This is a genomic window from Halostella salina (assembly GCF_003675855.1).
Lineage (GTDB): Archaea > Halobacteriota > Halobacteria > Halobacteriales > Natronoarchaeaceae > Halostella > Halostella salina.
Map to the genome: position 1 here is coordinate 1 of NZ_RCIH01000004.1, position 221151 is coordinate 221151.

At 69.7% G+C, this 221151-nt stretch carries 232 protein-coding genes and 8 tRNA genes (1 of these 240 only partly in view); 111 read left to right on the forward strand and 129 right to left on the reverse strand.

Going from position 1 to position 221151, the window contains the following annotated elements; genetic code table 11:
• The first annotated feature begins 508 nt into the window (after positions 1–508).
• Positions 509–694, forward strand: coding sequence for a hypothetical protein (locus D8896_RS08505; protein ID WP_121822044.1), 186 nt, complete (start codon positions 509–511; stop codon positions 692–694).
• A gap of 93 nt (positions 695–787) precedes the next feature.
• Here the strand turns inward: D8896_RS08505 and D8896_RS08510 are convergent, their stop codons facing one another.
• Entirely contained in the window at positions 788–1000 is a 213-nt protein-coding gene (locus D8896_RS08510) for a hypothetical protein (protein WP_121821674.1), read from the reverse strand.
• Positions 1001–1259: 259 nt separating this feature from the next.
• Here D8896_RS08510 and D8896_RS08515 point away from each other — a divergent pair, with 259 nt between their 5' ends.
• The gene (locus D8896_RS08515) at positions 1260–1577 is read left to right on the forward strand and encodes an RPA12/RPB9/RPC11 RNA polymerase family protein (RefSeq protein WP_121821675.1); all 318 of its coding nucleotides are present in this window, start codon (positions 1260–1262) and stop codon (positions 1575–1577) included.
• Between the two features lie 285 nt (positions 1578–1862).
• Here D8896_RS08515 and engB read toward each other — a convergent pair whose 3' ends face one another.
• On the reverse strand, positions 1863–2480 hold the full coding sequence (engB, locus tag D8896_RS08520; protein ID WP_121821676.1) for a GTP-binding protein EngB: 618 nt from the start codon (positions 2478–2480) through the stop codon (positions 1863–1865).
• A gap of 90 nt (positions 2481–2570) precedes the next feature.
• Between engB and D8896_RS08525 the strand changes: the two genes are divergently transcribed.
• From D8896_RS08525 to D8896_RS08535, 3 genes are all read left to right on the forward strand, one after another.
• Positions 2571–3932 (forward strand): TIGR00341 family protein, encoded by a 1362-nt coding sequence (locus D8896_RS08525; RefSeq protein ID WP_121821677.1) that lies wholly within the window; start codon positions 2571–2573, stop codon positions 3930–3932.
• 91 nt (positions 3933–4023) lie between these two features.
• Positions 4024–5379, forward strand: coding sequence for a TIGR00341 family protein (locus D8896_RS08530; RefSeq protein ID WP_162991507.1), 1356 nt, complete (start codon positions 4024–4026; stop codon positions 5377–5379).
• A gap of 61 nt (positions 5380–5440) precedes the next feature.
• The gene (locus tag D8896_RS08535; protein WP_162991508.1) at positions 5441–6214 is read left to right on the forward strand and encodes an SIMPL domain-containing protein; all 774 of its coding nucleotides are present in this window, start codon (positions 5441–5443) and stop codon (positions 6212–6214) included.
• A 22-nt stretch (positions 6215–6236) separates the two neighbouring features.
• Here D8896_RS08535 and D8896_RS08540 read toward each other — a convergent pair whose 3' ends face one another.
• Positions 6237–7196, reverse strand: coding sequence for an NOG1 family protein (locus D8896_RS08540; protein WP_121821680.1), 960 nt, complete (start codon positions 7194–7196; stop codon positions 6237–6239).
• Positions 7197–7331: 135 nt separating this feature from the next.
• Here D8896_RS08540 and D8896_RS08545 point away from each other — a divergent pair, with 135 nt between their 5' ends.
• Both D8896_RS08545 and D8896_RS08550 read left to right on the forward strand, forming a co-directional pair.
• Positions 7332–7688, forward strand: a complete 357-nt coding sequence (locus D8896_RS08545; RefSeq protein WP_121821681.1) for a DUF5518 domain-containing protein — start codon at positions 7332–7334, stop codon at positions 7686–7688.
• Between the two features lie 163 nt (positions 7689–7851).
• Entirely contained in the window at positions 7852–8643 is a 792-nt protein-coding gene (locus D8896_RS08550) for an HNH endonuclease signature motif containing protein (RefSeq protein ID WP_121821682.1), read from the forward strand.
• Between the two features lie 83 nt (positions 8644–8726).
• Here D8896_RS08550 and hisE read toward each other — a convergent pair whose 3' ends face one another.
• From hisE to D8896_RS08570, 4 genes are read right to left on the reverse strand one after another with little or no spacing between them, the layout of a single operon-like run.
• Positions 8727–9038 carry a phosphoribosyl-ATP diphosphatase gene (gene hisE, locus D8896_RS08555; RefSeq protein ID WP_121821683.1) on the reverse strand — a complete coding sequence of 104 codons (312 nt, stop codon included), beginning with the start codon at positions 9036–9038 and terminating at the stop codon, positions 8727–8729.
• On the reverse strand, positions 9035–9484 hold the full coding sequence (locus D8896_RS08560; protein WP_121821684.1) for a bifunctional nuclease family protein: 450 nt from the start codon (positions 9482–9484) through the stop codon (positions 9035–9037). Before D8896_RS08560 ends, hisE begins: the two co-directional genes overlap by 4 nt.
• Before the next feature lie 35 nt (positions 9485–9519).
• The gene (pdxT, locus tag D8896_RS08565) at positions 9520–10116 is read right to left on the reverse strand and encodes a pyridoxal 5'-phosphate synthase glutaminase subunit PdxT (RefSeq protein ID WP_121821685.1); all 597 of its coding nucleotides are present in this window, start codon (positions 10114–10116) and stop codon (positions 9520–9522) included.
• Between the two features lie 50 nt (positions 10117–10166).
• Positions 10167–10328, reverse strand: a complete 162-nt coding sequence (locus D8896_RS08570) for a preprotein translocase subunit Sec61beta (RefSeq protein WP_121821686.1) — start codon at positions 10326–10328, stop codon at positions 10167–10169.
• Between the two features lie 118 nt (positions 10329–10446).
• Between D8896_RS08570 and D8896_RS08575 the strand changes: the two genes are divergently transcribed.
• Positions 10447–10716: a thioredoxin family protein gene (locus D8896_RS08575; RefSeq protein ID WP_121821687.1), complete on the forward strand. Its 270-nt coding sequence runs from the start codon at positions 10447–10449 to the stop codon at positions 10714–10716.
• Positions 10717–11341: 625 nt separating this feature from the next.
• Here D8896_RS08575 and npdG read toward each other — a convergent pair.
• The 6 genes from npdG to D8896_RS08605 form a co-directional block, all read right to left on the reverse strand.
• A complete protein-coding gene (gene npdG / locus D8896_RS08580; protein WP_121821688.1) occupies positions 11342–12010 on the reverse strand; it encodes an NADPH-dependent F420 reductase in 669 nt (222 codons plus the stop codon).
• Between the two features lie 24 nt (positions 12011–12034).
• Positions 12035–12628 (reverse strand): hypothetical protein, encoded by a 594-nt coding sequence (locus D8896_RS08585; protein ID WP_121821689.1) that lies wholly within the window; start codon positions 12626–12628, stop codon positions 12035–12037.
• 2 nt (positions 12629–12630) lie between these two features.
• On the reverse strand, positions 12631–13008 hold the full coding sequence (locus D8896_RS08590; protein WP_121821690.1) for a hypothetical protein: 378 nt from the start codon (positions 13006–13008) through the stop codon (positions 12631–12633).
• Positions 13009–13040: 32 nt separating this feature from the next.
• Positions 13041–13298 (reverse strand): hypothetical protein, encoded by a 258-nt coding sequence (locus tag D8896_RS08595; protein WP_121821691.1) that lies wholly within the window; start codon positions 13296–13298, stop codon positions 13041–13043.
• Positions 13299–13358: 60 nt separating this feature from the next.
• Positions 13359–14225, reverse strand: coding sequence for a TIGR01548 family HAD-type hydrolase (locus D8896_RS08600; RefSeq protein ID WP_121821692.1), 867 nt, complete (start codon positions 14223–14225; stop codon positions 13359–13361).
• Between the two features lie 77 nt (positions 14226–14302).
• Complete coding sequence (locus D8896_RS08605) at positions 14303–14710, reverse strand: UPF0146 family protein (protein ID WP_121821693.1); 408 nt, start codon at positions 14708–14710, stop codon at positions 14303–14305.
• A 40-nt stretch (positions 14711–14750) separates the two neighbouring features.
• On the opposite strand from D8896_RS08605, the gene D8896_RS08610 reads away from it, so the two are divergent.
• A complete protein-coding gene (locus D8896_RS08610) occupies positions 14751–15272 on the forward strand; it encodes an archaemetzincin family Zn-dependent metalloprotease (RefSeq protein ID WP_121821694.1) in 522 nt (173 codons plus the stop codon).
• 18 nt (positions 15273–15290) lie between these two features.
• Here D8896_RS08610 and D8896_RS08615 read toward each other — a convergent pair whose 3' ends face one another.
• Both D8896_RS08615 and D8896_RS08620 read right to left on the reverse strand, forming a co-directional pair.
• A complete protein-coding gene (locus D8896_RS08615; RefSeq protein WP_121821695.1) occupies positions 15291–17105 on the reverse strand; it encodes a ribosome biogenesis/translation initiation ATPase RLI in 1815 nt (604 codons plus the stop codon).
• A 2-nt stretch (positions 17106–17107) separates the two neighbouring features.
• On the reverse strand, positions 17108–17437 hold the full coding sequence (locus D8896_RS08620) for an EMC6-like membrane protein (RefSeq protein ID WP_121821696.1): 330 nt from the start codon (positions 17435–17437) through the stop codon (positions 17108–17110).
• Positions 17438–17566: 129 nt separating this feature from the next.
• On the opposite strand from D8896_RS08620, the gene D8896_RS08625 reads away from it, so the two are divergent.
• A complete protein-coding gene (locus D8896_RS08625; RefSeq protein WP_121821697.1) occupies positions 17567–17857 on the forward strand; it encodes a MarR family transcriptional regulator in 291 nt (96 codons plus the stop codon).
• On the opposite strand, the gene D8896_RS08630 is transcribed toward D8896_RS08625, so the two are convergent.
• Positions 17858–19717 (reverse strand): PINc/VapC family ATPase, encoded by a 1860-nt coding sequence (locus D8896_RS08630; protein ID WP_121821698.1) that lies wholly within the window; start codon positions 19715–19717, stop codon positions 17858–17860.
• Positions 19718–19845: 128 nt separating this feature from the next.
• Between D8896_RS08630 and D8896_RS08635 the strand changes: the two genes are divergently transcribed.
• From D8896_RS08635 to D8896_RS08660, 6 genes are all read left to right on the forward strand, one after another.
• On the forward strand, positions 19846–21480 hold the full coding sequence (locus D8896_RS08635) for a globin-coupled sensor protein (protein WP_121821699.1): 1635 nt from the start codon (positions 19846–19848) through the stop codon (positions 21478–21480).
• 71 nt (positions 21481–21551) lie between these two features.
• A complete protein-coding gene (locus tag D8896_RS08640) occupies positions 21552–22631 on the forward strand; it encodes a M20 family metallopeptidase (RefSeq protein ID WP_121821700.1) in 1080 nt (359 codons plus the stop codon).
• Positions 22632–22708: 77 nt separating this feature from the next.
• Positions 22709–24226, forward strand: a complete 1518-nt coding sequence (locus tag D8896_RS08645) for a carboxypeptidase M32 (protein ID WP_121821701.1) — start codon at positions 22709–22711, stop codon at positions 24224–24226.
• A gap of 112 nt (positions 24227–24338) precedes the next feature.
• Positions 24339–24605 carry a hypothetical protein gene (locus D8896_RS08650; RefSeq protein WP_121821702.1) on the forward strand — a complete coding sequence of 89 codons (267 nt, stop codon included), beginning with the start codon at positions 24339–24341 and terminating at the stop codon, positions 24603–24605.
• A 63-nt stretch (positions 24606–24668) separates the two neighbouring features.
• On the forward strand, positions 24669–25586 hold the full coding sequence (locus tag D8896_RS08655) for an ABC transporter substrate-binding protein (RefSeq protein ID WP_121821703.1): 918 nt from the start codon (positions 24669–24671) through the stop codon (positions 25584–25586).
• Positions 25583–26041: a desampylase gene (locus D8896_RS08660; RefSeq protein WP_121821704.1), complete on the forward strand. Its 459-nt coding sequence runs from the start codon at positions 25583–25585 to the stop codon at positions 26039–26041. The genes D8896_RS08655 and D8896_RS08660 overlap by 4 nt, the downstream gene beginning before the upstream one ends.
• 30 nt (positions 26042–26071) lie before the next feature.
• Here D8896_RS08660 and ubaA read toward each other — a convergent pair whose 3' ends face one another.
• Positions 26072–26896 carry an SAMP-activating enzyme E1 gene (gene ubaA, locus D8896_RS08665; protein ID WP_121821705.1) on the reverse strand — a complete coding sequence of 275 codons (825 nt, stop codon included), beginning with the start codon at positions 26894–26896 and terminating at the stop codon, positions 26072–26074.
• 119 nt (positions 26897–27015) lie between these two features.
• Between ubaA and D8896_RS08670 the strand changes: the two genes are divergently transcribed.
• From D8896_RS08670 to D8896_RS08685, 5 genes are all read left to right on the forward strand, one after another.
• Positions 27016–27336 (forward strand): rhodanese-like domain-containing protein, encoded by a 321-nt coding sequence (locus D8896_RS08670; RefSeq protein WP_121821706.1) that lies wholly within the window; start codon positions 27016–27018, stop codon positions 27334–27336.
• Positions 27337–27455: 119 nt separating this feature from the next.
• On the forward strand, positions 27456–27641 hold the full coding sequence (locus tag D8896_RS08675; RefSeq protein WP_121821707.1) for an HVO_0416 family zinc finger protein: 186 nt from the start codon (positions 27456–27458) through the stop codon (positions 27639–27641).
• Between the two features lie 111 nt (positions 27642–27752).
• Complete coding sequence (locus D8896_RS19325; RefSeq protein ID WP_449271847.1) at positions 27753–27911, forward strand: DUF7563 family protein; 159 nt, start codon at positions 27753–27755, stop codon at positions 27909–27911.
• Positions 27912–27981: 70 nt separating this feature from the next.
• A complete protein-coding gene (locus D8896_RS08680) occupies positions 27982–29820 on the forward strand; it encodes a UvrD-helicase domain-containing protein (protein WP_121821708.1) in 1839 nt (612 codons plus the stop codon).
• A 3-nt stretch (positions 29821–29823) separates the two neighbouring features.
• The gene (locus D8896_RS08685) at positions 29824–30921 is read left to right on the forward strand and encodes a M24 family metallopeptidase (protein ID WP_121821709.1); all 1098 of its coding nucleotides are present in this window, start codon (positions 29824–29826) and stop codon (positions 30919–30921) included.
• 6 nt (positions 30922–30927) lie between these two features.
• Here D8896_RS08685 and D8896_RS08690 read toward each other — a convergent pair whose 3' ends face one another.
• A complete protein-coding gene (locus tag D8896_RS08690; protein WP_121821710.1) occupies positions 30928–31164 on the reverse strand; it encodes a DUF7533 family protein in 237 nt (78 codons plus the stop codon).
• A 104-nt stretch (positions 31165–31268) separates the two neighbouring features.
• Between D8896_RS08690 and D8896_RS08695 the strand changes: the two genes are divergently transcribed.
• Entirely contained in the window at positions 31269–31865 is a 597-nt protein-coding gene (locus D8896_RS08695) for a riboflavin synthase (protein ID WP_121821711.1), read from the forward strand.
• A 27-nt stretch (positions 31866–31892) separates the two neighbouring features.
• On the opposite strand, the gene D8896_RS08700 is transcribed toward D8896_RS08695, so the two are convergent.
• The gene (locus D8896_RS08700) at positions 31893–32897 is read right to left on the reverse strand and encodes a PrsW family intramembrane metalloprotease (RefSeq protein ID WP_121821712.1); all 1005 of its coding nucleotides are present in this window, start codon (positions 32895–32897) and stop codon (positions 31893–31895) included.
• A 121-nt stretch (positions 32898–33018) separates the two neighbouring features.
• Between D8896_RS08700 and D8896_RS08705 the strand changes: the two genes are divergently transcribed.
• The 3 genes from D8896_RS08705 to D8896_RS08715 all read left to right on the forward strand — a co-directional run bounded on the left by D8896_RS08705 (position 33019) and on the right by D8896_RS08715 (position 35164).
• The gene (locus tag D8896_RS08705) at positions 33019–33216 is read left to right on the forward strand and encodes a hypothetical protein (RefSeq protein WP_121821713.1); all 198 of its coding nucleotides are present in this window, start codon (positions 33019–33021) and stop codon (positions 33214–33216) included.
• 155 nt (positions 33217–33371) lie between these two features.
• The gene (locus D8896_RS08710; RefSeq protein ID WP_121821714.1) at positions 33372–33749 is read left to right on the forward strand and encodes a DUF7532 family protein; all 378 of its coding nucleotides are present in this window, start codon (positions 33372–33374) and stop codon (positions 33747–33749) included.
• Complete coding sequence (locus D8896_RS08715) at positions 33746–35164, forward strand: DUF402 domain-containing protein (protein WP_121821715.1); 1419 nt, start codon at positions 33746–33748, stop codon at positions 35162–35164. Before D8896_RS08710 ends, D8896_RS08715 begins: the two co-directional genes overlap by 4 nt.
• Here the strand turns inward: D8896_RS08715 and D8896_RS08720 are convergent.
• The 4 genes from D8896_RS08720 to D8896_RS08735 form a co-directional block, all read right to left on the reverse strand.
• Entirely contained in the window at positions 35159–35536 is a 378-nt protein-coding gene (locus tag D8896_RS08720) for a NifU family protein (protein ID WP_121821716.1), read from the reverse strand. The two genes, D8896_RS08715 and D8896_RS08720, sit on opposite strands and share 6 nt — an antisense overlap.
• A 110-nt stretch (positions 35537–35646) precedes the next feature.
• A complete protein-coding gene (locus tag D8896_RS08725) occupies positions 35647–37197 on the reverse strand; it encodes an LVIVD repeat-containing protein (RefSeq protein ID WP_162991509.1) in 1551 nt (516 codons plus the stop codon).
• A 172-nt stretch (positions 37198–37369) separates the two neighbouring features.
• Positions 37370–38344 (reverse strand): ROK family protein, encoded by a 975-nt coding sequence (locus tag D8896_RS08730; RefSeq protein WP_121821718.1) that lies wholly within the window; start codon positions 38342–38344, stop codon positions 37370–37372.
• 58 nt (positions 38345–38402) lie between these two features.
• Positions 38403–39113, reverse strand: a complete 711-nt coding sequence (locus tag D8896_RS08735) for a TIGR00266 family protein (RefSeq protein ID WP_121821719.1) — start codon at positions 39111–39113, stop codon at positions 38403–38405.
• Positions 39114–39204: 91 nt separating this feature from the next.
• Between D8896_RS08735 and D8896_RS08740 the strand changes: the two genes are divergently transcribed.
• Positions 39205–39603, forward strand: a complete 399-nt coding sequence (locus D8896_RS08740) for a hypothetical protein (RefSeq protein WP_121821720.1) — start codon at positions 39205–39207, stop codon at positions 39601–39603.
• Positions 39604–39611: 8 nt separating this feature from the next.
• Here D8896_RS08740 and D8896_RS08745 read toward each other — a convergent pair whose 3' ends face one another.
• Together D8896_RS08745 and D8896_RS08750 are read right to left on the reverse strand one after the other, a co-directional pair.
• Positions 39612–40061, reverse strand: coding sequence for a universal stress protein (locus tag D8896_RS08745; protein WP_121821721.1), 450 nt, complete (start codon positions 40059–40061; stop codon positions 39612–39614).
• A 124-nt stretch (positions 40062–40185) separates the two neighbouring features.
• Positions 40186–40761, reverse strand: a complete 576-nt coding sequence (locus D8896_RS08750; protein WP_121821722.1) for an LURP-one-related/scramblase family protein — start codon at positions 40759–40761, stop codon at positions 40186–40188.
• 155 nt (positions 40762–40916) lie between these two features.
• Between D8896_RS08750 and uvrA the strand changes: the two genes are divergently transcribed.
• The 3 genes from uvrA (at position 40917) to D8896_RS08765 (ending at position 46186) form a co-directional block, all read left to right on the forward strand.
• Positions 40917–43868 (forward strand): excinuclease ABC subunit UvrA, encoded by a 2952-nt coding sequence (uvrA, locus tag D8896_RS08755; RefSeq protein WP_121821723.1) that lies wholly within the window; start codon positions 40917–40919, stop codon positions 43866–43868.
• Between the two features lie 187 nt (positions 43869–44055).
• Entirely contained in the window at positions 44056–45048 is a 993-nt protein-coding gene (locus D8896_RS08760; protein WP_121821724.1) for a WD40/YVTN/BNR-like repeat-containing protein, read from the forward strand.
• Between the two features lie 58 nt (positions 45049–45106).
• On the forward strand, positions 45107–46186 hold the full coding sequence (locus tag D8896_RS08765) for a geranylgeranyl reductase family protein (protein ID WP_121821725.1): 1080 nt from the start codon (positions 45107–45109) through the stop codon (positions 46184–46186).
• Positions 46187–46300: 114 nt separating this feature from the next.
• Here D8896_RS08765 and ygfZ read toward each other — a convergent pair whose 3' ends face one another.
• Together ygfZ and D8896_RS08775 are read right to left on the reverse strand one after the other, a co-directional pair.
• Positions 46301–47383: a CAF17-like 4Fe-4S cluster assembly/insertion protein YgfZ gene (ygfZ, locus tag D8896_RS08770; RefSeq protein WP_121821726.1), complete on the reverse strand. Its 1083-nt coding sequence runs from the start codon at positions 47381–47383 to the stop codon at positions 46301–46303.
• 87 nt (positions 47384–47470) lie between these two features.
• Positions 47471–47770, reverse strand: coding sequence for a DUF6432 family protein (locus D8896_RS08775; protein WP_121821727.1), 300 nt, complete (start codon positions 47768–47770; stop codon positions 47471–47473).
• Between the two features lie 90 nt (positions 47771–47860).
• Between D8896_RS08775 and D8896_RS08780 the strand changes: the two genes are divergently transcribed.
• A complete protein-coding gene (locus tag D8896_RS08780; protein WP_121821728.1) occupies positions 47861–48796 on the forward strand; it encodes a DUF7093 family protein in 936 nt (311 codons plus the stop codon).
• Between the two features lie 40 nt (positions 48797–48836).
• The gene (locus D8896_RS08785) at positions 48837–49229 is read left to right on the forward strand and encodes a DUF5611 family protein (RefSeq protein ID WP_121821729.1); all 393 of its coding nucleotides are present in this window, start codon (positions 48837–48839) and stop codon (positions 49227–49229) included.
• 77 nt (positions 49230–49306) lie between these two features.
• On the opposite strand, the gene D8896_RS08790 is transcribed toward D8896_RS08785, so the two are convergent.
• The gene (locus D8896_RS08790; RefSeq protein WP_121821730.1) at positions 49307–49666 is read right to left on the reverse strand and encodes a cell division protein SepF; all 360 of its coding nucleotides are present in this window, start codon (positions 49664–49666) and stop codon (positions 49307–49309) included.
• A 92-nt stretch (positions 49667–49758) separates the two neighbouring features.
• Here D8896_RS08790 and D8896_RS08795 point away from each other — a divergent pair, with 92 nt between their 5' ends.
• Positions 49759–50484, forward strand: a complete 726-nt coding sequence (locus D8896_RS08795) for a DUF1028 domain-containing protein (protein WP_121821731.1) — start codon at positions 49759–49761, stop codon at positions 50482–50484.
• 40 nt (positions 50485–50524) lie between these two features.
• Here the strand turns inward: D8896_RS08795 and D8896_RS08800 are convergent, their stop codons facing one another.
• Complete coding sequence (locus D8896_RS08800; protein WP_121821732.1) at positions 50525–51004, reverse strand: RNA-binding protein; 480 nt, start codon at positions 51002–51004, stop codon at positions 50525–50527.
• 160 nt (positions 51005–51164) lie between these two features.
• Here D8896_RS08800 and D8896_RS08805 point away from each other — a divergent pair, with 160 nt between their 5' ends.
• From D8896_RS08805 to D8896_RS08825, 5 genes are all read left to right on the forward strand, one after another.
• Entirely contained in the window at positions 51165–51461 is a 297-nt protein-coding gene (locus D8896_RS08805; RefSeq protein ID WP_121821733.1) for a DUF7562 family protein, read from the forward strand.
• A gap of 64 nt (positions 51462–51525) precedes the next feature.
• Entirely contained in the window at positions 51526–52803 is a 1278-nt protein-coding gene (locus tag D8896_RS08810) for an RNB domain-containing ribonuclease (RefSeq protein WP_121821734.1), read from the forward strand.
• Between the two features lie 221 nt (positions 52804–53024).
• The gene (locus tag D8896_RS08815) at positions 53025–54482 is read left to right on the forward strand and encodes a sulfatase (RefSeq protein WP_121821735.1); all 1458 of its coding nucleotides are present in this window, start codon (positions 53025–53027) and stop codon (positions 54480–54482) included.
• A 76-nt stretch (positions 54483–54558) separates the two neighbouring features.
• Entirely contained in the window at positions 54559–54750 is a 192-nt protein-coding gene (locus D8896_RS08820) for a DUF1450 domain-containing protein (RefSeq protein WP_121821736.1), read from the forward strand.
• Positions 54747–56297 carry a sulfatase-like hydrolase/transferase gene (locus tag D8896_RS08825; RefSeq protein ID WP_162991510.1) on the forward strand — a complete coding sequence of 517 codons (1551 nt, stop codon included), beginning with the start codon at positions 54747–54749 and terminating at the stop codon, positions 56295–56297. Before D8896_RS08820 ends, D8896_RS08825 begins: the two co-directional genes overlap by 4 nt.
• 13 nt (positions 56298–56310) lie before the next feature.
• On the opposite strand, the gene D8896_RS08830 is transcribed toward D8896_RS08825, so the two are convergent.
• From D8896_RS08830 to D8896_RS08860, 7 genes are all read right to left on the reverse strand, one after another.
• Entirely contained in the window at positions 56311–56973 is a 663-nt protein-coding gene (locus tag D8896_RS08830; RefSeq protein WP_121821738.1) for a type 1 glutamine amidotransferase, read from the reverse strand.
• Positions 56974–57152: 179 nt separating this feature from the next.
• A tRNA-Ala gene (locus D8896_RS08835) sits at positions 57153–57224 on the reverse strand.
• A 24-nt stretch (positions 57225–57248) separates the two neighbouring features.
• Complete coding sequence (locus D8896_RS08840; protein ID WP_121821739.1) at positions 57249–57872, reverse strand: rhomboid family intramembrane serine protease; 624 nt, start codon at positions 57870–57872, stop codon at positions 57249–57251.
• 92 nt (positions 57873–57964) lie between these two features.
• Positions 57965–58273, reverse strand: coding sequence for a 30S ribosomal protein S10 (gene rpsJ / locus D8896_RS08845; protein ID WP_121821740.1), 309 nt, complete (start codon positions 58271–58273; stop codon positions 57965–57967).
• A 1-nt stretch (position 58274) separates the two neighbouring features.
• On the reverse strand, positions 58275–59543 hold the full coding sequence (tuf, locus tag D8896_RS08850; RefSeq protein ID WP_121821741.1) for a translation elongation factor EF-1 subunit alpha: 1269 nt from the start codon (positions 59541–59543) through the stop codon (positions 58275–58277).
• A gap of 173 nt (positions 59544–59716) precedes the next feature.
• Complete coding sequence (locus D8896_RS08855) at positions 59717–60667, reverse strand: homoserine dehydrogenase (protein ID WP_121821742.1); 951 nt, start codon at positions 60665–60667, stop codon at positions 59717–59719.
• Positions 60664–61248, reverse strand: a complete 585-nt coding sequence (locus D8896_RS08860; protein ID WP_375137059.1) for an amino acid-binding protein — start codon at positions 61246–61248, stop codon at positions 60664–60666. Before D8896_RS08860 ends, D8896_RS08855 begins: the two co-directional genes overlap by 4 nt.
• 193 nt (positions 61249–61441) lie before the next feature.
• Between D8896_RS08860 and D8896_RS08865 the strand changes: the two genes are divergently transcribed.
• A complete protein-coding gene (locus tag D8896_RS08865) occupies positions 61442–61660 on the forward strand; it encodes a hypothetical protein (RefSeq protein ID WP_121821743.1) in 219 nt (72 codons plus the stop codon).
• Positions 61661–61700: 40 nt separating this feature from the next.
• On the opposite strand, the gene D8896_RS08870 is transcribed toward D8896_RS08865, so the two are convergent.
• Both D8896_RS08870 and D8896_RS08875 read right to left on the reverse strand, forming a co-directional pair.
• A complete protein-coding gene (locus tag D8896_RS08870; protein ID WP_162991511.1) occupies positions 61701–62750 on the reverse strand; it encodes a CBS domain-containing protein in 1050 nt (349 codons plus the stop codon).
• A gap of 170 nt (positions 62751–62920) precedes the next feature.
• Complete coding sequence (locus D8896_RS08875) at positions 62921–65110, reverse strand: elongation factor EF-2 (RefSeq protein ID WP_121821745.1); 2190 nt, start codon at positions 65108–65110, stop codon at positions 62921–62923.
• A gap of 210 nt (positions 65111–65320) precedes the next feature.
• On the opposite strand from D8896_RS08875, the gene D8896_RS08880 reads away from it, so the two are divergent.
• Together D8896_RS08880 and D8896_RS08885 are read left to right on the forward strand one after the other, a co-directional pair.
• The gene (locus D8896_RS08880; RefSeq protein WP_121821746.1) at positions 65321–66400 is read left to right on the forward strand and encodes a saccharopine dehydrogenase family protein; all 1080 of its coding nucleotides are present in this window, start codon (positions 65321–65323) and stop codon (positions 66398–66400) included.
• Between the two features lie 43 nt (positions 66401–66443).
• Positions 66444–67202, forward strand: coding sequence for a DUF5781 family protein (locus D8896_RS08885; RefSeq protein WP_121821747.1), 759 nt, complete (start codon positions 66444–66446; stop codon positions 67200–67202).
• A 31-nt stretch (positions 67203–67233) separates the two neighbouring features.
• Here the strand turns inward: D8896_RS08885 and D8896_RS08890 are convergent, their stop codons facing one another.
• On the reverse strand, positions 67234–67638 hold the full coding sequence (locus D8896_RS08890) for an HIT family protein (RefSeq protein ID WP_121821748.1): 405 nt from the start codon (positions 67636–67638) through the stop codon (positions 67234–67236).
• Between the two features lie 74 nt (positions 67639–67712).
• Here D8896_RS08890 and D8896_RS08895 point away from each other — a divergent pair, with 74 nt between their 5' ends.
• The gene (locus D8896_RS08895; RefSeq protein WP_121821749.1) at positions 67713–68594 is read left to right on the forward strand and encodes a DUF7351 domain-containing protein; all 882 of its coding nucleotides are present in this window, start codon (positions 67713–67715) and stop codon (positions 68592–68594) included.
• Between the two features lie 33 nt (positions 68595–68627).
• On the opposite strand, the gene D8896_RS08900 is transcribed toward D8896_RS08895, so the two are convergent.
• From D8896_RS08900 to D8896_RS08945, 10 genes are all read right to left on the reverse strand, one after another.
• Complete coding sequence (locus D8896_RS08900) at positions 68628–69989, reverse strand: PQQ-dependent sugar dehydrogenase (protein WP_121821750.1); 1362 nt, start codon at positions 69987–69989, stop codon at positions 68628–68630.
• Positions 69990–70050: 61 nt separating this feature from the next.
• Positions 70051–71280, reverse strand: a complete 1230-nt coding sequence (locus D8896_RS08905) for an MFS transporter (RefSeq protein ID WP_121821751.1) — start codon at positions 71278–71280, stop codon at positions 70051–70053.
• Between the two features lie 146 nt (positions 71281–71426).
• On the reverse strand, positions 71427–72041 hold the full coding sequence (locus D8896_RS08910) for a 30S ribosomal protein S7 (protein WP_121821752.1): 615 nt from the start codon (positions 72039–72041) through the stop codon (positions 71427–71429).
• A 2-nt stretch (positions 72042–72043) separates the two neighbouring features.
• Positions 72044–72472 (reverse strand): 30S ribosomal protein S12, encoded by a 429-nt coding sequence (locus D8896_RS08915; RefSeq protein WP_121821753.1) that lies wholly within the window; start codon positions 72470–72472, stop codon positions 72044–72046.
• A 222-nt stretch (positions 72473–72694) separates the two neighbouring features.
• A complete protein-coding gene (locus tag D8896_RS08920) occupies positions 72695–73129 on the reverse strand; it encodes a NusA-like transcription termination signal-binding factor (protein ID WP_121821754.1) in 435 nt (144 codons plus the stop codon).
• The gene (gene rpoA2, locus D8896_RS08925; protein WP_121821755.1) at positions 73129–74331 is read right to left on the reverse strand and encodes a DNA-directed RNA polymerase subunit A''; all 1203 of its coding nucleotides are present in this window, start codon (positions 74329–74331) and stop codon (positions 73129–73131) included. Before rpoA2 ends, D8896_RS08920 begins: the two co-directional genes overlap by 1 nt.
• A complete protein-coding gene (locus D8896_RS08930) occupies positions 74324–77281 on the reverse strand; it encodes a DNA-directed RNA polymerase subunit A' (RefSeq protein WP_121821756.1) in 2958 nt (985 codons plus the stop codon). The genes rpoA2 and D8896_RS08930 overlap by 8 nt, the downstream gene beginning before the upstream one ends.
• Position 77282: 1 nt before the next feature.
• Complete coding sequence (gene rpoB / locus D8896_RS08935; protein WP_121821757.1) at positions 77283–79115, reverse strand: DNA-directed RNA polymerase subunit B; 1833 nt, start codon at positions 79113–79115, stop codon at positions 77283–77285.
• A 1-nt stretch (position 79116) separates the two neighbouring features.
• Positions 79117–80685 (reverse strand): DNA-directed RNA polymerase subunit B'', encoded by a 1569-nt coding sequence (locus D8896_RS08940; RefSeq protein ID WP_121821758.1) that lies wholly within the window; start codon positions 80683–80685, stop codon positions 79117–79119.
• Position 80686: 1 nt separating this feature from the next.
• Positions 80687–80914 (reverse strand): DNA-directed RNA polymerase subunit H, encoded by a 228-nt coding sequence (locus D8896_RS08945; RefSeq protein WP_121821759.1) that lies wholly within the window; start codon positions 80912–80914, stop codon positions 80687–80689.
• A gap of 299 nt (positions 80915–81213) precedes the next feature.
• On the opposite strand from D8896_RS08945, the gene D8896_RS08950 reads away from it, so the two are divergent.
• The 3 genes from D8896_RS08950 (at position 81214) to D8896_RS08960 (ending at position 82118) form a co-directional block, all read left to right on the forward strand.
• Positions 81214–81286 (forward strand) — tRNA-Asp (locus D8896_RS08950).
• Positions 81287–81522: 236 nt separating this feature from the next.
• Positions 81523–81942 carry a group I intron-associated PD-(D/E)XK endonuclease gene (locus tag D8896_RS08955; protein ID WP_121821760.1) on the forward strand — a complete coding sequence of 140 codons (420 nt, stop codon included), beginning with the start codon at positions 81523–81525 and terminating at the stop codon, positions 81940–81942.
• A 103-nt stretch (positions 81943–82045) separates the two neighbouring features.
• Positions 82046–82118 (forward strand) — tRNA-Asp (locus D8896_RS08960).
• A 178-nt stretch (positions 82119–82296) separates the two neighbouring features.
• Here D8896_RS08960 and D8896_RS08965 read toward each other — a convergent pair.
• The gene (locus D8896_RS08965; protein WP_121821761.1) at positions 82297–83346 is read right to left on the reverse strand and encodes an ATP-binding protein; all 1050 of its coding nucleotides are present in this window, start codon (positions 83344–83346) and stop codon (positions 82297–82299) included.
• A 75-nt stretch (positions 83347–83421) separates the two neighbouring features.
• Between D8896_RS08965 and D8896_RS08970 the strand changes: the two genes are divergently transcribed.
• On the forward strand, positions 83422–83868 hold the full coding sequence (locus D8896_RS08970; protein WP_121821762.1) for a DUF7382 domain-containing protein: 447 nt from the start codon (positions 83422–83424) through the stop codon (positions 83866–83868).
• 21 nt (positions 83869–83889) lie between these two features.
• On the opposite strand, the gene D8896_RS08975 is transcribed toward D8896_RS08970, so the two are convergent.
• From D8896_RS08975 to gap, 10 genes are all read right to left on the reverse strand, one after another.
• Positions 83890–84621, reverse strand: a complete 732-nt coding sequence (locus D8896_RS08975; protein WP_121821763.1) for a protein-L-isoaspartate O-methyltransferase family protein — start codon at positions 84619–84621, stop codon at positions 83890–83892.
• 51 nt (positions 84622–84672) lie between these two features.
• A complete protein-coding gene (locus tag D8896_RS08980; protein WP_121821764.1) occupies positions 84673–85602 on the reverse strand; it encodes a methyltransferase domain-containing protein in 930 nt (309 codons plus the stop codon).
• Between the two features lie 45 nt (positions 85603–85647).
• A complete protein-coding gene (locus tag D8896_RS08985) occupies positions 85648–86289 on the reverse strand; it encodes a protein-L-isoaspartate(D-aspartate) O-methyltransferase (RefSeq protein ID WP_121821765.1) in 642 nt (213 codons plus the stop codon).
• A gap of 2 nt (positions 86290–86291) precedes the next feature.
• On the reverse strand, positions 86292–86948 hold the full coding sequence (locus D8896_RS08990; RefSeq protein WP_121821766.1) for an HVO_0476 family zinc finger protein: 657 nt from the start codon (positions 86946–86948) through the stop codon (positions 86292–86294).
• 48 nt (positions 86949–86996) lie between these two features.
• The gene (locus D8896_RS08995; RefSeq protein ID WP_121821767.1) at positions 86997–88145 is read right to left on the reverse strand and encodes a DoxX family protein; all 1149 of its coding nucleotides are present in this window, start codon (positions 88143–88145) and stop codon (positions 86997–86999) included.
• A gap of 38 nt (positions 88146–88183) precedes the next feature.
• Positions 88184–89137 carry an aminopeptidase gene (locus D8896_RS09000; RefSeq protein ID WP_121821768.1) on the reverse strand — a complete coding sequence of 318 codons (954 nt, stop codon included), beginning with the start codon at positions 89135–89137 and terminating at the stop codon, positions 88184–88186.
• A gap of 77 nt (positions 89138–89214) precedes the next feature.
• Complete coding sequence (locus D8896_RS09005) at positions 89215–89709, reverse strand: metallophosphoesterase (RefSeq protein WP_121821769.1); 495 nt, start codon at positions 89707–89709, stop codon at positions 89215–89217.
• Positions 89710–89769: 60 nt separating this feature from the next.
• A complete protein-coding gene (locus D8896_RS09010; RefSeq protein WP_121821770.1) occupies positions 89770–90480 on the reverse strand; it encodes a DUF2270 domain-containing protein in 711 nt (236 codons plus the stop codon).
• Positions 90481–90548: 68 nt separating this feature from the next.
• Positions 90549–91760, reverse strand: coding sequence for a phosphoglycerate kinase (locus D8896_RS09015; RefSeq protein WP_121821771.1), 1212 nt, complete (start codon positions 91758–91760; stop codon positions 90549–90551).
• A gap of 5 nt (positions 91761–91765) precedes the next feature.
• The gene (gene gap / locus D8896_RS09020) at positions 91766–92842 is read right to left on the reverse strand and encodes a type I glyceraldehyde-3-phosphate dehydrogenase (RefSeq protein ID WP_121821772.1); all 1077 of its coding nucleotides are present in this window, start codon (positions 92840–92842) and stop codon (positions 91766–91768) included.
• Positions 92843–93136: 294 nt separating this feature from the next.
• On the opposite strand from gap, the gene D8896_RS09025 reads away from it, so the two are divergent.
• Together D8896_RS09025 and D8896_RS09030 are read left to right on the forward strand one after the other, a co-directional pair.
• Positions 93137–94150: a type II glyceraldehyde-3-phosphate dehydrogenase gene (locus tag D8896_RS09025; protein ID WP_121821773.1), complete on the forward strand. Its 1014-nt coding sequence runs from the start codon at positions 93137–93139 to the stop codon at positions 94148–94150.
• Positions 94151–94223: 73 nt separating this feature from the next.
• On the forward strand, positions 94224–94616 hold the full coding sequence (locus D8896_RS09030; RefSeq protein WP_121821774.1) for an Hsp20/alpha crystallin family protein: 393 nt from the start codon (positions 94224–94226) through the stop codon (positions 94614–94616).
• Here D8896_RS09030 and D8896_RS09035 read toward each other — a convergent pair.
• From D8896_RS09035 to D8896_RS09045, 3 genes are all read right to left on the reverse strand, one after another.
• Positions 94609–95466, reverse strand: a complete 858-nt coding sequence (locus D8896_RS09035; protein WP_121821775.1) for an ATP-grasp domain-containing protein — start codon at positions 95464–95466, stop codon at positions 94609–94611. The two genes, D8896_RS09030 and D8896_RS09035, sit on opposite strands and share 8 nt — an antisense overlap.
• Positions 95467–95665: 199 nt before the next feature.
• The gene (locus tag D8896_RS09040; RefSeq protein WP_121821776.1) at positions 95666–96196 is read right to left on the reverse strand and encodes a 50S ribosomal protein L16; all 531 of its coding nucleotides are present in this window, start codon (positions 96194–96196) and stop codon (positions 95666–95668) included.
• Positions 96197–96368: 172 nt separating this feature from the next.
• Positions 96369–96599: a MarR family transcriptional regulator gene (locus tag D8896_RS09045; protein WP_121821777.1), complete on the reverse strand. Its 231-nt coding sequence runs from the start codon at positions 96597–96599 to the stop codon at positions 96369–96371.
• A gap of 214 nt (positions 96600–96813) precedes the next feature.
• Between D8896_RS09045 and D8896_RS09050 the strand changes: the two genes are divergently transcribed.
• Positions 96814–97401 carry a DUF6663 family protein gene (locus D8896_RS09050; RefSeq protein ID WP_121821778.1) on the forward strand — a complete coding sequence of 196 codons (588 nt, stop codon included), beginning with the start codon at positions 96814–96816 and terminating at the stop codon, positions 97399–97401.
• A gap of 2 nt (positions 97402–97403) precedes the next feature.
• Entirely contained in the window at positions 97404–97766 is a 363-nt protein-coding gene (locus D8896_RS09055) for a CHY zinc finger protein (protein ID WP_121821779.1), read from the forward strand.
• Positions 97767–97770: 4 nt separating this feature from the next.
• Here the strand turns inward: D8896_RS09055 and msrB are convergent, their stop codons facing one another.
• Positions 97771–98181, reverse strand: coding sequence for a peptide-methionine (R)-S-oxide reductase MsrB (msrB, locus tag D8896_RS09060; RefSeq protein WP_121821780.1), 411 nt, complete (start codon positions 98179–98181; stop codon positions 97771–97773).
• A gap of 104 nt (positions 98182–98285) precedes the next feature.
• Here msrB and D8896_RS09065 point away from each other — a divergent pair, with 104 nt between their 5' ends.
• Both D8896_RS09065 and D8896_RS09070 read left to right on the forward strand, forming a co-directional pair.
• Entirely contained in the window at positions 98286–98885 is a 600-nt protein-coding gene (locus D8896_RS09065) for an NUDIX hydrolase N-terminal domain-containing protein (RefSeq protein WP_121821781.1), read from the forward strand.
• Positions 98886–99122: 237 nt separating this feature from the next.
• Positions 99123–100193: a hypothetical protein gene (locus tag D8896_RS09070; protein WP_121821782.1), complete on the forward strand. Its 1071-nt coding sequence runs from the start codon at positions 99123–99125 to the stop codon at positions 100191–100193.
• Between the two features lie 14 nt (positions 100194–100207).
• Here the strand turns inward: D8896_RS09070 and D8896_RS09075 are convergent, their stop codons facing one another.
• Both D8896_RS09075 and D8896_RS09080 read right to left on the reverse strand, forming a co-directional pair.
• The gene (locus tag D8896_RS09075) at positions 100208–100429 is read right to left on the reverse strand and encodes a hypothetical protein (protein WP_121821783.1); all 222 of its coding nucleotides are present in this window, start codon (positions 100427–100429) and stop codon (positions 100208–100210) included.
• A 47-nt stretch (positions 100430–100476) separates the two neighbouring features.
• The gene (locus D8896_RS09080) at positions 100477–101664 is read right to left on the reverse strand and encodes a hypothetical protein (protein ID WP_121821784.1); all 1188 of its coding nucleotides are present in this window, start codon (positions 101662–101664) and stop codon (positions 100477–100479) included.
• Between the two features lie 142 nt (positions 101665–101806).
• On the opposite strand from D8896_RS09080, the gene D8896_RS19330 reads away from it, so the two are divergent.
• The 3 genes from D8896_RS19330 to D8896_RS09095 all read left to right on the forward strand — a co-directional run bounded on the left by D8896_RS19330 (position 101807) and on the right by D8896_RS09095 (position 104732).
• Positions 101807–102490, forward strand: a complete 684-nt coding sequence (locus D8896_RS19330; protein WP_162991512.1) for a hypothetical protein — start codon at positions 101807–101809, stop codon at positions 102488–102490.
• Positions 102491–102631: 141 nt separating this feature from the next.
• Positions 102632–103207 carry a heme NO-binding domain-containing protein gene (locus D8896_RS09090; protein ID WP_121821785.1) on the forward strand — a complete coding sequence of 192 codons (576 nt, stop codon included), beginning with the start codon at positions 102632–102634 and terminating at the stop codon, positions 103205–103207.
• A 1-nt stretch (position 103208) separates the two neighbouring features.
• Positions 103209–104732: a methyl-accepting chemotaxis protein gene (locus tag D8896_RS09095; protein WP_121821786.1), complete on the forward strand. Its 1524-nt coding sequence runs from the start codon at positions 103209–103211 to the stop codon at positions 104730–104732.
• 57 nt (positions 104733–104789) lie between these two features.
• Here the strand turns inward: D8896_RS09095 and D8896_RS09100 are convergent, their stop codons facing one another.
• The 4 genes from D8896_RS09100 to D8896_RS09115 all read right to left on the reverse strand — a co-directional run bounded on the left by D8896_RS09100 (position 104790) and on the right by D8896_RS09115 (position 107369).
• Positions 104790–106022, reverse strand: coding sequence for an MFS transporter (locus D8896_RS09100; RefSeq protein ID WP_121821787.1), 1233 nt, complete (start codon positions 106020–106022; stop codon positions 104790–104792).
• Complete coding sequence (locus tag D8896_RS09105) at positions 106019–106510, reverse strand: hypothetical protein (protein WP_121821788.1); 492 nt, start codon at positions 106508–106510, stop codon at positions 106019–106021. Before D8896_RS09105 ends, D8896_RS09100 begins: the two co-directional genes overlap by 4 nt.
• Positions 106511–106733: 223 nt before the next feature.
• Positions 106734–106807: transfer RNA gene (locus tag D8896_RS09110), tRNA-Phe, on the reverse strand.
• A 67-nt stretch (positions 106808–106874) separates the two neighbouring features.
• Positions 106875–107369, reverse strand: coding sequence for a GNAT family N-acetyltransferase (locus D8896_RS09115; protein WP_121821789.1), 495 nt, complete (start codon positions 107367–107369; stop codon positions 106875–106877).
• Between the two features lie 80 nt (positions 107370–107449).
• Between D8896_RS09115 and D8896_RS19990 the strand changes: the two genes are divergently transcribed.
• Positions 107450–107572: a hypothetical protein gene (locus D8896_RS19990; RefSeq protein ID WP_259372644.1), complete on the forward strand. Its 123-nt coding sequence runs from the start codon at positions 107450–107452 to the stop codon at positions 107570–107572.
• A 59-nt stretch (positions 107573–107631) separates the two neighbouring features.
• Complete coding sequence (locus D8896_RS20130) at positions 107632–108270, forward strand: HNH endonuclease (RefSeq protein WP_121821790.1); 639 nt, start codon at positions 107632–107634, stop codon at positions 108268–108270.
• Here D8896_RS20130 and D8896_RS09125 read toward each other — a convergent pair.
• A tRNA-Val gene (locus tag D8896_RS09125) sits at positions 108271–108344 on the reverse strand.
• Between the two features lie 83 nt (positions 108345–108427).
• Here D8896_RS09125 and D8896_RS09130 point away from each other — a divergent pair.
• From D8896_RS09130 to D8896_RS09140, 3 genes are read left to right on the forward strand one after another with little or no spacing between them, the layout of a single operon-like run.
• Positions 108428–109030: a DUF192 domain-containing protein gene (locus D8896_RS09130; RefSeq protein ID WP_121821791.1), complete on the forward strand. Its 603-nt coding sequence runs from the start codon at positions 108428–108430 to the stop codon at positions 109028–109030.
• A complete protein-coding gene (locus D8896_RS09135) occupies positions 109027–109296 on the forward strand; it encodes a DUF7538 family protein (protein WP_121821792.1) in 270 nt (89 codons plus the stop codon). The genes D8896_RS09130 and D8896_RS09135 overlap by 4 nt, the downstream gene beginning before the upstream one ends.
• Positions 109297–109348: 52 nt before the next feature.
• Positions 109349–111280 (forward strand): ABC transporter ATP-binding protein, encoded by a 1932-nt coding sequence (locus tag D8896_RS09140; protein WP_121821793.1) that lies wholly within the window; start codon positions 109349–109351, stop codon positions 111278–111280.
• Between the two features lie 10 nt (positions 111281–111290).
• On the opposite strand, the gene otsB is transcribed toward D8896_RS09140, so the two are convergent.
• The 3 genes from otsB to D8896_RS09155 all read right to left on the reverse strand — a co-directional run bounded on the left by otsB (position 111291) and on the right by D8896_RS09155 (position 114258).
• Positions 111291–112139 carry a trehalose-phosphatase gene (gene otsB, locus D8896_RS09145; RefSeq protein WP_162991514.1) on the reverse strand — a complete coding sequence of 283 codons (849 nt, stop codon included), beginning with the start codon at positions 112137–112139 and terminating at the stop codon, positions 111291–111293.
• Positions 112136–113680 (reverse strand): alpha,alpha-trehalose-phosphate synthase (UDP-forming), encoded by a 1545-nt coding sequence (locus D8896_RS09150; protein ID WP_240452008.1) that lies wholly within the window; start codon positions 113678–113680, stop codon positions 112136–112138. Before D8896_RS09150 ends, otsB begins: the two co-directional genes overlap by 4 nt.
• A gap of 233 nt (positions 113681–113913) precedes the next feature.
• A complete protein-coding gene (locus D8896_RS09155; protein WP_121821795.1) occupies positions 113914–114258 on the reverse strand; it encodes a DUF5789 family protein in 345 nt (114 codons plus the stop codon).
• 86 nt (positions 114259–114344) lie between these two features.
• Here D8896_RS09155 and D8896_RS09160 point away from each other — a divergent pair, with 86 nt between their 5' ends.
• A complete protein-coding gene (locus D8896_RS09160) occupies positions 114345–115082 on the forward strand; it encodes a creatininase family protein (RefSeq protein WP_121822047.1) in 738 nt (245 codons plus the stop codon).
• Here D8896_RS09160 and D8896_RS09165 read toward each other — a convergent pair whose 3' ends face one another.
• The gene (locus D8896_RS09165) at positions 115083–115505 is read right to left on the reverse strand and encodes a DUF5790 family protein (RefSeq protein WP_121821796.1); all 423 of its coding nucleotides are present in this window, start codon (positions 115503–115505) and stop codon (positions 115083–115085) included. It lies immediately after the preceding gene.
• 155 nt (positions 115506–115660) lie between these two features.
• Complete coding sequence (locus D8896_RS09170) at positions 115661–116008, reverse strand: dihydroneopterin aldolase family protein (RefSeq protein ID WP_121821797.1); 348 nt, start codon at positions 116006–116008, stop codon at positions 115661–115663.
• A 119-nt stretch (positions 116009–116127) separates the two neighbouring features.
• Between D8896_RS09170 and azf the strand changes: the two genes are divergently transcribed.
• Positions 116128–116871 (forward strand): NAD-dependent glucose-6-phosphate dehydrogenase Azf, encoded by a 744-nt coding sequence (gene azf / locus D8896_RS09175; RefSeq protein WP_121821798.1) that lies wholly within the window; start codon positions 116128–116130, stop codon positions 116869–116871.
• A 25-nt stretch (positions 116872–116896) separates the two neighbouring features.
• Here azf and D8896_RS09180 read toward each other — a convergent pair whose 3' ends face one another.
• Entirely contained in the window at positions 116897–117517 is a 621-nt protein-coding gene (locus D8896_RS09180; protein ID WP_121821799.1) for a DUF309 domain-containing protein, read from the reverse strand.
• Here D8896_RS09180 and D8896_RS09185 point away from each other — a divergent pair.
• Positions 117506–119926: a PAS domain S-box protein gene (locus tag D8896_RS09185; protein WP_162991515.1), complete on the forward strand. Its 2421-nt coding sequence runs from the start codon at positions 117506–117508 to the stop codon at positions 119924–119926. The genes D8896_RS09180 and D8896_RS09185 overlap by 12 nt on opposite strands.
• Before the next feature lie 245 nt (positions 119927–120171).
• Here the strand turns inward: D8896_RS09185 and D8896_RS09190 are convergent.
• A tRNA-Arg gene (locus tag D8896_RS09190) sits at positions 120172–120244 on the reverse strand.
• Positions 120245–120398: 154 nt separating this feature from the next.
• Here D8896_RS09190 and D8896_RS09195 point away from each other — a divergent pair.
• The 4 genes from D8896_RS09195 to D8896_RS09210 all read left to right on the forward strand — a co-directional run bounded on the left by D8896_RS09195 (position 120399) and on the right by D8896_RS09210 (position 124178).
• Positions 120399–120977 carry a hypothetical protein gene (locus D8896_RS09195; RefSeq protein ID WP_121821801.1) on the forward strand — a complete coding sequence of 193 codons (579 nt, stop codon included), beginning with the start codon at positions 120399–120401 and terminating at the stop codon, positions 120975–120977.
• Between the two features lie 138 nt (positions 120978–121115).
• A complete protein-coding gene (locus D8896_RS09200) occupies positions 121116–122594 on the forward strand; it encodes a single-stranded DNA binding protein (RefSeq protein ID WP_121821802.1) in 1479 nt (492 codons plus the stop codon).
• 141 nt (positions 122595–122735) lie between these two features.
• Positions 122736–123167: a histone gene (locus D8896_RS20075; RefSeq protein ID WP_121821803.1), complete on the forward strand. Its 432-nt coding sequence runs from the start codon at positions 122736–122738 to the stop codon at positions 123165–123167.
• The gene (locus D8896_RS09210; RefSeq protein WP_121821804.1) at positions 123168–124178 is read left to right on the forward strand and encodes a histone deacetylase family protein; all 1011 of its coding nucleotides are present in this window, start codon (positions 123168–123170) and stop codon (positions 124176–124178) included.
• Here the strand turns inward: D8896_RS09210 and cca are convergent.
• On the reverse strand, positions 124157–125515 hold the full coding sequence (gene cca, locus D8896_RS09215; protein ID WP_121821805.1) for a CCA tRNA nucleotidyltransferase: 1359 nt from the start codon (positions 125513–125515) through the stop codon (positions 124157–124159). The genes D8896_RS09210 and cca overlap by 22 nt on opposite strands.
• Positions 125516–125624: 109 nt before the next feature.
• On the opposite strand from cca, the gene D8896_RS09220 reads away from it, so the two are divergent.
• The 5 genes from D8896_RS09220 to D8896_RS09240 all read left to right on the forward strand — a co-directional run bounded on the left by D8896_RS09220 (position 125625) and on the right by D8896_RS09240 (position 132695).
• Positions 125625–125697 (forward strand) — tRNA-Asn (locus D8896_RS09220).
• A 104-nt stretch (positions 125698–125801) separates the two neighbouring features.
• Positions 125802–125876, forward strand: a tRNA-Ile gene (locus D8896_RS09225).
• 340 nt (positions 125877–126216) lie between these two features.
• Positions 126217–127587 (forward strand): UDP-N-acetylglucosamine 2-epimerase, encoded by a 1371-nt coding sequence (locus D8896_RS09230; protein WP_121822048.1) that lies wholly within the window; start codon positions 126217–126219, stop codon positions 127585–127587.
• Positions 127588–127683: 96 nt separating this feature from the next.
• The gene (locus D8896_RS09235) at positions 127684–130986 is read left to right on the forward strand and encodes a tetratricopeptide repeat protein (protein ID WP_121821806.1); all 3303 of its coding nucleotides are present in this window, start codon (positions 127684–127686) and stop codon (positions 130984–130986) included.
• Between the two features lie 110 nt (positions 130987–131096).
• On the forward strand, positions 131097–132695 hold the full coding sequence (locus D8896_RS09240; RefSeq protein ID WP_162991516.1) for a cellulase family glycosylhydrolase: 1599 nt from the start codon (positions 131097–131099) through the stop codon (positions 132693–132695).
• Positions 132696–132725: 30 nt separating this feature from the next.
• On the opposite strand, the gene D8896_RS09245 is transcribed toward D8896_RS09240, so the two are convergent.
• Positions 132726–134060: an outer membrane protein assembly factor BamB family protein gene (locus D8896_RS09245; protein WP_162991517.1), complete on the reverse strand. Its 1335-nt coding sequence runs from the start codon at positions 134058–134060 to the stop codon at positions 132726–132728.
• A 182-nt stretch (positions 134061–134242) separates the two neighbouring features.
• Here D8896_RS09245 and D8896_RS19850 point away from each other — a divergent pair, with 182 nt between their 5' ends.
• From D8896_RS19850 to D8896_RS09285, 8 genes are all read left to right on the forward strand, one after another.
• Positions 134243–136921, forward strand: coding sequence for a DUF4129 domain-containing transglutaminase family protein (locus tag D8896_RS19850; RefSeq protein WP_121821809.1), 2679 nt, complete (start codon positions 134243–134245; stop codon positions 136919–136921).
• Entirely contained in the window at positions 136918–137601 is a 684-nt protein-coding gene (locus D8896_RS09255; protein WP_121821810.1) for a DUF7269 family protein, read from the forward strand. The genes D8896_RS19850 and D8896_RS09255 overlap by 4 nt, the downstream gene beginning before the upstream one ends.
• The gene (locus D8896_RS09260) at positions 137601–138893 is read left to right on the forward strand and encodes a DUF58 domain-containing protein (protein ID WP_121821811.1); all 1293 of its coding nucleotides are present in this window, start codon (positions 137601–137603) and stop codon (positions 138891–138893) included. Before D8896_RS09255 ends, D8896_RS09260 begins: the two co-directional genes overlap by 1 nt.
• Positions 138890–140413 carry a DUF7519 family protein gene (locus tag D8896_RS09265; RefSeq protein ID WP_121821812.1) on the forward strand — a complete coding sequence of 508 codons (1524 nt, stop codon included), beginning with the start codon at positions 138890–138892 and terminating at the stop codon, positions 140411–140413. The genes D8896_RS09260 and D8896_RS09265 overlap by 4 nt, the downstream gene beginning before the upstream one ends.
• 89 nt (positions 140414–140502) lie before the next feature.
• On the forward strand, positions 140503–141477 hold the full coding sequence (locus D8896_RS09270; protein WP_121821813.1) for an AAA family ATPase: 975 nt from the start codon (positions 140503–140505) through the stop codon (positions 141475–141477).
• An 84-nt stretch (positions 141478–141561) separates the two neighbouring features.
• Positions 141562–142275 (forward strand): queuosine precursor transporter, encoded by a 714-nt coding sequence (locus D8896_RS09275; protein WP_121821814.1) that lies wholly within the window; start codon positions 141562–141564, stop codon positions 142273–142275.
• A 70-nt stretch (positions 142276–142345) separates the two neighbouring features.
• A complete protein-coding gene (locus D8896_RS09280) occupies positions 142346–142615 on the forward strand; it encodes a hypothetical protein (protein WP_121821815.1) in 270 nt (89 codons plus the stop codon).
• Between the two features lie 141 nt (positions 142616–142756).
• The gene (locus D8896_RS09285) at positions 142757–145789 is read left to right on the forward strand and encodes an FAD-binding and (Fe-S)-binding domain-containing protein (RefSeq protein ID WP_121821816.1); all 3033 of its coding nucleotides are present in this window, start codon (positions 142757–142759) and stop codon (positions 145787–145789) included.
• Here the strand turns inward: D8896_RS09285 and D8896_RS09290 are convergent.
• On the reverse strand, positions 145786–146529 hold the full coding sequence (locus tag D8896_RS09290; RefSeq protein WP_121821817.1) for an SIR2 family NAD-dependent protein deacylase: 744 nt from the start codon (positions 146527–146529) through the stop codon (positions 145786–145788). The two genes, D8896_RS09285 and D8896_RS09290, sit on opposite strands and share 4 nt — an antisense overlap.
• Positions 146530–146597: 68 nt before the next feature.
• Positions 146598–147812 (reverse strand): acyl-CoA dehydrogenase family protein, encoded by a 1215-nt coding sequence (locus D8896_RS09295; protein WP_121821818.1) that lies wholly within the window; start codon positions 147810–147812, stop codon positions 146598–146600.
• Positions 147813–147967: 155 nt separating this feature from the next.
• On the opposite strand from D8896_RS09295, the gene D8896_RS09300 reads away from it, so the two are divergent.
• Positions 147968–148219 carry an MTH865 family protein gene (locus D8896_RS09300; RefSeq protein WP_121821819.1) on the forward strand — a complete coding sequence of 84 codons (252 nt, stop codon included), beginning with the start codon at positions 147968–147970 and terminating at the stop codon, positions 148217–148219.
• Positions 148220–148255: 36 nt separating this feature from the next.
• Here D8896_RS09300 and D8896_RS09305 read toward each other — a convergent pair whose 3' ends face one another.
• A complete protein-coding gene (locus D8896_RS09305; protein ID WP_121821820.1) occupies positions 148256–149032 on the reverse strand; it encodes an SDR family NAD(P)-dependent oxidoreductase in 777 nt (258 codons plus the stop codon).
• A 203-nt stretch (positions 149033–149235) separates the two neighbouring features.
• Here D8896_RS09305 and D8896_RS19340 point away from each other — a divergent pair, with 203 nt between their 5' ends.
• The 3 genes from D8896_RS19340 to D8896_RS09315 all read left to right on the forward strand — a co-directional run bounded on the left by D8896_RS19340 (position 149236) and on the right by D8896_RS09315 (position 150637).
• Complete coding sequence (locus D8896_RS19340; protein ID WP_162991518.1) at positions 149236–149403, forward strand: hypothetical protein; 168 nt, start codon at positions 149236–149238, stop codon at positions 149401–149403.
• Positions 149404–149723: 320 nt separating this feature from the next.
• Positions 149724–150026, forward strand: coding sequence for a hypothetical protein (locus D8896_RS09310; protein ID WP_121821821.1), 303 nt, complete (start codon positions 149724–149726; stop codon positions 150024–150026).
• A 281-nt stretch (positions 150027–150307) separates the two neighbouring features.
• Positions 150308–150637, forward strand: a complete 330-nt coding sequence (locus tag D8896_RS09315) for a hypothetical protein (protein ID WP_121821822.1) — start codon at positions 150308–150310, stop codon at positions 150635–150637.
• Positions 150638–150646: 9 nt separating this feature from the next.
• On the opposite strand, the gene D8896_RS09320 is transcribed toward D8896_RS09315, so the two are convergent.
• The gene (locus tag D8896_RS09320) at positions 150647–151438 is read right to left on the reverse strand and encodes an enoyl-CoA hydratase/isomerase family protein (protein WP_121821823.1); all 792 of its coding nucleotides are present in this window, start codon (positions 151436–151438) and stop codon (positions 150647–150649) included.
• Positions 151435–152997 carry a long-chain-fatty-acid--CoA ligase gene (locus D8896_RS09325; RefSeq protein ID WP_121821824.1) on the reverse strand — a complete coding sequence of 521 codons (1563 nt, stop codon included), beginning with the start codon at positions 152995–152997 and terminating at the stop codon, positions 151435–151437. Before D8896_RS09325 ends, D8896_RS09320 begins: the two co-directional genes overlap by 4 nt.
• 137 nt (positions 152998–153134) lie before the next feature.
• Here D8896_RS09325 and D8896_RS09330 point away from each other — a divergent pair, with 137 nt between their 5' ends.
• Positions 153135–154232, forward strand: a complete 1098-nt coding sequence (locus D8896_RS09330; RefSeq protein ID WP_121821825.1) for an aminopeptidase — start codon at positions 153135–153137, stop codon at positions 154230–154232.
• Between the two features lie 244 nt (positions 154233–154476).
• Here D8896_RS09330 and D8896_RS09335 read toward each other — a convergent pair whose 3' ends face one another.
• Complete coding sequence (locus tag D8896_RS09335; RefSeq protein ID WP_121821826.1) at positions 154477–155376, reverse strand: glycosyltransferase family 2 protein; 900 nt, start codon at positions 155374–155376, stop codon at positions 154477–154479.
• Positions 155377–155431: 55 nt separating this feature from the next.
• The gene (locus D8896_RS09340) at positions 155432–156139 is read right to left on the reverse strand and encodes a class I SAM-dependent methyltransferase (RefSeq protein WP_121821827.1); all 708 of its coding nucleotides are present in this window, start codon (positions 156137–156139) and stop codon (positions 155432–155434) included.
• 104 nt (positions 156140–156243) lie between these two features.
• Between D8896_RS09340 and D8896_RS19345 the strand changes: the two genes are divergently transcribed.
• Positions 156244–156381, forward strand: a complete 138-nt coding sequence (locus D8896_RS19345; RefSeq protein WP_162991519.1) for a hypothetical protein — start codon at positions 156244–156246, stop codon at positions 156379–156381.
• A gap of 20 nt (positions 156382–156401) precedes the next feature.
• On the opposite strand, the gene D8896_RS09345 is transcribed toward D8896_RS19345, so the two are convergent.
• A complete protein-coding gene (locus D8896_RS09345) occupies positions 156402–156809 on the reverse strand; it encodes a PPOX class F420-dependent oxidoreductase (RefSeq protein ID WP_121821828.1) in 408 nt (135 codons plus the stop codon).
• 137 nt (positions 156810–156946) lie between these two features.
• On the opposite strand from D8896_RS09345, the gene D8896_RS09350 reads away from it, so the two are divergent.
• The 4 genes from D8896_RS09350 to D8896_RS09365 all read left to right on the forward strand — a co-directional run bounded on the left by D8896_RS09350 (position 156947) and on the right by D8896_RS09365 (position 159302).
• A complete protein-coding gene (locus D8896_RS09350; RefSeq protein WP_121821829.1) occupies positions 156947–157231 on the forward strand; it encodes a winged helix-turn-helix domain-containing protein in 285 nt (94 codons plus the stop codon).
• A gap of 81 nt (positions 157232–157312) precedes the next feature.
• The gene (locus D8896_RS09355) at positions 157313–158086 is read left to right on the forward strand and encodes an MBL fold metallo-hydrolase (protein WP_121821830.1); all 774 of its coding nucleotides are present in this window, start codon (positions 157313–157315) and stop codon (positions 158084–158086) included.
• A 67-nt stretch (positions 158087–158153) separates the two neighbouring features.
• A complete protein-coding gene (locus D8896_RS09360; protein ID WP_121821831.1) occupies positions 158154–158846 on the forward strand; it encodes a YkgJ family cysteine cluster protein in 693 nt (230 codons plus the stop codon).
• 60 nt (positions 158847–158906) lie between these two features.
• Entirely contained in the window at positions 158907–159302 is a 396-nt protein-coding gene (locus tag D8896_RS09365) for a TRAM domain-containing protein (protein ID WP_121822049.1), read from the forward strand.
• Positions 159303–159367: 65 nt separating this feature from the next.
• Here D8896_RS09365 and D8896_RS19350 read toward each other — a convergent pair whose 3' ends face one another.
• Positions 159368–159544, reverse strand: a complete 177-nt coding sequence (locus D8896_RS19350) for a hypothetical protein (RefSeq protein WP_162991520.1) — start codon at positions 159542–159544, stop codon at positions 159368–159370.
• Positions 159545–159671: 127 nt separating this feature from the next.
• On the opposite strand from D8896_RS19350, the gene D8896_RS09370 reads away from it, so the two are divergent.
• Complete coding sequence (locus D8896_RS09370) at positions 159672–160640, forward strand: sugar phosphate nucleotidyltransferase (RefSeq protein ID WP_121821832.1); 969 nt, start codon at positions 159672–159674, stop codon at positions 160638–160640.
• A 39-nt stretch (positions 160641–160679) separates the two neighbouring features.
• On the opposite strand, the gene D8896_RS09375 is transcribed toward D8896_RS09370, so the two are convergent.
• The 5 genes from D8896_RS09375 to D8896_RS09395 form a co-directional block, all read right to left on the reverse strand.
• Complete coding sequence (locus D8896_RS09375; RefSeq protein ID WP_121821833.1) at positions 160680–161402, reverse strand: diphthine--ammonia ligase; 723 nt, start codon at positions 161400–161402, stop codon at positions 160680–160682.
• 60 nt (positions 161403–161462) lie between these two features.
• Positions 161463–162614 (reverse strand): DUF373 family protein, encoded by a 1152-nt coding sequence (locus D8896_RS09380; RefSeq protein WP_205596799.1) that lies wholly within the window; start codon positions 162612–162614, stop codon positions 161463–161465.
• 41 nt (positions 162615–162655) lie between these two features.
• A complete protein-coding gene (gene sppA, locus D8896_RS09385) occupies positions 162656–163660 on the reverse strand; it encodes a signal peptide peptidase SppA (RefSeq protein WP_121822051.1) in 1005 nt (334 codons plus the stop codon).
• Positions 163661–163816: 156 nt separating this feature from the next.
• A complete protein-coding gene (locus D8896_RS09390) occupies positions 163817–164698 on the reverse strand; it encodes a coiled-coil protein (RefSeq protein ID WP_121821834.1) in 882 nt (293 codons plus the stop codon).
• Between the two features lie 248 nt (positions 164699–164946).
• Positions 164947–166815, reverse strand: coding sequence for a glycoside hydrolase family 2 protein (locus D8896_RS09395; RefSeq protein WP_121821835.1), 1869 nt, complete (start codon positions 166813–166815; stop codon positions 164947–164949).
• A gap of 186 nt (positions 166816–167001) precedes the next feature.
• On the opposite strand from D8896_RS09395, the gene D8896_RS19355 reads away from it, so the two are divergent.
• Positions 167002–167163, forward strand: a complete 162-nt coding sequence (locus D8896_RS19355; RefSeq protein ID WP_162991521.1) for a hypothetical protein — start codon at positions 167002–167004, stop codon at positions 167161–167163.
• Positions 167164–167188: 25 nt separating this feature from the next.
• Positions 167189–167602: a DUF371 domain-containing protein gene (locus tag D8896_RS09400; protein ID WP_121821836.1), complete on the forward strand. Its 414-nt coding sequence runs from the start codon at positions 167189–167191 to the stop codon at positions 167600–167602.
• A gap of 161 nt (positions 167603–167763) precedes the next feature.
• On the opposite strand, the gene D8896_RS09405 is transcribed toward D8896_RS09400, so the two are convergent.
• A complete protein-coding gene (locus tag D8896_RS09405) occupies positions 167764–168264 on the reverse strand; it encodes a hypothetical protein (RefSeq protein ID WP_121821837.1) in 501 nt (166 codons plus the stop codon).
• Positions 168265–168401: 137 nt separating this feature from the next.
• On the opposite strand from D8896_RS09405, the gene D8896_RS09410 reads away from it, so the two are divergent.
• Positions 168402–169217 (forward strand): endonuclease III domain-containing protein, encoded by an 816-nt coding sequence (locus tag D8896_RS09410; RefSeq protein WP_121821838.1) that lies wholly within the window; start codon positions 168402–168404, stop codon positions 169215–169217.
• A gap of 28 nt (positions 169218–169245) precedes the next feature.
• Here D8896_RS09410 and D8896_RS09415 read toward each other — a convergent pair whose 3' ends face one another.
• From D8896_RS09415 to D8896_RS09430, 4 genes are all read right to left on the reverse strand, one after another.
• Positions 169246–169833: a hypothetical protein gene (locus D8896_RS09415; protein ID WP_121821839.1), complete on the reverse strand. Its 588-nt coding sequence runs from the start codon at positions 169831–169833 to the stop codon at positions 169246–169248.
• Positions 169830–170480, reverse strand: a complete 651-nt coding sequence (locus tag D8896_RS09420; RefSeq protein ID WP_240452009.1) for a DsbA family protein — start codon at positions 170478–170480, stop codon at positions 169830–169832. Before D8896_RS09420 ends, D8896_RS09415 begins: the two co-directional genes overlap by 4 nt.
• A 64-nt stretch (positions 170481–170544) precedes the next feature.
• Complete coding sequence (locus D8896_RS09425) at positions 170545–170931, reverse strand: DMT family transporter (protein ID WP_259372645.1); 387 nt, start codon at positions 170929–170931, stop codon at positions 170545–170547.
• 444 nt (positions 170932–171375) lie between these two features.
• Positions 171376–173307: a beta-CASP ribonuclease aCPSF1 gene (locus D8896_RS09430; RefSeq protein WP_121821841.1), complete on the reverse strand. Its 1932-nt coding sequence runs from the start codon at positions 173305–173307 to the stop codon at positions 171376–171378.
• Positions 173308–173665: 358 nt separating this feature from the next.
• Between D8896_RS09430 and D8896_RS09435 the strand changes: the two genes are divergently transcribed.
• Positions 173666–174145, forward strand: a complete 480-nt coding sequence (locus D8896_RS09435) for a hypothetical protein (protein ID WP_121821842.1) — start codon at positions 173666–173668, stop codon at positions 174143–174145.
• On the opposite strand, the gene D8896_RS09440 is transcribed toward D8896_RS09435, so the two are convergent.
• Complete coding sequence (locus tag D8896_RS09440; RefSeq protein ID WP_121821843.1) at positions 174142–174846, reverse strand: DICT sensory domain-containing protein; 705 nt, start codon at positions 174844–174846, stop codon at positions 174142–174144. The genes D8896_RS09435 and D8896_RS09440 overlap by 4 nt on opposite strands.
• Positions 174843–175274, reverse strand: coding sequence for a DUF7344 domain-containing protein (locus D8896_RS09445; RefSeq protein ID WP_121821844.1), 432 nt, complete (start codon positions 175272–175274; stop codon positions 174843–174845). Before D8896_RS09445 ends, D8896_RS09440 begins: the two co-directional genes overlap by 4 nt.
• 115 nt (positions 175275–175389) lie before the next feature.
• On the opposite strand from D8896_RS09445, the gene proS reads away from it, so the two are divergent.
• Positions 175390–176844, forward strand: a complete 1455-nt coding sequence (proS, locus tag D8896_RS09450) for a proline--tRNA ligase (protein WP_121821845.1) — start codon at positions 175390–175392, stop codon at positions 176842–176844.
• 18 nt (positions 176845–176862) lie between these two features.
• Here the strand turns inward: proS and D8896_RS09455 are convergent, their stop codons facing one another.
• Positions 176863–177372, reverse strand: a complete 510-nt coding sequence (locus tag D8896_RS09455; RefSeq protein WP_121821846.1) for a hypothetical protein — start codon at positions 177370–177372, stop codon at positions 176863–176865.
• A 368-nt stretch (positions 177373–177740) separates the two neighbouring features.
• Between D8896_RS09455 and gltB the strand changes: the two genes are divergently transcribed.
• Positions 177741–182276 (forward strand): glutamate synthase large subunit, encoded by a 4536-nt coding sequence (gene gltB / locus D8896_RS09460; RefSeq protein WP_121821847.1) that lies wholly within the window; start codon positions 177741–177743, stop codon positions 182274–182276.
• Positions 182277–182283: 7 nt separating this feature from the next.
• Here the strand turns inward: gltB and D8896_RS09465 are convergent, their stop codons facing one another.
• The 3 genes from D8896_RS09465 to D8896_RS09475 are packed head-to-tail and all read right to left on the reverse strand — an operon-like array spanning position 182284 to position 183217.
• Complete coding sequence (locus D8896_RS09465) at positions 182284–182544, reverse strand: hypothetical protein (RefSeq protein ID WP_121821848.1); 261 nt, start codon at positions 182542–182544, stop codon at positions 182284–182286.
• Positions 182544–182750 (reverse strand): zinc ribbon domain-containing protein, encoded by a 207-nt coding sequence (locus D8896_RS09470; RefSeq protein WP_121821849.1) that lies wholly within the window; start codon positions 182748–182750, stop codon positions 182544–182546. The genes D8896_RS09465 and D8896_RS09470 overlap by 1 nt, the downstream gene beginning before the upstream one ends.
• Positions 182751–182809: 59 nt before the next feature.
• Positions 182810–183217, reverse strand: a complete 408-nt coding sequence (locus D8896_RS09475) for a GIY-YIG nuclease family protein (protein WP_121821850.1) — start codon at positions 183215–183217, stop codon at positions 182810–182812.
• Positions 183218–183294: 77 nt separating this feature from the next.
• Here D8896_RS09475 and D8896_RS09480 point away from each other — a divergent pair, with 77 nt between their 5' ends.
• Together D8896_RS09480 and D8896_RS09485 are read left to right on the forward strand one after the other, a co-directional pair.
• Positions 183295–184284, forward strand: coding sequence for an NAD-dependent epimerase/dehydratase family protein (locus D8896_RS09480; RefSeq protein ID WP_121821851.1), 990 nt, complete (start codon positions 183295–183297; stop codon positions 184282–184284).
• A 64-nt stretch (positions 184285–184348) separates the two neighbouring features.
• Entirely contained in the window at positions 184349–185407 is a 1059-nt protein-coding gene (locus tag D8896_RS09485; protein ID WP_121821852.1) for an NAD(P)-dependent glycerol-1-phosphate dehydrogenase, read from the forward strand.
• A gap of 20 nt (positions 185408–185427) precedes the next feature.
• On the opposite strand, the gene D8896_RS09490 is transcribed toward D8896_RS09485, so the two are convergent.
• The 3 genes from D8896_RS09490 to D8896_RS09500 all read right to left on the reverse strand — a co-directional run bounded on the left by D8896_RS09490 (position 185428) and on the right by D8896_RS09500 (position 189204).
• Positions 185428–186270 carry an ABC transporter permease subunit gene (locus D8896_RS09490; RefSeq protein WP_121821853.1) on the reverse strand — a complete coding sequence of 281 codons (843 nt, stop codon included), beginning with the start codon at positions 186268–186270 and terminating at the stop codon, positions 185428–185430.
• The gene (locus D8896_RS09495; RefSeq protein ID WP_121821854.1) at positions 186267–187211 is read right to left on the reverse strand and encodes an ABC transporter ATP-binding protein; all 945 of its coding nucleotides are present in this window, start codon (positions 187209–187211) and stop codon (positions 186267–186269) included. The genes D8896_RS09490 and D8896_RS09495 overlap by 4 nt, the downstream gene beginning before the upstream one ends.
• Positions 187212–187314: 103 nt before the next feature.
• Positions 187315–189204: a S9 family peptidase gene (locus tag D8896_RS09500; RefSeq protein WP_205596805.1), complete on the reverse strand. Its 1890-nt coding sequence runs from the start codon at positions 189202–189204 to the stop codon at positions 187315–187317.
• Positions 189205–189529: 325 nt separating this feature from the next.
• Between D8896_RS09500 and D8896_RS09505 the strand changes: the two genes are divergently transcribed.
• Together D8896_RS09505 and D8896_RS09510 are read left to right on the forward strand one after the other, a co-directional pair.
• Positions 189530–192334, forward strand: a complete 2805-nt coding sequence (locus tag D8896_RS09505; protein ID WP_121821856.1) for an FG-GAP-like repeat-containing protein — start codon at positions 189530–189532, stop codon at positions 192332–192334.
• A gap of 63 nt (positions 192335–192397) precedes the next feature.
• Entirely contained in the window at positions 192398–193465 is a 1068-nt protein-coding gene (locus tag D8896_RS09510; RefSeq protein ID WP_121821857.1) for a glycosyltransferase family 4 protein, read from the forward strand.
• Here D8896_RS09510 and folP read toward each other — a convergent pair.
• On the reverse strand, positions 193462–195897 hold the full coding sequence (gene folP / locus D8896_RS09515) for a dihydropteroate synthase (protein WP_121821858.1): 2436 nt from the start codon (positions 195895–195897) through the stop codon (positions 193462–193464). The two genes, D8896_RS09510 and folP, sit on opposite strands and share 4 nt — an antisense overlap.
• A 164-nt stretch (positions 195898–196061) precedes the next feature.
• Here folP and D8896_RS09520 point away from each other — a divergent pair, with 164 nt between their 5' ends.
• Both D8896_RS09520 and D8896_RS09525 read left to right on the forward strand, forming a co-directional pair.
• Positions 196062–196358 carry a ribbon-helix-helix domain-containing protein gene (locus D8896_RS09520; RefSeq protein WP_121821859.1) on the forward strand — a complete coding sequence of 99 codons (297 nt, stop codon included), beginning with the start codon at positions 196062–196064 and terminating at the stop codon, positions 196356–196358.
• Positions 196348–196632, forward strand: a complete 285-nt coding sequence (locus tag D8896_RS09525; RefSeq protein ID WP_121821860.1) for a type II toxin-antitoxin system RelE family toxin — start codon at positions 196348–196350, stop codon at positions 196630–196632. Before D8896_RS09520 ends, D8896_RS09525 begins: the two co-directional genes overlap by 11 nt.
• Before the next feature lie 54 nt (positions 196633–196686).
• On the opposite strand, the gene purH is transcribed toward D8896_RS09525, so the two are convergent.
• The gene (gene purH, locus D8896_RS09530) at positions 196687–198300 is read right to left on the reverse strand and encodes a bifunctional phosphoribosylaminoimidazolecarboxamide formyltransferase/IMP cyclohydrolase (RefSeq protein WP_121821861.1); all 1614 of its coding nucleotides are present in this window, start codon (positions 198298–198300) and stop codon (positions 196687–196689) included.
• Positions 198301–198468: 168 nt separating this feature from the next.
• Here purH and purB point away from each other — a divergent pair, with 168 nt between their 5' ends.
• Positions 198469–199860 (forward strand): adenylosuccinate lyase, encoded by a 1392-nt coding sequence (gene purB / locus D8896_RS09535; RefSeq protein WP_121821862.1) that lies wholly within the window; start codon positions 198469–198471, stop codon positions 199858–199860.
• A 14-nt stretch (positions 199861–199874) separates the two neighbouring features.
• Here the strand turns inward: purB and D8896_RS09540 are convergent, their stop codons facing one another.
• The 10 genes from D8896_RS09540 to dapA form a co-directional block, all read right to left on the reverse strand.
• Positions 199875–200477: a TetR/AcrR family transcriptional regulator gene (locus D8896_RS09540; protein WP_121821863.1), complete on the reverse strand. Its 603-nt coding sequence runs from the start codon at positions 200475–200477 to the stop codon at positions 199875–199877.
• 76 nt (positions 200478–200553) lie between these two features.
• On the reverse strand, positions 200554–201339 hold the full coding sequence (locus D8896_RS09545) for an ABC transporter permease subunit (protein WP_121822053.1): 786 nt from the start codon (positions 201337–201339) through the stop codon (positions 200554–200556).
• The gene (locus D8896_RS09550; protein ID WP_121821864.1) at positions 201332–202255 is read right to left on the reverse strand and encodes an ABC transporter ATP-binding protein; all 924 of its coding nucleotides are present in this window, start codon (positions 202253–202255) and stop codon (positions 201332–201334) included. The genes D8896_RS09545 and D8896_RS09550 overlap by 8 nt, the downstream gene beginning before the upstream one ends.
• Before the next feature lie 91 nt (positions 202256–202346).
• Entirely contained in the window at positions 202347–202988 is a 642-nt protein-coding gene (locus tag D8896_RS09555) for a cyclase family protein (RefSeq protein WP_121821865.1), read from the reverse strand.
• A gap of 51 nt (positions 202989–203039) precedes the next feature.
• Positions 203040–204110: a M20 family metallopeptidase gene (locus tag D8896_RS09560; protein ID WP_121821866.1), complete on the reverse strand. Its 1071-nt coding sequence runs from the start codon at positions 204108–204110 to the stop codon at positions 203040–203042.
• The gene (dapF, locus tag D8896_RS09565) at positions 204107–204955 is read right to left on the reverse strand and encodes a diaminopimelate epimerase (protein WP_121821867.1); all 849 of its coding nucleotides are present in this window, start codon (positions 204953–204955) and stop codon (positions 204107–204109) included. Before dapF ends, D8896_RS09560 begins: the two co-directional genes overlap by 4 nt.
• Positions 204952–206202 (reverse strand): diaminopimelate decarboxylase, encoded by a 1251-nt coding sequence (gene lysA / locus D8896_RS09570; RefSeq protein ID WP_121821868.1) that lies wholly within the window; start codon positions 206200–206202, stop codon positions 204952–204954. Before lysA ends, dapF begins: the two co-directional genes overlap by 4 nt.
• Entirely contained in the window at positions 206199–207041 is an 843-nt protein-coding gene (locus tag D8896_RS09575; protein ID WP_121821869.1) for a 2,3,4,5-tetrahydropyridine-2,6-dicarboxylate N-succinyltransferase, read from the reverse strand. Before D8896_RS09575 ends, lysA begins: the two co-directional genes overlap by 4 nt.
• The gene (gene dapB, locus D8896_RS09580; RefSeq protein WP_121821870.1) at positions 207038–207817 is read right to left on the reverse strand and encodes a 4-hydroxy-tetrahydrodipicolinate reductase; all 780 of its coding nucleotides are present in this window, start codon (positions 207815–207817) and stop codon (positions 207038–207040) included. Before dapB ends, D8896_RS09575 begins: the two co-directional genes overlap by 4 nt.
• Complete coding sequence (dapA, locus tag D8896_RS09585) at positions 207814–208737, reverse strand: 4-hydroxy-tetrahydrodipicolinate synthase (RefSeq protein WP_121821871.1); 924 nt, start codon at positions 208735–208737, stop codon at positions 207814–207816. The genes dapB and dapA overlap by 4 nt, the downstream gene beginning before the upstream one ends.
• A gap of 314 nt (positions 208738–209051) precedes the next feature.
• Between dapA and D8896_RS09590 the strand changes: the two genes are divergently transcribed.
• Both D8896_RS09590 and D8896_RS09595 read left to right on the forward strand, forming a co-directional pair.
• Positions 209052–209882, forward strand: coding sequence for a M48 family metalloprotease (locus D8896_RS09590; protein ID WP_121821872.1), 831 nt, complete (start codon positions 209052–209054; stop codon positions 209880–209882).
• 82 nt (positions 209883–209964) lie between these two features.
• On the forward strand, positions 209965–210462 hold the full coding sequence (locus D8896_RS09595; RefSeq protein ID WP_121821873.1) for a LabA-like NYN domain-containing protein: 498 nt from the start codon (positions 209965–209967) through the stop codon (positions 210460–210462).
• A gap of 36 nt (positions 210463–210498) precedes the next feature.
• On the opposite strand, the gene D8896_RS19360 is transcribed toward D8896_RS09595, so the two are convergent.
• Entirely contained in the window at positions 210499–210675 is a 177-nt protein-coding gene (locus D8896_RS19360) for a hypothetical protein (protein ID WP_162991522.1), read from the reverse strand.
• Between the two features lie 137 nt (positions 210676–210812).
• On the opposite strand from D8896_RS19360, the gene D8896_RS09600 reads away from it, so the two are divergent.
• From D8896_RS09600 to D8896_RS09610, 3 genes are read left to right on the forward strand one after another with little or no spacing between them, the layout of a single operon-like run.
• The gene (locus D8896_RS09600; RefSeq protein ID WP_121821874.1) at positions 210813–211286 is read left to right on the forward strand and encodes a PUA domain-containing protein; all 474 of its coding nucleotides are present in this window, start codon (positions 210813–210815) and stop codon (positions 211284–211286) included.
• Positions 211287–211327: 41 nt separating this feature from the next.
• Positions 211328–211714 carry a nascent polypeptide-associated complex protein gene (locus D8896_RS09605; RefSeq protein WP_121821875.1) on the forward strand — a complete coding sequence of 129 codons (387 nt, stop codon included), beginning with the start codon at positions 211328–211330 and terminating at the stop codon, positions 211712–211714.
• Positions 211711–212433, forward strand: coding sequence for a methyltransferase domain-containing protein (locus tag D8896_RS09610; RefSeq protein ID WP_121821876.1), 723 nt, complete (start codon positions 211711–211713; stop codon positions 212431–212433). Before D8896_RS09605 ends, D8896_RS09610 begins: the two co-directional genes overlap by 4 nt.
• Here the strand turns inward: D8896_RS09610 and D8896_RS09615 are convergent.
• From D8896_RS09615 to D8896_RS09625, 3 genes are all read right to left on the reverse strand, one after another.
• Positions 212430–212864 carry an NUDIX hydrolase gene (locus tag D8896_RS09615; protein WP_121821877.1) on the reverse strand — a complete coding sequence of 145 codons (435 nt, stop codon included), beginning with the start codon at positions 212862–212864 and terminating at the stop codon, positions 212430–212432. The genes D8896_RS09610 and D8896_RS09615 overlap by 4 nt on opposite strands.
• 320 nt (positions 212865–213184) lie before the next feature.
• Positions 213185–213496 carry a transcription factor S gene (locus tag D8896_RS09620; RefSeq protein WP_121821878.1) on the reverse strand — a complete coding sequence of 104 codons (312 nt, stop codon included), beginning with the start codon at positions 213494–213496 and terminating at the stop codon, positions 213185–213187.
• Positions 213497–213538: 42 nt separating this feature from the next.
• Complete coding sequence (locus D8896_RS09625) at positions 213539–213796, reverse strand: DUF5789 family protein (RefSeq protein ID WP_121821879.1); 258 nt, start codon at positions 213794–213796, stop codon at positions 213539–213541.
• A gap of 183 nt (positions 213797–213979) precedes the next feature.
• On the opposite strand from D8896_RS09625, the gene D8896_RS09630 reads away from it, so the two are divergent.
• Positions 213980–214477, forward strand: a complete 498-nt coding sequence (locus D8896_RS09630) for a DUF5797 family protein (protein WP_121821880.1) — start codon at positions 213980–213982, stop codon at positions 214475–214477.
• Between the two features lie 24 nt (positions 214478–214501).
• Here D8896_RS09630 and D8896_RS09635 read toward each other — a convergent pair whose 3' ends face one another.
• A complete protein-coding gene (locus D8896_RS09635; protein WP_121822054.1) occupies positions 214502–215542 on the reverse strand; it encodes a DUF5787 family protein in 1041 nt (346 codons plus the stop codon).
• Positions 215543–215641: 99 nt separating this feature from the next.
• Positions 215642–216082, reverse strand: coding sequence for a bis(5'-nucleosyl)-tetraphosphatase (locus D8896_RS09640; protein WP_121821881.1), 441 nt, complete (start codon positions 216080–216082; stop codon positions 215642–215644).
• 109 nt (positions 216083–216191) lie between these two features.
• On the opposite strand from D8896_RS09640, the gene D8896_RS09645 reads away from it, so the two are divergent.
• Positions 216192–216524 carry an uS10/mL48 family ribosomal protein gene (locus tag D8896_RS09645; protein ID WP_121821882.1) on the forward strand — a complete coding sequence of 111 codons (333 nt, stop codon included), beginning with the start codon at positions 216192–216194 and terminating at the stop codon, positions 216522–216524.
• Here the strand turns inward: D8896_RS09645 and D8896_RS09650 are convergent.
• The gene (locus tag D8896_RS09650) at positions 216521–216781 is read right to left on the reverse strand and encodes a DUF7513 family protein (protein ID WP_121821883.1); all 261 of its coding nucleotides are present in this window, start codon (positions 216779–216781) and stop codon (positions 216521–216523) included. The two genes, D8896_RS09645 and D8896_RS09650, sit on opposite strands and share 4 nt — an antisense overlap.
• Entirely contained in the window at positions 216778–218346 is a 1569-nt protein-coding gene (locus D8896_RS09655; RefSeq protein WP_121821884.1) for a Na+/H+ antiporter NhaC family protein, read from the reverse strand. Before D8896_RS09655 ends, D8896_RS09650 begins: the two co-directional genes overlap by 4 nt.
• Positions 218347–218477: 131 nt before the next feature.
• On the opposite strand from D8896_RS09655, the gene D8896_RS09660 reads away from it, so the two are divergent.
• A complete protein-coding gene (locus D8896_RS09660; protein WP_121821885.1) occupies positions 218478–219761 on the forward strand; it encodes an amidohydrolase in 1284 nt (427 codons plus the stop codon).
• Between the two features lie 149 nt (positions 219762–219910).
• On the opposite strand, the gene D8896_RS09665 is transcribed toward D8896_RS09660, so the two are convergent.
• Positions 219911–221151, reverse strand: partial view of a geranylgeranyl reductase family protein gene (locus D8896_RS09665; protein ID WP_121821886.1) — the 3' portion only. 169 nt of this gene lie beyond the right edge of the window; 1241 of the gene's 1410 nt are visible here — the last part of the coding sequence; its start codon lies beyond the right edge, outside the window; its stop codon occupies positions 219911–219913.

A 221151-nucleotide genomic window follows, 5' to 3' on the forward strand; every position in this document is an offset into this window, starting at 1 on the left:
TCCGGGGTCGTAACCGGACGGCGACCGCTGACGCGGGACGCGAAAGCGTACCTCACCGCCGAGGAAACGCGTAACCTGAATATCCCCTTCGGGGAATCCCACCCCTTCAGGGGTGGGAGGAGGTCAAGATGTTGGTGTGTTCTCCCTCGCCACGTCAGGTGGCCAGTCGCGGATCGCCCGGCAGGTGTCGCGTTTCGCCCCCGGAAACTCGGCTGGGGGTTATAATGGCCGGCCCGGACTACTCTCCGTATGGACTGGGCCCTCAGGATCGGGAAGGACGTTCCGCCGTGGGTACTGAAAGCCGTGCTGATCGCTGCTATCCTGTCGATCGCCGGACTGCAGTATCTCGATATCATCTGAGCGTCTCCGCGCTGGCCCAGCTACTGATCCGGTGAGTCAGTGGGGAGGTTTGCAACTGTGGGGGGCGACACGCAGGCGATACGACAGCACGGGGAGCCGCCGCCGAGCATCAAAATAGTTACATTCCAACACGTGTCCCATCCGGATGATGCGCGGGAACTCCGTTCCGAAGATCGTCGTCGACGAGAACGTGGAGATCGCCGTGTCTCTGGCCGGGATACTGGCAGTCTGTGCTGCCACCTACTACGTGGGCGAGACGGGGAACTGGGAACCGCTGTCCGCGACGTCGTTCGGACTGGCACTCGTCGTCCTGTTCGTCACGTCCGAGCAGTGATCCAGCAGCGCGAGCCTGGAACGTGCCGAGCCCTGCGTCGTTCACCGGTAACCGGTCGATACAGGGTACTCGCTTATCGGTCAGTACAGCGGATCATTCCTCGAGTTTGTCTGTTACCGTTTCGAAGAGCCGGTCTGTCCACGCTGGGAAGACGAGAGCAGCAAGGGTTCCAACGACGACACCAGCAACAATACCCTGTGTGATATCTTGGAGAACTGTCGTTCCGACTGCCGACCCGAACGTCACCCCAACCAGCATTGCGAAGACGAGCCGTTCTCCGGCAGTGTCGTCGGAATCCTCAGACATCTGTCTCTGACAGACCTCCGGGAGGCAAAAATAACCCGGGGTAGCGTCGCGTGATCTGAAACGGCTGTTCGGTTCGCCCGTCTATCTAACAGACGATTCAGCGGTGATCGCTTGGGATCTGTCCGAGACTCCGTCGTCCCCCGATACTGGTGGATACAGCCATCGAATCGGCCGATACAGCCAGCATGGGCAGTCGCTCCAATCCACGACGGATCGGAAGTTAACACCTATATCCGACAACCGTGGATTCCTACGTACCATGCAATTCTGTGACGAGTGTGGTTCGCTGATGCACACGGAGGGCGACACGTGGGTGTGTCGCTCCTGCGAGAACGAGGAATCACGGGACTCGCAAGCGGAAGCGGCGATGGCGATTCAGGATGGACAGCGGGACGACGGGGCACCCGCCGTGGCCGACGCGACGCAGGACACCACCGAGACGATGCAGGAGCCCTGTCCGGCCGAGGACTGCGACAGCGACCGGGCCACCTCCGAGATGATGCCGAAGCCGGGCGGCTCCTACGAGGTCCGGCTGTTCACCTGCGTCCAGTGCGGCCACAAGTGGCGCGAGTCTTGACTCCCCGGTAACCCAAACCACTCAATTCGCAGGGTCGTTCTATTGGGTGGTTCACTCGACCGGGTGTGAAACTACCCGACTTATACATCGCCCTGCGATACCGCTGCCGGGGAACCTCTGGCGAACGGCGTGAGGATAGTTTATCACACACCAGCATACGCCGCCTCTGGCGGCGTTTCTCCGCCGGAGCGGGGTGGAACCCCGCGGAGGCGGCCTTTTTCATCGAAGTTTTTGCACCGAGTGGTTCGCTCGCAGAGCGAGCGAACCCGAGGTGGAAAAAGTTCGTTAGAAGAACTTGAACAGGTCGTCCCGTTCGGCCTCGTGGAGGTGGTGGCGGACGGCCTCGGTCAGCGCGTCGATGTCGCCGGTTTTGGCGGTGATCGGCGCGACCGTCTCCTGCCACTGCTGCCACGGGGGAAACAGGCCGAAGCGGTCGCAGATGGCGTCCAGCCGCTCGTCGCGGTCGTCGACCTTGTCCATCTTGTTGACGGCGATGACCGTCGGGATCCCGAGATCCTGCAGGAACGCGTACATGTCGATGACGTACGGCACCTCGTCCTCGCCGGAGTGGCGGTCGATGATGTCGACGGCGCTCTTGCCGTCCAGCACGAGCACGGCGACGAGGACGTTGTCGGCGCGGTCCTCCAGATAGCGCACGATGCCGTCCTTGGTGGCCTCGCGCTGTTCCTCGGCGACGCCGGACATGAAGCCGAAGCCGGGGAGGTCCGTGAGGACGAAGTCCTCGGGTGCCCAGTCGTAGTGGTTCGGCGAGCGCGTGACGCCGGGCTTGCGGCCGGTGTCGAACGTGTGGCCCGTCAACTCCCGCATCAGCGTCGACTTCCCGACGTTCGACCGGCCGAGGAAGACAACCTCGGCGTCGCGGTCGGGGCGCTCCTCGAACATGGCCGCCGGTAGCGCCCCGCCGCGGTTAAGCGTGCCGTCTGCCGGGCCGGCACCGGGCGTTATTTCCCGGCGGCACCCGAACGCCGCGACGTGCGCCTCGTAGAGGTCATGATCCCGGCGGGCAAGCGCGAAGCCGTCCTGCGGACGCTGGACGACGAGGGGATCGACTACGCCGTCACCGACGAGACGAGCAGCCGCGAGTACACGGCCGTCGTCTCCTTCCCCCTGCCGCGCAACGCCGTCGAGCCGGTGCTGGACCGCCTCCGGGAGATCGGCATCGACGACGACAGCTACACCATCGTCATCGACGCCCGGACGGTCGTCTCGCGGCGGTTCGACGCCCTGCAGGAGCGCTACGACGACGAGGACGAGTCCGACCAGCGGATCGCCCGCGAGGAGGTCCGGACGGAGGCGGCGGAACTGATGCCGGACCTGCGGACGTACCTGACACTGGCGGTCGTGAGCGCCGTCGTCGCCACCGCGGGGCTGTTGCTCGACTCGCCCGCCGTCGTCGTCGGGTCGATGGTGATCGCGCCGGTGCTCGGGCCGGCGATGGCGACCAGCGTCGGCACCGTGGTCAACGACGACGACCTGTTCCGGACCGGGATCAAGCTGCAGGCGGTCGGTTTCACCGTCGCGGTCGTCGCTGCGACGGCCTTCGCCGTGCTGGTGAAGTCGCTGTACCTCGTCCCGCCGGGACTCGACGTGACGGCGCTCGGGCAGGTGCAGGGGCGGCTCTCGCCGGATTTCCTCTCGCTGGCGGTGGCGCTCGGGGGCGGCATCGCGGGCGCGATGAGCCTCGCCGGCGGCGTGTCGGCGGCGCTGGTCGGCGTGATGATCGCCGCGGCGCTCATCCCGCCCGTCGCCGCCGTCGGCATCGGCGTCGCGTGGGGGCTGCCGAACGTCGTGCTCGACGCGAGCGTGCTGGTGTGCGTGAACCTGCTGTCGATCAACCTCACCGCGCTGGCGGTCCTCTGGTACATGGGCTACCGGCCGGAGCGGTGGTTCGAGGCCGACGAGGCCCGGTCGAAGACGCTCCGTCGGGTCGGGACGCTGCTGGTCGCCCTGCTCGTCCTCTCGGGCTTTCTCGCCGGCGTGACGCTCACCTCGTTCCAGACGGCGACCAGCGACCGGGAGATCCGCGACGCGGTCGACGGCGTCCTCGCGGAAGGGGAGTACGAGCGCCTCACGCTGCTGGACACCCGGATAGAGCGAACCGGCGGACCGATCGGGTCCGAGCCGGCCGCGGTGGTCGTCACGGTGGGCCGGCCGGCCGGCGAGTCGCACCCCGACCTCGCCGACCGGATCCGGGACCGGATCCGGGACCGGACGAGCGCGGACGCCACCGTGCAGGTGCAGTTCGTGGCCGTCCAGAACGCCGACGCGTCGTCGTCCGACCGGGTCGGGCGGGGGAGCATCGGAGCGGGGACGCCGCGCGTAGCACGAGCCTAGCGGTCGGGCGCGGCCGGTAACCGTCCGTTTCGCCGCGGACGCGTCGGTAACGACCCCGGGGGCTCTTTTGCCGCGGCGGCGTGGACGCCCTGTGCGTCTCGTTCAGATCCGCGTCCCCGACGACCGCCGCGGGGACGTGACCGACGCCCTCGACGACGAGCACGTCGACTACGTCGTCCTGCGCGACGAGAGCGACGCCGGCGGCTGGGTCGTCGAGTTTCCCCTCCCGACCGACGCCGTCGGGACGGTCCGCGACCGCCTTCGGGAGGCCGGGTTCCCGGAGGACGGGTACACGGTGATCGGGTCGGCGGAGGCGGCGATGACGCCGCACTCGCAGGAGCTGGCGGACCGGTTCGCCGACGACTTCGACCCGCTGACACCGCCGGAGCTCACGTCGAAGGCGAGAGACCTGAGCCGCGACCCGGGGTCGTACGTGGCGATGATCCTCCTGAGCGCCGTCATCGCCACCGCCGGCCTGCTGGTCGACTCGCCCGCCATCATCGTCGGGTCGATGGTGATCGCCCCGCTCGTCGGGCCGGTGTTGACGACCGGGGTTGGGGCGGCGCTCGGCGACACGGAGATGTTCCGCAACAGCCTCTGGCTACAGATTGCCGGCGTCGTCGCCGCCGTCGCCGGAGCGTGGCTGTTCGCGTTCGCCCTTCGTGCCGGCGGCTTCGTCGCCGACGACCTCGCGGTCACGTCGATCGAACTCGTCGCCCTGCGCCTCTCGCCGAGCGTCTTCGCGATGAGCGTCGGCCTCGCGGCCGGGGTCGCGGCGGGGTTCGGGCTGACGACCAAGGGACCCACCTCGCTCATCGGCGTGATGATCGCCGCGGCGCTCATCCCGACGGCCGCGACGACCGGCATCGCGATGGTGTGGGGGTACTACGTCGTCGCCGTCGGGACGCTGTTCCTGCTCGTCGGCACCCTGATCGCGATCAACGTCGGCGTGTACGCGCTGCTGTGGGGACTGGGATACCGCTCCGGCGAGTGGCACACCCTGCTCTCGGCGGGGACGACGCGGGGGACCGCGGCGGTCGTCGCGACCGTGATGCTGGTCGTCGCCACGGTCGGCGTGGCCGCCGTCGGCACCGGCCAGCAGGTCGCGTTCCAGCAGTCGACCACCGCCGCCGTGGAGGACGTGGTCGGGTCGGGGGAGTACGCGGACCTGCAGGTCGTCTCGGTCCGGCCGGAGTACACCGGCGTCGGGTCGGCCGGGTCGCCCGAGACCGTCACCGTCGTCGTCAGCAAGACGAGCAACGAGTCGTATCCGGGGCTGGCCGCCGACCTCCGGAGGGCCGTCGCGGCCCGCACCGGCGAACAGGTCACCGTCCGTGTCTCGGTACAGGCGTATCAGGTCGCCCGCGGCCCGGGCAACGCGACCCGGGAGGGCGTCGTGGTCCGCCCGGTACTCCCGACCGCGCTCAGTCGGGATGATGCGCGATAGCTCAAACGACCGTTTCACATTTCGTGGTCTATATTCTCCCGGGCGTCGGAGATCCGTTCGCATGACACGCAAGCGACTCATCGCAACGCTCGCCGTCGCGACGCTGCTCGTTACGGCGGGCTGTCTGGGAGCGATCGGCGACTCGTCGGCCGACTCGCCGGCCGACACGACCGACGCCGCCGACGGCGTCGACGACCACAGCGACCACTCCGACCGAACCGTCAACGTCCGGGCGAGCGGCGAGGTGAGCGCGGACCCCGACCGCGCGATCCTCGACGTCGCGGTGCAGGCGACGGCCGACGACCCCGAGACGGCGCGGCAGCGTCTCAGTGAGAACGTCTCGACGATGCGGTCGGCGCTCTCCGAGGCCGGCATCCCCGACGACGGGATCGAGACCGCCCACTACGTCATCCGGCAGGACCGCGAGTCCCGGCAGACGGAGGGCGTGACTCGCTACGTCGCGATCCACGCCTTCGAGGTCGAGACCGACGACGTGGACGGCGTCGGCTCCGTCATCGAAACCGCCGTGAACAACGGCGCGACCGACGTGCATCACGTGGAGTTCACCCTCTCGGAGGAGGCACGGAACGACCTGCGCGAGGACGCGCTCTCGGCCGCCATGGAGAACGCGCGTACCGACGCCGACATCCTCGCGGAGAACGCCGACCTGTCGATCGCGGGCGTCTCCTCGGTGTCGACCGGCTCCGTCGACGTGCGGCCGTACCACGCCGAGGCGATGATGGCCTCGGCCGACGCGGGCGGCACGAACGTCGAGTCCGGCCCGGTCACCGTCTCGGCGCAGGTGCAGGTGACGTACAACGCGACTGCGGCCTGACCGGCGTCGCGGCCGCGATTCGCTACTCGTCGAACGGCAGCTCCGGCTCGTAACCGATCGCTTCGACCGCCGCGTCGAGGACGCCCTCGACGTTCTCGTTCTCCGCGATGCTCATGTAGTGGTCGGCCGTCACGTCCCGCGAGCGGTCGGCCTTGTTGCAGACCGTGAGCAGCGGCACGTCGTCGAACTGCGCCTCGACTGCGTCACGCAGTTCCAGCTGTGCGTCGAGCGGGTAGCCGCAGTCGCCGCTGGCGTCGACCAGGAAGAGCACGCAGTCGGCGAGGTGCTCCAGCGCGCTGACGGCCTGTGACTCGATGTCGTTGCGCTCGTCGGCCGGGCGGTCGAGCAGTCCCGGCGTGTCGACGATCTGGTAGCGGATCCGCTCGCGCTCGAAGTGGCCGACGCCGATCCCCTTCGTCGTGAACGGGTACGACGCCGTCTCGCCGCGGGCGTTGGTCACGTCGTTGACGAACGACGACTTCCCCACGTTGGGGTAGCCCGCGACGACGATCGCCGGCTCGTCGGGGTCGATGTCGGGGAGCTTGCGGAGCTGTTCGCGCGCGTCGCCGAGGCGTGCGAGGTCGTCTGCGACCTCCTCGACCACGTCGGCCATGCGGGCGAACGCCTGCTTGCGCACCTTCCGGGCGGTGTCCGTGTCGCCGCGCAGGCGGCCCTGGTACTCCTCGCGGATCTCGGCGACCTTGCGGCTGGCCCAGGTCACTTCCGAGAGGCTCTGCCTGAGTTCGTCCACGTCGACCAGCGCGTGAGCGAGTTCGTAGTAGAACGGATCGATCTCCGCGAAGTCCGGCCACGCCGTGACGACGTTCTCCAGGTTGTCGGAGAGGATGTTCGACGCCGTCTGTAGCATCGACTGCTGGGCCTCGAAGCCGCTTTTCGCCCGGCCCGCCCGCGCCGCCCGCGAGAACGCCTTGTCGATGAGCTCCTCCGACGTGGGCGTCGTCGGGAGGTCCTCGAAAATCATGTCGGGTCATACATGGTCACCGGGTAAAAGCGCGCGGATCCGGCCGTCTCGCCGCCGGCCGCGGCCGTCCGCTGCGGGCCGCCCGGCCCACCGACCGCAGGAAGGCACTTACCCGTCGGCGGCGTACCGGTCCCCATGAACTGGCGTGCCGTCGGTATCGGCTTCGTGGTGGAGATCGTCCTCGGCGTGTTCGCCTTCGCCATTCCGGGCGTCGGCCACGCCGCGGCCGGCCTGATCGGCGGGTTCGTCGCGGGCTACATCGCCGGCGGCGGCCTGCTGTCCGGCGCGTGGCACGGCCTCGTCGCCGGGGCGCTCGGCGGGATCCTGATCGCGGTCACGCTCGGTCTCGGCGCGGGCGTCATCGGCACGATCGGGCTGGGACCGCTCGGGCCGTTCCTCGGCGGGACCGTCTTCCTCGTCGCGCTGGTCGTCGCGCTCCTGATGGCCATCGACAGCGCGATCGCGGGGGCGGTCGGCGGGCTGGTGGGATAGGACACGGCCGGCGGTGGGGTGACTGCTGCCGAAGTCGTCGGTACTGATGCGTGGCGTCTCCGACATGCTTCAAGCGTTCTGACGGCGAACTGCCTGTGCAGTAGATCTGTCAGATTGGACGACGTGGCGAAGAGATAAAACCATTCCAACAGAGTGGACTATCATGACAATAACTCAATCAACTCTCAAGGAACTCTGGGGGGCGTCAAAAAATGAGTGTGCTCACCCCGATTGTGATATGCAACTTGCTGACCCAGACGGAGATGGTGTTATTGGGGAGATCTGTCATATCCAGGCCCAGAATGAGGGGGGACCAAGGTATGATTCATCACTTGACGAGGAAGAGGTTGATTCAGCTTCAAATCTCATTCTTCTGTGCCCCACTCACCATACTGTAGTGGATAAAAATCCGGAGGACTACTCTTCGCGGGTACTTGAGAGTTGGAAAGAGGAACAACTCACAGAGGGTGATGTAGAAGTACCAGAAACCGATAGTTTGCTTAATGAGTTGGTCGCCAATACGGAGAGCATTAACGTCGAAGGTGGATCATTCATCGTCACCAATAATCAAATGGGTGGGCAGGTAGCAGATGAGATTACTAACATCGGCCAGCAACCCCGGCGAATTCCACCTGCAGCACGTCAAGAGATGGTTCAGCAATTGGCCCCGTATGACCCTGGGCCAGTTACTGTGACAGGAATAATGGGAGATGGGGAGTCACTCAGATTGGCTGAAGAGATTATGGATGTTCTTGACGAGGCAGGCTGGGACGTAAGTGGTCCCAATCAGGTTGTCCTCAATAGAGCCGTTCAAGAGATTCAACTAAGGATACCAGAGGATACTGAAGCATTCCGGACACTCGGAAATCTATTTCTTCAGCTTGGATTTAGCTCTGCAGGATACCTTGAAGAAGAGAAGGAAGGTATCGAGGTTATAGTTGGCTCCAATATATGACTGATTGATTATTAGGCCGGCTGTATCTACCATCCAGCACGTACCGACTGTCGCGGAGGACGAACTGACGAACGGGTACCGGCTCAGCGCCGCGTCTCTAGCTCCGCCCGCAGGTCCGCGACGTCCATGTCCTTCATCGCCAGGAGCACGAGCAGGTGGTAGACGATATCGGCGCTCTCGTGAGCGATCTCCTCGCGGTCGTCGTCCTTCGCCGCGAGGACCAGTTCGGTCGTCTCCTCGCCCAGCTTCTCCAGCACCTCGTTTTCCCCCTTCTCGCTGGTGAACAGCGAGGCGGTGTAGGAGTCCTCGGGCAGGCGCTCCTTGCGGTCCTCGATGACGGCGAACAGCTCGTCGACCACGTCGTCCGCGCCGTCCGCGTTCGCGTCCCCGCTCATGCCAGCTCCGCCACCTCCCGGATGTCGTCGAGTTCGTCGAACTCCTCGCGCGGCTGGCGGCCGCTCTCGAACACCGACTCGTCGACGCTGACCGGCGCGTTCGTCCGGGCCGCGAGCGCCAGCGAGTCGCTCGGCCGGGCGTCGATCGTCGCCTCGCCGCGCGGCGTCTCGACGGTCAGGTCGGCGATGTACGTGCCGTCCTCGACCGCGCTGACGGTCACGTCCGCGACGCGGCCGCCGAGTTCCTCGATCACGTCGAGCAGCAGGTCGTGGGTCAGCGGCCGCCCGATGTCCTCGGCGTCCAGTCCGCGCGCGATGCTCGCCGCCTCGTCGAACCCGATGAAGATAGGGAGCACGTCGCGCTCGTCCTCGACGGCGAGAACGGCGACCGGCACCGGCCCGTCGGGTGTCCCGGCAACGCGCACGGCGTCGATAGTCGCGTCCATACAGGAGGGTCGGGCCGCAGGGAGAAAAGTTTCCCTTACTGCGTCGCCGGCGGCTCGGCGAAGAAGGCGAGTTCGTGGATCCGGTCGTCGTCGGTCAGTTCGGGGTGGAAGGAGGTGCCGACGACGGGGCCGTCCCGAACGGCGACCGGGCGGCCGTCCCACTCGGCCAGCACCGCGGCGTCGCCCACGTCGGCGATGACCGGCGCGCGGATGAACACGGCGGGGAACGGTTCGTCGAGCCCGTCCACGTCCAGCGGCGCTTCGAAGCTGTCCTTCTGTCGGCCGAAGGCGTTGCGCTGGACGGTCACGTCGACCAGGTCCAGCGTCCGCACGCGCTCGTCGCCCGCGTCGGCCGCCATGACGATGAGGCCGGCACAGGTCGCCAGCACCGGCTTGCCGGCGGCAACGTGGTCGCGTATCTCGGCGGCGATCCCCTCGTCGTGCAGCAGGCGGGAGATGGTCGTCGACTCCCCGCCCGGGAGCAGGAGTACGTCGCAGTCCGGCACGATCCCGGCGTCGCGTATCTCCACGACCTCGGCCTCGCGGCCGCGGCGCTCGGCGGCGCGGCGGACGGCGTCCCCGTGTTCGCTCACGTCGCCCTGGACGGCGACGACTCCGGCGGTAAGCGTCATCGCTCCCCGCTACGTGTCCCGAGTAAAAAACCCGCTCGGCCCGCGGCCAGTCACCCGACGATCGTCAGGATCTGCACCAGGACTCCGAAGAGGACGCCGAAGGCGACGACTGTCTTCGGGTCGATGGTGATGGCGTTCCGGTCTTCCGCGTCGAAGTAGCGGACGAGTCCCGCGCTGGACATCAGCCCGCCGCTGTTCTCTCCGCTGCTCATACCCGCATGTCGGCAACGACTGGGCGTAAACCTTTCGCACCTGTGCCGCCTCTGTCGCCGGCGTACACGAGTGGGAAACCCTTATGCGAGACGCGCGGCAACCTATGCCGAGCGCAGCATGACTGTAACACTCAAGGACTTCTACGCCGACTGGTGTGGCCCCTGCAAGACGCAGGACCCCATCCTCGAGGAACTCGAGGAGGACTGGGAGGGACGCTTCGAGGTCGAGAAGATCAACGTGGACGAGGAGCAGGACGTGGCCAACGAGTACCAGGTCCGATCGCTTCCCACGCTCGTCGTCGAGAACGACGACGGCATCGTCGAGCGGTTCGTCGGCGTCACCCAGCGCGACGACATCGAGTCCGCGCTGGAAAGCGCCGGTGCCTGACGACCTTTTTCCCGGTCGGGTGTCCTCGCCCGCCTTCGGCGGGCTGCGGGCACCCTCCCGGCAAAAAGCTCGGCCAAAAAGGCCGCTCACTCGCTTCGCTCGTTCGCGGTGAAACGCCGCCTTCGGCGGCGTATGCTTATTTTTTCAACCATCAGCGATAGCGACCACCGCACCGTTCGCGACTGATGTGGTTTGAACCGTTTTGGTCACCGATGTGGTTACCACATCGGTCACCGGATCGGTTACAAAACCACCGACAAGCGTAGCTACTCGGACATTGCCACGCGGCCGCGCTGGCGTTTTATCGCCAGCGCACGGGGGAGGGCAGGCGCTCGAAGCGTGTCGCGGCGACCGCCGGCGTCTCCGTGAGCGAAGCGAACGGAGGCTCGTGAGACCTCCGGTCTCACGGTGACTCGCGCAGACTAGCGGTCCTTAGCGAGAATCGCGCAGCGATTCTGGCGGCGTCTCCGCGAACGAAGTGAGCGGAGGCTCGGAGGGCGCGGAGCGTCCTCCGGTGGACATGAAAAGGGCGCAGCGAGTAGCGAGGAAGCGAAGCTTCCTCGGACCGTTCGAGCGGGCCTACGGCCCGCGAGAAGAGCCTGCCAAGGCCGAGCAAGGGCTTTCCTCACTTGAACTCGACGCCCACGTCGTGCATCCCGTCGTTGTGCCGGGCGATGTTGATCAGGAGCGGCGTCACGCTCTCGACTTCGGCGGCGTTGGCGACCGGGCCGGCGTCGAGCGCCCGGATCCCCTCGATCGCCTCCGCGAGCATCGTGACGGTCTCCTTCGCGCCGTCGTCGTCGCCGACGACCAGCGTGTCCACGTCGAGTTCCACGTCGAGGTTGGCGAGGCGGTCGGCCGCGAGGTTGTGGAACGCGCCGACGACCGGCACCTCGTCGGGGGCCGCGCCGGCGGCGACGGCGGTGACGCTGCCCGCGCCGGGCCGGTGGTAATGCATGCCGTCCTCGTCGCCTTTCATGCCGACCGCCGGCGAGACGAGTATCGTGTCGTCGTCGAGCCGGTCCGCGACCGCCTCGACCGTGTCGGAGACGTGGTACGGCGGGACGGCGACGACGACCACGTCCGCACGGTCGGCGGCCATCCCGTTCTCGAACCCCTTGATCTCGCAGTCGACGCCGCGGCTGTCGAGTTCGGTCTCGTACTCCTCGGCTTTGTTGCGGGCCTTCTCCGGCTCCCGCGAGCCGATCAGCACCTCGTGGTTGGTGTCGTACGCCCAGCGGAGCGCGAGTCCCTGCCCGATGTCGCCGGTGCCGCCGAGTAGTGCGATTCGCATACGTGGGGGTCGGACGCTCGGGGATTAAGCGTTGTGAGTCCGGGCGGCGTCGCCGCCGTTTCCGTCGCCCTCACGGTCCCCCGCCGAGCGGGCCGCCAGCGCGACGCCGACGGCCTGCGCGAGCAGGAACCCGGCGACGACCTCGGTCCGGGAGAGCGTCAGGCCGAGCGCCGTCGCGGCGGCGAAGCCGACCGCGGCGACGGCGAGCCAGCCGCCGACCAGCCGCTCGAAGTCGCCGCCGTCGAGGCCGAGGCGGTCCAGCCCGCCGTAGAACGCCAGCCACGCGGCGACCGGCGTCAGCGCGGACACCGCCGCCGGGAGGACGAGGGCGGCGGGGAGGCCGAGCAGCCGGTCCAGCGCCGCGAGCGTCGGGAGCAGTCCGTAGGGAAGGTACAGCACCAGCAGCCAGAAAAACGAGGTCGCGCCGTCCGGGTCCGCGCCGAGGCGCTCGTAGCCGGTCCGGTCGAGCCAGTCGGCCGCGAGCCAGGCAACGACGGCCGCCAGCACCGCCACGGCGACGGTCGGAACGCCGGGCGCGGACAGCTCCCCGGCGAACGCGCCCGCCACGGCGAGCAGGTAGAGTGTGCTCGCAAACGTCGCCAGCCAGTTCCAGTCCATCGTCAGACAGCTTGCCGGATCCGGTCGTAGCCGCCGTAGTACGCCAGCCAGGTGGCAAAGAGGAACACGAGCGCGAACGCTACGCCGCGGAGCGTGAGCGCGAGTGTCTCGCCCGGCACGACGCGCTCGACCAGCCACAGCAGCGGCGCGCTGAGCAGGATCGTCCCCCAGAACAGCGTCAACTCGCCCGGCCGGTCGTCGCCCTCGCTGATGCTGCGACCGAGGATCCGGGAGACGATCGGGTACGCGACGACGAACGCGAGGGCCGAACCGAGGAGGAACGACGCGGGACCGGTCCCGAGCGACGCCCCGGCGACGATCGCAGCCAGCAGCGAGAGGGCGGCGGTCCAGGCACGCCGTTCGAGCGTTGCGCTGTCCATACCCCGTCTCGGGACCCGTCCCGGATAAAGGCTCAGGGAGCGTCCTCGTCGTCGGGGTTCGCGGCCGCCCCGTCGACGCCCGCGCCGTCGTACGCGTCGCGCTCGCCGACCGCGCGGAGCCGCTGTTCAACGTCGGTCTCCAGGGCGTCGAGGCGGTCAGGGTCCGCGTCGCCGCGCTCCCGCAGGCGGCCGATCTCGGCGCGGGCCGCTGTCAGCAACCGGCGAGCCTCGGCCTTGTCGGCCTCGGCGGCGCGGGCGAGTTTGGACTCCACGCCGTCGATGTCGGGCACGGGCGACCTGCGACGCGGAGCCGGAAAAGGATCGGGTCAAGCCGGGTCGGTCGGGAGCGGTCAGTCCAGCAGGTCGGGGAGGTCGTTGACGGAGTCGACCACTGCGGCGGCCCCGGCGGTCTCGTACTTTTCGCGCCCTGAATCGCCGGTGAGGCCCCCAGTGAGGACGCCGACGCCGCGGTACTCGTGGTCGGGGTCGGCCGCGTCGGCGTTGACGGCGGTCCGCACGTCGTCCAGCGTGTCGCCGACGAAGACGACGCGTTCTGCGTCGAACCGCTCGGCGAGCGTCACGAGCGCCGCGGGGTCGGGCTTGCCGGCCTCCCAGTCGTCCATCGTGAACCGGTGGTCGGCGGGCACGTCGAGGCCGACCCGCTCCAGCGCGATGCTCGCCTCGGCCGCGGGGCGGCCCGTGAGCACGCCCACGTCGTAGCGCTCTGTCAGCGCGTCGAGGGTCGACGCGTCGGCGATGGTCGGCTCGTCGTGGATGAACCCCGCCGTCTCGATGTCGAGCTCGCCGCCCTCGATGGCGCGGTACAGCTCCGCGCCGAGGTACAGCTGCTGGAAGACCTCGCGCAGGCGCTCGCGGTCCCAGCGCTCGCGGACGCGCTCGGCCGCGTTCGCGCCCAGCGCGTCGACGACGACCGCCTCCGCGGCGTCGACGCCCCCGCCGCGCTCGGCGATGGCGTCGGTGTAAGCGTCGAGGCTGTCGCCGTACCCCTCGCCCGCCGCGAGCACGTACAGCGCCGCGGCGTCGGTAAGTTCCCAGTCGTTGTTGAACCCGCCGGCGTCCTTGAACCCCTGAATCGCCGCCTTCGGGATCGTCCGGTCGTATACGTGCTCGATAGACTCGACGATGGCCCGGCGGTATGAGTCGGCCACGTCGACGAGCACCCCGTCGACGTCTAACACGACTGCGTCGGCGTTCATGTCGGACGGCAGGCAGGGCGGGGATAAGGGCGTGTCGCTCGCGGGCGATACGGACGCCGGCGTCCGTGGCGGTCGGATTACCGCGGACCATCCGGCCTGTCGACGGCGCGGTACAGCGTGTCGCCCGGGATCTGCTCCCGGTCGACGGGGACCGCCGGCCCGTCGCCGCCGAGCGTGGTGAACAGCAGGTCGGCGTCGGCCCGGTTGGCGGCGTCCCGCAGCGGGCGGTGCAGCTCCGGCGGCGCGTTCAGCGCGTAGACGGCGTCGGCGTCGGCGTACACCGTCGGGTCGGGGTCGGTCACGTCGTCGCGGACGAACGCGACGCCCTCGGGGGTCGGCCGGTCGTGGATGTCCGTCGCGACGACGGCGACGCCGCGGGCGGCGAGCGCGGCGGCCACGTCGGTCCGGCGGCCGATCCCCACCTCGACCACGCGGTCGTAGCGGGCCAGTCGACGGGCGAGGGCGTCGGTGGACGAACGGGTCACGGGCGGGATGTTTATTGGCCACGCCGCCTAATGGCTGTTCATGCTCGTTGACATCGTGCCGGTGGGGGACGTTCCTGCCAGGATCAAACGGCAGGCGTCCGAGGGGCTTCGGAACGTCTACGACTGCGACGTGAACGTCCACGAGCCCCAGTCCATCCCCAACGGCGCGTACGACAGCAACCGCAACCAGTACGGCGCGGAGGAGTTCATCAAACTCGCCTCCCGGGTCGGCGACGGCGAGAAGAACATCGCCGTCACCACCAAGGACCTGTTCTACCGGCGGCGCAACTACGTGTTCGGTCTCGCCTACCTCGACGGCAACGGCAGCGTCGTCTCCACCTATCGGCTCCAGACCTCCAGCGACGGCGGCTTCTCGAACAAGGACGCCGGCGAGATCTTCGGCGACCGCGTCCGCAAGGAGATCGTCCACGAGATCGGCCACACGCTCGGCCTCGAACACTGCGACAACAACCGCTGCGTGATGAACTTCTCGCCCACCGTGCGCGAGGTCGACGTGAAGGAGGAGAGCCTCTGTGGCACCTGTCAGCGACAGGTGCTCTGACCGGTCCCGCGTCCCGCCCTACGGCGCGTAGTAGTACTCGCCGTCGCTTTTCTGCTGGCGGTCCAGCTGGCTGCCCGGCTTGTTGATCCGCGGCCGGCCGACCCGCTCGTCGCGCCGGAACGTGATCTCCAGGTTGGCGAGGAAGTCGTTCATCCCCGAGCGCATGTCCTGTGGCGTGCCGGCGTGGCCGTGTTCGGCCGGCTCGCCGTCGAACACCATCAGCCGGTCGGAGAGCAGGTCGATCATGTAGATGTCGTGGTCGATGACCAGCACCGTCGCGTCCTGACTCTCGGCGTAGCGCCGGATGGCACGCGTCGCCTGCACGCGCTGTTCCACGTCGAGGTGGGCGCTCGGCTCGTCGAGCAGGTACACGTCCGCGGTCTCGGAGAGGCAGGCCGCGATCGCGACGCGCTGGCGCTCGCCGCCCGACAGGTCCGTGAGGTTCTGCTCCATGATCCGCTCCAGCTGGAGCGGCTGGGCGATCTCCGTGTTCCAGTACGACGAGCCGAACTGGTCGGTGATGGAGGAGAGGAACGCGTCGACCCGCATCGGCTGGTCGATCTCGACGTACTGGGGCTTGTAGGAGATGTCGAGCGAGAAGTCGACGTCCCCCTCGTCGGGTTCGAGGTCGCCCGTCAGCAGTTTGGCGAACGTCGACTTCCCGATGCCGTTGGGGCCGACGATGCCGAGCACCTCGTTCTCGCGGATCTCGCCGCCCTCGACCTCCAGCGAGAACTCGCCGTCGCCGTAGGACTGCGAGAGGTCGGGGTACTCGACGAGCGTGTCGGCCGCCGAGGCGGTCCGGGGGGCGTGCTGCTCGAACTCGATGGCCTCCGGGCGGATCCGCATGTTCTCGTTGTCGAGGTAGCCCGCGAGGTACTCGTTGATCCCGTTCCGGACGGACTTCGGGGACGTGATGACGCCGTACGCCCCGGGTTCGCCGTACGCGACGTGGAGGTTGTCCGCGAGCAGGTCCAGCACGGCGAGGTCGTGCTCGACGACGAGCATCGACTTGTCGCCCTCCTGGGCGAGTTCCTGAATGAGGCGGGCGACGGTGACGCGCTGGCCGATGTCGAGGTACGGCGTGATCTCGTCGAGGAAGTAGAAGTCGGCCTCGCGCGCGAGACAGGCCGCGATGGCGACGCGCTGAAGCTCGCCGCCGGAGAGGTCGTCGATGGCCTGGTCCATCACCGGGCCGATGGAGAGGCGTTCGACGAGGTAATCAAGGTCGCCGCGCTCGTCGGTCCGTTCGAGCAGCTGGCGGGTGTTGCCGTCGAACTGCGAGGGGATCTGGTCCACGTACTGGGGCTTGCGCGCGACGGTCACGTCGCCGGACTTCACGTCGGCGATGTAGTCCTGCAGTTCGGTGCCGCGGTAGGCGTCCAGCGCGTCGTCCCAGTCCGGGTCGGCCGCGTGGTCGCCGAGATTGGGGACCATCTCGCCCGCGAGGATGCGGACGGCCGTCGTCTTCCCGATGCCGTTCGGCCCGAGGATGCCCGTGACCTGACCCTCCTGGGGGACCGGCAGGCCGTACAGCGAGAACGCGTTCTCGCCGTAGCGGTGGGCCGGGTCGTCCTGCAGTTCCTGTGGCAGGTTGATGATCTCGATGGCGTCGAACGGGCATTTCTCGACGCAGATGCCACAGGACTCGCCCAGACAGATCTCCTCGCTGATGCGGACCTGGTCCGGTTCCCCTTCCTCCGTCTCGGGGCCGCGGAGCGTGATGCACTCCTTCCCGGTTCGGTTCGGCGGGCAGTAGTTCTTGCACTCGTAGTTACAGCGGTCGGGCTGGCACCTGTCCAGATCGACGACCGCGATGCTGTCCTGGGCCATCGTTACACCGTGATCCCGAAGCCGGTTTCGAGCATGATGCCCCAGACGACGTACCACAGCGAGAAGGTCATGAACGCGATGAAGAGGTAGTCTTTCGCGCCGGGCCCGTCCTCGCCGTACACGCCCATGGCACGGTAGAGGGGGATCTGTACGAGAACCACCGCGAGGACGACGATCTGGGCGGGCTGGTACATGGCCGCCTCGTCCGGCGTCATGCCCGAGGTCATCGCGGAGGAGATCAACGCCGCCACGATCCCGCCGATCGACGCGAGCGACGTGACCGTGATAGAGCGGAGATGCGAATCCATCCCCTCGGCCTGTTCGGTCGACATACGCGTTCGTCGGAGAGCCGCGGTGAAAAGCAGTTCGCTTGGCGACGCGGGCGGTCCGCGGTCGGAACCGAGCGACAAGCGGCTGGCGTCGACAATCTTTATGCTACTGGGGACTTTCGAATCGTAACGATGGCTGCCACAGACGAGGAGCTCGAAGACCTTCCGCCGAGCGCGAAGCTCGTTTTCAAAGTACTCGAGTACGACGGGCCGCTCACGCAGAAACAGATCGTCCAGGAATCGATGCTGTCGGCGCGAACGGTGCGCTACGCGCTCGAACGGCTCCAGGAGATCGGGCGAGTCGACGAGGACGTGTACTTCGCCGACGCCCGGCAGAGCCTCTACGAACTCACCGAGGCGGAGCCGGCCGTGGAAGCCGACGGCGGTGCGGAGGACGCCGAGCCGTGCTGCTGTGCCGAGTGACTAGTTCGACGCGACGCTGATCGCCCGCCGCTCGTCTATCGCCCGCTCTAACTCCTCGGCGATCGCCGACCCCCGAGTGACCTGTACGTCGCCGCCGCGGCCGACGGTCGCCGTGAACAGGTACTCGCCGTCGGCCTGCACCTCGACCGTCTCGCCGGCGTGCCCGTCGACCGGGATGACGATGTGGCGCGAGGTGACCTCGGGTTCGACGATCTCGCCGGGCTGGCCGCCGGCGTTGCCGCTGCCACCGCCGCTTCCGCCGCTACCGCTCCGGCCGCCGGGTTTCTCGTCGTGGGTGCGCACGTCGATGTCGATGCCCAGCCGGTTCTCCACGTCGGTGATCCGGCCGCCGCCCTTGCCGATGACCGACGAGATGTCGTCCTCCTCGACGTAGACGACGGCGGTGTCCTGGCTCTTGAGTTCCACGTCGACGTGGCCGCGGGCGATCGAGCGGATCTCCCGTTCGATCTCCTGGCGGGCGATGCGGTCGACGCCGCTCTCGGAGCCGTCCTCGTCGCCGAGCGGGACGGTGACGACCTGCCGGTTGAACGTGTAGATCTCGTACTCCGGCTGGCCCGTCTCGAAGTCGCGGATCATGATGACGGGGCGGGTGAGGTCCTCCTCGGTGAGGCCCTCGGGCACCTTCACCTCGGTCGTCACGTCGTACACCTTGGCGACCTCGCCGGCCTCGATGTACACGACGGTGTCGACGATCTGGGGGATCATGCCGAGTTCGACCCGGCCGACGAGGCGCTGGAGCGCGTCGATGGCTCGGGTCGCGTGGACGACGCCGATCATCCCGACGCCGGCCAGCCGCATGTCGGCGAACACCTCGAAGTCGTCGGTCTTGCGCACCTCGTCGTAGATGGTGTAGTCGGGCCGCACCATCAGCAGGGAGTCGGCCGTCTTCTCCATCTCCCCGCCGAGTTCGGTGTACTGGGTGATCTCCGGGCCGACCTGCAGGTCGCGGGGCTTCTCCATCGTCTTGACCGCGAAGTCGTGGTCCGAGATGTACTCGGCGACGGCCTGCGCGAACGTCGACTTCCCCGCGCCGGGCGACCCGGAGATGAGGACGCCGCGCTTCGATTCGAGCAGGCGCTCTTTCAGTTCGTCGGCGAACTCGTAGTCCTCGATGTCGGTCTTGACGATCGGGCGGACGGCGGTGATCTCGTAGCCGTCCGCGAACGGCGGCTCCGCGACGGCGATCCGGTAGTCCCGGAACTGGACGATCGTCATCCCGTCCTCGGAGAGTTCGACGAACCCCTCGTTTGCCTGCTTCGCGCTCTCGATGACCTCCTGGGCGTACTCCTTCATCTCCGCCTCGGAGGTCGGCTCGTCGCCGACCGGCTCGAAGTGCATCTCGCCGATCTCGCCGCGTTTCGCCATCGGCACCGCGCCCGAGCGCAGGTGGAGACTCATCGTCTGCTCGTCGACCATCTCCTCGAGGGAGAGCTCGCCCACGTCGCGGGTCCGAGGCGTGATGTACTCCACCGCGAGCCCCTTCGCCTCGGCCACCTCGCTCTGGACCACGTCGCTGGTGACGAACGTGGCGTCCAGGTCGGCGGCTATCTCGCGGATCAGCGCGTCGACCTCGCCCTCGCTGGCGTGGCCACGCTCGACCGCGTCGGGGCGCTCGCCGACGTACTCCAGTTCGACCGTCCCCTCGTCGGCCAGTTCCGCGAGGCGCTGGAGCTCGGAGAGCCCGTCCCAGCCGCTCTCGATGCCGTCGTTGGCCTGTGCCTCCAGTTCCGCGACGACGGCCTCGGGGACCTGCACGGTCGCCCCCTCGAACTCGCCGCTCTCGATCCGCTCGGACACGCGGCCGTCGATGACCACGCTCGTGTCCGGAACAACGTTCATGTACCTCACTACGGCGCTCGGCGTTTATAAGGGTGGCCCGGTGGTCGCTGGCATGGAAGCGGCGGTCGATTCCCGCCACTTGAGAACGCCCCCGAACACTTTCGTGTCGAACATATCATCTCGTCGGTATGGATCCGTCGCAGGAGTTCGGACTCGGTGGCTTGAACCGGTTCGTCGAAGCGGATAGTCTCACGGACCAGATCGGTCTCGACGCGGAGGAGATCGCCTGGCGCAAGGAGTTCATCGGCTTCGACGAGGACGACGCGGCGCGGCTGTCCGACCTGGAGCCGCTGCTGCGCGACAACCAGCAGGCGATCGCCGACGCGTTCTACGACAACCTGACGCAGTACGAGCAGACGATCGAGGTGATCAGCCGGTCGCCGAAAAACGTCGAACAGCTAAAGCGGACGCAGAAGGCGTACCTCGTGTCGCTGGCCACCGGCGACTACGACGAGGAGTACTTCGAAAACCGGGCGCTGATCGGCAAACTTCACGAGATACTCGACATGCCCCTCAAGCACTACGTGGGGCAGTACGGGCTGTACTACGACCTCATCCTCTCGCGGGTCGACGAGCGCGTCCAGCGGCAGGTCGTCGCGGCCATCGAGGAGTGGGTCGCCGAGCGCGAGGACGACGAGGGCGGGCTGGACCGCGTCGTCGGCGCGCTCCGCGGGCTGGGGAGCGAGGACGACGGCGAGGAGGGCCTCGACGACTCGCTGGAGGCGACGGTGCGCGACGCCATCCACGACGGGATGCAGGACGTGCTCGCGGTGTTGCGGATCATCAACCTCGACCTGCAGGTTGCAAGCGACACCTACGTCGACTCCTACAGCCAGCGGCTCGAACGCGCGATCGAGAAGCAACAGGCGATCGCTCGGGAGGTCGAACAGGACGTGCAGCCGCCGGTCGTCCAGCTGAAACAGTCGTCCGCGTCGGTCGCCGAGAGCGCGTCGACGATCCACGACCACGCCGAGCGCCAGGCCGCGGGGGTAAACAGCGCCGCCGCCGACATCGAGGAACTCTCCGCCAGCGCCCAGGAGGTCGCCTCGGTCGCCGACGACGTGCGGGAGACCAGCGAGCGCGCGGTCGGCGTCGCCGAGGACGGCACCGAGGCCGGCGAGCGCGCGCTGGAGGCGCTGTCGGCCGTCGAGGAGACGACCGACGAACTGCTCGACGCCGCCGAGCGGGTGGAGGCCCGCGCCGAGGACATCGAGGCGGTCGTCGACCGCGTCGAGGACGTGGTCGACCGGACCGCGGTGCTGGCGACGAACGCGAAGGTCGAGGCGACGCGGGCGTCCGGCGACGGGCCCGCGGCGACCATCGCCGACGAACTGGAGACGTTCGTCGACCGGACGCGCTCGGACATCGAGGAGGTTGCCGACGCGGCCGAGGCCGTCCACGCGGAGGCCGCGGACACCCGCGCGGCCGTCGAGTCGGCGAACGAGCAGGTGCAGGCCGGCCGCGAGGAGGTCGCGGCCGCCGTCGACTCGCTCGACGACCTGGAGGGGACCGTCGAGGACTCCGCCGCCGGTATGCAGGAGGTGGCGGCCGCGGCCGACCAGCAGGCCCGCAACATAACGGCGCTGTCCGAGACCGTCGAGGAGCTCGCGGAGGCGGCCGACGCCGTCGCCGCGGAAGCGGAGACGGTCGCCAGCGCCAGCGAGCAGGGGGCGGCCAGCGCCCGCCACGTCGCCGAGGCGGTCGAGAAACTCGACGTTGACCCGATGGCCGAGGAGCAGAAGCGGCCGTACGAGCAGGTCTGACCCCGCCGGCGGTCGGCGTGCCGTCGCCGTGCCGCCGTAGCCTCTTTGTGAGCCGCCACCCACGCCCGACCATGGACGAGGTCGCCGACCTGACCCGCGAGCTGGTCTCGATCCCCTCCCACGAGGACGAGGCGACCGCGGGCGACCGCATCGAGGCGTGGCTCCGGGCCGAAACCGAGGCCGATGTGCGCCGGGACGACGCCGGCAACGTGTTCGCGCGCCGCGGCGCAGGCGACCGGACGCTCGCGCTGGTCGGCCATCACGACGTCGTGCCGCCGGACGAGTCGCAGGTCGACGCCGACGGCGGCTACGTCGTCGCGGAGCGCGACGCCCGGATCTACGGGCGCGGCGCAGCGGACATGAAGGGCGCAGTCGCGGCCGCGATGTGTGCGTTCCGCGACGCCGAGCCCGCCTGCGAACTCGTCCTCGCCAGCTTCGTCGGCGAGGAGGTCGGCGGCGAGGGCGCACGCCACGCCGTCGACGCGGGCTTTTCGCCGGACTGGGCGGTCGTCGGCGAGGGGTCGACGGGCTACTCCGCGCCGGGGGTGACCGACGTGGCGGTCGCCCACAAGGGCCGGCGCGGGTCGACGGTCGTCGCCCGCGGCGAGGCGGCCCACGCCAGCGAGGCCGAGGCCGGCGAGAACGCGGTGTACCGCGCCTGCGACGCCGTGGACCTGCTCCGCGAAATGGACGCGCCGTCCGTCGCGGTGGCGGGTGAGACGGCGACCGGGAGCGTCGTCGTGACAGGGATCGACGGCGGCTCGGCGTGGAACGTGGTGCCCGAGCACTGCGAGGTCACCGTCGACGAGCGCACGGTCCCCGGCGAGCGCGCGCCGCTGGAGCGCGTCGAGGACGTGCCCGGCGTCGAGTGGACTGTCGATCAGGACCTCCCGCCGATGCGCTGTGGCGACGACGCCTTCGCCGACGCCGCGCTCGCGGCCGCAGCCGAGGCGCAGGACGGCGACCCCGAACGCGTCGTCAAGCCCCACGCAACCGACGCCGGGTGGCTCGCCGAGGCGGGCGTCGACTGCGTGGTCTGCGGCCCGGCCGAGCCCGGGGAGGCACACACCGCCGACGAGAGCGTCTCGGTCGCCGTGCTGGAGCGGTGTTACGAGATCTATCGGCGGGTCGCCGAGCGCGATCCGGCGTGACGGCCGGCCGGTCCCGGCCCCTCGCGAGCCGGTAAAACACGGGATTGATAATCCACGACCGCTTTCGATTCGTAACGATGGCAACGGAAGCCGCCGCTGACGACGTTTCCGAGACGTACGAGCAGTTCCTCGCGAAGGTGAAACGGATCAACAACGTGGGCAACGCCAGCAGCGTCCTCCAGTGGGACCAGGAGGTGATGATGCCGGAGGGCGGCACGCCCGCCCGGTCCCAGCAGCTGTCGGCGCTGTCGGCGCTGCACCACGAACTCCTCACCGACGACGAGATGGGCGCGTACCTCGACGAACTCGAGGACGCCGACCTCGACGACGAGCAGGCCGCCGTCGTCCGCGAGGTGCGCCGCGAGTACGAGCGCGCGACGCGGGTCCCGACCGAACTGGTCGAGGAGATCTCCGAGACCACCTCCGAGGCGCTGCCGAAGTGGGAGCAGGCCAAGGAGGAGGACGACTTCTCGGTCTTCGCCCCGATCCTCGAGGATCTGGTCGAACTCAAGCGCGAGTACGCCGAGCACATCGACCCGGACGCCGACCCGTACGCCGTCCTCTTCGCGGACTACGAGCCGTACCTCGACCTGGAGACGGCCGAGGAGACGCTGACGCGGCTGCGGGAGGAGCTCGTGCCGCTCATCGACGAGATCCGGGAGAGCGACGCCGATCTGGCCTTCGACGCGTTCGACGGCGAGTTCGACGTGGACACGCAGGAGGAACTGACCCGCGACGTGCTCGACACGCTCGGCTACGACTGGGACCGCGGCCGACTCGACACCGCGCCCCACCCGTTCTCGACGGGGACGCAGTTCGACGCCCGCGTCACGACGCGGTTCGACGCGGAAGACCCCCTCGGCGCGCTCACCTCGACGGTCCACGAGTTCGGCCACGCCACGTACACGCTCGGCCTGCCCGACGAGCACTACGGGACGCCGCTGGGCGAATCGCGTGACCTCTCGGTCCACGAGTCCCAGTCCCGGCTCTGGGAGAACCACGTCGGTCGTTCCGAGGCGTTCTGGGAGCGGTTCCTGCCGACGATGAAAGAGCGGTTCCCGCAGCTCGACGACGTGACGCCCGCCGAGGCGTTCGAGGCCGCAAACGAAGTGTACGAGGACAACCTCATCCGCGTCGAGGCGGACGAGCTCACCTACCACATGCACATCGTCGTCCGGTTCGAGATCGAGCGCGAACTCATCGAGGGCGACCTCGCGGTCGAGGACGTGCCCGAGGCCTGGAACGACAAGTACGAGGAGTACCTCGGCGTCCGCCCCGAGACCGACGCGGAGGGCTGTCTGCAGGACATCCACTGGAGCCACGGGAGCTTCGGCTACTTCCCGACGTACTCGCTGGGCAGCGTGCTGGCGGCGCAGCTGTACGCCACCGCCGACGCGGAGATCGACGACCTGGAGACGAAGGTCCGCGAGGGCGAGTACGAGCCGCTCCACGACTGGCTCACCGAGAACGTGCATCGGCACGGCTGCCGGTACACGACGCCGGACCTCATCGAGGAAGCGACCGGCGAGGCCTTCACCGCCGACTACTTCCTCGACTACGTCACCGAGAAGTACGGCGACCTGTACGACCTGTAGGCGGTCCGGACAGCGGACCGCACCACAGCGGTACGAACGGCCACCGGTTATGAACCGTGATACCGCCGGAAAACGCCGCATAACAAAACCCGAATGACCCGTCGCAGGGGGTATGGGAGCCAACGAAGTCCGTACGACCGTTCGAGTGTGGTCCCGCAGAGCCAGGCTGGCGCTGTCGCTGGCGGCGGCGCTGCTCGGCGTCACAGTCGTCGGGATCGGTGCCGTGAGCGCCGTCCGGAAGATCCGGGCCGCCGGGAGCCTCGCCGAACTGGTCCCCGGTCCGGGCGTGGAGTACCTGCTCCTGCCGGAGGCCGGCCTGGCGTTTCTCGGGACGGCACTCGTCTACCTGGCGTGGATCGAGTCGCCGTTCGGCAGGTAGTCGGTCCAGCCCCGCGGCTCCCGGTCCCCCACCGTTTAGACGGTTCGGCCCCAACGACGGCGCATGAACGTCGTTACGCTGCTCCCGTCCGCCACCGAGGTCGTCTACGCGCTCGGCATCGAGCCGGTCGGCGTCTCCCACGAGTGCGACTACCCACCGGCGGCGACCGAACTGCCGTCGATGAACCGGTCGCGGGTCGACCCCGAGGCCAGCAGCGCGGCGATAAACGAACAGGTCGTCGAGGCCGAGCGCGGCGACGGCGTGTACGAGATCGATGTCGCGGCGCTCGACGCCGCCGACCCGGACCTCGTCGTCACCCAGGGTATCTGCGACGTGTGTGCCGTCGACGAGATACTCGTCGAGCGCGCCGTCGAGGAGATCGACGCGAACCCCGAGATCCTCGCGAGCGACCCCCACAGCCTCGCCGACCTGTACGACGACGTGCGTCGCGTCGGCGAAGCGACGGGCCGGACGGAGCGCGCCGCGGAACTGGTCGACTCCCTGCAGTCCCGCGTCGCCGCCGTCGAGGCACGCGCCGCGGAGACGGCCGAGCGCCCCCGCGTCGCCGTGCTGGACTGGATGGAGCCGCCGATGGTGGCCGGCCACTGGGTGCCCGAACTCGTCGAGATCGCGGGCGGCGAGTACGGGCTGGCCGAGCGGGGCGAGCGGTCCCGGCCCCGCGAGTTCACCGAGGTCGCCGCGTACGACCCCGAGGTGCTCGTCGCGGCCCCCTGCGGGTTCGGGCTGGACCGGACGACCGCGAACGCGGCGGAGCTGACCGACCGCGACGAGTGGGACGAGGTCACGGCCGTCCGCGAGGGGCGGGCGTACGCGATGGACGGGAACCACTACATGAACCGGCCGGGCCCGCGGCTGGTCGACACGCTGGAACACCTCGCCGGACTGCTCCACCCCGAGGCGTTCGACCGCCCGCCGGCGGACGTGGCGACGGCGTTCCCGGCGGCCGCGCCGCGGCGATGAGCGACGGGCGGGACCGGCAGCGCCTGATCCTCTCGCGAGCGGCGTACAACCGGATCGTCGAGCACGCCCGCGATGGCACTCCTGAGGAGGTCTGCGGCGTTCTCGGCGGCAGCACGGATCCGGGCGGGGACGGCGACCAGAGGGGGACGCAACGCGTCGACACCGCCCTCGCCGTCGAGAACGTCGCCGACGACCCGCGGACGCGGTACGAACTCGACCCGAGCGAACAGCTCCGCCGGATCGAGGCGATCGAAGGCGACGGCGACGCAGTCGTCGGGTTCTACCACTCACATCCCCGGGGACCGGCGGGGCCGAGCGACACCGACCGCGCGCTGGCGACGTGGCCGGGCATGTCGTACGTCATCGTCTCGCTGGGCGACGGCGACCCCGAAGTCGGCTCGTGGCGCTGGACGGGCGAGCGGTTCGAGGCGGAGCAGGTCGCGGTCGAGGGGTGACGGGCGGTAGGGTGAGAGAGGGCTACCGCATCAGTCCGCCGAGATGGCGCAGGTCTCGGCGTACTCCACGTCGTGCACGGAGTCGATCGCCGGAGCGTCGCCACACACCGGGCAGTCGGGGTTCTTCCGGAGCGGTATCTCGTCGAAGCTCATCTCCATCGCGTCGTACATCAGCACGCGCTCGTCGAGCGTCTCACCCTTGCCGAGGATCAGCTTGACCGTCTCGGTCGCCTGGATACAGCCGACCGTGCCGGGGAGCACGCCGAGCACGCCGGTCGTCGCGCAGTCGGGGACCGTGCCCGCCGGCGGCGCTTCCGGGAACAGACAGCGGTAACACGGCGACTCCTCGTCGCCCGGGAACGTCGTCACCTGCCCCTCGAACCGGAAGATCGCGCCGTGGGAGAACGGGACTCCCGCGAGCGTGCAGTGGTCGTTGATCAGGTAGCGCGTGGCGAAGTTGTCGCTGGCGTCGACGACGTAGTCGTACTCGCCGACCAGATCGGCGACGTTGTCGGCCGAGACGCGCGTCTCGTGGGGGACAGCGTCCACGTCGGGGTTCAGCGTCTCGACGAAGTCGACGGCGCTGTCGGCCTTCGGGCGGCCCACGTCGGCGTCGCCGTGAACGACCTGTCGCTGGAGGTTGCTCCGCTCGACGGCGTCGTCGTCGGCGATCCCGAGCCGGCCGACGCCGGCGGCCGCGAGGTACTGGATGACCGGCGACCCAAGCCCGCCGGCACCGACGACGAGCACAGACGCGTCGAGGAGCCGCTTCTGCCCCTCCGGGCCGACCTCGTCCATGATGACGTGCCGGGAGTAGCGGTCCAACTGCGTCGCGTCCAGGTTCAGGTCGGTCATGGCCGGACGTTGCGGGCCGGTGGGGATAAACCGACCGACGAACCGGCGCGGACGCACCTGACGGCGTCGTCACCTCGGCAGCGAAGACGTTTAGCGGACGGGTTCCCTACCGTGGGGCGATGGTCGAGGAGATCACCCCGGCGGAGCTGGAAGCGAAGCTGGCGGCGGACGAGGACGTGCAGGTCGTGGACATCCGCGAGGAGCGGGCGTTCGAGGCGGGCCACATCCCGGGCGCGGAGAACGTGCCGTTCCCGGAGTTCACGAGCGCCGTCGCCGAGCGCGACTGGGGCGACGAGGTCGTGCTCGCCTGCCCCATCGGGCAGAGTTCGGTGCAGGCGGGGCGGCTGCTGGAGTCCCACGAGGGGGTCGACGAGGGGACGACCGTTGCCTCGCTCGCCGGCGGGTACGACGAGTGGGACGGCGACCTCGAAGACGCCTGATCCCGGCGGTTCTCTCACCTGCGTGTAGCGATCGTGAACCGGTTGTGAGTTGCGACGTAGCGGCGAAATCTGTTCGACCCTCACGATTTATTAGGCTGGTGTGTCATACCATACCGTGTATGGCATCAGCTCCCGACGACTCCGGCGACGACGTGTTCGACCAGTTTCTCTCGCAGCGGGGCCACGAGACGGAGCGAGTAGACTGGGAGACATCATATAACAAGAAGCAGTGTCCGGAGTGCGGCGGGGTCCACGACGACGCGGCGACGGAGTGTTCCGTCTGCGGGTGGGGTCCGGGGCAGTAACGCGACCGCGCGCGGTTCGCAGCCGCGGCCGGTCTGTGACTGCGGTCCGAACGCGTCGGACGGCGATACAATTATAACGAATTATTTCTTCAGGTAGCGATGGAGATAGAAATGCCGGAATGTCAGAACTGCGGGGCGTTCGTCACGGAAGCGTACGCACGAGTGTTCACCCCGCGCGGCGTCGACGACCCCCGCGTCTGTCCGGACTGCAAGGACAAGATACGCGACGGCAGCGAGGTACGCGAGGCTCGGTCCCCGCGCAACACGTAGCGCCCGGCGGTCTCCGCGGGCGAGGCAGAACCCACGGGGCTTATATTCGTCGGGGGCATGAACTGCGACAATGAGTCAGAGCGACACGGCCGTGACCCGGCTGTTCGGCGGTCCGGGAAGCGGGAAAACGACTGCCCTCCTCGACCGTGTCGAGGGCATTCTGGAGGACGATGACGTCGGGATGCGTGACGTGCTCGTCGTCTCCTACACGCGTGCCGCCGCCGCGGAGGTCCGCGAGCGGCTGGCCGAACGGCTCGACGCGAACCCCCGGTCGCTGAAGGGGAACGTCTGTACGATGCACGCGAAGGCGTACGAACTGCTCGACCTCTCCCGGAGCGACGTGGTCGGCGAGGACGACAAACAGGAGTTCTGCGAGGAGTACGGCGTCGAGTTCGAGGACGAGTACGGCGGTGCCGGCCGCCGCACCGCCCGCTCGACCACGATCGGCAACAAGATCATCGCCACGAGCCAGTGGCTCCAGCGGACGAACCGCGACGTGGCCGACTGGTACGACGTGCCGTTCCAGTGGGACGACGAGACGGTGCGCCTGCCGCCGGAGGTCGACGACCGCGCCCAGGAGGGCAACAAGTACACGCCGACCTGGCCCAGCGACGACGACCGGATCGACGTGCCCGAGACGATCCGTGCCTGGCGGTCGTACAAGGGCGAGCACGACCTGGTCGGCTTCGCGGACATGCTCGAACGCGTCCAGCAGCGCTCGCTCCAGCCGAGCGTCGACTACCTCGTCATCGACGAGTTCCAGGACATCACCCAGCTCCAGTACGAGGTGTACGAGGAGTGGAAACCCCACTTAGAGCGCGTGCTCATCGCGGGCGACGACGACCAGGTCGTGTACGCCTGGCAGGGTGCCGACCCGCAGCTCCTGCTGGAGGAGGGCGGCGAGGACGTGATACTGGACACCTCCTACCGCCTCCCCTCGAAGATCCTCCACACCGTCCAGCAGGAGGTCGGCCACATCGAACAGCGCCAGGAGAAGAACCTCTCGCCCCGGACCGAGGGCGGCACCGTCGAGGCCGTCGAGAGCCCGTCGATGCTCGACCTCGTCCGGAACGTCCGCCGGACGATAAACACCGACGACGGGTCGATCATGCTGCTGTTCCGGGCGCGCTACCAGATGTTCCGGTTCATCGACGAGTTCATCACCGAGGGCGTCCCGTTCCAGTGTCTCACCGACCAGCGGATGTGGACCGACCGGCTGGACCAGTACGTCACCGCCGTCGAGCGGATCGACGAGGGGAAGGACGTGACCGGACTGCAGGCCCGCCGGCTCGCGGACATGCTGCAGGAGTCGGCGTTCGGCACGAACGACCGCGACGACCTGTTCGACCACATCGACGAGCGCGAGGAGGCGGCCGACACCGACGACCTCGCGGAGATCATCATCGACTCCGAGGTGGTGAGCGACCACGTGCCGTTCATGCCCGGCCCGGCCTCGGCCTCGGACATGGTCCGGAAGGTCACCAGCTTCCAGACGAAAAGCATGCAGGCGTACTTCGCGTCCGGCGAGTACCGCGACATGGACCGGGACCGCCTCCGCGTCGGCACCATCCACAGCGCGAAGGGCCGCGAGGCCGACCACGTGTTCGTCGGCACCGACCTCACCGAGAAGGTCGTCGAGCAGATGGCCGCGACCGTCGACGACCCGACCGACGTGCCGGGCTGCGAGGAGTTCACCAAGACGACCAGCCCCGTCCCGACGCTGACCGACAACGAGCGCCGCGTCTTCTACGTCGGGATGAGCCGCGCCCGCGAGCGCCTCGTCCTTCTGGAGAACCTCGTCGACGGCGCGCCGACGCTCCCGGTCGACGTGTTGCTCCACAACGAGCCGACCGAAACCGACATCGAGGAACTCATCGACGAAGCCAAGGAGCCCCTAGAGGCGAAGTAGCCGATGGCTCCGCTCGACACCGCCGTCCTCACGGCGGCTGTCGACGAGCGCGACGCCGCCGCGTTCCTCCACGCCGGTATCGCCGCCGAGCCGACGCTCCGCTACTGTACCGGCACGCTCCCCGACTGCGAGGCAGCGTACGTGTACGCGGACGGCGAGGCGACGGTGTTCCTCCCGACGGCGGTGGCGAACTCCCCGGCGTTCGACGCGATGGTGACGGACGCGACGGTCCGAACGACTGACGGCCCCGTCGCGGAGCGGGCGGTCGCCGCCCTCCGTGACCGGGGCGTCTCGGGGACGGTGTTGACGCCGCGCCACGTCCCCCACGACGCCGCGCTGTACGCCGAGCGCGCGGGCTACGAGGTGGCGTCGACCGACGCCGTCGAGCGCGCCCGGGCGGTCAAAACCCCGGCCGAGCGCGACCGGATCGCCACCGCGGGGGCCGCCGCCGAGGCGGGCGTCGAGCGCGCACGCGAACTCCTTGGGGTGGCGCGGGTCGTGGACGGCCGCCTGCGGTACGACGGGGAGCCGGTGACGCCGCGCCGCCTCCGGGGGGTCGTCGACGACGCGATCCGTGCCGGCGGCGCGTCCCCCGCGAACGCCACGCGCATCTCGGTCGCCGGGGACCGTCGAACCGCCGACGACCCGGTCGAAGCCGGCCGGACGGTCGTCGTCCGCGTCGCGCCGCGGGAGCCGAGCGGCTACCGCGCCGCGCTGACCCGGACGGTCGTCGTCGAGGGCGAGGGCGGGTGGGAGCGCCGCGCCCAGCTCGCCGTCGAGCGGGCGCTCGACTCGGCGCTGCGCGAACTGGAAGCCGGCGTCCCGGCGTCGACGGTCCGCGAGGAGGTCATGATCGAGTGTGGCGCGTACGGCTTCGCCGACGACGCGCTCCCGGCGAGCGCGGGCCACGGCGTCGGGCTCGCGGCACGGGAACGCCCGGACCTGACTACGGACGCGTCGCTGTCGGCGGGAACCGTGCTGGCGATAACGCCGTCCGTGACCGACCCGTCGGGCGGCGAGGTGGCCCTTTCGGATCTGGTCGCCGTCACCGAGGACGGGTACGAGCCGCTGGCGACTGCCGAGCGGTCGCTGGAGCCGTAGCCGGATCTACTCCTCGTCGTCTTTCGCGACCGTCCCGGCGACGCGTTCGGCCGCCTCGGCCGGCAGGTCGCCGGGCGTCGTCAGGTACTCCTCGGCGGCCACCATGAGGACTGCGATGGCGAGAAACGCCGCGCCGAGCGCCGTCCGACCCGACAGCAGGAAGTCGGCACCGACGTAGACGACGGGGATCGCGAAGACGAGCGTCGCGCCCAGCTGGAGCGTGCCGATGATGCCGCGACTCATTCGCCCGGTCGTACTCCCCGGACGGGCAAAAGTCCGTCCGTCCGCGTCGAAGAGGCTCCGTCCGAGTCGGGAGGGTTTTGCCCTGGCGGCACCGACTGTCCGCCATGTTCACCGGCATCGTCGAGGGGACGGGTGAGGTGCTGGCCACGGAGCCGACCGAAGACGGACTGCGCCTCCGGATCGGCACCGGGTTCGAGACGCTGGCACACGGACAGAGCGTCAGCGTCAGCGGGGCCTGCCTCACCGTCGAGGAACACGGCGACGGGGCAGACGGCCAGTGGTTCGAGACGTTCCTCGCGGCGGAGACGCGGGCAAAGACCCATCTCGGTGCGCTGGCGGCGGGCGACCGCGTCAATCTGGAGCGCGCGCTCCGGGCGGACGACCGGCTCGACGGCCACTTCGTGCAGGGCCACGTCGACACGACGACAGAGGTCGTCGACGTGCGCGAGGTCGGCGAGGACTGGGAGTTCGAGTTCGCGTTACCCGAGGACCACGGCCGGTACGTCGTCGACAAGGGGTCGGTGACGGTCGACGGGATCAGCCTCACCGTCGCCGAGCGCGGCCCGGAGACGTTCACGGTCGCCGTCGTCCCGACGACGTACGACCTGACGACGCTGTCCGAGAAGGTCCCGGGTGACCCCGTCAACGTCGAGGTGGACGTGATCGCGAAGTACGCCGAGCAGCTGGTCGACGGGTACTGACCCGGGCCCGACGGGCGAGGGACCGACTCAGTCCCGGATCGACCCGTCGAACTCCGCGCGCTCGGGCGACGCGTCGGCGTCCTGCTCGGCCCCCGCGTCGAACGCCTCGTAGGCGGCGCGGTAGCGGTCGATCTTCCGGTAGAGGTAGTAGCCGGCCGCGCCGACGTAGAGGACGACGTACGCGACGAACGAGAGCCCCATCGAGAGGTCGGTCGCGTCGGCGATGATGCCCGGCGCGACGCCGACCGACGCGTTGTACGTGGCGTGGACGAACGCCGCGATCAGGATCCCCTTCACGACGATCGGCCCGGCCTGCTCGCGGTTGAACTTCGCCAGCCCGAGGTAGTAACCGGCGATGCCGGAGTAGACGACGTGGCCCGGTCCCGCCAGCGCCCTGACGAACGCGATGCTGAACACGCCGCCCTCCGCGAACCGGGCGATGTACAGCGCGTTCTCGATGGTGGCGAAGCCGAGGCCGGCGGCCGCCCCGTACACCGCGCCGTCGACGACGGAGTCGAAGCGGTCGCTCCGGTACGGGTGGAGCCGGACCGCGAGCAGCTTCACCGTCTCCTCGACGGGCCCGACGACGAGGTAGAAAAACAGGACGCTACCCACGCCGAACGTCCCGAACTGGACCGCCTGCAGGATGCTCCCGAAGTCGTTCAGGACCCCGGCGAAGCCGGCAAAGAGAACGCCGAGCACGAACGTCCCGAGCAGCAGTCCGACCGGTTCCTCGCTCGTCACGTCTATCCGCCGGAAGTACGCCGCGAGCAGCAGCGCCGGGACCGCCGACAGCAACACGAACCCCCAGACTGCCGGGTCCCGAACGTCCCCGAGCGCGCCGACTGCGACCAGCGCGATCAGCAACACCACGCCCAGCAGTATCAGTAGCCAGCGGCCGATGGGCCGGAGGCTCCCGTACACCGATACGGCGAGTCTGTCGACGGCCGTCCGCGGCTCCCAGCTTGCGATGTCGTACAGGTCCTGCGAACCGTCCGACGCGCGCTCGACCGGGTCGCGACCGGGTGGCATGCCCCGACGTACAACCGGAGGCCGTGTAACGTTTTGCCCCTTATATAATACGAATGTAATAATATACCATAATCTGTTTTAGGGTGGGGTTTAACAACGACGATTCCGCAGAACCGGTACCATGTTTAGCAATAGTAGGGGGATCCACTACACGTCGCCGCCGACAGCGGACGACGAGGACACAGCCGACGAGACGGCACGAAGCGACCGAGCCGACGAGCCGACCGACGCACCGACCGCCGACACCGCCCCGACTGCCGACACCGCCGTGACCGAGGCGGACGCGAACTGGACGGGCGACGTCCCCGCCGACGACTGACACTTCGACCGTACGACCCAGCCGATAGCAGGACGCGGAGCGACGGCTGTAGCCAGCAGCTGGTTCCCGCCCGTCGTCGGCCAGCGCGCCGGACCGGTCCGCCGGTCGGGTCGCGTTCCGGACGGTTCAAATCCCTCGCCCGCCAACGCCGCGATATGCATTTCGACCAGCGAACGCAGCGGGCGCTCCGCGACGCCGGCCTCGACGACACGGCGCTCGCGGCCGCCTCGGAGGCGGTCGTCGACGCGACGCGCGAGGCCGCCGCCGACCTGGAGGCGTTCTTCGAGGACCGCGGGACGGTCTACTCCGACATGGAGATGGCCCACTCCGCGAGCGACTACCCCGAGCACGCCGTCGACTACCTCGACCTGACGACACACGCCGACGAACTGCGCGGCTGGCTCCGCTTCGACTCCTGGGGTGTCTACGTCGAGGACGGCCGCGTGCTGGACGACGGGCTCGTCGAACTGACGCTCGGGCCGACGGTCCACGACCGGGTTCGCTTCGCGGACTCGCGCGACCGCCTGCGATGACGAGCGTTCGCGTCCGCGGCATCTACACCACCGCGCTGACCGAGCGCCTCCGCGGCGAGTACGACGTGGTGCAGGCGTCGCCGCCGATCCGCCGCCGCTTCGACGCCGCGTTCGAGGTGGCCCCGGCCGACGTTCGGATCGACACCACCGACGACAGGCAGGGCGTGTCGGTCTCCGGCGCGCCCGACGCGGTCGACGCCGTCGCCGAGAACCTGGGCGCGGTCGGCCGCGACGCGTTCGCCTGGGACGACACCGCGGCGCTCGGTGCCGTGTTCGACGGCCGCGTCACCGAGACGCTGGGCAGCGGCGCGGTCGTCTCGCTCGACGGCGACCGGGAGGGGTTTCTCCCCTTCCGCGCCGTCGACGGCTACGTCGACGACGGCGACCACGTCCGGGTGCAGGTCCGTGAGCCAGCGCCGCCGTGGGGCGACGACCGGCCGCTGCTGGGCGACGCGATGCGCGTTCCGGGCGGGCTCGTGACGCTCGCGCGGGACCGGGACGGCGTCTCGGCCGACGCCGCCGGCGAGCGCGCGACCGAACTCGTCCGGACGACCGAACTGCTGTCCGCCGAGCCGCCGGACGGCTGGGGCGTCCGCTGGGAGCGGGCGGCCGCGGACGCCGACATGGACGCGCTGGGCGACGCGCTCGACGCCGCCGCGGACCGCGCCGACGCGCTGGCCGGGGACCTCGCCGACGCGCCGTCGCCCGGCGAGCAAGCGCCCGCGCTCGTCGCCGCGCCGTCCGCGACGCGGTGGGTGTGGTTCGGCCGCGAGTGCCGGTTCGAACTGGACGATGCCCGCCGGGCCGTCGAGACGACGATGCCGGGCCACCACCGGACGAAGGCCGCCCACCGCGCCGCCAGCTCCGCGGTCGACTTCGTCGAGAGCGTCGTCGACGCCGACGACCTTGCGAACCGCGAGTTCCCGTTCGACGCCGTCGCCGAGCAGTACGGGCCGGCGGCGGGCGACGATCTGGCCATCGTCCACGGCAAACCCGACGGCCGCTGCTACACCCTCGGCGAGGGCGAGGTAACGGACTTCGACCCGGACGGGAAGCTGACTGTCAAACGGACGATCCGCGGCAGCGGCACGTACGACGCGCTCGGCACGGAACGCGAGCGCGGCGACGCCGCCATCACGAAGATCACCGAGGGCCGCTGGTGGTACCCGACCGTCTACCGCGGCGAGGACGGCGAGCGGAAAGGAACCTACGTCAACGTCTGCACGCCGGTCGAGGTGTTCCCCGACGGCGTCCGCTACGTCGACCTGCACGTCGACGTGATCAAACGTCCCGACGGCGAGGTGACGGTGGTCGACGAGGACGAACTCGACGCCGCGGTCGCGGCCGGGAACGTCTCCGAGGCGCTGGCTGAGAAGGCGAGAAGCGTCGCGAAGGCGGTCGAGAGCGCGCTATAGGTGGTCCTTGCCGGGGTTGGACGACCCCCAGTCGCCGCGCCCGCCTTCGGTCCGGTCGACGCCCATGATGCTCTCGGCCTGGTCGACGCCGAGGGTCTCGCCGGATTCGGGCACCCGCACCGTCACGTCCTCGACCTCCGGCCACTTGAGCAGGTCCGCCTCGATGTTGCCCGAGGTCACCTCGCTCACGTCACAGCCCGAACAGCCGCCGCCGAGTTCGACGACCACCTCGCCGGTCTCGGGGTCGGCCTTCCGGACGGAGCTCGTCCCGCCGTGCATCTGAATGATCGGCATCTGCTGGACGAGCCACGTCTCGATCCGCTCCGCGAGGGGTTCCTCGGAGTCGGGGTCTTCGGGTGAGCCGATGGTCATTGCTCGCGAGTACGTACTCCAGGTACGGGAAGGTTTGGATCCCGGTGGGCGGATTTCGGGAACGATCGTGAGGGTTCGGGCCTGACGCGGCCGGTTACGGGGCCGGCGGGTCAGTCCCGGCGGAGACGACGCAGGCCGAGGCCGAGGCCGGCGAGCGCCGCACCGACGCCGAAGCCGGGCATACCCCCGCCGTCGCTGTCGTCGCTGCTGTTGTCGCTGCCGCCGTCGCCGCTTCCGTCATCGCTGCCGCCGCTCCCGTCGCCGTCAGCGGTGGTACCGTCGTCCATCGCGGTGGTCGTCTCGTCCATCCCCGTCGTCGTGGTGCCGTCGTCCATCGCGGTGGTCGTAGTCGTCGTGGTCGACTCGGACCCGGATCCGGACCCGTCCTCCATCAGCGACGGCGGGTCGGACTGTTCGCCGGCCTCGTCGGGGAAGGTAAACACCGCGGCGACATCCGTGTTCTCCAGCCCCGTCCCGAGGCTGGTCGCGGCGAAGAACTCGCCCTCGACGCCCGCCTGGGCCGTCCAGAAGCTCGTCTCGTCGGGCATGCGCCACCACGACAGCTGTTCCGGGTTCGCGGGGTCGCTCACGTCGAACAGCTTGACGCCGCCGTTGTACCACGACGTGTACAGCCGGTCACCGACCCAGTCGAAGTTGTGGGAGGTGGTCCACGTGCCGCCCTGGTAGGCGTTGTTCCCGGACTCCTCGGGTTCGATCGTCGACACCTTCTCGGGCGACTCGGGGTCGGAGATGTCCCAGAAGTCGATCCCGCTGGGACCGCCCGAGCCGTTGTTGTTGATGTCCCAGGTCTCGGCACCGACGGCGACCATGGTGCCGTCGGCGTTGGGCTGGACGTAGTGGGAGTTCCCCAGCGGCTCGAATCCGGCGAGCTGGGAGCCGCCGCCCTGCAGATCCGACAGGCTGTAATCGCCGAAGTGGGTGATGTATTCGGGGTTGGTCGGGTCGCTCACGTCGAGCACCCAGGTCCCCGAGTCCCAGTGTGCGAGGTACGCCCGGTCGTCCTGCACGTAGATGTCGTGGAGCGACCGCCGGCCGGCCGGCACCTCTGCCCACGCCGAGTCGTATTCGAGCTGCGACCAGCGTGCGATCTCCTCCTGGGACTCGATGTCGACGACGACCATCGGGTACGCGCCCTCGTCGTAGGCGGTCAGGTACGCGTGACTCCCGTGGAGGAAGGAGTTGTGGATCGGGAACTCAGTCGGGTAGAACTCCTCGATGGACGCGTCCGTCGGCGAGCTGATGTCGACGGTGAAGAAGCCGGAGACCTGGCCGCTGTTGGCCGGCCCGACGACGATCATGTGGTCGCCGTCCTGCTTCACGTCGTAGATCTGTCCGAGCGGGCCGTTCTCGCTGTCGGGCTGTAGCCCGCGCTCCTCGATGAGCAGTTCCGGGGACGCCGGGTTCGAGAGGTCGAACACCGCGAAGCCGTCGGTGAGCGCGACGTAGGCAGTCGTGCCGTCGTCGCCCATCACCAGTTCCTTCGCGTTGGGGATGTCGTACCGGCCGATCGGTTCGTAGCCGTCTTCCTGGGTCGCGGTGCTGCCCGACGCCGCCGCGGGAACAGCCGCCGCGAGTCCGGCCGCACCCGTCGCCTTCAGCACGCTCCGCCGGAGGACACTCCGCTCGTCTGGGGACTCCATACCCCCACATGTGGCCGACCTGTAATAAAACTGTGTTGTACGAACCTCGAAAACGGGACTATCGCGTTGCCGTGCGGCGGTCATTAGTCTCCTGTGCTGGCACTGGCGCGGTCCCTCAGCGCCGCATTCGGGACCGGTCACCGGTTCCTAACGCTGGCACTGGCGCGGAGCCTCAGCGACGCATTCGGCTCCGATCGCCAGTACCAGCGGTCATCGCGCTTGCGACCGCCCCCCGAACCACCACGTCGTCGCCAAGCGTCGTCAGCGACACGTCCGGCAGGTTGGTAAACACCATGTCGTCCAGCCGTTCGCGGATCGGGTCGAGGACGAGTTCCTCGTTGTTGAGCGCGACGGCTCCGCCGACGTAGATGACCAGCGGGGCGTACGCGTGGATGATGTTGGCGACGCCCATGGCGTTCCAGTGGGCGACCTGGTCGATGACGTGGTCCGCGAACGTGTCCTCGCCGGCGTGGGCGAACACGTCCGCCGCCGAGAACTCGGGGTCGTCGATCGGCAGGGCGGTGTCGACCGGATCCTCGTCGTGGAGGAACCGGGCGTACCGCGGGATGTTGTTGCCCGAGCAGTACGCCTCCCAGTGGCCGTCCTTGCCACAGCCGCAGGTGAGATGGCCCTGCGGGTCGACGACCATGTGGCCGACCTCGCCGGCGTTGCCGTCCCAGCCCGAGAGGACGTTGCCGTCGACGGTGACGCCCGCGCCGATGCCGCTGGAGATGGTGAGGTAGGCCATGTCGTCGGGGTTGCGGTCGCTGTGGAACCGCTCGCCGATGACGCCCGCGATGGTGTCGTTGTGGAGGTACACCTCGTCGTCGTCGATCAGCTTTCCGACCGGCCCCGTCAGCGGGATCGTGTCGATGGTGTCCGGCAGGTTCGCCGGGTTCTCGACGGTCCCTTCGGCCAGGTCGAGCGGCCCGATCGAGCCGATCCCCGCCGCACGGATGCTCGTCGGGTCGACGGCGGCCTCCTCGCAGGCCGTCCGCAGGGCGGAGAGGACGGCCTCGGTGACCGCGATGCCCGTCGGCCCCTGTGGGGTGTTCTGCCGGTGCGCGCCGATGATCGTCCCCTCGTCGTCGGCGACGACCGCCCGGACGTTCGTCGCGCCGAGGTCGACGCCCGCGTAGTTACCCATTCTGGTAGGGAAGGGAACGCGCCGCCACTTAATTAGACCGTTCGGCGTCGCGGCGGTCCTACCCGAACGAGAACTGGACGCCGTCGTCGTCGCCGTCGCCGCCGGACGGGAGCTGCGGGACGAGCCACGAGAGGAACGCGTCCTGACTGCGCGACTGCAGCCAGACGGTGCCCTGACCTTCGAACTCGCAGACCAGCCCCTCGCCGCTGAACAGCGTCGACTTCAGCCCGCCGACCTTCCGGACGTCGAAGGAGACCTGGTCCTCGAACGCGACGATGTGGCCGGTGTCGACGACGTACCGCTCGCCGGGGTCCAGCGTGACGGGTTCGACCGCGCCGTAGCTCGACAGGAACGCATCGCCGGTCCCCGTCAGCCGCAGGAGGAACAGTCCCTCGCCGCCGAAAAAGGTCTTTCCGCCGCCGAACTCGGTGTCGAGGTCGATATCCCTGTCGGCTGCGAGATACGACCCCGACTGGACGTACAGCGTCTCGGACTGCAGCTCCTGGTGGACCACGTCGCCGGGAAGCGGCGGGGCCAGCGTGACGTTCCCGGGGTCGGTCGCCTCGAACGTGTTCCGGAAGAAGGATTCGCCGCCGAACACCGAGCGCTTGACCGAACTGAGGAGCCCGCTGTCTCCCCTGTCGGTCGTGATATCGATCCCGTCTGAGTGGGACACCATCGCACCCGCCTCCGCGGTGATCGACTCGCCGCGGTTCAGCGATACGTCGAGGAGGGCAAAGGACGGCCGGTGGCGCACTTCGTGCTCCATATGTGACCATCCGTGTCGACCGGCTTAAACGTCCGGGCGAGGCTGGACGCCCGCCCCGACAGCTATCAGGTATAATACCGTATCACACTGTATGGACGACGAGATCCCCACCACCGACCGGGTCAGCGATTCGGAAGCGGCGGCCGCCCACGAGGTCGAACTCGCGCTGGAGTGGCTGCAGCGCGCACGGGGCCGCTTCGTCGAGTTCCATCACGCGACCGGGCACGCGCTGGACCACCTGCACGACGCCGAGGCGGCGCTCCGGGACTGCGGGTACGACGACCTGGCCGACGAGATCCGCGACGAGCATCTCCCCCGTGGCGTGTTCGAGGACCGCTGGACGTACGACCTGCTGGAGGAGTACGAGGAGGCGTTCCTCGCGCCGTACGAGGAGTTCGAGGAACGCGCTCGCGAGGAACTCGCCGACGGCGTCCGGCACGTCCGCGAGCGCCGGCAGGAAGCCGAGTGGAAGGAGCGTGCCGACCGGTAGCCGCTAGCTCACTCGTCCCGGACGAACGTCACCGGGCAGGGCGAGGAGAGCATCACTTCCTGTGCGACGCTCCCGAACACGGCCTTGCCCGTCGGCGAGCGCTGGCGGCCGCCGACGACCACGCGGTCCGCGCTCACGTCCTTCGCGAGGTTCACGATGGTCTCGCCGTGTTCGCCGACGGCACCGCGGGTCTCGTACTTGACCCCCGCCGCGTCCAGCAGCGACGCGATCTCCCGGATGGTCGCGTGGCGCTCCGCAACTTCGTCCGGCGACACCTCGCCGTCGGGGTCGAAGTCGAGTCGGTCAAGCACCGTGTCGTACTCGTCGTCGGTGAACACGTGTGCGAGGACGACGGTCGCGCCCGTCGGCCCGGCCACTTCCGCGACCGCGTCGGCGAGTCGTTCGGCCCGCTTCTCGTCCTTCGCGCCGACCGCAAGGAGAATCGTGTCGAGTGTCATATCCGCCGGGTACACAGCGCCGCGACAAAAGCCTACGGGGGAGCGCAAACGTTGGCGGCGATGGTTTGGCCGTGTGTCGAGTGCTGGCGACTGCGCAGTTCGGGGCGACGGGCACGTCCGCCAATCAGTGGTCCTGTATCGAGTCTATGACCATCGCCGCGGCGACGATCGGTTCCTTCGGCACGTCGCTCGTGTCGTCGATGACGATCTCGTAGGTGTCCCGGAGCGACAGTTGCCCGTCGATGTTGCCGACGTGGTCGCCGTTCCGGTCGGTGATCTCGTACTTGTGCGGGATGATCTCGCCGAACGGGAGGAGGTTCCGGGCGAGCGTCGTCATCGCGCCCCGGGAGGTTATCTTCGCCAGGCTCTCCTCCGTGTCGGCGTCCCGGATCGTCCAGGTGTCCTGGAAGATCGAGTAGTCGTTGTCGAGGACGACGAGGTCCTCGCCGGTTCGCGAGTCGGTGAGGACGTAGTTGCCGGCCACGTCGATGATGCCGCCGGCTTTCACCGTGAACACGTCCTCGCCGTCGGCGTCGACGAACGGGAACTCCTCTTTCATCTTGAACATCTTCTGCTTGCCGCGGAGGACGACGTTCCCGGCGGCGTCGGTCGCCTTGTACTTGTTCCGGACCAGCGACTGGTCGACGGTGTAGCGGTCGTCCGTGAGGTCGATCCCGGAGATGTCGTAGTCGTCGCGCATGTCCGGAGGGTCTCGTCGGGGATTGATAAACGCCGGCGGACCGTCTCCGAGCGCGAAACAGCGCTCCGGCGACGAGCACCCGCCGAACGGCAACCGCCGGTCCGGCGCTCCGGAACCGACAGCGTTTCACGCCCCTGGTCCCTGGCAACGCGTAGATGAGCAAGGACTACATCGAGGTCAGGGGGGCAGAGGAGAACAACCTCAAGGACCTCGACATCGAGATCCCCCGCGAACAGTTCAACGTCGTGACGGGGCTGTCGGGGTCGGGGAAGTCCTCACTCGCGTTCGAGACGGTGTACGCCGAGGGCCAGCGCCGCTACATCGAGTCGCTGTCGGCGTACGCCCGCAACTTCCTCGGCCAGATGGACAAGCCGCAGGTCGAGACCGTGGAGGGGCTGTCGCCCGCCATCTCCATCGACCAGAAGAACGCCGCGAACAACCCCCGGTCGACGGTCGGGACGGTCACCGAACTCCACGACTACCTCCGCCTGCTGTACGCCCGCGTTGGAACGCCGCACTGTCCCGAATGCGGGCGGGAGGTCGGCGAGCAGTCCGCCCAGCAGATGGTGACGCGGCTGCTCGAACTCCCCGAGGGGACGCGGGCGAAGCTCGCCGCGCCGGTCGTCCGCGACCAGAAGGGCGCGTTCGAGGACCGGTTCGACGAACTCGTGAGCGAGGGGTACAGCCGCGTCGAGGTCGACGGCGAGCGCTACGACCTCACGATGGACCGCCCCGACCTGGACGAGAACTACGACCACACGGTCGACGTCATCGTCGACCGCGTGAAGGTTGAACCCGACGCTCGCTCGCGGATCGCCGACAGCGTCGAGACGGCCCTGGAGGAGGCCGACGGCGTCCTCAAGGTGATCCTGCCGGACCCGCCCGAAGACGCCGAACTCGGCGGAACGAAGGCCCGCTCGACCGGCGACCTCGCCGGGGAAACCGACGACCGTCTCGTCGTCGAGTTCTCCGAGGATCTTGCCTGCACGCACTGCGGCATCGACCTCCCGGAGATCGAGACCCGGAGCTTCTCGTTCAACAGTCCCCACGGCGCGTGCCCCGAGTGTGAGGGGATCGGCGAGACGAAGGAGGTCTCGGAGGACCTGGTCCTGCAGGACCCCTTGAAGCCGCTGAAGAACGCCTTCGAGGCCTGGAGCTACAACCGGTCGTACTACCGCACCCGCCTCGACGCCGTCGCCGAGCACTTCGGCGTCAGCGTCGAGACGCCGTTCGAGGACCTCGACCCGGACGTGCAGGACGCGTTCCTCTACGGCACCGACGAGGAGGTCGTGTTCCAGCGACAGACGAGCAACGGCGTCCGCCGCAAGACCAAGCCGTTCGAGGGTGTCATCCCGAACTTAGAGCGCCGCCACGTCGAGACGGACAGCGACAGCACGCGGGACCACATCGAGGACTACATGACCGTCACGGAGTGCCCGGCCTGCGACGGCACCCGCCTCAAGCCAGCCTCCCGCGCGGTCCTCGTCGACGACACCTCGATCACCGAAGTCAACCGGATGAGTATCGGCGACGCCCTCGACCACTTCGAGGCGATGGAGGCCGACATGTCCGACCGGGACCGCAAGATCGCCGAGGAGATCCTCAAAGAGATCCGCGCCCGCCTCGGCTTCATGACCGAGGTCGGTCTGGAGTACCTGACGCTGGACCGCGAGGCCGCGACGCTGTCGGGCGGCGAGAGCCAGCGCATCCGGCTGGCCACCCAGATCGGCTCCGGCCTCGTCGGCGTCCTCTACGTGCTCGACGAACCCTCTATCGGGCTCCACCAGCGAGACAACGACCGCCTGCTGAACACGCTGGAGGAACTGCGCGACCTCGGTAACACCCTGCTCGTCGTCGAGCACGACGAGGAGACGATGCGACGGGCCGACAACGTCGTCGACATGGGTCCTGGCCCCGGCAAGCGCGGCGGCGAGGTCGTCGTTCAGGGCAGCACCGACGAGGTGATCGACTGCGAGGACTCCATCACCGGCGACTACCTCGCCGGGCGGAAGCAGATCCCCGTACCGGAGGAGCGCCGCGAGCCGGACGGCGCGCTCACGGTCCGCGGCGCGCGCCAGCACAACCTCAAGGACCTCGACGTGGAGATCCCGGTCGGCTGTTTCACCGCCATCACCGGCGTCTCCGGCTCCGGCAAGTCGACGCTGATGCACGAGATCCTCTACAAGGGGCTGGCCCGCGAGATGAACGACAACCACTCGGTCGACCCCGGCGACCACGACGCAATCGACGGCGTCGACGAGATAGAGACCGTCCGGCTCATCGACCAGAGCCCAATCGGCCGGACGCCGCGGTCGAACCCCGCGACGTACACCGACGTGTTCGACTACATCCGGGAGCTGTTCGCCGAGACGAAACTGTCCAAGCAACGGGGCTACGAGAAGGGCCGGTTCTCGTTCAACGTGAAGGGCGGCCGCTGCGAGGAGTGTGGCGGCCAGGGCACCGTCAAGATCGAGATGAACTTCCTCTCGGACGTGTACGTCCCCTGCGAGGAGTGCGACGGCGCGCGCTACAACGACGAGACGCTCGACGTGACCTACAAGGGCAAGACGATCGCCGACGTGCTCCAGATGAGCGTCGAGGAGGCGTACGACTTCTTCGAGGCCGACACCCGCCTCTCCCGGCGGCTCCAGCTGCTGAAGGACGTGGGGCTGGACTACATGAAGCTCGGCCAGCCCTCGACGACGCTGTCGGGCGGCGAGGCCCAGCGCATCAAGCTCGCCGAGGAGCTCGGCAAGAAGCAGACCGGCGACACGCTGTACCTGCTCGACGAGCCGACGACCGGCCTGCACTCCGCGGACGAGCGCAAGCTCATCGAGGTGCTCCAGCGCCTCGTCGACAACGGCAACACTGTCGTCGTCGTCGAGCACGAACTCGACCTCGTCAAAAACGCCGACAACATCGTCGACCTCGGCCCGGAGGGCGGCGAGCACGGCGGCGAAGTCGTCGCCACCGGCACGCCGGAGTCGGTTGCGCGGACCGACGACTCCCACACCGGACGCTACCTCCGGGACCTCCTGCCGGACGTGGACCTCGAAGGCCCACGGGGGCAGCGGAAAGAGCCGGTGACAGCTCCGGGCGACGACTGAACGGTGTCCGCGCGAGCGGAGCGAGCGCGGGCTCGTCGGACCGTGTCCGACGGTGCCGAGTGGGTCGGTGGACCCCGAGGGACCGCAGTCTCGTCCGGACAGGCGACGACTGAACAGGAACTTTCAGCTCCCTTTCAGGAATGCGCTTCAGGATAGCTCTTTATCCGGATGGGACATAGCCACGCTCATGCCAACCGTCTACGCCGCGATGCGGGACGCGCTCGTGATCGCCACCCGCGAGGGCGGGGAATGGACCGACAGCCGGCGGCTCGACGGCCGCGACCTGGAGTGTGTCGCCGCGTCGCCCGCGGGCCCCGACCGGGCGTTCGTCGGGACGTTCCGCTCCGGTCTCCAGCGGACGAGCGACGGCGGCGAGACGTTCGAGCGCGTCGGCGCGGACGCCATCGACCAGGACGCCGTCCTGTCGGTGGCCGTCTCCCCGCACGACCCCGACGTGGTGTACGCCGGGACGGAGCCGTCGCGGATCTACCGCTCGACGGACGGCGGCGACTCGTGGACCCACCTCGACGGGCTGGTCGACCTCCCGTCGGCCGACGAGTGGTCGTTCCCGCCGCGGCCGGACACGCACCACGTCAGGTGGATCGAGCCGGACCCGCACGACGCCGACCGGCTGTACGTCGGCATCGAGGCGGGCGCGCTCGTGCTGACCGAGGATGGGGGTGAGACCTGGCACGAACGCCCGGCCGGGTCGCGCCGCGACAACCACACGCTGGCGACCCACCCCGACGCGCCGGACCGCGCCTGGAGCGCGGCGGGCGACGGCTACGCGGAGACGACCGACGGCGGCGAGACGTGGGACCACCCGCAGGACGGCCTCGACCACCGCTACTGCTGGTCGCTCGCCCTGGACCCGGCAGATCCGGGGACGGTGCTCATGTCCGCCGCGAGCGGTGCGTACTCGGCCCACACCGCCTCGCGGGCCGAGTCGTACCTCTACCGGAAGCGCGGCGACGAGTGGGAACGGCTGACCGACTTCCCGGCCGGCGACGGCGTCGTCCGCGCGGTGCTGGCGTCGGGCACCGAGGCCGGCGAGTGCTTCGCGGCGACGAACCGCGGGCTGTACCGGACGCCGGACGCCGGCGATAGCTGGGACCGGCTCCCGCCGTCGTGGGAGCGGTTCGCCGACGACACCTGTCGCGGACTGGCCGTCGTCGCCTGACGGGGCCGTGGCAGTTCGGACCGGGAAGGATTTAGCCTCCGCCGTTCACGTCCCGGACATGTACGACTTCGTCGTCGTCGGTGCCGGTCCCGCCGGCTCCCGGTTCGCGCGCCGGGCGGCCGAGGCGGGCCACGACGTACTCGCGCTGGAGCAGGGGACGGTCGGCGAGCCGCTGGCCTGCTCCGGCCACGTCAGCACCGACCTCTGGGAGTACGCCGGCCCGGACGCGCGCGACGAACTGCTCCAGAACGAGGTCCGCGGCGCGCGCTTCCACGTCGGCGGTCCCGACAGCGATGCCCACCGGTTCTACAAGCGGGAGGCGGTGTCGAACGTCATCGACCGCGTCGGGCTGGACCGGCATCTGGCCGACCTGGCAAGCGACGCCGGCGCGGACCTGCGCGAGGAGCACACCGTCACCGCCGTCGACGAGTACCACGACCGCGTCGAGGTGACGGCGCGTGGCCCCGACGGGACGGAGACGTTCACCGCGCGGATGGTCGCCGGCTGTGACGGCCCGCGGTCGCGTGTGCGGGACGAGCTTCACCTGCCGAAACCCGACGAACTGCTTCACGGCGTCCTCGGCTTCGACGCGGCGGCCGACGACGGCGCGTTCGTCGACGTCCACCTCACCGCGCCGCGGTTCTTCGCGTGGCGGATCCCCCGCGGCGACGCCGGGGTCGAGTACGGGCTGGCCGCACCGCCGGGCGACGACGTGGGCGCGCGGTTCGACGCGCTGGTCGAGGGGTACGGCGCTTCCACCCACCGTCGCTGTTCGGGCGCGATCCCGATCGGGCCGCCGGACCGGGTGACGAGCACCCGCGGGTTCCTGGTCGGCGACGCCGCCGCCCAGACCAAGCCCTTCACCGGCGGCGGCATCCTCTACGGGATGACCTGCGCTGACCACGCCGTCGAGGAGATCGACCCGACCGAGCCGTCGACGCTGCAGGACTACGAACGTGCGTGGCGCGACGACCTGTCCCGGGAGATCCGGCTGGGCCACTGGCTCCGCCGGGCGTACTCCCTCCCGGAGCCGGTCCAGCGGGCGGGGCTGGGGGCGCTGTCGGGCGAGATCGGCGTCCACATGGACCGCCCCACGTCGCTGTTCTCGCGGGAGCACCTCCGGGCGCTGCTGTCGTAGGGGCGAACAGGCGGTCGGCATCGATCGCGGAGCGGTTGACCGCACACCCGCCTCACCGCTCCGCGGCGACTGGTCAGGGCACGGCGGCGCTGGCCGCGGCTTGAAATAAAAACCTCAGTACGTCGGCAGCCGCGCGGAGCGGTCGCTCCTCTCGACGAACGGCAGTTCGACCCGCTCGGCGGGGACTTCTTCGCCGTCGACGCGAACTGTCAGCCCCGCCTCGGGGGCGTCGAACTGGACCAGCGCGAGCGCCACCGGGGCGTCGAGCATCGGGCTCTCCTCGGCGCGGGTCACCTCGCCGACCGCCTCGTCGCCGGCGAACACGGCCGCGCCCGAGCCGGGGAGCGCGTCAGGGCGGAGACCGACGAGCCGCTTGCTCGGCCGGCCGCGGTTCTCGACGCGGGAGACGACCTCCTGGCCGACGTAACACCCCTTCTCGAAGTCGAGCGCGTTCCGGAGGCCGACGACGTTCGGGATGTTGCCGGCCAGTTCAGTCTCGAACAGCGGCGTCCCGGCTTCGAGCGTGAGCGCCTCCCACGTCCGCCGGCCGAACGGGGCGGCGTTCAGCCCGTGGTTGACGAGCGTGTCGAACACGTCGGCGGCGTCGCCCGCGGCACAGATGACCTCGTACCCTTCCTCGCCCGTGAGTCCGTCGGTGCGAACGACCGTGACGCCCGCGTCGCCCATCGACCCGCGGACGAAGGTCAGCGACTCGTCCGGGCTGGCCGCGCCGTTGAGGACGCTGGCGACCTTCTCGGTCGCCTTGGGGCCGTGGACGCCGAATACGCCGAACTCGTCGGTGGCGACGGTGATCTCCACGTCCTCGATGAACACCTTCTCCGACCACTCCTCGGCCAGCGGGCCGGCGCGGCCGGGCGGCGTGAACAGGAGCAGCCTGTCGCCGGCGTTGTACGCGTACATCGTCGTCTCGATGCCGCCCTGCGGGTCGAGCAGGAGCGCGTAGACGCCTTCCCCGTCCTCCGACGGGACCCGGTTCGAGACCGCGTTGTCGACGTAGTCGACGCGGTCGTCGCCGGTCACGACGACGACGCCGTACGCCATCTCCGTCACGCCGACGACCTTGCGGACGGCCCGGTGTTCCCGCTCGCGGCGGCCGTACTCCAGCGCGACGCGGCGGCCGCCGTGCTCGCCGAACGTCGCGCCGTGGTCCGCGTGGACCGACTCGATGACCGTCATACCTCTCCGTGGGGGCGGGGACCGGAAAAGCCTCCCTATGCCCCGCTGTCCGCGCCGGGGCGGCTCCGCGGCGGCCGTCGGTTCCGGTCAGAACGGGAGGCGGTCGCGCACCCGGTCGACCAGACTCTCGTCCTCGGTGACGGTTTCGCCGGGATCGGGCACGACGCGCTCGTCCGGCATGATGACCGTCCGGTCGCCGTTCTCGTCGACGTGTATCAGTCCCGCCTCCTTCAGGGTCGCGAGCGCCCCCTCCAGTTCGTCGATGTCGGCCTCGACGTGGGACCGGAGTTCGAACACCGTCATCCCGTCCTCGCTCCGGTCGACGAGGGCGTCGAGTACCGAGACCTCGACCGCGTCCCGGTCGCGGTACTCCCGCTTTGCTCTCATGGGTCCTTCTTCGCGTGGGTGGGATTTACTATTATCCCCTGACCCCCCCAAACAGTAGCCTTTTCAGCCCCGGTTGGATATGGAGTCACAATGGGTCTCAGGTGTTCGCTGCTCGGGCACGACTTCGCGGAGACCGAGGTCGAACGCGAGCGCGAGGAACAGGGGAGCGAGGTGATAGAGACCGTCCGCGAGGTCGAGGTGTGTGCCCGCTGTGGCGAGACGACGCTCGTCAGCGAGAACACGAACGTGACGACGCTGGACGCGGGGGACACGGCATCCGGAGCGGCGTCCGACGCGGCCGCCGTCGACGAACCGGCGGCGGACGACGCGACAGAGGGGACGCCGGCTGACCCGGCGACGGCCGACTCGTCGCCCGATCCGGCCGATAGCACGCCCGACGACGCGGCGACCGGCGACCCGGCTGAGCCGGTCGGCGACGGCGAGGACGCCGAAATCATCGACGAGACGGCGGCCGAACCGGACGCGGCCGACAGCGCACGAACCGACACCGCCGAGGATGTGGTGACGGATGCCGAGGGTGCAGCTGGGCCGGAACCCGAGGCTGCCCCCGAGGAGGACGACGGCGTCATTCTGGACGAGGACGACGAGCCGGCGGCCGACCGCGAGTACGGCCAGTGGCCGGACGCCGACGACACGGGCGAACCGGAGGGCAGCGAGCGGTCGACGGCGTGGCCCGAACAGGAGGGGGAAGACAGGGGGTACGACGCCGAACTGAGCGACGAGGAGGCCGACGTGGAGTTCGGCGGCGGACTCACGCCGGAGGCGGACCCGGACGCCGCGCCGGCCGACGGCGAGGAGACGGTCGGCGGCGGGACCGAGGAGACGGGGATTACCAGCGCCGCCACCGCCCCGCCACCCGATGCACCAGCTGACACCACCGAGGTCGACACCGAGTTCTTCTGTCCGGAGTGCGGGCAGGTCACGCCGGCCGCGCGCTCGTCGCTGCGGGCGGGCGACATCTGCCCGGAGTGCAAGCACGGCTACATCACCGAGCGCGAGCGCTAACGCGAAAAGGGTAAACCTCCCCCTGTGTATCACTTCAGGCATGAAGGAGTACAAGATGCGTCGCGGCGAGTATCTCGACGAACGGGTGCCGGACATGGAGTCGACCGTCGAGGACTACTTCGGCGAGATCACCGGCACCGAGGAGTACGAGGGCGACGACCTCTACGTCGTCGGCGACCCGGACAACCCCGTCTTCGACCGGATCGTCGTCGGCGCGTCGACGTACGGCAGCAAGAAGGACAAGCTCGCCGTCCACTTCGAGGAGCGCGACGCCGAGGACGTGATCGCCGAGGGCAACGCCGAGGCCGCGGCCGACGCCGTCGACGCGAAAAACGACTTCCTGCTCGAAGCGACGGGCCGGGACGCCAAGTCCCGCCGCGAGTCGATGAAGCGCGCGGTCGAGGACGACCCCGACCACGACGTGGACGCCTGACCGGTCCGGCCGGCTTCCCGTCGAGCCGAGTTCTCTAGCGCCGGTACGGAGCGAACGCCGTCGCCCGGCGAGGTGCCCTACCGGACGCCCAGTTTCTCACGGCTGATCTGCACGCCGGTCGGCGTGACGATGATCCCGTCGTCGCCCTTCTGGACGATGTCGCCGCCGACCTCCTCGGCGACCTGCCGGAGTTCGTCGATGATGTGCTCGGCGGTCGGGTCCTCGGTCCGGAGCCGCGTGATGTCGGCGATGACCAGGTCGCCGTCGTAGACGGCGTCTTTGATGTCCATCACGTCCTCCTTCCCCGAAATTTCGGCGATGTGTACCGACATCGCCGCCTCGTTCGCGCCCGCGTCGAAGTCGGCGGGGTCGAGTTCGACGTAGTCCCCGGTCGAGCGGCTGTCGTTGCTCCCGAGGATCTTGCTCATCAGTCCCATAGGGGTACGTCACCGGCGGAGCGAGTATAGTTCTTGCGTCAGACAGTTCCGGGAGGCGGGGCTTTTTGCGCCACAGCGCCCAGGGATCCCCCATGACGTTCAGCATCTGCGTCCGGGAGCGGTACACGGACGACGAGGGCGAGGAACGGACGCGCTTCGGCGTCGCCGTCACGACGCGGCTGCCGGGCGTCGGGACGCTGTGCCCGTTCGCCAGCGAGCACGGCGCGGTCGCGACACAGAGCCTCGTCAACGTCGACCTCGGCCGGAAGGGGATCGAGTATCTCGACGACGGGCTTGCGGTCGACGACGCGCTGCAGTCGCTGCTGAACGCCGACGACGGCGCGCCCCAGCGCCAGCTTCACGGCGTCGGCGCGGACGGGACGTTCGCGTTCTCCGGCGAGGAGTGCAACGGCTGGTTCGGCCACGTCGAGGGCGACGGCTACACGGTCGCGGGCAACCTGCTCACCGGCGAGAAAGTCGTCGACGCGACGGCGGCGGCGTACGAGGCGAGCGCGCCGGGAGACGGCGAGAACGCCGACGCGCCCCTCGCCGAGCGCCTGATCGACGCGCTGGCCGCGGGCCACGCCGAGGGCGGCGACAAGCGCGAGGAACTCCACGTCCAGAGCGCGGCCCTGCTCGTCGAGTCCACCGAGGACCCGCCGGTCGACCCGTACTACAACGACCTGCGGGTCGACGCCACGGAGACGCCGGTGGCGGACCTCCGGGAGACGTACGAACACGCCGTCGAGGGGTACGAGATGGCGATGGAGCGCTACGAGGACGCGTACGACGAGGACAGCATGGACGAGGCGGAGTAGCGAACGGGCGACTGTTGCTGACCGGGACAGGCGACGACCGTCAGGCCGTGAACTCGTAGAGGTCGTCGCCGACGTGGTGGATCGACTCGACGACCTTGCCGCTGTCGCCGACCATGTCGTCGCCGTCGGTTTTCGCGCGGCCGATGGCGAGCACCTTGCCGTGGGACTCCTCGGCGATCGCCACGAGGTCGCCGCTCCCGATGTCCGCGTCGGCCTTGACGATGCCGGGGCGCATTACGTCCGCGCCGTCGCTGACGAAGGAGACCGCGCCCGCGTCGACGGTGACGACGCGGTTCTCCGGCGGGTACTCGTTTGCGCCCCGCACCGTGAGAAACGGCTCCTCGTCGACGTACAGCACGGCCGGCTCGCCGTCGACGAGGACGAGCTCGTCGTCGCTGTCCTCGAACTCGACGAGTTCGTACGCGTCGCCGTCGACCGCGACGTCCAGCTGGGCGGCGACGTGGTCCTCGATCTCGTCGATCTCGTCGCTCCGGAGGTGGTGCCGGGACTTGACCTGCATGGACGGGGAAAACACCGCGGCGCGCATAAATCGCCCGTTCCGGCGCGGGGTCGCCGACGGACCTGCCCGCCGACGGTCGCCGGTCGGTGGCGTCGGCCGGCCGGTCGTGTCACGGCGGACCCCGAAAAGGGCTAAGTACGATCCCGCCCACAGTACTGGTATGTGGTCCTCCCGGAAAGACCGGGACGAGATGGAGACCTGCATCGCCTGCGGGGACTCCGTCCGTCGGTCCGACGCGCGGGAATACGACAAGCACGGCGACCGGTGGGAGCGCGAGGGCAAGGAGTTCGAGTACCTCTGCAAGCCCTGTTACCGCGACCTCTGTCACCAGCCGCGGGACGAACTGGAGGAGCTCCTGATCGACGTCGAGGCCGGCGAGCGCGACCGGGAGGCGTTTCTGCAGTGGTACAGCGCGACCGTCGAGGATCGGTACGGCGAGCTAGAGGAGGAGCAGTAGCCGGGCGGTCGCGCCGGACCCGCGTACCCGATAGGTTAACTGTCCGACCCGCGTACGGCCGGGCATGAGCGACTCGCAAGCCGAGGCGGGCACCGCCGAGGCGCAGGGACCCGTCGAGATCGACGAGGAGATGGCCCGCCACCTGGAGAACAAGCGGGAGGAACTCTTCGAGAAGTTCGAGATCCCCGACGGCTTCCCCCCGGAAGTGCTCGAGGAAGCGGAGGAACGCACCGAAGGGATCACCCAGGAGATCCGGGAGGAGGTCGACGAGCGCGAGGACCTCCGGGAGATGACGACGTGGACGGTCGACCCGATCGACGCGCAGGACTTCGACGACGCCATCAGCGTCGAGGAGCGGGACGACGAGTTCGTGCTGTGGGTCCACATCGCCGACGTGACCCACTACGTCAACCCCGACACCGCGATGTGGGACGAGGCCGTCGAGCGCGGCAACACCGTCTATCTGCCCGGCTACACCGTCCACATGCTCCCGCCGGTGCTGGCCGAGACGGTCTGCTCGCTCGTGCCCAACGAGGACCGCCTGGCCCACACCGTCGAAATGCACCTCGACAAGGAGACGCTCTCCTACGAGACGATCGATATCTACAAGTCCGTCATCGAGAGCGACGAGCGGCTCACCTACACGCAGGCCGAGGACCGGCTCGACGACCCCGACTCGCACCTCCACGACGAGATCTCGCTCGTCTTCGAGCTCGCCGACCGGATGCACGAGCAGCGCAAGGAGGACGGGAGCCTCGTGCTCAACCCCCGGCGGGACCGCGCCCACACCATCATCGAGGAGTGCATGCTGAAGGCGAACAAGGCCGTCACGCACGAGCTGATGTGGGACCGCGGCGTCGAGGCGATGTACCGCGTCCACCCACAGCCCAGCCCCGGCGAGTGGGACGAGGCGCTCCGGGAGATCCAGGACTTGAACGGCGTCTCCGTCCCGGGCGAGGCGTGGGACGACCCGCGGAAGGCCGTTAACGCGACGCTGGAGGAGGCCCCCGACCGCCAGCTCGACAAGATCCAGTGGGCCGTGATGAAGGTGATGCCACGCGCGAAGTACATGAACGACCCGTTCGGCGGCCACCACGCGCTGAACTTCGAGATCTACGGCCACTTCACCAGCCCCATCCGCCGGCTCTCGGACCTGATCAACCACTGGATCGTCTACACCAACGACGTGCCCGAGGACCTCGTCGCGCTCTGTGACCGGGCCTCCGACCGGCAGAAGGAGGCCGAGTCCTGCGAGCGCGAGTACAAGGACTTCCTCCAGGAGGTCGGCCTCGACCCCGACGCGGTCAACAGCCGCGGGATCGAGGTCGTCGACGACGAGTAGCGCCGCGGGATCGCGGTCGTCGGGGCGGGTAAGGCGGGCTTTCCGCCCGACCTCCACGGGCCGATAGTTCTCAGCGCTCGCCGCCGAGCGCCGCGGCGGGCCGTAACCGCACTCCGGCATCTATATCAGGAATATTACTAACGCGCAATCACAACCGTCGTTCCCGATATCTGGCACGTGGCAACAATATTATCCGTGTGGTTCTCACATCTGATAACGACATGGGTGGGGGGACGAACGTGGTGCTCGTCGTCGCGGACACGACGCGGTACGACGACGCACTGCGACCGGACGTGGCACCGACGATAACCGACCTGCGGGAGACGGGGGCGACGTACGCGAACGCGGTCGCGCCAGCACCGTGGACGCTCCCGTCTCATGGATCGCTGTTCACCGGACAGTACCCGTCGAAACACGGCGCACACGCCGGTCACGAGCGACTGGACGAGGGCCCGCCGACGCTGCCGGAACTGTTCCGGGCGGCAGGGTACGACACCGCCGGGGTGTCGGGCAACACGTGGATCAGCCGCGAGGGCGGGTTCGCCCGCGGCTTCGACGAGTTCCACCAGACCTGGCAGTACGTCCAGGCCGACACCGCGATGGGTGAACTCGTCGAAGTGACCGAGGAGAGCCGACTCCGCGCGGTGGGCCGGAAGCTCTTCGACGGCAACCCGCTGGCGAACGCGGCCAACGCGGTTTACCGGACGCTGGTTCGCGACCGGGGCGACGAGGGGGCAGCGCGGGCGACGGCGTGGGTCGAGGACTGGCTCGCCGACCGGGAGCGCGACGACCCGTTTTTCCTCTTCGCCAACTACCTCGAACCGCATCTGGAGTACCGGCCGCCGAAGCATCTCGCCGAGCGCTTCCTCCCGGACGGGATGAGCTACGAGGCGGCGATGGACGTGCCCCAGGAGCCGTGGGAGTACCTCGCCGGCACCGTCGAACTGACCGACCGCGATTTCGCGGCGCTCCGCGCGCTGTACCGCGCCGAGATCGCCTACCTCGACGAGCACCTCGCGCGGCTCAGGCGGGCGCTCGTCGCGGCGGGCGAGTGGGACGACACCGTGTTCGTCCTCGTCGGCGACCACGGCGAGAACTTCGGCGAGCACGGGCTGATGGACCACCAGTACTGCCTGTACGACACGCTGCTCCACGTCCCACTCGTCGTCGCCGGCGGCGCGTTCGACGGCCGCGGCGAGGTCGACCGCCTCGTCAGCCTCGTCGACGTGCCGGCGACGTTGCTCGACGCCGGCGGGGTCGACGCACCGGCGGCCCGTACCGAGTTCCAGGGACGGTCGTTCCACCCCGGTTCGGACGCCGACCCCCACGAGCACGTGTTCGCCGAGTACCTCGAACCGCAGCCGTCGATGGCGGCGCTGGAGGAGCACGTCGACGACCTGCCGCCGCACGTGTACGAGTACGACCGCTCGCTCCGGGCCGTCCGCACGGCCGACCACAAGCTGATCCGCGGATCCGACGGCTCCCGGGAGCTGTACCACGTCGCGGACGACCCCGGCGAGGAGAACGACCTGACGCGGTCGCACCCGGAGCAGGCCGAGCGGCTCGAAGCCGTCGTGGACGAGTGGCTCGCCTCGTTCGACGCGGCCGACACGGACGAAGCAGTCGACATCGACGGCGCGCGGCAGCAACAGCTCGAACAGCTCGGCTACCTGCAGTAGCGGCGGTTCGTGGGGGTAAACTCCCGCCGTAGCAGCTGGTAAGTACGCTTTTGCGACGCGCCGTGGTCGCTCGACCGTGATCGAGTACTGCCTCCGCAACGTGGACGGCGCGGCCCGCGAGCGACTCCGTCGCAGGGACGACACCCGGGAACGGGTCTGCCTCGACCGCTGTGGCCGATGCTACGCCGGGCCATTCCTCGTCGTCGACGGCCGCGTCGAGACCGCCGAGTCACACCGTGCGCTCCTCGACGCGGTCGATCGGCCATGAACGTCCTCCTGCTGTCGATCGACAGCCTGCGCCGGGACTTCCTCACGGCGTACCGCGACGACCCCCGGTGTCTGGACCACGCCGTCGAGACGGACAACATCGATCGCTTCGCCGAGCGTGCGGCGACGTTCGAGACCCACTACGCCGGAAGTCTCCCCTGTATGCCGGCCCGCCGGGAGTGGCTGACGGGGACCCGGGAGTTCCTCTGGCGGCCGTGGGGGCCGACCGAGGCGTTCGACGAGACGATCCCGGAACTGGCCCGGCGCGAGGGCGTTCTCACGCACCTGATCACCGACCACTACCACTACTTCCAGCACGGGAGCGGCGGCTACTACGAGGACTTCAACGGCTTCGATTTCCTCCGGGGCCACGAGTACGACGCCTGGCGCACCGCGCCGCGGGAGCCGGACGACCGCCTCGTCGCCCAGTCGCTGGACCGCGAAATCGACGACCTGCGCGACGTTGGCTACGTCAACCGGGCCGCCTACCCCCGGAACGCCGCGGCGCTGGGACTGGACGACCCCGACGCCGACGAGTCGGAGTTCTTCGGGCCGCGCGTACTCTCCCGGACCGCAGAGTGGCTCGGCGACCACGGCGACTGGGACGACTGGTTCTGCTACGTCGACAGCTTCGACGTCCACGAGCCGTTCCACTGCCCCGAGCCGTACGCCTCCATGTACACCGACGAGGACCCCACGGATCCGGAGCTCCCGTTCTGGCCCTACTACGGCCCCGTCGACGAAGGGCAGAGCGAGCTGTCCGAGCGCGAACTGGAGTTCGTCCGTGCGCAGTTCGCCGGAAAGGTGACGATGGTCGACCGCTGGTTCGGCCGCGTGCTCGACGCGCTGGACGACGGCGACCTGTGGAACGAGACGATGGTCGTCGTCACCAGCGACCACGGCTTCTTCCTCGGCGACCACGGCTGGGTCGGCAAGAACGAACCGCCCTGCTACGACGTGCTCGCCCGAACGCCGCTGTTCGTCTGGCATCCCGAGAGCGAGCGCAACGGCGACCGGATCGAGTCGCTCACGTCCGCCGTGGACATCTACCCGACCGTGCTGGACGCCCTCGACGCCCCGGTCCCGGACGGGACCCACGGTCGGACCCTCCGCCCGTTGCTCGCCGGCGACGCCGACGAGGGGCGCGACAGCGCGCTGTACGGCTACTGGGGCTCGGCGGTCAACGTCACCGACGGCCGGCACACCTACCTCCACCCCTGCGACCCCTCCGTCGACGCCGACTGCTTCTCGACCGGCATGCTGAACGCCCGCGGCTTCCCGCTGCCGCGCGACCCGAAGACCGACGCCGACGCCGGACAGTTCCTCCCGTACACGGACTCGCCGGTGTGGCGATACGCCGCGCCGTCGTTCTCCCAGACCGACGAGCCGCTGCTGTTCGACACTCGCGAGGACCCCGGACAGACGACGAACCTCGCGGACGACGGCGGCGGCCCCGCGGCTGTCGACCGAATGCGCGGCCTGCTCGTCGACGCGCTGGACGACCTCGGAGCGCCCGACAGCCAGTACGCACGACTCGGACTGGACTGAGGCCAGCGCCCGGTCAGACCGATCCGGCCGCCGCTTCCGTGGCGAGCGCCCGGAAGTTCTCGAACACCCGGTCCGTGGTCGCGTCCGCGAACGACAGCGCGGTCCGCTCCCACCCGAAATCGTCGACCAGCCGGTCGCGGTGCTCGGCCCCGAACTCGGGGTGGAACTGGACCGTCCACAGCGGCGCGTTCCGGTGTCGCGTCCCGAACGCGTCGGCGTGGGGAGCCGACGCGATCACTTCCATCCCCTCGCCCGGTTCCGTGACGGCGTCGCCGTGGACCGCCGGCACGACCGACTCGACAGCCTCGAACAGTGGGTCCTCGTCCAGGTCGGCCTCGACGAGGCGGGCCGTCGTTCCGACCCGCTCGACGGTGCCGCCGAGCGCCGCGTTTGCGATCTGGTGGCCGAAGCAGACGCCGAGCGTCGGGACGGACAGGTCGACGAGTTCGCGGACCAGCGCCGCCTGGTCGTCGATCCACGGCCGGTCGCCGGCCTCGTACACGCCGGCCGTGCTGCCGGTGAGCACGACGGCGTCCGCGTCAGCCGGCTCGAACCGCTCGCCCGCCGCGAAGTCAACCGCCTCGGCGTCCGGAAAATGCGAGACGAGCGCGTCGCAGTGATACTCGCAGTCGGCGTCGACCTCGTTGCGGACGACGTACAGCGTCGGCGACTCCATGCACGTTGCTACAGCGCTTGCGGCGAAAACCTGTCGGTGAGCCGGATGGCATCCGTGGCCGACGATTCGCGCCGCTTGCGGAGTTGCTCACGGCGCAGGAATCATGGACTCGGCGGGACCGAGCAAACTGACAGTTTGCGAGGGTCGGCGAGGGAACGAGACGAACGAAGTGAGTCGAGTGGACTCGCCGGGATTTGAACCCGGGGCCTACACCTTGCGAAGGTGTCGATCTGCCACTGATCTACGAGCCCGCATCAACACGTAGCCCGGCGTGGTTATTTGTAGGTTGTGTTTTCCCGGCGGCGTCCGGCGACGGGCGGGGCGTCGAGAACGCCGAGCCGGCCGGCGACGAGTCCGATCAGGAAGCCGGTGAAGTGGGCGATGAGGGCGACTCCCGGGGATCCAGTGGCGACCGTAACGACCGCCGCGAGGCCGGCGAACCCGGCCAGTTGCACGCCCGGGCTGGGGTCGATCCGCGCCAGCAGGCCGCTGGCGAGTCGGTTTCCGGTCAGGACGTAGCCGAGCATGGCGAAGACCGCGCCGCTTGCGCCGAGTACGGGTACCGGCTCGGCGACCAGGCTCTTCGTGAGGACCTGCACGACGCCGGCTGTCGCGCCGCTCCCGAGGAAAAAGAGGTGGAAGCGAAACGGGGTGGTCGTCCGTTCGAGGGGGAGGCCGACGAAGACGAGCGCGACGCTGTTGGCGAACAGGTGCGAGAGGTCGTCGTGGGCGTACACGCTGGTGACGACGGTCCAGGGGCGGACATCGAGCGGCGGCGCGAGCGCGAACAGCCCGACGGCAGTCGGAACGAACGTCTCGACCAGTCGCTGGGCGAGAAAGACGGCGACGAAGACGAGCAGGAGGTCGACGGTGGGACTCTTCGCGAGGGGCTTCCGCATACCGTATGGAAGGACCCGGCGATACAAAACGGTACGCGACGCTACCGGGGCGAGCTGCCGAAAACGAAGGTCCGAACGGCGTTAGACTGGCGTCAGTCCTCGAGAACGATCTCGATGCTGACGTCGTTCGGCACCTGGATGCGCATGAGCTGGCGGAGCGCGCGTTCGTCCGCGTCCAGATCGATCAGGCGCTTGTGAACGCGCATCTCCCAGTGCTCCCACGTCGCGGTCCCCTCGCCGTCGGGGGACTTGCGGGTCGGGATCTCCAGCGTCTTCGTCGGGAGCGGGATCGGACCGGACATCGAGACGCCGGTCTTGTTCGCGATCTCCCGGACGTCGGCGGTGATGTCGTCCAGGTCCTCGGGGTTCGTGCCCGCGAGGCGGACGCGTGCCTGCTGCATCTTAGCTCTCGTTGACGCTCAGGACCTTGCCGGCGGCGATGGTCTGACCCATGTCGCGGATGGCGAAGGAGCCGAGCTCCGGGATCTCCTGGGACGACTCGATGCTGAGCGGCTTCTGCGGGCGCACCGTGACGATGGCGGCGTCGCCGCTCTGGATGAAGTCGGGGTTCTCCTCGGCGACCTCGCCGGACGACGGGTCCATCTTCTTGTCGATGGACTCGATCGTACAGGCGACCTGCGCGGTGTGGGCGTGGAACACCGGCGTGTAGCCGGCCGTGATCACGCTCGGGTGCTGCATGACGATGACCTGGGCCTGGAACGTCTCGGCGACCGACGGCGGGTCGTCGGCGGGGCCACAGACGTCGCCGCGGCGGATGTCGTCCTTGCCGATGCCGCGGACGTTGAACCCGACGTTGTCGCCGGGGCCGGCCTCGGGCACCTCCTCGTGGTGCATCTCGATCGTCTTGACCTCGCCGCCCTCGTCGCTGGGCTGGAAGGAGACGTTGTCGCCGATGTTGAGCATGCCGGTCTCGACGCGGCCGACCGGGACCGTGCCGATCCCGTCGATGGTGTAGACGTCCTGGATCGGGAGGCGGAGCGGCGCGTCCGTCGGCGGCTCCGGCTCCTCGAGGCCGTTGAGGGCCTCCAGCAGGATCTCGCCGTCGTACCAGTCCGTGTTCTCGCTCTCCTCGGCGATGTTGTCGCCCTCGAAGGCGGAGATCGGGATGAAGCTGGCGTCCTCGGTGTTGAACTGGACCTGCTTGAGGAGGTCCTGCACCTCGGAGACGACCTGCTTGTACTCGTCCTCGCCGTAGTCGACGAGGTCCATCTTGTTGACGCCCACGATGAGCTCGTTGATGCCGAGCGTGCGGGCCAGGAACACGTGTTCCTGGGTCTGGGGCGCGACGCCGTCGTCCGCGGCGACGACGAGGACGGCGTTGTCGGCCTGGGACGCGCCCGTGATCATGTTCTTCACGAAGTCACGGTGGCCCGGACAGTCGACGATGGTGAAGTAGTACTCGTCGGTGTCGAACTCCTGGTGGGCGATGTCGATGGTGACGCCGCGCTCGCGCTCCTCGGCGAGGTTGTCCATCACGTAGGCGAACTCGAAGCCGCCCTTGCCCTTCTGCTCGGCCTCTTCCTTGTGCTGCTCGATGACGTGCTCGGGAACGCTTCCCGTCTCGTAGAGGAGTCGCCCTACGAGTGTGCTCTTGCCGTGGTCGACGTGGCCGATAATGGCCAGGTTCTGGTGGGGTTTGTCTTCGCTCATTGGTATCTCACGCGCAGAGGCGTTATATCGGTATCTTTCGGCGGAAGCAGTTAAAACCATTTCGATACCGTACGCCCCCCATACCGACGCCGTCCGGCGGTTTGGTGACCCGTCACACGGATGGACGGTTCGCCGCCTCCGGCGTCACTGTCGGACGACGCATCCGGATCGGCTCAGCCGTCGAGTCGTCCCACGTCGGCGAGCACCGCGGTCGCCGTCTCCGGGCCGCCGGCCCCGCGGCCGCTGACGTTCAGCCGGCCGGCGTGTTCGGTCTCCAGTTGGACGATGTTGCGCGTGCCCGTCACCGCGAGCGTGCCGTTCGCGGGGACGAGCCGCGGTCCGACCCGGACGCCGTCGGCCGAGGCCTCGCCGATGAGCCGCACGGTACGGCCGTCCTCGGCGGCGAGGTCGAGCGCGCTCCCGGGTACGTCCGTGATCCCCTCGACTGCGGCGTCGTCGAGCGAGTACTCGACGTCGTCGTCCGAGAGCACGTTCGCCAGAATGACGCATTTCAGCGCCGCGTCCGTCCCGTTCACGTCGAAGGCAGGGTCTGCCTCTGCGACGCCTAAGTCCTGGGCCTCCGCGAGCACGTGCTCGTAGTCCAGTCCCTCGGCGGCCATCCGCGACAGGACGAAGTTCGCCGTCCCGTTCAGCACGCCGCGGGCGGCGGTGACCTTCGACGGGCCGAAGTCCGCGATCGTCGACAGCACGGGGATCGCGCCGCCGACGGTCGCCTCGAACAGCACGTCGCCCGCGCTCTCGCGTTTGAGCGCGCGGAGGTCGCCGTAGCGCTCCGCCACGGGCCCCTTGTTCGCCAGCACGACGTGCCGGTCCCGCTCCAGCGCCGCCCGGACGTGGCCGAAGCCGGGCTGTGCGTCGTCGAGCGTCGTCGGCGTCGCCTCGACGAGCGCGTCGTACTCCGCGGCGAGCGCATCCTCGGGTGCGGCGTCGCCGACGACGCCCTCCCGCTCCTTCCGGTCGACGACGGCCGCCGCGTCGAGCCCGTCGGGGTCGACTGCCGCAGTCCCGGAGTCGGCGACTGCAGTGACGGTGTGGCCGTACTCGCCGGCCAGTTCGACGACGGAGCGACCGACTGCTCCCGCGCCGAGCACCGCGAGCTTCACGCGGTCTCACCTCCGCCCGTCAGCGGCTCGATGACGCGCAGTTCCTTGTCCTCGGCCACCGCGCGGATCCCCGCCAGCACGTCGTCGACCCGGCCGGACTCGACGGCGAGCCGGAGCCGCGCGGACGACGCGTCGGCGGTCCCCTCGGGCGACGACAGCGAGATGTCCGCGACGGACGCGCCGGCACACTCCTCGATCCGGTTCAGCGTGTCCGACAGGTCCGTGTCGATGAGGTGGCCGGCGAGCAGGACGGTCATCTCCTCGCTGTACTGCTCCGCGCCGGCCTGAATCACGTTGACGCCGGCATCGCGCAGCGCCGCGACCACGTCGTCGAACCGGTCGGGCGTACACTCCAGGTCGACCTCGACGGGGATGTGCCCCCGGGGCGTGAGGTTGCCGCGTTCGTGGAAGATCGAGAGGAGGTTCCCGCCGTTGTCGGCGATCGGCTGGAGCGCCCGGAGCAGTTCGCCCGGTTCGTCGACGAGCTCCAGCCGGACGGTGTACGACCGGACGCCGGCGACGTGGTCGTCGCCGTCCCCCCGCCGACCGCCGTCGGCGCTGGCCTCGGCCTCATCCGTCACGGGGACCACCCCGCACAGCGACGTGCGTGTTCATGTGCTACCTCTCTCTGTCCCGCCGGCTAAAGAGTTCATCCATTCGCAATTCTCTCCGACGACGGGGGAAACGGGCGCTGCGCGGCGGGGACACGCGCCACCGCCGCCGGGCCGACCCGAAGCCGACACTGTATACTCCCTCCCGTCCCAACCGTCGGGCATGTCCGCACTCAGGCAGCTACTGGACGTGCTGGTCGCCGGCCTGATCGCCGGGAGTTCGACGTTCGCCGTCAGCGCGGTCGCGCCGGGCTACGCGGTCACCATCGGCACCGTCCTCGCGAGCATGTACTACTTCTCGCGGTACCCGTGGGGGATGGAGGGTGGTGCCCGGTACAACGAACGGATCGACGCGTTCTACGACCGGGTTCTCCCGGGGTGAGCGGCGGGACACGCGCCCGCGCCACGGCGAGGGTACCCGTTCAGAACCGCGGCGATTGCGACTCGACCACGTCGACCGCGGCCGACAGTTCGCCGCCGAGGACGACCAGCACGTCGTCCAGCGAGAGGATCCCCGACAGCCGGCCGTCGTCGTCGACGACCGGCACCCGGCGGACCTCGTGGTCGCGCAGGGTCCGGATCGCGTCGAACAGGTCCGTGTCGCGTCCGACGGTGACGGGGTTCTCGGTCATGATCTCCTCGACGGCACGCTCGGTCAGGTCGGGCCGTTCCTCCAGCGCGAGCGCGATGTGTCGGTCCGTCACGATCCCCACGGGTCGGTCGTCCTCCGCGACGACCACCGACCCGACGTTCCTCTCGGCCAGCGTGGCGACCACCGTCGCGACCGGCGTGTCCGGGTCGGCCGTGACGATGTCGTCGGTCGCCAGCCGGTCGACGCCGACCGGCTGGATCGGGATGTTCCGCGCTGGCTGTGCAGCCGCGGGCTGGGACGTCTCGGGCGGCTGCCCGGGACCGGCCGACTGCGCCCCCGGCTGCTGGCCGCCGGCCGCCCGTTCGCTGCCGTGCGGGTCCTGCCCGCCGCGTGACTGCCGGCCGCCGTGCGGTTCAGTCACGCCCTGACTCGCACCGCCGGCTTGCTGTGTCCCGCCACGTCGGGTCCCCTGCTGTGCCCGTCCGGTGCCCTGTGATCCCCTGCCCGACTGCCGGCCGCCGCCTTCCGGTTGCCGGTTGCTCCGCTCGGCCCCGCGGCCCCGGGACTGTCTGCCCTCCGTCCTCGCTGGTCCGGGCTGCGGCGACCCGAACTCGGACTGTCGGTTCGGTGGGGGCGAGACGCTCTCGCCACCTCCGCGTTGTGGCGCGCCACTCCCCCGGCGGCCGCCCTGCTGCTGTCGGCCGGCGGCACCCTGCTGTCCGCCGGCACCCCGTCGCTCGTCGACGTTCGGCGGTCGCTGGTTCGGCGGCTGTCCTCCCTGCTGTGGTGGCTGTTCGCCCCGGAACGACCGGCGGTCCGGGTCGGCTCGTCGGTCCGGTTCTCCCGTCGGTCGGCGGTCCGGCGTGTTGGTGTCTCTCATGAACATCACCGCTGGCCCAGGCGCGGGCAGCGACAGGCGGGGCCACGACTCTCCCGCGAATAAACCCCGTCGACCGTTTCGGACCCGGCGGGACGAAACGGGTGGTAAGCACGCGTTAGCGAGCGGTAAGCGCGGCTATCGGGTGCGGAAAGCGGAGAGAAGGTGCCACGTTAGAAGTAGTCGATCGACTCGGGCAGCTCCATCTTCATCCCCTTGCGCTCCCGGATCTCCATGATCTGGTCGCGCTGGAGGTTGTCGGCCATGACCTGGAACCCGGCGTTCTCGGTGTTCCAGGAGGCACGGCCCTCGGTGGCCGAGCGGATGTCGCTGGAGAAGCCGATCATCTCCTCGACGGGCGCGACGCCCTCGACGACCATCAGGTCGCCCTCCTGGTACATGTCGTCGACGCGGCCGCGGCGACCCTGGATCTCGCCGGAGGCCGAGCCCATGTACTCGTTGGGCACGTCGATGCGGACGTCCTGGATCGGTTCGAGCAGGCGGACCTCCGAGCGGATGAGCGCGCGGTGGACGGCCTCGCGGACCGCGGGGATGACCTGCGCGGGACCGCGGTGGATGGTGTCCTCGTGGAGTCGGGCGTCGTGGAGGCGGATGAGCGACCCCTGGACCGGCTCGTTTGCCAGCGGGCCGTCGTCGAGTGCCTCCTCCAGCCCCTCGATGACGAGCTCCATCGTCTCGTTCAGGTGCTGGATACCCTTCGTGTCGTCGATGAGGATGTTCGTCCCGTGGATGTGCTCGACGTTCTGGGACGTGTCCTTGTCCATGCCGGCGTCCTGCAGGGCCTCGCGGCGCTCCTGCTCGGGCATGTTCATCGACACGTCGCCGAGCTGGATCTTCTCGACGATCTCCTCGTTGAGCGGCTGGAGCGAGATGTAGAAGCGGTTGTGGCGGTTCGGCGAGATCCCCTCGACTTCCTGGGTCGGCTGCTGGGGCGCCTCGCGGAACACGACGATCGGTTCGCCGGTGTTGACCGGGATGCCCTGGTTGCGCTCGATGCGCTGGGTCTGGACTTCGAGGTGGAGTTCGCCCTGCCCGGAGATGAGGTGTTCGCCCGTGTCCTCGTTGATCTCGATCTGGATCGTCGGGTCCTCCTTGGACACCTGGCGGAGCGTCTCGATGAGCTTCGGCAGGTCGTCCATGTTCTTGGCCTCGATGGACTTCGTGATGACCGGCTCCGAGATGTGCTCGATGGACTCGAACGGCGTCATCTCGACGCTGGACACCGTCGAGCCGGCGATGGCGTCCTTCAGGCCGGTGACGGCGGCGATGTTGCCGGCGGGGACGCGCTCGACCTCCTCGCGCTCGCCGCCCATGTAGATCCCGACGCTCTGGATGCGGTTCTTGCCGGCGGTGCCGGAGACGTACAGCTCCTGGCCCTTCTCCAGCGTGCCGGAGAAGACGCGGCCCGCGGCGATCTCGCCGGCGTGGGGGTCGACGCCGATGTCGGTGACCATCAGGACGACCTCGCCGTCCTCGTCGACCAGGCGCATCGTGTCGGCCAGCTCGGAGTCGGCGTCGCCGCGCCAGATGCGCGGGATACGACGGGGCTGGGCGTCGACGGGGTTCGGGAAGTGCTCACAGACCATGTCGAGCACGACGTCCGAGAGCGGCGTGCGCTCGTGGAGCTCCTGGCGCTTGTCCGAGCGCTCCAGCTCCATGATGTCGCCGAAGTCCATCCCGGTGCGCTGCATCGACGGGAACGAGACGCCCCACTTGTACAGCGCCGACCCGAAGCCGACGGTGCCGTCCTCGACGGAGACGGTCCAGTCCTCGTCGATGTCTTCCATCTCCTCGGTCATCCCGCGGATGAGGTCGTTGACCTCGCGGATGACCGCGAGCAGGCGCTCCTGCATCTCCTCGGGACCTTCCTGCAGTTCGGAGATGAGGCGGTCGACCTTGTTGATGAACAGGGTCGGCTTGACGCCCTCGCGGAGCGCCTGCCGCAGCACCGTCTCCGTCTGGGGCATCGCGCCCTCGACGGCGTCGACCACCACGAGCGCGCCGTCGACGGCGCGCATCGCACGGGTCACGTCGCCGCCGAAGTCGACGTGGCCCGGCGTGTCGATGAGGTTGATGAGGTAGTCGTCGTCCTCGTACTCGTGGGTCATCGAGACGTTCGCGGCGTCGATGGTGATACCGCGCTCCTGCTCGTCCTCCTCCGTGTCCATGGCGAGCTGTTCGCCCGCCGTGTCGTCGGAGATCATGCCCGCGCCGGCGAGCAGGTTGTCCGTCAGCGTCGTCTTGCCGTGGTCGACGTGTGCGGCGATGGCGATGTTCCGGATCTGCTCCGGCTCGTCCATCAGCCGTTCACACTGTTCGACGATCTTCTTGCGTCGGCCCATTACGTTCCCATATCGCCAGCGGGGTCAAAAGGGTAGTGTTTCTCGCTCGCCGCATGTCACGGTGAAACACGCCGTCAGCGGGACGATATGACGGGTTTCGGAGGCCCGGCGAGACGGGCCGTGCGCGGTCGACGACGACCGGCAGCGACCGCGACCGGAGCCACCGCTGCGCGACGCACAGTTTTGTGAACGCCCGTCGTAGCCCCGAGCATGGAAGGCACGCTGCTCGTCTACGGGTCGTACGGCTACACGGGGGAACTGATCGTCGACCGGGCGGTCGAACTCGGCCACGACCCGACCGTCGCCGGCCGCGACGCCGCGAGCGTGGAGCGACAGGCGACCGAGCACGGCCTCGACCACCGGGTGTTCGGGCTGGAATACCCCGAAATCGTCCGGGACGCGGTCGCCGACGCCGACGCGGTCCTCAACTGCGCCGGGCCGTTCGCGGCGACGGCCGACCCGCTGGTCGAGGCCTGTCTGGCGACGGGCACCGACTACCTCGACGTGACCGGGGAGATGGACGTGTTCGAGCGGATCGCCCAGCGCGACCGCGAGGCCGAGCAGGCCGGCGTCACGCTCGTTCCGGGCGTGGGGTTCGACGTGGCGGCGACCGACTGTCTGGCGGCGTATCTGGAGTCGCAACTGCGCTCGGCGGACCGGCTCACGCTGGCGCTTGCCGGGTTCGACCTGTACTCGCCCGGCACGGCGAAGACGGCGCTCCGGGCGCTGCCGCGTGGTGGGGCGGTGCGTCGGGACGGCGACATCGTCGACGTGCCGCCCGCGTGGCGGCAACGGGAGTTCGACTTCGGCGACGGCCCCGAGTCGGCCGTTACCGTCCCCTGGCCCGACGTGTCGTCGGCGTACTACTCGACGGGGATCCCGAACATCGAGGTGTACGCGACCGTCCCCGACTGGGCCGTCTCGGCGATGCGCCTGACTGCCCCGCTGGCACCCCTCTTCGGGCGCGCCCCGGTTCGGGCGGCGCTGACCCGACTCGTCGACGCCGTCGTCTCCGAACCGACCGAGCGGGAGCGCGCCCGCAACACCGTCCGGACCCACGGCGAGGTGGCGGACGACGCGGGCAACCGCGTCGCCGCGCGTCTGGACACGCCCGACCCGTACGACGTGACGGCGGCGACGGCCGTCGCGGCCGCCGAGCGCACCCTTGCCGGGGACGCGCCGGACGGCTTCGGGACGCCGGCCTCCGCGTTCGGGGCCGACTTCGTCCTCGACGTGGACGGGGTACGGCGGACCGTCACCGACGCGGAGCGGGCGACGGCAGTCCCGTAGCGGGGCAAGAGTCATACCCCTCGACCCCTTGGTACGCGTAGACATGGACGTTCGCGTGCAGGGACCGGGTCCGGCCGCGCCGTTTCTCGGCGCGCGGGACCTGTTCGAGACGGAGTACGACCTGGACCGCCCGGTTCGCGTCCGCGTCCGCGAGGACCCGGACGAGCGGACCTGGACCGGCCACCACGACGACCACCACACCCTGAACATCTCCCGGCAGGCGGCCACGAGCGCGATGGCCCGCGAGCTCGCGCTCCACGAGTACGCCCACATGCGCCGCCACGAGGCCGGCCACCCCTCGCACACCCAGTCGACGGAGGAGGCGCTGTTTCTCGCGCTGGCCGGCAAGTCCGTCGAGCGCCGCCGGCTCACGCAGTGCTACCAGATCGCCAACCACATGAAGGACATCTACGCCGACGACATCACCCTCTCGGTCGGCCCGCCGGACAAGCTCGTCGCCTTCCTCGAATCGAGCCTGGCCCGAGCCGTCGTCGACGCACCGGGCAGGCCGCCGGGCGGCGTCGCCCATCCGGCCGACCCCGCCGCCGACCCGGAGATCACCGCCGTCAACGCCGCGTTCGCGCTGGCGATGGTCGAGCGCCACGACCTGGTCGATGGCGACCACCGCCTGTACGACCTGGCAGGGGCCGCCGCGGCCGACGCGCCCGGGATCGACGTCGACCGGTTCCGCCGGCGCTTCCGCTCGCTGGCGGACGACCCCGACGAGAGCGAGTACCGGAAGGCCCTCGTCGACGCGACCCGCGAGTACGCCGGCGGCGGTGGTGGACGGGCGGCCGACTGACGGCGGGCCGGGAGTTCACTGGCACCCGCCGCTACAGCTCTGCCTCCACCGCCGACGCGATCCGCTCCGCCGTGTCCGCCCGGAGCGTCCGCCGCTCCAGCGCGATGTGGACCGGGTCGTCCTCGTACCGCGGGAGCAGGTGGACGTGCGCGTGGTCGACGCTGCCGACCAGCTTTCCGGACGTGTGAACGGTGCTGAACCCCGCCGGGTCGAGCACCGCCTCTATCGCGGTCGAGACGCGCTGGACGGTTTCCCACACGCCGGTCGAGTCGTCGCCGACCAGCAGTTCCTCGCGGTGTCGCTTCGGCACGACCAGCGTGTGGCCCTCGACCGCCGGGTTCCGGTCGAGAAACGCGACCGTCCCGTCGTCCTCGTACAGCACGTGGGCCGTCTCGTCGTCCCGGACCACGCGGCAGAACTGACAGTCGTCGGTCATGCGACCGGACACGCGGCGAACCGTCAAATAACTGTCCCGTAAACGCTACGAGGGACCGCTCGCAAGTGGCGGCTATGACCGACGACCCGGCGGACGACGCCGACGGCGTGGTCGAGCGCGTGTCGGCCGACGACGCCTTCGGCCTGCTCGGCGACGACACCCGACTCGGCGTCCTGCGTGCGCTCTCCGAGGCCGACGGGCCGCTCGGCTTCGCAGACCTCCGAGCCGCGGCCGGCGTCGAGGACAGTGGGCAGTTCAACTACCACCTCGACCGGCTGGTCGGCCAGTTCGTCGCGAAGAACGAGGACGGGTACCTGCTGACGCCGGCCGGCAGGCGGGTGGTCGGCGCGGTCCTGGCCGGGCAGTACACCAAGGGGGTCGAGAGCGATCCCGTGGCGGTCGACGCCGCCTGCCCGCACTGCGACGGAACCCTCGCCGCCAACTTCGATGAGTGGAACGTCCGGATCGCCTGCGACGACTGTGACCGGAACGTGATCAGGCTCGGCGTGCCGCCCGGCGCGTTCGAGGAGTATCCGCGGCCGGAGTGGCCCCGGGTCGCGGAGCGCTGGACCCGGCGCGAGTTCGGCCGGTTCGTCGACGGCTTCTGCCCCAACTGCCACGGGCCGACCACGAGCACACTGGAGCGCTCCCCGGAGGGCGTCCTCGACACCTACCCCTTCGGCGTCCGCTACGTGTGTGACCGCTGTGGCACGGGCATGTTCGCCAACGTCGAAGCACACGTCCTCTTTCGTCCGGCGGTCGTCGCCTTCCACTACGAGCGGGGGATCGACGTGACGGAGACGCCGATCTGGGAGCTCGACTGGGCGGTCACGCCGCGGGCCGAGGCCGTCGCCGAAGACCCGCTCCGGGTCGAGGTGCCGGTGACGGTCGACGGCGACCGCCTCCGACTTACGCTCGACGCGGACGCGACCGTCGTCGAAACCCGCCGGGAGTGAGGCAGCGGCGAGCGAGGCGTCGGTCGACCGCGCTCACTCGCCGTCGACGGTGAACCTGACCAGCACGTCGTCGCGCTCGGTCGGGAACCCCTCGCGGGACCGACCGTCGCGGTTGGAGGTGATCGCGTACAGCTCGCCGTTCGGTCCCTGCTCGACGTGGCGGACGCGGCCGAGCACGTTCTCGAACGCCCGGTGCGACGTGGCGGTGTACGCGTCGTCGAAGTAGCCGGCGTCGAAGCGCGTGCCGTCCTCGGCGGGCGGTAGCTCCGCGCCTTCCGGCGTGAGCGTGACGACGTGGATGCGCTGGCCGGTCAGCGTGCCGATTATCATCCGGTTCGACCACTCCGGGACGGCGTCGCCCGTGTAGAACACCGACCCGCTCGGCGCGATGGAGCGGGGCGTGTTCATCAGTGGCGGGTGGACGTCCTCGGCCGACTCGTACTCCTCGCGGGTGCGCACGTCCGGCCAGCCGTAGTCGTCGCCGGCCGCGAGCAGGTTCACCTCGTCGTGTGCCGCCGGGCCGTGCTCGTCGATCACCGTCGACGCGTCCGGGAGGAACGTGATCCCCTGGGGGTTGCGGTGGCCGTAGGTGTACACCCTCGGGTCGCCGACGTCGGGGTTGTCCGGCGCGGGGTCGCCCTCGGGCGTCAGCCGGAGGATCTTCCCGGCGAGGTTCTCCGGGTCCCCCGCCAGCGCCTTCTGCCCCGCGTCGCCCGTCCCGATCCAGAGGTAGTTCGACGGGCCGAACGTGATCCGGCCGCCGTTGTGGATGTTGTCGGCCGGGATGCCGTCGATGAGCGTCCCGGCGTGTCGGCTCGGGTCGTCGGCGCTCACGTCGAAGTAGGCGACCTTGTTGTACCGCTGGTCGCCGTCCTGATAGGTGTAGTAGGCGTACACGACCGGCGGGTCCGGGTAGTCGGGATGGGCGGCGACCCCGAGGGTGCCGCCCTCGCCGCCCTCGACCCACCAGGTCTGCTCCTCCTCGCCCGGTTCGACCGACTCCGCGTCGATGGCGTCGATCGGCGCGGTGACGTTCTGCACCTCGCCGTCGGCGAAGGACTTGATCCGCCCGACGCGCTCGGTGATGAACACCTCGCCGTTGTCAGTGAAGGAGAGGTCCCACGGGATCTCGAGGTTCTCGACGAGTATCTCCGTCCCGACGTCGCCGGTCAGCGGCGACGACGAGGGCGCCTCCCACTCGGGGTCGTACCGGGCCCACGACTCGGCGTCGTGGTCGGTCGAGAGGTCGTAATCCGGCGGCTGCGGCTCGGCTGTTGTCGTCGTTCCCGTGCCTGTCGTCGGAGTCGTGGTGGAGGGGTCCGACGAGCTACAACCGGCGAGGCCGGCGATCCCCGCGGCTGCGATGAACCTGCGACGGGACCAGCGGTCGTCCATGTTCCACGCGTAGGCCAGGGGCGTTAAATACTTTCCAGGCTCGTCCGCCGGCGGCGTCGTGCTACGTCCCCTCGGCGACGCCGGACGCCGAACCACCGACGACGGGCGACGCGAACCGCCCGAGCAGGACGCCGGCGACCAGGAAAACGCCCCCGAACCCGGCGACGGCCGTCAGCGGCCCGGCGGCGTCCGCGACGACGCCGCCGGCGAGGATAAGCGGCACCCGGAGGACGGCGTACGCCATCGACGCCGCCGACAGCACCGTCGCCCGGCCCGCGCCCGCGATCCGGTCGTTGAGGTAGCCGCTCGCCATCGGCCGGAGCAGGGCGTCGGCGGCTCGCATGGCGAAAAACGCCGGCAGCGCGACGAGGGGCAGCGTCCGGGGCACGACGAGCGCGGCGGCGACGGCGACCGGGACGAACAGCACCGCCCGGCGGAGCCCGAGCGCGTCCTCGACCGTCCCGGCGTGGTAGCTCGCGACGCCGGCGACGCCGGTGAAGCCGGCGTACAGCACGCCGAGCGTCGCCTCCTCCGGGATCCCGAACGCCGCGACGTGGGACTCCAGCACGTCGACGGTCACCGGCTGGACGTACGTGTTCGACGCCGAGACGACCCCGAAGAAGAGGCCGACGTAGAGGAGGAACGTGCGGAGCGCCGGCCGGGTCAGCGCCCGCCGGACCACGTCCACGGCCTCGGCGGCGGTGAGCCTGTCGCCCGTCCCCTCCGCATACCCCTCGTTTCGCGGCATCGACAGTAACACCGGGACGCCGAGGGCGTTCAGCGCAGCGCCGGCGAGGAACGGGACCGTCGGCTCGACGACGTACAGCAGGCTGCCGGCGATCATCGTCACCACGCTCGCCCCGCGCCTGACTGACTGTCCGCGCCCCCGGATGCGGGTGAACGCCTCGGCGTCGCCCCGTCCGTCGAGCGTGTCGTACAGCCACGCGCTGTCGCTCCCGGAGGCGAACGTCAGCCCGACCGCCCACAGCGCGTACAGGACGACGAAGGCGGGGAACGACCGCGCCCACACGAACCCGACCAGCGACGCGACGAGCAGGAGCGTGCTCGCCACGAGGCTGTTCCGCCGACCGACCCGGTCGCCGACGTACCCCGTCGGGATCTCGCCGACGGTCACCAGCACCGCCACGACCGCCGACAGCGTCGCGATTTCGCTGTAGGACAGTCCCCGTGCGAGCATGAACAGGGTGAAGATCGGGGTGATGAAGCCCGTCGACGACACCGCCTGGTAGGCGTAGTACTTCCGGACGGGCGGGGCGGCGTCACGCCACACGACTGGTCACGGCCGGGACCTCTCACGGACGGGGAAAAAGCGTTCCCTGAACGCGGTTTTGGTAACGCATCGATCACGTTCAGGCGACGGGACCGCCGCTGGCGGCGCTCGAAGCGGGCGGAGAAACGATAAGAGAGACGACGCAGTTACCGCGCGGCGGCGGCGACGCGCTCCTTCTCCTCTTTCTGGTTGATCGCGTACGTCTGGACGTCGTAGTTGGCCGCGCCGAGCAGCTGGTCGGCCAGCGCGTCCTCGACGTCGGTCGGCGTCTTGAACGAGTCGCCGTAGACGCCCTCGGCGATGAACTTCAGCGCCTGGTCGACGCGGCGCTGGGGCGCGACGTCGACGGCTTTCGGGACGCTGATCCCGCCGTACTTCAGGCGGACGGTCTCCTCGCGAGGCGCGGCGTTCTCGACGGCGGTGACGAGCACCTGCACGGGGTTCTCGTCGGCCCGCTCCTCGATGGTCTCGAACGCGTCCCGCACGATGTTCAGCGCCTGGGTCTTCTTGCCCGTGTTCTCGTCGGTCTGCATCAGGCGGTTGATGAGTCGCTCGACGACCGAGATCTCCGACTTCTGGAACTGCTTCTGGGCGTGGCGGCCCATCGTGTGCGCGACGGGCGTCACCGTGATGTAGCGCTCGGTCGAGGGGTCGGCGTACTCGATGCCGGTGACCTCGTACTCGCCGAACAGCTTCGCGCCGACGCTCTCGTCGTCCGTGCCCGCCGGTTTGTCCGGCTCGGGCTGGTCTTCGGCCGCCATGGTTATCGCACCGGCTTCTCGGCGTTACCGCGGACCAGTTCGATGAGCGAGACGCCGTTGACCTTCTCGACCTTGTAGTTCACGCCGCCGATGTCGCCCATCGCGCGACCCTTCGCGCCGCCGATGCCGGCGATGGTGACCTCGTCGTGCTCGTCGATGAAGGAGATAGCGCCGTCACCGGGACAGAACGCGGTGACCTGCTTCCCGTTCTTGATGAGCTGGACCCGGACGCACTTCCGGATCGCGGAGTTGGGCTGTTTCGCTTCGATGCCGATCTTTTCGAGGACGATGCCGCGGCCCTGGGGCGCGCCCTCGAGGGGGTCGGACTTCTCCTCGAGCCCGCGCTCACGACGGGCGTACTCCGAGTCGGACCACCGTCGCTTCTGGCGGTCCCGCTTGAGCTTTCGCCCGGCGTACTTGCCGTTTGCCATAGTACCAGCCCGTAGCTGACGAAGCCACTTAAGCGTCCCCTTTCGCCGCGCGCCGTTACGCGCTGAGGGAGCGCGAACGGGGTCGATTACGGGATCTGAGGCGGTTTCGACGGTCCGACTGAGCCGTTCTGCGAGCGTTTCGGGAGAAAAGCGCCCGTTAGCCGTCGTCTGAGGAAGGCCCACCCCGTCGGCAGCGTCGGCCGGTGTCGCGTCCCGACCGCGCTACGCCAGCTGCACGTCGTCGATGTCGTAGTGCCGCTTCGCCAGCGTCCGCGCGACCGCGATGTTCTCGCCGTCCGCGCCGATCGCCGCACCGGTGTCCTCCTCGGCGACCTCGGCGTAGGCGACGGTGTCGTCGTCCTCGCTTATCGTCACGTTGTACACCGCGGCGGGCGACAGGGCGTTGGCGACGAACGCCTCGGCGGTGTCGGCGTCCTCGACGAGTTTCACGTCCCTGCCGACTGCCTCCTGCACCCGCCGGACGTGCTGCCCGCCGGGGCCGATCGCCTCGGCCATCTCGCCGGCCGTCACGAGGATGACGACCCGGTCGTCGCCGTCCCGTTCCTGCACCACGCAGTCACGGGCTGTCGCCTCCGTCTCGGTCTCGAAGGCGGCGATGTACTGGCGGGCCGCGTCGGTCAGGGTGCGCGTCGGCATCAGTCGGCCTGTTCGGACTGCCGGCTAAACGAGCCCATCTTCAGGTCCACGTCGCCGGTGCCCAGCTTGATCGGCTTGCCGACGATGACGTTCTCCGTGACGCCGTTCAGGTCGTCGACCTCGCCGTGGATCGCCGCGTCGAGCAGGTGGTTGACCGTCACCTCGAACGCGGCGCGGGCCAGCACGGAGTCCTTCGAGCCGGAGATGCCGTGGCGGCCGATGGACTCGATGGTCCCCTCGTTGGTCATGATGTCCGCGACCAGCATCAGGTGCCGGATGTTCACGTCGTCGAGGCCCTGCTCCTCCAGCGTGTCCATCGTCTCCTCGATGATCGCCTCGCGGGCGGCCTCGACGCCGAGGTTCCGGTAGATCTCGTGGATGTTGTTGCAGGTGGTCCGCGACGCGTCGACGCCCTCGATCGAGAGCACGTCGCCGAACGCCGACCCCTCGGTGTAGAGGATGAACTCCTCGCCGTCGTCGAGTTCCTCCTTGCGGATGACGACGCGGGAGACCTCCTCGATCCCCTTGAACGTGATGTCGCGCAGCTCCTCGACGAGCTGGAGCAGGTCGCGGTAGCTCGGCTCCTCGGGGCCGAACTCGACGTTCGTCCCCTGCTGGACCGTCTCCACGCCCAGCGAGTCCTCGATGATGCCGGCGATCTCGGTGGCGATCTCGTTGGTGTCGTCGACCCGGGGCCACCGCTCCTGGAGCGTGTCCTGGTTGAGGTCGATCTGGACGCGCATGTCCGCAACGTTCGTCGAGATGTCGCCCAGCGCGAGGATCTTCGTCGCCTCGATCCCCCAGACGACCTCGTGGGCGCGCTCGCGGTTCTCCGCGAACTCGTCCTCCAGATACACCGTCATCATCGGCGTGTCCGGCGTCTTCCGCGCGTCGACGAGCTCGATGAGCCGCGGCAGGCCCTGGGTCACGTCGATCTCCGCGACGCCCGCGTAGTGGAAGGTGTTCATCGTCATCTGCGTCCCGGGTTCCCCGATGGACTGTGCGCTCACCGTACCGACGGGATCGAGCGGGTCGACACGGGTGTCGAGGTATCGGGTCTCGACCGCCTTCGCGATCTGGTCGGCCTGCTCGACGGTGACGCCGTCGCGCTCCTCGACCGTGCTGTACACCTGCTCTTTCAGCCGCTTGGGGAGGTCCGTGTCCTCCACGACGGCCTCGATGTCGTCGGTTATCTCAGTCATCGTTCACCTGGGGTTCCGCGGGGGCTGTCGGTTCGCTACGCTCCGGGACCTCGTCGGAGCGCCGGGCGTCGGCGTGCTCCGAGAGGTTCGTCGCCGGCCGCTTCTCGCCGAGGAACTCCTGGAGCGCCGCGTCGTCGTCGAACTCGGCCTCGATGACGCGGTCGGCGATCTTGTCGACGTCGATGTCGTTCTCGTCGCCGGAGGACACCTTCACCGGGCTGGTGCCGTCCTCGCCGAACTCGAACTGGACGATGGTGTCGCTGGTGTCCCTGACGGTGCCGTCGTACTGCGTCTCCAGCTCGGAGAGCGCGTTGATGAGCCGGCGCTGGAGGTAGCCGGACTTCGACGTCCGGACCGCCGTGTCGACCAGCCCCTCGCGGCCGCCCATCGCGTGGAAGAAGAACTCCCGCGGCGTCAGGCCGTTCGTGTAGGAGTTCTGCACGAAGCCGTGGGCGTCGGCCGACAGGTCGTCGGGCTTGTAGTGGCTGAGGGTGCGGTCCTCGTAGCCGCGGTTGATGCGCTCGCCCCGAACCGCCTGCTGGCCGACACAGCCGGCCATCTGCGTGAGGTTCAGCAGCGAGCCGCGGGCCCCGGACTCGGCCATCACGACCGCCGGGTTGTCGTCGTCGAAGTGCTCCTCGGCGATGTCGCCCGCGTTGTCACGGGCCCGGCCGAGCGTCTGCATGATCTTCATCTCCAGCGTCTCGTCGACGGTGCGGCCCGGCAGGGATTCAAGGTCGCCGTTCTCGTACGTCTCGATCAGCTCCTCGACGCGGTCGTTCGCGTCGGTGATCGTCTCGTTGATGCGCTCCTCGGCGACCTCGGGGACGGTCTCGTCGTCGATCCCGATCGAGAAGCCGAAGTGCATGATCGAGCGCATCGCCAGCGACGCGACCTCGTTGATGAACTGGCGGGCGCGGGTCTTGCCGTACACCTTCGCGATGGTGTCGACGACCTCGCCGCCGAACGCGCCGACGCCGCCCTCGTCGATGGTCCCGTCGGTGAGTTCGCCGTCCTCGATGACGACGGTGTCGCCGGCCTCGCTGGTGAACTCCAGGTTCAGGTCGTCCGGCAGCAGTTCCGAGAAGATGTCCCGGCCGGTCCAGTACGGCGTGCCGTCGTCCTCGGTGCCCGACGGCTCGGGCAGTTCGTCGATGCGGGTCGCGCGCAGCAGGTCGAGCGCCTGCGTCTCGTTGAACTGCGGGTTGGTGTGGGTGAGCAGGTACGTCCCGGAGATGTGGTCCTGGATCGCCCCGATGATGTTCTCGCCGAAGCGGGGACTGAGGATCTGCTCCTGCACGCGCATCAGCACGCGCGCTTCCGCGCGGGCCTCCTCGTTCTGGAGGGCGTGCATGTTCATCTCGTCGCCGTCGAAGTCGGCGTTGTACGGCGGGCAGACCGTCGTGTTCAGCCGGAACGTCTTGTACGGCATCACGACGACCTCGTGGGCCATGATCGACATCCGGTGCAGCGACGGTTGTCGGTTGAAGATGATGATGTCGCCGTCGATCATGTGGCGATTGACCTCCCAGCCGGGCTCGACCTTCTCGGCCAGCTCCTCGCAGTTCTTCTCGGTCACCTTCAGCCGGCGGCCGTCCGGCCGGCGCACGTAGTTCGCGCCCGGATGCGACTCCGGCCCGTTGGAGACGTAGCGGCGAGCGTCGGCGAGGTTCCGCTCGTTGACGTTCATCGTCTGGGTCATCTCCGTCGCCACGCGGTCGGGAACGCCGACCTCGTTCAGCGACAGCGTCGGGTCCGGCGAGATGACCGTCCGGGCCGAGAAGTTCACGCGCTTCCCGGACAGCGAGCCGCGGAAGCGACCTTCCTTGCCCTTGAGGCGCTGGGACAGCGTCTTCAGCGGGCGGCCCGACCGGTGGCGGGCGGGCGGCGTGCCGCTGATCTCGTTGTCCATGAACGTCGTGACGTGGTACTGCAGCAGCTCCCAGAGGTCCTCGATGATGAGCTGGGGCGCGCCGGCCTCGCGGTTCTCCATGAACCGCTGGTTGATGCGGATGATGTCGACCAGCTTGTGGGTGAGGTCGTCCTCGCTGCGCTGGCCGTTGTCCAGCGTGATGGAGGGTCGCGCGGTCACCGGCGGCACCGGCAGCACGGTGAGGATCATCCACTCGGGGCGCGAGCGCTCGGGGTTGATGCCCAGCACCTCGATGTCCTCGTCCGGGATCGCCTCGAACCAGTCCCGGATGTCGCTGGGCATCAGCTTGTTCATGTCCTCCTCGGTGAGGTCGATGCCGAGCGCCTTCTCGATGGCCTTGCGGTCCTCCTTGCGCGGGCGGAACTCGCCCGAGAGGATCTCGCTGACGCGCGAGCGGTCGATGCCGGTCTCCTCGGCGAGGTCGCCGGGGTTCGACGGCCCGTCGGCGTCCTCGTCCTGCATCGCGGCGGCGATCTTCTGGGGGTACTCGCTGGAGAGGACCTGCTGGACCTCGTAGTACGTGGTCGGCTTCTCGTGGTTGATGTCGAACTGGACCTCGCCGCAGTGCGGACAGCGGTCCTTCTTGCGGGCCTGCCGGATCGCCGACTTCGTCACGTCGTTGACGTCGTTGCCCAGGTCGATCGTCGTCTGGAGCTCGTCGCGGAACTCCGCCTTCTCGTCCTCGGTGAGCGCCAGCCGCGAGCACTCGCGGCAGGTGCCACGGAGGAGCCGGCGGATGAGCTTCGTAAACCCGACGTGGATGACGGGCGCGGCCAGTTCGATGTGGCCGAAGTGGCCGTTACAGGAGCCCGAATGCTGGCCGCAGGTCTTGCACTCCAGGCCGGGGTCGATCACGCCGAGCCGCGGGTCCATCAGCCCCATGTCGATGGGGAACCCGTCGTCGTCGTAGGTGTCGGCGGTGATGATCTTCGTGGCGCTCATGTCGCGGTACTCCTCGGGGTCCATCAGCCCGAAGCTGATTTCGCCGATCTCCTTGGGTGAGTGGTTTCGTACCATCTTAGACTGCGTCCTCCAGTTCCAGTCGGGGCGCGATGCCGAGCGCCTTCATCTCGTCGAGCAGGAGCTTGAACGCGTAGCTCATCTCGATCTCGTGGACGTCCGTCTCCTCGCCACAGTTCGGACAGTAGACGCGCTGTTGTTCGACGTTCTCGACCGCGCTCATCCCGCAGTTCCCGCAGACGTGGATGAACTCGCGGTCGGACTCGTCGAGTAGCCGCTCTTTCAGGGCCATCGCAGCGCCGTGCCCGATGAGCACGTCCCGTTCCATCTCGCCGACGCGGAGGCCGCCCTCGCGGGCGCGCCCCTCGGTCGGCTGGCGGGTGAGCACCTGCACCGGCCCGCGCGAGCGGGCGTGCAGCTTGTTCGAGACCATGTGGTACAGCTTCTGGTAGAAGATGGTCCCGACGAAGATCTCGGCCTCGATCTTCTCGCCGGTGACGCCGGAGTACATGATCTCCTTCCCGCTGGACTTGAACCCTTTCTCGGTGAGTGAGTCGCGGAGTTCGTCCTCGTCCTCGCCGGTGAAGGGCGTCCCGTCGACGCGGCGGCCCTCGAGCGAGCCGACCTTCCCGCCGATCATCTCCAGCACGTGGCCGACCGTCATCCGCGACGGCAGCGCGTGCGGGTTGAGGATGAGGTCCGGCACGACGCCGTCCTCGGTGAAGGGCATGTCCTCCTGGGGCGCGATGTGGCCGACGACGCCCTTCTGGCCGTGCCGGGAGGCGAACTTGTCGCCGAGTTCCGGGATGCGTTCGTCACGCACGGACACCTTCGAGAGCTTCGAGCCGTCCTCGCCCTCCATCAGCGTCACGGTGTCGACGACGCCGCTCTCGCCGGAGCGCATCGTCACGCTCGTCTCCCGGCGCTTCTGCGGGGAGAGGCCGCCCATGTCGTCCGGCTCCTCGAGGAACCGGGGCGGGCTGGTCTTCCCCAGCAGGACGCTGTTCTCGTCGACCTGCGTCTCGGGGTTGACGAGGCCGTCCTCGTCGAGGTGGGTGTACGCGTCCTCGCCGCGAGCGCCGCGGACGTCCTGGCTCGGGATCTCGAAGCGGTCCTCCTGACCGCCCGGGTAGCGACGCTCCTCGCCCTCGTAGGTGCGCAGGAAGTGCGAGCGGGCGAGCGCGCGGTCGACCGAGCCGCCGTTCATGACCAGCGCGTCCTCGATGTTGAACCCCTCGTAGGACATGACGGCGACGACGAAGTTCTGCGCGGCGGGCCGGTCGTCGTAGCCGATCTGCTCGGTGGTCTGGGTCTTGACCATCGAGAGCTGCGGGTAGTGCAGGAGGTGCTGGCGCGTGTCCGGCCGGATGCGGTAGTTCGCCGCCGGCAGCCCGAGCGACTGCTTGATCATCCCCGCGCCCATCGTAATGCGGGGGCTGGCGTTGTGCTCGGGGTACGGGATCATGCCCGACCCGATGCTGAAGATGAGCTGCGGGTCGATCTCCAGATGCGTGTGGTCCGCGGTCAGGTCCTCGCGGTCGACCGCGACGTAGATGTCCTCCTCCTCCTCGGCGTCGATGAACTCGACGTAGCCGTGTTCGACGAGGTCGTCGAAGTCGAGGCTCCCCTCCTTGACGGCCTCGATCTCCTCGTCGGAGATGAGCGTCTCGCCGTCCTCGACGACGAGCAGCGGGCGGCGCGCCCGCCCCGCGTCGGCGTTGACGATGACCTCGCGCGTGCGGTCCTTCACCGACACGTTGACCATCTCGCTCACGTCGCCCCGTCGGCGCGCCTCGCGGATCTGTTCGGCGAGCTGGTGGGGGTCCGGATGCGTCCCGACCAGGCTCCCGTTGACGTACACCTTGGCCTCCCGCTGTTGTTGCTGGCTCATGTTAGTCTCCCTCCGCCCGTCGGCTGACGCCCTCGATGCCGGGGATCCCCTCGACACCCATCGACGCCAGTTCGCGTTTCAGCTCCTGTTCGTCGTCGACGTTCTGTGACAGCTCCATCGCCTGCGCGAAGTTCTTCACCAGGCCGCAGTTCGGCCCCTCGGGCGTCTCCGAGGGCCCGATGCGCCCCCACTGGGTCGCGTGCAGGTCCCGCGCCTCGAAGTGGGGCTGCGAGCGCGACAGCGGCGAACGCAGGCGGCGCAGGTGCGACAGGACGCCCATGAAGTTCGTCCGGTCGACCAGCTGCGAGACACCGGAGCGCCCGCCCACCCAGTTCCCCGTCGCGATCGGGTGTTCGAGCCGCTCGGTCAGCACGTCCGAGCGGACGACCGTGTTGACCGAGAGCTGCCGGTTGCGCATGTTGGCGCGCTCCAGCTGGTACTTCACGTCCCGGGCGAGCTTGTTCAGCGCCGTCCGGAACAGGTCCTTCATCAGGTCGCCGCTGACCTTCAGCCGCTTGTTCGCGTAGTGGTCCTTGTCGTCGGGCTGGCGGCGCTCCAGCGCCAGCTCGAAGCAAGCCTCCGCCATCCGGCAGAGGTAGTACGCCTTGTTGATCCGCACGTCCTCCTCGTCGACGCCCTCCTCGTGGAGGTGCGGCAGGAGGTAACGGTCGATGACGTAGTTGGCGCGTTTCAGCTGGTAGTTCTTCCCCTGGCCGCTGGCGACGCGCTTGCCGAGTTCCTCGATGGCCTCCTCCTCGGTCTGGACGTCGGCGGCCTCCAGGTTCTCCAGCATGAACTTCACGATCTCCGGGTCGTCGGAGACGCGGTGGACGATCTCCTCGTCGGATTCGAGGCCGAGCGCCCGGACGAGCGTGACGAAGTTGATGCTCCCGGACACCGACGGGAACGACACCTCCAGCAGCCCGTCGCGGGTCCGCTCGGTCAGCACCAGCGCGCGGTACCCCCGGCGCTGGGAGAACGTCTTGGCGACCTGGATCTCGTCGCCGTACTTCGTGTCGTACTCCGCGAGGATCTTGTTCGGCGCGAGGTCCTCGCTGGTCATCAGCACGCGCTCGCTGCCGTTGACGATGAAGTAGCCGCCGGGGTCTGCCGGGTCCTCGCCGATCTCGATCAGCTCCTCGTCGGAGAAGCCGGCGATGTTACACTTGTCGGAGCCGACCATGACCGGCATCCGGCCGATCTTCGTCTCCGTGCTGTCGACCACGCGGTCCTCGCCCTCCTCGGGGTCGCCCTTCACGATGCTCATCTCCATGAACACCGGCGCGGCGTACGTGATGTTACGCAAGCGGGCCTCCTGTGGGTACAGCAGTTCCTCGCTGCCGTCGGCCTCCCGGACCCGCGGGGTCACGACGCGAACGTCGCCCAGTTCGACGTGGACCGGCTCCTCGCCCTCCTTGTCGCCGATGTCCGTGTCGATGGTCTCCTTCTCGTCGACGACCTCCTGCATCCCGCGACCCAGGAACGCGTTGAACGAGCGGTAGTGGTGTTCTGCGAGCCGTTCCTTGCCGAAATACTCCTTCGAGATCGCGCGTCTGTCTTCTCGTTCCATGTTATTCAACGACGAGTCGGTATACGACGGCTTGGTCTGTCGTTCGTGAGTCCCGGACGACCTCGATCACGTCGCCGACCTCGGCCTCGTCGGGCAGCGCCGGGTCCGCGCGCTTGATCTTCGGCAGGTCCGTCCGGTCGATGTTATACTCCGCTAACACCTCGTCGACCGCGTCCTCGTCGACGACGGTGTGTTCGGGTACCAGGTTGTGTTGGCTTACGTCTACCATGTGTGTCTGACGGGGGGAGAAGCTGCTGTCACGAGATACTACAGCCTGTTACACACGGGGAGGATTTAAGGCTTGCCAACTCCATCGGAACCGACAGCTACCGGAGCGATGCGAACACGGCGCGGTCGGGGGCGGCGACGTTCCTGGTCAGTACCGAAACGGAGAACGTTGTCGTATAAATGGTTTGTGGGGACGTGCCACGGATCTAACCGACGGCGACGGTATGTGGCGGCCGTCGCCTCCGTCTTCTTTGGAAAGTCTTAAGGTTGCAACCGGGGAATGGTAGGACACGTTCGAAAGCCCGGGTGGTGTAGTGGCCCATCATACGACCCTGTCACGGTCGTGACGCGGGTTCAAATCCCGCCTCGGGCGCTTTTGCGGCGAACGGACGTGAGGAGCGATGCGACTGTACTGCGGGATTTGAAGCAGGGAGCGGCTTCGCCGCGACCGGGGTTCAAATCCCGCCTCGGGCGTTTTCTGCCGACGTTAACCGGCGTGCGAAGCGAACCGTAGCGTCAGCGAATCGGCCCGTGAGAGATCCCTCTTACGAACTCCCGTCTCAGCGACCGTCCCGTGGTTCAAATATCAGGACGCGACAACGCCGTTCCGTGAACGCATCACGTCGCGGTGACGAAACTGAGGCGGTCCTTCTGCAGCGGTTCCTCGACAGCGGCCTCTCCGTTTCGGTGCCGTTCGGCGATAGCGACCGGTACGACCTCGTCGTCGACGAACACGGCGAACTCTACAGGATGCAGTGCAAAACCGGGAACTGGGTGAACGGGACGGTCCGGTTCAACCTGTATACGTCTACGGTGACCTCCAACGGCCGGATGCAACGGGAGTATACCCACGAGGAAATCGACGCGTATGCGGTCTACTCCCCGGAGACTGCGACAGCGTACTGGGTCCCAGTCGGCGACACCGGAACCGGTGAGATGCGTTTGCGCGTCGAGGACCCGCATCCGAAAGCGCCGGCGTCCGCGATCAACTGGGCGGACGAATATACGCTATCCGACCGTTTCGGTTAAATTCCCGATGCCGTCTCCGATGTCCTACGGCAACGCCCACCATTGGCAGTCGAGATCGACATCCCTTAATAACACCCGCAGCAACGTGGAGTTGCGTTCGAAAGCCCGGGTGGTGTAGTGGCCCATCATACGACCCTGTCACGGTCGTGACGCGGGTTCAAATCCCGCCTCGGGCGCTTTTGCGACGAACGGACGTGAGGAGCGATGCGACTGTACTGCGGGATTTGAAGCAGGGAGCGGCTTCGCCGCGACCGGGGTTCAAATCCCGCCTCGAGCGCTTTCTTCCGCATTCGCTTCGTAGCAGCGCGTCTTCTTCTCGATCGGCTGGTGCCGCCGGTTTGTTCGTCCCGCCGACTACGCATCCGGTTCGAGTGCAACGTCGCTCGCCCGCGGACTGGCACCGCCGTGTGGCGTGTCTCGCTCGCGGACCGTCACCGCGTGGACGGCCTCCGTCGCGTCGTCGACGAGCGTCACCTCGCCGGGGTCAGTCGGCGTCCGCTCGCCGAACGACGCGCCCATGTACGACGGCCGGGCGGCTTCGAGCGCGTCGCGGTCCGCGCGCGAGGTGAGCCGGTGGGCAACGACCAGGTCGGACTGTGAGACGGCGACCTCGGGGAGCGCGCTGGGGCGCTGTGTCGCGGCGACGAGGCTGACGCCGGGGTGGCGGCCGCGGGTCAGGAGCCGCCGGAGCGCCGGGCCGGCGACGCCGTCGAAGAAGGCGTGAGCCTCGTCGATCAGGAGCCAGGGCAGGCGCTCGACATCGTTCGCGACTCGCGCGTCGTACAGCCCCGCCGCGACTGCGCGGACGACGGCGTTCATCGCCGCGGCGACGCGGCCGGAGACGTCCAGCACGGTCGCCTTGCCGTCGGCGAGGTCCGTTGCGGTCAGCCCGTCGGACGCGAAGACCCCCCACGAGTCGGCCAGGTCGAGGTGGTTCGCGGCCGCGCGACGGTGGGCATCGGGGACGTCCACGTCACGGACCCGTTTTCGCATCGCGGCGAGGGACTCCGCCTCGGCCGCCGCGCGCCACACGAGCGCGCCGGGGCCGGACGACGGGTCGAGTCCGAGCATGTCGCACCACGCCCGCGGTGGGACCGCGTCGGCGGCGACTGCAGGGGACCGGTCGACCGTCGCGCTTACGTCGTCCGCGCCCGCCGTGAGGCCGTCGAACACGCCCATCGGGTCGACGACGACGGGTGCGACGCCGCTGGCGCGGGCGAGTTCCTCCGCGAGGACGCCCAGCGTATAGGACTTGCCGTAGCCGCGCTTGCCGACGACGAGCGCGGCGTGGGGGCCGTTCAGGTCGAGCCGGCAGGCCGCGCCGAGGCTCCCGTCGCGGGCGCGGAACGATCCCAGGTTCGCGGTCGGTCCGGCGTCCGCCGAGCGGCCGACGATGTCGGTCACGGCGGGGCTGGTCGCGGCTTCCGTCTTGAACCCTCGGACGAGGGTTTATGAACGAACCCGGGACCAGACCGGTCCATGCGAACGACACGGTTCGCGGACGACGAGCGTGCGATCGAGGGACTGCCGATCCGGCTGGTCATCGCTCTGGTCGTGGGCGTGGCGAGCCTGGGCGTGATGATGAACATGCTGTCCGGCGTCGGGAGCCTCGCGGTGAGCGAACTCGACGCGGAGCCGTCGCCGGACGTGGTGACGCCCGGCGAGGAGGAGGTGGAGGTACTCGTGGTCGACGCCGACGGCGACCCCGTGGCGGACGCGACGGTCGTCGTGCGCGGCGACACGGCGGAACTCGACGGGACGAAGACGGCGACGACCGGCGGCGACGGGACGGCGACGGTGACCGTCGAACCGTCGCTCGGACCGAACCAGGAGGAGGGAACGCTCGAAGTCGACATCAAGCCGCCGTCGGGCGACGAGTACGTCGACCGCCGGGCGAACACGGCGATACTGGTGGTCGAAGAGTGAGCGGCGGGGGGTCAGGCGGTGTCAGCCGTCCCAGTCGATCCAGTCCTGCTCCCACCCGGTGCGAGACTGGGCCTCCCGGCGGGCGCGCTCGCGGTCCTCGCGGGCGGTTCGGTTGCGCTCGATGGCGTCGGCCTGCTCGCCCTCGACGAGCAGGGGCGCGAACGCGACCGACCCGAGTTCGGTCCGTTCGCCGTCCTCGACGACGGTCAGGCTCTGCGTGTTCGTGCCGACGGGCATCACGAGGCGGCCGCCGTCGGCGAGCTGGGCGAGCAGTGCGTCGGGTGGACTAACTGCCGCCGCCTCCAGCAGGATCCGGTCGAACGGGGCGTACTCCGGCAGCCCCTCGGCACCGTCGCGGCAGTCGACCAGGACGCCCTCGTAGCCCGCATCTGCGAGGTTCCCGCGGGCGTCGTACACCACCCGGCGGGCGATGTCGACCGCGTGGACGTTGGCCTCGCCGACGACTTCGGCCAGCACGGCGGCGGTGTAGCCGACGCCCGCGCCGACGACGAGCACGTCGTCGCCGGGGTCGGCGTCGAGGGCTTCCAGCAGGCGGGCGACGGTGCTCGGCGCGAGGACGCGCGTGCCGAGCCGGCGATGGGCGGTGTCGGCGTAGGCGCTGCGCTCGTCGCCGACGAACTCGTGGCGGGGAACTGCACGCATGGCAACGCTGAGGCGGTCGCTCCGAACGACCCCCTTGGCCTCGTGTTCGAGGCTGTCGACCATGTCGTCGCGCAGGACGACGGGCTCCATGGTCGACCTACCGGCTCGACGCTAATCAATCGCGCGCTCAGGCGCGGTCACTCACCCGCTGGAGGGCGTCGCGGTCACGGCCTGCCGGTCGGTGCCGGGTACGTCGCGGACCGCGACGCCGTCGAACCCGGCGTCAGTGAGCCAGTCCCGGTAGTCGTCGGCGTCGTATGCGCCGCCGTCACCGGTCGCCAGCGCCTCGACCGCGACGCTCGTCGCGCGCGGTGACCGGTCCGCGAGCCGGTCGACGACGACCGCGACGCCGTCCGGGTCGAGCGCGTCGCGGACGGCGGCGAGGAGGCCCCGGAACTCGGCGGCGTGGATCCGTGGCGAGAGGTCTGGCAGGAAGGCGAGGTCCGCGTCCGGGAGGGAATCGGCGAACTCGACGGCCCGGAGGTCGACGGATTCGTTCGCCAGAAACGGCCGCGTCACCTCGACGGCGTCCGGGCGGTCGGCGAGCGTGGTATCGTAGCCACGGGCCGCGAACTCGACCGCGAACGTCCCCGGCGCGCCACCCACGTCCAGCACGCGTTCGGCGTCGGGCCGTTCGCGGACCGCGGCGGTGACGCAGGCGCGGACGACCGCCTCGTCCGTGGCCGCGACGGCTCCGAGCCGGTTCCGCGTCCAGTCGTCGGACCGCGCGGGCGGCTTGCCCGTCCGCATCGTCTTGGGGAGGGAAGCCAGCGCGTCGAACAGGTCGATCTCTCGCGAGAGACGGCCGATCGAGCGCACGTCGGTCTTCGCCAGAAAGCCCAGCGCCCGGTTCGTCGGCTCGTAGGCGTCGCCGACCCGGTCGAGAAACCCCTCCGCGGCGAGCGCGTCGACGGTGACTTCGGCCGCGCGCTCGGTGACGCCCGTCTCGGCGGCCACCTCGGTCGGTGTCCCGGCGCTGGTCATCAGCGCGTCGAGCACGCCCGTCTCGCGGGCGGCCCACAGCAGCGCGAGCGTCTCGACCGACGCACCGTCGCGGTCTCGTGTCGGCATGCGACGGCGTTCGGCCGCGACCGGGAAAAAGCGTCCCGCTACGGCTCAGTCGTCGCCGCGGAGCGTGACAAAGCGCACGCCGCCGTGGTCCTCGCGCTCGACCCCGTCGGCGGTTTTGCGGAGCAGTTCGAGTCGCTGGCGCTCCGTCCCGACTGGCGCGAGGATCAGGCCGCCGTCCCGCACCTGTTCGACGACCGCATCGGGCACCGACGGAACTGCACAGGTGAAGTAGGCCGCGTCGTACGGCGCGTGTTCGGGCCAGCCCTCGCGGCCGTCGCCGTGGCGGACCGACACGTCGCCGTACCCGAGGTCGGCGAGTGTCTCGCGGGCGCGCTCGGCGAGCGCCGCGCCGTACTCGACGCTGTACACGTGCTCCGCCCCGACCACCTCGGCGGTGACGGCGGCGTGGTAGCCACAGCCCGTCCCGACCTCCAGCACCTCGTCGCCGGGGCCGAGGTCGAGCAGATCGGTCATGATGGCGACCATGTGGGGCGCACTGATCGTCTGGTCGTCGCCGATCGGCAGCGGGTGGTCCTCGTAGGCGCGGTCGCGGCGGGACTCGGGGACGAACTCGTGGCGCGGGACCGCCCGCAACGCCGCGAGCGTCGCTTCGTCGTCCACCCGCTTCGCGAGGCGGTCGACGAGCTTCCGGCGGCGCGCCGCGTAGTCGGGATCCCCCCCGAACATCGTCACCAGGCCGACCAGGCGCTCGTGGTCCGGTCGCGGCCGTACAGCCGCTTGATGTCCTTCGCGATGGCGGTGTCGCCGTCGTAGTCGAGCTTGTCGAACTGGTACCCCTCGGCGTCGTCGCGGACGACGATCCCCTCTACGTCGAACGCCTCGTCGCCGTGCTCCTCGGCCTCGCCGACGACGAACTCGTAGTCGCCGGGGACGAACAGCTCGACGCTCCGGGTGTCCTCGCGGTTCCCGGTCCCCTCCTTCGGGTGGATCGTCGCGTTGACGCTCACGTTGTCGACGGCACGGGTCCAGAACGTCTCCACGTCCTCGGCGAGGGCCTCCTCGACCCGCTGCTGCTCGCCGAGTTCGAGGCTGGTGATCCGCACCGTCATGATCGCCTCCTCGGTGTCGAGGACGAACTCCTCGCCGACCGCGACGGTCTCCTCGGGCGGCGCTTCGACGGTCGCAGTGAACGATTCGCCGTCCTGCGAGACGACCACGTCGCGGGTGACAGGCTCGTCCGCCTCGATCCTCGTCTTGTGGACGTGGTCACACTCGGTACACCGGACCGTGACCTGTCCGCCCGGCTTCAACACCTCGTGGACCGTCTCCACGTCGGGCGAGCAGGACGGGCACGTCGCCGGTACCCGTTCGGAAACGTCAGTCATACCCGGCCGTACTCCCCGTGAGCGTAAAAGGGATCGGAGTCGAGGGTCTCAGTCGGCCCCGGGATCGCCGGGATCGGTTCCACCGTCGGTGGCTGTAGTGGGGTCCCCGGCCGGGCGTTCCTCGGTCCCCGTCGTCGAGCTGTCGACGGTCGCCGTCCGGCCACGGAGCCAGTTGTCGAGCGCGAGCGGACCGCTCCCGGTGATGAACAGCATCGACGCGAGGCCAAACAGGGAGATGTGTGCGATCACCGGGTCGTCCGGCAGGCCAAAGAGCGTCGTCGTGAAGAGCAGGAACGCGACAGCCGCGCTCGCGCGGGTGAACAGGCCGAGGATGACGACGATCCCGAGCGCGATCTCCGTGAGGCCGGCCCCGACGACCCACATCCCCGGCTCGACCGGGACGACGGCTGTCAGGTCGTACTTTTCGACGACCAGGAGCGCGCGGCCCGGGTTCAGCAGCTTCTCGACGAAGCCGAGGTAGACGAACGTGACGCCGAGCGCCACCCGCACCGCGGTCGCCGCGTAGTCCTCGTACGGCGAGACGACGGCGTCGAACCGCTTCGACAGTCCGCGGAAGGGGTCGACCTTCGAGTACAGGGTCCGGTCGTCGTCGGCGACTTCCTTGAACATCTGGTCCGCGCTGGGCCGGCCGCTCCCGACGAGGACGATGCCGACGAGCGCGCCCACGTACTCGACCGCGAGCAGCAGCTGCGGTTCCACGGCGAGCCGGGCAAGGTACGCGGCCAGCGCGACGGCGGCGACGAACCGGGTGGCGAGTCCGAACAGGAGGAAGAAGCCGACGACCACCTGGAACAGCCGCGTCGTCGCCGGCACCGCGGGGCTGAAGAAGTAGCCCGCGAACCCCGCGCCGACGAGCGGGAGGCCGACGCTCAGCCGGAGCATCCACGGGACGAGGTCGACGTACTCGGCGAGTGTCCGCCGGAGGACGGCCAGGTCGTACGCCGCCGGACGGAAGCGGAGGTAGCCGGCGGCCGCGGTCGCGACGAGCAGGCCGCCGCCGAGAAACAGCGCCGCGTGCAGCGGCACGGCGAGCACGTCGACGACGAACCGGACGGCGTCGACTGGGTCGCCCGACCCCTCGGTGACGTATCTGACGTGGGCTCGCGCCCGTCCGGTGGCCAGCAAGAGGGTCGCGGCGAGGGCGACCGGCAGGGCGGCGGCGCGTCTGTGGGACATGGCTGCGGCTAGGGCCGGCGCGAGGGAAAAACCCGCGGTCAGACGCCCTCGGGCAGTTCGATCCGCTCGCCGTCGACGTACACCGTCGGGTCGCGAATGATCCCGTCGAGGTGGATCGGCGCGTCGGTGTCGCCGCCGATGCCGGCGTCGTCGCCGAGCGCGACGTGGACGGTGCCCGCCGCCTTCTCGTCCAGCAGGACGGAACCGACGAGTTCGGTGACGGCGACGTTCGTCCCGATGCCGAGTTCCGCGAGGTTGTACGCCGCATCGCCGACTTCCTCGGCGGCCGTCTCGACCTGCTCGCGGATGTCGTCGTCGCTGATCGACGTGACGAAGCCGTCCTCGACCTCGAACGTCAGCGTCTCGCCGTTGTCGAGCAGCCCGTGGGGCATCATCGTCCCGTCGACGACGTACGTTCCCTCGGCCGTCTCGGGGCTGACGAACACCTCGCCGGCGGGCAGGTTCGAGAACGACCCCGGCTCGCGGATCATCCCGTGGTCGTCGCGCCACTCGCGGTCGCCCGGGTAGACGGTGAAGTCCGTGCCGAGGTCGGTCGTGACCCGCACCTCGTCGGCGTCGGCGACCTTCGCCAGCATCGCGTCGCACTCCTCGCGGATGTTCTCGTAGTCGGCGTCAAGCCCCGTCAGGAACACCTCCTCGGTGATCCCGGGGAGCGTCGCGCCGCGCGCGCCGGCCTCGCAGGCGTCGCCGCGGGCGCGTGTGTGACTGATACTTTTCGTCGTCGGCGCGAGGAAGGCGTCGGCGTCCCGCATCGCCGCGGCGATGGGGGCGGGCGGCTCCTCGCCGTGCTGGTCGCCCGGCGGATAGCGCAGCAGCACCGCGTCGTCGGTGACCGCGCTCGCCGCCTCGTACAGCGCCTCGCCGATGGGCAGGCGCTTGTCGTCGGTGACGACCGCGCAGGACTCGTCCGTCTGGAGGTCGAGGCACTGTTCGACGGCGGTCTCGGCCGGTCCGCGGAACTCCTCGTTCATGCCCGCGACTCCGGCCGGGGAGGGAATGATACTGACGGTTGCGCCCGCGGGCAGGGGAGTTGCCCTCGGGCCACCCCCTATGCTTCCTCTATCTGTTCGAACTCTACACTTCCCGCCTCGGTGTCGAGCACCGCGACGTGGAGCGGTTCGGGCGCGGGCGGGATGGCGATCCCGCCGGGGTTGATCCGGACGGTGTCGCCCTCGTCGTGGCGGCGCTGATGGGTGTGGCCGTGACACACGTAGTCGTACGCGCCGCAGTCGACCAGCGCCTCCACGATGGGGATGCTGGTGCCGTGGTACACCGCTATCTCAGCCCCGTCGAGCGTCAGCTCCGCGAGTTCGCCGTGGTACGTGCCGAACTCGTCGACCGTCGACGCGAGATTCCACTCGCCGTCGTTGTTGCCCCGGACGGCGTGGAACGCCCACGGGCAGTCGAACGGCGTCGCCGAGAACGGCGCGACGAAGTCGCCGCAGTGGACGACTGTCTCGACGCCCTCGCGCTCGAAGTGTTCGACCGCCCGCTCGACCAGTTCGACGTTGTCGTGGGTGTCCGAGACGATGCCGACTCGCATGGGCGGCGGTACGGCGACGGACGGGAAAAGCGTGGGCGGTCGGGGCGACTCGCTCGACGGTCACCCGTTTTTCCACTTCCCGGGTTCCTCGTCGTGGACCTCGCCTTTCGCCTCGCGGCCGCCCGGCCACGCGGCGACGGCGACGACGGCGAGGTAGAACGCGCCGAGCGCCCCCGCGACGGCGACGCCGGGGACGCCGGGGAGCGCCGCCGCCTCGGTCCATCGGGCCTCGGGCGTGAACAGCGTGACCTTCGCCGCCCACGCGACGCCGAGCACCGCGAACAGGTGCCCGTAGACGCGCCGGACGCGCCGCGAGAGCGCCTCTCGCGTCGTCACCTTGAACGTGGGGTTGCGGAGGTCGTCGCTCAGCTCCGCGCGCCAGTCGGCGTGTTCCGCGCCGACCGGCTCCAGCGCGTTCGCGAAGACGTTCTCCTCGACGAACCGGACCCGCGCCCGGTACAGGTCGTAGAAGCGGTAGCGCCGAACCTCGTAGGAGAGAAACACCGCGAGGATGACGACGCCCACCAGCAGCAGGTACGCCGGCATCGCCGGGCGGGCGAAGACGACGGAGAGCAGCGCCGCGAGCACCGTGATCGCCCAGTTCGTCGTCCCGTCGATCCGCGTCTGACTGTTGTTGGCCTGGCTGACGCCGCCGCGGTAGTAGCTGGAGAGGAGCACGAGCAGCGAGTCGGTCTCGTCGGCTATCTCGGCGGCGACCTCCTGATCCTCCCCGTCGAGCGGGCCGTCCCGTCGCTGGTGGTCGTCCGACATGGCGGACGTTCTCCGGCGACGTGCATAGTCGTCGGGGGCGGCGGAACGACGGCCGCTGCGTCCGGCGCTCAGTCCTGCTTCAGCGCCTCGACGGCGGCCAGCGGTTCGCCGGTGAGCGCACGGAGGTACGCGCCGCCGGCGATCGAGAGGTGGTCGAAGTTCTCGCGGCCCAGGTCGTACAGCTCGACGGTGCGGGAGGTGTCGCCGCCGCCGACCACGGAGAAGCAGTCGGTCTCGGCGACCGCACGGAGCACCTCGACGGTGCCGTAGCTAAAGCGTTCGTCCTCGAAGACGCCGAGTGCGCCCTTCACGAGGACGGCCTCGCTCTCCTCGACGTGCGGGACGTACTTTTCGACGGTGTCGTGTCCCACGTCCATGTACGACACCGACTTCTCGTCGATGGCGTCCACGTCGTGCTCCGCGCGCTCGCCGTCGTCGGCCTCGTAGGCCATGTCAGCGGCCAGCGCGATCCGGTCGCCGTACTCCTCCAGCACGCGCTCGATGGTCTCGGCGTTCTTCTCGTAGTTCTCGTCGTAGAGGTCCGGGCCGTCCGGCAGGTCGTACCCGACGGGGTAGCCCGCGGCGCGGAGGAACAGCTCGCCGACGACGCCGCCGAGCAGGAACTGGTCGACCTTCTCGTCTAAGTGCTCCATGGCGGCGATCACGTCCTCGGCCTTCGTGCCGCCGAGCGCCATCGTCACCTTGCCGTCGAACTCGCGGCGCTCGACGCCCGTGTTGTACTCGTACTCGTCGACCATCACGCGGCCGGCGTAGGCGTCCATGACCTCGGGGAAGCCGACGATGGAGGCGTGGGCGCGGTGGGCCGCGGAGTAGGCGTCGTTGACGTAGGCGTCGAACGCCGGCGCGAGCGTTTGCACGAAGTCGCTCTCCGCGTGCTCGGCGGGCGAGCGGTCGCCAAGCTCCTCGTCCTCGAGGAACCGGACGTTCTCCAGCAGGAGCGCCTCGCCGCCCGCGGTGTCCTCGATGGCGGCCAGCGCGTCGTCGCCGTACACGTCGTCGACGAACGCCACGTCGCGGTCCAGATGCGAGGCGAGCACCTCGGCGTGGCTCTCCAGCGAGACGAAGGAGTCGCGGCCGGGGCGGCCCTGGTGGGCCATCATGACGACCGCGTGGCCGTCGTCGAGCAGCTCCTGGACGGTCTCGGCGTGGCGCTCGAACCGGCGGTTGTCCCGGGCGCGGCCGTCCTCGATTGGGGCGTTCAGGTCGAGCCGCACCAGCAGTCGCTGCTCGGGGGCGAGGTCGTCGAGAGTCTGAAACATGTGTGTTAGGCCGAGGGTTCGACCTCGGTGGGCTCCGTCTCGGCGACGAGACCGGCGACGTCGAGCATGCGGTTGGCGAAGCCGTACTCGTTGTCGTACCAGGCCAGCACCTTGACCAGGCCGTCGTCCTGTTCGACCTCCATCGTGGACTGGAGGTCGACCATCGAGGAGAAGGGGACGCCGACGATGTCACGCGACACGACCTCGTCCTCGGTGTAGCCGAGCACGCCTTCGAGTTCGCCGTCGGCGGCGGCCTTGAACGCCTCGTTGACCTCCTCGGCGGAGACGTCCTCCTGCAGGTCGACCGTGAAGTCGGTGATCGAGCCGTCGGGGACGGGGACGCGCATCGCCATGCCGTCGAGCTTCCCCTTCAGCTGAGGGAGGACCTCGGTCGTCGCCTGCGCCGCGCCCGTCGAGGTCGGCACGATGTTCTCGGCGGCGGCGCGGCCGCGGCGGGTCTTGGCCTTCGGCCCGTCGATGAGGTTCTGCGAGCCGGTGTAGGCGTGGACGGTCGTCAGCATGCCTGACTCGATGCCGAACTCCTCGTCTAACACCTTGGCGACGGGCGAGATGGAGTTCGTCGTACAGGAGGCGTTCGAGACCACGTCCTCGCCGTCGTACTCGTCGTGGTTGACGCCGTAGACGATCGTCTTGACCTCCTTCTCGCCTTTCGGCGGGGCGGAGATGACCGCCTTGTCGGCACCGGCCTCGACGTGCTTGTGGGCGTCGTCGTAGTTGCGGAACAGGCCGGTACATTCGAACGCGACGTCGACGTCGTGCTCGTCCCAGGGGAGTTCGGCCGGGTTCTTCTCAGAGAAGATGGGGATCGTGTGGTCGCCGACGGCGAGGTGCCCGCCGTCGAGGGAGACGCCGTCGGTGCTGCCGTGGACGCTGTCGTACTCGAACAGGTACGCCATGTCCTCGGCGTCCATCACGTCGTTGATCCCGACGACCTCGACGCCCGCCGTGTCCAGCGACGCGCGGAGCACGTTCCGCCCGATGCGACCGAACCCGTTCAGCCCGACGCGGATCGGGTCGGACTCGTCCGCCACTGCGCTCGCTGCACCTGAATCTTTACTCATGTATGAATGATCGCCCTCCCTGGGTAAAGTATTTATCCAAAAAGCCGCTCATGTTGAGAACTATTTAATTTACCGAAAGATAATGGGCTTCATCACAACGTTCGTTCTCCGTGGCCCGTCGCCTGACGGCGCGACAGCCCATAATTATAAAAAATATTTCATAGTGGTTTGTTCACACAGAACCGTCGGATCGACGTTCCGTTGGTCGATTCTATCTCCAACTACTCGATTTCGAGTTAACATCTATCAATTGAACGCGAAAAGGTTATCCCGATCAACGTGGGAGAGAGAGATATGCTCCATGTGGGCATCAACGGCTACGGCACTATCGGCAAGCGCGTCGCGGACGCGGTCCGCGAGCAGCCCGACATGACGGTCCACGGGGTCGCCAAGACCTCGCCGGACCACGTCGCCGAGAGTGCCGTCGCCGCCGGCTACCCGCTGTACGTGGCCGGCGGCAGCGGAGTGGGGGAGTTCGAGACCGCGGGGATCGCGGTCGAGGGGACCGTCGACGACATGGTCGCCGAGAGCGACGTGGTCGTCGACGCCACGCCGGGGGGCGTAGGGGAGCAAAACCGGCCGCTGTACGAGGACCACGACACGCCGGCGCTGTTCCAGGGGGCCGAGGACGCGAGCGTCGCCGAGACCAGCTTCAACGCCCGAGCAAACTACGCCGAGGCGATCGGCGAGGAGTACGTCCGCGTCGTCTCCTGCAACACGACCGGTCTCTCCCGCCTGCTCGCGCCGCTGTACGAGACGTACGGCGTGGAGCGAGCGCGGGCCACGCTGGTCCGGCGTGGCGGCGACCCCGACCAGTACTGTCGGGGACCGATAAACGACATCCTGCCGGACCCGGTCTCGCTCCCCTCGCACCACGGTCCCGACGTGCAGACGGTGTTTCCGGACCTGTCGATCCACACGGCGGGCCTGAAGGTGCCGGCGACGCTGATGCACGTCCACAGCCTGAACATCAGCCTGCAGGGGGACCCCACCACCGAGGCGGTTCGTGACCTGCTGGCCGACGAGGACCGGATCTTCCTGGTGCCGGAGGGGCTCGGACTCGACGGGCCCGGGGCGCTGAAGGAGTTCGCCCGCGACGCCGGCCGCCCGCGGGGCGACATCTGGGAGAACTGCGTCTGGGCGGAGTCGATCCACGTCGAGGACGGCGAGCTGTCGCTGTTCCAGGGGATCCACCAGGAGAGCGACGTGGTCCCGGAGAACGTCGACGCGCTCCGGGCGGTGGCCGAACTGGCCGACGCCGAGGAGAGCATGGCGACGACGAACGAGACGCTCGGCATGGGGATCTGACGCCGCCGGGGCGGACCCCGCCCGCGATGCCGCCGACAGAAGGCTTTTGCCCGCGCTGACCCTACCCGAGCGTATGCGACGGGACGACCGCGACGAACCCTTCGACGACATTTTCCGGGAGATAGAGCGGATGATGAACGAGATGATGGGCGCAGACGGGACGGACATGCGGTTCGAGGGATCGGCCGGGTTCGGGAGCGACACCCACGTCGACATCCACGAGACCGACGACGAGGTCCGCGTCGTCGCCGACCTGCCGGGCGTGGCCAAGGAGGACATCGAACTCCAGTGCGACGGGAAGGTGCTGACGGTCAGCGCGGCCAGCGAGCGCCGGGAGTACGACGAGCGCGTCTCGCTGCCGACCCGCGTGGACGAGCACTCCGCGTCGGCCACCTACAACAACGGCGTCCTCGAAGTCGTGTTCGAGCGCGCCGCCGACGGCTCCGCCGACATCGACGTCAGCTGAGGTCCCGTATCGCGGCCGCCAGCCGGTCGTAGAAGCCCGGCCGGTACTTCGTCGCCGCGTCTATTGTCGGCCGCGCGTTCGTCTCGTTGACGACCGTCCGCTCCTCGGACACCAGCAGGTCGACGCCGAGAAAGCGGATCCCGAGCGTCGCCGCGGTCTCCGCCGCCAGCTCCCGTAGCTCCGGCGGGAGGTCGACGCCCTCCGCGACCGCGCCGCGGTGGACGTTGTGTTTCCAGCCGCCGGCGGCCAGTTTCTCGTCGGGCAGGCGGCGCTCGACCGCGCCGACGTACTCGCCGTCGACGACCATCGCCCGGTAGTCGGTCGCACCGGTGAGGAACTCCTGCACGAGGAAGGACTTGTCGCCGGTCGCGCGGTAGTCGTGGACCAGGTCGAGGTAGTCGACGACGCCGAGGAAGGAGTCCAGGTCGGTCACCTTCGCGACGCCGACGCCGCGCGTCGCGGAGTTGGGTTTCACCACGACGGGCGGGTCGAACCGCTCATACGCCGCGACCAGTTCGTCCTCGTCGCAGGGGTTCGACACCATCACGGTGTCGGGCACCGGCAGACCAGCGCTGCCGAGTTCGGCGATCACGCCGCCCTTGTTCCGCGAGGTCAGCACGTCGTCGCGGTCGTTGAGCCACGGCACGTCGAGCAGCGCGTCGACCGCCGCGCCCTCCATCGTCCGGCCGGGAAAGACGAACCCCGCGTCGACATCCGGCAGGTCCTCGCCGGACAGGTCGATCGCCCGCTCCCGGACCGGGACGTGGACGACCTCGACCCCGCGCTCCGCGAGTGGGTCGGCCATCCGCTCGAACGTCTCCTCGCGGTTGACCACCGCCAGTCTGCGCATACCGCTACCTGCGACTCTCGGAGCAAAAAGCCGCCGGAAACTGCGGCGGCTGACAGCAGTCAGGCTGTGCGGTAGCAGAAAGTATACGCCGCCGAAGGCGGCGTTTCCCCGCGAGCGCCGACGGCGCTCGCGGCCTTTTTCATCGAAGTTTTTGCGCTGAGCGGTGCGCCGCTGGCGCACCCGAAGCGGAAAAAGTTCGTTAGGAGACGAGCAGCTCCTCGCCGCGCTCGACGACGACGCGGCACGGCGGCGAGATCTTGTTGTAGGCGCGGCGGAACGCCTCCTTGGCCTCGTCGGCGTCCTCGACGGAACACCACACCGTGAACAGGCGCTCGTTGGTCTGGATCCGGGCGGCCGTGCCGACGACCTTCCCGAACGCCTGGCGCATCCCGTCGGAGACGCGGTCCGCGCCCGCGCCGGTCGCCTGCTTGTTCTCCCGGATGACGTGGTGGGGGAACTTCCGGAGGATCATCTTGTAGTTCTCCTGACCGACCTCCTTGAGCATGTGGCGGTTGGCCGACAGGCGCGACGCTTCGAGCGCGCCGTGGCGGAGCTGGCACTCCTCCTCCAGTTCGAGGCTGATCTGGACGGGGTAGTCGTCGGGCTCGGTGTCGACGTTGCCCATCTTGTGCTGTGCGATCTTCGAGCCGGGGATGCCGGTGATGTACTCGCGTCGGGTGTACGGCGGCTTGCTGATCTCCCGGTACATCGAGGCAGGTTTGTCTGACATGGTTATTACAGGGGACTGAGGCCGACCGCGCGAATAAACCCTTCGAAGCACGGACGGAGACACCGACGAGACGGCCGCTGGCGGCGCGTCGGCTGGGCGGCGTCGAACGAACGGAAAACGGCGCGGCGGCGTCGGCAGCAACAGGTCGTCGGTCGTGCGGCAGGGCCGGGGCTCAGGCCGCGGCGACGGTGTCGCCGCGACGCTCGACGAAGCCCTGGGACGCCAGCGTGTCGAGGACGCCGAACAGCGTCATCTTCCGGAGGTTGAGCGCCGACTGGACGTCGTCGACGGTGGTCTCGCCGGCGTCGGAGAGGTAGAGGTAGACGAGTTTGGCGCGCGGCGATTCGAGTTCGGTCGGCAGGGAACGGGTGGTCGACTGCTGGATGGCCTGTTGCGTGCTCATGTTGTCTCGTCTTCGAAAACGGCGTTCCCACATAAGAATCTATGCTGAATGGAAATAATACACCACAGATTGACCCCATGTCATTATATGTCTCGAAGGAGGGTACCACACGACCCCACTGTGGAAGGAAATATCATAAATACGATACGGGTTTCCGAGCGTTTCCTCGCCCTGACGCGACGCGCCTTTACGCGACGCTCGGCTACAGCGAGGTATGCAACCGACGACGAGCGGGACGTTCCGCGTGCTCGCGGGCACCCGCGACGCCGCCGAGTGGGTGTTCCTCGACGTCGACACCGCGGACCCGACGTACGTCCCGAGGGAAGCGGTCGACGCCGGGGACGACGAACTCCGGCCGGGCTACCGCGTCGACGCCACCGTCGAGTGGGACGACGGCGAACCGCAGGCGACGAGCGTCGACGTGCTGGACCGGACGCTGCTGGAGTTCGTCGACGGGACCGACACCGTCTTCGAGGCCGCCGAGGAGACGTGGCGGTCGGCCCGCGCGGACGGCGCGGCGATGAACGCCGACGTGACCTACGGCACGGACGGCGATGCCAACGGCGTCGTCTACACGTTCGCGGAGCAGCCGGGCGAGCAGGACCTGTTCACCGAGTTCCGGGACGGCGTCCGGCCGCTCGAACCCCTGCTCGACCGGCTGGCGGAGAACGAGGACCCGCCGTTCGAGGCCTTCGTCATCCGACCGACGGACGAGCCGTTCCTCATCGTCACCCTCGCCATCGAGAAGGGCGGGCTGTTCGCGGACACCGTCCGCGACACGTACGACTGCCCGCGCGAGTGACGATGGCGGAGGACTCCGACCGGACGACGGTCGACGTGGCCGGCCACGCGGTTCGCGGTGTCGGTGTGGGACCCGAGACCCGCTGCGCCCACTACGACGGGGCGCGGGACGTGGTGGCGATCCGCTTTGCGTGCTGTGACGCGTACTACCCCTGTTTCCGCTGTCACGCCGCCGTCGCGGACCACGACGCCGAACGGATCCCGCGGGCGGCGTTCGACGCCGACGGCGTGCTCTGTGGCGTCTGCGGGAGCGCGCTGTCGGTCCGGACGTTCGTCGAGGGCGACCACGCCTGTCCGGACTGCGGCGCGGCGTTCAACCCCGGCTGTGCGAACCACTACGACCGGTACTTCGAGATGGACGGGTAGCCGGTCACTCCTCGGGGTCGAACTCCAGCGACGCGGAGTTGACGCAGTAGCGCTTGCCGGTCGGCTCCGGGCCGTCGTCGAACACGTGGCCGAGGTGGCCGCCACAGCGGGCACACAGGATCTCGGTGCGCGTCATCCCGAGGCTGGTGTCCCGTTCGGTCTCGATCCGGTCGTCGTCGACGGCGTCCCAGAAGCTCGGCCACCCCGAGCCGGAGTCGTACTTCGTCTCCGAGTCGAACAGCTCGGCCCCGCAGCCGGCACAGGCGTACGTGCCGTCGGCCTTCTGGTTCAGATACTCGCCGCTCCCGCGCGGCTCGGTGTCGCCCTCGCGGAGCATCCGGTACTCCCGCTCGCTCAGCCGTTCGCGCCACTCGGCCTCGGTCTCCGGCAGGTCGTCGGCGGTGTCCTGTGACATGGGCAGTCGTAGGGGCGCGAGGGGGATGGGCGTTCCGCCCGGAGGGAGGCGGACGGCGCGAGGCGTCGGAAACGCTTTTGCGGCGCTCGGGCGGATCCTCCCCCATGCCCCCGTCCGACGACGCCGTCGACCTGCTCGCCCTCCTCGACGAACTGCGCGTCATCGCGGCGAACGGGCTGGAGTACGCCGACGACCCGTACGACCGGGAGCGCTACGAGCGCATCGAGGCGCTCGTCGCGGAGTACTACGGCCGGACGCTCGACCTGCCGACCGACGACGTGCGGGAGCGGCTGGCGGACGAACTCGGCCACGTCACCCCGAAGGTCGGCGCGACGGGCGCGGTGGTCGACGACGAGGCCCGCCTCCTCACGATGCAGCGGCCGGTCGGAGAGTGGTGTCTCCCCGGCGGTCACGCCGACCCCGGCGAGGGGCCGGCGGAGACGGTCGTTCGGGAGGTCCGCGAGGAGACCGGACTCGACGTGCGCCCCGTCGAACTCGTCGACGCGTACGAACTGCCGGCGGGTGCCGGCTACGACCCCCACGGCGCGGTGACGCTGCTCTACCTGTGCGAGCGGGTCGGCGGCGACCTCGAACTCTCACACGAAGGCCTCGATCTGGCGTGGCAGCGCGTCGACGCGGTCGACGGCTGGTTCTCCGACCACGAGCGCTACGCCCGGGACGCCCTGGCGGCGGCCGTCGGGTGAGTGCTGGGTCGAGTCGGGACCGGTCCGGTCGGCCCGGGAGAGGTCACCGACGCTGTCGAGTACCCCCGCACCGTGCCGACGGCGCTGTTCGCGACGGATTCGGCCTTCCTCACCGGGAGCCGCTGCGGTCGCCGCCGAGAAAGCGCGTTCGGTGCCAGTCCGAAACCCCTGCGTAGTCGCCGTATACCGTCGGTTCGGCCGGGAATAACAATGTATCCGCCGTATCAACCGGGTAATATGCCGACACCGACGACGCTCAACCGACGCGAACTGCTATCGGCCGTCGCCGGCGCGGCCGCGCTCTCGGCACTCCCGACCGCGACCGCCTCGGCGTCCGCCGCGAACGACCGCTACGCCGTCCAGCAGGGCGGGACCTGTGCGTCCGTCGTCCCCCTGTCCGGCGACCGACCGGTCGAGGAGCTGTACGGCCTCCGCATCCCCGACCGGTTCGAGGGGGATAACGGCGCGAGCGACCCCGGAACGGGACCATACTACGGCTCGGTCGGCACCCGCGACCTCCAGCGGGTCGACACCACGATCACCTTCCTGTACGACGGACCGAACGGGCTCAGCCTCGTCGTCGTCCACGGGTCCTTCACCAGCGGTGGGTCGGTCTCGTGGACGGTCGCGGGCGTCCCGGCGGGCGCGACGTGGGCCGTGAAGGACGACCGCTATCTCGACCCCGAGACGGGCGACCCGGCGGCGACAAATTACGACCGCTGGGACGTGGACGGGAGCACCCACCGGATCGACTGGACCTGGGGCCAGGCCGGCACGGACGGCGGCGCGCTCCGCGGTATCGGCGATGGATTCTCGCTGCTGATCGACCCCGCGTTCAACGAGTCGGCGGCGCTCTACGGCGAGTACTACGAGGGCACCCTCACCGACTGGCAGTTCCTCTCGTTCCCGGACGGCCGGGAGTCGCCCCGGCGGATCCCCCTCGAACTGGACGCCGAACTCGTCGTCCGCACCGGCGCGTGCGACGACGGGAAGGACGGGGACGGAGACGACGAGGGGGGCGAGGAGGACGGGAAGGACGAAGACCGCGACGAGGAGGACGAGAACGGAAGCGGGGACCGCGGACGCGGCAGGGGGAAGGGACGACGCGGCAACGGCGGTGGCAACCGCGGGAGGGGGGACGAAGGCCGAGGGAAGGGCAACCGGGGCCGTGGGCGGAGCGACGACAACCGGGGAAGAGGAAACGACAGAGACGACCGTGGACGCGGGAACGACAAAGGCGACCGGGGAAAGGGCGGTCGGGGACGCGGGCGGGGCAACTCCCGCGGCCGCGGGGGACGCGGCGGCTGACCGGCCGCGGGCCGTCAGCGTCCGAACGGCCGGTCCGCCAGCGAGTAGGCCACGACGCCGCCGAACACGACCGCGTAGTACGGCAGGACCGGCCACTCCATCGCCCGGAACGCGACCGAGGCGGCGAGGACCCACACGGCGACGACGAGCAGGTCGACCAGCAGCGAGCGCCACGGGAGCGACTCGGTCACGCCGCGAAGCGAGTCGGTGAGTCGCGAGGGATCTGCCGACCGCATGGGCGTCCTGTCCACGCGATGCAGGGTAAAGCTGTGCCGTCGCGTGGTCAGAAGTGGAACCCGTACTCGTCGAGCAGGTGGTGGGCGGCCGTCCCCCACGAGAAATCGGCCCTGGGCCACCAGGTCCGGGCGTTGTTGAGGCCGCCGACGAGCACGCCCTCGTCCGGGTGCTCCGGGTCGACGTGGAAGTTCACCGATCCGCTGTCGCCGTCGACGATGTCGTTCTGTCCGCCCCACTTGAGCTGGCCGAGCTTGCAGCTCGTCCCCGTGTAGCAGGTGACGCCGTTTATTCCCTCGACGCGCCCCGTCGTGCGGTCGGACACCGACCCCACCTTCGTCAGCGGCTCGCCGCGCGCCATCAGGTCCGCCAGGCCGAACTTCGTGTACTGTCCGACCACGCGCCGCGGGGAGGCTCGTTCGACCGCGGACTGGGGCCGGAACCCGTCGTCCGGGGCGACGCGAACGAGGTCCGCGGTCGGATACCCCCGCGCGACGGACCCGACGGCACGCGGTCCGTCCGCATGGAGGACCGCGAGCGGCTCCCCGCGGTGCTCCGTCGTCATCGTTCCGCCGCCGCCGAACACGTGGTTCGAGGTGCCGAAGAACCGCGCGCCGTCCGCGTCGTACAGCGCCGGCGTCAGCGTCCCGACCCCCGCGTCCGTCTCGCAGGCGACTCCGCCGGGGACCCGCCCGTCGGGCAGGTCCGGGACCTGATACACGTCCGAGCGGTCGAACGTCCCCTCGGGTTCCGCCGGGAGTTCGTCGACGAGGTTCATCGCGATCGGTACCTCCCCGGTCAGGTCAGCCAGCGTGTCCGCGACGCTCTCGTCGGTCGCATCCACGGCGAGCGTCGCCGCAGGGCTGTCGTAGCTGCCCGGCACGACGAACGACCCCACCAGCGACTGCGCGCCCGTTTGCTTGATCCGCTCCTGCGCTTCGAACGCGAGCCGGAGCCCCTCGTGCCACGCGACCGGGACCTCCTTCGTTCGCGGTTCGAGCGTCGCCGATCCGGGGCCGGGGCGAGCCATCGCGTACGTGATCGTGTCGAGGTCCCGCGACGCGACGTAGTCCGCGCCGAACCCGGCGACTATCGCCGCGCTCGCGCCGAGATTGACCCCCGTCCGAAGGAGTCGCCGGCGTCGCACGCTGACCCCCGATTTCTCACCCCTGTCCGCCGACTCCGGCTCCGCCTCGTCAGTCACCGCTTTCCCCTGCTGTTCGCCTAGCACGTGCATCCGTAATTGCTTACGCCCGGGTCGGGCCCGCTCGGGGCGGAGTCCGAAGGGTACGTGTCAACAAAAAGCATACCAGACACCGCCCCGAAACGGATCGCATGGACCGCGACAGCGACCGGGCGCGTCACGGCGCGGGTCGCCGATGGTGGTAGACCCGAGCGCGGACGCGACCGCCTTCGTCGCCGTGCTGGGCGTTCACGTCCTCGCGGGCGTCGCCGCACTCGGCGGCGGGGCGGGCGCGATCGTGACGCGGAAGGGCGGCAGGCGGCACAACGCCGCCGGCAAGCTGTACGTGCTGTCGATGGCCGTCGTCGTCGCGACCGCGGTTCCGCTGTCGGTGTGGACCACTGACCCGTTCCTGCTCGCGATCGCCGTGTTCAGCGGCTATCTGGTGTTCGGCGGCTACCGGGTCGTCGCCCGGCGTCGCGCCGGCCAGACCGCTCCGACGGCCGTCGACTACGCCGGCCACGGGACGATGGCCCTCGTCGGAACCGGCATGGTCGCGTGGGGCGGCTGGCGGACGGTGGCCGGTCCGGCCGGCCTCGCGCCGGCCCTCGTCGTGTTCGGCGGGATCGGCGTGGGGTTCGCCGCGCTGTCGCTCCGCACTCTCCGTGCGCCGCCCGCCGCCCGTCCGCCGTGGGTCACGATGCACATCGGCTACATGGGCGGCGGGTTCATCGCGACGGTGACCGCCGCCGTGACCGTCAACCTCACATTCCTGCCGCCGCTGCTCCGGTGGCTCGGGCCGACCGCCGTCGGCGTTCCCCTCATCGTGTACGCCGTCGGCGCGTACGAACAGCGATTCGGGACGGCGAAGCGGACCTGACCGCTCGGCCACACATTTTATACGTCTATCCGACAATACAGGATTCGAAATGCTTCTTACGACGATGCTGGTCCGGAGAACGTCCATACGCTCGGCAGCCACCGTTTGGAACCGGCGGCCCGAACGCGGGGACTCGTACTGATGCACGGGATCATCCTGAAGACGCTCAAGGACTACGTCGTCGAGCAACACGACATCGAGACGTGGGAGACGGTACAGGAGGAGGCCGGCCGCGAGGGCGAGATGTACGTCGCCGTGACGACCTACGACGAGGAGGTCACTGTCGACCTGCTGGAGGCGACCCTCGACGTCACCGACACCTCGATGGAGTCGTTCATGTACGACTGGGGGGTGTGGATCATCGAACCCATCATCGACGTGTACGGGAGCGCGTACGTCGAACCGGACTGGGACGGGCTCGACCTGCTGTCGCAGATCGAGGCGATCCACACCCAGCTGCGCCAGCGCCGGATGGGCGAGATGACGCCGCCCGTCCTTCGGATCGAGGAGATCGACGACGAGACGCTGAAGATCGTGTACGGCTCGAAGCGGCAGTGGTGTCAGTGGATCCCGGGGCTGATCACCGGCGTCGGCGACTACTACGACGAGGAGTACCGCTACAAGGAACACACCTGCATGCTGGAGGGCGACGACCGATGCACGTTCAGCGTCCAGCGGGTGTCGAAATCGACGACCACCGGGAGCGTGGGTGACTGAGATGGCGGGCGAACAGGAGGCGTCCGGCGGAGCAGGGCGCGCGGCGGCCGGCGTCGGGGTCGCGACGCTGCTCGTCGGCGGGGCCGTGCTGGGCGGCGCGCTCGTCGCGACCGAGAACACCGGCACCACGGTCCTCGCGGCCGGCGGGGCCGGCGTCCTCGCGAGCGCCGTCGTCGGGGCTGCGGTGACCGCGTTCCAGTCCGGCACACGGGCGGACGAAGCCGACGCGTTCCGGTCGGCGCTGGCGGACCGAACGGTCGGGACCCCCGTCGACGACGAGTGGGACCGCCCCGAACTCGAACTGGCGGCGACCGAACTGAACGACGAAGCAGCCCACGTCGGCGAGCTTCGCTCGCAGGTCGACGACCTGGAGGACGAACTGGCCGTGATGCGGCGTCGGTCGGAGGCGTACGAGAGCCTCGCGGACGACATCGACCGGTGTGTCGACCGGGCGGTGGAGGCGGACGACTACACCGTTCGCCTCGACGAGGACCGCCCCGACGAGGCGGCCCGCGCGACGGCCGCCTCGGTCAACGCCCTGCTCGACGAAACCTCCGACCTGCTCGCGGACATCCGCGGGTTCGCCGACGAGGTCGCCGCCTACAGCCACGAGGTGACGCTCTCGACCCAGGAGGTCAGCGAGGGTGCGGACCGCGTCCGCGTCATGCTCAACGAGATCTCCGAGGAGTCGAACACGCAGGCCGAGGAGCTCGAAGCGGCCACCGAGGAAGTCGGTGAGCTCTCGGCGACCGTCAAGGAGATGTCTATCTCGACGGCCGAGGTCGCCGACCTCGCCGAACAGACCGCGGAGGTCGGCCGCGAGGGTCGCGACGCCGCGAACGACGCGATCGACGGCATGGGCGAGATCCAGTCCGAGTCGGCCGAGACCGTCGAGGCGATCGAGCAGCTCGAAGCCGAGGTGAACCAGATCGACGAGCTGGTCGACGCGATCCGCGAGATCGCCGAGGAGACGAACATGCTCGCGCTGAACGCCAACATCGAGGCGTCCCGCACCGGCGAGGAGGAGGGCTTCGCCGTGGTCGCCACCCAGATCAAGGAGCTGGCCGAACACTCAAAGGAGGCGGCCGACGAGGTCGAGGAACGGCTCGACCACATCCGGAGCCAGACCGAGCGCACCGTCGCCGAGGCCGAACAGACCAGCGAGCGGATCGCCCAGCAGGCGGATTCGGTTCAGGACGCGGTCGACTCCCTGGAGTCCGTCGCACGGGCCGCCCAGCAGACCAACGCCGGCGTTCAGGCGATCAACGAGACGACCGAACAGCAGACCGAGTCGATCGACGAGGTGCTCGACTCCGTCGAGCACGCGACCGCAGTCTCGAAGGAGACGAAGACGGAAGCTGAGCGCGCGGCGACCTCCGCCGAGTCACAGTCCGCCGCGCTCTCCCGCGTCAACGAGAGCATCGACCGGCTCGCCGACCAGGCCGACGAGCTCAGCGAGCGGCTGGAGTCCGTCACCGTCGACGCCGCCGACGAGGAGGCGACGACGCCGACCGACGCGGCCTGAGGGGCGGATCTCCTGTTTTCGCCGGGTTTGACGCCGGCCGGCCCTTGCGGTTTCCCGTCAGTTCCCGACACTCGGAAGGAACTGACCGGTCTCCCGTCGGACGCCGACCAGAAGGATCGCGGCCGCGACGAGCGGCATGACCGCACAGCTGAGATACACGGGCCAGAAGCCGACGCTCTCGACGACCGGGAGCGTCACAATGGGTCCGAACCCGCCGCCGACGTCCCCGAACACGTTGTTCGTCCCCACGGCGCGGCCCATCTCGCCGTCGGCGACGAGGTCGCCCAGCAGCGCCATCAGGGGCCCGCTCGTGCCGCCCTGTCCCAGCCCGATGCACAGGCAGGCGATAGCCAGCGTCAGGACCGAATCCGCGAGCGCGAGCAGGACGAACCCGACGGACGTGACGCCCAGAAACGCGAGCAAAATTGGGACCCGCGACTGGTTCCGGTCGCTGACGTACCCGCCGAGGTACATCGACAGCCCTGCCGCCACGACGGTGAGGCCCATGAACAGGCCCGAGGTGCCCTGTGCGTCGAAGCCGAGGAGGCTGAGCCGGTTCCGGTCGAGGAACACGACCAGTGTCGCGAACAGCGCACCGATGTAGACGAACAACACGGCGAAGTTCACCAGTCCGACCGTGATGGCGGGGAGGCCCGTGTTGATGTCCCACGGTTTGACCGACTGGTTCGCCCCGCTCTCGACGTGCGTTTCGGGCACGGTCAGGTACGCGACGGCGCTGGCGAAGAACGCGAAGCCGGTCGCGACGGTGAAAGCGACGACGTTGCCGGCGAGTTCGCTGACGAGCCCGCCGAGGACCACGCCCGCCGGGAACCCGAAGAGGACCCCGCCCCTGATGAGACCCATGTTCGACCCCCGCGACCCGCCGTCGCTGATGTCGTCGGCGATCGTGTACGCGGTCGCGAAGACGAGCGCACTCCCGACGCCCCAGAGGACGCGAGCGCCCATGAACCACGCTTCCGGGATCGGCGCGACCATCGCGACGACGTACCCCGACGTGGCGATCCCCTGAACGAACATCCCGACGACGAACGGCTTTCGCGTTCCGTACCGGTCCACGAGCCCCCCGGCCGGCGCGTTCGCGAACAGCCGCGAGAACCGGTTCGCACTCAGGATGACGCCGACCAGAAACGGGGAGATCCCGAGAACTGCGCCGAGGTTCGGCAGGATCGGGAAGATCACGCCGCCCCCGAAGCCGATGAAAAACGTACTGACGATGACCGCTCCGAGAACGAGCCGCCCTTCCTTCGCTCCGCGGAGCCGGTCTTTCACGTTCGAAACGAGCGGTCCTGACCTGTTTGAGCGTTTCTATACCGGACTCCGCTCGCTGATTCTCTATTCACTTCCCGTGTCTGGTCGGATACCGGGCCTGTGACGAGACGGTGATCTCCAGCCCAAGGGGAATGGCTGGTTGCCGATCTGGCGTGCGTGGAACTACCACCTGTCGCCCGGTTTCGTGGGGTCGGTGTCCGTCCCTTCCAGTCCATGCCGGTCCGGCTCAGCAGCCAGAGTGCGGTCAGAAGCCCGACCCCGAGGCCGTAGACGATCGGCGAGTTCTCAAGCCCCGGCGGCAGCCCGACCGCCCCGAGGAGACCGAACGTCGGCGTCGGGAGTCCGATGGTGGCCTGCAGTCCGTACAGTGCGACCGTCGCGAGTGCACCGAGCACTATCGTCGGTATCCCAACGGTGACGAGGAGCATCGGAACGAGCAGGAGGTACGCGACGATGCCGGCGGTCGGCTCGTCGTCTCCGTTTACCATTGGTGCTCAGTCTGTCATGATTGATAAAATACATTTTGGCGAGCCGGTCGAGCGTGAGGGCTCTTCGAAGAGAACCCGCGTAGAATCGGGATGCAACCTCCCGGGTTGTGAACCGAGGCAAGCCGTTCCGGGTCGCTCGCTCCGTACGCTTCCCGGGCGTGCGACTCGCCGGGTGTGAATCGCAGTCGGGGCGTTTTCACTGCTCACTTCGTTCGCAGGAAAATGCCGCCTCCCGGATTTGAACCGGGGACAGCTCGATCTTCAGTCGAGTGCTCTCCCAGTCTGAGCTAAGGCGGCGCGCACCACATGCTCGGTCGATGCAGGCAAAAAGGATTTCGAAACACGGCGGGCGGACGGCCGCCGCTCAGACGGAGCCGCGAAACACCCGTTCGGTGCACGTCTCGCCGCCGAGTTCGGCGGTTCTGGAGTCGACGCAGTCGTAGCCGCGCGCCCGGTAGAACCGGACCCCCACGTCGTTCTCGGCGAGTACGAGCACGCGCACCGCGTCGATTCCGCGGTCGGCGAGGGCCGACTCGACGGCGTCTAACAGTTCGGTCCCCACGCCCTCTCCCCAGCGGTCGGGGTGGACGTAGATGCTTGACAGGCGGCCGAGGTCCTCGCCGCCGTCGGTGTCGCCGCTGGCGTACCCCACCACGCCGTCGTCGTCCGCGACGAAGTAGCTCACGTCAGGGTCAGTCACCGCGCGCTCGACGACAGTTGGAGCGTACCACTCGGCAAGGCACTGCTTGCGGGTCGACGCGGACAGCACGCCCTCGTACGCAGCATTCCATCCCGCGTGGGCCACGCGGCGGATCCCCGGCACGTCCGCCGGCGTCGCCGGCCGAACCTCGACGCTCATGGGACGAGGTTCGACGCCCCGGCGCAAAACACACAGGGGTCGGCGCAGGCGTTTTGTCGGAGGCCGTGCGAGATGGAACCATGGGCGATCCGGCGTGCTACCGCGACTTCTGTCCGGAGTGCGACGCACAGGTGACCATCGTCGACGGCGAGTGCCGGGACTGCGGTGCGGAGCTGGAAACTGAATCTGACTCTTTGAAGTAACTCCAACAAATATACAACCTAAACGGTCGTGTATTGAACAGAGGACTGATCAGCCTGATATGGTTTTTGTTGAATGCGGTCATTGCGGACAGGAGTATGATATCAAACCCTCGAAAGCCGAATCCTCATCGTATTGTAGTCGCGAATGCCATACGGCGAGTCAAAGGAACCAAGTACAACTCGACTGCAAGCACTGCGAAGACGAATACGAAGTGAAAGCATCGAAAGCTACTTCTTCAGAGTTTTGCAGTCGAGAGTGCAAAGATGCATGGAAACGGCAAGGACAAAATACCCACGTAACTCGGGCGTGTGAGAACTGTGGTGACCGAGTGAAACGAACCCCATATAATGCAAAGAGAGCGGACAAACACTTCTGTAATAGCCGGTGTAGAGGAGCATGGATCAGTCGAAACCAGCGCGAAGAAAACAATCCAAACTGGAAACCGGACGCAACGCATGAGTTTGGCGACAACTGGAAGGCTTTGCGTGAACAAGTGATCGACCGGGATGTCGTATGTCAGTATTGCGGCGCTGACGGGAAAAACTCCCTACTCGATGTTCACCACATCGTTCCAAGATGTGCCTTCGATCCCATCGAACGCGCAAATACGCTTCTCAATCTAGTTTTGCTCTGTCGAAGTTGTCACAAGCAGGCAGAGCACGGGAATATCGTCTGTCCGATCCCGGCGTTGGAGTAGTGGGCTTGAGCGGGGTCGAACCGCTGATCTCGGCCTTGTAAAGGCCGCGTCATAACCAACTAGACCACAAGCCCGCATTTGGCGGAAGTCCCTCCCGAGGAATAACGCTTTCTCTCCGCGGCGGAACCCATTTTGCCGGCGAGGTCGAGTATCGACCATGGAGCGCTGGAAGGTGCTGAACGCCGCGGGCGTCGTGCTCGTCGTCGCGTTGCTGGGTGGGGCCGCGGTGCAGACCGGACTGCTGGCGAACCCCTTCGCCGACGGCCCCGAGAACGCGACCGTGACGGTGACCGACGAGAACGGCGAGCCGCTGGCCGTCGTCGACGCCGAGGTCGCCAGCACCGCCAACGAGCGGTACACGGGGCTGAGCGAGCACGAGTCGCTGGCGAACGGGTCGGGGATGCTGTTCGTCCACGACAGCGAGGAGGGGCGGACGTACGTGATGCGCGAGATGGACTTCGGGATCGACATCGTGTTCGTCGGGGCCGACCGGACGATCACGACGATCCACGAGGCGCCCGAGCCGGGGCCGAACGAGGACGGCGAGGAACAGCAGTACAGCGGCCGCGCGAAGTGGGTGCTGGAGGTGCCGAAGGGGTACACCGACGCGCAGGGGATCGAGGCGGGCGACACCATCGCGATCGAGTACGGTAACGGGACGGCTTCGACCAGCGAGAACGCGACGGTGACCGTCGAGAACGCGACGGCCGCACTGCACTCGCAACAGCTACCGGCGTGGCGACACAAGGGGCGGCCATGAGCGAGCAGGTGGCTGCGCTGGCCGAGCGCGACGGCTGGCGCGCCGAGGGCTTTGCGGCGCGGGTCCACTACGAGGGGGCCGGCGACCGCTACAGCGTCGAGTACTACGCGCCGAGCGACTGCGTCCTCTACTGGAAGGTGAAAGGGGACGGCGAGACCGCGGTGCCGGTCGCCCGCGACGCGGTCCCGGACCCGCTGCGCGAACGCATCCGGCAGGACCTGACCGAAGCCGGGATCGACCCCGAGGTTGAGGGGCGATCGCTGTAGTGTTTCGGTTCGAAACAACGATTTTTTACCGTGGAGGACCCGATAACGGTCGATGGGTATTCACGCCGAGGACGACGACCCCTTCGAGGAACAGCGTGAGAGCGCCGAGAACCCCATGCGGAGGCTGTTCGGGGAGTACGGACGGGAGAACTCCGTCCAGTTTCTCGTCGGGCTCGTCGCCAGCGTGTTCGCGCGGTTGCTGGACCTGCTGCCGCCGGTGCTGCTCGGGTTCGCGCTCGACGCGATCTTCCGGGACGACAAACCGTTCACGGCGCTGTGGCTGGTGCCGGACGCGTGGCTCCCGGCGGACGCGCAGGGCCAGCTCTGGGTCACCGTCGGGCTGATCGGGGGGGCCTTTACTTTCGGCGCGGCGTTTCACTGGGTGCGCAACTGGGGATGGAACTCCTTCGCGCAGAACATCCAGCACTCCGTGCGGACCGACACGTACGACAAGATGCAGCGGCTGAACATGGACTTCTTCGCCGACAAGCAGACCGGGGAGATGATGTCGATCCTGTCGAACGACGTGAACCGCCTTGAGCGGTTCCTGAACGACGGGATGAACTCCCTGTTTCGCCTGTCGGTGATGGTGCTCGGCATCGCCGCCATCCTGTTCTACTACAACTGGCAGCTCGCGCTCGTCGCGCTGGTCGCGGTGCCCGCGATCGCCGTGTTCACCTGGAAGTTCATCGAGATCATCCAGCCGAAGTACGCCGACGTGCGCTCCAGCGTCGGCACGGTCAACTCCCGGCTGGAGAACAACCTCGGCGGCATCCAGGTGATCAAGACGAGCAACACCGAGGGGTACGAGTCCGACCGCGTCGAGGACGTCTCCCAGGACTACTTCGACGCCAACTGGAGCGCCATCTCGACGCGGATCAAGTTCTTCCCCGGCCTGCGCCTGCTGGCCGGGATGTCGTTCGTCGCCACGTTCCTCGTCGGCGGGCTGTGGGTGCTGATGCCTCCGGAAGCCGGCGGTCCCGGACCGCTGACAGGGACGCTCAGCGCGGGCGAGTTCGTCACGTTCATCCTGCTCACCCAGCGGTTCATCTGGCCGATGGCGCAGTTCGGGCAGATCATCAACATGTACCAGCGCGCTCGCGCCTCCAGCGAGCGCATCTTCGGGCTGATGGACGAGCCGAGCCGGATCGAGGAGGACCCCGCCGCCGAGGAACTCGTCGTCGACGAGGGCGAAGTGGTGTACGAGGACGTGAGCTTCGGCTACGACGACGAGACGATCATCGACGACGTGTCGTTCGACGTCGAGGGCGGCGACACGCTCGCACTCGTCGGCCCCACGGGGGCCGGCAAGTCGACGGTGTTGAAGTTGCTCCTCCGGATGTACGACGTGGACGACGGCGCGATCCGGATCGACGGGACCGACCTCCGGGACGTGACGATCCCGAGCCTCCGGCGGTCGATCGGCTACGTCAGCCAGGAGACGTTCCTGTTCTACGGCACCGTCAAGGAGAACATCACGTACGGGACGTTCGACGCCGACGAGGACGAGATAGTCGAGGCCGCGAAGATGGCCGAGGCTCACGAGTTCATCACCAACCTCCCGGACGGCTACGACACCGAGATCGGCGAGCGCGGCGTGAAGCTGTCGGGCGGCCAGCGCCAGCGCATCTCCATCGCCCGGGCGATCCTCAAGGACCCCGAGATCCTCATCTTAGACGAGGCGACGAGCGACGTGGACACGGAGACGGAGATGCTGATCCAGCGCAGCCTCGACGAACTCACCGCCGACCGCACCACGTTCGCCATCGCACACCGGCTCTCGACGATCAAGGACGCCGACAAGATCGTCGTGCTTGAGGACGGGAAGATCGTCGAAGACGGCAGTCACGAGGACCTGCTCGACGACGACGGGCTGTACGCCCACCTCTGGGGCGTGCAGGCCGGGGAGATCGACGAACTCCCCGAGGAGTTCATCGAGCGCGCCGCGGAGCGACAGGCCCGCACCGAAGCCGGCGACGACTGATCAGCCGACCTCACCCCTCCACGGCCGCCGACGCCGCGATCCGCTCGAACAGCGTTCTGACCGCCGGCACGTCCGCGACCCGGTAGTCCGCCGCCGTCTCCCCGTCCCCGACCTTCACGCCGACACCGCCTTCGGGGAGCGCTCGGAACGCCGCCTCGTCGGTCGTGTCGTCGCCGACGTAGACGGCCGTGGGCGTACCGCCCTCGGGACCCCGACGGTCGAGCAACCACTCGACGGCCCGGCCCTTGTCCCAGTCGGTGTCGGGGCGAAGCTCCAGCACCGCCTTCCCGGTCGTGAGTTCGAGCCCGGCATCCGCGGCAGCGGCCCGGACGCGCTCCCGGACCTGCGGCACCGCGTTCTCGTCGGCCATCCGGTAGTGGACCGTCGCCGTCGCGCCCTTGTCCTCGACGACGACGCCCGGGACGTCGAGCGACTCGCGGATCCGCTCGCAGACGTCGGTCAGCGCGTCGCGGGCGTCCGCAGCAGCCGGGTGAACCGTCGTCTCGCCGTCGGCGCGGAGTTCCAGCCCGTGGTTGCCGGCGTACGCGAGGCCGTCGACGCCGACGCGCTCGCGCAGGTCGTCGATCGCTCGCCCGCTGACGACGGCGGTCGTGACCGCCGGCGCGTCCCGGAACGAGCGAAGCAGGTCGGCCAGCCCGTCGGCCATGGCGGCCTCGTCCGGCCGCTCGACGATCGGCGCGAGGGTGCCGTCGAAATCCGAGAACAGCGCGACCCCGTCGCGTTCGGCGGCGCGGTCGGCTATCTCTGCGGCCACGTCGGCGGGGTCGCTCCGCGACGGCTCCCCCGCCGCGTCCCTGCGGTCGGAGACGTCGTCGGCCGCCCGATCGCTCCCCGTCACTGTGACTGCCGGCCCCGGCTGGCCGCGTACCGCTTGCCCTGCTGTACCGATCGAGCGGTCCTGAACTGGCGGGCGATCCAGGCGTACACGTCGTTCTCGTGCACCTGCTCGCCGAGCGTCGCCGCGCGGCGCTCCCGCTCGGTCCCGGGCGACCGGAGGCCCCATTCGACGGCGTCGGCGACCGCGTCCACGTCGTAGGGGTTGACGACCTCGGCCCCTTCCTCTAGCTCGGCGGCCGCGCCGGCGAACTCGCTCAGGACGAGCACGCCGGGGTCGTCGACCTGCGCGGCGGCGAACTCCTTGGCGACGAGATTCATGCCGTCCCGGACCGGCGTGACGAGCGCCAGGTCCGCGCCGCGATACAGCCCCGCGAGCTGCTTCTCGGGGAGCATCGCGGTCGTGAAGACGACCGGCTGCCAGTCCTCGGTGCCGAAGCGCTCGTTGATCCCCGCGATCCGGTCTGCGACGCGGTCCTGCAGGCGGGCGTACGCCGGGATCGAACTCCGGCTCTCGGTCCCCTTCTGGACGAACGTCAGGCGGCCGCGCCACTCCGGTGAGCGCTCCCAGAGCCGCTCCAGCGCGTCGAGCCGACGCTCGATCCCCTTCGTGTAGTCGAGGCGGTCGACGCCGACCGCGACGGCTCGGTGCTCGCCGATGCCGTGCTCGGCCCGAAACTCGTCCCAGAAATCGGCGGCCGCTTGCGACTCGGCGCGGTCCCGGACCGCGTCCGCGTCGATGCCGAGCCGGAACGGTCGCACCGTCGTCGACCCGCCGCGGTAGCGGACGATGCCGTTCTCGTGGTCGACCGCCGCGTCCAGCGCCCGCTCCGCACACTCGAGGAAGTTCCGGCAGTAGTTGGGCGTGTGAAACCCGAGCAGGTCGTTGGCGAGCAGGCCGTCAAGCACGGCTACCGCCCGCGGGCAGACGCGGAACACGTCCCACGCGGGCCACGGCAGGTGCCAGAAGTGCATCGCGAACGCGTCGGGCAGGAGCCGTTCGCGCAGGACCCGCGGCGCGAGCGCGAGGTGGTAGTCCTGAAACCAGACCGCCGGGGCGGTGCCGTCCGCGGCGGCGGTCACGGCCGACGCGAACTCGCGGTTGACCTCGCGGTAGCGTTCCCAGTCGTCGGTCGCGAAGTGGACGCGGGCCGTGTCGGAGTGACAGAGCGGCCACAGCGTCCGGTTGCTGATCCCGCGGTAGTAGCCGTCGACCTGCTCGTCGTCGAGCCACACCCGGTGGAGGTCGTACGACGGGTCGTCCGGCGGCACGCTGACGACGCCGTCGTCGCTGGCCTCGCGGTCGGCGTCGCCGTCGCCCCACGCCACCCACGACCCCTCGACCGTCTGCATCACGGGGTCGAGCGCGGCGGTCAGCCCCCCGGCGGGGCGGTCGACGGTGACCTCGCAGTCGTCGTCGTACCCGTGGCTGTACGGCTGGCGGTTCGAGACGACGACGGGCGAGCCGTCGCAGTCGATCGATTCGACCGCCGCGACCGCGTCGGACACGCTGTCGCGCGCCCGGCCGTCGTCACCGGTTGCCACGTCGACCACCCCCGTCGCCGGTGCGGGCGGCGGTGTGGACGGTGCTGGCGGTCGAGTGGTCGGTCCGGACCCGGTGCCGTCTACGACTCTCGCGTACCATGTTCGGTGTCAGATGCTACCCAGAGCGACCGGATAAGCCACCGACACTGTTCAGTTCGCTTCGCCGAGAAACAGCCGGCTACGTCCCGGTAAGGACGGCCTACGCCGCCGAAACCGACGGTTACACGCCGCCCTCAGAACGACTGCTGGTCGTCGGACACGTCCTGTCCCGGCGCGCCCTCCGCCTGCCGGTCCTCGCCCGGCGCGGGCGGCGTCCGGTCGCTGTAGTTCTTGCGTCCGATGGCCTCGTCGTCGACCATCGTGAGCAGCGCCTGCCGCACGTCCTGTTCGTCGTCGAACTCCTGGTTCCCCATGGGCTCGACCAGTTCGCGGAACGTCGCCTCCCCGTCGGAGAAGGTGAGCTGCTCGTCGCCGTACGCGTCGACGAGTTCCCCGGTGTCCGCGGGGTAGTCGTGACTCGCCAGTTTGCCGCTGAGGTCGCCGAAGTCCACACCCATCTCTCTGTCGTCGTCTGTCATGCTGTGTTCCCCCTACCCGTCGGGACGGGAACCGCGGGGAAACCGTTTGCCCCACGTATAAGCCCGCCGAGATGCAGAGTCCGAACGTGCACCTGACCGACGCCACGTGGACGGACGCCGCGGCCGTCGAGACGGACCTCGCGGTGGTTCCCGTCGGCAGTACCGAGCAGCACGGCCCCCACGCGCCGCTTGGCACCGACGCGATCACGGCCGAGACAGTGGCCGAAGCCGGGGTCGACGCGTACGACGGCGAGGCCGTCGTCGCGCCGCCGGTGTCGGTCGGCGTCGCCGCCGAACACCGTCAGTTCCCCGGCACGCTGTGGGTGAGCGAGGACACGTTCCGCGACTACGTCCGCGAGACGGTCGCCAGCCTCGCCCACCACGGCTGGGACCGGGTCGTGCTGGTCAACGGCCACGGCGGCAACGTCGCCGCACTCCGGGAGGTCGCCGGGCGGATCACCCGTGAGGACGACGCCTACGCCGTCCCGTTCACCTGGTTCGAGGCGGTCGGCGACCACGCCGACGACATGGGCCACGGCGGGCCGCTGGAGACCGCGCTCCTCCGGCACGTTCGCCCGGACCTCGTCCGCGAGGACCGGGTCGACGAGGCTCGCGAGGGAGCCAGCGACGGCTGGGGGGAGTGGGTGAGCGGGACGAACCTCGCGTTCGACTCCGCGGAGTTCACCGAGAACGGCGTCGTCGGGGACCCCGGCGAGGGCGACGCCGAGCGCGGCGAGGAACTGCTGGAGCTGGCGGCCGGGTCGCTCGCGGCCCTGCTCTCGGCGGTCGAGTCGAGGGACGTGTGCCGGCCCCCGGACCGGTAGCTACTCCTCGTCTTCCTCGGCGTCCTCGTCGTCGCCGGCGGCGTCGTCCAGCGCGCTCCGAAGCTCCGGCACCGTCGACGTGAGGTCGCCCACCTGCTCGCCCGCCGCTTCGATGTCGGCGATCAGCTCCTCCAGATCGGCGATGGCCGCCTCCAGGTCGTCGGCGTCGTCGAACGCGTCGGCGCGCTGGCCCATCGTGAACCACTTCTTCGCGTCGCGGAGGTGGTCCTCGGCCTCGCCGACGTCCAGCGCCGACCGGAGCCCGTTCAGCACGCCGAGCACGTTGTCGGCGTCGGTCTCCCAGACGGCGTCGCTCTCGGGGAGCTCCGCCCGCGCGGCGTCGAGCGACTCCTCCACGTCCGACCGCATCTCCGAGGCCGCCTCGCCGAACAGCTCGTCGTCGTCCAGGGTGGACTGACTCATGTGCTGACGTTTCACGCGGTCGGGTTTAAAAGGTTGCCCGAAAGCGGAAGTGAAACCCGGCGACGGAGCGCCCGAGCGGGCCGGACGGCGGGGACGGCTGGCAGAGGCCGAGCGGGACCGGCCGCGCCGGTCGACCGACGGGTTGTCCGTCGTGCTCACCCCTCCACGTCGACGACTTCCATCAGCGGGTAGTCGCCGTCCATCGCCATCCGCGTCCGGACGGTCGTCCCCTCGTAGGCGATCCGCATCTCGACTTCGATGAACCGGCCGGTGAGTTCGGCGTAGTCGGCCGACTGCTCGGCCAGTTCCGCCGCGAGTGTCTCCTCCAGCACGTCGACCGTCACCGACTCGCAGAACGGCTGGTTCTCGATCGCTTCGGCCATGGCTCGCTCCAGACTGGCGGCGCTGTCGGGGCTGACCGGCGTCCCGGCGAACTGGTGGTACAGCGTCCCGAACTTGATGCCGGCCTCGAAGCAGGCCGCCTCGCGGTCCGTTGGGTCCATGGCCGGCGGGAGGGCGGCGGCGGGCAAGTGCGTTCGGGTCGTGGACGGCCGACCGTGCAACCCGCACGACCGGCCCGGATCGCACGTTACTTATTCCGGTACGCTCTGGAAACGGACGAATGGACGACCCTGTCTTGCTCACGGGCGCGGAAGGCCGTGTCGGGCAGGCGATCCTCGCCGGACTGGCCGACGAGTACGACTGGCGGCTCCTCGACAGGGACCCGCCGACCGGCGACCCGCCCGGGGAGTTCGTCGTCACCGACGTGACCGACGAGGAAGCGGTTCGCGAGGCGATGGACGGGGTCGGCGCGGTGATCCACCTCGCCGGCGACCCCCGTCCGGAAGCGCCCTGGGACAGCGTCCTCACGAACAACATCGACGGGACCAAGATCGTGTACGAGGCCGCCGTCGACGCCGGGGTCGACCGCGTCGTCTTCGCCTCGTCGAACCACGCCGTCGGGGCCTACGAGACCGACGACCGCACGCCCGAGATGTACCGTCCGGAGGGCGACGTGCTGCTCGACGGGACGGAACTGCCCCGCCCGAGCAACCTCTACGGCGTGTCGAAGGCGGCCGGCGAGACGCTCGGCCGGTACTACCACGACCACCACGACCTCTCGGTCTGCTGTGTCCGTATCGGCAACCTGACGAAGGACCACCCGCCGATCGACTACGAGCGCGGACAGGCGATGTGGCTCTCCCACCGCGACTGCGCCCACCTGTTCGACCGGGCGCTGCGCGCCGACTACGGCTACGAGATCGTGTACGGCATCTCCGACAACGACCGCAAGTACTACTCGCTGGACCGCGCCCGCGAGGCGCTGGGGTACGAGCCGCGGGACAACTCGGCCGAGCACGACTGACCGCGGGCCACGCCCCGCCGCTCGGTCAGTCGAACAGCCCCGCCACGTCGTCCTCCCGCCGCTGCCGTCGCTCGACGTGGGCGGCGAGCCGCCGGTAGACGATGTCGCGGTGCTCCGGGTCCCGCGCGAAGTCGAGGACGAACGTGACGAACTCGCTGGTCGACTGCCCCGCCTCGATGTCCTCGCGCCCGTAGCGCGCCGCCCGCTCCAGCACCGACTCGTCGAACCGCTCGCACTCGTCCGCGATGACCGCCGCGGCGACCGCACCCGCGTCGAACGCCAGGTCGTCGGGCGTGACGGCCGTCCCCTCGTGGGCGAGCCGCGGCGGCCGCCCGCGTTCGACGCGCTCGGGGTCCGCGCCGAGTGCCGCGAGATGCCGCCGCACCGCCGCTACGTCGACGCCGCGGTACTCGTCGGGTAGGTCGGCGAGATACTCGCTCGCGCTCTCGACCAGCCCGGCGACGCCGTCCCAGTTGCGCCCCCGGGCGTGGTGGACCGCCGCCGTGAACTGGATCAACCCGTGCAGGAACCGCTCGTCGTCGCTCCCCCGCTCCAGGTCGAGCCAGCGGTCCTCCCAGGCGTCGTGGGCGGCGTGGTACTCACCCGCGTTGTACACTGCGATCCCCGCCCGGAGGTGGTCGCGCATGGCCGTCGGTTCGCCCCCTCGGCGGAAACGGGTTTCGCCCGAACGAGCCAGCCGGGCCGGCGTTCCAGCGCTTGTGCGAGCCGTCGACATTCCGTTCGGCAGTCGGCAGAGCGCGAACCGACCGGTACAGCACCCTACCGTGGCCGCAGTAGTTGGTCGCCCGCTCCGAGCGTCCCTGTGGCAATATCCATATGTTGTGAGCGAATGGCCGTACCTATGGGATCGCCGTTAGCGACCAGTGGAGTCCGTGACAAGCTGGATAAGTTAAATCAGCAGCGGCCTCTGACGGTACTCCACGTCGATGACGAATCGGCGTTTGCGGACCTTGTCTCCGTCTATCTCGAACGCGAAGGCGACGGGATCGAGGTGATAACCGAAACCAGCCCCGAGGCTGGACTGGAACGGCTCGAAACGGAGGATATCGACTGTATCGTCAGCGACTACGATATGCCGGTGACGAACGGGCTGGAGTTTCTGGAGGCCGTGCGGGAGGCGTATCCCGACCTTCCGTTCATCCTCTTCACCGGTAAAGGGAGCGAGGAAATAGCCAGCGAGGCGATCTCAGCGGGTGTTACGGATTATCTACAGAAGGAAGGGGGAACCGACCAGTACACGGTGCTCGCTAACCGTATCGAAAACGCCGTCCAACAGTACCACGCCACACAGGAGATCGAGCGGGGGTTTTCCGCTATCGAAACGGCGCGTGAAGGCATCGCGTTTCTCGACGACGAAGGGCTGTTTCTCTACACCAATCCGGCTTACGCGGAGGTGTACGGGTACGACCGCGAGGAGATGATCGGCGAACACTGGGAGCTACTCTATCCCGACGAGTACGTGAGGCAAGCGCATCACGAAATCCTCCCCGCCGTTCCCGAGGACGGCACCTGGTCCGGGGAAAACATCCATCACCGGAAGGACGGGACGCGGATAATCGTGAGCCACGCGCTCACCTACAGTCGCGACGGCACGCTCCTCTGTCTCATCCGCGATATCACCGCGGAGAAGGAGACGGAGCAAACGCTGGAACGGGAGCGCCAGCGGTTCGAGAAGTTCGTCGACGCGGTCGAGGACTACGCCATCTTCGCTCTGGACCCCGACGGGTACATCACCAGCTGGAACAGGGGGGCAAAACAACTGAAAGGATACGACGAGGACGAGATCCTCGGCGAACACTTCTCGACGTTCTACCCCGAAGAAAAAACCGAGGAGGGGTATCCTGCAGAGCTGTTGGAGACGGCGCTGGACGCAGGCTCGGTCGAAGATACGGGGTGGCGCGTTCGAAAGGACGGGCCGGAGTTCTGGGCAAACGTCGTCATTACGGCGGTTTTCAACGACGATGGGCAACATCAGGGGTTCCTCAAGGTCACGCGCGATATGACCCATCAGCGAACGGCGCACCAGGCGCTTGCGGCCGAAAACGACTTTCTCGACCGTGCACTCGACGTGCTTGAGGACGTCTTCTATGCGCTTGATAGCGAGGGGAACATCGTCCGTGTGACGGACCGTGCAGTAGAGATAACGGGCTATTCCCGCGATGAACTCCTGTCGATGGCTCCCGCGGACCTGTTTTCGCCCGAGGACCGCCCCCGAATCCAGGACGACATCGACGGAGCGCTCGAAACCGGGTCGGCGACGACCGAAGCGGAGCTGCTCACGAAAGACGGGCGCACTATCCCGTTCGAGTTCCGCAAGCGTCGACTTACTGATTCCGATGGGAACGCCCGTCTCGTCGGGATCGGCCGGGATGTCAGCGACCTCAAGCGCCGAGAACGGCAGTTGGAACGCCAGCTGGACCAGTTCGAGCACTTCGGGAGCGTCCTCTCGCACGACTTCCGGACCCCACTCAACACGGCGTACGGTCGGTTGGAACTGGCACAGGAGACCGGCGATGACGAACATCTCACACAGGCCGAGAAGCCACTCGACCGACTCGACGAACTCATCGAGGACTTGGCAAACGTCATGCGCGAGGGCGAACTCGTCGGGGACGTAACCGCGGTCGCGATGGAGCCGTGTGTCCGGTCCGTGTGGGAGTCGCTTGAGACGGCCGACGCAACGCTGACGGTGGAGACGGAGGGCTCGATTCACGCGGACGAAAAGGGACTCAAGCGACTGCTGGAGAACCTGTTCAAGAACGCCCTGGAACACGCCGGCGACGGCGTCCACGTGACTGTCGGCTCCCTTCCCGACGGGTTCTACATCGCGGATGACGGACCGGGGGTTCCCGACGACGACCGTGAGCGCGTCTTCGAAGCCGGCTACTCCACGAAGGAGAACGGCAGCGGGTTCGGGATGGCGAGTGTCCGTCAACTGGTCATCGCTCACGGCTGGGAGATCACCGCAACCGAGGGAGATGACGGAGGCGCTCGCTTCGAGATAACCGACGTCGAGACTTCCGTCGGTCGCTGAGCGGACTGCGACTTCGCTGCACAAATCTCTTTGGCGTTTTCCGAAGCACGGACTCCTCGCTGTCGCTCGTCGTCGTTGTGCTTCGGAAAAGCGTCCGGACGGCGATTTGAACGTGCCGAGACGGTCCGGGCCTGCGGCCTCGCTCCGCTCGGCCGGTCCGGACTGCGACTCGTCTGTTCAAATGCCGCTGCCGTTTCCGGTCGCTTGGGCCGCTCGCTACGCTCGCGGCGAAGCGACCGAGAGAACGTCCGGACGGCGATTTGAACGCCGGTCCCTGGCTCCGCAAGCCAAGAGGATAGTCCACTACCCTATCCGGACTTACCTCTACGTATTCGGGATGTACGTAAAGCGGTTACGATGTGGGGCCGGCATGGAGACCGATGACACGGCGCGGGGGCGTCCGCACCGGGTCGGTTAAAGGGTCGTTTGACCGTCCACAAGGGATTTTTACACGCCCTTCGATCCGGCAGATATGGAACGACGCGACGTGCTTCGCGGGATGGGTGCGGCGCTCGGGGGTGGGGCCTTCGCCGGGTGTCTGTCGAGCGACGGCGGCTCCCCCGACGGCGAGAGCGGCGAAGACACGACGGACGACACCGACACGACCGACGGGTCCGGCGGGCTGGGGGGTTGCGACGAGGCGACCGACACCGCCGCCGACGATACGGGCAACCAGCAGTCGACAGACGAAAAGACGACCGACGGCAACGGGAACGCCGGCGACCACTCGATCGCGACGACCGAAGCAGACTGCCGGTCCGAGGACGACGCCGACGCCGCCAGCGTGACGGTCGCCGAGGATACGGTCGAGGTACGCGGCACCGTCGTCGTCTCGGACCCGTGCCACGCGGCGGCGTTCGGGACGGTCGAGCGCCGCGACGGCGACCTCACGGTGGTCGTCGCGCCGGAGGCGACCGACGAGGTCTGTATGGAGTGCGTGGGCGTGGTCGGGTACACCGCGACCCTCGCTGTCGACGGGGCACCCGAAACGGTGACGGTGAAACACCGGAGCCGGGGGCGAACCCGCACCGTCGAAACCACGTCAGCGTAGCGAGCGTTTATCCCGGATCGGGCGGCAACCCCGTGGCGTGATGGTCGACGGCGACCCCGGAAAACCGGGCGACTGCGGTTGGCAGGATCGGCAAGGACAACGCTTAAGCGCGGGCCAACCCTGCCCCTCGGTATATTCATGGGCGAGATAGAGGACGTCTACGCGGACCTCGACGCCGACGTCTCGGAGGAGGAGTTCCGGGAGGCCGTCGAGGAGAAGGTCGAGCAGATGGGTGGGCTCGCCGACGAGGAGACCGCAGCGATGCTCATCGCCCACGAGCTCGACGAGAGCGAGGTCAGCGGCGTCGCCGACGTCGAGCCGGGGATGGAGGACGTGGAGTTCACCGCGAAGGTGACGTCGGTCGGGGAGCTGCGGACGTTCGAGCGCGACGGCGACGACGAGGACGAGGGGCGCGTCGTCAACGTCGACCTGGCCGACGAAACCGGGTCGATCCGTGTCACGTTCTGGGACCAGCTCGCCGAGGGCGCGACCGAGGAGCTGTCGGTCGGCGACGTGATAGCGATCAAGGGCCGGCCGAAGGAGGGGTACAACGGCGTCGAGGTCAACGTCAGCGACGTGGACCCCGACGCCGACGCGGAGGTCGACGTGCAGGTGCAGGACACCTATCGCGTCGAGGACCTCTCGCTCGGCCTCTCGAACGTGAACCTCGCCGGCAAAATCTTAGATACCGACGAGGTGCGCACGTTCGACCGCGACGACGGCAGCGAGGGCAAGGTGTCGAACCTGACGCTCGGCGACCCGACCGGGAAGGTCCGCGTGACGATGTGGGACGGGATGGCCGACCGCGCCGAGGAGCTGTCGGACGGCGTCTCCGTCGAGGTGGTCGACGGCTACGTCCGCGAGCGCGACGGAGCGCTCGAACTCCACGTCGGCGAGCGCGGTGCCGTCGAGGCGATCGACGACGAGATCGAGTACTCCCCGGAGAGCACGCCGATCGAGACCCTGGAGATCGGCCAGACGGTCGACATCAGCGGCGTCGTGCGCTCGGCCGACCCGAAGCGGACGTTCGACCGCGACGACGGCAGCGAGGGGCAGGTCCGCAACGTCCGCGTCCAGGACGACACCGGCGACGTGCGCGTGGCGCTGTGGGGCCCGAAGGCCGACAAGGAGATCGCGCCCGGCGACGAGGTCGCGCTCGCCGACGTGGAGATCCAGGACGGCTGGCAGGACGACATCGAGGCCTCCGCCGGCTGGCAGGCGACGGTGACGGTGCTGGACGAGGGTGACGGTGCGCCCGACACCGGTAGCGCCGCAGGAGGCGACTCGGGCGGCGACGACGAGAACGTCGGCCTCGGCGCGTTCGGCGGCGACGGGAGCGACGACGGCGACGCCGTAAGTACGAGCGAGGACGCGTCAGCCTCGACGGGCGGCGAGACGGCGGCCTCGGCGGACGGCGGCGCGGCCGCGGCGGTCGCCGCCGACGGCGAGGAGACGGAGTTCACCGGCACCGTCGTCCAGGCGGGCGACCCCGTCGTGCTGGACGACGGCGAGGAGACCGTCAGCGTCGACACCGACGCCGACGTGCGACTGGGGCAGGAGGTGACCGTCCGCGGCGAACTGTCGGACGGCCGGATCGACGCCGACGACGTGTTCTGAGACGGACTCCCGTTCCGGGACGCCGGTCGTTGCGGACCACCCGGACGGCTCAACCGAGCGGAACGACGGTTCGAGACGAGCGCAGACCGTCGAAACGCCGCTACGAAAAAGGTTAAGGGTGCGACCCACCCGCGTTTTGGTATGAGCGTTGAGTTACCGTTCGCCCCCGTCGACACGGTCATCCGTCGCAACGCGGGCGACCTGCGGGTGAGCGCGGACGCCGCCGAGGAGTTGGCTCGCCGGATCCAGACCCACGGCGCGTCGCTGGCGGTCGACGCCGCCGGACAGGCGACCGAGGACGGCCGGAAGACGCTGATGGCCGCGGACTTCGGCGTCGGCCAGGTCGTCGACAAGGAGGGGCTGACGCTGCCGGTCGCCCCCGTCGACCGCATCGCGCGCCAGGACATCGACGACAGCTACCGCGTCTCGATGGATGCGCGGGTCGCGCTCGCTGACATTCTGGAGGACTACGCAGACAACGTTGCCGCGGCGGCGGCGACGCTCGCGCGACACGCCGACCGGCGAACCGTTAAGGCCGAGGACATCGAGACGTACTTCAAGCTCTTCGATTAGATGAAGTTCGGCTACAGCGAGGTCTGCCTCGACCACGACACGGGCGCGCGGCACCCGGAGACGCCGGACCGTCTCCGCGCGATCCGGGAGCGGCTGAAGCGCGAGCACGGCGTCGAGTACGTCGACGCCGCGCCCGCCGACCCGGCCGCCGTCAAGGCCGTCCACGACCCGGACTACGTCGCGGAGTTCCGCGAGTTCTGCGACGACGGCGGCGGCAACTGGGACCCCGACACCGTCGCCGTCGAGCGCACGTGGGACGCCGCGCTCAAGAGCGCGGGCCTCGCACGGTGGGCCGCCGAAACCGCCCTCGACGGCGCGGACGGGCGGGGGACGCCGTTCGCGCTCGGTCGACCGCCCGGCCACCACGCCGAGACGGACGACGCGATGGGGTTTTGCTTCGTCAACAACGTCGCCGTCGCCGCGGGAGCGGCGCTCGACGGCGATGCCGACCGCGTCGCGGTCCTCGACTGGGACGTCCACCACGGCAACGGCACCCAGGAGATATTCTACGACCGCGACGACGTGTTCTTCGCCTCGCTCCACGAGGACGGGATCTACCCCGGCACCGGCGCGGTCGACGAGACCGGGACGGGCGACGGGGCCGGCTACACGCTGAACGCGCCGCTACCGGCCGGGTCCGGCGACGCCGACTACGCCGCCGTGGTTGAGGACGCGGTCGCGCCGGCGCTCGACGTGTTCGACCCCGACCTCCTGCTCGTGAGCGCCGGGTTCGACGCCCACCGCCACGACCCGATCTCACGGATGCGGGTGTCGACGGAGGGGTACGGCGTCCTCACCGACCGGGTCCGCGACATCGCCGCGGACACCGACGCCGCGCTCGGGTTCGTCCTCGAAGGCGGCTACGGGCTGGACGTGCTGGCCGACGGCATCGCGATGGTACACGACGTGTTCGACGGCCGGCAGCCGATGGAGCCGGACGACGACGTCGACGACGGCGTCGAGTCGCTGATCGACGATATCCGACGGACTCACGGACTGGGCGAGAAGTAACGCGCGAGCTCCCGCCCGTAGGCGTCGGCCAGCTCGGCCACCTCGTCGCCGACGAGCACGTCGTAGCCCGCCGATAGCTCGTCCTCGACGGCCGCGCCCAGCGCCACGTCGAACAGCGCGTCGCTCCGGAGGAACGCCGCGGCCGTCCGGTGGTTGCGCTCGCGCTCGACGACGTACCGGTCGCCGTCGACGAACGGCCCGTACGCCGCGCCCTCGGCGTACTTGTCGTAGAACCCGGCGGCGTGGTCGCGGACGTGGACCGGCGGCCCCTCGTGGCGCTCGACGGACGGGCGCTCGGCGACGGCGAGTTCGGCGAACAGGACGGCGTCGTCGGCGGCGAAGGCCGCGGAGCGGAGCACGTCGAACCCGCGGCGGTCGAGTTCGTCGGTCACGCCGGCGAGCGACTTGCGGAGCTGCGGGTAGAGCTGGTCCTCGACCACGTCCGGCGCGTCGAACCGTACCGCGACGGGCGTCGTCCCGCGGCGCTCGACGTGCTCGCGGACCGCGTCGGCCGAGAGCGACTCCGGCGGATCGGGGAAGAACAGGTCGGTCCGGGGGTCGGCCAGCAGTTCCCGGGCGTAGTGCTGGACGCGGGCGACGTTGTCCTGCGAGAGCACCGCCGCGACGTTGCGCTCGGGGTCCGTCGGGTCGATCACGACGAGCGGGTCGCCGAACGTTGCCGTCCCGTGGTCCTCGGGGTCCAGCCGGACCGGCGGGTGCCAGTCGGCCGCCGCCTCGACGAACTCGCGGAAACCGCCGTACTCCAGTACGAGGAGTTCCGTGAGGTAGCCGCTGAACCCGCGAGTTCGGAGGTCGCTCCCGTACGCGTCGACCCCCTTCAGGAACTGCTTGGCGAGGCGGACGTCCGCGGTGCTGTCGTCGTCCAGTCGCTCGCGCAGGTACTCGGTGTGGAACGGCGTCCGGTCGACCGCGGACTGGATCTCGGTCGCCGATTCCACGTCGAAGCAGGGGACCAGATCCACGTCGAACCCGCGGAACTCGCCGGTGACGTAGGGGTGTTCGGCGTACTCCTCGTGGCCGTCGGGGAGGACCTCGTTCCCGACGCGGAGGCCGTACTCCTCGAGGGTCTCGCGGTCGAGGTCGGCCGGGAACCGGACGAACACGTCGATGTCGCGGTCGCCGCTGATCCAGGTGCCCCGCGCCGTGCTCCCGACGAGCAGGGCGTCGGCGTCGACGCCGATGTCCGCGACGGCCGCCTCGCTGCGCTCGACGAGTTCGTCCGCCGCCGCGGCAAGCCGCTCGCGTTCCTCGGGGTCGGGGTCTATCTCCTCGCGGACCGCCCGCGTCACCGTGCGGAACGCGTCGTCGTCGGTCATCGGCCGCCGGTACTCGCCGTCGCGCCGAAAGCGTGTCGGTGCCCCGCGCCCTGCGGCGAAAACGAAAGCCCTATCAAATGCCCCGGCGCTACGAGAGAGTGACGACGGAGCCGCCGTAGCTCAGCTGGTAGAGCACCTGGTTGTTACCCAGGTTGTCACAGGTTCGAGCCCTGTCGGCGGCGCTCCCGTTTCTTCCGCGACCGCTTCCATAGCCCGCCAGCCGGCGCTACCGCCGGCCTGCGGAAACGATAGGCTGAAATGGACCGCCGGGGAACACGCGACTGTCGGGCCCTTAGCTCAGCCTGGTTAGAGCGCTCGGCTCATAACCGAGTGGTCGGTGGTTCGAATCCGCCAGGGCCCATCGAACCGCACCGCGGAGCGGTGCGTGTGAGATGTCGCGTGCGGATTCGAAGCAGGGAACGGAGCGCAGCGGAGTGACCGAGGTTCGAATCCGCCAGGGCCCATCGATTCTGCGACGAACGAACGTGAGGAGCGAATCGTGTACATCTGGCGGTTCAAACCCGGCAAGTCGCGCACAGCGAACGAAGTGAGCGAGCACGTCTTGCTTCGGTTCGAATCCGCCAGGGCCCATCGCTTCTGCGTCGGTCTCGTGAACGAAGCGACCGAGTCCTCCGTTCATCCAGCCCAGGGGCTCGTTCGATATCCAAACGCCCATGTCCCAGCGATCCGACGGGAGCAGTATGGACGCCGACCCGACGGTGTACGAGGACCGCCTCGACGCCCAGCTGGCGGGCGAGGACTTTGCCGTCGCCGTCGTGACCGCGACGAAGCCCGACTTCTACAAGCAAGCACCCGTCGTGGCCGCGGCGAGCGACCGCGGCCTCCCCGCGTTCGTGATCCACACCGGGCAGCACTACGACGACGTGCTCGGCCACGGCCTCCGGGAGTACGGCCTGGAGGAGCACGTCGCCGCCGACCTGGGGATCCGGGGGGACCTCAGCCAGAAGACCGCCCAGACCATGCTCGCGGTCAAGGATCTCGCCGAGCGCTTAGACGAGTACGACACGACCGTGCTGCCGGTCGTCCACGGCGACACGCACGCCGCCGGGATCTTCCCGCAGGCGTGGCTGTTCGCCACCAACCAGCTGGTCGCGCACAACGAGGCCGGCCTCCGGAGCATGGCCCCAGACTACGGGACGGTGACCGACCCCGAGGCGCTCGTCGCCGACCAGTGGGAGGGTGAGTGGAGCGTCGAGCGCTCCGAGCCGTTCCCGGAGCAGTACGACACCTTCGTCGGCTCGGCCGCCTCGATCTACCAGTTCGCGCCGGTCGAACTGAATCGGGAGCACCTTCTCAACGAGGGGTACCCGGCGTCCGTCGGCGGCCGGGAACGCATTCCCGTCGTCGGCAACTCGGTGGTCGACGCCATCGACATGAAGGCCGACCACGACGGCGAGAGCGTCTTCGACGTCTACCCCGTGCTGGAGGAGCGCGACGACTGGATCCGGGTCGACATCCACCGCCGGGCGAACCTGCTCCCGGGCCGCTTCACGGCGCTGGTCGAGGGGGTCGTCGACCTCGTCGAGGACGGCTACAACGTCAACTTCGTCGAACTGACGGCGACCCGGGAGGCGCTGGAGAACTACGGCTACCGGGAGAAACTGGAGCGGCTGGCCGACGAGCGCGAGAACTTCCTCTTCACCGGGCTGTGGAAGAAACACGCCCACGTCTACGAGTTTCTCCGGTCGGGCCGGTGTTTCGCGGAGCTGACCGACTCGGGGAGCATGCAGGAGGAACTCAACCACATCGACGAGGCGGTCTGTCTGACGGCGCGGTTCACCACCGACCGCCCCGAGACGGTGTTCGACGCCCAAACGAACCTGCTCGTGCCGCCGGTGTCCGGCGACGTGGTGCACGACACTGTCGAGTACGTCGCCGAGACGCCCGCGGTCCGCGAGGCGATCGCGACCGGCGACCACCTCTACGGCGAGCGCGTCGGCGAGCGGATCGTCGACTTCCTCGCGGAGCGCCGCGACGCGGGCGTCTTCGAGTGGGCCGACGAGCGACTGGGCTTCGACGCCGGCGGCGACCGGGCGTTCGACTACCTCTGAGGGACGGTACGCCGTCGTTCGTGCGATGCTCTCAGACGGCGCGAGCGACGGCGAACCAGCCGTCAAGCACTTACCAGTGGCGTGTCAGCAACGCGTATGGAATCGGGGGAGGCCGAGGGCCGGATCGACCTCGTGGCGGACCGCAGCGAGTTCCTGACGCGGCTGCTCGACCGCCCGGCCGACAAACCGGCGCTCGTCGACGACATCGGTGCCTCGCGGTCGACCGTCGACCGCGCGATCAGGGAGCTGACCGCGGCCGAACTCGTCGAGCGCACGGACGACGGGTACGAGACGACGACGCTCGGGCGACTCGCCGTGCGTCGATACCGGTCGTTCGTCGCGGACGAGCGAGCGATCCTCTCGGCAGAGGGCGCGCTCGCGCCGTTGCCGCCGGGCGTCGACCTGCCGTCGGAACTGGTCGCCGACGGCGAGGTGGTCACCGAGCCGGACGAACCCTACCGGCTCTACGAGCGGGTGCTCGCGGACGTGCGGACGGCGACGACGGTCGACGCGGTACTGCCGCGGCTCGGCGACACGCGGCCGCTGCGGCTGTGTCGGGCGCGCCTGCTCGACGGCGACCTCTCGGGCGGCGTCGTCGCCGCGCCGGCCGTCGTCGACCGGCTCGGGACGGAGTTCCCGGCGCTGGCCGCGGACCTGGCGGCCGAACGCGAGTTCGACCTCCGGCAGGGCGACGTGCCGCCGTTCGAACTGTTCGTGGTCCGGGAGGGGGACCGGCGGACCACCTTCGTCGTGACCGCCGACGGGAGCGGCGCGGTGGGGCTGGTCCGGTCGACGGCCGACGCGGTCGCGGAGTGGGCCGAGGGGGTGCTTGCCGACGTGGGAGCCGAGGCCGCCCCGGCAGCGGTCGACCCGGCCGACGGCGACGCGCCGACGGACATGACGGAGACGGCCGACCGGCTCCGGGCCGACGGGTTCGAGCGGCTCGACGAGCGCGCGTTCGCCGAGCGGCCTCCAGCCGACCCGGTCCGGGCGTGGCAGACCGGGCACGACCTGTCCGACGTGTACTACGGCTACGCGTTCGAGCGCCGCACCCGGCCCGAGTCGGGCGAGGGCCGCCCCGTCGCGGCGGCGCTCGCGGACCGCCTCGCGGCCGACGACGCCCTGGCCGTCACGGGACCGCCGGGCGACGGGAAGTCGACGGCGTGTCGCTCGGTGGCGTGTCGGTGGGTCCGGCGCGACCGGGGGCCGGTGTTCTACCGGCTGGCGCGGGCGCGGGACTCGTTCGACGCCCCGGAGCGGGTCGCCGCCGCGGCGGCGGACTGCGAGGGGCGCGCGCTCGTCGTCGTGGAGAACGCGACCGGCGACCGCGGCGAGGCCGCGCTGGAGCTGTGTCGCCTGCTCGACGGCGACGCCGCCGTCCTGCTGGAGGCGCGGGACGGCGGCTGGCGGGCGCTCGCCGAGGACCTCACCGACGCGACCCTGCGCGAACTGCTCCGCTCGGGCGTCGAGGAGTACCGGCTGCCGGCCCTCGACGCGACCGCCTGCGAGCGCGCCGTCGACGCGTTCGAGTCGGCGACCGGGCGGCGCGTGGCCGTCGACGCCGAGCGCCTGCTGGAGCGCGTCGACCGCGGCGACGCCGGGGGGATGTACCTCCTGAGCTACCACCTCGTCGCCCACTCCGGCGGCGCGCCGTGGCGGCGGGGCGAGGACGCACCGACCGGGCTGGACGCCGACGTGCGGGCGGCCCACGACGCGCTCGTGGACGCGACCGACGGGCCGACCGCGCTCGCGGTCGGCGCACTCGCCGCGGCGCTGGTCGCGGCTGAACAGCCCGTGACGGCGGGACAGGCACACGCCGTGGCGGCGGGACGCGTCGCGGACGGCGACGCCGACCCGGTCGACGCCCATCCGCGGGTCGCCGACGCCCTCGACGCGCTGACGGGGCGGCTGCTGTTCCCGGCCGAGGACGACGGCTACCGGACCCAGCATCCGTACTGGGCCGTCCAGTTCCTCGAAACCCTCCTCGACCGCGAGGACCGGCGAGCGGTCGCGGCGTTCGAACGCGGGCTCTCGGCGCTGTTCGCCGCCGCGGACGACCCCGAGCGCCGCGACCGCGTCGAGCGCTGGCTCGGCGGCGAGGCGTCGACGCTCCGGGGACTCGCGGACGACCCGGACGAACTCGTCCGGGCGGTGTTCGACCTCGCCACCGACCACTCCTCGCTCGCCCCGCTGTTCGGCGACCACGCGCGGTCCGGGATCGCGCTCCCCGACGGCTGTGCCCCCGAGACGGAACTGGCCTGCCGCCGCGACCGGATGCTCGGCTGGTACGAGCACGGCGACCTGGACCGGGCCGAGGCGGTCGCGGAGGCGCTCGCGGACCGCGCCCGCGGGGCCGACGTGGACGCCGCCACCCGCGACCGGTTCGTCGTCCGGAGCCTCGTCAACCGCGGCGAGGTGGCCGAGCAGCGCGGCGACATGACGACCGCCCGGGAGCGCTTCGAGCGTGCGCTCGACCGGGCGACCGCGTCCGGCAACGACCGCATGCGCGTCATGGTGCGGAACTCGCTGGCGTGGGTCGCGCTCCAGACCGACCGCTTCGACGACGCCGAGGCCCACCTCGACGATGCGCTTTCGGTGGGCGAGGAGCTGCCGCCGATGTCGGAGCGGGCGACGACGACGAACTACCGGGCGTCGCTCGCGCGCAGGCGGGGGGACCTCGACGCGGCCGAGGAGTGGCTCCAGCGGACGCTGTCGATGGACCGCGAACTCGGCGACGACGGCGACATCGCCCATACGCTCAACGAACTCGGCATCGTCACCGAGAACCAGGGCGACTTCGACCGGGCGGAGGACTACTACCGGCGGTGTATCGAACGCCGCCGCGAGACCGGCAACCGCCGGGCGCTCGCCAAGAACGTGTACAACCTCGGCGACCTGCTCGCCAAGCGCGGCGACACGGCGGGCGCGGAGGACTGCCTCGAACGGGCACTGGAACTCGCCAACGACCTCGGGATGGACCGGTTCCGGGGGAACGTCCACGCCGGGTTCGGCAGGCTCGCGCTCGAACGCGACGACCCGGAGACGGCCGCCGACCACTACCGCCGGAACCGCGACATCCACCGCGACCACGACCACGAGGTCGGGGCCGCACAGGCGGTCGTCAAACTCGGCGACGTGGCCCGGGAACGGGGCGACGCCGAGACCGCGCTCGACCGCTACGACCGCGCCGCGGCGACGCTTGCCGACCACGACGCCGTCGGGATGGCCGTCAAGACGCTGGAGCGGCGCGTCGACCTGCTCGCCGACGAGGGGCGAGACGACGACGCTGCGGCGTGCTGTGAGCGCGCGGCCGACCTCGCCGCGGCGGCGGGGCTGGACGACCGGCACGAGGAGTTCCGCGAGCGCAGGTCCGACCTCGTCGCCACGGCGGACGACTGACCGGTGCCGGTCGACGCTGCTGGAGGCCGCCCGGTCCGACGCCGTCGCTCACGGCTTGAGGGACCTCGCCGGCCGGTGATGTAATGGTCCTGTCGTGCCATCCACGGGACATGACACGAGACGGCGACGATGGCGGTGACGGCGGCGCGGACGGCGCGCGCCGGCGCTTCCTCGCGGCGCTGGCCGCGGCGGGCGTGCCGGCGGTCGCCGGCTGCAACCAGTCGGGTGGGGAGTCGACCGACACGGCCACCGACGAGCCGACCGAGGCGACGGGGACGCCAGCGACCGAGACGACCGAACCGACCGAGACGACGGAGCCGGGACCGTCGGTGCGGATCGCGGAGCTGTCGGCACCCCCGGTGGGGCAGTACCGGCCCGGAACGATCGACGTGACTGTGGCGAACGACGGCGAAGAGCGGTTCGACGGGCTGGTCGCCGTGGAGTTCACGGACGAGTTCGTGGACTCGCGGGCGGTCGAGGTGCCGGCGGGGGAGACCGCCGAGGCGACAGTCGAGTTCGAACGCGGCCGAGTCGGCGACAACGCCGTGTCGGTGGCCGTCCGGGGCGACGGCGAGACCATCGCCAGCGCGACGGGGACGGTGACGGTCACGCCGTACCCCGAACACGACGTGGACGTCGACGGCACGGATCTGGTTTGTGGCGACGGGGTCGTCTACTTCGGCGGATCCTCGCTGGCGAACGCGTTCTCGCCGGACCGGGGAGACGACCTGGCGACTGCGTTCGACGCCATCGCGGACCGCGGCGTCGCGAGCGTCCGGGTCTTCGGCTTCGCGCCGTCCTGGGCGCGGATCGACAGCATGCCGGGGCCGGAGACGTACAACGACGCGTGGTTCGAGTTCTTCGACCGCGTCGTCGTCGCGGCCAAGCGCCGCGACATCCGGCTGTTCGTGCCGCTGATCAACGGGAACCCGGCGTACGGGCCGATCGGCGAGGAGAACCTGAGCGTGAACGTCCCGCAGTTCGTCCGCTGGGCCGACGACGCGGAGACGCGCAGCGACTTCTTCGACAGCGATGAGTGCATGGCGATGTTCGAGGGGTGGGTCGAGCGGCTGGTCACCCACGAGAACCACCTCACGGGCGTCGAGTACCGGAACGACCCCACCATCGCGATGTGGGAACTCGGCAACGAGATCCAGATGTCGCCCCCCCGCGTCGGCGAGTCGATCCGGCCGTGGATCGAGCAGGCCGGCTCGTTCGTCAAGGGCCTCGACGACCGGACGCTCCTGACGACCGGCTCCTATGGCCACCAGGGGCGGAACGCGTTCGTCGACGAGGCGAGCGCCGACCCGATCGACGTGGTGTCGATCCACTACTACCCCGGCCCGAGCCACTACGATTTGCCCGAAGACGAGGTGATCCCGACGCTCGAAGCGGCGATCGAGACTGCCCACGAGGAGATCGGGAAGCCGCTGTACGTCGGCGAGTACAACTGGGGCGTCCAGCCGGAGGACTCCGCCCCCTACGAGGAGCGCGCCGAGTGGGTCGGCCGTCTGCAGGACGTCATGGCCGAGCGAAACGTCGCCGCGACCAACTACTGGACGGTCGCCGTCGAGGAGCGCCCGACGAGCTACCACAAGCACTCGACGGCGTACGCGCCCGCCGAGTCGACGACGCTGGATGTCGTCGAATCGCACGTCCGCCGACTGCGCGAGCGCTCGCCGTCGTCGTGCATCGAGGCGGAGGACTGACCGCGGTGGCCGGCGGTCGGAGTGTCGCGGTCACTCGTAGGCGACGAGCGTTGCCGGGGTCCTGTAATCGCCGCCAAGGTCGGCCGACCGGGTCACGACGAACAGCATTCCGCCGGCGGGAACGACCGTTCCGACGGGGGTGTCGGACGGCGTCAGCTCCCACCCGCCGGACCCGAGGTCGCTGCTCCAGCTCTTGAGCGTCTTCCCGTGGCCGAACAGCACGGCGTCGTCGGTGACCGCGTGTCGCGACGCGCCGTCGTACTGCCGGGGGACGGTCGTGCCGCCGACGCCGACGCTGCCGGTCTGCTCCAGACTCGTCCCGTCGTAGGCCCGGATCTCGGTGCCGTCGTTCGTCCCGTATGCGTAGACGGTCTCGCCGTCGGCGAACACCGCGGTGTCCTCGTACCCCAGGTCCGCTAACCTCGCCGTTCCGGTGGCCGTCCGGTCGGCCAGCGACACCGCGTACAGTGCGCTGTCCGGCGAGGCGGTCACGTTCGCGTGGACGAAACAGATGTCGCCGACGACGCCGACCGGCGTGAAGTCGAAGACGTTCTCGTCGGCTTCGACGCCGATCTCGCGGGCGACGCTCCCGTCGCCCGGATCGTGGGCGAAGAGGGTGAACGCACCGTCGTCCGTGTATTTGGACGTCCTGTACACGAACTCGTCGTCGACGGCGTGTCGTCGGAGCCACGCGTCCTCGTTGCGCCAGACCTCGTCGCCGCTGGCGAGGTCGAGGCCGACGACCGTGGACCGGTACCAGACGACCGCGGTGCCGCCGACCGCGAGTGCCTTCCCGAGCCGGTAGTTGCTGCGGAGGTCCCACACGTCGGTCGTCCAGCGGTGGTCGCCGCCGTCGGCGTCGAACGCCGACACCTGCGACTGATACGTCACGAGCACCGCGTCGCCGGCGAGCGTGACGTACCCCGGGTCCGCGGGGTTGTTATTGCCGGACTCCCGCCCGACGGTCGCCTCCCAGACGTTCTCCCCGGTCCCGGCGTCGAGCGCTGCGATCTTCGATTCCTTCTGAAACCGGTAGGCGATGTACACCTGCCCACGCTCACCGTCGACGGCTGGCCCCATCATCCCGGCGTAGAACTCGGGGGTGGCGCCGACCTCGAACCGCCAGGCCTCGGACGGTGCTGACGAACCGGCCCACGACCCCGGATAGCTGGCGCTGCGTCCCGACCTGCCGACGGTTTCGACCGTTGATAGGTTTGCGGTACTCCCTCCGCTGTCGCCGCCGTCGTCGTCCGAGCCGCCGCCGGTGAGGTCGCCGAGACAGCCGGCGAGCGCGCCGGCCGTCAGCGCGCCGGTCGTCGAGAGCACGCGGCGTCGCGTCCGTCCGTTCCTCGTGTCGCGTTCCATAACAGTACACAGACACGACAGGTACATTCTCTCACCGCTTGAGCGACCCGCTCACGGGCTGAGCGACCGGGCACCTCGGCCGCCGTGACGACGTGCGGGCCACTCCAAGACTTATTACTCTCTCGGCACCTGTATCCGATAACACGTCGGCCGGGGCCCTCCACCGGCCGCGGAGACGAGTCATGGCCGGACCACCCCCCGAGGACCGACAGGACGAGTCGAACAGCCCCGACAGCGGTCGCGACCTCCGGACGGCGGCGCTCGCCCTCGCCTGCATCGTCGGGCTGGTCACGGCCGGAACGGTCGTGCCGGCGCTCGCCGCGCCCCTGAGCGGCGACAGCTTCAACCGGTCGCTGTTCAACCAGTCCGGGGGCGGCTCCGACGGCCCGTCCGGGCAACCGGGGCAGGTCACCGGCGGGAGCGGCCCGTCGTCGGCCGGGCTGGGCGCGCTGAACCCCGGCGACCGGACGGGCGTGGGCGGATCGCTCGGCGGCGAGTCGCTTCGCAACCAGTCCGCCGAGACGCATTTCTACGTCGAGAGCCCCGAACCGGCGTACTGGCGCACCGGCGCGTACGGGGTGTACACCGGCAGCGGCTGGCGGTCCGGCGAGGGCGACGGGCAGATCGGTCCGATCCCCACCGACGGCGGCACCCGGATGGAGCAGACCGTGGAACTGGAACGGCCCGCCACCGCGCTCCCCGCGGCGTGGCAGCCGATCGGCATCGACGGCATCGGCGGGCCGGTATCGATCGACCGGTACGCGATCGTCGCCAACGAACCGGTCGCCGCGGGCACCGAGTACACGGTGACGAGCTACCGGTACGACCCCTCGCCCGAACGGCTCCGGCAGGCGGGCGTCCCGGCCGGTAACGAACGGTTCACCCGGCTCCCCGACGCCACGCCGGACCGGGTCGGCGAGTTCACGAGCGACCTGACCGCGGACGACGACACCGCGTACGACAAAGCGGCGACGATAGAGCAGTGGCTGGAGGCGAACCACCGGTACTCGCTGGACGCCTCACACGACCGGGACGGCACCGTCGCCGACGAGTTCATCTTCGAGATGGAGCGGGGCTACTGCGAGTACTTCGCGACGGCGATGACGGTGATGCTCCGCTCGCAGGACATCCCCGCCCGGTACGTCGTCGGGTACAGCCCGGGCGAGCCGGTCGATGAGAACCGCTACGAGGTGCGCGGGATGAACGCCCACGCCTGGGTCGAGGTGTACTTCGAGGGCGTCGGCTGGGTGAAGTTCGACCCGACGCCGGCGGCCGACCGGCAGACCGTCCAGCAGCGGGCGCTGGAGAACCAGACCGGCGACGGCGAGAGCTACCCCCACGAGATAGAGACCAGCCCCGGCGAGACGTACGACCCGGCCAACGGGAGCCTCGTGAACGCCGAACCGCCGTACTCGATCGACCTCTCCTCGGAGCCCGCCCCCGGCCGGGAGGTGACGGTGTCGGTGACGAAGGCCGGTCGCCCGGTCGAGTCCGTCGAGGTCCTGTTCAACGGCGACGCCGTCGGCACCACGGACGCCGACGGGGAGGTCGTCGGCACCGTGCCGTACGAGGGCCGGCTGAACGTCACCGTGCGCCCGGTCGACGTCGAGACGGTCGAGAACGGCTCCGGGGGGCTCACGGGCGACGACAGCGCCGCGCTGGCCGGGACCGGCGAGCGCACCGGCGGGTTCGCGTTCGGCGCGCCCGCGACCCAGGAAGCGCCGGCGGCGGACAACGGCACCCGGACGTACGAGGTCGACACCACCGTCGCGGTCCGCGTGGCCGGGACGCCGACGCCGGGGGCGACCGTCGACCTGCTCGTCAGCGCGGGCGGCGAACCGCTCCGGAACGCGACGGTTCGGGTCGACGGCGAGTCCGTCGGCAGGACGGACGGGGCCGGCGTCATCACGACGACCCTGTCCGGCGACCCGGGCGACGAGGTGACCGTCGCCGTCGAGCGCGGCGAGGTGGCCGGCGAGCGGACGATATCGCTCGGCGAACTCGACGCGAGCGTCGACGGGCTGGCGGTCGCCGGCCGGAACGCGACCGTCGTCGTCACCGTCGGCGACGACCCGGTGTCGAACGCGACGGTGTCGATCAACGGCGAGGTCGTCGGCCGGACCGACGTCGACGGCGAACTCGCCGTCTCCCTCCCGCTGGCGAACTCGGCGACGCTCTCGGCGAGCGTCGACGGCCGGGAGACGGAGACGGCGCTGAACAACCTCCTGCTCCCGCTCGCGGGCGCTGCCGTCGCCCTCGTCGCGGTGCTGGCGGGCGTCGTCGCGCTCGCCCGCCGCCGCGGGGTGACCGGCGACGACGTTGCGGCGCGGGTCCGATGGATCGCAGGCGGCGTCGTCGCCGTCCTCGTCGCGCTCGGCGACGGGCTCGACGGGCTGGCCCGCCTCGTCCAGCGGGCGATGGACCGGTTCGACGGGCTGGGGCGGCTCCGCGCGGCCCTCGCCGGGCTGACCGTCGCCGGCGTCGTCGCCCGACTGCGACGGCTCGCCGGTCGGCTGCTCGGACGGGTCGGGATCGGCGACGGACCGCGCCCCGACCCGGCAAACCGGAACGAGGTCGTCGACCGGGCGAGCGCCCCCGAGAACGTCGGCGAGCAGCGCCGGTCGCTTCGGGGGCTCTGGCGGCGGTTCGTCCGGCTCGTCTCCCCCGGCGACAGCCGGACGCGGACGCCGGGCGACGTGGCCCGCGCGGCGGTGCGCAAGGGGTTCCCGGACGAACCGGTGTACCGACTGACGAACGCCTTCCGGCGGGCGGAGTACGGCGAGGACCCGCCCGACGAGGAGCGGGTGTCGGCCGCCCGCCGCGCGCTCGACGCGCTCCGCGGCCGGGACGGTGAGCGATGAGGCGGCTCGGACGCGTCGTCGGCGTCGCGGTCGGGCTGGCGACGCTGGCGGCGGGCATCGCCTTCGTCTACGCGCCCGGCCTCCTGCCGAGTGCGCTCCGAGCCGCGGCGCGGGAGGCGACCGCGTCGACGAACAGCACGCAGCTGGCCGCCGGCGTCGCCGCCGTCGGCCTGCTGGCCGTGCTGTGGAGCGTCCGGTCGTCGGATGAGCCCGGGGCGACCGAACCGATCGTCTCGACGCCGCCGGAGGAGCCGACGACCGACACCGCCGTCGCCGGCGATGCGTTCGAGGACGCCGTCGAGCGCGTCGGGGAGCGGGAGCTGTCCGCGTGGGACCGCGGCCCCGACCCGTCGGCGACCCTGCGCGAGACGGCGCTGGTCGTTCTCGCCCGGAGCCGGCCGGACGCCGACGCGGAGGCGCTGGTCGCCGCCGGGACGTGGACCGACGACCGCGTCGCCGCCGGCTTCCTCGGCGACGATCGCGCGACGGCGTGGACGCTCGACGAACGGCTCCGCCGCTGGCTCGCCCCCGAGCGCGAGACCCGGCGGCGGGCCGAGCGGACGGTCGACGCGCTCCGGCGGGAGCTCGACCGCCACGAGCGCCGCTGGCACGACGGCGGCGGGGCCGGCGGAGAGTCCGCGACGGGCAACCCGGCCCCGGGCGAGGAGGTGCGTCGCTGATGCCGACGGTCCGGCGGTTCGGCGGCGCGGTCGCCGGAAGCGCGGCGCTGGCATCCGCGGGCGTCGCCAGCGGCCAGCAGCCCCTGCTCGCGGCCGCGGTCATCCCGCTCGCGTTCGTCCTCGTGGGCGCGCTGTCGGGGACGCCCGAGGCGGCGGGAAGCGTCCGCGTCGACCGCCGGATGGGCCCGCCGTCGCCGATGCCCGGCGAGACGGTGCGGGTGACGCTGACCGTCGAGAACCCGACCGACCGGGCGCTGCCGGACGTGCGCGTCGTCGACGGCGTCCCGGACGCCGTCACCGTCTTCGAGGGGTCGCCGCGCGCGGCGCTCTCGCTCCGGGCCGGCGAGTCGGCGACGGTGTCGTACTCGGTGATAGCGCGGCGCGGCGAGTACGCCTTCGACCCGCCGCGGGTCAGGCTCCGGAACGCGAGCGCCACGGGGTACGACACCGCCGCCGTCGACGCCGGCGGCGACGTCCGGCTCTCCTGTGAGGTCGGGGTCGACGCGGTGCCGCTCCACGAGCAGACGACCGGCTTCACCGGGCAGCTTCCGACGGACACCGGCGGCTCGGGCGTCGAGTTCTACGGCACGCGGGAGTACCGCACCGGCGACCCGCCGAGCCGGATCGACTGGCGACAGCTGGCCAAGAGCGGCTCGCTGACGACCGTCGACTACCGGCGACAGCAGGCCGCCCGGACCGTGGTCGTCGTCGACGCCCGAGAGCCGTGCGACCTCGCGCCCGCCGAGGGGTACCCAACCGGGGTCGACCTCGGGGTGTACGCCGCCGCCCGGCTGGTCGGCACGCTGGCCGACGCCGACCACCAGGTCGGGGTCGCCGCCGTCGAGGACGCCGGGCTCGGCGAGACGGTCTCCTGGGTCGAGCCGTCGAGCGGCCCGGAGCTGCGGGCCCGCGCCGAGCGGCTGTTCTCGGACGTGCTCGAATCGCCCGCCAGCGACCGGGGCGTCGCCGACGGCAGCGGCGTCCCCGGCGATGGCGACGCGGTCGCCGACCTCCGCCGCCGGCTCTCGGGGTCGACGCAGTTGCTCATCGTCAGCCCGGTCCTCGACGGCTACCCGGTCGAGGCGGTCCGGACGCTCGCGGCTCACGGGCACGAACTGACGCTGGTGTCGCCGGACGTGACCGGCTACGACTCGACCGGCAAGCGGATCGCGGCGCTCGAACGGCGGACCCGGCTCGCCGAGGTCCGCGACGCGGGGGTGCCCGTCGTCGACTGGCACCCGGACGAACCGCTGACGCTGGCGCTGGCGGACGCGACGGAGGCGATGCGATGAGCCTGAACCCCTTCGTCACGGCGGACTCGGCGGCCAACGGCGACGCGACGCCGCCGCGGACGAGCCGCCTCCTCGTCACCGTCGTCGCCGGCTTCGGCGTCCTGTTCGTCGGCTCCCGGACCGCGGTGTTCGGGCAGGTGGTAGACAGCGCGCTGACCGCGCTCGTCGTCGCGGCTGCGCTCTCGCTGCTGAACGACGACGAGCCGGAGGCGCTCGCGATCGGTAGCCTGCTGCTGGTCCCGGCCGGTGCGCTGCTGGTCGGCGACCTGGTCGCCATGGCGAGCGGGCCGCCGGTGCGGGCGGTGCGCGCGGTAGCGCTGCTCGTTGCCGCCGGCGGCCTCGCCGCGCTGTGGACCGGCGTCGTCGGGAACCGCTCGCTGACGACCGCCGTCTCGCGCTTCGCCTACTCGGTCGTGCCGCTGTCGCTGGCCGCGGTCCTCTCGATGACCTCGGTCCTCGGCGCGCTCGAAACGGCCGCGCTCGGCAGGCCGGTCCTCGGCGCGCTGTGGGACGCGCTCGTCTCGCCCGAGGGGTCGGCCGTCCGGGTCGCCGACTTCCTCCTGCTGCTGGGTCTGGCCTGCCTCGCGGTCCGGGCCGCGCTGGACCGGCTCCCCGTCGTCGAACTCGCCCCGGAGCGGGACCGGGACCGCAGGGCGCGGCAGGCCGCGACGGCGCGGCGGGTGCTGACCCGGACCGCGGGGGCGTCGCTCCCGCTCGGTGTCGTCGTCGGCGTGGTGTTGCTCGCAGGGCCGCTGCCGTCGGGCGGCGTGGCCCTGTCGGTCCTCGAAGCCGCAACCGGCATCGCGACCGCGGGGGTCTTCCGGACCCTGCTCGTGGCCGCGACGGTCGGCGGCGTCGTCGCCGCCGTCGCCGCCGAACTGGTCCTCCGCGTCCGCGACGCCGCGGCGGCGGACATCGCGCCTCGCGTCGTTCCGGCGGCGGCCGGCGTCGCGGTCGTCCTCGGGGTGCTCGTGTTCACCGGCCCCGTGATCGAGCGGGTCCGCGCCCGGACGCCCGTCGCCGTGCTGCCGACGCTGGAACGACTGATCGAGGTCGCGGGCCGGTCCGCCGTGGCCCTGCTCGCCGTCGCCGCGAGCGTCGTCCTCTTTACCCTGCTCGTCGGCGCGGTCGTCGCGCTCGGCCGGGCCGGCTTCCTGACCGACCGGGTCGCGCCGGTGTCGCTGGCCAGCGGCGGCCTGTTCGCGGGGGCGCTCGTCACCGGGATCATCGGTGACGGGGGGATCGCGCTGTACGTCGGCGTGGCGGCCGCGACCGTCGCCTGGGACGCCGGCGAGTACGGCGTCGGGCTGACTGAGGAGCTGAGCAGGCGCGCGTGGAGCCACCAGGGGGAGCTCGTCCACGCGATGGCCAGCCTCGCGGTCGCGGCCGCCGGCGTCCTCGCCGCGGTGGCGCTGGAGGGGACCATGCAGCGACCGGTCCCCGAGGGGACGCTCGTCGGCGTCGGCGCGGCGACCGCGTTCCTCGGCACCGTGATCCTCCTCTCGCGGCTGCGGTCGTAGCCGGCCCGCCGCCGACTGCGGTCCGTTTCCCGTGGCACCCTATCCGTGGAGCCGAAAGCATACGTAGCGGCCGCCGCTAGGGACGGGCGATGAGCGAGTCCCCGACACGCAGCGTCGACGAGGCCGCCGCCGACTGCTCGGCGATCCTCGACGCGGTCCACGAGGCCGTCATCGCCGACAGACAGTTCCCCCGGACCGTCCTCCTCGGGGTGCTGGCCCGGGGCCACGTCCTGCTGGAGGACGTGCCTGGCACCGGCAAGACGCTCACCGCGCGGTCGATGGCGGAGGCGCTCGGGCTCTCCTTCAACCGCATCCAGTTCACGCCCGACCTCCTGCCGAGCGACATCACCGGCACCCACGTGTACGACGAGACCGACGGCACCTTCGAGTTCAACCGGGGACCGGTGTTCGCCAACGTCGTGCTGGCCGACGAGATCAACCGCGCGCCGCCGAAGACCCAGGCCGCCCTGCTGGAGGCCATGGAGGAGGGGCAGGTCACCGTCGACGGCGACACCCACGACCTCCCCGACCCATTCTTCGTGATCGCCACCCAGAACCCCGTCGAGCAGGAAGGGACGTTCGAACTGCCCGAGGCCCAGCGCGACCGCTTCGTCGTCAAGACGGAGATGGGCTACCCCGGTCGCGGCGGCGAGCTACAGCTGCTCAAGCGCCGCGCGAACCGCAGCGAGCAGTCGCCGTCGGTCGAACAGGTGATCGAGGGGGCCGACGTGGCCGACCTCCAGGCCGTCCCCGAGACGGTGACCGTCGACGAGGCGATCCGCGGCTACATCGTCGACCTCTGCCGCGAGACCCGGACCGACCAGCGGGTCGAGGTCGGGGTCTCGCCGCGGGGCGTCCAGCGGCTGTTCGAGGCGGCGCGGGCGAACGCCGTCATCGCCGGCCGGGACTTCGTCGCGCCGGACGACGTGCAGGGGGTCGCCCAGCCCGTGCTCGCCCACCGGCTCGTGCTCACGACCGAGGCGTCGGTCAACGGCGTCGAGAAGGGGACCGTCGTCGCGGACGTGCTCAACCGCGTCGCGGTGCCGGCGATGGCGACGGAGTGAGCGGCGGGCCGCGGAATCGTCGACGCCCGTCGCCGATCGACCCGTTTCGGAGGCCTAAAGGCGGCGACACGCCTCGCCGGTGGTATGAGCGACGCGAATCCCGGAGCGCCCTCGATCGGACAGGTCTCCCTCATCGCCCTGTTCGTCACGGCGCTGGTGACCGCACAGCTGACCGCGACGAAGATACTCGCCTTCGACATCCCCTTTTCGGTGCCGGTCGCCGGCGAGACCCTGATCCTGCCCGGTGCGGCGCTCGCCTACGCCGTCACCTTCCTGGCGAGCGACTGCTACGCCGAACTGTACGGCCGCCGGGCCGCGCAGGTGGTCGTCAACGTCGCGTTCGCGATGAACTTCGTCGTGCTGGCGCTCGTCTGGTCGACGATCCTCGCGCCGGCCTCCCCCGCCGGCATCGACGCGGGGACGTTCGAGACGGCGCTGGGCGCGAGCACGAACGTCGTCCTCGGGAGCCTGCTCGCCTACATCGTCTCGCAGAACTGGGACGTGCTCGTCTTCCACCGCCTGCGGGAGTACACCGACGGCGACGCGCTGTGGCTCCGCAACGTCGCCTCGACCGCCAGCAGTCAGGCCATTGACACGGTCATCTTCGTCTCGGTGGCGTTCTTCCTCGCGCCGGAACTGCTCGGTGTCGGCACCGCGCTGGAACCGCCGGTGATCCTGTCGCTGATGGTCGGCCAGTACCTGCTGAAACTCGGCATCGCCGTCCTCGACACGCCGGTCGTGTACGCCGTCGTCGCCGCGGTCCGCGACCGCGAGGGCGACCGCGCCGTCCCGGCCTGACTGCTCGCGCCGGCGACCAGTTGGGCTGCTGACAGCGACGTTTTTCACGCCGCTCGTGGCACGCTCCGACATGGCCAACGAGCCGTCAGTCCAGACCGTCGAGGAGGGGGACGACTACTACCACGTCCGGTTTCGCGACCCCGACGAGTTCGACGAGATCCGCACCCCCGACTGGGCGGACGAAGCGAGCGACTCGGTATCGGAAGGGAGCGAGGTCCGAACCGGCAAGGAGTCCGGGAGCGACGACTGGGCGGTCCAGAGCGTCCTGATCAAAAAGAGCGTCGGCGAGGAGAAGGCCCGCGAGCAGGCCAGGGAAGTCGTCGAGACGATCCGGTCCTGAGCCGGCCGGTCGATCCCCGGGAGCCATTATCCGTCGGCCGGTAAGGGGAACCGTGACCCGAACGCTGACGTGGGGGCGCGCGAAAGGCCCAAATATGCACTTATCGAACACCCGGGAAACGATAACTGAGGGAGACGGCCGATGACCGCGAGCCGCGGTGGGCCGGGCACCCGCGTCGACCCCAGCGCGGACGACCGTGCCCGGTACGACTACGCCGGCGGCGACGTGGACCGACCGGCGCTCGTCGACGACCTGGAGACGCTCGTCGACGGCGAGGTGCGCTTCGACGAGTACAGCCGTCAGCTGTACGCCACGGACGCCAGCGCGTACGAGCGCACGCCCATCGGCGTCGTGTTCCCGACCGACACCGACGACGCGGCCGCGGTCGTCGACTACTGCGCCGACCGCGAGATCCCCGTCCTCCCCCGGGGCGGCGGGACGAGCCTCGCCGGGCAGACCGTCAACGAGGCCGTCGTGCTCGATTTCACCAGGCACATGGACAGCGTCCTCGACGTGGACCCCGACGCGCGCCGTGCGCGGGTCCAGCCGGGCACCGTCCTCGCGGACCTGAACGCCGACCTCGAACCCCACGGCCTGAAGTTCGCCCCCGACCCCGCGTGGGGCGACAAGAGCGCGATCGGCGGCGCGGTCGGCAACAACTCGACCGGCGCACACTCCCTGCAGTACGGCAAGACCGACGCCTACGTCGAGGAGTGCGAGGTCGTCCTCGCTGACGGCACCGTGACGACGTTCGGCGAGGTGTCCCGCGATGAGATCCGCGAGCGCGCCGGCGACGGGGCCATCGAATCGCGGATCTACGCCGAGGTCGACCGGATACTCGACGAGGAGCGGGCGGAGATCGATGCCCGTTACCCCGAGCTGAAGCGCAACGTCTCGGGGTACAACCTCGACAAGCTCGTGGAGGGGGCCGACGACGGGACGGTCAACCTCGCGAAGCTGCTCGCCGGGAGCGAGGGGACGCTCGCCGTCGTCACGGAGGTCGAGGTGTCGCTGGAGCCGATCCCGGAGACGAAGGCGCTCGCGCTGCTGTCGTACGGCAGCGTCGTCGAGGCGATGGAAGACGTCGAGCCGATCCTCGAACACGACCCCGCGGCGGTCGAACTCGTCGACGACGTGCTCATCGACCTCGCGCGGGACACCGCCGAGTTCGAGGACGTGGTGGCGATGCTCCCCGAAGGGACCGACTCGGTCCTGCTCGTGGAGTTCTATGCCGACGACGCGGCCGAAGGACGCGAGAAAGTCGCGGGACTGCTCGCCGACCGCGTCCCGGGAAGCGACGCCGCGAGCGCCGACGGCGGCACCGGAACCGCCTCCGAAACCGACGCGGAGACCCACGCCGTCGCGGCGCTGGAAGCCCACGACGCCGACGACCGCGCGCGGTTCTGGAAGCTCCGCAAGTCCGGGCTCCCGATCCTGCTGTCGCGGACGACCGACGAGAAGCACATCTCGTTCATCGAGGACTGCGCCATCCCGCCGGAGCACCTCCCGGAGTACGTCACGGAGTTCCAGAAGATACTAGAGGACCACGACACGTTCGCCAGCTTCTACGCCCACGCCGGCCCGGGCGTGCTCCACATCCGGCCGCTGGTCAACACGAAGTCCGACCTCGGGGCGGAGACGATGGAATCGATCGCCGACGACGTGACCGACCTCGTCGTCGAGTACGGCGGCAGCGTCTCCGGCGAGCACGGCGACGGCCGCGCCCGGACCCAGTGGAACCGGAAGCTGTACGGCGACGACCTGTGGGCGACGTTCCGCGACCTCAAGTCGGCGTTCGACCCGGACTGGATCCTCAACCCGGGCAACGTCTGCGGCGACCACGACATGACCGACCACCTCCGGTACGGGGACGAGTACGAGTTCGACGCCGGCTTCGACCCCGAACTGAACTGGGCGAACGACAACGGGTTCCAGGGGATGGCCGAACTCTGCCACGGCTGTGGCGGCTGTCGCGGCGAGCAGGACACCACCGGCGGCGTGATGTGCCCCACCTACCGCGCCGAGGACGAGGAGATCCTGAGCACCCGCGGCCGGGCGAACGCGCTCCGGCAGGCGATGAGCGGCGACCTGCCCGAGGAGGAGCAGCTCTCGGGCGAGTTCGCCGACGAGGTGCTCGACCTCTGTATCGGCTGCAAGGGCTGCGCGAAGGACTGTCCGAGCGAGGTCGACATGGCGAAGCTGAAAGCCGAGGTGACCCACGAACGCCACCAGCGGGAGGGCGCGAGCCTGCGGGACCGCGCGTTCGCGAACTTCGATTCCCTCGCCGCGCTCGGCAGCGCGACCGCGCCGGTCTCGAACTGGCTGCCGAAGCTCCCCGGCGCGCGCCTCGTCATGGAGAAGGCGTTCGGGATCGCCCGCGAGCGCTCGCTCCCGTCGTTCGAGCGGGAGACGCTCCGGGACTGGTTCGAGGCCCGCGGCGGGCCCGCCATCTCGCCGGCCGAGGCCGAGCGCACGGCGGTCCTCCTGCCGGACACGTACACGAACTACACCCACCCCGAGCGCGGGAAAGCGGCCGTCCGCGTGCTGGAGGCCGCCGGCGTCCGCGTCGAACTCGCCGACGCGACCGACAGCGGCCGCCCCGCCCACTCGAAGGGCTTCCTCGACGCCGCCCGGGACACCGCAGAGGGCGTAGTCGCCGAACTCGCGCCGGCGGTCGACGAGGGCCGGGACGTGGTCGTCGTCGAGCCGTCCGACGCCGTGATGCTCCAGTCCGACTACCTGGACCTGCTGTCCGGGCGGGACGCGAACAGGGTCGCCGCGAACGCCTACGGGGTCTGCGAGTACCTCGACGCGTTCGGGCTGGACGGCGCGCTCGACGCCGACGGCGCGGGCGCGCTCACCTACCACGGCCACTGCCACCAGAAGGCGACGAAGAAGGACCACCACGCCGTCGGCGTGCTCCGTCGCGCCGGCTACGACGTGGACCCGCTCGACTCCACCTGCTGCGGGATGGCCGGCACGTTCGGCTACGAGGCCGAACACTACTCGATGAGTCAGGCGATCGGCTCGATCCTGTTCGACCAGGTCGACGGGAGCGACGGCGACGAGGTCGTCGCGCCCGGCGCGTCCTGCCGGACTCAGCTCGGCGACCGCGACGGCGCGGAGCCGCCTGCCCACCCCGTCGAGAAGCTCGCTGCGGCGCTGGACGGTTAGACCGCGTCGGCGACCGCCGGCAGCACGTCCGTCACGTCGCCCCGGAACGCGTGGTCGGCGCGGTCCGCGAGCGGCGTCGGGTCGGCGTTGACGACGGCGACCGTCGCGCCCCGCTCGGCCGCCCGGCGCGGGAGGCTCGCGGCCGGTTCGACCGTCAGCGAGGTGCCCGCGACGAGCATCGCGTCACAGCGGCCGGCGTGGGTCTCCGCGGCCGCCAGCGCCGCCTCCGGGAGCCGTTCGCCGAACAGCACCGTGTCGGGCTTCAGGAGGCCCCCGCAGTCACAATGCGGCGGGGCCTCGCCGTCCCGGACCCGCTCGACGGCCGCCTCCGCAGTCACCGAATCGCCGCACCGCCGACAGGTCGCGCGGTCGCCCCGTCCGTGGAGCCGGACGACGCGCTCGCTCCCGGCCGCGGCGTGCAGGCCGTCGACGTTCTGCGTGACGACGGCGTCCACGCGGCCCGCCGCCTCCAGGTCGGCGAGCGCCTCGTGGGCCGCATTGGGCGCGGCGTCTCCGGCGATCTCGGCGTGCAGGTCGACCCAGTCCCGCCAGAACGCTTCGGGCTCGGCGAGGAAGCGCTGGACGTGGAAGTCGCGCTCGTCGTAGCGCTGCCAGAGCCCGTCGTCGCTTCGGAAGTCGGGGACCCCCGAGGCGGTACTGACGCCCGCGCCGGTGAGCGCGACGGCGTGGTCGGCGGCGGCCAGCGCGTCGGCGACGGCGGCCACGTCCGCGTCGTCCATGGCCGTGGCTACGGCTCCCGGGGCGAAAAGCGCGGCGGGGCCGGCGAGGTGGGCAGCGAAAGACTGCCTCAACCCTCGTACCGCGTGATCCCCTCGATGGCGTCCTCGTTCACGTCGTCGTAGGCGTCGCGGGCGATCACCCGGCGGTGGACCTCGTCGGCCCCGTCGATGATCCGGAACGCACGGACGTTCTCGTAGAAGTCGGCCAGCGGGAGGTCCTTCCCGATGCCGTTGCCGCCACAGAGCTGGATCGCCTCGTCGACGGCGTGCTGGACGGCGTTGGCGGTGAACACCTTCGACATCGCCACGGGGACCCGGCCCTCCCCGCCCTCGGCGATGGTGCGGGCGGCGTGGCGGACCATCGTCCGGGCCGCGTGCAGTTGCGTCTGGGCGTCGGCGACGCGGTGGCGCAGCGACTCCTTCTCCGCGAGCGGCTCGCCGAAGGCCTGCCGTTCCGAGGTGTACGCCTTCGCTATCTCCAGAGCGCGCTGGGCCATCCCGCTGTAGCGCATGCAGTGGGTGAGCCGGGCCGGGCCGAGGCGCTGCTGGGCGATCGCGAAGCCGGTGTGTTTCGCGCCGAGCATGTTCTCCTCGGGCACCCGGACGTTCCGGTAGCGGATCTCGGCGTGGCTCATCCCCGTCACCGCGCCGCCGACGTGGGGGATGTCCCGGACGATCTCCACGCCGTCCGCGTCCGCCGGCACGAGAAACATCGAACAGCCCTGATACGGGTGGGCGTCCGGGTCGGTCAGGGCCATCACGATGAGCACGTCGGCCTCGCTGCCCTGCGTGGTCCACCACTTGTGGCCGTTTATGACCCACTCGTCGCCGTCCTGCTCGGCGGTCGTCCGGATCATCTTCGGGTCCGAGCCGCCGCCCTGGAGCGGTTCGGTCATCGAGAACGCCGACCGCGCCTCGCCGGCCGCGAGCGGCTGGAGCCAGCGCTCCTTCTGCGCCTCGGTGCCGACCATCTCCAGCGTGTGCATGTTCCCCTCGTCGGGTGCAGCGGCCCGGATGGCGGCCGGGCCGAGCAGGCTCCGGCCGGCCGCCTCGAACACGGGCAGCGCCTCGCGGAAGTCGAGCCCGAGACCGCCGTACTCCTCGGGGATCTGGGGCGCGTACACGTCCCGTTCCCGGGCTTCCGCCCGGAGTTCGGCGACCGTCTCCGCCGATACCGGCCCGTCGCCGAGCAGTTCCCGCTCGACCGGGATCACCGTCTCGTCGACGAACTCGCGCGTCCGCTCGGCGACCTCGCGGCCGACCTCGGGGTCGTGGTAGTCCATACCGTCACCCACGGCCGTCGCGGTGTAAAAACTTCCCCCGAATTGTCCGTTTCCTCCGTCGGCGGCCCCGAACGCGAGCGTTCCCGCCGGGTCAGGCGGCACCCCTCGGAAAAACTACACCAAAATTTAATATTTATGAGCCAGAAGGGGTTGCCATGGCAGACGAATCCGAACTCCGCCAGCAGATGATCGACGCGTTCGAAGGCGCTGACTACCCCATCTCCAGCCCGATGGACCTCGTCCCCGCGCTCCCCGACGGCCCCGGGACGAAGTTCGAGTCCGGCGACTTCTCGATGACGGCGATGGAGCTGAACACGAAACTCCCCGGCGGCGACTTCCCCTACGACTCGCCGGAGGCGTTCGTCGACGACGTCATCGAGCAGCTCAAGGACCAGGACTACCTGTAGCGCCGCCGGACCCGGACGGTCCCGGCGACCCGATTCTCAGTAGGCGAACAGGTCGGCACCGCCGGTGACGCCGATCACCTGCCCCGTCACGTAGCCCGCCAGGTCGCTGGCGAGATAGGCGACGAGGTTCGCCACGTCCTCCTCGCGGCCAAGTTCCTGCATCGGCGTCGCCTGCCGGACGCGCTCGTACTGCGGCTCGAACGCCTCCAGTTCCTCCGGCGAGAGGTCGGCCAGCGCGCCGACGACGATGCTCGGCGCGAGCACGTTCGACGTGACGCCGTGTTTCGCCCCCTCGAGCGCCAGCGTCTTGCCGAAACCGGTCATCCCGGCCTTCGTCGTCGCGTACGACAGCTGGGCGAAGTTGCCGCCGGTGCCGGCGATGCTCGCCATGTTGATCACCCGGCCCCAGCCGCGGTCGCACATCTCGGGGAACACCTCCGTCGTCACGTTGTACGCGCTGGTGAGGTTCACTTCGAGGTCGCGGTCCCACGCCTCGTCGTCGAAGTCGCCGACGCGGGCGACGGTGTCGACGATGCCCGCGTTGTTCACCAGCACGTCGACGCCGCCGGTGCGGTCGCGGACCGTCTCGACCGCGGCAGTCACCTCGTCGCGGTCCGTCAGGTCGGCCTCGACGGCGAACGCGTCGCCGCCGTCGTCGCGGATCCCCTCGGCGACGACCTCCGCCGAGTCGCCGTCCACGTCGACGACGGCGACTTCCGCGCCCTCGCGGGCGAGCACTTCGCAGTCGACGCTTCCGATCCGGCCGGCACCGCCGGTCACCAGTGCCGTTCGTCCGTCCAGTCCGAGATCCATGCACACACGGTGCGGGCGCGCTCGCTTAACCGTTTGGGAAAATGAACGTTCGGAAAGTTTCCCGACGTTTCGGTGGGAGTTATCCGACGCACTTCGTTCATGATCGATGTGTATGAATCGTGCGTGTGAACCACAGACACACCGGGAGTAGTTTTATTTTCCCAACCGTTCTGGGATGGAGTACACCGTCTCCGGGTGAGATCATGACGACCATCGCAACGCCACGCTGGACGACCGCTCGCGCGACGAGCGGGGCGTCCGGCTACGTCGAGGCCGCGTCCTCGACGGCCGCCGCCGGTGGCGGCGTGGCGTTCGCCGATGGGTGCGGCATGACTCGCCCACGCGCTCGGACCGAACCCCTCGCCGCGTAGGACGCCGCCGAGGGTCGGCCCGTTTCTCCGGAACACAACCGTTCCGGGGACGGGTCCGTCCCTCGCCGGGGGTCGGGCCGAGCGCGGTTCTCCGACCCCTTCCAACCGGCGAGCCCCGGGCGTGTGACGGTGGCGACGACCGCCCCGCGCCCCGCTGACGCTCCCGCCGACGGCCGTCCGGTCCCCGGACCCCGCCCGTCGCCGAGCACCACGGCGCTGGAGAGGTATCGCTCCCGACCAACCCACCCCCGCCGCGGCACGCCGCCGCGGCCCCGGACGTCCCGAACGGGACCCGCGCGTTCGACTCGCGCCGGGGGAGTATGCAGGCCAGACAGCTGCCCGCGGCGACCGTGACCGCCCAGCTCGAACTGCGGGTGCCCCGCGACGGCGAGGCGCTGGAGCGCGACGCCGAGACCGTGCTGGAACGCGTCGACGGCGTCGCCGCCGCCGACGTGGAACGGCTCACCGGCGTCACGCCGACGCTGAACGACCTCCAGGTCGGCGTCGCCGTCCGCGTGACGTTCGACGAGCGGCCGGCCGACGCCGACGCGGCCCGCGAGACGCTCGCCGACGGCTTCGGCGTCTCCGACGTGACGGGCGTCGAGGTTCGCGACGCGGCGTAACCGACCCCGCTCCCAGGGGTACCGCGAGGGGGCAGGTTCGACTCCTGCCGGGAGCCTATGCACGATATCCCCCGCCCCGTGACGGATCCGGGGCACGACTCCGACGCACAGCCAGCCGGCGGGCGGCCGCCCCACTTCGGGACGCCCCGGCCGGCCCCAACCGCGCGACGGCTCGACTGACGGCCGTCGGCTCTCCGACACGCCCGCGGTCGGCCGGTAACCGCCGCGCCGACCCCGCGCAGACGCATCGCTCGCCAGCTATCAGCACACACCACACACCGATGTTCCGACAACACGACGCGGACCGACACGACGCATCGCTCGCACACCGCGCGTCCGCCGCCGTCGCGGACGCGTTCCACGCAGTCGACCGCAACGCCCGACGACCCCCGCCCGTCCCCGACGCGGTGCTGGCCGCGGCGCTCGTCGTCGCGCTGTTCGCCGCGGCTTCGGCCGCGGTTGCCGCCGCGATGGCGCTGGTCGCCGCGGTCGGCGGTCCCGCCGCCGGCGCGGCAGCCGTCGCGCTGGCCGCGGCCGCCGTCATCGTCGCCCTGCCGCTGCTCGCGGTTCGGGCGGTCGAGGCGGTCGCCGAGCGTGCCCTCGCGGGCTAACGGGGCGCGCTATCGTCCTTCGAACTCGGGCGCTCGTCCCTCCATGAACGCCTCCGCGCCCTCGCGGTGGTCGACCGATTCGAACACCGCGCCCTGCGCGTCGGCCTCGCACTCGACCGCTTCGCGGAGCGACCGCTCGGAACCGCGGTTCAGCAGGCGCTTCGACGCCCGCAGGGCGACGGTCGGTCCCGAGGCGATCCGGTCGACGAGTTCGTCCGCACGCTCGTCGAACTCGTCGTCGGGGTAGACGTGGTTGAGGATCCCCAGGTCCTCGGCCTCGGCCGCGTCGAGGCGCTCGCCGGTGAACACCAGTTCCTTGGCGACGTTCTCGCCGACCAGCCGCGGGAGGAGGTAGGAGGTGCCCGAGTCGACAGCGAGCCCGACGTTTCGGAAGCCGAAGCTGACCGTCGAGGACTCGCTGGCGACCTGCAGGTCGCAGGCGATGGCGAGGTTTGCGCCCGCGCCGAACGCCGCGCCGTCGACCTTCGCCACCGTCGGCAGCGGACACTCCGCGACGCGGGCGACCGCTCGGCCCGTCAGCTCGATCACGATCCGGACCTTCTCGGCGGTCGTCACGTCGCCGGCCAGCCCCTCGATCATCATGTTCACGTCGCCGCCCGCCGAGAACGTCTCGCCGGCTCCCTCGACGACGAGACAGCGGGCGTCGCTCGCCTCCACGTCGTCGACCGCGTCGATCAGGCCGCGGGCAACGTCCTCGGTGAGCGCGTTGCTGGTGCCCGGCTGGTCGACCGTGACCGTGGCGACGCCGTCGTCGTAGTCGAGTTCGACCGCGCCGTTCACTCCTCGTCACCCACCAGTTCGAACTTCTGGACCTTCCCGGTCGTCGTCCGCGGGAGTTCGTCGACGAACTCGACCTCGCGGGGATGCTTGTACTCCGCGAGGTTGTCGAGGCAGTACTGGCGGATCTCGTCGGCAGTCACGTCGGCGTCCGGAACCGTCACGACGAACGCCTTCACGGTCTCGCCGCGCCGTTCGTCGGGAATGCCGACGACCGCGGCCTCCGCGATCGCCTCGTGTTCGAACAGCAGTTCCTCGACCTCGCGGGGGTAGACGTTGTAGCCGCCCGAGACGATGACGTGCTTCTCGCGGTCGACGACGTAGTAGAAGCCGTCCTCGTCGTGGTACCCCACGTCGCCGGTGTGGAACCAGCGCTGGCCGTCGCGCTCGGTGAACGCCTCCTCGTTTGCCGCCGGCAGGCCGGCGTACCCCTTCATCACGTTCGGGCCGCTGACGACGAGTTCGCCGGTGATCTCGTCCAGGTCGACCTCGTCCTCGTCGACCGGCCCCTCCTCGACCGGCGGGACCGCCTCGAACTCCTCGGTGACGACCCGGGCGTCGACCCCTTCGAGCGTCTTCCCGATGCTGCCGACGCGGCGGCCCGCCTCGGGGCTGTTGAAGTGGGTGACCGGACTGGTCTCCGTGAGCCCGTACCCCTCGTAGATCGTCGCGTCGTACAGCTCCTCGAACCGGCGCAGCACCTCGACGGGGATGCCGGCCCCGCCGACGCCACAGAGCCGCAGGTTGGAGAGGTCGAACTCCTCGGCGTTGGGCTGGTTGATCACGTCGTTGTACATCGCCGGCACGCCGTGCATCATCGTCAGCCCCGCCTGCTGGATCAGGCCGACCGCCTGCTGGGCGTCCCACTCCGGCAGGGGGTAGTACGCGCCGCCCCGGAACAGCGTCGCGTTCATCACGACGGTCATGCCGTAGATGTGGAACAGCGGGAGGACGCCGAGCTGCTTGTCGTCGGGCTTGATGCCGCCCGGCACCAGGTCGGCCGCCATGTTCGCGTTCGAGTCGAGGTTGCGGTGGGTGAGCTGGACGCCTTTCGGCTGGCCCGTCGTGCCGCTCGTGTACGGCTGGACCGCCAGGTCGTCGTCGCCGCGCTCGACCACGTCGGCCGGCTCCTCGGCGAGGAACTCCTCGAACGGCGTCCCCGTCTCGGCCTCGCCGCCGACGGTGACGAGATGCTCGACGGCGGTGTCGTCCCGGACCTCCTCGACGAACGGCGCGAGGTCGGCCAGCGCGACGACCACCTCGGCCCCGCTGTCGTCCAGCAGATGGGTGATCTCCCGGGACTTGTACTGCGGGTTCATCGGGACGACGACGCCACCGGCCCGGAGCGTGCCGTGGAACGCGGTGACGAACTGGGGCAGGTTCGGCAGATACACGCCGACGCGGTCGCCCGGCTCGACGCCGTGCTCGGCGAGCGCCGCCGCGAACTGTCCCGTCCGGTGCCAGAGCCCGCCGTAGCTGATGTCCGTTCCGTCGAAGTGTACCGCGGTCGATTCGGGACGCTCGGCGGCCACCTCGCCGACGTTCCTGACAAGGTTTGTCATAGTCCATCGTGAACATGCGCGTGATGTGTATAAAACGTTCCGCCCGTTTCCTGTTTCCAGCGCGGCGCACCGCGAGCATCCGGCCCCCGTCGGTCGGAACCCGTCGGTTCTTTTACCCCGCTGGTCGAGCAACCGCTATGGACGACAGAGTGTACGAGCACGCCGAGGTGCTCGTCGACTGGAGCGCGCGGATCGAGGACGGCGACGACGTGGTCGTCAGCGTCGGCCCGGAGGCCCACGAACTGGCCGTGGCCGTCGCCGAAAAGCTCGGGGAGCGCGGCGCGAACCTGCTGGCGACGTACGCCTCCGGTGAGGTCCGGCGGGCGTACCTCCGCGCCCACGACGGCGAGTTCGACGAGGACCCGGCCCACCAGCTGGCGCTGTTCGAGGAGGCCGACGCCGCCCTCTCGCTGGGCGGCGGTCGGAACCGGTCCGCGATGGCCGACGTGCCGAGCGACCGTCGCGGGGCGTTCCGGGAAGCGCGGACGGGGATCCGGGAAACTCGCCTGGACACCGACTGGGTGTCGACGCTCCACCCTACGCGCTCGCTGGCCCAGCAGGCCGGGATGTCCTACGAGGCGTATCAGGACTTCGTGTACGACGCCGTCCTGCGCGACTGGGAGTCGCTGGCCGACGAGATGGCCCGGATGAAGGAGATCCTCGACGACGGCAGCGAGGTCCGACTCGTGAAGGAGGGGACCGATCTCACGATGTCCATCGAGGGGCGCACGGCCGTCAACAGCGCCGCCTCGGTCGCCTACGACTCGCACAACCTCCCGAGCGGCGAGGTGTTCACCGCGCCGTACGCGACGGAGGGGGAGGTGCTGTTCGACGTGCCGATGACGCTGCGGGGCACCGCGGTCCGCGACGTGCGCCTGACGTTCGAGGACGGAGAAGTCGTCGACTACGCCGCCGCACAGGGCGAACACGTGGTCGGCGACATCGTCGAGACGGACGAGGGGTCACGTCGCCTCGGCGAACTCGGCATCGGGATGAACCGCGGCATCGACCGCGTCACGGACAACATCCTGTTCGACGAGAAGATGGGCGAGACGGTCCACCTCGCGCTGGGCCGCGCCTACGACAGCAACCTCCCCGAGGGGGACTCCGGCAACGAGAGCGCCGTCCACGTCGACATGATCACCGACACGAGCGAGGACGCGCGGCTGGAGGTCGACGGCGAAGTGATCCAGCGGAACGGGACGTTCCGGTGGGAAGACGGGTTCGAGGCGTAGCGAACGCTCCCGAACAGACCTCTACGGCCGGGCGGACGGCGAGGTCCCGACGCGGGCCGAGCCGTCCAACCCGGGGGAGGGCAGGCTGGCGGCGGTCGTTGGTTGTGGAGGCGAAGCAGACGAGCATACGCCGCCGGAGGCGGCGTTTCCCCGGACGCGGCCGGCGGCCGCGTCCGGCCTTTTTGATCGACATTTTTTGCGCGAGTGGTCGCCGCAGGCGACCCGAGCGTCAAAAAAGGTCGTCTTACCGCCAGTCGTACCGCTCGACCACGCGGTCGTGGCGGTTGTCGAGGCCGTGAGGGTTGCCGTCGTCGTCGGCCTTCCGGGCGGCGAGGCCGTCCTTGCTCCCGCCGACGATGCCCCGGACGACGCTGCGCCCGTTGCCGAGCCACGCGGACGGCTCCACGTCGCCCCGCACCACGTCCTTGGCGACGGCGACGGCGTCCGAGACGGCGAGCCCGAGCATCCGGCGCGGGACGCTCGGGTGGACGCCGTAGTTCTTGCAGAGCTGGTAGGCCAGCGAGCGGTGCCGCCAGCCCCAGTCGTGCTCCGTGCGGCCGCCGTCGGCTCCGTACTCGCCGCGAACGCTCATCTCGGGTGCCCAGGCGACCGACCGGTCCGCGCGGGCGAAGCGATGGGAGGCGTCGCGCGCGCCGCCCCGTTCGAGATACTCGTCGAAGCCGTCGATCGCCTCGATGGCGTCGCGGGCGAAGACGACGTTGTTCCCGTTGAAGAAGGTGACCGAGCGCCCGGCGTACGTGCGCGTTTCCTCGTCCTCGGTGGTCATTCCGGCCCGGAGCGTGCGGTGGGTGGGTCCCGTCACGGCGTCGACGCCGTCCGCCAGCGCGTCCGCGGCGGCGTCGTACCACGACGGCTCGACCGCGAGCCGGTAGTCGACCACTGCGACGGCGTCGCCCGTCGACGCGCCGATGCCGGCGTTCCGGGCGACGTTGACGTTGCGGTCCGATATTTCGAGCAGGAGGTCCACGTCCTCGCGCTCCCGGACCATCCCCGTGGTGCCGTCGGCCGAGGGGCCGTTGACCACGACCACCTCGGCGTCGGGAACGTGGTCGGCGAGCGCGTCGAGGGACCGCTCCAGTTGCTCCCGGCCGTTGAGCGTCGGAACGACTACCGAGAGCTCCATACCGTGCTATAGGTCGAAGGACGGTTAAAAGACCCGTGGATGACCGCCGAACCCATCACTCGACCGAGGCGTTCCAGTACGAGACCGAGGCGAGGCTGTCGCCGACCGGTGAGCGGCCGAGCCCGGTGTCGATCCGGCGGAACGTGCTGGCGAGGCTGTTGGGGATCTTCCGGTAGAAGCCGTACGGCAGGACGAAGTCGTGTTCGTCGCCGACGAGCCGGAGGTCGGCCTTCGCCAGCAGCGACTCGACCTCCGAGCGGGAGTAGAGCCGCGAGCCCATCGGAAGGAGCCAGTTGTAGATGCTCCGGGTGCTGAAGCGGTTGAACGTGTCGAACACCACCTGGTCCTTCGAGACGCGGCGCATCTCGCTCAGGAACGCGGCCGGCGTGTCCGCGAGGTGGAAAAACCGCATCGCGAAGACGGTGTCGAAATGGTCGTCGGGGAAGGGCAGGCGCGCGGCGTCGCCGCGCATGAACTCCAGGGTGTCGTCGACGCCCGCCGAGCGGGCCTTCTCCCGGCCCTGCTGGAGCATGGGGCCGGAGATGTCGAGTCCGACCACGTCGGCCCCCCGTTCGGCGAGCATGACGGTGAACCGACCCGTGCCGCAGGCGATCTCCAGAACGCGCTTGTCGTCGACAGGACCGACGGCGTCGAGGACCGCCTCCTTCTCGCGGCGGTCGATGAGCCGTCCCCCCCGCGAGAACCGCTTCTCGTCGTACTCCTCGGCAACGTCGGACTCCTGATACCACTCCTGTCCCTTCACGCTGTGGTGATTTCCTCGCCCCTGGAATAAAACGGTACTGGAGTCGGTTCGCCGACCGCTCCGCCGCGCCGAACGTACTTTGCCCGCGGTACTGTACCGGTAGCGTGCCGATCTGCAAGCGCTGCGGCGCGACCCACGAGGCCGCCGAACTCGTCCGCCACTGGCGCGGCGACCTGCTCCGGGTCCACTGTCCCGATTGCGAGCAGCCGATGGGCGAGTACCGGGACCCAAGCCGCCGCTGAGGGCCTCCGGTTCCGGTTGGTTACTCGCCGCCGGTGAGCACTTCCTCCGGACGGATACGGATGATCACGCGCTCGCCCGACTCCTCGCCGTGGTTGGGGTACTCGTCGAGCCCCATGTACCGGCCGGCGAGTTCGTCGATGTGCTCGACGGCCCCGTCCGTGGTGACCGTCTCGACGGTGCCGGTCACGGAGAGATACCGGTAGGGATCCTCGGGGTCGAGCATCGACAGCGCGACCGTGGGGTTCTCCCGGACGTTGCGCTCCTTGCGCCGGCCGCGCGCGGTGTTGACGAGCAGTTCGTTCGCCTCGGGGTCGTAGTCGACCCACACCGGTGTCGTGTGGGGTCGGCCGTCCGCGTCGTGTGTCACGAAGTGTGCGAACGTCTCCGTCTCGAACAGGTCGCGGTGCGAGGCAGGTATTTCGGCCACGCCTGTCGAGTGGCGTGGAAGCGAAAAAACGGTGTCGAGACGTTACCTTATATGATAATGATACACCTAATATTGTCCACATTGTTTGAACCCCCATATAGCCAAGCTTTACTTACAACGTTTGCCGAGTGGGAGCCATGAGCACAAGTGCGACGGACGACCGCTCACGGGATGCCGAGGAGACGCCGCTGTCGGACACCGAGTTCCGCGACCGCCTCCGCGAACTGCCGCCGAGCGCGAAACTCGTAGCCAAAGTCCTCGAATCGGACGCGCCGCTCTCACAGGGCCAGCTCGCCGACGAGTCGCTGCTGCCCGATCGGACGGTTCGGTACGCCCTGAACCGGCTGGAGGAAGACGAACTCGTCAACTCCCGGTACTCCTTCCAGGACGCCCGGAAGCAGGTGTACTTCCTGAACAACTGATCACATCTGTCTCGGTTCGGCACAGGTTCTATCGATTCTCTTCCCCACGTTTTCTTCACCGACTGCTCCGACTAGCGACGCATGAACGCCATCGAGCGAGTCGCCGTCGCGGTGCCCAGCGCACCCGGCGGCACGACGAACGCGTATCTCGTCGGGGACGATCCGGCCCTGCTGGTCGACCCCGCGGCGCGGAGCGACGCCCTCGACGCGGCCGTGGCGGAGCGTCCCGTCGACCACGTCGCGGTCACGCACGCCCACCCCGACCACGTCGGCGGCGTCGCCGCGTACGCCGACGCCTGCGACGCGACCGTCTGGTGCCGGGCCGGACGCGCCGCGCGGTTCGAACGCGCGGCCGGCGTCGCGCCCGACGAGACGTTCCGCGAGGGGGCCGTCCTCCCCGTCGCCGGCGGCGTTACCGTGCTCGACACGCCCGGTCACGCCCCTGACCACGTCGCGTTCGCCGTCGGGGACGACGTGCTGTCGGGCGACCTCGCCGTCGCCGAGGGGAGCGTCGCGGTGGCCGCGCCGGAGGGTGACCTGCGGGGCTACCTCACCGCGCTCCGCCGGCTGTACGCCCGCGACCCGGCGCGATTGCTCCCGGGGCACGGCCCCGTCATCGACGCGCCGCGCGAGGTGCTGGAACGGCTCCTCGCCCACCGCACGGACCGCGAGGCGTCCGTGCTGCGGGCCGTCCGCGACGGCGCGCGCACCGTCGACGAGGTCGTCGACGGGGCCTACGAGAAGGACCTGACCGGCGTCCGCGAACTCGCCGCGGGGACCGTCCGCGCACATCTGGCGAAACTGGCCGTCGAGGGCCGGGTCGACTGGGACGGCGAGCGGGCGACGCCACGGTGACCGTGAGGCCGTCCCCGACCGGTCCCGCGACCGCGCCCCTTTTGCCGCCCCGGACGTACCCGGAGGCATGGAGAGCCTCGAAGCCGAACTGGAGCGCGCCCGGGACCTGGACGTGGCCGCGCTGGCCGACGCCATCGAGGCGATCGGGTTCGAGTGCACGCGCTGCGGGGCCTGCTGCAAGGCCGACGACGAGGACCCACACACCGCCACCGTGTTCCCCGACGAGGTGCGCGACCTGCAGGGCGAGGACCGGGACTGGCGCGATGTCGCCCGGCCGATGCCGTACGGGCTGACCGACGGCGCGGACGGTCCCGAAGGGGAGACGTTCGAGTGGGCGCTCCAGACGGACGGCTGCGGGGACTGCACGTTCTACACGGAGGACGACGACGGCGAGGGGGCCTGCACCGTCCACGAGGACCGGCCGCTGATCTGTCGGACGTACCCGTTCAGCGTCGCGCTGGCCGGGACCAGCCAGCCGATGGGCGAGGCCGTCGAGAGCGCCGATCTGGAAGGACAGGGGGATGCCGGCGATGACGCGGACCTCGTCCGCGCCCACGAGTGCGAGGGGCTGGGCCGGGACATCTCGCGGGCGGACGCCGAGGCGCTGGCCGCCGCGCTCAAGGAGCGCGCCGTCCGCGAACTGACCGAGGCGATCGGCGTGCGCGACGAGTACGAGCCCGCCGACCCGGACCCGGGCGAGGTCGTCGTCCACGACTCGGAGGGGGCGAAATCCCCGGACGGCACGCAGCACGGCTCCTGACGTGCCGGCGGCGATACTTCTTTAATGGATGAATCCGAGGTTCATGCTGGAGGTTTGACCTTGGAAATATCTGATGAACTCCTGTGTCTGTTCAGTGCCGACGTGTCCGTTCAGGACGACAAGTACGTCGTGGAGGTACCGCGCCGGGAGGTCGAAACCGGCTCGGTCGAGGCGGGCAGCACCTACCGCGTCGCGCTCATCGCCAGCGAGGACGCCGACGAGTCCGAGGACGCATCGACGGGCGCGCCGCCCGAACCGCAGCCGCCGGTCGAGGTCGGCGAGACGCGCTACGTCGAGATCGAGGACATCGGCAAGCAGGGCGACGGGATCGCCCGCGTCGAGCGCGGCTACGTGATCATCGTCCCCGGTGCCGAGGTGGGCGAACGTGTCAAGATCGAGGTGACCGAAGTGAAGTCGAACTTCGCGGTCGGCGAGATCATCGAGGAGAGCTTCTAGCGGCCGGCGGCGACGGTCGCCACGCGACTCCGGGGCGACCGCATCCAGCCGCGCCACAGCGGTTCCTACTTCGTGAAGTACGGCGGCTCGTCGCGCTCGCCCAGCGCCCACTCCAGTTCGGCGATCGCCCGCAGGATTTCGACCTCCATCTCGTCCTCGACGGGCGTCGTCGGCGGGTCGTTCGCGTCGTACTTCTCCTCCAGGGCCTCGATCCGCGCCCGGATCTCCGATTCCGATCTCATCTACCGATCCCGGCAACGGGGCCCGGGGTAATAGAAGGTTGTGCTGCGGTCATCGCGATGCGGCGTGGCGTCAGCGCCCTGTCGCCGAAGGATAAAGGACTTACCCCCTGGCGTCGACCGTCGAACTATGGACGCAGTCGTGCTTGCGGGAGGGTACGCCACTCGCCTCTGGCCGATCACGAAGAATCGGCCGAAGATGTTTCTGCCCATCGGCGACGCGACGGTTATCGACCAGATATTCGGCGAACTGGAGGACGACGACCGGATCGACGACGTGTACGTCAGCACGAACGAGCGGTTCGCCGACGACTTCCGCGAGCACCTCGCCGACAGCCGGTTCGAGAAGCCGACGCTGTCTATCGAGGACACGGAGGAGGAAGACGAGAAGTTCGGCGTCGTCGGCGCGCTCGCCCAGCTGGTCGACCGCGAGGGCGTCGACGACGACCTGCTGGTCATCGCCGGCGACAACCTGATCAGCTTCGACGTCTCGGAGTTCGTCGATTTCTTCCAGGCGAAAGGCGAGCCGACGCTGGCCGCCTACGACGTCGGATCGAAGGAGCGGGCGAAGTCGTACGGGCTGGTCGAACTCGACGGCGAGCGCATCGTCGACTTCCAGGAGAAGCCCGACGACCCGAACAGCACGCTCGTCTCCATCGCCTGTTACGCCTTCACGGCGGACACCCTCGGCACGCTGGAGGAGTATCTGGAGAACGGGAACAACCCGGACGAACCGGGCTGGTTCGTCCAGTGGCTCCAGAACCGTCAGTCGGTGTACGCCTTCACGTTCGACGAGGCGTGGTTCGACATCGGCACGCCCGAGAGCTACCTCGACGCCGTCGCATGGCACCTGAACGGCGACAACCGGATCGCCGCCGACGCGACCATCGAGAACACCACCGTCGGCGAGAACGTCCACGTCATGCCCGGGGCAGAACTGGTCGACTCCCACGTCGACTCCTCGATCATCTTCCCCGACGCGACCCTCCACGGCACCGACGTGCGCAACTCGATCATCGACCGGGACACCGACCTCCACAACCTCGATCTGGCCGGGGCGCTCATCGGCGCGCACACCGAGATCCGGAACGGGGAGTAGGTCGTTTCGCCGCGCTCACGCGAAGCCGAGCCGCGGGTCTCAGCCCAGCCGCGCGTCCGTGATCCGCAGACGCCCCCGCGAGCCGTCCCACTCCGTCCCGTACTCCAGTTCGATCGGCCGGTCCATGTGGGGACCGTCCGTCACCAGCGTCTCGAACTCGCCGCCCTCGCCGAGGACGTGGACGCCGTACTCCTCGTTCAGGGCGCGCAGGTCCGCGAGCGTCTCGCGGTCTATCGTCCGCCCGAGCCACGACTCGTCGAGCCCGTAGGCCGCGACCTGCACGATCCGGATCTCGAAGCCGGCGTCGATCATTTCCTCGGCCAGCGTCCCGGGGTCGCGCTGCCACAGCGGCGCGAACAGTTCGACGCCGAGGCGCTCGCACATCGCCTCGATCCGGCTGGTCTGGAACTCGCTCTCGACGGCCCCGGCGGTGACGCCCGTGACGCCGCCGTCCAGTTCGGCGTCGAGGTCCACCAGCGCCGCCTCCAGCGGTTCGAGTTCGGCGTCGCCCTGCGCGCCGGCGTCGTCGGCCCCGGCGGCGTTCAGGTCGCCGGGCCGCACGTCGACGAGGTCGATCCCGACGCTCTCGGCGGCGAGCGCCGCGAGGTCGGTCGCGGGAACGTGGTACATGTACGAGTCCTCGCCGGGGTGGACGGTGACGAGTCGCTCGACCGGCAGGTCGCGTTCCAGCGCGCGGTACAGCGCCCACGAGGAGTCCTTGCCGCCGGAGAAGAGGCTCACCCAGGCTCCGCTGTCGTGCATACCGTCGTCTCGGGCCGGGCGGGTAAACCAGCTACGGACCGCCACCGACCCGACGGCCGGCTACGGACCGCTGCCGGGGAGCTCGTCCTCGTCGATGCTCGTACCGCCGAGGTACGTAGCGACCCGGACGCCGACCAGGCTGACGAGCACGCCCGCGACGACGAACACGGCCAGATGCTCGCCCGGCGAGAGGGTAAAGGGCGCGACCGACACGACGCCGAGTTCGAGCGGCGGCACCTCGAACGGCGCGAGCACGCCGGCGCGGGCGAGGAAGTACGCCGAGAACCCCCGGACCACGAGCCCGACCGCGAGGACGCCGAAGGGGATGTTCAGGTACGAACTGCGGACGCTGTCCTCCTGTATCGCCACGTCGAGCAGGCGGCCCGTACTCGCGGCCAGCGCCGCCGTCGCCAGCCACGGGACGCTGTCGTGGGCAAAGCGCATCGCCTGGAGGAGGACGCTCGCCTGCCCGTCCATGTTCGACACGCCGAGCGCGCCGACGAACACGCCGATCAGCGACAGCCCGACGGCGACGACGTACGTGACGATCGACACCCGCCCGGAGTACAGCGACTCCTGGACGCGGACGGCGAGGTCGGTGAGGTACTCGTCGACGCCGAGCCCCTTGTACAGCAGGAACACGCCGATGACGGCCGTGATAGCGGAGACGGCGATCGCCGGCCCCGCGATCATCGAGAGCACCGGCGCGACCAGCAGGGCGAGCCCGATCGGAACGAGGACGGTCTGACGCAGTTCCTCGTCCGCGAGGAACTGCTTCAGCAGGTAGTACGTCGACTCGATGTCGCGTGCCTGCCGGACGACTACGCGGTCGACCGAGTCGACCCGGAGGCGGCTCTCGACGATGGGGACCAGCCGCTCGTCCTGCGCGCTGTCGATGACGACGACCGCCGAGTCGGGGTCGTGCTGGTCGATGAGGGCGTCGAGCTGGTGGGCGACCGACCGGTCGGCTCCGACGACGTTCTCGGTCCCGCCCGAGACGACGGCGACGACGGCGTCGCGGTTCTCGTCGCGCAGGTCGCGGGTGACCCGCAGCGCCTCCAGCAGCGAGTTGACGCTCGAATCCTCCGGGTCGGCCAGCCCCACGTCGGTGACGAGGGAGTGGACCGCCTCCCACCCCGACACCGGGGTCCGAAGGCCGGCCTTCCGGCCGATGTCGTCGGTGCGGTCGACACACACCACGAGCGTGGTCACGGTGGCTCCGACAAGGCGGCCGGAGAATAAAAACCCCCGAGTTACTTCAGCCGAAACTCCACGAGGGAGCCGTCACGGTCGGCGACGACGCTCGCCGCGCCGCGCCCGAACGCCCGGGCGACCGCCTGTGCACCGACGCTCAGTTTCTCGCCGATGCCCCGGTCCGGCTCGAACTGCTCGACCGCGATATCGTCCAGTCCGGCGCGCTCCGCGAGACGCTCCTCAACGTCGTCGCGGTCGCCCAGCGCGTCGACGAGGCCGTTCTCGGCGGCCTGCCGGCCGTGGTAGATGCGGGCCTCCGTGTCGTCGACGAACGCCCGGTCGATGTCGCGCTCCTCGGCGACCAGGTCGACGAAACTCTCGTAGCTACTGTCGATGACGCCCTGGAAGTACGCCCGCTCGTCCTCCGAGAGCGCCTTCAGCGGGTCCGTCGTGTCCTTGTACTTCCCGCCGGTAAAGCGCTCCAGGTCGATGCCGTAGCGGTCCGCGAAGTCGGCGAACTTCCGCTGGTTGGCGATGACGCCGATGCTGCCGACGAGGCTGTCGCGGTGGGCGACGAACTCGTCGCAGCCACAGGCGATCATGTAGCCGCCGCTGGCGCAGATGTCCTTCGCGTGGGCGACCGTCGGCCCGTCGAACTTCGCCGCCGCGTGCCGGATCTCGTCGCTGGCGACCGGCTGGCCGCCGGGGGTGTTCAGCGTCACCACGAGCGCCTCGGCCCCGTCGTCCGCGTCGGCCGCCTCGATCTGGTCGACGACGTCGTCGGCGGACGCACCCCCGGGCCGGAGCGGCATCCCGCCGCCGTCGGCGGTGATCGGCCCCGTTACCTCCACCTCAGCGACGTTGTAGCCGGGGAACAGCGATCCCGCGAGGCTGCCGGCGACTTTCAGGCCGGCGGCCGCCGTCGCGACCGCCAGCAGGACGCCGACGACGCCGGCCGACGTTTCGGCCGGCACGACCACGAACAGCGCGACGCCGACCGCGGCGGCGACGAGCAGGCCGGCGAGGACGATCCCGAGCTTGCCGAGCGACTGTAGGGTTCCCATCGAGTTCACCTGCCGTCGTCTTGCGGCCGCGAGTAGAAAAGGGTGGAGCCTCCGGCGGGACGCTCGACGTCGTCGAGGCGGTCGGTCGGTGTCCGCGGACGAGCGCCGCCGCTACCGGATCGTGGCCCGCAGAGAGAACCGCAAAATCCTAGCCGATTACAGCAGCCCCGTCTTCTGGAGCTTCATCAGGTCCTCGGTTTCGAGGGTCTCGCCTTCCTTGAACTTCTGGTAGATCTCCTCGGCTTCCTCCTTGGCTTCCTGCTCTTTCTGCTCGCGCTCGGACTTGCGCTCCTCCTCCTCCTGCTTGTCCAGTTCGCGCAGGCGCTTCTGGACGCGGACGAAGTCCTCGTGGTGGCGGTCGGCCGCCTCCTGGGCCTCGACGAACTTCTCGTGCATCTCGTCGGCCTCGTCGCGGATGTCGTCGGCCTCGCGGTAGGCCTCGATCATCTGGTTGTGGTGCTCCTGGGCCTTGTCGGCCAGTTCGGTCACCTTCTGGTGGTGCTTGGAGGCCTCCGAGCGCACGGACTCGGCCTTCTCGACGTACTCCTCCAGGTCCTCGTTCTGGTCGAGTTTCTCCTTGCGCTGCTGGTACTCCTCGCGCTTCTCCTCGATCTTCTCGATGAGTTCGCGCTCGTCCTCGGTCGAGAGCACCTCGGTCTGCTGCTTGAACTCGAGGTCCTCGATCTCCTCCTCGAGCTCCTCTAAGTCCTTGCCCTCGTCGAGCTCGAGGTCGGACTTCATCTCCTCGACCTTGTCGAAGAGCTCGTTGGCCTTCGCGTTGAGCTCGTTGCGCTGCTCCTTGTGCTCCTGGACCAGCTCGTTCAGCTCGTCGCGCTTCTCGCGGTGTTCCTGGGCCTCGTCGACCTTCTCGCGGGTCTTGGCGTTCAGGTCGTCGCGTTTGGACGCGCGCTCCGACGCCATCTGGTTCAGCTCGTTTCGTCGGTCTCGAAGCTGACCGGCGCGTTTGATGAGCTGTCCTTTGGATTCGTTTTCGAGGTCGTCCTCCGTGAGTTCGACGTTCTTGCTTGTGTCTACCATGTTAGTCAATCCTCTGTGCCTTCCCCTCACCGGCGGCTGACAGGCGCTGCTGACCGGGTGTAACTGACCGTGGATAAGGATTCCCTGTCATTCTGTCGAGCGAGCGATGCTGCCGGAACGCCGGTGACGTTCTGGTATCAGTTAGTAGCGCGGGTTCGAACATAAAAGTATCGGTCACTGAACCCCTGAAAACAGTTAGCAAGCGGCCCAGCAAGGGTGTAAACGGTTCACACACCCTGCGGGAGCACTTATAAATAGTACTCGTTGTACACGGTCCGGTCCGACAGCGTGAGCAGCAGTTCGACTTCCTCGGCGTCCGGCGGGATCCGGGCCGCACCGGCGTCGACCCGGTCGCCGGGCGCGGCCGACAGCTCCGCCGTCCCCTCGGCGTCCCCGGCGGCCCAGGAGAGCGTCGGCTCGACGGTCTCAGGGCCGTCGTTGACGACCGTGATCCCGACGGCTCCGGGTTCCGGTGGCTCGTCGATCACGGCCTGTACCGGCTCGAACGACTGCGAGAGCGCCTCGTAGGCGGGCTTTGCCGCCCCGTCGTGTGCGAGGACGCCCATCCCCGCACCCGGCGCGGCGTCCCGCAGCGCGAAGGCCGCGGCCACGTCCGTCCCGCGCCGACGGAGCGTCTCGGTCACCGTCTTCAGCGTCGTCGCCTGAGACGCGCCCGACTCGTCGGCGTCGTCCGTCCCGACCGCGACCTCGTGGGCCCGCGCGTCGAACCCCGGAACGTCGCCGTCGCTGTCGCCGGCGGCCGCCAGTGCCCCCGCGCCGTACTCGCCGACGATCCCTTCCAGATCCGGGTACCGGTCGAGCAGCCACCCGATGTCGGTCGCCGTCCCGTACGACCAGCCCGGATACAGGTGGGCGGCGTCCGGGTCGGTGCCGGGCGGGCCGGCGACCGGCACCGTCGGCGTCCCCTCGGGGAACGCCTCGGCGACCTCCTCGGCCGGCCCCCGGTCGTACGAGGTCCGCCACGCCCGCCAGCGGAGGCGATACCGGCTCGTCCGACCCGCGCCGAGCGGGTCCGCGAAGGGCGCGCGCGGGTCGTCGTGGACGCCGTACAGCGAGACGCTCGGGTGGTGGTCGTACTCGTCGGCGAGCGCGGCGGCCAGTTCGCGGCCGCGGTCGGGGTCGAACTCGCGGTTCCCCGTCAGTGGGAGGTCCTGCCAGACGAGCAGCCCCGCCTCGTCGGCCGCCTCGTGGAGGTCGTGGGGCGGGACGTGTGCGTGGGCTCGAAGGAGGTTCGCGTTCGCGTCGGCCGCCCGCTGCACGTCCCCCGTCGGGTCGTCCGACGGGAGGACGTTCAGCCCGCGAGCGTGCACCTGCCGCCCGTTCACGTACAGGCCATCGTCCCCGTACGACACCGTCCGAAGCCCGGTCGTCGCGCTCGCGCTCGCCTCGCCGAGCTTCGCACGGACCGTGTAGCGGTGCTGTGGCCCGTGGTCGGCCGGCCACCACCACGACGGGTCTCGGACCCGTATCTCCCGGCGCACCCTCGTCCGCTCGCCGGCGTCGGCGGTCACCTGTGCGCGCTCCATCGCGCCGCCGCCGCGGAACCCCTCCGGGCGCAGCGAGAACGTCACGTAGTCGTCGACCGCCTCCGCGGCGTCGACCGCGACGGACGCCTCGATGGTCGCGTCGTCGCCGTCGACGTGCGGGCTGACGGTCAGGTCGTCGAGAAACGTCGGCTGACGGACCCGGACGTGTGCACCCCACCGGATCCCCGGGACGCCGGCGTCGTCCGGCAACTGGTCGGTCCGCTCGACGCCGCCGAACGCGTCCTCGGGCGCGCGGCACTCCACGACGAGTTCGTTGCGCTCCTGCGGCTCGAACTCCCGCCGGAACGGGACGAAGTAGGCGTCGTGCTCGCCGAGCAGGTCGCCGTTGAGCCAGACCCGGGCGTGGGCGTACAGCCCCCGGAGGTCGAGCAGCGTGCGCTGGGCGGCGTCGCTCCGCGGGTCGTCGAACGACAGGCGGTAGGCGACCGCCGACTCGCCGGCGAACCGCTCGGGCTGTCCCGGTACCGATACGTCCTCCCACTCCCCGGCGCTCGGCGGCTCCCCGTCGTCGCTCGGGTCGACCGCCGCGGCCGTCCACGTCCCCGTCATCACTACTCGGGCCACCGCACCCCTGCGAAATAGGTTTTACGTCGTCTCCTCGCCCGGTCGGGTTTCGGTGCCGGCGTTTCCCATCCGGCATGGGGAAACTGCCGCCTGTACCGCCCCGAGCTATCAGTTTCACTTTCACTCCGGGGACGGGTCGCTTTGACAAGGGGTCGCGCAGAATCCCCGGATATGCTCGAACGGCTCACCGCCACGTGCGAGGCCGCCGGCTGCGACCGCGCGCTCGACGACGGCAACGCCATGCTGGAGATGGAGCGCGACGGCGGCGTCCGCCGCGCCTACGAGTGCGACTGCGGCGCGGTCACCGTCACCGTCGTCGATCCGTCTCGCTAAGTGGGGCGACCCGATACCGGCGGCCATGGACGAAGTCGTCCGCGCTCGCGGCCACGAGAACGTGACCGCCGAGCACGGCAGCACGTTCGAGGTGACGACCGACGACTACCTCACGCCGGCCGGCGACTGCATCCTCGCCGTCGAGGCCGATCGCGCGCCGGCGGACTTCGACCCCGAGTTCGTCGCGGCCTGCCGTGACGCCGACGCGACGATCACCGCCACCTTTGAGGCCGACGGCCACGTCGAGACGGTCCGGGGCCGCGGCGACCCGGACCTGGAACTGACGAGCGAGCGGAGCATGGTGGGCCGCACCAGCGACTACGTCGACGAGCGCACGTTCCTGCTCGGAGCCGACTTCGCCGCCGCCGAGTTCGACCGCGACCTCGTCGCGGCGCTCGCCGACGGGGCGGCGCTGACGGTGACAGTTACGGTGGAGTAAGAACGAACGAAACGGCTAGCAACGCTACTCGTCGGAGCGGTCGCGCTTACGCCGGATAAGGAACCGGGAGAGCAGCGCAGGCCCTTGCTGGCTTCGCTGACCTTTGTCGGACCGTTCGGCAGCGTCGCTATCGGTCATACGATATGCTAACCGGTCGAGGGTCAAAAAACCACGCCATACCCGATCAGCGCGACGCCGGACAGCAACGCGAGCTGCGTGATCAGGAGTAGCCTCGCATTGAGCCAGGTCGTCGTCCCGTTTTCGTCGATCCAGACCGCGTACGTTCGAAGCAGGTCCTCGTCCCACGAAACGTCCTGATCGAAGTCGTCCTCGACGAGCTGGTGGATATACCGTTTCGTCGGGCCGACGTGGACGCTCGATTCGCTGTACGTGTAAACGCCGAAACAGAGGGACGCAAAGAGGAACCCACCGCCGAGACGAACCGACACACCACTGAAGGCGTCCGCCCCGGCGATCTCCCGAGCCGAGATCAGGATCCCGATCAGGACGATCGTGATTCGGACGGTCCGCATGGCTTTGTCGTCGATATCGGCGACCGTTTGTTGCTGTGCTTCCAGCACACAGCGTGCCTCTTCGTACGTTGTCTGGAGTCGTTGGCTCTCCCAGCCATCCGACTCGTTCGGTTCCTTGCTGCCTTCCATCCGAACGATCGCGAAAGCTACCGCTGGGGACTAAATAATTCCGACCACAGACAGTTGAACCAATCATCGGCGACTGACTGTCACGGTCACCGTCGAGTAACGGGAGGCATTTCTCCCCCGCGCTCCAAGGCTCGTCCATGTCCGACGACGCCGAGCCGACGGAGAACATCAGCGGCGGGACGGAGGGCTGGGAGGCGTTCGCCGACGACGGCGAGGAGGCGACCACCCGGGCCGAGGCCGTCGTCGACCGCCTCGGCGAGCTGTACTGGCAGAAGGCGTACGGCGGGCGCGACGCGTTCGAGTGTCTCGTCCGCACTATCCTGAGCCAGAACACCAGCGACGTGGCGAGCCAGCCGGCCCACGATGCGCTGATGGACCGGTACGGAGGAGACGACAAGGATCTGGCGGAAGCCCTGGCCGCCGCCGAGCAGTCACGGCTCGCCGAAACCATCTCGTCGGCTGGCCTGTACAACCAGAAATCCGAGGTGATCATCGACGCCGCCGAGTGGGTGCTGGACGAGTTCGGCTCCGAGGCGGCGTTCGACGAGTTCGTCCGGACCGGCGACCCCGACGAAGTCCGGGACACCCTGCTGTCGGTGACCGGCGTCGGGCCGAAGACGGCCGACTGCGTCCTGCTGTTCTCGGGCGGACGCGGTGGGGTGTTTCCCGTGGACACGCACGTCCACCGGATCGCGCGCCGCCTCGGGGTCGCGCCGGCCGACGCCGACCACGAGGGCGTCCGCGCGGCGCTGGAGCAGGCTGTCCCCGCCGAGAAATGTGGTTTCGGCCACACCGCGATGATCCAGTTCGGCCGGGAGTACTGCACGGCGCGCAAGCCGGCCTGTCTCGACGACCCCGAGGCGTGCCCGATGTCGGAACTGTGCGACCAGGTCGGCGTCTACCCGGCGACGGGCGAGGTGGAGGACCCGGCGGACGCCGCGGCCGGCGACTGAGCGCCGCGGGACCGTCTCTCTGCGGTCGTCACGGGTCGACCGGGCAACCCCGGATCATGCCGCCGCGCATCCCGTCGGCCAGCCAGTACAGCGACAGCAGGAGGACGCCCAGCGACAGGAGCGCGAACTCCAGGCCATCGAGGGGGAGCAGCGTCAGCAGCCCGGTCGCGCCGAACAGCGAGAGCAGGCCGGCGAGCACCGTCGACCCGCAGGCCGCACAGCCCGCGCCGAGCGTGCCCAGCACCACGCCGGCGGCGCTCCCGGTGCCGCCCCGCAGCGTGGCGTGTTCGACCAGGTGGTAGGCGACCAGCGCGACGTTGACGCCGATCAGCGCGGCGACGGCGAGCAGGATCCCCGTCTCGGCGGCGGTGTACGCGGTCGGGCTGACGACCGGGTAGAGGTTCACGAGGATCCCGAGTCGGTTCTCGACGGGGAGCGAGCCGCCGAGCACGAGCGCGTTGATCAGCCCGACGTTCAGCGTGTAGACGAACAGCGTCAGACCGACGAGCGCGGCGACGACCGCCAGCAGCGCGTAGCGCGGGACGCCGAGCACGAGCCGGGCGGTACGGCCGACCAGTCGCCAGTCGCCAGTGGCGGTGGGGAGGTCCGGCGTCATACCCCGAGTGCGTTGGCGTACACGTCGTAGCTCTGTGCCCCCGTCACGAGCGTCCGGAACTCGCCGCCCGAGAACAGCGCGACGGTCGGCGTCGCGGACACGTCGGCGTCCTCGCCGTCCGTCAGGTCCTGCTGGACGGCGTCGTCGTACGTCTCCGCCCGGGCGTCTTCGACGACCCCGGCGGCGTCCACTTCGGTCTCGTCGGCGAGGAACGCCTCGGTCCGGTCGAGGACGTTGTCGGTCCCGAACGCCGACTGCTCGGCGTAGTAGTGCGCTTTCAGCGCCCAGAACGCCGCCTCGTCGCGGTCGTACGTCGCCTCCATCGCCTGCACGGCGGGCTTGCCCCAGTCGTACACTACCGGGAACACGCGGTAGACGAACGCGGCGTCGCCCGGATCGACGAGTTCGTCGCGGATCCGCGGGAACGTCTCCGTCTCGAAGCGACGGCAGGTGGGACAGGACGGGTCCTCGAACGCGACCAGCAGGTCCTCGGCGTCGTCGGGGTCGCCGAGCGCGGGCTGGGCAGCGAGGTTGCGGGCGGCCGGATGGTCCGACTGGCCGCTGCTGCTGCCGCCCCCGCCGCCCAGACAGCCGGTCAGCCCCGCGACGCCGGTGCCGACCGCGCCGAGAAGCGCACGCCGTCTCATTGCCGGCTGTTCGGCCGCCCGCGGCATGAACCGCCCGCGCTCTTGCGGGGCCGCCGCACGGCCGTCACTGCGCCAGCAGGACGACCGCGGCGGTCGCGAGACCGACGCCGGCCACGTCGGTCGCCTCGACGGACTCGCCAAGCACCACGACGCCGAGCAGCGCGGCGACGACGAAGTACAGCGCGCTCACCGTCGTGACGACGCTGGTCCGCCCGCGCTCTAACCCGGCGTAGAACGCGACCGCGCCGATCCCGGCGAACACACCGGCGACGAGCGCGATGCCGATGCCTGTCCGGGCGGTCGACAGCGTGTCGTCCCGGGCCGCGACGTAGCCCAGCGCGACCACGACGCTCGCCGCGTAGGAGAACACCATCGCCGACACGGGGTCGATATGCTTCGTCGCCACGTCGGCCAGCAGCGCCCACACGCCCCACGCCAGCATCGCCAGCACCGCGAACAGTATGTCGGACTCGCCATACTCGCCGTTCGGTCGGCCCCGTGCTAACGGCTTCGGACGGACCCGGGCCGGCGTGGACTGTTTTGGTTTCAACCGATGTGGTCACCAGTACGGTCACCGATGTGGTCGCCGAACCGATCGGGTGACGCCCTCCCCTCTGAATAGCACACGATCACTGAACCAGTCAGCAGACGATCACCGAACCAGCCATACGGCCGGCGCGAGCCCGCGGCGCTTGCACGCGCCGCGGGCGAGCGGACGGGGAAGGGCAGGTTAGCAGCTGTCGGTTACAGTATAGCAAGCATACGGCGGCGGAGCCGCCGTTTCACCCCGAACGAGCGCAGCGAGTGAGGGGCCTTTTTCATCGACGTTTTTGCCGGGAGGGTGCCCGCAGCAGGCCGACGGCCTGCGAGGACACCCGACCGGGAAAAAGGTCGTTTATACGAAGCGGAACGTTTCCAGGTTCTTCGGCGCGAACGTCCGCATGTTGTAGTCGTGGTACAGCGCCGACGAGAGGTCCTGCACCGACGACTCGTCGCCGTGGACGCAGAGCACCTTCTCGGGGCGGGGGTTCATCGTCTTCACGAAGTTCTCCAGCCCCTGCCGGTCGGCGTGGCCGGAGAAGCCGTCGACGGTCTCGGTTTCCATCTTCAGCGTGAGCGTGTCGCCGCCGCGGCGGCCGCCGTTGCCCCGGTCGTCGATGGGGATCTCGTCCCAGCCGCTCTGGATGCGGCTACCCAGCGTCCCCTGGGCCTGGTAGCCGACGAACGTGAGGGTGTTGTCGGGGTCGCTGCCGAAGTGGCGGAGCCAGGACATGATGGGGCCGCCCTCGATCATGCCGGAGGTCGAGAGGACGATGCAGGGCTCGCCGTCGGCGACCTCGCGGCGCTCCTCCTCGCCGCCGTCGATGTGGTTGAACTGGTCGGCGAGGAACGGGTTCTCGTCGTCGTGGAAGATGCGGTCACGCAGGTCGTCACGGAGGTACTCGGGGTAGGTGGAGTGGATGGCCGTCGCCTCCCAGATCATGCCGTCGAGGTGGACCGGCATCTCCGGGATGTCGCCGTTTCGCATGGCCTCCTCCAGCACGAGCATCATCTCCTGGGAGCGGCCGACGGCGAACGCCGGGATGAGCACCTTCCCGTCGCGGTCGTACGTCTCGTTGATGACCTCCTTCAGCTTGCGCTCGGAGTCCTCCTGGTCGGTCTGGTAGTCGTTGCGACCGCCGTAGGTGGATTCGAGCACGAGCGTCTCGACGCGCGGGAAGTCGTTGACCGCGCCGTTGAACAGGCGGGTGTCGTCGTAGTGGATGTCGCCGGAGAAGGCGACGTTGTACAGGCCGTCGCCGATGTGGAAGTGGGAGACGGCGGAGCCGAGGATGTGGCCGGCGTTGTGGAGGGTGAGCTTCACGTCCGGCGCGATGTCGGTCACGTCGCCGTACTCAAGCGGGATGGTGTGTTTGATCGCCTCGCGGACCATCTCGGAGTCGTAGGGGGGTGCGCGGCCCTCCTTGGCGGCCACGTCGAGGTAGTCCAGCTGGAGCAGGCCCATCAGGTCCCGGGTCGGCTCCGTCGTGTATATCGGGCCGTCGTAGCCGTACTTGAACAGGAGGGGGATGAGCGCCGAGTGGTCGAGGTGGGCGTGTGTGAGGACGACGGCGTCGATGTTCTGCGCGCCCGCGCCGAGCGCCTCGGGCACCTGGAGGTACGGCACCTCGCCCTCCGCGCCGGGCTTGTCGCCGCAGTCGATGAGGATGCGCGTCTCGGGCGTCGAGAGGACGAAGGAGGCGCGCCCGACCTCGCGGCAGCAGCCGAGCGTGGTGATCCGGACGTACTCCTCGTCGGACATCTCCTCGCGGTGGATCTGCCGGCCGACGCGCTCGAGCACGTCGCGGCGGTCGTCGCGTTCCTGCTTGAGGAAGTTCCGGACGTTCGAGACGGTGGAGGACTCGATCGGCGGCGTGCGGACGACCTCGGGCGTCCAGCCGACCTTCTGGGTGATCTCCCGGAGCGTCGAGCCGTGGCGGCCGATCACCATGCCGGGTTTCTCGGCCTCGATGACGACCTCGCCGGTGTCGGCGTGGAAGTCGAGGTCGGTCACGCCCGCGTCCTCGGGGATGACGTTCCTGATCTGCTCGCGAGCGTCGCGGGGCTCGGAGAGCACGTCCGGGTCCGGGCGGACGGTGATTCGCTTGCGGAGCTTGCTGGCGAGCTGTCGGATCAGGTCGCCCTTCTGCGCGAACTTCTTCGGGTCGCGGGTGTACACGACGAGCTCGGGGCCCTCGTACTTGACGTCGGACACCGAGATGTCGTTCGGCAGTTCGCTCGTGATCTCTTCGTGCAGGTCGTCGAGTTGTTGTTCAACGGAACTCATAGTGAGAACTGAGTAGCGTCGTCGGGGTCTTCCGGTACCGGTGGGCCGCTCGCGCTCCGCCGCCGGCCGGCCGCGGGGGTCCCGCGGTCGGCGTCCCGTGAGACGGACTACAGCAGTCCGTAGCAGGCGGTTCGTCACTGTGTCGTAACACGGTACACATAGCGATATCGTCCCGGTTGTGTGTGGGTAGCGCGTCGGTCGAGGCGCTCGGGGATCGGTCCCACGATGCGCGGGAAGGTCCGGAAGAACCCGCTTACTCGGCCATATTACTTCCTTGTTATAAAAGCCTTCGCAATACCGGGCAGTCGCGGGGCCGTCGCCCGAAGCGTATTGCCCGGTCGTGCCCTACGGTCCCACGATGCATCTCACCCCCGACACAGTGGCCGCGGAGCGCGACCGGGTCCGGGAGCGCGCGGACGTGGTGGTGCCGCTGGTCAACGACCTCCGGACGGAGTTCTCGGAACTGTTCGACACCGACGTCGACCCGGTGACCGCGGCGGCGTACCGCGACGAGGTCGACGCCGTCTTCGCGGACGGGGACCTGGCGGTCAACGTCGCCGCGCTCGTGGGGCTGTTGCGCGGTCTGGACGTCGAAACGGACTACCCGGGCTTCGTGGTCGACGAACTGCTCGGCCGCCAGCTCGCGGGCATGATCGCCGGCGGCCAGCCGCTCGGCCTGCTCGGCGAGGCGGCGTTTCACTACGCGGACGTCCGCCACCACCCGCCGGACGCGACCGCGGGCAGCGACGACCTGGACGCCGCGCTCGCCGCGGGGTTCCAGACGCGGCTGCCCGGCTGGGACTGGACCGAGGGGCCGAGCCCGTTCCGGGTGGATTAGTACGCCGCCCGGAGGTGGGCCGTCACGTCGTCGACGCGGGCCGGGTCGTACGTCCAGACGCCGCGGTACTCGCCGGGGTCGTGTTCCTCGGCCAGCAGCGCGCACTTGTTCTCGTCGCTGCCCCCGCCCTCGAAGACGACGAACCACACCGCGCTGATCTCGTCGTCGTCGGTCACGTGGGTCCGGACGCCCGGAATCGCTGGCCGGTCCCACTCGGCGGCCACGTAGAGGTGGACGGCCAGGTCGTCGCGCTCGCCGAACCGCTCGTACACCGACCGCTGTGCCGCCAGCGCCTCGGGGCGCTGGAAGCCGACGTACAGCGTGCCGCGGCCGACCCGCCACGCGCGGTCCTCTATCTCCCGGGTCGTTGCGAGCAGCTGTCGCCTGTCGCTGGCGGCGAACGCCGCCCCCTCGAACAGGTCCATGAACCGGCGGAAGGCGTCGTCGCGCCGCTCCCCCGGCCGGCGGGGGGACGGGGATAATCCGTCCCGGACGTGGGCCACCGGGAGCGCGCCGCGAAACTCGCCGTCGCGTCGGACGACGACGAAGCCGTCGGTCCCGTCGTTCGGATACCGGCGGTGCGTCACGGTGACGTTACGGGCGGCGAACAGGTCGGCGAGGTCGTCGAACGGCTTCGGTGCGTACACGCCGACCTCCACCGCGTCCGCCCGCGCCTCGGCGATGGCTCCCCGGAGGCTCATCGGGGGTCCCCGCCCGGCGTGCGTTCCCGGTCGGTCGCCGGATAGTTCGGGGTCGCCCCCTCGCCCGCCACGGTGCGCGCGAGGTCGAGCAGCGTCTCGACGGGTTCGGGAAGGGTGTCGAGCGCGACGCGTTCGCGGTCGCGGCCGTAGTCGACGATCCCCCGGTCGTCGAGAAGGGGGAGCTGCGCGTGGTCGAGTTCGATCCGGATCCGGACCCGTCGCTCCGGCGGGACGAACGTCCCTTCGGCGGCGGCCCGCCGGCCGGCCACGACGTCGGCGAGTTCGGCCAGCGTCGCGTCGCCGTGCTCGCGCAGGTAGTTGAGGACGGCGCGACGCTCCGCGCTGGCGAGCAGTTCGAAGGCGTCGTCGACAGCCTCGGGGTCGGCCTGGTGGTCCGACCCACCGCTCGTCCGCCCCTCGTTTGTCATAGGTTGGCACACGATCCGGTCGGTGAAGAAACCTTTCGTTCCCAACTGGTAGGTCCGGAACGCCCCCGCTCGCCAACACGGCGCGTTTATTACTCCGGTGGCACGACCAAAGGGCATGAGCGACGAGCAGGATCTCGGGATCACCGAGAGCAAGGAGCACAGCCCCGGCGACTGGTACGCCGAGGTCGTCCAGAAGGCGGGCCTCGCGGACTACGCGCCGATGGGCGGGTTCATCGTCACCCGGCCCCGCGGCTACGCCCTCTGGGAGTCGATCCAGGACCACCTCGACGGCTGGTTCAAGGACACCGGCGTCACGAACGCCTACTTCCCGCTCTTTATCCCCGAGAGCTACCTCGAACGGGAGAAGGACATCGTCGAGGGGTTCGACCCCGAGGTGGCGTGGGTCACCAAGGGCGGCCACGACGAACTGGAGGAGCGACTGGCGGTCCGGCCGACGAGCGAGAGCATCATCGCGCCGTTCATGGCCAAGTGGACCCGGAGCTACCGCGACCTCCCGCTGCGCCTGAACCAGTGGTGCAGCGTCGTCCGCTGGGAGGCGACGGAGACGAAGCCGTTCTTCCGCACCAAGGAGTTCCTCTGGCAGGAGGGCCACACCGCCCACGAGGACGGCGACGAGGCGTGGAACGAAACGATGACTCGCCTCGACCAGTACGAGCGCCTGTACGAGGACGTGCTCGCCATCCCGGTGCTGCGCGGCCGCAAGCCCCCCCACGACAAGTTCCCCGGCGCGGACACGACGACGACCGTCGAGGCGCTGATGCCCGACGGCAAGTCCGTGCAGGGTGGCACCAGCCACTACCTCGGTCAGTCGTTCGCGGAAGCGTTCGACATCACGTTCGTCGACGAGGACGAGGAGGAGTCCGTCGCCCACACGACCTCGTGGGGGCTCTCCTGGCGCGCGCTCGGCGCGCTGATCATGACCCACAGCGACGACCAGGGGCTCGTGCTCCCCCCGACCGTCGCCCCCACGCAGGTCGCCATCGTCCCCATCTGGCAGGAGGACACCAAAGACGAGGTGCTCGACTACGCCGAAGGGATCGCCGACGACCTGGAGGCCGCCGGCGTCAGCGTCGAACTCGACGACCGCGACGAGCGCAACCCCGGCTTCAAGTTCAACGAGCACGAGCTGAACGGCGTCCCCGTCCGCTTCGAGATCGGCCCGAACGAGGTCGAGGAGGACCGGGTCACTGTCGTCCACCGGCCCGACGGAGAGTCGGTCGAGGCGGACCGCGACGGCATCGCCGACGCCGTCGAGGACCACTTCGACGCGGTCCACGACAAGCTGTACGAGGCCGCCGAGGAGAACCTCGAAGAGAACGTCCGCAAGGCCTACAGCCCGGAGGACATCCTCGGGACCATCGGTCGCTACGGCGGCTACGTGAAGACGCCGTGGTGCGGCGACGAGGCCTGCGAGACCGCGATCAAGGAGGAGATCGCCGCCGAGATCGTGATGACGCCGCTGGACAGGGACGCGGAACCGATCGGCGACGACTGCGGCGTCTGCGGGGACGAGGCCGTCGAGACGGCGTACTTCGCCAAGTCGTACTGACGGCTCCTTCTCTCCGTCTCAGCCGACGAGCGTGACGTACAGCGCGACGGTCCACACGAGCCCCCCGATCCCTTCTATCGCAAGCAGCGTCGCGGTGCGGACCGGCACGGCGAGCAGGTAGCCCAGCGGGCGCAGCGCCCGCGGCAGGCCCCCGGCCGTGTCGAGCAGGCCGTCCGTGTCCGACGGACTCGGGATCGCGGTCCACGCGAAACAGCCCCCGAGCCAGAGGAAGGGGATCGCGACCGTCGATCCGAGCCACTCGGCAAGCGCGAACGCGGCGACGGCGAGGACGCTGTTGACGGCGAAGGGCGCGACGGCGATGGCGAAGTCCGCCCCGAACCGGTCGGTCGGCGCGTGGTCGACGAACGCGTCCTTCCCGAAGGGGTTGAGCGAGGGCGTCGAGTGAACCTCGACGCCGCTCAGGCGACAGGCGGCGACGTGGGCGTACTCGTGGGTCAGGATCCCCGGCGCGAGGACGAGCGTGAGGGGGACGTACCAGACGGCGCGGAGGGTCGACCGGAGCAACATCCGGCGGTGATAGGGGTGCCGGCCGATAAACGCTGACGGTGTCCCTCATGGTTCGGCCGGGACCGCGCGGGCACCGCTCCGACCGACCGTTCGGGCGGACCCGTCGAATCAGCGTTGTCGAGAGATCACTGAAAAACCATTATGATTGAGATACACCATGGGATTCGGTGAATACATGATCGAAATTCACGGGAATCCAGTATTCAGGTTTAGTATCTCTACGTGATGGCCCTCCGCAACGTCGTTCGATCACGCCACTATGTCCCAACGTACGTTCGGATAAATAGATTATATCTCCTAGTATGTGTTGGTACTCCACTTAACCATTTAGGAGTAACCTCTTATTGGAGCAGCCGCCACTCCGGCGTATGACTGACCATCACGGACAGGTATCCCCCGACCGACACGAGGGACTCGCGGACCCGACCGACGAGCGGTCCAACTGCGGCGTCGGCGTGGTCATGGACCTCGACGACGGGACGAGCCACGACGTCGTCGCCGACGGCCTCGAACTGCTGGAGAACCTCGAACACCGCGGCACGACCGGCGCGGAGGAGTCGACGGGCGACGGTGCCGGCGTCCTCCTCCAGACGCCACACGGTTTCTTTGCCGACGAACTCGACGTGTCGCTGCCCGACACCTACGCCGTCGGGTCGCTGTTCCTGCCACAGGACGATGACGCCGCGGCCGACCTGATGGCCCTCGTCGAGGAGACGCTTGCCGAGCACGACATCGACGTCTTCCACTGGCGCGACGTGCCGACCGACAACGCGGACCTCGGCGCGACCGCGATCGACTCCGAACCGGACGTGTCCCAGTGTTTCGTCCGCCCCGACGGCCTCGACCGCGAGGCGTTCGACCGCGCGCTGTACGTCGCCCGCCGGGCGCTGGAGAACCGCGTCGAGGACGAGCGGCCGCCGGGCCACGAACGGTTCTACGTCTGTTCGCTCGACCGCGAGACGCTCGTCTACAAGGGCCTGCTCAAGGGCGAGCAGGTCGCCGGCTACTACCCCGACCTGACCGACGAGCGCGTCGCGTCGACGTTCGCCATGGTCCACGCGCGGTTCTCGACGAACACGCTCGGCGCGTGGCATCTCGCCCACCCCTACCGGAACATCATCCACAACGGCGAGTTCAACACCATCCAGGGCAACATCAACTGGATGCGCGCCCGGGAGACCGACCTCGAAAGCGAGACGCTCGGCGACGACATCGAGGAGCTCAAGCCGATCATCAACGACCCGGAGCAGTCCGACACCGCCTCCGTCGACAACGCGCTCGAACTGCTGATGGAGGACGGCCGGGACCTCCCTCACGCGCTCCGGATGCTCATCCCCGAGGCGTGGCGCGACGACGACGCGATGGACGCGGACCGCAAGGACTGGTACGACTTCCACGCCTCGCTGGTCGAGCCATGGGACGGGCCCGCCCTCGTCGCAGCGACGGACGGCGAGCGCGTCGGCGCAGTGCTCGACCGCAACGGCCTGCGCCCCTGCCGCTACGACGTGACGACGGACAACACGCTCGTGATGGCCAGCGAGGCCGGCGCGCTGGAGACCGACCCCTCGGAGATCCGCGAGCGTGGTCGCCTCCAGCCGGGCCAGCTGTTCCTCGCGGACCCTTCGGAGGGCCGGGTCATCCCGGACGCCGAGGTGTTCGACGACCTCGTCGACGAGCAGTACGGCGAGTGGGTCGACGACGAGCAGGTCCACCTCCACGAGGTGGCCGACGCCGACGACCGCCAGCCCCGGACCAGCGTCGACGACCTGCGTGCCTTCCAGTCGACGTACGGCTACACCCACGACGAACTGGAGAACATCATCGAGCCGATGATGAAACAGGGGAAAGACCCCGTCGGCTCGATGGGCGACGACACGCCGCTGTCGGTGCTGTCGGACTTCAACCGCCCGCTGTTTACCTACTTCAAGCAGCTGTTCGCGCAGGTGACGAACCCGCCGCTGGACTACATCCGCGAGGAACTGGTGACGAGTCTCGAAACCCGCCTCGGCTTCCAGCGCAACCTGCTCGACGAGTCGTCCGACCACGCCCGGCAACTCGTCGCCGACTCGCCGGTGCTGACCGACGCCGAGACGGCCGCCGTCAGGAACCTCTCGGCCAACGGCCTCTCGTCGGCGACCGTTGACATCACGTACGACCCGGACGGCGACCTCCAGGCGGCTGTCGAGCGCGTCCGCGACGACGCCCGCGAAGCGATCGAGGGGGGCAACGACGTGGTCGTCCTCTCCGACCGGGCGACCGGCCCCGACCGCGTCCCGATCCCGAGCCTGCTGGCGATGGGCGGCGTCCACCACCACCTCGTCCGCAACGGCCTGCGCAACCACGCCGGGATCGTCGTCGAGTCCGGCGACCCCCGCGCGGTCCACCACCTCGCCACGCTCGTCGGCTACGGTGCCGACGCCGTCAACCCCTACCTCGCCTTCGCGACCATCGAGGACATCGTCGCCGGCGAGGACGGCGCGGACGTGGCGGACGCCGTCGAAGCGTTCGTCGGCGCGCTGGAGGACGGCCTGCTGAAGACGATGGCGAAGATGGGCATCTCCACGATGGAGAGCTACCAGGGCGCACAGATCTTCGAGGCCGTCGGGCTTGACGACGATTTCGTCGCGGAGTACTTCGAGGGGACGGAGGCCCGCACCGGCGGCATCGGTATCGAGGACATCGAGGCCGACCTGGAGGACCGCCACCGCGCCGCCTTCGACGACGCCGACATCGAGCGTCAGGGCGAGTACGAGCACCGCTCGGACGGCATCCACCACCAGTGGAACCCCGAGACGGTCGGCACGCTCCAGCAGGCGGTGCGGCAGGGCGACTACGACACGTACCGCGACTTCGCCGAACTGATCAACGACCAGAACGAGAACCTCCAGACCCTGCGGGGGCTGCTGGAGTTCGACACCGACGAGCGCGAGTCGATCCCGGTCGAGGAAGTCGAGCCCATCGCCGACATCGTCGAGCGGTTCTCGACGGCAGCCATGTCGCTCGGGTCGCTGTCGCCCGAGGCCCACGAGAACAACTCCATCGCGATGAACCGGCTCGGCGGCAAGTCCAACTCCGGCGAGGGCGGCGAGCCGCCCGAGCGGTTCGGCACCGAGAAGGAGTGCAACGTCAAGCAGGTCGCATCGGGCCGGTTCGGCGTCACCTCCGGCTACCTCGCCAGCGCAGACGAGCTACAAATCAAGATGGCGCAGGGCTCCAAGCCCGGCGAGGGCGGCCACCTGCCCGGGATGAAGGTCAACGAGATGATCGCCCACGTCCGGCACGCGACGCCCGGCGTCGGCCTCATCTCGCCGCCGCCGCTGCACGACATCTACTCCATCGAGGACCTGAAGCAGCTGATCCACGACCTGAAGGCCGCCAGCCCGGACGCCGACATCAACGTCAAGCTCGTCTCCGAGGCGGGCATCGGCACCATCGCGGCCGGCGTCGCCAAGGCCAACGCCGACGTGGTCCACATCTCCGGCCACGACGGCGGCACGGGCGCGAGTCCGCGCACCTCGATCAAGAACGCCGGCCTGCCGTGGGAGCTCGGCCTCGCCGAGGCCAACCAGATGCTCGTCGGCACGGACCTGCGCGACCGCATCCGCGTCTCCGTCGACGGCGGCATGAAGACCGGCCGCGACGTGGCCGTCGGCGCGCTGCTCGGTGCCGAGGAGTACGTGTTCGGCACGGCGTCGCTGGTCACCTCCGGCTGCGTGATGGCCCGCCAGTGCCACAAGAACACCTGCCCGGTCGGCGTCGCCACCCAGCGTGAGGAACTGCGCAACCGCTTCCCCGGCGAACCCGAGCACGTCATCAACTACATGACGTTCATCGCCCAGGAGCTCCGGGAGATCATGGCCGAACTCGGCTTCGAGACGGTCGACGAGATGGTCGGCCGCGTCGACGTGCTCGCCCAGCGCGACGACGTGGACCACCCGAAGGCGCGTAACGTCGACCTCTCGGGCGTGCTCGCCGAACCGGACGGCGACCAGCGCCGGAAGGTCCGCGAGCAGACTCACGAGGTCGACGACGCGCTCGACTGGGAGCTGATCGACGCCGCCGAGCCGGCGCTGGCGGACGGCGAACCGGTCGACCTGCTGACCGACGTGTCGAACGTCGACCGCGCCGTCGGCGCGACGCTCTCCCACGAGGTGTCGTCGCGCCACGGCGTGACGGGGCTGCCGGACGACGCGATCACCGTCGACCTGCACGGCACCGCCGGGCAGAGCTTCGGCGCGTTCCTGGCCAGCGGCGTCTCGATGCATCTGACCGGCAGCGCCAACGACTACGTCGGGAAGGGGCTCTCCGGCGGCAAGCTCTCGGTGACGATGCCGGAGAACGCCGCCTACGAGGCCGACGAGAACGTCTGCATCGGCAACGTCGCGCTGTACGGCGCGACCGAGGGCGAGGCATACATCAACGGCGTCGCCGGCGAGCGCTTCGCGGTGCGCAACTCCGGCGTCAAGGCCGTCGTCGAGGGCGTCGGCGACCACGGCTGCGAGTACATGACCGGCGGCGCCGTCGCCGTGCTCGGCGACGTGGGCAAGAACTTCGCGGCCGGGATGTCCGGCGGCGTCGCCTACGTCCTGGACGAGGACGGCGACTTCGCCGAGCGGGCGAACACCGGTATGGTGAGCGTCTCCGACACGCTCGGGGAGTCCGACCGCCGGATGCTCCGCCGCCTCGTCGAGAACCACGTCGCCTACACCGACAGCGAGCGCGGCGCGGAGATACTCGACAACTGGGAGGCGTACGTCGAGCAGTTCGCCGTCGTGATGCCGGACGCCTACCACCGCGTCATCACCGAGGAGGGAGCCGAGGACGTGCGCGAGTCGCCGCCCGAAGCGGCGACGGTCGACGCCGAGGCGGACGCCTCCGGCTTCGCCGCCTCGACGGACGACTGAGCGCGTCTCAGTTCCAGCCGTTCCGGTCGCCGTCGCGGTCGCTCCAGGGGTCGTAGTCGTCACCGTCGGCCCCCCGGCCGTCGTCGCCGCGGTCGTCTTCGGGCGATCCGTGGTCGTCGGCCGCGTCCCGCCGCACCCGTCGCTCGGCCGCCTCGCGGTCCAGCCGTTCGGTGTCGTCGGCCTCCGCCGAGACGAGCGCGTACAGGACCAGCGGCGCGACGAGCGCGAGCAGAAGGAGGAACGCGAACAGCACGCTACCGGCGGGCATCAGCCGAAGAACACGTCGACAACGTCGCTGGCGGCCGACCGGTCCGCGCGGTACAGTTCGGAGTAGCCGCAACTGGCACAGGAGACGACCTCGAACTTCCGGTTCTGGATGTCGAACATCTTGCTCAGGCCGCCGCCGGTGGTCGAGATGGTGTCCACGTCTGCTTCGCCGTGGCCGCACTTCGGGCAGCCGTCTTCGGAGGGCATGAGCGTGGGATCGGAGCCGCGGAAAATGGGTTTTGTGGTGTCCCACTTGAAACGAACCCTCACCCCAGGCGCTCCCGTTCGTCGCGCGCCGCCGACAGCAGCGTCTCGCGGTCGGGCGCGCGGAGCAGGTGGGCCTCGCAGTCGCAGTCCGACGCGCCGAACTCGGACACCGGATCGCCGGGCAGTGACGACGCGAGGGCGCACTCCACGTCCATCTCGGGGAACTTCACGACCGCCGCCAGCGACGCCGTGGGGTGGCCGAGCACGTAGTCGATATGCCAGTGGCGGGCGTCGCGCTCGCCGGCGGCGAGTTCGCGGTGGCGGTCGACCCGCGAGAAGCCGCCGGGCCCGAACGCGCTCCCGACGTAGGCGTAGATGCCGGGGTCGAAGGCGCGCTCGCCGAGCGCGCCGACTTCGATCGTCGCTGCCTCGTCGAACGCGACCGCGAGGACGTACGTTCCGGGCACGGGCGACGGTCGTCGCGCCGGCCACCTGAAGCCGCCGATCCGCCACCGTTTTGCCGTCGCTGCCCCGACTCGCCGGCATGGACGACCTCCTCGTGATCGGCGGCACGCGCTTCATCGGCCGGCACGTCGTCGACGAGTTCCGGGCACACGACTACGACGTGACGACCTTCAACCGCGGGAACCACGACAACCCATTCGCGGACGCCGAGGACGTGTCTCACATCGAGGGCGACCGGACTGACGACGGCGACCTCGCGGCGGCCGCCCGCGAGGCCGACCCCGACGTGGTCGTCGACTGCGTGGCGTACAGGCCCCGAGAAGTGCGAACCGCAACGCGGGTCTTCGACGGCGTCGACGCCTACGTGTTCGTCTCCAGCGGGTCGGCGTACGGGCGGGAGGACCTGCCCAAGCGCGAGGGCGAGACGCCGCTGTGTGACTGCACCGAGGAGCAGGCGACCGACGACTCGCAGTCCTCCTACGGCCCGCGGAAGGCCGAGGGCGACCGCGCCGTCTTCGCCGCCGCCGAGCGCGGCGTCAACGCGATGAGCGTCCGGCCCTGCATCGTGTACGGCCCCCACGACTACACCGAGCGGCTGGACTACTGGATCGACCGCGTGAACCGGTTCGACCGGATCGTCGTGCCCGGCGACGGCACGAACGTCTGGCACCGCGCGTACGTCGAGGACGTTGCCGGCGCGATCCGCCGCGTGGCCGAGGACGGCGAGCCGGGCGAGGCGTACAACGTCGCCGACCGGCGGATGGTGACGCTCGACGGGATGGTCGACCTGATCGCCGACGCGCTCGACACGGATGTCGAGGTGGTCCACGCCGGCGAGCGCGAACTCGCCGCGGCGGACCTGTCGCTCGACGACTTCGTCCTCTACCGGAACCCGCCGCACATGCTCGCCACGGACAAGCTCGCGCGGCTCGGCTGGGAGTCGACGCCCATCGACGAGGCGATGACCCGCGCCGTCGAGGACCACCTCGATAGCGACCGCGACGGCCGCGAGCACGGCCCCGACCGCGAGACGGAGGAGCGCGTGCTGGGCGTGCTCGACACGCTGTAGGGCGGCCGCCGCGGCGGGAGTCAGCGACGAAAGCCCCTTTACCCCCCGACGTGACGGGGCAAGCATGTTCGACAAGTCGACGTGGATCCGCCTGCCCCGCAACGTCGTCGTGGGCCACGGCGTGCTCGACCGGACGGTCGAGGCCGTCGAGGAGCTCCACCTCCAGGGGCAGCCGCTGATCGTCGCCAGCCCGACGCCCTGGGAGATCGCCGGCGAGCGCATCGCCGACGCGTTCGCCGCCGAGGGGATGGAGCCGGAGACGGTGATCGTCGAGGAGGCGAGCTTCGACGCCATCCAGCACGTCATCGACCGCGCCCGCGAGGTCGACCCCGGCTTCCTCGTCGGCGTCGGCGGCGGCAAGCCCATCGACATCGCGAAGATGGCCAGCGACGACGTGGGGCGGGGGTTCGTCTCGGTCCCGACGGCGGCGAGCCACGACGGCATCGTCAGCGGCCGCGGCTCGGTGCCGGAGGGCGACACGCGTCACAGCGTCGCCGCCGAGCCGCCGCTGGCGGTCGTCGCGGACACGGAGATCCTCGCGGAGGCCCCCTGGGATCTCACCACGGCGGGCTGTGCGGACATCATCAGCAACTACACCGCCGTCATGGACTGGCGGCTCGCCAACCGGCTGAAAAACGTCGAGTACTCCGAGTACGCCGCCTCGCTGGCGGAGATGACCGCCGAGATGCTCGTCGACAACGCCGACACGGTCCGGCCCGGGCTGGAGGAGTCCTCGTGGGTCGTCGTGAAGGCGCTCGTCTCCTCGGGCGTCGCCATGTCGATCGCCGGCTCCTCGCGGCCGGCAAGCGGCGCGGAACACCTCTTCTCGCACCAGCTCGACCGGATCGCGCCCAACGAGGCGCTCCACGGCCATCAGGTCGGCGTCGGCTCGATCATGACCGCCTACCTCCACGGCGGGGAACGGGGCATCTGGCAGGACATCCGCGCCGCGCTCGCGAGCATCGACGCGCCGACGACGGCCGACGAACTCGGCATCGACGACGCGACGGTGATCGAGGCGCTGACGACCGCTCACGAGATCCGGGACCGCTACACGATCCTCGGCGACGGCGTCACGGAGCGGGCGGCCCGCGAGGCGGCGAGAACGACGAGCGTGATCTGAGGTCGGCGGCGGGGGCAGCGTTACCCGAGTTCCGCGCGCCGGAACCGCCACGCGCCCAGCGCGAGCGGGACGACGACCCACGCGGCGAGGATCAGCACCATGAACCAGCCCTGGATGAAGAACGGCGGGTCGGCCACGACCGCGCCTGCCTGCGCGTTGAACCGGTCGGGCATGATCAGCTTCAGGATGCCGTTCAGGTACGCGCCGGTCGGGCTGATACTGTAGACGAGTTCCGTGACGCTGTCGGACACCTCCACGTTGAACTGGTCCGACAGGAACCCGATCATCTGGACGGGGCCGACCGGGAGGAAGTTCCAGACGAGGTTGAAGAGGAAGAAAAAGCCGATCGCGCCGCTCATGGCGCGGGACCGGCTCGCCGTCGCCGCCGAGATGGCGACCGCGACGGCGACGTAGGCGACCGCGTACAGCACCGTCACCGCGGCGAAGAGGACGTAGTCGCCGTACTCGAACGTCATGTCCGGGACGAGCAGCGCCGCCGCCGGCACGCCGATCACGAAGGCGACGAGGACGCCGGCGGTCACGACCGCCGACCGCGAGAGCACCTTCCCGACGACCACGTCGGTTCTGGTGTTCGGTAGGCCGAGCAGGAACTTGATGCTGCCCGACTCGCGCTCGCCGGCGATGGAGAGGTAGGCGGCGACCAGCGCGATCAGCGGGATGAGCAGGGCTCCGCCGATGCCGACGAGCCCCCAGAGGATCTGGTAGAAGTCGGGGTTAGTGCTCTGGGACTGGCCCCAGAAGAACAGGAGCATGAACAGCGTGTACACGACCGCCGGTGCCCAGACCAGCTTCGCGCGGCGCACGTCCTTGAAGTCCTTCCGGAGGACGCCGACGACGCTCATGCCGTCACCTCCGCTCTGGGGGCGTCCTTCTCGGGCGTCTCGCCGGACGTGTACGCGTTGAACAGTTCCTCAAGCGACGTGTCCTCGGAGAGGATGTCGACGACCTCTGCCTGCCGGGCGACAGCGGTCACCACGTCGACTTTCACCGTCGCGTCCTCGCAGACGACCGAGACGGCGTCGTCCTCCACCGTCGCCGAGACGACGCCGCCGACGCCGGCGAGGTCGACCGCCCCGGGGTCGCCCGCGACCTCCACGTCGATCCGGGCCTGTGCGTCGGAGCCGTCCCGCAGGTTCTCGATGGAGTCGACCGTCGCCAGCCGCCCCTCGTTCATGATGGCGACGCGGTCACACACCGCCTCGACCTCCGGGAGGATGTGGCTGGAGAAAAACACCGTCGTCCCGTCGGCGGCTTCCTCGCGGATCAGTTCGCGCATCTCCTGGATGCCGTTGGGGTCCAGCCCCGAGGAGGGCTCGTCGAGGATCAGCAGGTCGGGGTCGCCGACCAGCGCCATGCCGAAGGAGAGCCGCTGGGTCATCCCCTTCGAGTAGCCGCCCGCCGGGCGGCGGGCGTCCTCGGGCGAGAGCCCGACCGTCTCGATCACCTCGTCGGGGTCGTCGTCGGCCCCCTTGGTCTCGATCGCCCACTCGACGTGCTCGCGGCCGGTGAGGCGGTCGTAGACGGCAGCGCCCTCCGGGAGGATGCCGACCTTCCGCCGGATCGCCTCGGACTCGGCCTGCGCGTCGTGGCCGAGCACCGTCGCCGACCCGTCGGTGGGGCGGATGAAGTCGAGCAGCAGGTTGATCGTCGTCGACTTCCCCGCGCCGTTCGGGCCGAGAAAGCCGAAGATCTCGCCCTCCTCGATCGAGAGGTCGAGGTCGTCGACTGCGAGTACGTCCTCGCCGAAGCGTTTCGTCAGGCCGTTCGTTTCGATAGCGGTCATCTCGGTCCGAACGTGGACGCCCCGGACTATTAGAAGTGGCTCAGTCGTTGCTGGCGCGGCAACGCGGGGAAAGGTTGATAAAGCAGTTCCGCCGATGACGGCCTCAGACGTGCTCGTCGAGGAACTCGGCGACGGCCGAGTACGCCTCGATCCTGTTTTCCAGCTTCGTGAACCCGTGGCCCTCGTCCTCGAAGATCAGCTTCCGGACGGGCACGCCCTGCTCGCGGGCCCGCTCGACTATCTGCTCGGCCTCGCCGACGGGGACGCGCGGGTCGTTCTCGCCGTGGAGGACGAACAGCGGCGCGGCGATGTCGTCGACGCTGTGGATGGGGCTGATCGATTCGAGGAACTCGCGGTCATCGGCCAGACTGCCGTACTCGGCCTCGCGGAGCGAGCGCCGCCAGTCGCCGGTGTTTTCGAGGAACGTGACGAAGTTGGCGATGCCGACGATGTCGACGCCGGCGGCCCACAGGTCGGGGTACTCCGTCAGCGCGGCGAGCACCATGAACCCGCCGTAGGACCCGCCCATCGCGGCGATCCGGTCGGGGTCGACCGCGGGGTGGTCGGCGAGCCAGTCGACGCAGGCCTCGATGTCCGCGACCGAGTCCATCCGCTTTTCCACGTCGTCCAGCGCGGTGTACGCCCGGCCGTAGCCCGAGGAGCCGCGGACGTTCGGCTCGAACACGGCGTAGCCGCGGTCGACGAGGTACTGCTTGACCCCGTGGAACGACGGCCGGCGCTGGCTCTCCGGGCCGCCGTGGATGTCGACGACGACCGGCGTGTCGCCGGCGGTCGCATCGTCGCTGCCGCCCCCGTCGCCTCCGGCTCCCTCGGGCAGCGTGAGGAACCCGGGCACCTCCAGTCCGTCGAAGCTCTCGACCCGGACGAGTTCGGACTCGCGGAACCGGTCGCGCGGGATGCCGGCGGTCGGCGCGTCCGTCCAGCGCTCGGCGTCGCCGGTCGCCACGTCGACGACGTAGACGTTCGGGTTGACCGCGTCGCCGTTGACCGTGATCGCGAACCGCTCGGCGTCCGGGCCGAAGCTCACACCGCCGCAGACGCCGCCCGGCAGGTCCGGCTCCGGAAACTCGGCTATCTCGGTCGGTCCCGCCAGTTCGCCGACGGTGAGGTCCGTGTACCCGTCGACGTTCCGCGAGTAGGCGAGCCGTCCGGTCTCGTCGTCCACGGCGACGCCGCCGACGTTCCACTCGCCGCCCTCCGCGACGACGGCGAGGTCATGGCTGTCGAGGTCCAGTCGCGCGAGATAGGTCGTGTCCGCGCCCTCGTCGCTGACTAGATAGATCGCGTCGCCGTCGGGGCCCCACTCGGGGCTGCTGTAGCGTACCTCGTCGGTGTCGGGCGTCAGGTGTTCCAGTTCCCCCGAGTCGAGGTGGAGGACGTGCAGGTCGTGGTCGAAGCTGGCGTGGGCCTCGTGGACGATCAGCCGGTCGTCGTCGGGGGACCATCCGGCGACCGAGAGCCAGCCGTCGCCCTCGTGGACGAGTTCGGCCCCGTCGCCCGTCGCGGCGCGGTCCTGCACGTACACGTCGAAGACGGACTCGTCGCGGCGGTTCGAGGCGAACGCGAAGCGCTCGCCGTCGTGGCTCCAGCCACCCCACCGGTGTTTTGCGTCGGGCGTCGCCGTCAGGGGCGTTATCGTCCCGTCGCCCGCGTCGAGGCGGAACAGCTGTGCGCGCTCGTTACCGCCCTCGTCCATGCCGAAGGCGAGTTCGTCGCGCTCGGGCGACCACGAGGCGAACGTGACGCGCTCCTCGGCAAACGTTCGCTGGTCGGGCCACGCACCCGGCGCGTCCAGCGTCCACACCTGCGGGACGCCGGTCGTGTCCAGCAGGAAGGCGAGCCGCTCCCCGTCGGGACCGAACGACGCGCCGTAGGCCTTCCGGACGTTGAGGTACCGCTCGATGTCGTAGCTCACGGGGCGGGATCCGGCCGCCCCCGGCAAAGGGGTTCGGGTGGCAGCTGGCAATCCCATCCGCCGCCGGATCCCAGTCGGCGTGCCCTTGCCCGTCGCCTCCACGTCGGACCGCCTCCCATTGACCCGGGCAGTCCGCCATAATAAGGCCGGGTTTCAGACCGTTTCCTACCGTTCCAGCGACCGCGTCCCGGTCGGCCGGATACTCGCCCGAAGTCGCCCCCGTCGGCCGCATCGGTCGGCGGTTACGCCGTTTGTTTGTTAGTAACGTGGGTCGGAACACGGTGGCGACAACGCCAGTATCCGCCGAACGACAGTAATCCCGACCCAGTGTGCGTACGCCGGTTTATAACAAAGGACCGGAATCGCGTTCGATCCCATAGTCATGGCTACCTACGACCGAGGCGTGGCGGTCGGCCTGGCGGTTCTCATCACGTTGAGCGTGATCGCGGTCGGGGTCGGCCCGATCGGCACACTGGCGAGTGGGACCAACCTGGTCGGGGCGGCCGATCCCGCACAGGACGGGGGACAGGCCCCCGCGAATGGCACTCTCTCGGGGACGGTGAATCTCTCCGAGACCGACGTGACGGTCCGCGGCGACGCGCCCGACCAGGCGCTCGGATCGGCCGTGTCCGCCGCCGGCGACGTGAACGGCGACGGAAACGCGGACGTGCTCGTGGGCGCGCAGTACGCCGACGCGCCCGCGAACCGGAGCGGGGCCGCGTACCTCTTCTACGGGCCGGTCGCCGACGGCGAGTACGACGCCGCCGACGCGGACCTGACGATCCAGGGGATCAACGGAAGCGACTGGGCCGGGTACAGCGTCGCGGCGGGCGACGTGAACGGCGACGGGCACAGCGACCTCGTCGTCGGCGCGCCGCTGCAGGACGCCGGCGGCGACAACGCCGGCGCAGTGTACGTCATCTACGGCGCGGCGGACCTCTCGGGGACGGTGAATCTCTCCGATGCCGACGTGACGCTCGTCGGCGACGAAGCCGGAGACCAGTTCGGTCGCTCCGTCGCGACCGTCGCGAGCGAGGACGGCGCGGACGCCGTCGTCACCGGCGCGCCGGGCAGCGACGCCGCCGGCACCGACGCCGGTGCCGCGTACGTCTTCGGGATCGACGGCGACGTGATGCTGTCGGCGAGCGACGCCGACACCGTCCTCCGGGGCGAGTCGTCGGGCGACCGCGCCGGGCTCGCCGTAGGGACGGCCGGTGACGTGAACGACGACGGGACGGCAGACGTGATCGTCGGCGCGCCGTTCAACAACAGCACCGCGCCGAACGCCGGGGCGGCTTATCTCGTCACCGACCGCTCCGACGGGTCGCTGTCGAACGCGACCAAACTACGGGGCGAGGGCCAGGGTGATCTCGCCGGCTGGTCGGTCTCGGACGCGGGCGACGTGAACGGCGACAATGTCGGCGACGTGATCGTCGGCGCGCCGTACAACGACACCGCCGGGACCAACGCCGGCGCGGCGTACGTCGTCCACGGAAGCGACTCGCTGCCCGACAGCGTCGACCTCGCGGCTGCCGACCAGCGCCTGCGTGGGGTGGCCGCCGGCGACATGGCCGGCTGGGCGGTCTCGTCCGCCGGATCGGGCGACGTGAGCTGTGACGAGTACGCCGACCTCCTCGTCGGCGCGCCGATGGCGGACCTGAACGGCGAGAACAGCGGCGCTGCCTACGTCGTCTACGGCGGCGACGACGCCGACGCGGAGTCGAGCCTCGCCGACGCCGCCGCGACGCTCCGCGGCGAGGGGCCCGGCGACCGCGCCGGTGCCGCGCTCGCGGACGTGAACGACACCAGCGGCGACGGCAACAAGGACATCGCCGTCGGCGCGCCGCGCAACGACAGCGCCGGCGAGAACAGCGGTGCGGCCTACATCGTGCACGGCGACTGCCCGATCAGTGAGGACGCCGCGGCGACCGACACGACGACCGAACCCGACGACACGACGGAACGGCCGAAGACGACCGAACGGCCCGGAACGGGGACGACGGCTGCACAACCCGCGGACACCACCGAGGGACCCGACAAGACGACAAAACGGACCGAAACGACCGAGGAACCAGCGACGACGACGGAACCAGCCACCACGACGGCACCAGCCGAGACGACCACACAGCCGGAACCGACCACCACCCCGGACAAGACGAGGACTACGACGACCCAAGAGACGACCCCGCCGAAGACGACGATCACGCCAGCACCGACCCCGACGGAAACGACGCCGCCGGACACGACTACAACTCGGGAGACGACAACGACGCCACCTGCGACGACGACGCGGGAACCGACTACTACCCCGAGAACGACGACGCCACCGGACACGACCACTACAACCACGACGGATACTACCACGACGACGCCGCGGACGACCACGACGACCCCAGAAACGACGACACCGGACACGACGGATACTACCACGACGCCGCCAGAAACGACTACCACAACTACAACGGATACCCCCACTACGACGACCACGCCGGAGACGACTACGACGACCACGATACCGGAGACAACCACTACGACGACTCAGCCGACGACTACGCCGCCGGCTACAACCACCACAACCACGCCGGAGACAACAACAACCACGGACACAACAACGCCGGACACGACGACAACCACCACTCCGGATACGACGACAACAACCACGGACACGACGACGACCACGACGGATACGACGACAACAACCACGGATACGACGACAACCACGACGGACACGCCCACCACGACGCCGGATGGCGGGAGCGATCAGCCGGCGATCAGCTTCGTCGCCCTGTGTGTCGACGGTACCGCGCCCGGTGATGCGTCGACAAGCGTGACGGCGACGAACTTCAAGGACGACGATAGCTCCGAACCGATCGCCGCGACCTGGTCATCAGATGTCACGGTCAGCACTGTCGTCGTCAAGTCGGGGCAGCTAATCGAAAACTTCGGTGGGGGTGGGAGCGGGAGCGTGACTGTCGGGCAAGGGACGCAGGCCGCTGCCGGCCAGACGCCGGGTGATCCGTGTCCCGCCGGAGAGACGTTGCTGGTAAAGTACGAGTGGACCGGGAGTGCGTTCTCCCCCGAAACCGAGAACGAGAACGGCGCGCTTGACAGCCTGCCGCTAGCGAACCTCGGCGCCCTGCTGGCGCTCGCGGCCGGTACCGTCCTCGCCACTCGAAGACGGCTGTAGGGGAACAATCGCCCGTCCTGAACGAACGGGATTTTTAACGGCTCCCTGCGTCACCCAGTCCAAATGCGGGTCGCGGTCGTGTCGCTGGAGACGTGGCAAACCCGGGAGAGCGCGGCGCTTCGTCGGCTCCAGTTCCTCTCGGAGGCGCTCGCCGCCCGTGGCCACGACGTCCACGTGCTCTGTGCGAAATGGTGGAGCGAGCCGGGGATCCGACGCGAGGACGACGGTGTCACGTACCACGGCGTCGTCGTGGACGAGACCGCGGGCACGTCGTTTCTCGTCCGCCTGCCGGTCGTCCTCCGGTCGATCAGCCCGGACGTGGTCCACGCCGGTTCGGTCCCGCCCTCGCAAGTCACGGCGGCGAGCGTCGGGGCCTCGCTGTCGCGCTGTCCGCTCGTCGCCGAGTGGTACGGCGAGGCGGAACTCGCGGCCGGAAGCGAGCGGACCCGTCGGTGGGCGCTCACCCGGCCGGACGCCGTCGTGACGCCCTCCCGGACGGTCAAGACGTGGGCGCGGGAGGCCGGTGCGGACGGCGACGACGTGACCGTCGTCCCCGACGCGGTCGACTTCGACCGGATCCGGGCGACGCCGCCGGGAGACGGCGGGAGCGTCGTGTACGCCCGCCGGCTCGACGAGGGTGCGAATCTGGAGAGCGTCCTGCTGGCGCTGGCTGAGCTACGCGACCGCGACTGGACGGCGACGGTGATCGGCGACGGCCCGGAGCGCGAGGCGTACGAACAGCAGGCACGGGACCTCCGGATCGACGACCGGGTCACCTTCGTCGGCGAGTGCGACCGCGAGGCGCGGATCGCCGCCTACCGCGACGCCCACGTGTTCGCACAGACCGCGACGCGGTGTGCGTTCCCGACGGAACTGCTGTGGGCGCTCGCCTGTGGCTGCGTCGGCATCGTTGAGTACCACGCCGACTCCAGCGCGCACGAACTCGTGGAGAACCGCGAGCGCGGCTTCCGGACGACCAGCGAGCAGGAACTGGCAGACGCTATCGTCGACGCGGGCGACCTGGCGCGGCTCGACGTCGACGACGACTTCGCGGAGTTCGACCGCGACGCGGTGCTGGAGACGTACCTCGACCGGTACCGCGGGCTGCGCGAAGAGAAGGGGCTGTTCTAACCGTCGTCCGTCGCGTCGCTGACCCGTACCGCGGCGACGTTCTCGGCTACGTCGTGGACCCGGACCACGTCGGCCCCGCGCTCGGCGGCCAGCGCCGTCGCCGCCACCGTCGCGTCGCCGCGCTCGCCGTGTTCGTAGCCGGCGTGCTCGAACATCGACTTGTGGGAGTGGCCGATCATGACGGGACAGCCGAGCGCATCGAGTTCGTCCGCGCGGTCGAGCAGTTCGAAGCTCTCGGCGGCGGACTTGGCGAACCCCAGCCCCGGGTCGACGATGATCTGGTCGCGGTCGAGACCGGCCTTCTCGGCGAGCAGGACGCGCTCCCGTAGCTCCGCGATCACGTCCTCGACCACGTCGTCGTACGCCACGTCGGCCGTCGGGTCGACCGGGGCCTCCCGACTGTGCATCACGACCAGCGGGGCGTCGTGTTCGGCGGCGACGAAGCGCATCTCCGGGTCGGCCAGCCCGGTCACGTCGTTGACGACGTCCGCGCCCGCCGACAGCGCCGCCTCGGCGACTTTCGCCCGGCGCGTGTCGACCGAGATCATCGCGTCGATCTCTGCGATCGCCTCGACGACCGGGACGACGCGGTCCAGTTCCTCGTCGACCGGGACGGGGTCCGCGCCGGGGCGGGTGCTCTCGCCGCCCACGTCGACGATGTCGGCGCCCTCCGCGACCAGCTCCTCGGCGCGGCGGACGGCGTCCTCGACGCGGTTGTACTCGCCGCCGTCGTGGAACGAGTCCGGCGTGACGTTGAGGATGCCCATCACCGCGGTGCCGTCCGCCCATGGGTAGCCGCGGCCCGTGCCGTCGCTCCCGCCCGTGCCGATGCCGAGCGCCCCGCTGAGGCCGTCAGCGACGACCGAGAGCCCGTCCGGTGCGTCGTCGAGGCCCTCGACCAGACGCTCGAACGTCCCGAGCGTCCCCAGCAACACGGCGTCGACGACGCGCCCGTCGTCGCCCCCGTCGGCCAGCCCGGAGACGGCGCAGTCGCCGCCCAGTGACAGCATACGCTCCTTGAGTGCTGCCGCCTGCCGGCGCTGGACGCGGAGCGTCACGGCCCGTCTGCTGCCCTCGGTTTCCAGCCGTCGAACGGTCGGCTCCGGGACGTTCGCGCTCTCCAGCGCCGCGCGGGCGTCGGCTGGGTCCCGGAACGTCTTCGGTATCGGCGCGCTCGTCCACCGCCGGCGGGCCTCCGCGACGGCGTACAGCGACCCCGTCACGAGCACCAGGTCGTCCGGGCCGGCGGCGTCGAGCGCGCCGTCGACGGCGTCGGCGACGGCCCGACGGGTGTCCACCGCGTCGACCCCCACCTGCTCGAAGACGGCAGCGAGCACCGCTTCGTCCGCCGCGCGGGAGAGGGCGGGGCGGCAGGCCGTCACCGCGTCAGGCGTCGGCAGCGCCCGGGCCATTCCGCGGTGGTCCTTCTCGTGCATCGCGCCGACGACGACGTACAGGTCGTCGTAGTCGAACTCCGCGAGCGTCTCGGCGAGGCGCTCGCAGGCGGCGGGGTTGTGCGCGCCGTCGAGGACGACCGTCGGCGAGTCGTCGATCACCTCGAACCGCCCCGGCCAGTGCGCGCCACGAAGTCCCCGGGCGATCATCTCCCCGTCGACGCCGGCGACCTGCCGGGCCAGCGCCGCGGCGATGCCGGCGTTCGTCGCCTGGTGTGCCCCAAGCGCCGGGAGCCGCGTCTCGACGCGCCAGTCCGGGCCGTCGAGCGAGACCGCGGCCTCGGTGTGGTTCGTCCGGCCGCCGTAGTCGGCGGTCACGTCGGCGTCCGGCCCGCCGACCGTCAGCACGTCGCCGGCCTGCTCGCGGACGGCGGCGAGCGCCTCGCCGGTCGTCCCCGTCACCAGCGGCGCGTCGTCCGGCGCGACGTGGGCCTTGTCCCGTGCGATCTCCCCGACGGTGTCGCCGAGAACGCTCGTGTGCTCCAGCGAGACGGTCGTCACCGCGCTGGCGACGGGGTCGACGGCGCTGGTCGCGTCGAGTTTGCCGCCGATCCCCACCTCCAGCACGGCCACGTCGACGTCCCGGCGGGCGAACTGCCAGACGGCCATCGCCGTCATCGTCTCGAAGAACGTCGGCGGCTCGCCGTCGGCCGCCCGGTCGACGACGTACGGGCGGACCGCGTCGGCGAACTCGGCGACGGCCGCCTCGGGGATCTGCCGGCCGTCCACCTGCACGCGCTCGCGGAGGTCGTCGAAATGCGGCGAGGTGTACAGCCCGACCGACAGCCCCGCCTCCCGGAGGACCGACTCGACCATCCGCGCGGTACTGCCCTTCCCGTTCGAGCCCGCGACCTGGACGAACCGCGGGCGGTCCCCGACGTCGAGGTGGGCGAGCAGGTCCGCGGTCGACTCGGTCCCGGGGCGCGGACCGAACCGCCGCAGGTCGTAGAGGAAGTTCGCCGCCTCGTGGTACTCCATACCTGCGACGTGTGGTTCCCCCGCGCTTTAGCCCTTCGAAACCCGGAGTGGGGGCGGGCCTCGGGCGTGGGATACATCGGTCGGGGGCCCGTCGCTCCGGTCCCTCATCGATCGCGCTGTCGGCTACGAAGCTTTTTCTATATACGAGCGTAAAGCACTCGTACATGTCCAACGCGAAACCCGGCTCCGGCGACGACGACCCGGAGATGGTACAGATCAACCTTCGCCTGAGCGAGGCATTTCTGGAAGACATCGACGCGACGTGGAAGGAACAGGGGTTCAACTCCCGGAGCGAGTTCCTCCGCTACGTCGCCCGTGACGCGGTGAAACATCCCGATTTCTCCCGGGCAGGCTGGAAACAGATCGCGACGAGCGAACACGAACTGCGGTCCGGGGACGATGAGTTGGTGTCCCGGGAGGACGTGATCGAGATGATGGACCGCGGCACCGATGACGAGTGACGGCGATTGGACGTGGAAGTTCACACCACGTGCGGCCGACCAGTTCGACGGACTCGACCCGCACGTTCAGGACCGCGTCGTCTCGAAACTCGACGAGGTCGTGAGTTCGGAGTGGCGAACCCCCTCCGACTTCCTCGAACCGCTTACCGGCGGCCCGTTTTCCAAACTCCGCGTCGGGCAGTATCGGGTCGCTTGCGTCCTCGACCACGACGAATCGGTCGTCGAAGTCCACCGGATCGAGCATCGAAGTGGGGCTTACACCGCCGACGACTGAAGCCGTCGATCCCGGTCATGCTCGGAGCTTCGTCACCGCTCAGTTGCGACCGCCTCAGTCGTGCCGGAACGCGCGGCTGCCGGTGAACGCCATCGCGATGTCGTGCTCGTCGCAGGCGGCGATCACGTCGTCGTCGTTGACCGAGCCGCCGGGCTGGACCACGGCCTCGATGCCGGCCTCGGCGGCGGCCTCGATGGCGTCCGGGAACGGGAAGAACGCGTCGGAGGCCATCACCGCGCCGTCGGCGGACTTGCCCTCGGCGTCGCTTTCGGCTTTCATCTTCGCGATCTCGACGGCGTCGACCCGGGACACCTGCCCCGCGCCGACGCCGACCGTCTCGGTGCCCGTCGCGAACAGGATGGCGTTGGACTTGACGTGCTTGATCGTCTGCCAGGCGAACAGCATCGACTCGACCTGCGCGTCGGTCGGCTCGCGCTCGGTGACGACCTCCAGGTCGTCGGCGGTCGGGGCCTGCCGGTCGCGCTCCTGGACGAGCGTGCCGCCGGTCAGGTCCTTCGCCGTGTGGGTCTCGGCGGGCGCGTCCAGCGAACCGACATCGAGCACCCGCAGGTTGTCCTTCTCGCACAGCGCGTCGAGCGCACCGTCGGTGTAGCCGGGCGCGACGACGACCTCCTTGAACGAGTCGGCGACGCGCTCGGCGGTCGCGGCGTCGCATTCGCGGTTCAGGGCGACGATGCCGCCGAAGGCGCTCTTGGCGTCGGTCGACAGGGCGTCGGCGTAGGCGTCGGCCAGCGTCTCGGCGGTGGCACAGCCGGCGGGGTTCGTGTGCTTGATGACGGCCGCGGCGGGGCGGTCGAACTCCTTCACGAGGCCCAGCGCCGCGTCGGCGTCGTTGTAGTTGTTGTACGAGAGCGCCTTCGCGCCCTCGTTCAGTTGCGGCGCGTCGACGACGCTCGCCGCCTCGCTGGCCCGGTCGGCGTACAGCGCGGCGTCCTGATGCGGATTCTCCCCGTAGCGCAGGTCGGCCGCGCGGTCCGCGGTCGTCACCCGACGCGCTGGCAGGTCGGCGGCCTCGTCACCCTCGACGCGGACGACGCCGGCCTCGCGGTCCACCGCGACGCGGTCCTCGGCGAACCACTCGACTGCGCGGGGGTACGCCTTGAACTCGCCCTGATACAGCACGCGCTCCTTCACGTCGTCGGCGTCATCGCCCTCGTAGACGGGAACGGGTTCCTGCGTGACGACGGGGCCGCCGTCGACCAGCTCCTCGACCACCGCGCCGTCGCCGTCGGTGGCGTCCGTGACGACGTGGACGGTGCAGCCGGTCACGTCGACGCCGGCGTCGAGCGCGTCGCCCCAGGCGTCCGTCCCGGGGAACGAGGGGAGCAGCGACGGGTGGACGTTCAGCGTCGTCGGCGCGTCGTCGAGGAACTCGTCGGAGAGGATGCGCATGTAGCCGTCGAGGCAGACGAGGTCGACCTCGTAGCCGTCCAGCGCCGCCACGACGCGGCGCTCGTGGGCGCGGCGACCCTCGCCCTCGGCACGCTCGACGACTTCGGTCGGAATGCCGCGCTTCGCGGCCGTGTCGAGGACCGGCGCGTCGGCGTCGTTCGTCAGGACGACGGCGAGGTCGGCACCGCCCGGCGACTCGTCGGCGAGATGCATCAGGTTCCGGCCGCGGTTGCTGGCGAGGCCTGCGATCTGCATACCTCGACTCCGGCGCGCGGCGGGCAAAGGAGTTGCGGTCCGCGACGGCTGTGTATCCACGGACGCGCATATTTTTGGAACTATCGGCGGTAGTTTCTCCGGATATATCCACGTCTATGTCGTTCAGCTTCCGGTAGCCTTTTGCCCCGCGGCGCGGGACGCTCGGACATGACCGAATCCCTGCACGCCGTGTCGCCGCTGGACGGGCGTTACGCGTCCCGAACCGCGCCGCTGGCTCCCTACGCGAGCGAGGCCGCGCTGATGCGGGCGCGGGTCCGCGTCGAGGTGGAGTACCTCGTCGCGCTGGCGGACCTGGACGCGACGCCGCTGGCGCTGGACACCGGCGCGCGACAGACGCTGCGGGCGCTGTACAAGGACTTCGCGGAGGAGGACGCCCGCCTGATCAAGCAGCTGGAGACGGAGGGGTACGGCGAGTACGAGGCGACGAACCACGACGTGAAAGCCGTCGAGTACTACATCCGGCACCACCTGCCCGACGGGGTCGAGGGCGTCGCCCCGTGGATCCACTTCGGGCTGACCAGCGAGGACGTGAACAACCTCGCCCACCGCCTGCTCGTCGGCCCGGCCGTCGAGGCGGTGCTGCTCGGGGAACTCCGCGACGTGCGCGACGCGCTGGCCGACATGGCCCGCGAGCACCGCGACCTCCCGATGCTCGCCCGGACGCACGGCCAGCCCGCGACGCCGACGACGTTCGGCAAGGAGATGGCCGTCTACGCCGCCCGCCTCGGCCGCGCGACGGGGCGCATCCGGCGGGCGCTCGACGGGATATCCGGCAAACTCGGCGGCGCGAGCGGCACGTTCGCGGCCCACGACGCCGCGTTCCCCGAGGTCGACTGGCGGGCGTTCGCCCGCGAGTTCGTCGAGGGGCTCGGGATGGAGTACGCGCCGCTGACGACGCAGGTCAACCCCTGCGACGACCTGGCGGAGCTGTTCGACGCGCTCCGTGGCGCGAACAGCGTCCTGCTGGACCTCGACCGCGACGTGTGGCTGTACGTGAGCGACCGCTACCTCGGCCAGGAGGCGACCGAGGGCGAGACGGGGTCGTCGACGATGCCCCACAAGGTCAACCCCATCGACTTCGAGAACAGCGAGGGGAACCTCTCGAAGGCGAACTCCGACCTCTCGTTCCTGGCGGACTACGTCACCACCTCGCGGCTCCAGCGCGACCTCTCGGACTCGACGGTCAAGCGCAACATCGGCGCGGCGCTGGCCCACTGTCTGATCGGCTACACCAAAGCGGCCGACGGCCTCGACAAGGTCGTCCCCAACGAGCAGGTGATGCGCGACGACCTGCGCGCGACGCCCGAGGTCATCGGCGAGGCCGTCCAGACGATCCTCCGGCGCGAGGGCCACGGCGACGCCTACGAGCGCGTGAAGGCGCTCACCCGCGGTCGCGACGTGACGATCGATGACTTCCGCGATCTGTTCGACGACCTCGACGTGGACGAGGCGACGCGGGAAGAACTGCGCGCGCTCTCACCGGAGACGTACGTCGGCGTCGCGGACGCGCTCGTCGACGACGTGGAGTCAGGCCGGTAGCCCGTCGACCGCGCTCACTCGGTTGCCGTCAGTCCCCGAGCGACTGCCCGGATCACCACGTCGCGGGTCTCCCGGTAGCGCTCCTCGCCCACGTCCTCCTGGTGAAGCGAGAGCATCGACACCGCCCGGATCGCGTGGGCCACGGTTTCGGGGTCGGGCCCGCGGATCGCGCCAGCCTCGTACCACTCCCGGACGTGTGGCAGGAAGTACGCCACCGACTCCTGTCGGTTCTGCTCGGCCTCGGCCGGACTGTGGTGGTCGCGGAGGCGGTCGAGTTCGTCGGAGTCGACCATCAGCGGCCGGATCAGGGGGTTCGTCTCTATCTCGTCCATCAGCTCGGTGAGGAAGCCGACCAGCGCCGCCTCGGGGTCGTCGCGCTCGGAGAGTGGAGCCAGTATCCGCGGCAGGACCCGCTCGCCCTCCCGCTCCAGTACGGCGACGTACAGCGCCGTCTTCGAGTCGAAGAAGCGGTAGAACGTCCCGTCGGCGATGCCGGCGCGGTCGGTGAGTTCGGCGACGGTCGTCTTCGCCAGCCCGTGGCGGGCGAACAGCTCACGGCCGGCCGAGAGCAGGTCCTCGCGGACCCGCTCGCGCTCGGTGTCGCTGAAGCCGCTCATAGTGTTCGCCCTCGCCGATTGGTGATCGCCCGCACCGGTATCGGCGACCACCGGTGCCCAGTGGGACCAACCACAGTCACACGTCCCTCCGCCGGAACCACGCGCGACTCGCCAGCACGAGGGCGGCGGTCCCGGCGAGCAGTATCGCCGCGCCCGTGAAGTCGTACGTGCCGTCGACGAGTATCTCGCTTGGCACGTAGTACCGCGTCGGCGAGAGCGCGCCGAGCGGTTCGAGGTCGGTGTTCGCCACCACGGACTCCACGAGGAACAGCGCGAACACCGCGCCGGCGGCGACCCGCTGGGCGACCGAGGCGCGGTCGACGAGGACGGACGCGAGCAGCCCGATGCCGGCGCAGGCGAGCAGGTACGGCATCGAGAGCAGGTGGGCCATCAGCACGCGCTCCATCGCCACCTCCTCGCCGATGGCCAGCGTGGCGACGAACACGACGACCGGCATCGCCGCGTTGGCGACGACCAGCGGGACGCCGAGCGAGGCGAACTTCTCCAGAACCACCCGGCTCCGCGACACCGGGAGCGAGAGGGTCATGTCCATCCGCCCGCGCTCCACGTCGGCGGCGACGAGGCCGGCAGCGGCGTACGCGAAGTAGAGGCCGAGCAGGATCACCCAGGCGAAGGCGTACAGCTGGGTCGCGAGAAAGCCCTCGATGGTGTTCATCGTCCGGATGTCGAACGCCTCGCGGAGCGCCGGCGGGTACGCCTGGATGATCTCGTCCAGGTTCGCCGCCGCCGTGATCGAGGGGAACAGGCCGACGTACATCGCCGTGAGCGCGGCGATGCCGACGGTCATCGCCACCGCGCCGGGCAGGCGCTTCCGGCCGTCGTAGCGGGCGAGTTCAAGCATCGCCGTCACCGTAGAAGCGCATGAACACGTCCTCCAGCGGTGCCTCCTCCACGTCCAGTTCCAGCAGGTCAAACCGGTCGAGCCAGTCGACGAGTTCGTTCACGTCGCCGGTGTAGGTGAAGGTGAGCTCCGTCACCGGGCCGCGGTCGTCCCGACCCTCGGGGGTCGGCACGCCCCTGACGGCGAGGTCGTGGACGCCCGCGAGCGCCACGTCGGCCGCCGCCACCTCGCCGTCGACACGCGCCACGACGGACTTGCCCGACCGGGCGACCAGGTCCGCGACGCGCTCGACGGTCACGATGCGGCCCTCGCGGATGACGCCGACGCGGTCGCAGAGCCGCCGCACCTCGCTCAGCACGTGCGAGGAGAGGAACACCGTCATCCCGTCCTCGCGCTCCTCGCGAACGAACTCCTCGAAGCGCCGCTGCATCAGCGGATCCAGCCCCGAGGTCGGCTCGTCCAGCACCACGAGGTCGGGGTCGTGCATGAACGCCTGCACCAGCCCGAGCTTCTGGGCGTTGCCCGTCGAGTAGTCGCGGATCTCCCGGTCCAGCGGCGGGTCGAACAGCTCCAGCAGTTCGTCGCGGCGCTGCCCGCCCTTGATCGACTCGTGGAGGTCGAGCACCCGCCGCCCGGTCGCCGTCTCGTCGAACGACGGCGTCGCGGGCAGGTAGCCGATCCGCTCCCTCGCGGCGATCAGTTCGTCCTCCGCCCGCACGTCCGCGCCGAGCATCGTCGCGCCCCCCGCGGTGGGCGACTGGAAGCCCATTAGCGTGCGTATCGTCGTCGTCTTGCCGGCCCCGTTCGGACCGAGGTAGCCGAACACCTCCCCCTCGGCCACGTCGAACGTCACGTCGTCGTTGGCGACCACCTCGCCGTAGTCCTTCGTGAGACCGTCCACCTCGATCGCGCTCATTCGAACTGGTTCGACTCATGAACGCATGAATGTATCGTTCATCAGACTTTCGACGGCTCGGGCCCAGCGGCCGTCCCGGTTCACGACCGCCTCACTCCACGACCGCGACGGCGCGGACGGGGGAGCCGTCGCCGTCCGCCACTCGGATCGGGTACGCCCGGAGTTCGAACCGGTCGGGCAGCCCCGACAGGTTCGTCAGGTTCTCGACGATGAACCGGTCCGCGCCGAGCAGCGCGTGGTGTGCCGGGACGCCCTCGGTTTCGTCCGCCCCTGCGTTTCCCGTCGGCGACGGGTCGACGCTGGCGGCATCGATTCCGACGTGATACCCGCGCTCGGCGCAGTAGTCGGCGGCCGCCGCGGAGAGGTACGGGTGGTCGAAGTACGACGGCTCGCCCCAGCGGTCGGCCCAGGCCGTACGGAGGACGAGCATCTCGGCGTCGGGGTCGGGCAGGTCCGCGGGGCGGACGGGTGATCGGGGGTCCAGCCCCCGGAGGTCCACCAGCGCGGCGTCGAAGACGAACGACTCGGCCGGGAACTCGTCTATCGTCTTGCCGTCCGGTTCGGTGTGGCTCGGCGCGTCGACGTGGGTGCCGGCGTGGGTACCAAACTCGACGGCCGAGACGCGGTAGCCGTCCGACTCGACGGTCGCGTGCGGCTCCACCGACACCGGCGGGTCGCCGGGGTACGCCGGCATCCCTGTCTCGACGGGGTGGCTGAGGTCGCGGTGGGTCACGCTCGGCACGTCGGCGACAGCGGGGAAAAGCGTGGCCGTGGATGGGGACGCTCAGCGCAGGAGCGTGGCCAGCGCCGTCTCGACGGCGTCGGCGGCCGCCTGCACCTCGCCAACCCGGACGTACTCGCGCTCGGCGTGGGCGACCGCACCCTCGTCGTCGGCCAGCACGCCGGGACCGAACACGACCGTCTGCGCGCGCTCGGCGAAGTACGACGCCTCGGTCGCGGCGGTGAAGGGGCGCACGTCGCTGCCCGCCGCGTCGGCGAGCGCCGTCACCAGCCGGTCGTCGGCCGGGGTGGAGAACGCTTCGAGGAAGGGGCTCTCGCGGTCGGTCAGCGCGAAGTCGACGCCCACGTCGTCGGGGGCCGCCTCGCGGAGGTGTGCTTCCAGCGAGGCCCGGAATCCCTCGGCCGTCTCCGGCGGGACGCTCCGGCGGTCGACCACGAGTTCGCTCGTCGCGGGGATCTGGTTCGTCGCGGTCCCGCCGGAGACGATGGTGGGCGTCAGCGTCGCCGCGCCGAGCGCGTCGTGGGTCGGCGGCGCGTCGTCGCGCTCGTCGAACGTCGCCAGCGCCCCGAGGACGCTCTCCAGCGCCCGCACCGCGTTCGTCCCCTCGTCGGGTTCCGCGGCGTGGGCGTTCTCGCCGGCGAGCGTCACCGTCCCCTGAAACCGCCCCTTCGCGGCGTTGCACACGTCCAGTCCGGTCGGCTCGCCGACGACGCAGTAGTCGTGGTCGAGGTCGAGCGCCGCCGCGCCGGTCGACAGCGTCTCCTCGTCCGGCGTGACGGCGAGCGTGACGCGGCCGTCGTCGGGGTCGGCCGCGAGAAACGCCGACAGCAGTGCGGCGAGCGGCCCCTTCGCGTCGCAGGACCCGCGGCCGCGGATCGTGTCACCGTCCCGCTCGAACGGGACGTGTGGTGGCACCGTGTCGATGTGCGTGTTCAGCACGACGTGGGGGCTACCCGAGCCCCGGGTTGCGAGCGTGTTGCCGGCGTCGTCGACCGTCGCGTCGACGCCGGCGTCGGCGAGCGTCCCGACGAGCAGCTCGCGCATCTCGTCCACGTCCTCGGTCGAGTCTATCGGCACCGCGCGTTCGAGGAAGGCGACCGGGTCGAACCTCATGACTGGGTCGGCGTGCCGGGGAGTTCGCCGTCGAACTCGCGCTCGACGGGGCCGCGCAGGACCGCCGGCCCCGTCTCGGGGACCTGGACGGTCAGTTCGCCGCCCGGTGGCGACACCGTGACGCGCTCGGCGTCGGTCAGCCCGAGGCGGCGGGCGGCGACCGCGACTGCGACCGCGCCGGTGCCGCAGGCGTCCGTCTCGCCCTCGACGCCGCGCTCGAACGTGCGCTGGGCGAACCCGTCCCCCTCGCGGGCCGCGACGTTGACGTTCGCGCCCTCGGGGAAGACGTCGGCGTGGCGAATCGGCGGGGCCATCGTCTCCAGGTCGACAGCGTCCACGTCGTCGACGAAGGCCACGGCGTGCGGGACGCCGGTGGTGAGCGCCGTCACGACGTGGCCTTCGACCGGCTCCTCGACCAGCGGCTCGTCGCGGGCGAGGGGCACTTCGCTCGGCTCGAACGACGGGACGCCCATCTCGACGGCCACCTCGTCGCCGTGGATCTCGGCGCGGCGGGTGCCGGCGGGCGTGTGGATGACCACCTCGCGGGCGTTCGTCCGGTCGGCGACCCAGCGGGCGACGCAGCGCGCGCCGTTGCCGCACATCGCCGCGGTGCCGCCGTCGGGCTGGTAGAGCCGCATCGTCACCTCGGGCGGGGTCGGCGTCGCGTCCAGGTCGAGGACGAGGACGCCGTCCGCGCCGGTCGGCCGGTCGGGGTCGTCCGCGCCGACGCCCGTCTCGCGGTCGCAGTGGGCGACGGCGAACTCGCTCCAGTCCGGGACGTCGGCGGCCGCGTCGACGACCAGGAAGTCGTTGCCGGTGCCGTGGAGCTTCTCGTAGCGTATCATGCTTCGAGCCTCGTGACGTCCGCGAGCGTCTCCCGGCGGCGGGCGAGCGTCGCCTCGCCGCCCTCGACCGTGACCGTCGCGGGGCGGGGACGGGAGTTGTAGTGGCTCGCCATCTCGTAGCCGTACGCGCCGGCGTTGCCGACGGCGAGCGTGTCGCCGCGCTCGGGCGCGGGCAGTTCGCGGTCGGTGCAGAACACGTCCGAACTCTCGCAGATGGGGCCGGTCACGGTCGCCGCGACCGTCCCGCGCTCGCCCGCGTCCGGCGCGAGGGTGCGGAGTTCGTGGTACGCGTCGTACATCGCCGGGCGGAGCAGCGTCGTCATCCCGGCGTCGACGCCGACGACGGTCGTCTCCGGCGTCACCTTGACGGTGTTTACGTCCGTCAGCAGCACGCCGGCGTCCGCGACGAGGTAGCGCCCCGGTTCGACCGCGAGTTGCGCGTCAACGTCACCGAGCGCCTCGCGGGTCGCGTCCGCGACGGCGTCGAGGTCGAGGGGGGCCTCCTCGGGCCGGTACGGCACGCCGAAGCCGCCGCCCACGTCGACGAACTCCAGCGGGACCGGCGCGTCGCGGGCGAGGTCGCCCATCCGGGCGACGAGTTCGCGGTGGGCGGCGAGGTCGTCGCCGGAGATGCCGCTCCCGGCGTGGGCGTGGATCCCGACCACGTCGAACCCGCGGTCGGCGGCGTCGGCGAGTACGTCCGTCGCCCGGTCGTACGGGACGCCGAACTTCGGCTCCGCCCCGGTCGACACCTTCTCGTGGTGGCCCGCGCCGACGCCGGGATTGACCCGGACGCAGAGGCGGCCGTCGTAGCCGCGCTCGGCGAGGCGGTCGAGCGTGTCCGCCGCGCCGACGGTGGTCGTCAGGCCGGGGTACTCACGCCACAGTTCGACGACCGTGTCGAGGTCGCCGGCCGGCGGGTTGACGGCGGTGTACTGGACGCGTTCGCCGGGGTCGTCGACCGTTCCTTCGAGCGCGTCGAGCGCGCGGGCCACTTCCCCGGCCGAGGCGCACTCGATGCCAACCCCGGCCTCGCCGAGCGCCGTCAGCACCCGGCCGAGCGTGTTTGCCTTCGCGGCGTAGCGCACGTCGGCGTCCGGGAACGCCCGGGCCAGCCGGCGGTAGTTCGCCCGGACGCGGTCGAGGTCGAGGACGTACAGCGGGCTGCCGTGTGTTTCTCGCAGGTCGCGGAGCCGCGCCGCGTCCCAGTCGGCGAGCCGCCGGACCGCCGGGTTGCTCGCGCTCATTCCCGCAGGGCGTCCTCCTTGGCCGCCGCCTCCAGCGTCTCCTGCTCCAGCCCCGTCGCGACGACGGCGGGCTTGTACGCGCCGCCGTCGAACAGGTCGTGCTCGCCGACCGAGGACTCGACGAAGCGGGTGAACGCCCGGCGCTCGGGGGGCAGTTCGCCGTAGATCACCTCCTCCTCGACGAGGTCGTACACGGGGATCCGCGGCGTCAGGAGCGTGTTCTCGCCGACGACGCTGCCCTCGCCGACGACGAAGCCGCTGGTGACGCGACAGCCCGCGCCCAGCGACACGTCGTCCTCGACGATGACCGGCGCGTCCTCGACGGGTTCGAGGACGCCGCCGACCAGCGTGTTCGCGCCGAGCTTGACGTTCTCGCCGACCTGCGCGCAGGAGCCGACGGTGTCGGCGGAGTCGACGAGCGTCCCGTCGCCGACGTGCGCGCCGACGTTGACGAAGCTCGGGCTCATCATGATGCAGTCCGCGCCGAGGTACGCGCCCCGCCGGACCGTCGTGCCGTCGGGCGTGTTGCGCGTCCCGCGCGCGCCGAGGTCGGCGGTGTCGCGCAGCGGGAGCACGTCGTGGTAGCGCACGTCGCCGTACTCCCGGGCCTCCGTCTCGCGGAGGCCGAAGTTGAGCAGGATGCCGCGCTTGACCCACGCGTTGGCCTCCCACTCGCCGCCGCGCTGCTCGGCGGCTCTCACCTCGCCCGCTTCCAGCGCGTCGAGGAACGCCGCCAGCGTGTCGGCGGCGTCCGCGCCGGCCGTCTCGGCGTCGATCTCGTCGTCCTCGTAGCGGTGCCACAGGGCCTCTATCTCGGCTTCCAGCGTCGATTCACTCATCGTGGTCCCTCCAGTACGTCGCCGAAGTCGTACCACCCTAATTCCTGTTGCGATAGCCAGGCCGCGGCGTCGACCGCGCCGGCCGCGAACACGCCCCGGCTCTCGGCGCGGTGGGTGAGCCGCACCTCCTCGCTGTTGCCCGCGACGAGCACCTCGTGCTCACCGGTCACGTCGCCGGCCCGGAGCGCGTGGACGCCGATGTCGCCGTCCTCGCGGGGAGCCTCGCCCTGGCGGCCGTGGACGCGGCGGTCGTCGTCGACCCCGCGGGCGTCTTCGATCTCCCGCAGGATCGACTTCGCCGTGCCGCTCGGCGCGTCGCGCTTCGCGTTGTGATGGGTCTCGACCAGCTCCACGTCGTACCCCGGCAGGTTCGCCACGGCGTCGCCGACCACGTCGAGCAGCGCCTGCACGCCCCGGGCGAAGTTCGCCGCCTTGAGCACCGGAATCTCCTCGCTGGCCGCCCGGAGCGCGTCGAGTTGCTCGTCGGAGAACCCGGTCGTGCCGACGACGGCGGGGACGCCCGCCTCCGCGGCCGCCGCGACGTACTCGACGCTCGATTCGGGGCCAGTGAAGTCGACGACGACCGACGGCTCGCGCTCGGCGAGCAGCGACGCCAGGTCCGCCGCCGGGTGGACCGCCACGCCGTCGACCGACTCGACGCCCGGATCGCGGTTGACCGCCAGCGAGACTTCGGCGTCGTCGCGGCCCGCCGCCTCGGCGATCAGTTCCCGGCCCATCCGGCCGGTCGCGCCGGTGATGGCCAGCCGGACCGTCACCGTTCGACCTCCGCGTACTCGTCCTCCAGGTCCTCGTCGGCGAGTTCGTTCAGCGTGGCCGCGAGCGAGTCGTAGTGTTCCTCCGAGAGCCGGGTGAGCGGCGACCGCAGTTCGGGCGAGCCGTGCCCGCGGATCGACATCGCCTCCTTCACCGGGATGGGGTTGGTCTCGACGAACAGTTCGCGGGTCAGTTCGCCGAGTTCGTGGTGGATGGCGCGGGCGCGCTCGAAGTCGCCGGCCAGCGCCGCGCCGACCATCGCGCAGGTGCGCTCGGGTTCGACGTTGGCGACGACGCTGATCGTGCCGGTCGCGCCGACCGAGATCATCGGCAGCGTGAGCGGGTCGTCGCCCGAGAGGACGGCAAAGTCCTCGTCGCGGGTGCGCTCGATTATCTCGCTGATCTGGCCGAGGTCGCCGCTGGCGGCCTTGAACCCGGCGACGTTCTCGTGGGCCGCGAGTTCGACCGCGGTGTCCGGGTCGATGTTTCGGCCCGTGCGCGAGGGGACGTTGTAGACGATCTGTGGCAGGTCGACGGCGTCCGCGAGCGTCCGGTAATGCTCGACCAGCCCGCGCTGCTCGGGCTTGTTGTAGTACGGCGAGATGAGAAGCAGCGCGTCGGCACCCGCGTCCGCGGCCCGCTCGGACAGTTCCAGCGCCTCGTGGGTGTTGTTGCTCCCCGTGCCGGCGATCACCGGTACGTCGTCGACGGCGTCGACGACCGCCTCGACGACCTCGACGTGTTCGTCGTGGGTCAGGGTCGCGCTCTCGCCGGTGGAGCCGACGGGGACGACCCCGTCGACGCCCGCGGTTTCGAGGTACTGGGCGTTCTCGCGTAGCTGGTCGAAGTCGATGCGTTCGTCCGCGTCAAAGGGCGTCGTGAGCGCCGGGAAGACGCCGCTGAAATCGATGTCGTGTGTCATTGGTGCTGTGTGGTTGGTGTCGGGTTGCAGGTGTCGCGCGATGCCGGTCGAGCGCACCCGGGACGGGACGCCACCCCGCCGCGAGCGCTCCCTACGCGCGTTTTTTCAGAAGAACGGTCGCGCCGCTCGCCGAACGAAGGTCGGCCGGCCCCGGACGAGCGGCAGTTGGCATTACCGTAGCAACGGGAACGTGAGGACTTAGGGCTTGTGCAGCCCGCGAATCCTGCCTCGGGGTGGCGTCGGTGGCGAACGAAACGATACCACGCGACACGATCACCAAGAGATATATGACTCTCGGGCCGACACTCTCCCGTATGAGACACCTTGGACTCAAACTCCGGATGGCGTTCGTGGGCACCATCCTGTTCGCGTTCTACGCGCTCGCGGCGGGCTTCGTCCTGCTGCTGTTCGGGCCGGGAACGTGGCCGCTGGTGCTCGTGGGTACCGTCCTCTTCGCCGGCTTCCAGTACAAGTTCGGCAAGTGGGCGGCGCTGCGGAGCGTCGGCGCGGAGGAGATGGACGAACAGCAGTACCAGGAGATCCACAAGATGGTCGAGGACATCTGCTTCGAGATGGACCTCGACAAGCCGAAGCTGATGGTCGCCGACATGGGCGTTCCCAACGCCTTCGCCACGGGCCGGCGCGGCGCGGGCGTCGTCGTCGTCTCCAGCGAACTCATCCGCATCCTGGAGCGCGACGAACTGAAAGGCGTCATCGCACACGAACTGGCCCACATCGACAACCGCGACGTGGTGACGATGGTGCTGGGGCAGTCGATCGCCTCCATCGTCGGCATCGCCGTCCAGTGGGCGATCATGCTCTCCGGCGACAACGAGATCGCCGACTTCGTGCTCGGCTACATCGCGGGCATCCTCACGCAGATGTTCGTGATGCTGTTCGTGCTTGCCATCTCGCGGTACCGGGAGTACGTCGCCGACAGCGACGCCGCCTCCCACATCGGCGGCGGCGAGCCGCTGGCCCGCGCCCTGGAGAAGATCCAGCGCGGCGCGGAGGGCCGCGAGAGCCGCGTCGGCGACGACGTGAGCGCGCTCTGTATCTTCGACAGCGAGCGCGGCCTCCTGAAGTCGATCCTCGCGACCCACCCGCCGGTCGAGAAGCGCATCGAGAAGCTCCGGAGCTACTGACGACGCCGTTCGCGGTCCCACCCCGGACCGTCCGGGGATGCTCCCCGAAGCCATTTTACACCGGCCCGACACACGTTCGGGCATGGTGGATATCCATTCGGGACAGCGCGTCGCGATGCTCGCCGACGCGCAGAACCTCTATCACTCCGCACAGAGTCTCTACAGTCGCAACATCGACTACTCCGCGCTGCTGAACAAAGGGGTACAGGACCGCGAACTCGTCCGCGCCATCGCCTACGTCATCCGCGCTGACTCGCCCGAGGAGGAGTCGTTTTTCGACGCGCTGACCGACATCGGCTACGAGACGAAGATCAAGGACATCAAGACGTTCAAGGACGGGTCGAAGAAGGCCGACTGGGACGTGGGGATGTGTCTCGACGCCGTGACGCTGACGAACCACGTCGACACGATCATCCTCTGTACGGGCGACGGCGACTTCTCGCGGCTCTGTTCACATCTGCGTCACGAGGGCGTCCGCGTCGAGGCGATGGGGTTCAAGGAGTCCACGTCGGACGAACTCGTCGACGCGGTCGACGCCTTCATCGACCTGAGCGAACGCTCCGACACGTTCCTGTTATAAGAGACGGGCCTCCCTGCGCCCCGAACTGTCCCCCCCTTAGACCGGCCGACCGCTGCCGGAGGTTCCGACGAGCAGCGCGCCTGCGGCCATCCCGAGCGAGGCGATCGCGGCCGGGATCAGCAGTTCCGTCTGTCGAAGCGCCCCGGTTGCCATGAGCACGACGCTGCTGATGACCAGCAGCACGGTCCCCAGCGCGACTTTCTTCGTATCCATTGTGTTCACGAATTGGGAGCGAACGCTTATAGCTTTCTCTAGGGCCACACGACAGTCGCATGGCAACGATTGACGTGAACCCACGGGGGACCGCCGTGTCGAAGGGCTTTCGAGGGTCGGCAGCCAACCCGTGGCCCATGAGCGACGACGCGGACGACCTGGCGGAACTGCGGGCCCTCGCCGACTACCAGTTCGGGCACGGCGCGGGAACGGCGCTGTTCCCCGCCGACGAGAAGCTCCGGATCAAGCGAACCACGTCGGGGCGACCCCAGCAGGTCGTCGCCGACGAGGGGCGGGTCGTCTCCCACGGGATCGACGGCCGGTTCACGCTGGGGATCGCGGGCGGGCGACGGCTCGCCGCGGGACTCGACGCGCCGGCCGCGCGGGTAGTCGTCGGCGACGAGAGCGAGCCGTTCGTCCGCGAGGGTCGCAACGTGTTCGCGAAGTTCGTCGACGAGGTGGGACCCGAGGTTCGCCCCGGCGACGAGGTGCTCGTGGTCCACAAGTCGGGCGACCTGCTGGGCGTGGGTCGGGCCGAGCTGTCGGCCGACGCGATGCGTGCGTTCGGCAGCGGCATGGCGGTGAAGACACGCGAAGGCGCGGGCGAGTAACGTTCGTCAGTCTTTTCTCGGAGTAACGCGACCCTCCGGGTATGTTCGGAGGCGGTGGCGGGGGCCTCAATCCCCGCAAGATGAAGCAGATGATGGAGCAGATGGGTATCGACTTCGAGGAGTTAGACGCGAACGAAGTCATCATTCGGACCGACGACGGCGACCTAGTGTTCGACGACGCCGACGTGACCCGGATGGACGCCCAGGGCCAGCAGACCTACCAGGTCGTCGGCGACCCCGAGCGCCGGGACGCCGGCGCGCTCGGCACCGACGCGGACGCCGATGATGACGACGACAGCGACGGGGAGATCCCCGAGGAGGACGTGGGGATCGTCGCCCAGCGCACCGGCGCGAGCGAGGAGGCCGCCCGGGAGGCGCTCGAAGCGAACAACGGCGACCTCGCCGCGGCCGTCGACAGCCTGGAGTGACGGTCGTTCTCGTTCACGGCGACCGGGAGTACCTCCGCGACCCCGGGGAGGAGCTCCAGACCGACCTCGGCGTGCTCGACATCCCCGACGACGCCTCGCCCGGCGACACGCTCGAAACCCACCTCGGCGAGGAGTTTCACGTCCGTCGGCTGCGCGGTCCCGACCTCTTTCACCACCTTGAGCGCACCGGCGCGCCGATGGTGCCCCGCGACGTTGGTCGAATTCTCGGTGAAGTCGGCGTCGAGGCGAGCGACCGCGTGCTCGATGCGGGGACCGGCACCGGCGTTCTCGCGGCGTACATGGGTCGGATCGGCGCGGACGTGCTCACGTTCGAGCGCGACCCGGAGTTCGCCGAGGTCGCCCGCGAGAACATGGACACGGCCGACGTGAGCGACGCCGTCGAGGTGCGTGCCGGCGACGTGACCGAGCACGCCGACGACCTCGGCGAGTTCGACGTGATCACGCTGGACACCGAGGACGCGCCCGCCGTCGTCGAGCGTGCGCCCGACCTGCTCGTCCGCGGCGGCTTCGTCGCCGTCTACTCGCCGTTCGTGGAGGACACCCGCGAGGTGGCTCGGGCCGCCGAAGCCGCCGGCCTCGTGGACGTACGAACCCTCGAAACGATCGAGCGCGAGATGGACTTCGACGACCGCGGCTCCCGCCCGTCGACCGCCGGCGTCGGCCACACCGGCTATCTGACGGTTGCGCGGCGGAGCTAGAGGTCGTCGAGCAGCTTCGGCGGGTAGAGGGTTTCGTCCCGCTCCGTGAACGCCGTCGGCTCCTTCCAGACGACCTCGAACGTCTCGTCGAGTTCGGGTTCCTCGGCCTCGAACCGGTCGAGTTCGTACGGCCAGTTCTCGACGATGTCGCCCTCGTACAGCCGCCAGATCTCGTGGCCCTCGGTCCCGTCGAACGTGAACGTGCGCTCGTAGGTGCCGACCTCCCGCACGTCGGTCAGTTCGACGTCGAGTTCCTCGCGGAACTCCCGCCGGACGGCGTCGCGGCTGTGCTCGCCGAACTCGATGCCGCCGCCGATCGGGCGGTAGAAGGTGTACTCCTCGGCCGGGTCGTAGTGTTCCGCGAGGAGGTTCCTACCATCCTGCCTGCGGACCACGGCAAGGGCGACCGGCCGAACGTCTCGCCAACTCATGGACTACGCCGGTAGGCCGATCCCCGACTAATAGCTGTCCGTTTCGTTCGAACCCCTTCGTTTCGCTCGACTCCCGACCCGTCTCGGGCCGGCGCGAGCGCGCGGCGCGCTCACGCGCCGCGGGCGAGCGGACGGGGGAGGGCAGGCTGTCTCCCGTGGTCGCTGTAGCAGCGGAGAGCAAGCATACGGCGGCTCCGCCGCCGTTTCACCGCGAACGAGCGCAGCGAGTGAGCGGCTTTTTTCATCGACGTTTTTGCCGGGAGGGTGCCCGCAGCAGGCCGGAGGCCTGCGAGGACACCCGATCGGGAAAAAGGTCGTCGCTAGTGATCGTCCTCGCGCCACTTGTGCTCGCACTCGGTGCAGATGAAAAAGCGCGTCTCGGACTCGTCGGCCGCCCGGATCTGCTGCATGTACCAGTGGGCGCGGTCGTTGCCACACTCGGGGCAGTGCGTCTCGGTCGTCGGGAGGCCGCTGTCCTCGGGGCTGGACTCGATGACCTCGCTCGCCTCCTGGTCGTCGGTGATGACGTAGTCGGCGTCCGGGTCCTTGATCTGCTCGTTGCCACAGCTCGAACAGACCCACAGGCCGTCCTCCGCTTTCATCATAGAGCCGCAGTCGTCGCAAAACTCCATTACTGGCTCCCCATTGCGACCCGTGCGGTTTAAACGGCGCGGTTACCCGTCGACATCGGTGCCGACCGACTCGGCGGCGACCTCGCCGGGGAGCACCTCGCGAAGCTCCGTTTCGACCTCGGCGACGGAGTCGAAGGAGTCGCTGTGGGTCTCCGAGAGGAGCTTGCCGAGGTTCTCCTCGCCGTCCGGGAACTGGAGCGTGGTGTCCTCGAACTCCCTGGCGGCGTCCGTGCGCATCACCGGGTACGAGAGTTCGTCGAGGGCGGTCTCCACCTGTTCGAGCGTGACCTGCCGTCCCATGTGAGGTCGTGACGATGTGGAGGAACTTCTAGATACTGCATGATTCTGCCCGGTGCATCGACGTACCGGCGGTCGTTCGGGCCGGGTCGGGGGGCACGGGACCGACGGCAGGTGCGTGTCGACGCCGGTCGCGACGGCTCGGTGACGGAACACAAAAATAGCGGGTCGGCGTAGCTCGGGGTGATGACTCTCTCGGAGGAGGCCCGCGAGCGGCTCGCCGACGTCGTGGAGCTACAGCCCACGAAGAACGCCGAACTGCAGGAGCGGTGGGGGGTCGAGGGAGGGAGCGAGGTCCACTCGTACCTCGAATCGGAGCTGAAGGAGTACTACTACCGCGACGACAACAGCCTGATCCGGGCGACGGCCGAGGCCGCGGAGCTGGTCGACGTGGAGCCGGGCGTCGAGGGCGACCCGGACGAGCGCCCGAGCGTGATCCGCGTGCCGGAGCTACAGGCGCAGGTCTTTCAGGTCGTTGCCGGGCCGGACGAACGCTCCGAGAGCGTCGTGTCGGTGCTGCACAAGCTCCGCGAGGCGTTCGGGATCGACCCCGACACCGACGACGTGCGGTCGGCGCTCCAGAGCCTCCGCCGGAAGGAGGTCGTCGAGGTGGAGTACCGGACCGTGCCGACGTTCCGGCTGGCGGTCGAGCGCGACACGGTCGACGTCGAGGTCGCCGACTAGGGCCGACGGCCCGCGACGCAGCCCTCAGGGCCGCCGGCGGTCCCGTCGGTCGGCGAGCAGTTTCTCGATCCGTTTCCCCGGTCCCCCCTCGATCGGCCAGCCCCTGGAGCGCCACGTCGGCGGCTCCGGCTCGAACGACGGGCAGGAGCCGGCACACTCCGCAGCGGTCTGGCACCGGTCCTTCGCGGCGCACCACGGGAGCAACTGGCCGCCCTCGGACCGGAGCTGAAAGTGTCGACAGTCGGGGCGCATCGTGTCGACGAAGGAGCGCCAGCCGCGCTCGTAGGCGCGCTCGGCGAGCGCCAGCCGCTTGTCGGCCTTCCAGTCGGCGTCGACGTACTCGAACCGCGCGGCCGACCGGTCGTACGCCGACCCGGACGGCCGGTCGAGGATGCGCGTGCCCGGCTCCGACGCCGGAAGCGTCCGGGGGTGCCAGGCGACCGTCGCCTCGGCGGCGTCGGCGTCGACGGTGAGAACGCCCGCCTCTACGGGGAGGTCCTCAAGCAGCACCGGCTCGACGCGGTCGCCCGTCTCGCGGGTGGCGACCCACACCTCGTCGGCGAGCGCCAGCGCCACGTCGCGCTCCAGTTGCGGGCGGAGCCGTCGGGCCGCGCTCGCGTCGAGGTCCGGCTTGTTCTCGACGGCGACGACCCGGTTCACCCAGTCCGGGTAGGCCCACCTCCGACGGATCTCGATCCGGTTGCCGTCGCGGCGCGTCTCGACGATCCCCCGGTCGGCCGCGCGGTGGACCGCCTCGCGGACGTACCGCCAGGGGTAGCCCGGGTCGGGGAGCGCGTCGCGGTACCACGCCCAGTCCTTGGGAGCGTTCCGAACCACGTGGAGCAAGTCAGAGTCGAGCCGTTCCGGCCCGAACCGGGAGCGCCGCGCCAGCGCCTCGCGGTCGGATTCGATAACGATCGTGTCCCAGCGCCGCCGCTCCGTACCGAGCTGGCGCGCGACGAGCGGGACCGTCCCGTCGGCACGCTCGCCGGCCGGGGGCCAGTTGCGCTCGGCCCACCAGCAGACGCGCAACTCGAAGCCGAACTCCGCGTCGTCACCGGGGATCACGGGCGGGAGTGCGCGCTCGGCGGGCTAAGGCGTTCGGGTTCCGGCCCGTGCCCCCGGCGTCGTCACGTTCGACGGCGGGGCGTGCCGCCTGCCGTCCTACTCGGCGTCGTCCTCCTCAAGCTTCTCGTCCAGGAACTCGTGGGCGTCCTCCAGTATCTCGCGGGGGCCGTCCTGCGTGACCGTGTTGACCGCCTGTTCGTAGTCGCGCCACTGGAGGTCGCGGTGCTCGTGTGACAGCTCCGCGCTCGCCTCGTAGGACCGGGCGATGAACAGGTGCACCGTCTTGTGGATGGTCTTCCCGTTGGCCTCGAACACGTAGTCGTAATCCTTGCGGAAGCCGTCGAGCAGCCTGAAGTCCTCGATCCCGGCCTCCTCCTGTACCTCCCGTATCGCCGTCTGCTGTAGCTCCTCGTCTCCCTCGACGCCGCCTTTGGGGAACTCCCAGTCCCCGGGGCGGCTCTTCAGGAGTAGGTACTCGCGCCGTCCGCGCGTATCCCGAAAGAGGATCGCGCCGGCGCTCGTCGCTTCGACCGTCATTACCTTTACGTAAACGACGATCTGTTAAGAGGATACCGGAGCCGGGACGCCGTCGGCGGGGCCGTCGCGGTACGCTTTTACGCGCGGAGCGTCCCACTCTACGAATACGATGACGTTCGTCACGAAGCTCCGCCTCCAGAGCGGGGACCGGGCCGCCCTCGACGGGGTCGTCGACGACATCCGGTCGACGGCCGAGCGTAAGGGAGCCGAACTGAAGGGACCGCACTCCGAACCGCCGACCGAGCTACGGGTGCCACAGCACAAGCGCGTCGACGGCGGCGGCCGATTCGAGAACTGGGAGTACGTCGTCTACGCCCGCGAACTGGAGATCCACGGCCACGACGAGCTCGCCCGGCGCGTGACCGAGCGGGAGTTCCCCGCCTCCATCCACGTCGAGGCCGAGGTCGAACAGGTGAACCCGCTCGGCAGCGGGCGCGACTAAAACGCCGTCTCGCCGACCAGTTCGAGGAGTTCGGCCCGCCCGTCGTGGTCGTTGTCGTCGAACGACGACACCCTGATTCTGGCCTTCTTGTCGACGTGGTCCGCCGACGCACCGTCCACCACGAGCGTCGAGTCGCCGACGCGGGCAACCACCTCGCCGTCGCGGACGCCGGTCAGGATCACCGTGATCTCCGCGCCCGGGTCGAACGCCGGGGTCGCCGTCCGGAACTGCCAGCCCTGGAAGTACTTCCGGATCATAGCCGGGCCACCTCCCCGCTCTCGCGGTCGTGGACGTACTCCCTGCCGAAGCCGGTCACCGCGGCGATGAGGAACACGGCCACGAGGAACCAGCCGTGGAACACGTAGAGGAACACGTCGACCGGGTTGACGACCATCGACTGGGTGAACCACGAGTACGTCGCCGGCAGGCCGGTCAGCTGGGCGTACCCCACGAGGACGCCGCCCGACCACGGGAAGATGTACCCGAGCGCGGACGTGTTCGCGTCGAGGATGTTGGCGCGCCGGTAGCCGTTGATGTTGAACCGCTCGCCGATCCGGGCGATGTAGGGCGCGATGGCGATCTCGGCGGCCGTGTTGATCGTGATCATCGCGTTGACCAGCGCGGTGCCGCCGACCATCGTCGTCTCGGCGCGCCGCACCGACGTGGCGACGTTGTCCAGCAGCCAGTTCTGGATCGCCGCGAACCCGCCGCCGCGGATCATGATCTGTGCGCCGGCGACGATGAGCAGCGTGAGGACGATAAGCGGGAAAAAGCCCTGCGCGCCGGCGTAGATGCTGCCGGCGACGCCGGGGTTCTCACTCACGACCTCGACGAACGGCAGGAAGTCGACCGCGTCCGCGATCGGCGCGTCGGCCGGCGCGCGGAAGACGAGCATCTCCGAGACCGACGCGAGGCCGAACACGACGTTGAACGCCGCGGCCACGATGATCCCCCACGAGATCGCCTCGACGATGTGCCGCCCCGCGACGGCCGTGGCGATGACGACGCCCATCGAGACCAGGTGGAGCAGGCCGGCCGGGTTGCTCTCAGCGATCAGGAGCGCCCGGGCGTCGCCGCTCACTGAAACTCCCTCCATCACGTTCCCGGCGACCACGTAGGCCGCGAACGCGAACACGGCGGCGACGATCGCGTACTTGAACCGCGAGGCGACGACCCCGCCGATGTCGGAGTCCTGCGTGACCGCGGAGACGATCGTCGTGTCGCTGACCGGCGCGAGGTTGTCCCCGAACACCGCGCCCGAGAGGATCGCCCCGAACAGAAGCACCGGGTTCGCGCCGAGCAGGACGCCGGCCGGGAAAAAGAGTCCCGAGAAGGCGACGGTCGTGCCGTACCCCGTGCCGATCCCGGTGGCGAGCAGGCCGGCGAGGATGAACGTGATCGCCGGGAACAGGGCCGCCCCGACGCTCGCGGCGTCGGCGGCCCAGACGAGGCCGCTAACGAACCCGCCGACCTGAATCGTCTCGGCGAACATCCCGGCCCAGAGCCAGGCGACGATCGCGGTCGCCGCGACGCGCTGGGTCATCCCCTCAAAGATCGTGTTCGCGTACGTCTTCCAGGAGCCACGGACAAAGAGCATGCCCACGATCAGCCCGATCAGCATCCCCGCGACCAGGCCGGTCGTGTCGCTGATGCGGAGCAGCCCGCTCTGAACGATCGCCCACACGATGAAGAAGGCGATCGGCACCGCACTCATCGCCTTCCCGCCGTAGAACTCGATGTTCGGCCCCTCTCTGGCGGACGCTGCCTCACGAAGCTCCTGTTCGATGTCGCTGTCGTCGGGTGGGTCGTCTTCCCCTGCCATGTTTCTGTGACCCCCGCCGACACATTTCAACGTTGGTGGCAACCGGGAACGGCAGCGGCCCCCACAGGTATCAACGGAGGCATACGGGCGACAGCAGTCCGTATAAGTCGACGGGGACCGAGAGACGAGATATGTCAGGACAGGTCACTCGGGACCGGATCGTCGAACTCAGACGCGACCTCCACCGCCGACCGGAGCAGGCCTGGCGGGAGTTCTACACCACAGCGCGGGTCGTCGAGGCCGTCGAGGCCGTCGGCGTCGACGCCCTCCACGTCGGTCCCGACGCGCTCGTGTCCGACGAGCGCATGGCCGTGCCGGACGACGAGACGATAGCGGCCGCCGCCGAGCGCGCTCGCGAGGCGGGTGCGGACGCGGAGGCCGTCGAGCAGTTGGCGGGCGGCCACACGGGACTCGTCGCGGAACTCCACCGCGGCGATGGGCCGACCGTCGCGCTCCGCGTCGACATCGACGGGCTTCCGGTCGAGGAGTCGACCGACGGTGACCACGTCCCGGCCGCGGAGGGGTTCCGGTCGACCCACGGCGGGTCGATGCACGCCTGCGGCCACGACGCGCACGCCGCCATCGGCGTGGGCGTGCTTGAACGCGTGGCCGAGAGCGACTTCTCGGGCACGTTCAAGGTGCTGTTTCAGCCGGCCGAGGAGGTGATCGGCGGCGGGAAGGCGATGGCCGAGAGCGGCCACGTCGACGACGTAGACTACCTCCTTGCGGTTCACGTCGGCCTCGACCACCCGACCGGCGAGGTCGTCGCGGGGATCGACGGCTTCCTCGCGGTCGAACACTTCGACGTGACGTTCACCGGCGAGTCGGCCCACGCCGGCGCGAAACCGAACGCCGGTCGCAACGCGAACCAGGCGCTGGCCGCGGCGGTGCAGAACCTCTATGCGATCCCCCGCCACGAGGACGGCGCGACGCGGGTCAACGCCGGCCGGATCGAGGGCGGGACCGCGGCGAACATCGTCGCCGAACACGCCGAGATGGCCGTCGAGGTGCGCGGCGAGACGACGGCGCTGAAGGAGTACGTCGCGGACCACGCCCGGCGCGTGATCCGGAGCGCCGCCGAGATGCACGACTGCGAGGCGACGGTCGACACCGTCGGCGACGCGCCGAGCGCGGTGAGCGACGCTGATCTGGTCGACATCGTCGAGGGGGCGGCGAACGGCCACGCCGACGTGGAGCGGACGCTCCGGCGCGACGACCTGGGCGGGAGCGAGGACGCGACCTACCTGATGCAGCGCGTGCAGGAGAACGGCGGCCTCGCGTCGTACGTCGCAGTCGGGACGGACCACCCCGGCGGCCACCACACGCCGACGTTCGACGTGGACGAGCCGACGCTGGGGATCGGGATCGACGTGCTGTCGGAGACGGTGCTGACGGTCGCCGAGGAACAGCCCTGAACGGCGACGGGCGAGTAGCCGATTCGAGTGCGAGCAGGCGACCCGTCGGGGCACGGTATCACGGGGCGGCGGGTCGCGCAACCGCGCAGCCGTCCCCGCGGCGGGTGGTCAAAGCACGCCGGGGCTGGCCGCGTCTTCGGACAAAAAGCTCAGTACTTGGGATCCGCGCCGGTCGTCTCGTACACCGCGTCCATCAGGTCGTCGCGGCGGGCCTGCCAGTCGTCGAAGGCGTCGGGGCTGGAGGGGTATTCCCCGTAGTGGTCGATGATGTCGTCGGCCCGCTGTTTGGTCTTGTAGAACGTCCAGATCACGTCGTAGTAGCCGAAGCTCTGGATGGCGGTCTGGAGCTTGAGCTTCCAGCCGATCGAGGTGCTGCCCGAGTACAGCGCCTCCGCGAGCTTGTCGCCGGGGAGCGATGCCAGCAGCCCCATCAGGTCGTCGACGTCGACGGCCGTCGAGAGGATGTTGTACACGTCCAGCCCGGCGTACCGCGACCCGAAGTGGTCCATCACGCGCTCGTTGTACTCCCAGAGGGCCGCCTCGCTCACGTCGCCCGCCTCGATCCCCTTGACCGCGGCCTCGGCGGCGTACTTGCCGGCGTAGGCTGCGCCCGCGATGCCGCCGCCGGTGGTCGGGTTGACGTGGCCGGCCGCGTCGCCGACCGCCATGAAGCCGGGGGCGACGGCCGAGTCGTACGGGCGGCGCGTGGGCAGGGCCGCGCCGAGCTTGTCCTCGACTTCCGCGCCCGCGAACTCCTCGCGGTCCCGCAGGTCGCGCTTCAGGTCGTCGACGAGCTGCATCGGCTCCTCGGTCATCTGGAAGCCGAGGCCGGCGTTGATCTCGGTGTCGGTGCGGGGGAAGTACCAGAGGTAGCCCGCGGCGCGCTCGGTCGGCTTGAACACCAGCGCGTCGTCCCACTCGACCGGCTCGTCGACGTGGACGATCTCGCGGTACGCCGAACAGAACTGCGAGTAGTTGACGTTCGTGTCGAACGTGGCGGCCTCCAGGTCGGCCTTGTCCTGCAGGATCGACAGCGACCCCGCGCCGTCGATGACGACCTCGGCCTCGTAGGTGACCGGATCGCCCTTCCGGACCGCACTGACGCCGGTGACGCGGCCGTCGTCGTCCTGCCGCACGTCCTGCACGACGGTGTCGTAGTGGAACTCCGCGCCGGCCTCGTCCGCGCCGTCGATGATCCGGCGGCCGTACTCCCAGCGGTCGATGACCGCGAGTTCGCCGGGCACCGGGATCTCGAGGACCGTGTCCTCCTGCGGGATCTCGAAGCGGCCGTGGTCGACGTCCGTGTTCGTCATCGCGGGTTCGAGCTTCGACTTGGGGATCGCCTCCGGGAACGCGTCGGCCCCCTTCAGTGCGTCGCCGCAGGCGATGT

Coding starts and splice junctions, on each gene's coding strand:
- uvrA (WP_121821723.1), top strand. CDS start 40,917: ATGAGCAAGGACTACATCGAGGTCAGGGGGGCAGAGGAGAACAACCTC.
- D8896_RS19330 (WP_162991512.1), top strand. CDS start 101,807: ATGGTGGTAGACCCGAGCGCGGACGCGACCGCCTTCGTCGCCGTGCTG.
- D8896_RS08550 (WP_121821682.1), top strand. CDS start 7,852: ATGACAATAACTCAATCAACTCTCAAGGAACTCTGGGGGGCGTCAAAA.
- D8896_RS08760 (WP_121821724.1), top strand. CDS start 44,056: ATGCCAACCGTCTACGCCGCGATGCGGGACGCGCTCGTGATCGCCACC.
- D8896_RS09470 (WP_121821849.1), bottom strand. CDS start 182,750: ATGCCCTCCGAAGACGGCTGCCCGAAGTGCGGCCACGGCGAAGCAGAC.
- D8896_RS08705 (WP_121821713.1), top strand. CDS start 33,019: ATGTTTAGCAATAGTAGGGGGATCCACTACACGTCGCCGCCGACAGCG.
- D8896_RS09130 (WP_121821791.1), top strand. CDS start 108,428: ATGGAGCGCTGGAAGGTGCTGAACGCCGCGGGCGTCGTGCTCGTCGTC.
- sppA (WP_121822051.1), bottom strand. CDS start 163,660: ATGGGAACCCTACAGTCGCTCGGCAAGCTCGGGATCGTCCTCGCCGGC.
- D8896_RS09490 (WP_121821853.1), bottom strand. CDS start 186,270: ATGAGCGTCGTCGGCGTCCTCCGGAAGGACTTCAAGGACGTGCGCCGC.
- D8896_RS09645 (WP_121821882.1), top strand. CDS start 216,192: ATGACGTTCGTCACGAAGCTCCGCCTCCAGAGCGGGGACCGGGCCGCC.
- D8896_RS09000 (WP_121821768.1), bottom strand. CDS start 89,137: ATGAACGAGGAGTTCCGCGGACCGGCCGAGACCGCCGTCGAACAGTGC.
- D8896_RS09415 (WP_121821839.1), bottom strand. CDS start 169,833: ATGACGCCGGACCTCCCCACCGCCACTGGCGACTGGCGACTGGTCGGC.
- D8896_RS09410 (WP_121821838.1), top strand. CDS start 168,402: ATGTCCGACGACGCCGAGCCGACGGAGAACATCAGCGGCGGGACGGAG.
- D8896_RS09045 (WP_121821777.1), bottom strand. CDS start 96,599: ATGAGCACGCAACAGGCCATCCAGCAGTCGACCACCCGTTCCCTGCCG.
- npdG (WP_121821688.1), bottom strand. CDS start 12,010: ATGCGAATCGCACTACTCGGCGGCACCGGCGACATCGGGCAGGGACTC.
- D8896_RS09015 (WP_121821771.1), bottom strand. CDS start 91,760: ATGTTTCAGACTCTCGACGACCTCGCCCCCGAGCAGCGACTGCTGGTG.
- D8896_RS19990 (WP_259372644.1), top strand. CDS start 107,450: ATGGGCGATCCGGCGTGCTACCGCGACTTCTGTCCGGAGTGCGACGCA.
- D8896_RS08840 (WP_121821739.1), bottom strand. CDS start 57,872: ATGCGGAAGCCCCTCGCGAAGAGTCCCACCGTCGACCTCCTGCTCGTC.
- D8896_RS09050 (WP_121821778.1), top strand. CDS start 96,814: ATGCAACCGACGACGAGCGGGACGTTCCGCGTGCTCGCGGGCACCCGC.
- D8896_RS09010 (WP_121821770.1), bottom strand. CDS start 90,480: ATGTCGGACGACCACCAGCGACGGGACGGCCCGCTCGACGGGGAGGAT.
- D8896_RS08685 (WP_121821709.1), top strand. CDS start 29,824: ATGGCTCCGCTCGACACCGCCGTCCTCACGGCGGCTGTCGACGAGCGC.
- D8896_RS19355 (WP_162991521.1), top strand. CDS start 167,002: ATGCTCGAACGGCTCACCGCCACGTGCGAGGCCGCCGGCTGCGACCGC.
- D8896_RS09180 (WP_121821799.1), bottom strand. CDS start 117,517: ATGCGCGACCACCTCCGGGCGGGGATCGCAGTGTACAACGCGGGTGAG.
- D8896_RS19360 (WP_162991522.1), bottom strand. CDS start 210,675: ATGGATACGAAGAAAGTCGCGCTGGGGACCGTGCTGCTGGTCATCAGC.
- D8896_RS08910 (WP_121821752.1), bottom strand. CDS start 72,041: ATGGCGGCCGAAGACCAGCCCGAGCCGGACAAACCGGCGGGCACGGAC.
- D8896_RS09155 (WP_121821795.1), bottom strand. CDS start 114,258: ATGACAGACGACGACAGAGAGATGGGTGTGGACTTCGGCGACCTCAGC.
- D8896_RS09400 (WP_121821836.1), top strand. CDS start 167,189: ATGGACGAAGTCGTCCGCGCTCGCGGCCACGAGAACGTGACCGCCGAG.
- D8896_RS08690 (WP_121821710.1), bottom strand. CDS start 31,164: ATGAGTCGCGGCATCATCGGCACGCTCCAGCTGGGCGCGACGCTCGTC.
- D8896_RS09625 (WP_121821879.1), bottom strand. CDS start 213,796: ATGGGACGGCAGGTCACGCTCGAACAGGTGGAGACCGCCCTCGACGAA.
- D8896_RS08880 (WP_121821746.1), top strand. CDS start 65,321: ATGGAAGGCACGCTGCTCGTCTACGGGTCGTACGGCTACACGGGGGAA.
- D8896_RS09310 (WP_121821821.1), top strand. CDS start 149,724: ATGCAGGCCAGACAGCTGCCCGCGGCGACCGTGACCGCCCAGCTCGAA.
- D8896_RS08790 (WP_121821730.1), bottom strand. CDS start 49,666: ATGGGACTGATGAGCAAGATCCTCGGGAGCAACGACAGCCGCTCGACC.
- D8896_RS08870 (WP_162991511.1), bottom strand. CDS start 62,750: ATGAGAGACACCAACACGCCGGACCGCCGACCGACGGGAGAACCGGAC.
- D8896_RS09620 (WP_121821878.1), bottom strand. CDS start 213,496: ATGGAGTTTTGCGACGACTGCGGCTCTATGATGAAAGCGGAGGACGGC.
- D8896_RS08660 (WP_121821704.1), top strand. CDS start 25,583: ATGAGCGACGGGCGGGACCGGCAGCGCCTGATCCTCTCGCGAGCGGCG.
- D8896_RS09325 (WP_121821824.1), bottom strand. CDS start 152,997: ATGACAAACCTTGTCAGGAACGTCGGCGAGGTGGCCGCCGAGCGTCCC.
- D8896_RS08720 (WP_121821716.1), bottom strand. CDS start 35,536: ATGACCATCGGCTCACCCGAAGACCCCGACTCCGAGGAACCCCTCGCG.
- D8896_RS08775 (WP_121821727.1), bottom strand. CDS start 47,770: ATGAGAGCAAAGCGGGAGTACCGCGACCGGGACGCGGTCGAGGTCTCG.
- D8896_RS09335 (WP_121821826.1), bottom strand. CDS start 155,376: ATGGAGCTCTCGGTAGTCGTTCCGACGCTCAACGGCCGGGAGCAACTG.
- D8896_RS08575 (WP_121821687.1), top strand. CDS start 10,447: ATGACTGTAACACTCAAGGACTTCTACGCCGACTGGTGTGGCCCCTGC.
- gltB (WP_121821847.1), top strand. CDS start 177,741: ATGACTGACCATCACGGACAGGTATCCCCCGACCGACACGAGGGACTC.
- D8896_RS08915 (WP_121821753.1), bottom strand. CDS start 72,472: ATGGCAAACGGCAAGTACGCCGGGCGAAAGCTCAAGCGGGACCGCCAG.
- D8896_RS08900 (WP_121821750.1), bottom strand. CDS start 69,989: ATGGACGACCGCTGGTCCCGTCGCAGGTTCATCGCAGCCGCGGGGATC.
- D8896_RS09650 (WP_121821883.1), bottom strand. CDS start 216,781: ATGATCCGGAAGTACTTCCAGGGCTGGCAGTTCCGGACGGCGACCCCG.
- hisE (WP_121821683.1), bottom strand. CDS start 9,038: ATGAGCGGGGACGCGAACGCGGACGGCGCGGACGACGTGGTCGACGAG.
- D8896_RS08975 (WP_121821763.1), bottom strand. CDS start 84,621: ATGGAGCCCGTCGTCCTGCGCGACGACATGGTCGACAGCCTCGAACAC.
- D8896_RS09165 (WP_121821796.1), bottom strand. CDS start 115,505: ATGAGTCAGTCCACCCTGGACGACGACGAGCTGTTCGGCGAGGCGGCC.
- D8896_RS09390 (WP_121821834.1), bottom strand. CDS start 164,698: ATGGTAGACACAAGCAAGAACGTCGAACTCACGGAGGACGACCTCGAA.
- ygfZ (WP_121821726.1), bottom strand. CDS start 47,383: ATGACGGTCATCGAGTCGGTCCACGCGGACCACGGCGCGACGTTCGGC.
- D8896_RS09355 (WP_121821830.1), top strand. CDS start 157,313: ATGAACGCCATCGAGCGAGTCGCCGTCGCGGTGCCCAGCGCACCCGGC.
- D8896_RS09260 (WP_121821811.1), top strand. CDS start 137,601: ATGCCGACGGTCCGGCGGTTCGGCGGCGCGGTCGCCGGAAGCGCGGCG.
- D8896_RS09240 (WP_162991516.1), top strand. CDS start 131,097: ATGACACGAGACGGCGACGATGGCGGTGACGGCGGCGCGGACGGCGCG.
- D8896_RS08765 (WP_121821725.1), top strand. CDS start 45,107: ATGTACGACTTCGTCGTCGTCGGTGCCGGTCCCGCCGGCTCCCGGTTC.
- D8896_RS09115 (WP_121821789.1), bottom strand. CDS start 107,369: ATGAGCGTCGAGGTTCGGCCGGCGACGCCGGCGGACGTGCCGGGGATC.
- folP (WP_121821858.1), bottom strand. CDS start 195,897: ATGGAGTACCACGAGGCGGCGAACTTCCTCTACGACCTGCGGCGGTTC.
- D8896_RS09255 (WP_121821810.1), top strand. CDS start 136,918: ATGAGGCGGCTCGGACGCGTCGTCGGCGTCGCGGTCGGGCTGGCGACG.
- D8896_RS09480 (WP_121821851.1), top strand. CDS start 183,295: ATGGACGACCTCCTCGTGATCGGCGGCACGCGCTTCATCGGCCGGCAC.
- D8896_RS08610 (WP_121821694.1), top strand. CDS start 14,751: ATGCTCGTTGACATCGTGCCGGTGGGGGACGTTCCTGCCAGGATCAAA.
- D8896_RS08940 (WP_121821758.1), bottom strand. CDS start 80,685: ATGGAACGAGAAGACAGACGCGCGATCTCGAAGGAGTATTTCGGCAAG.
- D8896_RS08985 (WP_121821765.1), bottom strand. CDS start 86,289: ATGTTCGGGGGGGATCCCGACTACGCGGCGCGCCGCCGGAAGCTCGTC.
- D8896_RS09105 (WP_121821788.1), bottom strand. CDS start 106,510: ATGGTAAACGGAGACGACGAGCCGACCGCCGGCATCGTCGCGTACCTC.
- D8896_RS08505 (WP_121822044.1), top strand. CDS start 509: ATGCGCGGGAACTCCGTTCCGAAGATCGTCGTCGACGAGAACGTGGAG.
- D8896_RS09135 (WP_121821792.1), top strand. CDS start 109,027: ATGAGCGAGCAGGTGGCTGCGCTGGCCGAGCGCGACGGCTGGCGCGCC.
- D8896_RS08730 (WP_121821718.1), bottom strand. CDS start 38,344: ATGGGTAACTACGCGGGCGTCGACCTCGGCGCGACGAACGTCCGGGCG.
- D8896_RS09005 (WP_121821769.1), bottom strand. CDS start 89,709: ATGCGAGTCGGCATCGTCTCGGACACCCACGACAACGTCGAACTGGTC.
- D8896_RS09350 (WP_121821829.1), top strand. CDS start 156,947: ATGAGCACAAGTGCGACGGACGACCGCTCACGGGATGCCGAGGAGACG.
- D8896_RS08545 (WP_121821681.1), top strand. CDS start 7,332: ATGAACTGGCGTGCCGTCGGTATCGGCTTCGTGGTGGAGATCGTCCTC.
- D8896_RS09040 (WP_121821776.1), bottom strand. CDS start 96,196: ATGTCAGACAAACCTGCCTCGATGTACCGGGAGATCAGCAAGCCGCCG.
- D8896_RS09405 (WP_121821837.1), bottom strand. CDS start 168,264: ATGGAAGGCAGCAAGGAACCGAACGAGTCGGATGGCTGGGAGAGCCAA.
- D8896_RS08515 (WP_121821675.1), top strand. CDS start 1,260: ATGCAATTCTGTGACGAGTGTGGTTCGCTGATGCACACGGAGGGCGAC.
- D8896_RS09500 (WP_205596805.1), bottom strand. CDS start 189,204: ATGGGATTGCCAGCTGCCACCCGAACCCCTTTGCCGGGGGCGGCCGGA.
- D8896_RS08890 (WP_121821748.1), bottom strand. CDS start 67,638: ATGACCGACGACTGTCAGTTCTGCCGCGTGGTCCGGGACGACGAGACG.
- D8896_RS09520 (WP_121821859.1), top strand. CDS start 196,062: ATGTCCAACGCGAAACCCGGCTCCGGCGACGACGACCCGGAGATGGTA.
- D8896_RS09655 (WP_121821884.1), bottom strand. CDS start 218,346: ATGGCAGGGGAAGACGACCCACCCGACGACAGCGACATCGAACAGGAG.
- D8896_RS09280 (WP_121821815.1), top strand. CDS start 142,346: ATGGCCAACGAGCCGTCAGTCCAGACCGTCGAGGAGGGGGACGACTAC.
- D8896_RS09420 (WP_240452009.1), bottom strand. CDS start 170,480: ATGAGACGGCGTGCGCTTCTCGGCGCGGTCGGCACCGGCGTCGCGGGG.
- D8896_RS08825 (WP_162991510.1), top strand. CDS start 54,747: ATGAACGTCCTCCTGCTGTCGATCGACAGCCTGCGCCGGGACTTCCTC.
- ubaA (WP_121821705.1), bottom strand. CDS start 26,896: ATGACCGACCTGAACCTGGACGCGACGCAGTTGGACCGCTACTCCCGG.
- D8896_RS09055 (WP_121821779.1), top strand. CDS start 97,404: ATGGCGGAGGACTCCGACCGGACGACGGTCGACGTGGCCGGCCACGCG.
- D8896_RS09290 (WP_121821817.1), bottom strand. CDS start 146,529: ATGGACGACGCGGACGTGGCCGCCGTCGCCGACGCGCTGGCCGCCGCC.
- D8896_RS09265 (WP_121821812.1), top strand. CDS start 138,890: ATGAGCCTGAACCCCTTCGTCACGGCGGACTCGGCGGCCAACGGCGAC.
- D8896_RS09200 (WP_121821802.1), top strand. CDS start 121,116: ATGGGCGAGATAGAGGACGTCTACGCGGACCTCGACGCCGACGTCTCG.
- D8896_RS09485 (WP_121821852.1), top strand. CDS start 184,349: ATGTTCGACAAGTCGACGTGGATCCGCCTGCCCCGCAACGTCGTCGTG.
- D8896_RS09370 (WP_121821832.1), top strand. CDS start 159,672: ATGGACGCAGTCGTGCTTGCGGGAGGGTACGCCACTCGCCTCTGGCCG.
- D8896_RS20130 (WP_121821790.1), top strand. CDS start 107,632: ATGGTTTTTGTTGAATGCGGTCATTGCGGACAGGAGTATGATATCAAA.
- D8896_RS08675 (WP_121821707.1), top strand. CDS start 27,456: ATGGCATCAGCTCCCGACGACTCCGGCGACGACGTGTTCGACCAGTTT.
- D8896_RS08645 (WP_121821701.1), top strand. CDS start 22,709: ATGGCAACGGAAGCCGCCGCTGACGACGTTTCCGAGACGTACGAGCAG.
- D8896_RS09430 (WP_121821841.1), bottom strand. CDS start 173,307: ATGAGTTCCGTTGAACAACAACTCGACGACCTGCACGAAGAGATCACG.
- D8896_RS09590 (WP_121821872.1), top strand. CDS start 209,052: ATGAGACACCTTGGACTCAAACTCCGGATGGCGTTCGTGGGCACCATC.
- D8896_RS08650 (WP_121821702.1), top strand. CDS start 24,339: ATGGGAGCCAACGAAGTCCGTACGACCGTTCGAGTGTGGTCCCGCAGA.
- D8896_RS09080 (WP_121821784.1), bottom strand. CDS start 101,664: ATGCACGTGCTAGGCGAACAGCAGGGGAAAGCGGTGACTGACGAGGCG.
- D8896_RS09210 (WP_121821804.1), top strand. CDS start 123,168: ATGAAGTTCGGCTACAGCGAGGTCTGCCTCGACCACGACACGGGCGCG.
- D8896_RS09065 (WP_121821781.1), top strand. CDS start 98,286: ATGCCCCCGTCCGACGACGCCGTCGACCTGCTCGCCCTCCTCGACGAA.
- D8896_RS08570 (WP_121821686.1), bottom strand. CDS start 10,328: ATGAGCAGCGGAGAGAACAGCGGCGGGCTGATGTCCAGCGCGGGACTC.
- D8896_RS08945 (WP_121821759.1), bottom strand. CDS start 80,914: ATGGTAGACGTAAGCCAACACAACCTGGTACCCGAACACACCGTCGTC.
- azf (WP_121821798.1), top strand. CDS start 116,128: ATGGACGACCCTGTCTTGCTCACGGGCGCGGAAGGCCGTGTCGGGCAG.
- D8896_RS08695 (WP_121821711.1), top strand. CDS start 31,269: ATGTTCACCGGCATCGTCGAGGGGACGGGTGAGGTGCTGGCCACGGAG.
- D8896_RS09435 (WP_121821842.1), top strand. CDS start 173,666: ATGCATCTCACCCCCGACACAGTGGCCGCGGAGCGCGACCGGGTCCGG.
- cca (WP_121821805.1), bottom strand. CDS start 125,515: ATGACCGACGACGACGCGTTCCGCACGGTGACGCGGGCGGTCCGCGAG.
- D8896_RS09330 (WP_121821825.1), top strand. CDS start 153,135: ATGGACGACAGAGTGTACGAGCACGCCGAGGTGCTCGTCGACTGGAGC.
- D8896_RS08715 (WP_121821715.1), top strand. CDS start 33,746: ATGACGAGCGTTCGCGTCCGCGGCATCTACACCACCGCGCTGACCGAG.
- D8896_RS09505 (WP_121821856.1), top strand. CDS start 189,530: ATGGCTACCTACGACCGAGGCGTGGCGGTCGGCCTGGCGGTTCTCATC.
- D8896_RS08995 (WP_121821767.1), bottom strand. CDS start 88,145: ATGTCCCACAGACGCGCCGCCGCCCTGCCGGTCGCCCTCGCCGCGACC.
- D8896_RS09595 (WP_121821873.1), top strand. CDS start 209,965: ATGGTGGATATCCATTCGGGACAGCGCGTCGCGATGCTCGCCGACGCG.
- D8896_RS09030 (WP_121821774.1), top strand. CDS start 94,224: ATGCGACGGGACGACCGCGACGAACCCTTCGACGACATTTTCCGGGAG.
- D8896_RS09140 (WP_121821793.1), top strand. CDS start 109,349: ATGGGTATTCACGCCGAGGACGACGACCCCTTCGAGGAACAGCGTGAG.
- D8896_RS08740 (WP_121821720.1), top strand. CDS start 39,205: ATGGACGACGAGATCCCCACCACCGACCGGGTCAGCGATTCGGAAGCG.
- D8896_RS08725 (WP_162991509.1), bottom strand. CDS start 37,197: ATGGAGTCCCCAGACGAGCGGAGTGTCCTCCGGCGGAGCGTGCTGAAG.
- D8896_RS08735 (WP_121821719.1), bottom strand. CDS start 39,113: ATGGAGCACGAAGTGCGCCACCGGCCGTCCTTTGCCCTCCTCGACGTA.
- engB (WP_121821676.1), bottom strand. CDS start 2,480: ATGTTCGAGGAGCGCCCCGACCGCGACGCCGAGGTTGTCTTCCTCGGC.
- D8896_RS09440 (WP_121821843.1), bottom strand. CDS start 174,846: ATGAGCCTCCGGGGAGCCATCGCCGAGGCGCGGGCGGACGCGGTGGAG.
- D8896_RS20075 (WP_121821803.1), top strand. CDS start 122,736: ATGAGCGTTGAGTTACCGTTCGCCCCCGTCGACACGGTCATCCGTCGC.
- rpoB (WP_121821757.1), bottom strand. CDS start 79,115: ATGAGCCAGCAACAACAGCGGGAGGCCAAGGTGTACGTCAACGGGAGC.
- D8896_RS08670 (WP_121821706.1), top strand. CDS start 27,016: ATGGTCGAGGAGATCACCCCGGCGGAGCTGGAAGCGAAGCTGGCGGCG.
- D8896_RS08535 (WP_162991508.1), top strand. CDS start 5,441: ATGACACGCAAGCGACTCATCGCAACGCTCGCCGTCGCGACGCTGCTC.
- D8896_RS09545 (WP_121822053.1), bottom strand. CDS start 201,339: ATGCTTGAACTCGCCCGCTACGACGGCCGGAAGCGCCTGCCCGGCGCG.
- proS (WP_121821845.1), top strand. CDS start 175,390: ATGAGCGACGAGCAGGATCTCGGGATCACCGAGAGCAAGGAGCACAGC.
- D8896_RS09375 (WP_121821833.1), bottom strand. CDS start 161,402: ATGCACGACAGCGGAGCCTGGGTGAGCCTCTTCTCCGGCGGCAAGGAC.
- D8896_RS08990 (WP_121821766.1), bottom strand. CDS start 86,948: ATGACTGACGTTTCCGAACGGGTACCGGCGACGTGCCCGTCCTGCTCG.
- D8896_RS09295 (WP_121821818.1), bottom strand. CDS start 147,812: ATGGACTACCACGACCCCGAGGTCGGCCGCGAGGTCGCCGAGCGGACG.
- D8896_RS08805 (WP_121821733.1), top strand. CDS start 51,165: ATGTGGTCCTCCCGGAAAGACCGGGACGAGATGGAGACCTGCATCGCC.
- D8896_RS08970 (WP_121821762.1), top strand. CDS start 83,422: ATGCGAACGACACGGTTCGCGGACGACGAGCGTGCGATCGAGGGACTG.
- D8896_RS19350 (WP_162991520.1), bottom strand. CDS start 159,544: ATGAGATCGGAATCGGAGATCCGGGCGCGGATCGAGGCCCTGGAGGAG.
- D8896_RS08830 (WP_121821738.1), bottom strand. CDS start 56,973: ATGGAGTCGCCGACGCTGTACGTCGTCCGCAACGAGGTCGACGCCGAC.
- D8896_RS08745 (WP_121821721.1), bottom strand. CDS start 40,061: ATGACACTCGACACGATTCTCCTTGCGGTCGGCGCGAAGGACGAGAAG.
- D8896_RS08930 (WP_121821756.1), bottom strand. CDS start 77,281: ATGGTACGAAACCACTCACCCAAGGAGATCGGCGAAATCAGCTTCGGG.
- D8896_RS19340 (WP_162991518.1), top strand. CDS start 149,236: ATGACGACCATCGCAACGCCACGCTGGACGACCGCTCGCGCGACGAGC.
- purH (WP_121821861.1), bottom strand. CDS start 198,300: ATGCAGATCGCAGGCCTCGCCAGCAACCGCGGCCGGAACCTGATGCAT.
- tuf (WP_121821741.1), bottom strand. CDS start 59,543: ATGAGCGAAGACAAACCCCACCAGAACCTGGCCATTATCGGCCACGTC.
- D8896_RS08710 (WP_121821714.1), top strand. CDS start 33,372: ATGCATTTCGACCAGCGAACGCAGCGGGCGCTCCGCGACGCCGGCCTC.
- D8896_RS08620 (WP_121821696.1), bottom strand. CDS start 17,437: ATGTCGACCGAACAGGCCGAGGGGATGGATTCGCATCTCCGCTCTATC.
- D8896_RS08510 (WP_121821674.1), bottom strand. CDS start 1,000: ATGTCTGAGGATTCCGACGACACTGCCGGAGAACGGCTCGTCTTCGCA.
- D8896_RS09230 (WP_121822048.1), top strand. CDS start 126,217: ATGGACGCCGACCCGACGGTGTACGAGGACCGCCTCGACGCCCAGCTG.
- D8896_RS09075 (WP_121821783.1), bottom strand. CDS start 100,429: ATGCGGTCGGCAGATCCCTCGCGACTCACCGACTCGCTTCGCGGCGTG.
- D8896_RS09560 (WP_121821866.1), bottom strand. CDS start 204,110: ATGAGGTTCGACCCGGTCGCCTTCCTCGAACGCGCGGTGCCGATAGAC.
- D8896_RS08895 (WP_121821749.1), top strand. CDS start 67,713: ATGACCGACGACCCGGCGGACGACGCCGACGGCGTGGTCGAGCGCGTG.
- D8896_RS08920 (WP_121821754.1), bottom strand. CDS start 73,129: ATGCCGACGCGCACCCTGACCGACGCGGCCCGCCAGTACATCGCCGCC.
- D8896_RS09235 (WP_121821806.1), top strand. CDS start 127,684: ATGGAATCGGGGGAGGCCGAGGGCCGGATCGACCTCGTGGCGGACCGC.
- D8896_RS08795 (WP_121821731.1), top strand. CDS start 49,759: ATGACGTTCAGCATCTGCGTCCGGGAGCGGTACACGGACGACGAGGGC.
- D8896_RS09095 (WP_121821786.1), top strand. CDS start 103,209: ATGGCGGGCGAACAGGAGGCGTCCGGCGGAGCAGGGCGCGCGGCGGCC.
- D8896_RS09305 (WP_121821820.1), bottom strand. CDS start 149,032: ATGGATCTCGGACTGGACGGACGAACGGCACTGGTGACCGGCGGTGCC.
- D8896_RS08625 (WP_121821697.1), top strand. CDS start 17,567: ATGGCTGCCACAGACGAGGAGCTCGAAGACCTTCCGCCGAGCGCGAAG.
- D8896_RS08700 (WP_121821712.1), bottom strand. CDS start 32,897: ATGCCACCCGGTCGCGACCCGGTCGAGCGCGCGTCGGACGGTTCGCAG.
- D8896_RS08600 (WP_121821692.1), bottom strand. CDS start 14,225: ATGAACGCCGACGCAGTCGTGTTAGACGTCGACGGGGTGCTCGTCGAC.
- D8896_RS08800 (WP_121821732.1), bottom strand. CDS start 51,004: ATGCAGGTCAAGTCCCGGCACCACCTCCGGAGCGACGAGATCGACGAG.
- D8896_RS08630 (WP_121821698.1), bottom strand. CDS start 19,717: ATGAACGTTGTTCCGGACACGAGCGTGGTCATCGACGGCCGCGTGTCC.
- D8896_RS09445 (WP_121821844.1), bottom strand. CDS start 175,274: ATGACAAACGAGGGGCGGACGAGCGGTGGGTCGGACCACCAGGCCGAC.
- D8896_RS09170 (WP_121821797.1), bottom strand. CDS start 116,008: ATGGACCCAACGGACCGCGAGGCGGCCTGCTTCGAGGCCGGCATCAAG.
- D8896_RS09640 (WP_121821881.1), bottom strand. CDS start 216,082: ATGACGGTCGAAGCGACGAGCGCCGGCGCGATCCTCTTTCGGGATACG.
- D8896_RS08680 (WP_121821708.1), top strand. CDS start 27,982: ATGAGTCAGAGCGACACGGCCGTGACCCGGCTGTTCGGCGGTCCGGGA.
- D8896_RS09455 (WP_121821846.1), bottom strand. CDS start 177,372: ATGTTGCTCCGGTCGACCCTCCGCGCCGTCTGGTACGTCCCCCTCACG.
- D8896_RS08635 (WP_121821699.1), top strand. CDS start 19,846: ATGGATCCGTCGCAGGAGTTCGGACTCGGTGGCTTGAACCGGTTCGTC.
- D8896_RS09615 (WP_121821877.1), bottom strand. CDS start 212,864: ATGAGTTGGCGAGACGTTCGGCCGGTCGCCCTTGCCGTGGTCCGCAGG.
- D8896_RS08810 (WP_121821734.1), top strand. CDS start 51,526: ATGAGCGACTCGCAAGCCGAGGCGGGCACCGCCGAGGCGCAGGGACCC.
- lysA (WP_121821868.1), bottom strand. CDS start 206,202: ATGAGCGCGAGCAACCCGGCGGTCCGGCGGCTCGCCGACTGGGACGCG.
- D8896_RS09660 (WP_121821885.1), top strand. CDS start 218,478: ATGTCAGGACAGGTCACTCGGGACCGGATCGTCGAACTCAGACGCGAC.
- D8896_RS09630 (WP_121821880.1), top strand. CDS start 213,980: ATGACTCTCTCGGAGGAGGCCCGCGAGCGGCTCGCCGACGTCGTGGAG.
- D8896_RS09495 (WP_121821854.1), bottom strand. CDS start 187,211: ATGACCGCTATCGAAACGAACGGCCTGACGAAACGCTTCGGCGAGGAC.
- D8896_RS09090 (WP_121821785.1), top strand. CDS start 102,632: ATGCACGGGATCATCCTGAAGACGCTCAAGGACTACGTCGTCGAGCAA.
- pdxT (WP_121821685.1), bottom strand. CDS start 10,116: ATGACGCTTACCGCCGGAGTCGTCGCCGTCCAGGGCGACGTGAGCGAA.
- D8896_RS09285 (WP_121821816.1), top strand. CDS start 142,757: ATGACCGCGAGCCGCGGTGGGCCGGGCACCCGCGTCGACCCCAGCGCG.
- D8896_RS09525 (WP_121821860.1), top strand. CDS start 196,348: ATGACGAGTGACGGCGATTGGACGTGGAAGTTCACACCACGTGCGGCC.
- D8896_RS09600 (WP_121821874.1), top strand. CDS start 210,813: ATGAGCGACGACGCGGACGACCTGGCGGAACTGCGGGCCCTCGCCGAC.
- D8896_RS09465 (WP_121821848.1), bottom strand. CDS start 182,544: ATGCCCGCCGGTAGCGTGCTGTTCGCGTTCCTCCTTCTGCTCGCGCTC.
- msrB (WP_121821780.1), bottom strand. CDS start 98,181: ATGTCACAGGACACCGCCGACGACCTGCCGGAGACCGAGGCCGAGTGG.
- D8896_RS08615 (WP_121821695.1), bottom strand. CDS start 17,105: ATGGCCCAGGACAGCATCGCGGTCGTCGATCTGGACAGGTGCCAGCCC.
- D8896_RS09550 (WP_121821864.1), bottom strand. CDS start 202,255: ATGAGCGCGATCGAGGTGGACGGTCTCACGAAGGACTACGGCGAGGTG.
- D8896_RS09275 (WP_121821814.1), top strand. CDS start 141,562: ATGAGCGACGCGAATCCCGGAGCGCCCTCGATCGGACAGGTCTCCCTC.
- D8896_RS08865 (WP_121821743.1), top strand. CDS start 61,442: ATGTCCGCACTCAGGCAGCTACTGGACGTGCTGGTCGCCGGCCTGATC.
- D8896_RS09575 (WP_121821869.1), bottom strand. CDS start 207,041: ATGAGTGAATCGACGCTGGAAGCCGAGATAGAGGCCCTGTGGCACCGC.
- D8896_RS08585 (WP_121821689.1), bottom strand. CDS start 12,628: ATGGACTGGAACTGGCTGGCGACGTTTGCGAGCACACTCTACCTGCTC.
- rpoA2 (WP_121821755.1), bottom strand. CDS start 74,331: ATGACTGAGATAACCGACGACATCGAGGCCGTCGTGGAGGACACGGAC.
- rpsJ (WP_121821740.1), bottom strand. CDS start 58,273: ATGCAGCAGGCACGCGTCCGCCTCGCGGGCACGAACCCCGAGGACCTG.
- dapA (WP_121821871.1), bottom strand. CDS start 208,737: ATGACACACGACATCGATTTCAGCGGCGTCTTCCCGGCGCTCACGACG.
- D8896_RS09195 (WP_121821801.1), top strand. CDS start 120,399: ATGGAACGACGCGACGTGCTTCGCGGGATGGGTGCGGCGCTCGGGGGT.
- D8896_RS09025 (WP_121821773.1), top strand. CDS start 93,137: ATGCTCCATGTGGGCATCAACGGCTACGGCACTATCGGCAAGCGCGTC.
- D8896_RS09315 (WP_121821822.1), top strand. CDS start 150,308: ATGTTCCGACAACACGACGCGGACCGACACGACGCATCGCTCGCACAC.
- D8896_RS08540 (WP_121821680.1), bottom strand. CDS start 7,196: ATGATTTTCGAGGACCTCCCGACGACGCCCACGTCGGAGGAGCTCATC.
- D8896_RS09245 (WP_162991517.1), bottom strand. CDS start 134,060: ATGGAACGCGACACGAGGAACGGACGGACGCGACGCCGCGTGCTCTCG.
- D8896_RS09270 (WP_121821813.1), top strand. CDS start 140,503: ATGAGCGAGTCCCCGACACGCAGCGTCGACGAGGCCGCCGCCGACTGC.
- D8896_RS08980 (WP_121821764.1), bottom strand. CDS start 85,602: ATGCCGACACGAGACCGCGACGGTGCGTCGGTCGAGACGCTCGCGCTG.
- D8896_RS09540 (WP_121821863.1), bottom strand. CDS start 200,477: ATGAGCGGCTTCAGCGACACCGAGCGCGAGCGGGTCCGCGAGGACCTG.
- D8896_RS08780 (WP_121821728.1), top strand. CDS start 47,861: ATGGGTCTCAGGTGTTCGCTGCTCGGGCACGACTTCGCGGAGACCGAG.
- D8896_RS08785 (WP_121821729.1), top strand. CDS start 48,837: ATGAAGGAGTACAAGATGCGTCGCGGCGAGTATCTCGACGAACGGGTG.
- gap (WP_121821772.1), bottom strand. CDS start 92,842: ATGAGTAAAGATTCAGGTGCAGCGAGCGCAGTGGCGGACGAGTCCGAC.
- D8896_RS08815 (WP_121821735.1), top strand. CDS start 53,025: ATGGGTGGGGGGACGAACGTGGTGCTCGTCGTCGCGGACACGACGCGG.
- D8896_RS08640 (WP_121821700.1), top strand. CDS start 21,552: ATGGACGAGGTCGCCGACCTGACCCGCGAGCTGGTCTCGATCCCCTCC.
- D8896_RS09300 (WP_121821819.1), top strand. CDS start 147,968: ATGGCAGACGAATCCGAACTCCGCCAGCAGATGATCGACGCGTTCGAA.
- dapF (WP_121821867.1), bottom strand. CDS start 204,955: ATGATACGCTACGAGAAGCTCCACGGCACCGGCAACGACTTCCTGGTC.
- D8896_RS09070 (WP_121821782.1), top strand. CDS start 99,123: ATGCCGACACCGACGACGCTCAACCGACGCGAACTGCTATCGGCCGTC.
- D8896_RS08590 (WP_121821690.1), bottom strand. CDS start 13,008: ATGGACAGCGCAACGCTCGAACGGCGTGCCTGGACCGCCGCCCTCTCG.
- D8896_RS19325 (WP_449271847.1), top strand. CDS start 27,753: ATGCCGGAATGTCAGAACTGCGGGGCGTTCGTCACGGAAGCGTACGCA.
- D8896_RS19850 (WP_121821809.1), top strand. CDS start 134,243: ATGGCCGGACCACCCCCCGAGGACCGACAGGACGAGTCGAACAGCCCC.
- D8896_RS09510 (WP_121821857.1), top strand. CDS start 192,398: ATGCGGGTCGCGGTCGTGTCGCTGGAGACGTGGCAAACCCGGGAGAGC.
- D8896_RS08655 (WP_121821703.1), top strand. CDS start 24,669: ATGAACGTCGTTACGCTGCTCCCGTCCGCCACCGAGGTCGTCTACGCG.
- purB (WP_121821862.1), top strand. CDS start 198,469: ATGACCGAATCCCTGCACGCCGTGTCGCCGCTGGACGGGCGTTACGCG.
- D8896_RS09605 (WP_121821875.1), top strand. CDS start 211,328: ATGTTCGGAGGCGGTGGCGGGGGCCTCAATCCCCGCAAGATGAAGCAG.
- D8896_RS08885 (WP_121821747.1), top strand. CDS start 66,444: ATGGACGTTCGCGTGCAGGGACCGGGTCCGGCCGCGCCGTTTCTCGGC.
- D8896_RS08750 (WP_121821722.1), bottom strand. CDS start 40,761: ATGCGCGACGACTACGACATCTCCGGGATCGACCTCACGGACGACCGC.
- D8896_RS09035 (WP_121821775.1), bottom strand. CDS start 95,466: ATGCGCAGACTGGCGGTGGTCAACCGCGAGGAGACGTTCGAGCGGATG.
- D8896_RS09395 (WP_121821835.1), bottom strand. CDS start 166,815: ATGACGGGGACGTGGACGGCCGCGGCGGTCGACCCGAGCGACGACGGG.
- D8896_RS08875 (WP_121821745.1), bottom strand. CDS start 65,110: ATGGGCCGACGCAAGAAGATCGTCGAACAGTGTGAACGGCTGATGGAC.
- D8896_RS08560 (WP_121821684.1), bottom strand. CDS start 9,484: ATGGACGCGACTATCGACGCCGTGCGCGTTGCCGGGACACCCGACGGG.
- D8896_RS09360 (WP_121821831.1), top strand. CDS start 158,154: ATGGAGAGCCTCGAAGCCGAACTGGAGCGCGCCCGGGACCTGGACGTG.